The following is a 227,419-nucleotide window of genomic DNA, read 5'->3' as shown; positions in this document are numbered from 1 at the left end:
CACGAACGACCAGAGAAACGCCACCGGATCCTCCAGCGCCAGCCAGGCCTGGGCATTGCGCCGGGCGGCCTTGAGTTTGAGACGATTGCGGATGATCCCCGGATCGAGCATCAATTCCTCGATTTCGGCGTCGCTCATCTGCGCCACGCGCTGTACGTCAAAGCCGAACAGAACCTCGCGATAACGCTCGCGCTTGCGCAGCACGGTGATCCAGGAAAGCCCGGCCTGGAACCCTTCGAGCAAAAGCAACTCGAACAAACCCTGCGCATCGCGTAGCGGCGTGCCCCACTCCTGATCGTGATAAGCCATGTACAGCGGATCTTCGGTACACCAAAAGCAGCGTGGCATAAGGCTCCAGGGGGTGGAGGTGCGACTGAATCGGGTATACTCCCGCTCTTTAAATCGCAGCCCAAGAAACAGGTGAATTTCGTGAGCCAGCCTACGCCAGCCGTGCGTACCTTCCAAGACTTGATCCTCGCGCTCCAGCAGTACTGGGCCGAGCAAGGTTGTGTGGTACTTCAGCCCTACGATATGGAAGTAGGCGCCGGCACTTTCCACACCGCGACCTTCCTGCGCGCCATCGGCCCGGAAACCTGGAACGCCGCTTATGTGCAGCCAAGCCGCCGTCCGACTGACGGCCGTTACGGCGAAAACCCGAACCGTCTGCAGCACTACTACCAGTTCCAGGTAGTCCTGAAGCCGAACCCGGACAACTTCCAGGAACTCTACCTGGGCTCCCTCAAGCATGTGGGCCTCGACCCGCTGGTACACGACATCCGTTTCGTCGAAGACAACTGGGAATCGCCGACCCTCGGCGCCTGGGGTCTGGGCTGGGAAGTCTGGCTCAACGGCATGGAAGTGACCCAGTTCACTTACTTCCAGCAGGCCGGCGGCATCGAGTGCTACCCGGTGACCGGCGAGATCACCTACGGTCTCGAGCGTCTGGCGATGTACCTGCAAGGCGTGGACTCGGTCTACGACCTGGTCTGGGCCGACGGTCCGTTCGGCAAGGTGACCTACGGCGACGTGTTCCACCAGAACGAAGTGGAGCAGTCCACTTACAACTTCGAACACGCCAACGTCGACAAGCTGTTCGAACTGTTCGATTTCTATGAAAGCGAAGCCAAGCGCCTGATCGAACTCGATGAGCCGCTGCCGTTGCCGAGCTACGAAATGGTGTTGAAGGCTTCGCACACCTTCAACCTGCTGGATGCGCGCCGGGCGATCTCGGTGACCGCACGTCAGCAATACATTCTGCGTGTACGCACCCTGGCGCGTTCCGTCGCCCAAGCCTATCTGCTGGCCCGCGCCAAGCTGGGCTTCCCGATGGCGACCTCGGATCTGCGTGACGAAGTACTGGCCAAGCTGGAGGCTGCACAATGAGTGCTCAAGATTTTCTGGTTGAACTGGGCACCGAAGAACTGCCACCCAAAGCCCTGAATACCCTGGCCGAAGCGTTCCTGGCCGGTATCGACAAGGGTCTGCAGGCCGCCGGCCTGAACTACGAGAGCAAAACCGTCTACGCCGCGCCGCGTCGTCTGGCCGTGCTGATCACCGCGCTGGCCACCCAGCAGCCGGACCGCAGCATCAACCTCGACGGCCCGCCACGTCAGGCCGCGTTCGATGCCGAAGGCAATCCGACCCAGGCCGCCCTGGGCTTCGCCAAGAAATGCGGTGTCGAGCTGAGCGAAATCGACCAGAGCGGTCCGAAACTGCGCTACAGCCAGAACATCGCCGGCAAGCCGACCGCCAGCCTGCTGCCGACCATCGTCGAAGATTCGCTGAACGACCTGCCGATCCCGAAACGCATGCGTTGGGGTGCACGCAAGGAAGAGTTCGTGCGTCCGACCCAGTGGCTGGTCATGCTGCTCGGTGACCAGGTCATCGACTGCACCATCCTCGCCCAGAAGGCTGGCCGTGACTCCCGTGGCCACCGCTTCCACCACCCGGAAAACGTGCGCATCGGTTCGCCGTCCAGCTACCTGGCCGACCTGCGTGCCGCCTACGTGCTGGCCGACGCCAACGAGCGTCGCGAAATCATCAGCAAGCGCACCGAAGAACTGGCGACCCGTCAGGAAGGCACCGCAATCGTGCCGCCGGCGTTGCTCGATGAAGTGACCGCCCTGGTCGAATGGCCGGTGCCGCTGGTGTGCTCGTTCGAGGAACGTTTCCTCGACGTGCCGCAGGAAGCGCTGATCACCACCATGCAGGACAACCAGAAGTATTTCTGCCTGCTGGATGCCGACGGCAAACTGCTGCCGCGTTTCATCACCGTGGCCAACATCGAAAGCAAGGATCCGCAGCAGATCATCGCCGGTAACGAGAAAGTGGTTCGCCCACGTCTGACCGACGCCGAGTTCTTCTTCAAACAGGACAAGAAGCAGAAACTCGAAGAGTTCAATCTGCGCCTGCAGAACGTGGTGTTCCAGGAAAAACTCGGCAGCGTCTACGACAAGGCCGAGCGCGTTTCCAAACTCGCGGCTTACATCGCTGCGCGCATCGGTGGCAACGCTTCGTGGGCGGCCCGTGCCGGCCTGTTGTCGAAGTGCGACCTGGCGACCGAAATGGTCGGCGAATTCCCGGAGATGCAAGGTGTCGCCGGTTACTACTACGCCCTCAATGACGGCGAGCCGCAAGACGTCGCCCTGGCCCTGAACGAGCAATACATGCCGCGCGGTGCCGGTGCTGAACTGCCGGCCACCCTCACCGGCGCAGCCGTGGCCATCGCCGACAAGCTCGACACGCTGGTCGGCATCTTCGGCATCGGCATGCTGCCGACCGGCAGCAAGGACCCGTATGCTCTGCGCCGTGCCGCGCTGGGCGTGCTGCGCATCCTGATCGAGAAGCAACTGGACCTGGATCTGAACGACGCCGTGGCCTTCGCCGTGAATGCGTTCGGCGCCAAGGTCAAGGCTGCCGGCCTGAACGACACCGTGCTGGAATTCATCTTCGACCGTCTGCGTGCGCGTTATGAAGACGAAGGCGTGGATGTTGCCACTTACCTGTCGGTACGTGCCCTGAAGCCGGGCTCGGCGCTGGACTTCGACCAGCGCGTGCAAGCGGTGCAGGCCTTCCGTCAACTGCCGGAAGCGGCAGCGCTGGCGGCGGTGAACAAACGTGTGTCGAACCTGCTGAGCAAGATCGAAGGTTCGGTGCCGACCGAAGTCCAGGCCAAGTACTTCGACAACGCCAACGAGTTCTCGCTGTACTCGGCGATCCAGCAGGCCGATCAGGCTGTGCAGCCGATGGCGGCGGCGCGTCAGTACAACGAATCGCTGGCACGCCTGGCAGCCCTGCGTGAGCCGGTGGATGCGTTCTTCGATGCGGTGATGGTCAATGCCGATGACGCCAACGTGCGGGCCAACCGTTACGCGCTGCTGGCGCGTCTGCGTGGTCTGTTCCTCGGCGTTGCCGACATTTCGCTGCTGGGTTGAGGGATTGCTGTTGAAACTGCTGATTCTCGATCGGGACGGAGTGATCAATTACGACTCCGACGCTTACATCAAGTCGGTGGAGGAGTGGATTCCGCTGCCCGGCTCGATCGCAGCGATTGCGCAGTTGAGCAAGGCCGGCTGGACGGTGGCGGTCGCCACCAACCAGTCGGGCATTGCTCGCGGCTATTACGACCTCGCCACCCTCGACGCCATGCACGCGCGCCTGCGTGAACTGGTGGCGGAGCAGGGCGGTGAAGTCGGGCTGATCGTGTACTGCCCGCATGGGCCGGACGAGGGTTGCGATTGCCGCAAGCCGAAACCCGGCATGCTCAAGACCATCGCCGGACACTACGACGTATCGCTGACCGATGTCTGGTTCGTCGGCGACAGCCTTGGTGACCTGGAGGCGGCCAAAGCCGTCGATTCACAGCCCGTTTTGGTAAAGACCGGGAAAGGCGAAAAGACGCTGGGCAAGACCCTTCCGGTTGGCACCCTGATTTTTGACGATCTGGCGGCGATTGCCGCAGAACTTATCCACAACTAGAGTGCTTCTGAAGTTCCTGACCAGGGATTGATCGGGAGTGCGCTTGAACAGTCGGGCATTGCCCGTAACGGTAACCGTCGCCATGTCGATACTGCAGGCCATCAGAATCTTCCTCTTTTACCTGCTGCTGGGCACCACCTCCATGCTGTGGTGCAGCCTGAGCTTTTTTATCGCGCCCTTTCTGCCGTTCAAGGCGCGCTATCGTTTCATCAACGTGTACTGGTGCCGCTGCGCCTTGTGGTTGAGCAAGGTGTTTCTGGGCATCCACTACGAGATCAAAGGCGCGGAAAACGTGCCGGATCGGCCCTGCGTGATTCAGTCGAACCACCAGAGCACCTGGGAGACGTTCTTTCTCTCCGCTTATTTCTCGCCTTTGAGCCAGGTGCTCAAACGCGAACTGCTGTACGTGCCGTTCTTCGGCTGGGCGATGGCCATGCTGCGGCCGATCGCGATTGATCGAGACAACCCGAAAGCCGCGCTCAAACAAGTGGCGTCCAAAGGTGATGAACTGCTCAAGGACAACGTTTGGGTGCTGATCTTCCCGGAAGGCACACGTGTTCCCTACGGCACTGTCGGCAAGTTCTCCCGCAGTGGTAGCGCGTTGGCGGTGAATGCCGCGCTTCCAGTGCTGCCGATTGCACACAATGCCGGCAAATTCTGGCCAAAAATCGGCTGGGGTAAAAAGCCCGGCGTGATCACCGTGGTCATCGGTGCGCCGATGTACGCCGAGGGTTCCGGCCCGCGCGCCATCGCCGACCTGAACGACCGGGTCCAAGCCTGGAACGAACAGACGCAAAGGGAAATGGGTTCGCTACCGCCTGCGCCACAGGCACCGACTGCAAACGATCAGGTAGCTGTCTGAATTTTGTGGATAACCTGTGTACGGTTTTCTTTATAAATTCCGAAAATGTTAATTAACTAACTGATTTATATATATATTTCTGAAGCTGATAAAACACCGTAAAAGGTGCATAAGTTTTTTTCGGATGTAAGGAAACCGGCTGATATAGCCGGTTTTTTTATGTCTGATTCACTCAAGGATCAGCGGCAGATCGAGGCGGAACGTGGTGCCATGATCGACCACGCTCTCGCATTCGATCCGTCCGCCGTGATGGTCCACCACGGCTTTGACCATCGACAGCCCCAAGCCCACGCCATCGATGCCTTGCGCTGACGAAAACCGCCGGTACTGGCGGAACAACTCGGGTAACTCCTGCGGGGCAATGCCTTTGCCTTGATCGGTGAGTTCACAACGCAGCCAGTCACCGTGACAGCTGATCCGCAGCTCGACGGTAGATCCGGGGTCGCTGTACTTGATGGCGTTTTCCAACAGGTTGAACAAGGCACGGGTCAGCAAGCCCTGGTCGGCAGAAACCAGTCGCTCCTGGGATTGCTCGTCCATGTCATGCAGCAACTCGATCTGTTTCTGCTGGGCGATGGGCAGCGCTTGATCCAGCACGTCCAGCACCAGCATCGCAAACAGGCTCGGCTGGAACTGATAGGCCGCCGATTCGGCTCGTGCCAGCAACACGAAGCCATCGGTGAGATCCAGCGCCCGGCGCACCTGGCGTTCAATCTGTTCGAACAAGGGTGAATCCACCCCGGCCTGATGACGATGCACATCGAGCAGGGCGAGGATTGCCGAATGGGGCGCGCGCAGATCGTGGGAAAGAAAGCGCAGCAGAACCCCGCGTTGTTCCTCGGCGGCGCGTTCGGCGCTCAGGTCGGTGAGGCTCAGCAGCCAGCCAATCGGCGTGTCACCGTCCACCGGCAATAACGCGGCGCGCTCCAGGCGCAGGCTGCGTTCCTTGTAATCACGAAACTCCAGCAGCGGCAGCGCCGACAACGGTGGGCGTGGTTCTGTGGATAATTCCGGGTAACCGAGACGCGCCAATTGGTCGAGCACATCGTCCCCCACCAGCGCCTGGCCAAACAGCTCCCGGGCCTTGCGGTTACCCAACAGGATTCGTCCTTGTGGATCACTGATCAGGGTCGCGACCGGCAGGTATTCCAGACCATCGGCAATGAAGCGTCGGGTATCGCGGGTGCGGCTCATCGCCTGTTCGAGGGCCATGATCTGACCCTGCAAGCGGTCGGCACCGGTGAATTGCGTTCGACGCCGCTCGGGGAAAACCTTCGGCTCGCTGTCCAGCCGCGACAGCTCCCAGCCAAAGTAGGTGAGTACGCCACTCAGGCGTCGCCAGTTCCAGATCAGATAACCGAACAAGATTCCCAAGGCAGCCGGGGTCGGTGACCACCAGCGCCGGATCTCCGCCATGCCCGCACTGGTCAGCAACACGCAAGCCATGGCGCCCAGTGTGATCCAGATCGCCAGGCGCGGTCGCCAGAGCAGCAGCCCCAGCACGCAGAACACCAGCACCACCGAAATTGCCGCACTCCAGCCCGGCGAGGAATCATGCAAGTTGATTTGCGCGCGATAAGACAACAGCGCAGTCAGCGGCAACAGCACTAGACTTATCCACACCCACTCGCGCACCAGACGGCGAAACAGGCGCTGGACCTGGCTAGGCACACGGCTTTCATGGCGACGGTTATTCATGGCACGCGGGGCAGGGTGGGTTGAATCGTTTCATGGGTCAAAGGTCTGAGGACTGGACCCAAAGAATCATAGCGGAGCTCAACCAATGGTGGGCCGCTTACTTTTACCGCGTTGACCAAGCCGCGATTGTCGGCCGTCAATTGCCCAGGCAACAAGGAATCACCGCGTATGCGCGTTGCGATACTGGACGATGAACCCGCCGAACTGCGCCGGGTCGAGCAGACCCTCCAGCAGATGGCCGAAGCCGGGGAACAACCCTGGTCGCTGCACAGCTTCGAACGTGGTGAAGACCTGGTGCGGCAACTGCGCCGGGAAACCTTCGACCTGCTGATCCTCGACTGGCAGCTGCCCGACCTCACCGGCCTGGCCTTGCTACGCTGGACCCGCGAACACATGGAGGCGCCACCGGCCGCCATCATGCTCACCAGCCGCGATGGCGAGAACGATATCGTCCAGGCCCTGAATGCCGGCGCCGACGATTACGTCAGCAAGCCGTTCCGTCCCAACGAACTCAAGGCCAGGGTCGCCGCCGTCCTGCGCCGGCACAGCGTGCAACGTACATCGGTAGGCGAAGTACAAAGTTTCAACGACCTGACCTTCAACGATGCCGAATTGACGGCCACGCGCGAGGGCAAACCGATTGTCATGACCGAACGCGAATACCGCCTCGCTCGTTGCCTGTTCAGCAACCTTGGCCGGCCGTTGTCACGGGAATATCTGTATGAACGATTCTGGCCCCATGAAGAGATGGCGTCATCGAGGCCGCTGGATACGCATATCTACCGATTGCGCAATAAACTCGGGCTAACGGCGGATCGGGGTTGGCAGTTGTTGACGATTTATGGGTATGGGTATCGGTTGGAGAGCGTGGGGGGCTCGAACGAATGAAAAAAAAGGCCAACGCGGATGCGTTGGCCTTTTTCGTTGGCGCCGAGCTGGATCAGAAATCCAGGTTGGAAACCGCCAGTGCGTTGCTTTCGATGAAGTCACGACGAGGTTCGACCGCATCACCCATCAGGGTGTTGAAGATCTGGTCCGCGGCGATGGCGTCTTCGATGGTCACTTTCAGCATGCGGCGCACGGTCGGGTCCATGGTGGTTTCCCACAGCTGATCCGGGTTCATTTCGCCCAGACCTTTGTATCGCTGGATGGTGTGGCGCTTGGTGCTTTCAGCCATCAGCCATTCCAGGGCTTCCTTGAACTCGGTGACCACTTTCTTGCGCTCGCCACGCTGGATGTATGCACCTTCGCCGAGCAGGGTGCTCAGTTCAGCGCCCAGGGAAACGACGGTCTTGTAGTCGTTGCTGCCGAAGAAGTCGCGGTTGAAGGTGACGTAGCTCGACAGGCCGTGGGAGGTCAGTTCGACTTCCGGCAGCCACACGCCACGTTCACGATCTTCACGCAGGCTGGCCTTGTAGACCAGGCCGGACTTCTCGATGGTCCGCAGACGTGCTTCGTACTGGGCCAGCCAGTCTTGCATCTCGGCGTGATTGCCGAGCTTTTCCAGACTCACGGCAGGCAGGTAGATGAAGTGCTCGGTCAGTTCCTGCGGGTACAGGCGCGACAGACGCTTGAGGGTCTTCATCACCATACGGAAGTCGTTCACCAGACGCTCCAGCGCTGCGCCGGAAATGCCCGGGGCGTCTTCGTTCAGGTGCAGGCTCGCGTCTTCCAGGGCCGACTGCGTCATGTACTCTTCCATGGCGTCGTCGTCTTTGATGTATTGCTCTTGCTTGCCTTTCTTGACCTTGTACAGCGGCGGCTGAGCGATGTAGATGTAACCGCGCTCGATCAGCTCTGGCAACTGGCGGAAGAAGAACGTCAGCAGCAGGGTACGGATGTGCGAACCGTCAACGTCAGCATCGGTCATGATGATGATGTTGTGATAGCGCAGTTTGTCGATGTTGTACTCTTCGCGACCGATGCCGCAGCCCAGCGCGGTGATCAAGGTCCCCACTTCCTGGGAAGAGATCATCTTGTCGAAACGCGCCTTCTCGACGTTCAGGATCTTGCCCTTGAGCGGCAGGATGGCCTGGGTCTTGCGGTTGCGCCCCTGCTTGGCAGAACCGCCCGCGGAGTCACCTTCCACCAGGTACAGTTCGGACAGCGCAGGATCTTTTTCCTGGCAGTCGGCCAGTTTGCCCGGCAGGCCGGCGATGTCCAGCGCGCCTTTGCGGCGGGTCATCTCACGGGCCTTGCGCGCCGCTTCACGGGCACGGGCCGCGTCGATCATCTTGCCGACGACCAGTTTGGCTTCGTTCGGGTTTTCCAGCAGGAAGTCGGAGAAGTACTTGCCCATTTCCTGTTCGACAGCGGTCTTCACTTCGGAAGAAACAAGCTTGTCCTTGGTCTGAGAGCTGAACTTCGGATCCGGCACCTTCACCGAGATGATCGCGGTCAGGCCTTCACGGGCATCGTCACCGGTGGTGGCGACCTTATGCTTCTTCGCCAGACCTTCCTGCTCGATGTAGTTGTTCAGGTTACGCGTCAGCGCGGAGCGGAAGCCGACCAAGTGCGTACCGCCGTCGCGCTGCGGGATGTTGTTGGTGAAGCACAACAGGTTCTCGTTAAAGCTGTCGTTCCACTGCAGGGCGATTTCCACGCCAATGCCGTCTTCACGCTGGATGTTGAAGTGGAACACCTGGTTGACCGCAGTCTTGTTGGTGTTCAGGTATTCAACGAACGCACGCAGGCCACCTTCGTACTTGAACAGCTCTTCCTTGCCGCTGCGCTCGTCCTTGAGGACGATGCCGACGCCGGAGTTGAGGAAGGACAGTTCACGGATACGCTTGGCCAGGATGTCCCAGCTGAAGTGAATGTTCTTGAAGGTTTCCTTGGAAGCCTTGAAGTGAATCTGAGTACCGGTGGTTTCGCTGTCGCCAACGATCGCCATCGGTGCCTGAGGTACGCCGTGGACGTAGGTCTGTTCCCAGATCTTGCCGCTGCGGCGAACGGTCAGGACCAGCTCTTCGGACAGGGCGTTCACAACCGAAACACCTACACCGTGCAGACCGCCGGATACTTTGTAGGAGTTGTCGTCGAATTTACCGCCAGCGTGGAGGACGGTCATGATGACCTCGGCGGCGGAAACGCCTTCCTCTTTATGCACATCTACCGGGATGCCACGACCGTTGTCGCGAACGGTGATGGATTCATCCGGGTGAATGATGATGCTGATGTCGTCGCAGTGGCCGGCGAGGGCTTCGTCGATCGAGTTGTCGACCACCTCGAACACCATGTGGTGCAGACCGCTGCCATCGTCGGTGTCACCAATGTACATACCGGGACGTTTGCGCACGGCATCCAGGCCTTTCAGCACTTTAATGCTCGATGAGTCGTACGTATTTTCTTCGCTCAATGCCTTCACTCCCGATGGTCGTGGGTCTGGGTGATACGGCCCTGTTCCACGTGGAACAGAGCGACTGGCGTTTCCGTCTGCCAGCCTTCCCTCAATAATTCGTGATCTACACAGGTGATAAAGACCTGGCAGCGTAAGTCTTCCAGCAAGCGGCACAGCGCGCGACGGTGGCTCTCGTCCAGCTCGGACGGCAAGTCATCCACCAGATAAATACACTGGCCGCGTCGGGCCTGGCTCACCAGATGCCCCTGGGCAATCCGCAAGGCACACACCACCAACTTCTGCTGACCCCGGGACAAGATGTCCGCGGCGTTGTGTGCGCCCAATCGAAGACGCAAATCAGCGCGTTGCGGTCCGGCCTGGGTATGACCCATCTGCTGATCCCGCTGCAGGGATCCAGCAAGTACGGCACTCAATTCCCGGTCCTTGTCCCAGCCTCGGTAATAGCTGAGCGTCAAACCTTCGAGCTCAACCAGTTCGCTCAAGGTTTGTTCAAAGACTGGTTTCAAGGCTTTGATGTAAGCGCGGCGGTATTCATCGATTTCAGCGCTGGCCTGGCACAGTTCCCTGTCCCAAACCGCTTGCGAAACGGCGTCAAGTGTACCATGTCGCAGCCAGGAGTTTCTCTGGCGCAAGGCCTTCTGCAAACGCTGCCAGGTGGCCATGAAACGCGGTTCGACGTGGAACACGCCCCAGTCGAGAAACTGCCGGCGAATCTTCGGCGCCCCCTCCAGCAAGCGGAAGCTGTCCGGGTTGATCAGTTGCAGCGGCAGGATCTCCGCCAGTTGCGCAGCGCTGCGCGCGTTCTGCCCGTCGATGCGAATCTGGAACTCACCCTGACGGTCACGCGAAATGCCCAATGCACTGTGGCCACCTTCGGCGAGCTCGACCTGGCCGAATACCGTACAGGCGAGTTGCTCATACTGGATGACCGGCAACAGTCTTGTACTGCGAAACGAGCGGGCAAGCCCCAGCAGGTGGATGGCTTCCAGAACACTGGTTTTGCCGCTGCCGTTGGCGCCGTAAAGAATGTTGATGCGGGGAGAGGGGGAGAAGGTCACCGGGTGCAGATTGCGCACCGCGGTGACCGAGACGCGACTTAACGACATCTAGTTTCTGCTGATTACAGACGCATCGGCATGACAACGTAAGCCGAATCGTCATTGTCGGACTCTTGCACCAGCGCACTGCTGTTGGAGTCGGACAGGATCAGGCGAACCTGCTCGGTGGTCATCACGCCCAGCACATCGAGCAGATAGCTGACGTTGAAGCCGATTTCCAGGGAGCTGCCGTTGTACTCGACGCCCACTTCTTCTTCCGCTTCCTCCTGCTCCGGGTTGTTGGCCTGGATTTTCAGCTGACCACTGGCCAGTTGCAGGCGGATACCGCGGTACTTCTCGTTGGACAGGATCGCCGTGCGGCTGAACGCTTCGCGCAGCGCCTGACGATCGCCCAATACCAGCTTGTCGCCGCCCTTCGGCAGTACGCGCTCGTAGTCCGGGAACTTGCCGTCCACCAGTTTCGAGGTGAAGGTAAATTCGCCAGTGGTCGCACGGATATGGTGCTGGCCCAGCACGATGCTGACGTTGCCATCCGGCTCTGTGAGCAGGCGCGCCAGTTCGAGGATACCTTTGCGTGGCACGATCACCTGATGGCGCTCCTGCTGACCGATGTCGGCCTGCATCGAGCACATCGCCAGACGGTGACCGTCAGTGGCAACAGCGCGGATCACACCGGTCGCCACTTCCAGCAACATGCCATTGAGGTAGTAGCGCACGTCCTGTTGAGCCATGGCGAAGCTGGTGCGCTCGATCAGACGACGCAGCTTGCTTTGCTCCAGGCTGGTGGTCAGCGATCCCGGACCTTCTTCGACGGTCGGGAAATCGTTGGCCGGCAGGGTCGACAGGGTGAAGCGGCTACGGCCGGCCTTCACCACCAGCTTCTGCTCGTCGACCTTGATGTCGATCAGGGCGTCGTTCGGCAGGCTCTTGCAGATGTCCATCAGCTTGCGCGCCGGCACGGTGATGGAACCGGTTTGCGCCGGCTCTTCGAGTTGCACGCGACCGACCAGCTCGACTTCCAGGTCAGTACCGGTCAGCGACAGCTGCTGGCCATCGACAACCAGCAGCACGTTGGACAGCACCGGCAAGGTCTGTCGGCGCTCGACGACACCTGCGACCAGTTGCAGGGGTTTCAACAGGGCTTCGCGTTGAATGGTGAAATGCATGGTCTAGTCCCTTGCCTTAATAAGCTGCGCTGGTGTTCATCAAGTGGTCAGTGTACGCAGCAGGTTCTTGTAGTCCTCGCGGATGTCCGCGTCGGATTCCTTAAGTTCGTTGATCTTGCGGCAGGCGTGCAACACCGTCGTGTGGTCGCGACCGCCAAACACATCGCCGATTTCCGGCAGGCTGTGGTTGGTCAGCTCCTTGGACAAGGCCATGGCCACCTGACGCGGACGAGCCACCGAGCGCGAACGGCGCTTGGACAGCAGGTCGGAGATCTTGATCTTGTAGTACTCGGCGACGGTGCGCTGAATGTTATCCACAGAGACCAGTTTGTCCTGCAACGCCAACAGGTCCTTCAGGGATTCGCGAATCAACTCGATGGTGATGTCGCGGCCCATGAAGTGCGAGTGGGCGATCACGCGTTTCAGCGCGCCTTCCAGCTCACGGACGTTGGAGCGAATGCGCTGGGCGATGAAGAACGCTGCGTCGTGAGGCAACTCGACTTTGGCCTGGTCGGCCTTCTTCATCAGAATCGCAACGCGGGTTTCCAGTTCCGGCGGCTCGACGGCAACCGTCAGGCCCCAGCCGAAGCGGGATTTGAGGCGCTCTTCCAGGCCTTCGATTTCCTTCGGGTAGCGGTCACTGGTGAGAATGACCTGCTGGCCACCTTCAAGCAGGGCGTTGAAGGTGTGGAAAAACTCTTCCTGGGAACGTTCCTTGCGGGCGAAGAACTGAATGTCGTCGATCAGCAAGGCATCCACCGAACGGTAGAAACGCTTGAACTCGTTGATCGCGTTCAGTTGCAGCGCCTTGACCATGTCGGCCACGAAACGCTCGGAATGCAGGTACACGACCTTGGCATTCGGGTTCTTCTTTAACAGGTGGTTGCCCACCGCATGCATCAAGTGGGTCTTACCGAGACCGACGCCGCCATAAAGGAACAGCGGGTTGTAGCCGTGCTTGGGGTTGTCCGCCACTTGCCAGGCCGCCGCGCGGGCGAGCTGGTTGGATTTACCTTCTACGAAGTTTTCAAAGGTGAAGGTGCGGTTCAGGTAACTGGTGTGCTTGAGCGCACCTTCGACCTGCACGGTGCGCTGTTCGGCGCGAACCGGGGCCTGTTGCGAGGCGGCGCCAGCCATCGGGTCGAAACTGTCGCGGGACGGCTCTTCACTGACTTCTTCGGCTTTCTGCGTGGCGACCGGGGCGGCAGGTGCCACTGGCGCAGCAGTGACCGGCGCAACAGCGGCCTGCTGAGCCTGTGCCACGGCGGCAGCGGCCAGCGGCGCATTCGGTGCGGCACGGGGAGCCGAACTGCGCTTGCTGCCTATTAATAAGGAAAGCGCCGGCGCCAGGCCGTTGCCATGCTCATCCAGCAGTTCAAGGACGCGCCCGAGGTACTTCTCGTTGACCCAGTCCAGAACAAAACGGTTCGGTGCGTAGACACGCAACTCGTCGCCTTCGGCTTCGACCTGTAGTGGACGGATCCAGGTGTTGAATTGTTGGGCAGGCAGCTCTTCGCGCAAAAGCTCCACGCACTGCTGCCAAAGTTCCACTGACACGGAAATCCCCTAAGTTGAAAGCCGGTGAGGCAAAAACAAGCGGCCATTGTAGCGGCGAGCCGCCCACTTATCCACATGCAGGTTGCCCGGCGACCATGATTTATCAATACGTTAAATGGCAAAAAGGCGACCAACGGTATGTGCATAAGCTCTGTGGATAACCGCCACTGAGGACACTGGACAACTGGGGGCGAAACTCGGTGGATAACCTGCCTGTGGATAACAGACCTTTCCACGCACAGGTTATCCGCTCCCGGAGCACAGGCTGAACACGGTTTTCCCGCGTAGTTGTCATTCTCTGTACATCACGGCAGATAAGGCCTCGATTGAGTTATCCACAGAAGGTGGCGGGACTAGCTTTTACAAGCTTTACAGAAAAGCTTTAAATAATTCCCTTCTTTATTTTTATGTTTGGCGAACAGGGCCTGGTGCTCAGAAGACGCGGATATCTATTTAGAGGGAAACGCTGGTTGGAAATTGACCTATGGACTTGCTTTCTCTAGAATCCCCGGTCTCTTAAAACGGGGGCCATTCCGGCCCGTTGTGGACGAACCAGGTAACACGACATGAAACGTACTTTCCAACCAAGCACTATCAAACGCGCTCGTACCCACGGTTTCCGTGCTCGCATGGCTACCAAGAACGGTCGTGCCGTACTGTCGCGTCGTCGCGCCAAAGGCCGCGCACGTCTGGCAGTTTGATAATCCGGCACTGGAGGTGAGTCAGGACTTCAGTCGGGAAAAGCGTCTGCTTACTCCCCGGCACTTCAAGGCAGTCTTTGACTCCCCTACCGGCAAGGTTCCGGGGAAAAATCTCCTGCTCCTTGCGCGCAACAACGATCTCGATCACCCCCGGCTAGGGCTGGTTATCGGGAAAAAGAGCGTAAAGCTCTCCGTCGAGCGCAATCGCCTCAAACGTCTGATGCGCGAATCGTTTCGCCTGAACCAGGATTCACTGGTCGGCTGGGACATCGTTATCGTCGCGCGCAAAGGTTTGGGTGATGTAGAAAACCCCGAATTGATTCAGCATTTCGGCAAACTCTGGAAACGTCTGGCGCGCAACAAGCCAGCACCGGCAGTCAAAACCGAAACTGTAGGGGTAGACAGTCCAGATGCGTAAACTGGCACTCGTTCCGATCCAGTTTTATCGCTACGCCATTAGTCCCCTGATGGCCGATCACTGTCGTTTCTACCCCAGTTGTTCTTGCTACGCGTTAGAAGCCATCGAAACTCATGGCCTTCTGCGCGGTGGCTGGCTGACCTTTCGTCGTTTAGGTCGCTGTCATCCGTGGAATCCCGGTGGTTATGACCCGGTTCCACCTATCCCTACCTCCCGTTCTTCTTCGATGGCCGAGTAATCATGGATATCAAACGCACGATCCTGATCGTCGCCCTGGCAATCGTGGCTTATGTCATGGTTCTTAAATGGAACCAGGATTATGGCCAGGCTGCCCTGCCGACTCAGAATGTTGCTTCCAGTACGACTACATCCGGTTTGCCGGACACCGCCACTGGCACCAGCGCTTCCGCCAGCGACGATATTCCGCGCGCCGCAAGCGATACCAGCGCACCCGCCGAAACGCCGGTCGCTGTCAGCAAGGATCTGATCCAGATCAAAACCGACGTGCTCGATCTGGCGATCGATCCACAGGGTGGCGATGTTGCTCAACTGACCTTGCCGCTGTATCCACGTCGTCAGGATCGTCCGGACGTTCCGTTCCAGCTGTTCGATAACGGCAACGAACGTGTTTATCTGGCTCAAAGCGGTCTGATCGGCCCCAATGGCCCGGACGCAAGCCCGGCCGGTCGCCCGATCTACGCCTCGGAGAAGAAAACTTATCAACTGGCTGATGGTCAGGACCAACTGGTTGTAGACCTGAAGTTCAGCAAGGACGGCGTCAACTACATCAAGCGTTTCACCCTGAAACGTGGCCTGTATGACGTGACTGTGACCTATCTGATCGATAACCAGAGCGCTCAGCCTTGGTCCGGTTCGATGTTTGCGCAGTTGAAACGCGACGCCAGCGCAGATCCTTCGTCGACCACGGCGACCGGCACCGCGACTTACCTGGGTGCCGCCCTGTGGACAAGTTCCGAGCCGTACAAGAAAGTGTCCATGAAGGACATGGACAAGGCTCAGCTCAAGGAAACCGTCACCGGTGGCTGGGTCGCCTGGCTGCAACACTACTTCGTGACTGCATGGGTTGCGCCGAAAGGCGAAAACAACATCGTCCAGACGCGTAAAGACAGCAAAGGCAACTACATCATCGGTTACACCGGCCCGGCCTTGACCGCTGCACCCGGTGCAAAAGTCGAAACCAGCGCCGTGCTGTATGCCGGCCCGAAAAGCCAGGCTGTGCTGAAAGAGTTGTCCCCAGGTCTGGAACTGACCGTCGACTACGGCATTCTGTGGTTCATTGCCCAGCCGATTTTCTGGCTGCTGCAACATATCCACAGCATCGTCGGCAATTGGGGCTGGTCGATCATCTTCCTGACCATGCTGATCAAAGGGATCTTCTTCCCGCTGTCGGCCGCCAGCTACAAATCCATGGCCCGCATGCGCGCCGTGGCCCCGAAACTGGCTGCACTGAAAGAGCAACATGGCGATGACCGGCAGAAAATGTCGCAAGCCATGATGGAGCTGTACAAGAAAGAGAAGATCAATCCGCTGGGCGGCTGCTTGCCGATTCTGGTGCAGATGCCGGTTTTCCTTTCGCTGTACTGGGTTCTGCTGGAAAGCGTGGAAATGCGCCAGGCGCCGTTCATGCTGTGGATCACCGACCTGTCGATCAAGGATCCGTTCTTCATCCTGCCGATCATCATGGGCGCGACCATGTTCATCCAGCAGCGTCTGAACCCGACGCCTCCGGATCCGATGCAGGCCAAGGTGATGAAAATGATGCCGATCATCTTCACCTTCTTCTTCCTGTGGTTCCCGGCCGGTCTGGTGCTGTACTGGGTTGTGAACAACTGCCTGTCGATTGCCCAACAGTGGTACATCACGCGTAAGATTGAAGCGGCAACGAAAAAAGCCGAGGCGTAACTTACTCTGTGGATAACCACTCAAAACGCCCCCTAGTGGGGCGTTTTGCTATCTGCCATTTTTGTCTGGATACCGGTTTATGAGCGCACCTCGTGAAACCATCGCAGCCGTCGCCACCGCCCAGGGGCGTGGTGGCGTGGGCATCGTTCGAATTTCCGGGCCGCTGGCCAGCGTTGCGGCCAAGGCTATCAGCGGCCGCGAGCTGAAACCCCGGTTCGCCCACTACGGCCCGTTCTTCAGCAACGACCAGCAAGTACTGGATGAGGGCCTGGCGTTATACTTCCCGGGACCGAATTCATTCACCGGTGAAGACGTGCTGGAACTGCAAGGCCACGGCGGCCCTATCGTTCTGGACATGTTGCTCAAGCGTTGCCTGGAACTGGGTTGCCGTCTGGCCCGGCCGGGTGAATTCAGCGAGCGCGCGTTTCTCAACGACAAACTCGATCTGGCTCAGGCCGAGGCGATTGCCGACCTGATCGAAGCGAGTTCTGCACAAGCCGCGCGCAACGCCTTGCGTTCGTTACAAGGCGCGTTTTCCCAGCGCGTGCATAACCTCACCGAACAGCTGATCGGCTTGCGGATATACGTCGAAGCGGCCATCGATTTTCCGGAAGAGGAAATCGACTTCCTCGCCGATGGTCATGTGCTGAGCATGCTCGACAAGGTTCGTGACGAATTATCCACAGTCCTGCGCGAAGCCGGGCAAGGTGCGTTGCTGCGCGATGGCATGACCGTGGTGATTGCCGGTCGTCCGAATGCCGGCAAGTCCAGCCTGCTCAATGCACTGGCTGGTCGCGAGGCGGCGATTGTCACTGAAATCGCCGGCACCACCCGGGACATTCTGCGCGAACATATCCACATTGATGGCATGCCGCTGCATGTTGTGGATACCGCCGGCCTGCGCGATACCGATGATCATGTGGAAAAGATCGGCGTCGAGCGCGCGTTGAAAGCGATCGGGGAAGCGGATCGCGTATTGCTGGTGGTCGACGCCACCGCACCGGAAGCCGCAGATCCGTTTGCCCTGTGGCCGGAATTCCTCGAAACTCGGCCGGATCCGGCGAAAGTCACGCTGATTCGCAATAAGGCCGACCTCACCGCAGAAGCCATTGCCCTGGAAGTCAGTGACGATGGCCACGTGACGATCAGCCTGAGCGCCAAGTCTGCCGGCGAAGGCCTGGACCTGCTACGCGATCACCTCAAGGCCTGCATGGGTTACGAGCAAACCTCGGAAAGCAGTTTCAGTGCACGTCGCCGGCACCTGGAAGCGTTGCGCCATGCCAGCGCCGCTCTGGAACACGGTCGCTCGCAACTGACACTGGCCGGAGCCGGCGAGTTGCTGGCCGAAGATTTGCGCCAGGCCCAGCATTCGCTGGGGGAAATCACCGGCGCATTCAGCTCCGATGATTTGCTGGGACGGATCTTTTCCAGTTTCTGTATAGGCAAATAAGAAAAAGGGCTGTGGGTAATTTATCCACAGCCCTTTTTTCGCTTACCAGTTGTAGGACACTGTACCGAGCACGGTGCGGTCTTCGCCCCAGTAGCAGCGTCCTGCGTCGTTGCATCCCGACACATATTCCTTGTCGAACAGGTTTTTCGCGTTCAGATCCACGCTCCAGTTCTTGTCGATCTGATAGCCGATGGCTGCATCCACCAGCGTCACGTCCCCGGCATCGAGTTTTCCGTAAAGAGTCGGCGCGGTGTAGGCGAAGGCACTGTCGAAGTAGCGCACGCCACCCCCGACATACAGCCCCCTCAGATCGCCATCGAGGAAACGGTACTTCGCCCAGACCGATGCCTGATTACGCGGTACACCGGTCATTTGATGGCCTTTGACCAGTGAGGTCGCGGCATCCTTGGTAATCCGCGCATCGGTGTAGGTGTACGCCGCCGTGACGTTCAGGTTCTGTGTCAGATTGCTGTTGAGCTCCAGTTCCACGCCTTTGGATCGGCTTTCACCGACCTGGCGATAGGTCGATGTCGTGGAGTCGAAATAGGTGTCGTCTTTCTTGCGCAGGTCATAAACCGAGGCCGTGAAGGCTGTATCCCAGCCGATCGGCTCATATTTCAAGCCAACTTCGTACTGACTGCTGGTGATCGGATCCAGTGGCGTACCGGCATTGGAGATCTGCTGTACTGGCACAAACGAGGTGGAATAGCTGACATACGGCGTCATGCCGTTGTCGAACTGGTACATCACGCCGCCCTGATAAGTGAATTTCCTGTCCTCGGAGCTGATGTTGCTGCCCTTCGCCACCTTGTCGCGGAAATCGCTGTCGACCCAGTCCTGACGGCCGCCCAACAGGAACAGCCAATGGTCGTACTTGCTCTGGATCTGTGCATAAACCCCTTTCATCTGCTGCTCGAGCAGAGTGTTTTGCACGGCGATCGGTGTTGTCGGGTCGCGCAGATAAACCGGATTGTAGATATCGATCGGCCCGACCAGACCGGCATTCCAGTCCTGATTGAACGATGTGCGGTCGTAGCTGGCGCCGAACAACACGGTGTTCTCCAGACCACCCGCCTGGAATTTGCCTTCCAGTTGGTTATCCAGCGAATACACCATGGATTTGTTGAAGCGGTCATACGCCGTCATGTTCAACCGCGTGCCGAACCCGGCGTTGTTCAGATTGCCTGGCCAGGTTTCATGGCGGGTGATGCGCGACTGCATGTAGCGAGAGTTCTGGCGGAACTGCCAGTCATCGTTGAACGAATGGCTGAACTCGTAGCCAGTGCTCCAGGTTTCCCGTTCGAAAGTGTTCCAGTCCGGGTCACCCAGCATGGTGCCTTTGGACAACTTGCCATTGGGGTTGGTCAGCAAAGTCCCGGCCGCCGGTAGGCCGAGTTCCATGTTGGTGTGGTCCTTCTGGTAGTTGGCCAACAGGGTCAAGGTGTTGAAGTCGTCGAAATTCAGGGTCAGGGACGGGGCGATATAAAGACGATCATCCGGCACATGGTCGGTCTGGGTATCCGACTTGCGACCCAGCATCACCACCCGGCCGAGAATGTTGCCACTGTCGGTCAGCGGTCCGGAGACATCGACGCCAATCTGGCGCCGATTGTTCGAGCCATAACCCAGTTGCACTTCCCCCTGGGGAGTGGCCGTCGGACGTTTGCTCACCAGATTGACCAAGCCTCCAGGGGCGTTCTCACCGTAAAGCAGCGAGGACGGGCCACGGAAAATCTCGACACGCTCCAGGCCGTAAGGCTCGGTGCTGGTGTCATACCGATTGCCTTGCACACGTAGTCCGTCGCGCAGCAGCCCGTAGCCATAGTCGGTGGCATTGAAGCCGCGAATGAAGAACAGGTCGCCCGCCAGACTGTCGCCGGCGGCGAAAGGCGGAGCGAATATCCCCGGGACGTAGCCGAGTACCTCGGTGAGTGTCTGAGATTTCTGATCTTTCATGCGCTGGGCGGTGACAACCGACACCGAACGCGGTGTTTCCGACAGCGGTGTGCTGGTTTTCGTACCGATCCGGCTGTTCTGCGCCTTGTAACCAACGTCCGCGGAGTAATCGAGTGTCATCCCATCGGCTTGCCGACCGTTGATGTTGGTCGGTGCCAGTTCCAGTGAGTCGCCGTTGGGCTGCGACTGCAAAATGTAACTGCCTGGTGCCTGTGGGGTAGCTTGCAAACCCGAGCCTTGGAGCAACCGGGCAAAACCCTGCTCCACGGTGAAGTCGCCGCTCAAGCCCGGACTGCGCAAGCTGCCGGTCTGCTGGGGCGAGAACGACAGAATCACATTGGCGGCCGCCGCGAACTGGCTCAAGGCATTGTCCAGCGGGCCGGCGGCAATGGCGTAACGCTGGGTGGCGGTCGCGGCATACGCGCTATGGGTGATGACCAGGCCGGAAACGGCTCCGGTCATCAGTAAGCTGTAGGCGATGCAGTGGTGGGAAAAGCGCTGGCGGAACGTGGGAAGACGCATGTGTGGATAAGCCCTGGAGGTGGCGAAGAGCCGCGTTTATCGCGATTACCTGTAGGGCCGGGTCAGGGCGAAAAAAGATAACCCTGCTTCAAGTTTATTTTTCCCCTCGTCGTGAAGGGATCAGCCGTTATGGCTGATCGAGACCCAGTAACGAGTGAAATAGCGGACGTGGATCGGCAGTGAAGCCTGCAGGTTGGCCAGTACTGCGTCGGTGGAGTCCAGGCGAAACGTGCCGGAAACCCGCAAGTCCCGAGCCCGTTCGTCACACTGCAATATCCCGTTGCGATAACGACCCAATTCCCGGACCACATCACCCAAACGAGCGTCCAGTACGATCAACTGGCCGTTGGTCCATGCCACTTCGGAAGACTTGAAGGGGTGGATCACGCCGATATGGCGGCTGTCGAAATCCGCACCTTCACCGGCCTTCAGTATTTGTGCACCGCTGGATGAGTCCGTGGGTTGAACGCTGACCCGATCTTCCAGCACCCCAACTCTCGTGGAGTCCGACAACTGCCGTATGGAAAACCGAGTACCGAGGGCCTGAATACGACCATCACGGGTTTCAACGAAAAACGGTCGTTGATCGCCGAGCTTTCCGGTCTGGATCAGGATTTCGCCGGCACGCAAACGGATCAGGCGTTGTGCGCTGTTGAAAGACACGTCAATGGCGGTGTCGGTATTGAGTTGAATCTGGCTGCCGTCGGCCAGCGAAAGGGAACGACGTTGCCCGACCCGGGTTTTATAGTCGGCCCAGGCGTTGCCCAATGAAGTGTGTTGCTGAACGTTCCATCCGACGAACCCGGTTCCGGCCAACAGCAGCATCAATTTCAGTACCTGACGCCGTTGTTGCCCCGCATTCAAGGCGCGGCGTTTCAGCTCCGGCGGTAGCGTGCCGAGATGGCGCTGCAATTGTTCCATCTGATTCCACGCGGCCAGGTGCGCAGGATCGCTATCTATCCACAGCTGCCAGGCCCGTTGTTCGGTGAGCGTCGGCGGTTCCACCTGGAACTGAACGAACCAGCTCGCCGCTGCCTCGAAAGCCTTGCGATTCGGGGCGATCGTCATCAGGGCTGCGCCATTATCAGCGCGCATTCGGTCAGTGCGCGGATCATGTGTTTCTTCACAGTGGTCAACGAAACCTGCAATTGCACGGCGATCTGTTGATAAGTCAGGCCATCGATCTGCGACAGCATGAAAATCCGCTGGGTTCTTGCCCCCAGTCCCGCCAGCGCTTTGTCCACAGCAACCAGGGTTTCGATGATCAACGCCTTGTCTTCTTCGCTGATTTCGGTGGCTTCCGGGCGCGCGGCCAGGGTTTGCAGGTAAGCAGCTTCGATCGCACGTCTTCGATAACGGTCAATGACCAGCCCACGTGCCACGGTTGCCAGGTAATCCCGTGGTTCCCGGATTTGCGCGGCATTGCGCGCCGCGAGGATTCGCACAAAGGTGTCATGTGCCACATCGGCGGCATCGCAGGCGTCATTCAATTTGCCCTTGAGCCAGCCATGTAGCCACGAATGGTGCTGCTCGTAGATTTGCTCGATCGCTGCGGTATGGGCGGGTAAGGACATGGGCAGGACGCAGGAGTTAATGATAATGGCTATTATTAGCCTCTGTTACGTTCTCTCACAATAGCCCCCACAAGTCCTTCCATCGCCGTTTTTTCCACATCACCTTTCTCTGCTGGGAAGTCAGCAGTGGGTTTCTCGTGCCTGAAATCCGTTCATTCGTCGATTTTCTATGGATTAAGCCCTGTGAATAAGTGCCGCTGAGGGCAGTTGATAACCGGGCTTCAAAACTGAATATAACCGCATCTGTGGATAACCAGCTCATTCACCCACAGGCTTAAAGCGGTTATCCAAGGGCCTCATTCATACATGGACACAGGGTTTAAAAACTCTGTACACATTGAAAATAAAGGGTTGTAGAGATCTATCCACAGAATGGTGGTGCGCTAAGAATAAACATAAAAACAAGGACTTTATAAATTTCTCTCTTTTTTATTTTTTTAACCGCGAGTTCTCCACAGCTGGTTAAATTTTGTGCAGAGGGTTCTTTAGGAAAGGCGAAGTCCCTATACTTGCCGACCAGGTTCGAAAACCTGAGATCGAATTTTTCCTGAATACCTACTTAAGCAGGCACGAGGTGCGTGGTGGATTTCCCTTCCCGTTTTGAAGTGATCGTCATCGGCGGCGGTCATGCCGGTACCGAGGCAGCACTGGCCTCAGCACGTATGGGGGCAAAAACCCTGTTGCTGACGCATAACGTGGAAACCCTCGGTGCCATGAGTTGCAACCCGGCTATCGGTGGCATCGGCAAGAGCCATCTGGTCAAGGAAATCGATGCCCTCGGCGGTGCGATGGCCATGGCCACCGACAAGGGCGGCATCCAGTTCCGCGTATTGAACAGTCGCAAAGGCCCGGCGGTACGGGCGACCCGTGCCCAGGCCGACCGTATTCTCTACAAGGCCGCTGTCCGCGAAATCCTCGAAAACCAGCCGAACCTGTGGATATTTCAACAAGCCGCCGATGACCTGATCGTCGAGCAGGAACAAGTACGCGGTGTTGTCACCCAAATGGGTCTGCGTTTCTTCGCCGATTCCGTGGTATTGACCACCGGCACGTTCCTCGGCGGACTTATCCACATCGGTTTGCAGAATTTCTCCGGCGGTCGCGCCGGTGATCCACCGTCGATTGCCCTGGCGCGCCGTCTGCGTGAATTGCCGCTGCGGGTTGGCCGTTTGAAAACCGGCACTCCGCCGCGTATCGATGGCCGCTCTGTGGATTTCTCGGTGATGACCGAGCAGCCGGGCGATACGCCGATCCCGGTGATGTCGTTCATGGGCAACAAGGAACAGCATCCACGGCAGGTCAGTTGCTGGATTACCCACACCAACGCCCGTACCCACGAAATCATTGCCGCGAACCTCGACCGTTCGCCGATGTATTCCGCTGCCGGCGAGATCGAAGGCATTGGCCCGCGTTACTGCCCGTCGATCGAAGACAAGATTCACCGCTTTGCCGACAAGGAAAGCCATCAGGTGTTCATCGAGCCGGAAGGCCTGACCACCCATGAGCTGTATCCGAACGGGATATCCACAAGCCTGCCGTTCGACGTGCAATTGCAGATCGTGCAATCGATTCGCGGCATGGAAAACGCGCACATCGTGCGTCCGGGTTACGCGATCGAGTACGACTACTTCGATCCGCGCGACCTGAAGTACAGCCTGGAAACCAAAGTCATCGGAGGCCTGTTCTTTGCCGGTCAGATCAACGGCACCACCGGTTACGAAGAGGCCGGCGCCCAGGGTTTGCTGGCTGGCGCCAACGCCGCGTTGCGTGCGAAGGGCAAAGAAGCCTGGTGCCCGCGTCGTGATGAAGCGTACATCGGGGTATTGGTCGACGACCTGATCACCCTCGGCACCCAAGAGCCGTACCGGATGTTCACGTCCCGCGCCGAATATCGTCTGATCCTGCGCGAAGACAACGCCGATCTGCGTCTGACCGAAAAAGGCCGCGAACTGGGTCTGGTCGATGACGCGCGTTGGGCGGCGTTCTGCGAGAAACGCGAAAACATCGCGCTCGAAGAACAGCGTCTGAAAAGCACCTGGGTACGTCCGGGCACGCCGCAGGGCGATGCCATCGCAGAAAAATTCGGCACGCCGCTGACCCACGAATACAACCTGCTCAATCTCTTGAGCCGTCCGGAAATCGACTACGCTGGTCTGGTCGAAGTGACCGGGCAGGGCGCCGAAGATCCACAGGTCGCCGAACAGGTCGAGATCAAGACCAAATACGCCGGTTACATCGACCGTCAACAGGACGAAATCGCCCGTCTGCGCGCCAGTGAAGACACGAAACTGCCTGTGGATATCGATTACACCAGCATTTCCGGGCTCTCCAAGGAGATCCAGAGCAAGCTTGGCGCGACGCGTCCAGAGACACTCGGTCAGGCTTCGCGGATTCCGGGCGTGACCCCGGCAGCGATTTCGCTGTTGATGATTCATTTGAAAAAACGCGGCGCGGGCCGTCAGTTGGAGCAAAGCGCTTGAGTTCTAAGGTCACTTCGCAACACGCCGAAGAGTTATCCACAGGAGCCCGCGCGCTCGGTGTCAATCTCACGGAAATCCAGCATGAAAAACTGCTGGGTTATCTGGCCCTGTTGATCAAATGGAACCAGGCCTACAACCTGACCGCCGTGCGCGATCCGGACGAAATGGTTTCGCGTCACTTGCTCGATAGCCTCAGCGTGATGTCGTTCATCGAAAACGGCCGCTGGCTGGATGTCGGCAGCGGCGGCGGCATGCCGGGAATCCCCTTGGCGATCCTGTTTCCTGACTCGGCAGTGACGTGCCTGGACAGCAACGGCAAGAAAACCCGCTTCCTCACCCAAGTCAAACTCGAGCTCAAACTGGATAACCTGCAAGTTATCCACAGCCGTGTCGAAGAGTTCCAGCCTGCCCAGCCGTTCAACGGGATCATCTCCCGGGCGTTCAGCAGCATGGAGAACTTCACTAACTGGACTCGCCACCTCGGCGACGCCGATACACGCTGGCTGGCAATGAAGGGCGTTCATCCGGCCGATGAGCTGGTAGCATTGCCGGCAGACTTCAAACTCGATAGCGAACACGCCCTGGCCGTACCCGGTTGCCAAGGCCAACGCCATCTGCTGATACTGCGCCGCACGGCATGATTGGGAACACAAGCAAGAATGGCTAAGGTATTCGCGATAGCGAACCAGAAGGGTGGTGTGGGCAAGACCACCACCTGCATCAACCTCGCAGCATCCCTGGTCGCGACCAAGCGCCGGGTGCTGTTGATCGATCTCGATCCACAGGGCAACGCCACCATGGGTAGCGGTGTGGATAAACATGGCCTGGAAAACTCGGTCTACGACCTGCTGATCGGTGAATGCGATCTGGCCCAGGCCATGCACTTCTCCGAGCACGGCGGTTATCAACTGCTGCCGGCCAACCGCGACCTGACCGCGGCCGAAGTGGTTCTGCTGGAAATGCAGATGAAGGAGAGCCGCCTGCGCAGTGCGCTGGCGCCGATCCGCGAAAACTACGATTACATCCTGATCGACTGCCCGCCGTCGCTGTCGATGCTCACGTTGAACGCACTGGTCGCCGCTGACGGGGTGATTATCCCCATGCAGTGCGAATACTTTGCGCTCGAAGGTCTGAGCGACCTTGTGGATAACATCAAGCGCATTTCCGAACTGCTCAACCCGAACCTGAAGGTCGAAGGCCTGCTGCGTACCATGTACGACCCGCGCCTGAGCCTGATGAACGACGTTTCCACGCAGCTCAAGGAGCATTTCGGCGACCAGCTCTACGACACGGTGATCCCGCGTAACGTAAGGCTCGCCGAAGCACCGAGCTACGGCATGCCGGCGCTGGCCTACGACAAGCAATCGCGTGGCGCGCTGGCCTACCTGGCGCTGGCGGGCGAGATGGTTCGCCGTCAACGCAAAAATTCACGCATCGCCGCTGCCCAGCCAACTTAAGGAATTCCCATGGCCGTCAAGAAACGAGGTCTCGGACGTGGACTGGACGCATTGCTGAGTGGTCCGACCGTCAGCGCGCTGGAAGAACAAGCCGCCCAGGCCGATCACCGCGAGCTGCAGCACTTGCCGCTGGATCTGCTCCAGCGTGGCAAATATCAACCACGCCGGGACATGGATCCCCAGGCGCTGGAAGAGCTGGCGCAGTCGATCAAGGCACAGGGCGTGATGCAGCCGATCGTGGTTCGCCCGATCGGCAGCGGTCGCTTTGAAATCATCGCCGGTGAGCGTCGCTGGCGCGCGAGCCAACAGGCCGGGCAGGAAACCATTCCGGCGATGGTGCGCGACGTTCCGGATGAAACCGCGATCGCCATTGCGCTGATCGAGAACATCCAGCGTGAAGACCTGAATCCGATCGAAGAGGCGATTGCCCTGCAGCGCCTGCAGCAGGAATTCCAGCTGACCCAGCAACAGGTGGCCGAGGCTGTGGGTAAGTCCCGGGTGACGGTGGCTAACCTGTTACGGCTTATTGCCCTGCCGGAAGTCATCAAGACCATGCTGTCCCACGGTGACCTGGAAATGGGTCATGCCCGTGCTTTGCTCGGTCTGCCGGACAATCAGCAGGTCGAGGGGGCGCGACATGTTGTCGCACGCGGCCTGACCGTGCGCCAAACCGAGGCACTGGTTCGTCAGTGGTTGAGTGGCAAACCGGAGCCGGTCGAGCCTGCCAAACCCGACCCGGATATCGCCCGTCTCGAACAGCGTCTGGCCGAGCGCCTAGGCTCTGCGGTGCAGATTCGCCATGGCAAGAAGGGCAAAGGCCAGTTGGTGATCGGTTACAACTCCCTCGATGAGCTTCAAGGTGTGCTCGCACACATCCGCTGAAACATTTCCTCATGTAGCGCGCAGTCGGAAATCACTACCTGACAGTTGAATAGGGGCAGAACCGCCCCTATACTCTGCGCGCATTTTGTCGGCACAAATTATGCCAAGTTATTGAATTCTGGCAGCCGACCATTGGAGAGCAAACGTGATGGAAACCCGCAAGCCAAACCGCCTGCCGTTCCATCGCCTGGCGGTTTTTCCGGTGTTGATGGCTCAGTTTGTCATTCTGCTGATCGCCGCTTTGGCGCTTTGGCAATGGCGCGGAGTCGTTGCCGGATACTCGGGACTTTGCGGAGGCCTGATAGCCTTGCTGCCCAATGTTTATTTCGCTCACAAGGCATTTCGGTTTTCCGGCGCCCGAGCAGCCCAGTCCATCGTCCGGTCTTTCTATGCCGGCGAGGCAGGCAAACTGATTTTGACGGCAGTGCTGTTTGCACTGGTGTTTGCAGGTGTGAAGCCACTGGCGCCGATCGCAGTATTCGGCGCGTTCGTGCTGACTCAGTCGGTCAGCTGGTTCGCTCCCCTGCTAATGAGAACAAGACTTTCGAGACCTTAGGGCGTTTGAGGCAACCATGGCAGAAACAACCGCTTCGGGCTATATCCAGCACCACTTGCAGAACCTGACCTTCGGTCAGCTACCCAACGGCGGCTGGGGCTTTGCCCACTCCGCAGCAGAAGCCAAGGAAATGGGCTTCTGGGCTTTCCACGTCGATACCCTCGGCTGGTCGGTCGCACTGGGTCTGATCTTCGTACTTCTTTTCCGCATGGCGGCAAAAAAGGCGACTTCCGGTCAGCCAGGCGCACTGCAGAACTTCGTTGAAGTCCTGGTCGAATTCGTCGACGGCAGCGTGAAAGACAGCTTCCATGGCCGTAGCCCGGTGATCGCACCGCTGGCACTGACCATCTTCGTCTGGGTGTTCCTGATGAACGCCGTCGACCTGGTTCCGGTCGACTGGATTCCTCAGCTGGCCATCCTGATCTCCGGCGACCACCACATCCCGTTCCGTGCCGTGTCGACCACCGACCCGAACGCGACCCTGGGCATGGCGTTCTCGGTTTTCGCACTGATCATCTTCTACAGCATCAAGGTCAAGGGCATCGGCGGCTTCATCGGCGAACTGACCCTGCACCCGTTCGGCAGCAAGAACATCTTCGTTCAGGCCCTGCTGATCCCGGTGAACTTCCTGCTGGAATTCGTGACCCTGATCGCCAAGCCGATCTCCCTGGCTCTGCGTCTGTTCGGCAACATGTATGCCGGCGAGCTGGTGTTCATTCTGATCGCTGTGATGTTCGGCAGCGGCCTGCTCTGGCTGAGCGGCCTGGGCGTTGTTCTGCAGTGGGCGTGGGCTGTGTTCCACATCCTGATCATCACTCTGCAGGCGTTCATCTTCATGATGCTGACCATCGTTTATCTGTCGATGGCGCACGAAGAAAACCATTAAGGCCAGTTTCGACTAGTCTGATGTCCCTCCCGGTCAAACGGGAGGGGGCTCCTGACGGGGCCTCTGAAACGATTTGTTTTACCGCTTTAAATTAAAAAAACCTAAACCATACGACGTAAAAGTCGGGAGGAAAGATGGAAACTGTAGTTGGTCTAACCGCTATCGCTGTTGCACTGTTGATCGGCCTGGGCGCACTGGGTACCGCAATTGGTTTCGGCCTGCTGGGCGGCAAGTTCCTGGAAGGCGCAGCGCGTCAGCCAGAAATGGTTCCAATGCTGCAAGTTAAAATGTTCATCGTTGCCGGTCTGCTCGACGCCGTAACCATGATCGGTGTTGGTATCGCTCTGTTCTTCACCTTTGCGAACCCGTTCGTTGGTCAAATCGCTGGCTGATTACTCGGTTTCCCCGAGTAATTTGGTGTGATGGACAACGTAACTGCGAGGTGTTGGCGTGAACATTAATGCGACCCTGATTGGCCAGTCCGTTGCGTTCCTGATTTTTGTACTGTTCTGCATGAAGTATGTATGGCCTCCGGTCATCACTGCTCTGCACGAACGTCAAAAGAAGATCGCTGATGGTCTGGACGCTGCCAGCCGTGCAGCTCGCGACCTGGAGTTGGCCCAAGAGAAAGCGGGTCAGCAACTGCGCGAAGCGAAGGCTCAGGCAGCTGAAATCATCGAGCAAGCCAAGAAACGCGGTACCCAGATTGTCGACGAAGCCCGTGAACAGGCTCGCGTCGAAGCTGACCGTGTGAAGGCTCAGGCTCAGGCCGAGATCGAACAGGAACTGAACAGCGTCAAAGACGCGCTGCGCGCCCAAGTGGGTAGCCTGGCCGTTGGCGGTGCTTCGAAGATCCTGGGCAAAGCAATCGATCAAAACGCGCACGCAGAGCTGGTTAACCAACTGGCTGCTGAAATCTAAGCGAGGGCGATCATGGCAGAACTGACCACGTTGGCCCGACCTTACGCTAAGGCGGCCTTCGAGCACGCTCAGGCCCACCAGCAACTGGCCAATTGGTCAGCCATGCTCGGCCTGGCAGCAGCGGTGTCGCAAGACGACACCATGCAGCGCGTGCTCAAGGCCCCGCGACTGACGAGCGCAGAAAAGGCCGCCACGTTCATTGACGTGTGCGGCGACAAGTTCGATGCCAAGGCACAGAATTTCATTCACGTCGTTGCCGAAAACGACCGTCTCCCGCTTCTGCCGGAGATCGCCGCTCTTTTCGACCTGTACAAGGCCGAGCAAGAGAAGTCGGTAGACGTGGAAGTAACCAGTGCTTTCGCATTGAACCAAGAACAGCAAGACAAACTCGCCAAGGTTCTCAGTGCACGACTCAACCGGGAAGTGCGCCTGCAAGTCGAGGAAGATGCATCCCTTATTGGTGGTGTTGTCATCCGCGCCGGCGACCTGGTTATCGATGGCTCGATTCGCGGCAAAATCGCGAAACTTGCCGAAGCATTGAAATCTTGAGTTTGAAGGGGCAGCAGAGCAATGCAGCAACTCAATCCTTCCGAAATAAGTGAAATTATCAAGGGCCGCATCGACAAGCTCGATGTGACCTCCCAAGCCCGTAACGAAGGCACTGTCGTCAGCGTATCTGACGGTATCGTGCGGATTCACGGTCTGGCCGACGTCATGTACGGCGAGATGATCGAGTTTCCGGGCGGCGTCTACGGTATGGCCCTCAACCTGGAGCAAGACTCCGTAGGTGCCGTTGTACTGGGCGCATACACCAGTCTGGCTGAAGGCATGAGCGCCAAGTGCACTGGCCGCATCCTGCAGGTTCCGGTTGGTAAGGAACTGCTGGGTCGCGTAGTCGACGCACTGGGTAACCCAGTTGACGGCAAAGGTCCGCTGAACAACACCGAGACCGACGCGGTCGAGAAAGTTGCTCCAGGCGTGATCTGGCGTAAGTCGGTAGACCAGCCTGTACAGACTGGCTACAAGGCTGTCGATGCCATGATCCCTGTCGGCCGTGGCCAGCGTGAGCTGATCATCGGTGACCGTCAGATCGGTAAAACCGCTCTGGCGATCGACGCGATCATCAACCAGAAAGACAGCGGCATTTTCTGCGTCTACGTTGCAATCGGTCAGAAACAATCGACCATCGCCAACGTGGTTCGCAAGCTGGAAGAAAACGGCGCCCTGGCCAACACGATCATCGTGGCTGCCAGCGCTTCGGAATCTCCTGCGCTGCAATACCTGGCACCGTACTCCGGTTGCACCATGGGCGAATACTTCCGCGACCGCGGTGAAGACGCGCTGATCGTTTATGACGATCTGTCCAAGCAAGCAGTGGCTTACCGCCAGATTTCCCTGCTGCTGCGCCGTCCACCAGGCCGTGAAGCTTACCCAGGCGACGTGTTCTATCTCCACTCCCGTCTGCTGGAGCGCGCATCCCGCGTTTCGGAAGAGTACGTAGAGAAGTTCACCAACGGCGCAGTGACCGGCAAAACCGGTTCCCTGACCGCACTGCCGATCATCGAAACCCAGGCTGGCGACGTTTCCGCGTTCGTTCCGACCAACGTGATTTCCATCACCGACGGTCAGATCTTCCTGGAATCGGCCATGTTCAACTCGGGCATCCGCCCTGCAGTGAACGCCGGTGTTTCGGTATCCCGTGTGGGTGGTGCCGCTCAGACCAAGATCATCAAGAAGCTGTCCGGTGGTATCCGTACCGCTCTGGCTCAGTACCGTGAACTGGCGGCATTCGCCCAGTTCGCTTCTGACCTGGACGAAGCGACCCGCAAGCAACTTGAGCATGGTCAGCGCGTTACCGAGCTGATGAAGCAGAAGCAATACGCGCCAATGTCGATCGCCGACATGTCGCTGTCGCTGTATGCCGCTGAGCGTGGGTTCCTGACTGACGTTGAAAACGCCAAAGTCGGCAGCTTCGAGCAAGCGCTGATTGCTTACTTCAACCGCGATCACGCCGATTTGATGGCGAAGATCAACGTGAAGGGTGATTTCAATGACGAAATCGACGCTGGCCTCAAAGCCGGTATCGAGAAGTTCAAGGCCACCCAAACCTGGTAAGCCGCAGCGGGGGCCGCAAGGCTCCCGCTTGCTAACCTGATAGGTGTTACATGGCAGGCGCAAAAGAGATTCGCAGTAAGATTGCGAGCATCAAAAGCACGCAAAAAATTACCAGCGCCATGGAAAAAGTGGCGGTCAGCAAAATGCGCAAGGCACAAATGCGCATGGCTGCTAGCCGTCCTTATGCGGAGCGCATCCGCCAGGTTATTGGTCATCTGGCCAACGCCAACCCGGAATATCGCCACCCGTTCATGATCGAGCGTGAAGTAAAACGCGCTGGTTATGTCGTGGTGAGCAGTGACCGTGGTCTGTGTGGTGGCTTGAACACCAACCTGTTCAAGGCTCTGGTCAAGGACATGGCGGTAAACCGCGAAAACGGCGTCGAGATCGACCTGTGTGTCGTTGGTAGCAAGGGTGCGGCTTTCTTCCGCAACTTCGGCGGTAACGTCGTTGCAGCTATCAGCCACCTGGGTGAAGAGCCGTCGATCAATGACCTGATCGGCAGCGTCAAGGTGATGCTGGATGCTTATCTGGACGGCCGTATCGATCGCCTGTCCGTGGTGTCCAACAAGTTCATCAACACCATGACGCAAACGCCAACCGTGGAGCAGTTGATTCCACTGGTGGCAACCCCGGATCAGGAACTCAAGCACCACTGGGATTATCTGTACGAACCGGACGCCAAAGAGCTGCTTGACGGCTTGATGGTCCGCTACGTGGAGTCGCAGGTGTACCAGGCGGTGGTCGAGAACAACGCGGCTGAACAAGCTGCGCGGATGATCGCGATGAAGAACGCTACCGACAACGCCGGTGATTTGATCAGCGAATTGCAGCTGGTCTACAACAAGGCGCGTCAGGCTGCGATCACCCAAGAGATCTCGGAAATCGTCGGCGGCGCTGCCGCGGTTTAACGGTTCAAATATTCAGAGGATCCAGCTATGAGTAGCGGACGTATCGTTCAAATCATCGGCGCCGTTATCGACGTGGAATTCCCACGCGACAGCGTACCGAGCATCTACGACGCCTTGAAGGTTCAAGGCGCCGAAACCACTCTGGAAGTTCAGCAGCAGCTGGGCGACGGCGTGGTTCGTACCATTGCGATGGGCTCCACCGAGGGTCTGAAGCGCGGTCTGGACGTCAACAACACTGGCGCAGCCATCTCCGTACCGGTCGGTAAAGCGACCCTGGGCCGGATCATGGACGTACTGGGCAACCCGATCGACGAAGCTGGCCCGATCGACACCGAAGAGCGTTGGGGTATCCACCGCGCTGCGCCGTCGTTCGCAGAGCAGGCAGGCGGCAACGACCTGCTGGAAACCGGCATCAAGGTTATCGACCTGGTTTGCCCGTTCGCCAAGGGTGGTAAGGTTGGTCTGTTCGGTGGTGCCGGTGTAGGCAAAACCGTAAACATGATGGAACTGATCCGTAACATCGCCATCGAGCACAGCGGTTATTCCGTGTTCGCCGGTGTGGGTGAGCGTACTCGTGAGGGTAACGACTTCTACCACGAGATGAAGGACTCCAACGTTCTGGACAAAGTGGCACTGGTTTACGGTCAGATGAACGAGCCGCCGGGAAACCGTCTGCGCGTAGCCCTGACCGGCCTGACCATGGCCGAGAAGTTCCGTGACGAAGGTAACGACGTTCTGCTGTTCGTCGACAACATCTATCGTTACACCCTGGCCGGTACCGAAGTATCCGCACTGCTGGGCCGTATGCCTTCGGCAGTAGGTTATCAGCCGACCCTGGCTGAAGAGATGGGCGTGCTGCAAGAGCGCATCACTTCGACCAAGCAAGGTTCGATTACTTCGATCCAGGCCGTATACGTACCAGCGGACGACTTGACTGACCCGTCGCCAGCGACCACGTTTGCTCACCTGGACGCCACCGTCGTTCTGTCCCGTGACATCGCTTCCCTGGGTATCTACCCGGCGGTAGACCCACTGGACTCGACTTCGCGTCAGCTGGACCCGAACGTGATCGGCAACGACCACTACGAAACCGCTCGCGGTGTTCAGTACGTGCTGCAGCGTTACAAAGAGCTGAAGGACATCATCGCGATCCTGGGTATGGACGAGCTGTCGGAAGCCGACAAGCAGTTGGTAAACCGTGCTCGTAAGATCCAGCGCTTCTTGTCGCAGCCGTTCTTCGTGGCTGAAGTCTTCACCGGTGCTTCGGGTAAATACGTTTCCCTGAAAGACACCATTGCTGGCTTCAAAGGCATCCTCAACGGTGACTACGACCACCTGCCAGAACAAGCGTTCTACATGGTTGGCGGCATCGAAGAAGCGATCGAGAAAGCCAAGAAACTGTAATCCAGGCGCCCGGAAACGGGCGCTAATTTAGGTTGAGGCAATCAGATGGCTATGACAGTCCATTGCGACATCGTCAGCGCGGAAGGGGAAATCTTTTCCGGCCTGGTCGAGATGGTGATTGCGCACGGTGCACTGGGTGATCTTGGTATCGCTCTGGGTCACGCGCCGCTGATCACCAATCTCAAGCCGGGTCCGATCCGCCTGATCAAGCAAGGTGGCGAAGCCGAGGTGTTCTACATCTCTGGTGGTTTCCTCGAGGTTCAGCCGAACATGGTCAAGGTTCTCGCCGACACCGTGCAACGTGCTGCCGACCTGGATGAAGCCTCTGCTCAGGAAGCCGTCAAGGCTGCCGAGCGAGCGCTGCATGACAAAGGTGCAGATTTCGATTACGGAGCTGCATCCGCACGTCTGGCCGAGGCCGCAGCCCAGCTGCGCACCGTCCAGCAGATCCGCAAGAAGTTTGGCGGTTGATCCGTCAGCCACTTGTTGTGTGATTGATAAAAAAGGGTAGCCTCGGCTACCCTTTTTTCTTTTCCGATTTTCAAACCCCCGGTCGCAGTTGCTGACCACCCAGGATTGGTAGCCAGTCATGTCTCTCGAAATCGTTATCCTCGCGGCCGGTCAAGGCACCCGCATGCGTTCGGCACTGCCGAAGGTCCTGCACCCGATCGCTGGCAACTCCATGCTTGGTCATGTTATCCACAGTGCCCGGCAACTTGATCCACAACGCATTCATGTGGTGATCGGCCATGGCGCCGATGTGGTGCGCGAGCGTCTGGCGGCTGACGATCTGAATTTCGTCCTGCAGGACAAGCAACTGGGCACCGGCCACGCCACGGCGCAGGCCGTGCCCTTCATCAGCGCCGATACCGTGCTGATCCTTTACGGCGACGTGCCGCTGATCGAAGTCGAAACCCTGCAACGTTTGCTCGCGCATGTCGGCCCCGAGCAGATCGGCCTGCTGACCGTCGAGCTGGATGACCCGACCGGCTATGGCCGCATCGTTCGCGACGCGGCGGGCAAGGTCGCCGCTATCGTCGAACACAAGGACGCCAGCGAAGCGCAACGCGCGATCACCGAAGGCAACACCGGCATTCTCGCGGTCCCGGCCAAGCGCCTGGCTGACTGGATGAGCCGCCTGTCGAACAACAACGCCCAGGGCGAGTACTACCTGACCGACGTGATCGAAATGGCGGTCAGCGATGGCTTGGTGGTGGCCACCGAACAGCCCCACGATCCCATGGAAGTGCAGGGCGCCAACGACCGCAAGCAACTGTCCGAACTGGAGCGTCATTATCAATTGCGTGCCGGTCGGCGCTTGATGGCCCAAGGCGTCACCCTGCGCGATCCGGCGCGTTTCGATGTACGTGGCGACGTGACCGTCGGTCGCGATGTGCTGATCGACATCAATGTCATCCTCGAAGGCAAGGTGGTCATCGAGGACGACGTGGAGATCGGTCCGAACTGCGTGATCAAGGACAGCACGCTACGCAAAGGCGTGGTGGTCAAGGCCAACAGCCACATCGAAGGCGCGGTGCTGGGCGAGCACAGCGACGCCGGTCCGTTTGCCCGCCTGCGTCCGGGCACGGTGCTGGAGGCTCGCGCCCATGTGGGTAACTTCGTCGAACTGAAAAACGCCCACATGGGCGAGGGCGCCAAGGCCGGACACTTGACCTATCTGGGTGACGCCGAAATCGGCGCGCGCACCAACATTGGTGCCGGCACCATCACCTGCAACTACGATGGCGCCAACAAGTGGAAAACCGTGTTGGGCGAGGATGTGTTCATCGGCTCCAACAATTCGCTGGTGGCGCCTGTGGATATCTCTTCGGGTGCGACCACCGCCGCCGGTTCGACCATCACCCAGAATGTGGATAGCTCACAACTGGCGGTCGGTCGGGCGCGGCAGCGGAACATCGAAGGCTGGAAACGCCCGGAGAAGATCAAGAAGAACTGAGTTATCCACAGCGCTTCAAGATCAGAGAGATCGCAGCACTGCGGCAATACCTACCTCTTTCCCGGTAGGCATTGTTTCAGGCTGCGATCTTTTTTATGGGCGCCGACTTGACGATTGGCAGCTGATAGGTTTTGATTGCTTCCGTTATCTTTCGAATCGAAACTTAATCAGTCATGTCGAAACGCAATACTCCTCAGCGCCGTCACAACATCCTCGCCTTGCTCAACGAGCAGGGCGAAGTCAGTGTCGACGAACTCGCCAAGCGTTTCGAAACCTCGGAAGTTACGATTCGCAAGGATCTGGCCGCGCTGGAAAGCCATGGCTTGTTGCTGCGTCGCTACGGCGGGGCGATCACCATGCCTCAGGAGCTGGTGGCGGAAACCAGCCAGAGCGTTTCCAAATACAAGCAGGCGATTGCCCGTGCCGCCGTGAATCGCATCCGCGAACACGCGCGCATCATCATCGACAGCGGCAGCACCACCGCCGCGATGATTCCCGAACTTGGCCAGCAGCCGGGCCTGGTGGTGATGACCAACTCCCTGCATGTCGCCAACGCCTTGAGCGAACTCGAACACGAGCCGGTGCTGTTGATGACCGGCGGCACCTGGGACCCGCATTCGGAGTCCTTCCAGGGCCAGGTGGCCGAGCAGGTACTACGCTCTTACGACTTCGATCAGTTGTTTATCGGTGCCGATGGCATCGATCTGGTACGCGGAACCACCACGTTCAACGAGTTGCTCGGCCTGAGCCGGGTGATGGCCGAAGTCGCGCGGGAAGTAATCGTGATGGTCGAGGCCGACAAGATCGGCCGCAAGATTCCAAACCTGGAGCTGCCATGGAGCAGCGTCCATACCCTCATTACCGATGATCGCCTGCCTCATGAGGCACGGGATCAGATTCAGGCCCGCGGTATCACCGTGATTTGCGCGGCTGTCAGTCAGGAGAAATAAGCATGTGTGGAATTGTCGGCGCAGTTGCTGAACGTAATATCACCGCCATCCTGGTCGAAGGCCTCAAGCGCCTTGAATACCGGGGCTACGACAGTGCCGGTGTCGCGGTGTACACCAATGACAAAACCCTGGAGCGCACGCGGCGCGTGGGTAAGGTCAGCGAGCTGGAAGCGGCACTGGCTGCACAGCCGCTGGTTGGCCGTCTCGGCATCGCCCACACCCGTTGGGCGACTCACGGCGCGCCGAACGAGCGTAATGCGCACCCACATTTCTCCGGTGATATCGCTGTGGTCCACAACGGCATCATTGAGAACCATGAAGTCCTGCGCCAACAACTCAAGGCCAAGGGCTACGTGTTCGCTTCCGACACCGACACTGAAGTCATCGCCCACCTGCTGACTGAAAAGCTCAAGGATCAGCCTGACCTGACCGTCGCTCTCAAGGCCACCGTCAAGGAGTTGCACGGTGCTTATGGTCTGGCCGTCATCAACGCGCAGCAGCCGGATCGTCTGGTCGCCGCGCGCAGCGGCAGCCCGCTGGTCATCGGCCTGGGTCTGGGCGAAAACTTCCTTGCTTCCGACCAGTTGGCCCTGCGCCAGGTGACCGACCGTTTCATGTACCTGGAAGAAGGCGATATCGCTGAAATCCGCCGTGACAACGTGCAGATCTGGGATGTGAACGGCCAGGCGGTCGAGCGCCAGATCGTGCAGTACAGCGATGGTGCCGAAGCCGCCGACAAGGGCGAATTCCGTCACTACATGCTCAAGGAAATCCACGAGCAGCCAACCGTGGTGCAGCGCACCCTGGAAGGTCGCCTGAGCCAGAATCAAGTGCTGGTGCAAGCGTTCGGCCCACAGGCGGCCGAGCTGTTCGCCAAGGTGCGCAACGTGCAGATCGTCGCTTGCGGCACCAGTTATCACGCCGGCATGGTCGCCCGTTACTGGCTCGAAGAACTGGCCGGCATCCCGTGCCAGGTCGAAGTCGCCAGTGAGTTCCGCTACCGAAAGGTCGTGGTGCAGCCGGACACCCTGTTCGTCAGCATTTCCCAGTCCGGCGAAACCGCCGACACCCTGGCCGCGCTGCGCAACGCCAAGGAACTGGGTTTCCTCGGCAGCCTGGCGATCTGCAACGTCGGCATCAGCTCGCTGGTGCGCGAATCCGACCTGACCCTGTTGACCCAGGCGGGCCGTGAAATCGGCGTCGCTTCGACCAAGGCGTTCACCACGCAACTGGTCGGTCTGTTGCTGCTGACCTTGTCGCTGGGCCAGGTGCGCGGCACGCTGAGTGAAGGCGTCGAAGCCACCCTGGTGGAAGAGCTGCGCCGTCTGCCGACCCGTCTGGGCGAAGCCTTGGCGATGGACAGCACCGTGGAAAAAATCGCCGAGCTGTTCGCCGAAAAGAACCACACCTTGTTCCTCGGACGTGGCGCGCAATTCCCGGTGGCGATGGAAGGGGCCTTGAAGCTCAAGGAGATCTCCTACATCCACGCCGAAGCCTACCCGGCCGGCGAACTGAAACACGGGCCGCTGGCGCTTGTGGATAACGACATGCCGGTGGTCACCGTGGCGCCGAACAACGAACTGCTGGAGAAGCTCAAGTCCAACCTGCAGGAAGTCCGCGCCCGTGGCGGCGAATTGATCGTGTTCGCCGACGAAAAAGCCGGCATGACCAATGGCGAAGGCACCCACGTGGTGCAGATGCCGCACATCCACGACATCCTGTCGCCGATCCTCTACACCATCCCGCTGCAACTGCTGTCGTACTACGTCGCCGTGCTCAAGGGCACTGACGTGGATCAGCCGCGTAATCTGGCGAAGTCGGTGACGGTGGAATAAGTTATCCACAACTGACAAAACCAAAAATCGCAGCTCCGGCTGCGATTTTTGTATTTGACCCGAGGACCTTCATGGATCGCTTCCAGGAAATGCAAATCTTCGCCGCCGTCGCCCAGGAGCAGGGCTTCTCGGCGGCGGCGCGGCGGTTGGGTTTGTCGGCGGCCAGTGTCACCCGGGCGGTGGCGGGGCTGGAGTTGCGGATTGGCACGCAGTTGTTGATTCGCACCACCCGCAGCGTGCATTTGAGCGAGGCCGGGCTGCGATACCTTGAGGATTGTCGGAGGATTCTCGCCGAGGTGCAGGAAGCGGAGGATTCTGCTGCCGGCAGTCACGCCCAGCCTCGTGGGCAATTGACGGTGACGGCGCCGGTGTTGTTCGGCGAGTTGTTCGTCACGCCGGTGATGGCGGGGTATCTGGCCGAGTATCCGGAAGTGTCGATCAACGCCTTGTTGCTGGATCGTGTCGTCAGCATGGTCGAGGAGGGCGTCGATGTGGCGGTGCGCATCGGTGAGTTGCCGGACAGCAATCAGCACGCGATCCGGGTTGGCGAGGTGCGGCGGGTGGTGTGTGGATCGCCCGGGTTCTTTGCTGCTCATGGTCGGCCCACTCATCCGCAGGATCTGGCGGGGGCACCGGTGGTGGCGACTTCGTCCATTGGTCAGGTACGCAACTGGCCGTTCCTTGAAGCGGGGGAGCCGTTGAGCGTGCGACCGGAACCGCGTTTGGTGGTGACGGCCAATCAGGCCGCGATTTCCGCAGCCTGTCTTGGCCTCGGGCTGACGCGGGTGTTGTCCTATCAGGTCGCCAGCAAGGTGGCTTGCGGGGCGCTGGAAATCGTCCTCGCCGAATACGAGTTGCCGCCCTTGCCGATCCATGTGGTGTATCAGGGTGGGCGCAAAGCCCCGGCACGGGTGCGCAGTTTTGTCGACTATGCGGTAAAGGCCTTGCGAGAGCATCCGGCGCTGAAAGACGCGGCGTTATTTCGTCAGGTGAAATAATCGATTGCGTTTTCTGGTGATTCTTTTGTTTTGATGATGGGTGGAAGATGGCCTCCACCGGCGCCATCCCTCCAGTACGGCGCCCTCATCCAGCGGAGTCGACCATGCAACCGATCAAGTTCTACAACTTCCCGCGTTCCGGCCATGCCCATCGGGTAGAACTGATGCTGTCCCTGCTGCAATTGCCGACCGAAACCATCTTCGTCGATCTGGCGAAGGGGGAGCACAAGCAGCCGGCATTCCTGGCCATCAACAGCTTCGGCCAGGTGCCGGTGATCGATGACGGCGGCGTGGTGTTGGCCGACTCCAACGCGATCCTCGTTTATCTCGCGCAAAAGTACGGCAACGGCCGTTGGCTACCGAGCGATCCGGTCGGTGCCGCGCGAGTGCAGCGCTGGTTGTCGATTGCGGCAGGGCCGATTGCCTTTGGTCCGGCAGCCGCACGTCTTATTACCGTGTTTGGCGCGCAACTGAACGCTGATGAATTGATCACCCGCGCCCACAACCTGCTCAAGGTGATGGATCTGGAACTGGGCAAGACCCCGTACCTGGCCGGAGATGAGCCGACCATCGCCGATATCTCGGGCTACAGCTACATCGCCCATGCGCCGGAAGGCAACGTGTCGCTGGATGACTACGCCAACGTGCGCGCCTGGCTGGCCCGCGTCGAGGCCTTGCCTGGCTTTGTCGGCATGCCGCGCACGGTTGTCGGTTTGCAGAAGACCGCCTGAGGTTCCCGGCCCGGTTTCTGCGGGCCATCCACACTGCGCCCGTGGCGCGGGGAGATGTCGTGATGGAACATTCACCCTGGCACGCCGGCGAGCAGCAGTTGCAGGCGCATGTAGGTGTTGCCGAACGCATGGAAACATTCGGGCGTAAGGTGATTCGCAGCTGGATGCCGGATCAGCACCGCCAGTTCTATCAGCAATTGCCGTTCATGCTGTACGGCGCGGTGGATGGCGAAGGTCGACCCTGGGCCAGCGTGCTTGAAGGTGAACCCGGATTTGCCGAGTCCCCGGACCCGACCCATTTGCAGTTCACCAGCCTGCCCGCCACCGATGATCCGGCGCAATTGCAGGCCGGGGCGGCGATCGGTCTGCTCGGCATCGAGTTGCATACCCGCCGCCGCAATCGCCTCAACGGGCATATCGGCAGCCTGGGCGAGGCCGGTTTCGAACTCACCGTGGATCAATCCTTCGGCAACTGCCCGCAGTACATTCAACTGCGCCAGTTCCAGCGTGTGCCGCTGACGGACCCTGCTACCCGGCCCGCCGAGCACCTCGATGGGCTCGATGCCGCCGCCGTCGCGCTGATCGAAACCGCCGACACCCTGTTCGTCGCCAGTTATGTCGATGTCGACGGGCAGCGTGCGGTGGACGTTTCCCATCGCGGTGGCCAGCCCGGTTTCGTACGGGTCGAAGGCAATCGTCTGACCATCCCGGATTTTGCCGGCAACCTGCACTTCAACACCCTTGGCAACTTCCTGCTCAACCCTCGGGCCGGCCTGTTGTTCATCGACTTTTCCACAGGCGATCTGTTACAGCTCAGCGGCCGTACCGAGGTCATTCTCGACGGGCCGCAGATCGAAGCCTTTCAAGGCGCGGAACGCTTGTGGACCTTCGAGGTGGAGCATCTGGTGCGGCGTCCGGCAGCCCTGGCCCTGCGCTGGCGCTTCGAGGGCATGTCGCCCACCAGCCTGTTGACCGGCACCTGGGCTCAGGCCGAGGCGCGGTTGCAGGCCCAGGCGCTGGGCGATCAATGGCGGCCGTTGCGGGTGACGAAGATCGAAATGGAAAGCCGCAACATCCGCTCGATCTATCTGGAGCCGGATGACGGCGCCGGTCTGCCGGTGTTTCTCGCCGGGCAGCATCTGCCGTTGCGGTTCACCCTCGATGGCGAGGTGCATATCCGCACTTACAGTCTGTCGAGTGCGCCGTCGGACGGTTTCTTTCGAATCAGCGTCAAGCGCGAGGGGCTGGTGTCGAGCCACTTGCATGAGCAGATCCGCGTCGGCGATGTGCTGGAAGCACGCGCACCGAAAGGTCACTTCACCGTTGCACCGCTGGAGCGCCGGCCATTGGTGTTGCTGGCCGCCGGTGTCGGCATCACGCCGTTGCTGTCGATGCTCAGGGAGGTGGTGTATCAGGGTCTGCGCACCCGTGGGATTCGTCCTACGTGGTTGATCCAGAGTTCACGTAGCCTGGCGGATCAACCGTTTCGCCGGGAGCTGGACCAGTTGCTGGAAGGCGCCGGGGAGTCGGTGCGGGTTCTGCGCTTGCTCAGCCAGCCGGAGAGCGGTCTGGTGGAGCACGAGGATTTCGACCTGCACGGGCGGATCGACGCTGCGTTGCTGAGAAATCTGCTGGCGGTCGAGGATTACGATCAGGTCGATTTCGTCCTCTGCGGCCCCGGCGCTTTTACCCAGGGTTTGTACGACAGCCTGCGGGAACTGGATGTGCGTGATGCGCAGATCCACGCCGAAACCTTCGGTCCTTCGACCCTCAAGCGTCGGGCCGATGCGGATGCGATCGTCATCGAACAACCACCGGCGGCGACGACTTCGGTGCCGGTAGTGTTCGAGCGTTCGGCCAAGGAGGCACGCTGGCAGCCGGAGGGCGGCAGTCTGTTGGAGTTGGCGGAAAGCCGTGGCTTGCGTCCGGAATTCAGCTGTCGTGGCGGGTCGTGCGGCACCTGCAAGACGCGGCTGGTCAGCGGCGCGGTGAATTATCCACAGCCGCCCGCGGAGGTGCCGGAAGAAGGCCAGGTGCTGATTTGTTGCGCGGTGCCAGCCCAAAGTGCGCAGCCGCTGGTGCTGGATCTTTAAAACGCGTAACCCTTGTGGGAGCAGGCAGGCCTGCTCCCACATTGAGGATTTGTGTTGAATTTTTGCTCAGGCGTAGGACAACGCCTTCTCCTCCAGCAGATCCTGATACAGCTCCGTCCACTTGCGGCCCATTTCATCGGCTGTGAATAACTGCCGATAGCGCGCCTCTGCCTTCACGCCCATTTCCGCAGCCCGAGTCGGGTTTTCCCACAAGGTACGCATCGCCTCGCGAAACGCCTGTGGATGACTTGGCGGCACCACCAGCCCCGTTTCATTGTGGATATTGATGTAGCTGGTGCCGGTGCCGATTTCGCTGGAGATCATCGGTTTGCCGTACATCGCGCCTTCGAGCAGCGAGATGCCGAACGCCTCGGAGCGCAGGTGCGAGGGGAACACGATGGCGTAGCTCAATTGCAGCAGCGCCACTTTGTCTTCGTCGCCCAAGCGCCCGAGGAAGTGGATATTGCGCAGGCCCAGCGCAGCGGCCTGGGCGTGCAGTTCCTGCTCCAGCGGGCCGGCGCCGACGATCACAACCGGGTAATCCACATCCTTCAGCGCTTCGAGCAGGATGTGCAGGCCCTTGTAGTAACGCATCACGCCGACAAACAGGAAGAACTTATCCCCAAGCTGCTGGCGCCAGCGGTTCATGCGCTCGGCATCGGGCTGTGGATAACCTGCCTTGTTCAGACCGTAAGGGATGACCCGGGTCTTGTCCTGGAACTGCTGCAGCACATCGCTGGTGTGCAGGTAGTTGGGGGACGCCGCGACGATCCGGTCGGCGCTGGCAAGAAAGCGGTTCATCAGCGGCCGATAGAGTTTGAGCAAATGCTTCTGGCGAATGATGTCCGAGTGGTAGGTCACCACGCTGGGTTTGTCGGTCGCGCTGGCGAAGTGAACCAGATCCATGAACGGCCAAGGAAAGTGGTAGTTGACCACATCGGCCTCGGCGGCCATTTCGCGAAACTGTTTGAACACGCTCCAGGAAAAACCGGTGGAGGCGAACTGGATATCCAGTTTGGCCCGATGCACTTGGTGCTGCCCGAGTTGCACCACCGCCGGTTCCGGATTGGCGCTGAGGGTCAGCACCTGGCCGTCGATACCGTGTCGGGCGCCGCTTTCGCACAACTGGAAGATCACTTGTTCGATGCCGCCGACCGAGTCAGGCAGGTACGTCTTGAAGAAATGTAGAACTCGCATTCAACCTCCCGTGGCCTGGCGGTAGGCCTGGGCCGTGGCCCGTGCGCAACGCTTCCAGGAAAAAAGCCGTGCCTGCTGCAATCCGGCTTCGCGGCATGCCTGCCAATGCGCTTGATCGTCGATCAGCCGGCTCATCACTGTGCGCAAGCCGTCTGCATCGTCAGCTTCAATATAGTTGCCGGCGACGCCCGCCACCTCCGGCATCGCCGAAGAACGGGTGAGTGCCACCGGCGTGCCGCTGGCCATGGCTTCCAGGACCGGCAGGCCGAAACCTTCATACAACGACGGAAAAATCAGCGCCCGGGCACCGGCCAGCAGTTGCGCCACCTGTTCATCGGGCAAGTAGCCGAGCAGGCAGACGTGGCCGGAAGCCAGCGCCTGACGCAACTCATCATTGAACTGCTCGCGTTGCCAGCCCGCCATGCCGACGATCAGCAGCGGGAAGCGCTGGCGCAAGGCGTCCGGCAACAAGGCGTGAGCACGCAGGGCGAGGTTCAGGTTCTTGCGCGGTTCGAGGGTGCCGACACACAAAAAGTATTCCCGAAAGCTCACAGCGTGAGCCTTGAGCACCGCATCGATGGCTTCCGGTGGCCGTGGATGAAAGCGCTCGGCCACGCCCAGTGGCGCGACCACAAAACGCTCGGCGGGCAGTCCGAAATAATCCCGCGCCTCGTCAGCGATGGCTTGCGAGTCGGTAAGAATCAGCCGCGCTTGCTGTACGCCGGCAGCCAGTCGCCGCTCGATTTCCCGCAGTCGCGCCGCTGGCTGGGTCTGCGGGAAGTGCAGGTGCGTCAGGTCGTGCAGGGTGATCACGGTCGGGCCGTCGAAGGCCAGCGGCCACAGGCTCGGCTCGTGATACAGATCGATGTGTTGCGCGCGGCCCTGATCGAAGCGTTTCTGTTCCAGCCAGCGCCGGGCCTGATAGGCGCCGGGGATCTGCCGCAACAGCGGGGTCAGACGCGAATAACCAGGCATCGCGGCGTCCGGCAACGCCGAACTCCAGCCCCAGCCGTGGAACAGCGCCAGGTCTATGTCGGTTTCGGCGCGCAGGGCGGTCACCAGTTCGGCGACGTACTGGCCGATGCCGGTGCGCGGTGCCTGGAGGATCCGTGCGTTAAGGGCAATGCGCATGCGGCCTCGCTTGCGCCGTCGGCGCCTCCAGCACATTGCGCGCGGTTCGTTCGGCCAGTTGCGCACTGGCTTCGCGCCAGCCGATCCAGCGCCAGTCGGCCACATCGCGGACGGCGGGGAACTGGCCGCTGCGTTCGAAGGCGTGCAGCAGATCGGCGAGGCTTTGCGGGTCCTGCAAATCGAAGTAGGCCATGAACTCGCCGCCGATCTCGCGGAACACGGCGATGTCGCTGCCCATCGCCGGCAGGCCGCGCTGCATGGCTTCCACCAGCGGCAGGCCGAAACCTTCGACGAACGACGGAAACACCAGCGCACTGGCGTGGGCGTAGGCGTGTTCGAGGCTGGTGTCGCTGAGGTCGTTGAACATGAACAGGCGACGGTTCAGTTCGGGATGGTTGCGCACGCGGTCGAGCAGGGCGTCGCACTTCCAGCCGATGCGGCCGGCGATGCACAGTCGTGCCCTGGAGCCGTTGGCCCAGGCGCGTTCAAAAGCGTCCAGCAGGTACGCATGATTCTTGCGCGGCTCGATGGTGCTGACCATCAGGAACACCGGTTCCGGTGTGGCAAACAAGCGCTCAAGCGCTGGCTCGACCGTCGCCTCGGCGTTGTGCAGATCAAGCTCCGAGCCGAGGTGGAAGTAATCGAACCAGCGTTGCTCGGCCTGCGCCGGGCCGATTCGTCGCTGCAACTCTTCGCGCAACTGATCGCGAACCGTGGCGGAAATCGCCATGAAACCATCGGCGGTGCGGCTCAGCCAGTCGAACCATTCGCTGAAAACCTGCACCAGCCGTGTGTCGTAAAACTGCGGGTGGGACAGCGGAATCAGGTCGTAGATCACTGCGACGATGCCTACGCCATCTCGTTTGAGGCGTTCGGCCTGCACGAAAAAGTCCGAGTGCCAGGACGAATCCAGCAGTACCAGTTGATCGCCGCTCCGGTGTTGCAGTGGTGCGCAGCGCTTGGGCAGTTGATGGCGGTTGATCCGCTCGATCAGGCGCAGCGGGACCCCGAATACGCCGAAGGACGTCAGGCGATAGCCGACGTACAACAGACGTCGCGCGGTTTTGCTTTTCAGGCGGCTGTCGCGGCGCTGATACCCTTGCCAGAAACGATGGGCCAGGCGTTCCAGGCGCTCGCCGAATGTGACGACGGCGTTGAACAGCGGCGAATCCAGCGGTGCCAGGCGCGTCACGCGGTACAGCGTGCCCTTGAGCAGGACCACCGGCAGGCATTCGACCCCTTCGGCGCTCGGCGGCAATTGGTTGATGACGTTGCGCACCACGCGCTGGATCCCCGAGTTGACCTTCGGGTGCTTGAACACGTGGGTGCATTCGACCAGGAGGCGGGTCATGGCGCGCGCTCCACGAGGTTTTCCGCGTGACGGGTGATCGACGTTTTCGCCCCTAGCCACGAGCACCCGACGAAATCTTCCTGGCGGTTGTTGATGATGTGGAACACCAGCCCGTAATCGCGCCATTCGAAGTTGCGGTCCAGGTGCGAGTCCAGCCGCGACAGGCTCAGCGCCACGGAGTAATTGCCTTTGCCCAGTCCCATGATGAACGCGAAGCGGTAAGTGATGCGCTCGCCTGCATGGAGGTCTTCCAGGGCCTGGTTCTGCCGGTGCGTGTTGATGCCGTACATGGCCTGGCCGAGGCGGTCCTTGATCATGAAACCGAGCACCAGCCGTTCGATGTCCTGGCGGATTTCGACCTGCACTTCCAGCACCACCGGCTGACCGACTTCGGCCGCCTCGATGGAGCGCTCGCGTTCATCCAGCAGGCGCACGCTGAGAATGCCCGCCTCGCCGGTGCCGGACACGGTTTGTACCTGGCCGCCGGCGAGGGTTTCCTGGCGTACGGTCTGGCCTTCGCGTTCGGCGAGCAGGGCGTTGTAGTAATCCATGACCGCTTCTGGCTTGTCGTGCATGGCCATGCGGCCGCCTTCGAGGAGGATCGCTGAATCGCAGATCGACTGAATCGCCGAGCGATCGTGGGAAACGATCAGCAGGGTGGTGCCGGCCTTGCGGAAGCTGCGGATGCGATCGAAGCTCTTGTGCTGAAAGTAGGCGTCGCCCACCGACAGGGCTTCATCGACGATCAGGATGTCCGGGCGGCGCGCGGTGGCGACGCTGAACGCCAGGCGCATCTGCATGCCGCTGGAGTAAGTACGCACCGGATGATCGATGGCCTCGCCGATTTCCGCGAAACGTTCGATGTCGGGCATCAGCGCTTCGATCTCTTCGACCTGCATGCCCAGCAGTTGCCCGGCCATCACTGCGTTCTGCCGACCGGTGAAATCCGGGTGGAAGCCCATGCCCAGTTCCAGCAACGCGGCGACCCGGCCTTCCAGTTGAATCCGCCCGCAGGTCGGCTGGGTGGTGCCGGTGATCATTTTCAGCAGGGTGCTCTTGCCGGCGCCGTTGACGCCGACGATGCCCACCGCTTCACCCGGGGCGATTTCGAAGTTCACGTCCTGCAAGACCCAATGCTGGCGATGGCGCATCGGTGAAAACGGAATCAGCCATTCGGCCAGGCGGCTCCAGCGGGTGGGGTATTGCTTGTAGGCCTTGCCCAGGTCCGTGACACGTATATGGCCCATCAGAGTTCATCCACCATTTCGCCGACCCGCCGCCGAAACACACGCAGGCCGATCACGCAGAACAACACGCTGATCACCAGGATCGGCAACAGCGAATTCCACACCGGCCACTGGCCGTAGAGAAACAGGTTCTGGTAGCTGCCGATCAGGTTGGTCAGCGGATTGAGTTGCAGCAGGCGCTGCACCCACTCGGGCAGGATGCTCAACGGGTAAACGATCGGCGTCAGCCAGAACCAGAATTGCAGGCAGATGGCGAAGAACTGCCCGACATCGCGGAAAAACACGTTGAGCACGCCGAGGATCATTCCCAGTCCCGCACAGAACAGCACCTGCAACGCCAGCAGCGGCAGCATCGCCAGCAACGCCATGCCCGGCCAGCGCCCGGTAATCAGCAGAAAGCCGAGAAACAGGCCGATGATGATCGCGAAGTTGATCCCGGCATTGAGCAGCACGATCACCGGCAGGCAGATACGCGGGAAGCTGATTTTCTTCAGCAGGTTGGCGTTTTCCAGAAACATGTTCTGGCTGCGCAGGGTGATTTCCGAGAACAGGCCCCAGGTCAGCAGGCCCGCGCACAGGTAGACGCTGTAGGCCATGCCGTCGTCCACTCCGGGTAAACGGGCACGCATGATGTGGGAAAAGATCACCGTGTACACGACGATCATCGACAGCGGATTGAGTACCGTCCACAGCGCGCCGAACAGCGAATTGCGATACCGCGCTTGAAACTCTCGCTTGACGCTACCGAGGATGAAGCCACGGTAGCTGCGCAGCGAGCGGTACAGGGAAAGCAGCATTCAAACCGTCCTGCCGTATTGATCTTCTAAGCGAACGATATCGTCCTCTCCCAGGTATTCGCCGCTTTGCACTTCGATGATCACCAGATCGATCACGCCGGGGTTTTCCAGGCGATGCTTGTGCCCGGCGGCAATGAACGTCGATTCGTTCTTCGCCACCAGCGTCGTGCCGGTGCCATTGTTGGTGACTTTGGCCATGCCTTCGACCACCACCCAGTGTTCGTTGCGGTGATGGTGCATTTGCAGGGACAGCTTGCCACCGGGCTTGACCACGATGCGCTTGATCTTGAAGCGCGGGCCTTCCTCGAGCACGGTGTAGGTGCCCCACGGACGGCTGACCGTGCGATGCAGGCGATAGGCTTCGTGGGATTTGTCCTTGAGCTGCTTGGCCACCCGCCGCACGTCCTGCGCGCGGTCGGCGTGGGCCACGAGCACGGCGTCGGCGGTGTCGATCACGATCAGGTCTTCCACACCCACCGCCGCCACCAGCCGGCCTTCGCTCTGGACGAAGTTGTTCTTGCTGTCGATGAAGATCGCTTCACCGCTGGCGCGGTTATGGTCGGCGTCGGCCGGCACCAGCGCCGCGACTGCGCCCCATGAACCGATGTCACTCCAGTCGAAACCGGCGGGCACCACGACGACTTTGTCCGAGCGCTCCATCAGGGCGTAGTCGATGGAGATGTCGGTGATCTCGGCGAACAGCGCCGGCGAGAGTTCCTGTTGCAGGTAGCCAGTGGTTTCCAGCGGTTCGCTGGCGGCCATGCAGGCGCGGGTCTGTTCCAGCAACTCCGGGGCGTGCAGCTGCAGTTCGCCCAGCAGCGTCGCGATGGAGAAACAGAACATGCCCGAGTTCCACAGGAAATTGCCGCTTTCCAGGTAATGGGTGGCGGTTTGCAGGTCGGGTTTTTCCACGAAGCGCTGCACTTTCGCGGCGCCTCTGGCGTCCAGCGGCGCGCCGGTCTCGATGTAGCCGAAGCCGGTTTCCGGAGCGCTCGGCACGACGCCGAAGGTCACCAGGTAACCATCCTTCGCCAGATTCACCGCGTGTTCGACCGCGCTTTTGAGCGCGTCTTCGTTGACGATCAAATGGTCGGCGGGCATCACCACCATGATCGCTTCATCGCCGTGCAGGGCTTGCAGCGCCAGGGCCGCCGCCGCGATGGCCGGGGCGGTGTTGCGTCCGCTCGGCTCCAGCAGGAAGTGCCCGCGATGGCGGGACACCCGTGCGGCCTGATAGTGATCCTTGCTCTGGAAGTAGTATTCGCGATTGGTCACCGTGACGATATCGCCCCAGCCGTCCAGCAGCCCGGCCGCGCGCCGATAAGTCTTGCCCAGCAGCGACTGGCCGTCGGGCAGGGTCATGAACGGTTTGGGGTGGCCTTCGCGCGACACCGGCCACAAACGGGTCCCGGCACCGCCGGAGAGAATCACGGGGATCAGCATGGCCTACTCCTTGGCAACGCGTTTCATGTCCGCATCCATCATCATGCGGATCAAGGTATCCAGGTCGGTTTTCGGCTTCCAGCCCAGCACGCGCTGAGCCTTGGCCGGATTGCCGAGCAGCACTTCGACTTCCGCCGGGCGGAAGAAGGCCGGGTCGATCTTCACGTAGTCGCGGTAGTTCAGGCCGACGTGATCGAACGCGATGCGGCACATCTCGCGCACGGTGGTGGTGACGCCGGTGGCGACCACGAAATCATCGGGCTTGTCCTGTTGCAGCATCAGCCACATGGCTTCGACGTAGTCGCCGGCAAAACCCCAGTCACGCTTGGCGTCGATGTTGCCCAGGGCCAGTTCCTGCTGTTTACCCTGCTTGATGCGGGCGGCGGCGTCGGTGACCTTGCGGGTGACGAACTCGATGCCGCGCAGCGGGGACTCATGGTTGAACAGGATGCCGCTGCTGGCGTGCAGGTTGAAACTTTCGCGGTAGTTGACGGTGATCCAGTGGCCGTACAGTTTCGCCACGCCGTAAGGGCTGCGCGGGTAGAACGGGGTGTTCTCGTCCTGCTGCTCGGCCTGGATCAGGCCGAACATTTCGCTGGTCGACGCCTGATAGAAACGCGTGTGCGGGCTGAACTGGCGGATCGCTTCGAGCAGGTGGGTCACGCCCAGGCCATCGACGATGCCGGTGGTCACCGGTTGATTCCATGACGCCGCGACAAAACTTTGCGCCGCGAGGTTGTAGACCTCGTCCGGGGCCGACTGGATGACGGCACGCTGTACCGAGCAGGCATCGGCCATGTCGCCGTCGAGGTAAACGATATCGGCTTCGACGCCCATCTCGCGCAGGCGCCAGCGTGAGTCGCTGCTGCGCCGTGCCACCAGTCCATGAACCTTGTAGCCCTTGTCCAGCAGCAGTCTGGCCAGATAAGCGCCGTCCTGGCCGGTAATCCCTGTGATCAATGCACTTTTTGTCATTCTTGTCGTACTCGCTTCTCCCAGTCGGACAGGATCGCCCGCAGGGATTGTTGTATAGAGATTTCAGGCGTCCATCCTGTGGTCCGGGTCAGCCGTTGGTGGCTGCCGCAAACGCGACGCTGATCGGCGCGCCGCAGCCGCGCCGGATCCTGAACCAGTTGCATGTCGATTTCAGCCAGGTCGCCCATTTGCGCGATCAGGCTGCGAATACTCTGTTCCTGCCCGGAGCAGACGTTGTAGACCTGACCCGGCGTACCTTTTTCCAGCAGCGCGAAGTACGCCGAAATGACGTCGTCGACATCGAGGAAGTCCCGCGTGACATCGATGTCGCCGACCTCCAGTTGTGGCGCTTGCAGGCCCTGGCGGATGCGCATGATCTGCCGTGCGGCACTGGCGATGACGAAGCTGTCTTTCTGTCCGGGGCCGATGTGATTGAACGGACGCGCCACCAGCACCGGCCAGCCTTCGCTCAAGCCCCATTGCAGGCTGAGGAATTCTGCCGACAGTTTGCTCACCGCATAAGGATTGCGCGGGCATGGCGGTTGTTGTTCGGTGATTGGCAGGACGGCCTCGGCGACCTGGCCGTAGACGTCGCCGGAGCTGACGTACAGGAACGTGCCCTTGAAGCCACGGGCCTTGAGGGCCTGCAGCAGGTTGAGGGTGCCGAGCAGATTGATGTCGAGGGTGCGCGCGGGATCGCGAAAGGCTTCGGGAACGAACGTCTGGCCGGCCAGATGAATCACTGCGTCCGGCAATTGCGGCCACAGTTCGCCCAGGCTGTCCGGGTTTGTCAGGTCATAGGGCGCAGCGGCAGGCAGCAGCTCCCACGACGAGTCGGCTGATACCAGACGCGACTGGATATGTTGTCCCACGAATCCGGTAAGACCCGTGATGAACAGACGCTTTTTCAAACAGCGGCCCCTTGGTCTTGAACTTGCGCCATTTCCCACAGGCTCTATGGGTATGTCTGTCAGACCGGTGGCAGAACCGGCGTCGGAACAGGCGAAGTCATCGTTTGTAGTTATTTGGTTGCCAATCTGTGCCAATTGCGCAGCAATTTCAACCGGGCAAATCGTGACCGGTCAGTTCTCGTCATCCTAGCCTGATTTATTCTCGCCGGGCGGTTCACGAATCCGCGATGGATGTGTTTAGAATGCCCCTCGTCGCGATCCTCTCAGGCTTGTCCGGATGACCGCGCGACAGGGTGAAACCGACCACTAAAACAAGAACGAAGACGTGCGTGAGGACGCAGGACGAGAAGCGGCGCTGCCGATCCGATCCGACGCCCGCCGTCATGACGTGAGATTGCCGGGATGGCGGTCTCGCCGTGGAATGCCATGAATTTCATTCTCTACTCGGACGTCAACGACAGCTCCATCAGCCAGAGTCTCGGGCGTCCCGAATACAGTTACTACTTCGTGCTCAAGGCCTATCGCCCGGTGCTCGAAAGCCTCGGGCGGGTGCATGTGGTGACCTCTGTCGACGAGGTCGATCCGCTCTATCGGCAACTGCTCGCTGGCGGTGAAGCCAGTGTGTTCCTGTCGTTCACCCCGCCGCAGAATACCCCGACCGGTCTTGAGTGCCCGACCCTCTGCGTGGTCGCCTGGGAGTTCGATTCGATCCCCGACGAAACCTGGGACGACGACCCACGCCAGGACTGGACGCAGATGCTCGCTCGCCAAGGGCGGGTGATTACGCTGTCGAGCCATACCGCGCGAGCGATTCGCCGGGCCATGGGTGAAGACTTTCCGGTGCTGGTGCTGCCGACGCCGCTGTGGGAAAACTTCGCGGCCATTCGCGAGCAGCATGACAGTGCGCCGATCAATCCCGGCGCGACCCTGGCGATCAAGGGCTGCATTTTCGACAGCCGCACGCTGAATCTTTGTGCCGATGACCTGCTGCCCAAGCCGCTGACCGCCGAGCAACTGGCGGAAATCGAAGCGCTGCGGCCGCCGCCACTGACCCTCAAGCGACGCTTGGTCATCGCTCGTCATTACCTGCATTTGTGGCGCCGGAACGCGGCCGGCCAGGACGGCGAGCCACGGGTCATGTTCCTGCACCACTGGTACTGGGAAGGGCTGCGCGATCTGTTCTCGGACAAGGCCCACGCCTGGCTCGAACGCCGCCTGCCGACCATCGCCGCGCCGCATGCGGTGCCCGTGGCCGAGCCGCCACCGCTGGAACTGCCGGACACCTCCGGTGTGGTTGAAACCAGCGTCGATGGCGTGGTTTACGTCACTGTGTTCAACCCGAAAGACGGCCGCAAGAACTGGCATCAATTGATCACCGCGTTCTGCTGGGCGTTTCGCGAAACGCCGGACGCGACTCTGGTGTTGAAGATCACCCAAAGCGATCTGGCGTCCTATTACAGCGAGCTGATGACCCTGCTCGCGCAGTTGTCGCCGTTCGCCTGCCGGGTGCTGGTGATGCACGGTTACCTGGACGACGCGCAATATGCCCGGCTCTACGAGGCCGCGAGTTTTTACGTCAATGCCTCGCGCTGCGAAGGCCTGTGCCTGCCGCTGATGGAGTTCATGTCCAGCGGCAAACCGGTGATCGCTCCGGATCACACGGCCATGGAAGACTACATCGACGACTCGGTGGCTTTCGTCGTCAAGGCCAGCGAAGAGCTGACGATCTGGCCCCAGGACACCCGCATCATCTATCGGACCCTGCGCTACCGACCGGACTGGGGCTCGCTCAAGAGCGCCTACGAAAACAGTTACCGGATGGCCAGGACGCAGCCGCAGGACTACCGGCGCATGTCCGCCGCCGCCGTCGAGCGCATGCACGCCTACTGCGCGTTCGCCCCGGTGCAGCAGCGCATGGCGGATTTCTTCGCGCTGACACCTCGGGCCACCGATGCCACGCCTGTGACGGATAACGCCTCATGCTGATCATCATTCATTCGGAAACCAACCAGCACACCATCGCGCAGAACCTGGGCCGCTCGGAGTACAGCTATTACTTCGTGCTCAAGGAATACCGGCCGGTGCTCGAACGTCTCGGGCGAGTGATCGAAGTCACCGACCCGGCGCGTGAGGTCGATGCGCTGTACCTGGATTGTCTGGCCCGTGGCGAACCCTGCGTGTTCCTGTCGTTTTCGCCGCCCCATCGCACGCCGATCCACTTGGCCTGCCCGACGCTGCCGGTGTTCGCCTGGGAGTTCAGCACCATTCCCGACGAGCCGTTCGACGGCGAGCCGCGCAATGACTGGCGCACGGTGTTGCGGGCCTGCGGAGCGGCGATCACCCATTCCAGCTACACGGTCAACGCCGTGCGCGAAGCCATGGGCGCCGATTACCCGATCGTCGCGGTGCCGGCGCCGGTGTGGGATCGCTTTGCCGCGCGCGGCGCGCAGTTGCAGGGCCAACCCGCGCCGACGGAACCGCTGATGCTGAAGATCAAGGGGCTGGTGGCCGACAGTCGCCAGCTCAATCTCGACGCCTTCGGCCCGAAGCATCTGCGCCGTGGACAGGGCATCGATTTCACCGCTCCGGTCAGCGAGCAGACCTTGCTGCTGGACGGCGTGGTCTACACCTCGGTGTTCAATCCCGGTGACGGGCGCAAGAACTGGGAGGATATGCTCAGCGCGTTCTGCGTGAGTTTCCGCGAGGTCGAAGACGCGACCCTGGTGCTCAAGCTGACCCATCACGATGCCGAAGAAGCGCTCGGCGACATTCTTCATCATCTGTACAAAAACCAACCCTATCGCTGCCGGATCGTGCTGATTTACGGCTACCTTGCGGACGCGGACTACGAACGTCTGGTGCAGGCCACCCGTTATGTGGTGAACACGTCCTACGGCGAAGGCCAGTGCCTGCCGCTGATGGAGTTCATGTCCTGTGGCAAACCAGCGGTGGCGCCGCGCACCACGGCGATGATCGATTACCTCGACGCCGGGAATGCGTTCGTGATCGAGTCCACCGATGAACTCACCGCCTGGCCCCACGATCCGCGCAAGGCGTTCCGCACCTTGCGTTACATGACCAACTGGGCGTCGTTGTGCGAGTCCTATCGCGCCAGTTACGAGGTGGCGACCCGTCAGCCGCAGCGTTACGCGCAGATGTCGGCGCAAGCGGTCCTGAGCCTGCAAGGGTTTTGCAGTCAGGCCGTGGCCGAGCAGCGCTTGCAGAGCTTTCTCGCGCAACTGTTCGAGCACCGCGCGATGTTGGCCGAGGAAGCCCCCGGCCCATGATCCGCGCATTGATCCGACGTTTTCTGCCCGCCGCGCCAGCGCCGGCGGTTGCCACTCCGGCGCCGGACGTGCCGAGGGTTTCGCCTCGGGATGTCGGCCTGTGCGATGCCGTCCTCGATGGCTGGTTTTGCGGTGATACCGGCGAAATGCTCAAGGGCTTTGCCATCGGTGCCGACGATACCGTCCTCGATGTCGGCTGCGGCGAAGGCGTGGCGACCCTGTTCGCAGTGCGCCAGGGTGCCTCGGTGATCTTTACCGACAGCGAACACGACAAGGTGCGTGACCTCGCCCGCCAGGTCGAGGCGCAATCGAGACGGGCGAATCTGGGCCTGGTCAGCAACAGCCTGCCGTTGCCGCTGGCCGATGGCTGCGCCAGCAAAGTGGTGTGCATGGAGGTCCTCGAACACATCGACGAGCCTGAGCCGTTCATGGCCGAGCTGGTGCGCATGGGTCGTCCCGGCGCGCAATACCTGCTGAGCGTCCCGGCCCCGGTGGGCGAGCATTTGCAGCAGGGCATCGCGCCGGCCAGCTACTACCAGTCGCCCAATCATGTGCAGATTTTTACCCCGGAGCGTTTTGCCGCGCTGGTCGAGGAGGCCGGTCTGGTGATCGAGCATCGTCAGGCCACGGGCTTTTTCTGGGTGATGGGCATGATCTTTTTCTGGGCCAGCGAACGTGCCGCCGGACGTGATCTGGAAGGCGCGGTGCGCGACCGGATCCAGCCGCCGTATCCGCCGCTGATGGAGAGTTGGGCGCGCACCTGGCAAGACCTGCTCGCGCAGCCTGACGGTCTGGCGATCAAGCAGGTGCTCGACCGCTTCATGCCCAAGAGCCAGGTGATCATTGCCCGCAAGCCCCTCGATGCAGGGAACGCCTCATGAGCGGCAAACGGATCATGGACATCGAGGTGCTGCGCGCAATCGCGGTACTCGGGGTTCTGTTTCATCACTTGCAGGGCAGTCTGTTCACCGATCCGGTGCCGCTGCTGGAAAACATCCATGCCTGGGCGCAGCCGTGGTGGGGCGTCGATCTGTTTTTCGCGATCTCGGGATTTGTGATCGCCCGCAGCCTGATCCCGGCCTTGCACGGCTGCAGCACGCGCCGGGAATACTGGGAGCAGACACGCAATTTCTGGCTGCGGCGGGTGTTCCGGCTGTTGCCGTCGGCGTGGTTGTGGCTGGCGCTGATGCTGCTGGCGTGTGTGTTTCTCAACCGCTCCGGGGCGTTCGGCACGTTGTCGGCGAATATCCAGGCGACCCTGGCGGGTGTGTTGCAGTACGCCAATTTCCGCTTTGCCGACAGCTTCTTCCATTACGAGTACGGCAGCAGTTTCGTGTACTGGAGCCTGTCGCTGGAAGAGCAGTTCTACCTGCTGTTCCCGTTGCTGATTCTGGTGTGCCGCAAGCATCTGGTGTGGGCGCTGCTGGCGCTCGTTGCGGTGCAGCTGTTCACCCTGCGCACGCCGCTTTTGATGGTGGTTCGCACCGACGCGCTGGCCCTTGGCATCCTGCTGGCGATGTGGAGCGCCCAGCCTTCGTACAAGCGCTGGGAGCCGACCTTTCTGCGTCGCCCGTGGGCCGGGTTGTCCGCGCTGATCGGCATCGGCCTGCTGTTGAGTTTCATGGCGACTGACTGCTTCACCTTCGCCAGTTATCGCATCGGTTCCATCGCCGTGCTCAGCGCGATGCTGGTTTGGATCGCCTCTTACAACCGCGATTACCTGTTGCCGGCCGGCGTTGTGCAACGGTTGATGGCATGGATCGGCAGCCGCTCCTACGGCATCTACCTGATTCATATCCCGGCCTATCAACTGGTGCGTGAACTGATCTTCCGTTTGCAGACTGCCGGTCTGCCCAGTCCGGCCGGTCGTCCGGTCGTCACCCTGCTGATCGCGGGCGGGTTGATCGTGCTGCTCAGCGAACTCAATTACCGCCTGATCGAAATGCCGATGCGCAACCGTGGCGCTGCCCTGGTCAAACGCCTCGGAACGTCGCGTACCGCCGTCCCATCCTCTGGAGCCACCTCATGCTGAGCCTTTTGAAGAAACTCACGGCGGCGACGCCTGCGCCAGTCCCCGAGCAACCTGCCGTGCCGGTCGCCGACAAGGTCGATCCGTACATGCTCGGCCTGTACGACGCGACGCTCAGCGGCTGGTTCAACAAGGAGACCGGCGAGCTGTTCACAGGCTTCCCGGTGACGGCGGATGACATCCTGATCGATGTCGGCTGCGGCGATGGCGGCAACGTGCAGTTCTGCGGCAATCGCGGGGCGCGGATCATCATCGCCGACATCGACGAAGCCAAGGTCGAAGCCACCCGCCAGCGCCTGGCCGATACTCCGGCGCGCAGCGTCGAGTGCCATGTCACCGACTGCAATCCACTGCCGATCGCCGACGGCACCGCGACTCGCGTGGTGTCCACGGAAGTCATCGAGCACGTCGAGGACCCGGCGCAGTTCCTCTCTGAACTGGTGCGTGTCGGCCAGTCGGGGGCGCTGTACCTGCTGAGCGTGCCGCACCCGAGTTCCGAAGACCTGCAAAAGGGCATCGCGTCCCCGGACTATTTCGAGAAGCCGAACCACATTCGCATCATCAGTGAAGAGCAGTTCAAGGCGATGGTCAGCGAGGCCGGCCTGGAGATCATCAGCCATAGCCAGTACGGCTTTTACTGGTCGATGTGGATGCTGCTGTTCTGGGAAGCCAAGGTCGATTTCAGCAATCCCGACCATCCGCTGCTCCATCACTGGGCCAGCACCTGGCAAGCCGTGCTCGACTCGCCCCGCGGCGCGCAGATCAAAGAGGCCCTGGACGGCGTCGTGGCGAAAAGTCAGGTGATCATCGCGCGCAAACCGTAGCCCCGCCGCAAGCCTTCGTGGGCGAGGTCACTCCCACGGGTTTTGTGTACCCTTGCGGCCTTGTGTTGTCAGGGATGCGCGAAAGGTATGCGGTTTATCGTGGGTCTGCCGGTGTTGCTGGCTTCTTTGCTGTGGCTGTCCGCCTGCGAGCAGCGGGAAGTCACTCGTCTGGATCAACAACTCTACGTCTGGCAACGCCAGTGGACGCCGGCCCATGAGCCGGCGCTCAGGGACAGCCGCGCCGATTTCTCGACCCTGCGGGTGCTGGCGCTGCAAGCGTTTCCGCAGGCCGGCTGGAGTCGGGCGCGGATCGATCCGCCATTGCTCAAGAGCGACGGCCGGCCGCTGATTGCGGTGATACGCCTCGACGGCCAGCTCAAGACGCTGGATCAGGATCAGGTCAGCGGGCAGATCCTTCAACTGATCGCCGACTGGCAAGGACAGGGCCTGACGCTGGCCGGGGTCGAGATCGACCACGATGCCGGCAACGCGCGTCTGCCGGATTACGCCGCATTCCTCACACATTTGCGCTCGGCCTTGCCGGCGACGTTGCCGCTGAGCATCACCGCGCTCCCGGCATGGCTCGACAGCCCGCAACTGCCGGCGTTGCTGGCGACGGTCGACAGCAGCGTGTTGCAGGTGCATGCGGTCAGTGATCCGCGTCGTGGGTTGTTCGATCCGCAGCAGGCGCAACGCTGGGCCAGGGCCTGGGGCCGGATCAGCGAAAAACCGTTCTACCTGGCGCTGCCGGCTTACGGCGTGGCGCTGTTGCCCGACGCGGGCGGGGCGCCGCTGGTGGAAAGTGAAGTTACGCTGGAGCGCGGCGGGCAGCGACGGGAACTGTTGGCCGATCCGCAGCAACTGAGCCGCCTCGCCCAAGAGCTGCGCGACGATCGCCCGGCGCACCTGGCCGGGCTGATCTGGTTCCGCTTGCCGCTGGCCAACGACCGCCGGGCCTGGAGTCTGACCACATTACGCGCGGTGGCGCGCGGCGATGCGCTGAGCGGCCCGTTGACCGTAGCGTTCAGCGAGCACGAGGGTTTGCACGACATTCGCCTGGAAAATCCCGGCAACCTCGATCAACCCTGGCCGGCGCGCGTGACGCTCAAGGCGCGAAGCTGTGACGGTGCCGACGCGCTCGCCGGTTATTCGTTGCAACAAAGTCCGGATCTGCTTACCTTCACCCGCCTGCGCGACGGTCGATTGCCGGCGGGCGGGCAGCGCGCCATCGGTTGGGCGCGTTGCGCAAATATTGATCAAGGAGGTTCGCATGTTGACCCGTAACTGGCCCCGCCACCTGCTCTGCCTGAGCCTCAGCCTGCCGCTGGGTTCGGCGTTGGCCTGCGGCCCGGACTTCCCGATGCGCCTGCTCGACGATCGCGGGCAATCGTTGGCGGAGATGCCTGAGGGCAACTTCAACTTCGAGATCAATCGCCTCGGCAAAACCATTGCCGGGCTGAAGAATGTCACGGCGGTCACCTACAACCCGGATGATTATTCCGCCGATTCGAGTGAGCCCAACGCAGCGCGGGACAAGGCCGAGCAGGTGGGTCTGAGCGCGGAACAGCAGGCGCAGGTCAAGCAATTGCGCAGCCTGACCGATGCCCGTCAGGTCGAAGTGCAGGGCGCGAGCCTGGCGCCGGAGCTGCGCCTGTATGTGGCGGGCGCCGTGGCGTTCGGTGCTGGCGATCATCAACTGGCCGCCGACTATTTCCGCCAGGTGCTGGCGCTGCCGGCGGACCAGCGTCCGCTGCGCAGCACCTGGGCCGCGTACTCGCTGGGCCGTGCATTGTTTGCCATGACCGAAGAGGCGGGCGATGCACTCACCCGACTGGAAGACGCCCGCGATGCGTTTCGCCAGGCGCGGCAACTGAGCATCGACGGTTTCAGTGATCCACTGGAGCTAGGCGTTGCCAGCCTTGGTGAAGAGGCGCGAGTGCTGCGCAAGGCGGGCGACTGGAACAGCGCCATCGAACTCTACGCGACGCAAAATCTGCACGGTTCGAATGTCGGCTACACCTCGCTGAAGTTGCTGATGAACGACCTCGCCGAGCAGCCTGAAGATCAGTTGGTGAAGTTGCTGCGCGGCAAAGCGGTGCAGCAATTGGTCACGGCATCCCTTATCAGTCGACTTGGCTGGTCCTTTGGCGACGAGCCGCCGAACGAGAAAAAACTGATCAAGCTGTTGCAGGACAGCACCCGCGGCAGCCTCGACAACGCGGATCGTCTGGCCGCGATGAATTACCAACAGGGCGACTACGCCAGCGCCAAGGCATTCCTCGAACACGCTGGCGACAGCGGCCTGGCCTGGTGGCTGCGGGCCAAACTGGCGGTGCGCGATGGTGATAAGAACGCTGCCGCTGCGGCCTATGCCAAAGCGGCGCAGGCCTTCCCGCAGGGCGAGTCCTGGGGTGAGCGGCGTACGCCGGACTGGAATTACGAGACGTTGCAGCCCAAGTGCCGGGTCGAGGGTGAGAGCGCGATTCTGGCGCTGCAACGTGGCGAGTACGTGCAGGCTTTCGATCAGTTGTATCGCAGCCAACGCATTTATTGGTACGACGCGGCGACGGTGGCCGAGCGGGTGCTGACGGTCGAGGAGCTCAAGCAATACGTCGATACCAACGTGCCGGCGCCGGCTGCGCTGAGCCAGCAGGATCGCGACAACTACGTGCCGCTGCCGGTGGCGGCGAGCCTGCGCAATCTGCTTGGGCGTCGATTGTTGCGTGAAGGGCACTATGAACAGGCGGTCGGCTATTTCGACAGCGACGATTTGAAGCACAAGGCCCGACTTTACGGCGAACAACGAATGAAGGCCGACGCCGCCTGGTGGCCGACCCGGCGCGCCAGTGCGTTGTACAACGCGGCGTGGACGGCGCGGGAGTGGGGCATGGACATCCTCGGTTACGAGATGGCCCCGGATTACGCCACGTTCGGCGGCAACTACAGCCTGGAAAACACTGAGCTGAAGGTCGGGCCGCTGGTGGCCGAGGCTGAGGTGCAGCGCCAGAAAGCCAGTGAGGCGCAGCCGGATCAGCGCTATCACTACCGGTTCGTCGCCACGGCGCTGGCCGGTCGTGCCGCCGACAATCTGCCGCACACCAGCCAGGCGTTTGCCGCCGTGTTGTGCTCGGCGGCGGGCTGGAACAGCAGCCTGGAGGAGCAGAGTGCGCTGTATCAGCGCTATGTGAATGAAGGCCCGTACGTGCCGTGGGCCGTGGACTTCGGTCACCAGTGCCCGTACCCGGACTTCGAGAATGCCGACAAGCGCTACGTCACGCAGGTGACCGATTCCGTGCGTTCGGCATTGCGGCCGTACAAATGGCCGGTGCAGATCGGGGCGCTTGTGGTGTTCGTCGCCGCCGCGTTGCTGATGATCCGGCGCCAGCGCAAGGCCCGCAAAAGCTAAGCCTGCTGGATAAACGTCAGGCGCACCGCAAAGCCGATCAACAGGCTGCCGAACAACCATTGCTGGACTCGCTGGGCCGTTGGACTGTGTTGCAGCCAGCGGCCCAGCGCGGCGCCCGTCAGGGCATAGGCACTGTCGAACAGCAGGCCGACGCCCACCAGGATCACGCCCAGCACGGCGAACTGGCTCAGCACCGGCGCGCCATCGGCGACGATGAACTGCGGCAGCAGCACCGAGCAGAACAACAACGCCTTGGGGTTGAGCAGGTTGGTCAGCAGGCCCCGGCGGATCGCCTCGCGCCACTGTGCACGGGCGTCGGGCACGCTGTTGGCGCGCAGATCCGGCAACAAGGTGCTGCGCAGACATTGAATGCCGATCCACAACAGATAAGCCGCCCCGGCCAGGCGCACCACGTCGAATGTCCACGGTGCCGCCTTGAACAGAGCCGCCAGCCCCAACGCCGCCAAAGCCACATGACAACCCCGTGCGACTGCCAAACCCACTGCCGTGGCGAGCGCTGCGCCGCGACCCTGGCGGGCGCCGGTCTGTAACAACAGGATCATGTCGGGGCCGGGCAACAGATAGACCACCGCCAATGCCAGGAAAAACAGCCAGAGACTTGCCACGTTGCCACCCCTTTCGTTGTCGATTCGGTGACGTCAGTCTATGGCCGAGGGGCAGGGCAGGTGCTTGCGTAGTTCGCTTCAAAGTCATTCAGGATTGGCATAACCTGCTTTCTTTTTGCCGTGAAACTATCAGGATCTGCCAACCATGAAACTCGACGCCTTCGATCGCAAGATTCTCGCCGCGCTGCAACGGGACGGGCGCCTGAGCAATGTGCAACTGGCGGACGAGATCGGTCTGTCCGCTTCGCCTTGTCTGCGCCGGGTGCGGATGCTCGAAGAGGCGGGGGTGATTCGCGGTTATCAGGCGAACCTCGATCGCGACGAGGTGGGGTTGGGGCTGACGGTGTTTGTCGGGGTGAAGGTCGAACGCCATAACGACGAGCAGGCCGAGGCGTTTCACCGGGCGGTGACGGCGTTGTCCGAGGTGATTTCGGCGTTTCTGGTGTCCGGCGAGTCGGATTTCCTGCTGCAAGTGGTGGTGCCGGACCTGCGCGCCTATGACCGTTTTCTCACTGGCTGCCTGCTGAAGTTGCCGGGGGTGAGCGATATCCGCAGCAACTTCGCGATCCATACGGTGAAGACGCCGGGGGCGTTGCCGTTGGGGCATCTTCCGCAGTAGACCGGGTTGTATCCCCTCGCGGGCAAGTCCACTCCCAGAAATGCGGGATCGGGCTTGCCCGCGAACGCGATCGGCCAGTCACGGATGCGCCAAAGCCTTACATCTGCGTCGCCATCCCCTCCACATTCATTGCTGCCTGGCGCAATGCCTCGGAGCGCGTCGGGTGCGGGTGGCAGGTGAGGGCGATGTCCTCGGCCGAGGCGCTGAACTCCATGGCCACGCAGAATTCACCGATCATTTCGCTGACGCTCGGCCCGACCAGATGCACGCCGAGGACTTCATCGGTGCGTTCGTCGGCGATGACTTTGGCAAAACCCTCGGTCTCGTGGTTGATCTTCGCCCGGCTGTTGGCGGTGAACGGGAATTTGCCGACCTTGTAGGCCCGGCCTTCGGCCTTGAGCTGCTCTTCGGTCTTGCCGACGCTGGCCAGTTCCGGTCGGGTGTAGATCACGTTGGGGATCAGCTCGTAATTGACTTCCCCGGCCTTGCCGACGATCTGCTCGATGCAGGCCATGGCTTCGTCTTCCGCCTTGTGCGCGAGCATCGGCCCGGACGTGACATCGCCGATGACCCACACGCCGGGCGCTTCGGTGCGATGCTGTTTGTTGGCGAGCATGCCGCGTTTGTCGGTGCTCAGGCCGACATTCTCCAGCCCCAGGCCCTTTGTGTAAGGCCGGCGACCGATCGCCACCAGCACGTAATCGGCTTCCAGCAGCTCGGCGGCGCCACCGGCGGCAGGTTCGACGCTCAGTTGCACGCCGCTGGCGGTCGAGGTGGCGCTGGTGACTTTCGAACTCAATTTGAAGGCGATGCCTTGTTTGCTCAGAGAGCGTTGCAGGGTTTTGCCGGCCTCGCCATCGACACCTGGGCAGATGCGGTCGAGGTATTCGACCACCGTGACCTGCGCGCCCAGGCGCCGCCAGACCGAACCGAGTTCGAGGCCGATGACCCCGGCGCCGATCACCACCAGATGCCGGGGCACCTCGTTCAGCGACAGGGCGCCGGTGGAATCGAGGATGCGTTGGTTGTCGATGTCCACGCCGGGCAGGGGTGTGGGCTCGGAGCTGGTGGCGATGACAATGTCCTTGGCCGTCAGCTCGATCCGGCTGCCCTGATCGCCAGTCACACAGACCTTGCCCGGGCCATCGATGTGGCCCCAGCCCTTGATCCAGTCGACTTTGTTCTTGCGAAACAGAAATTCGATGCCCTTGGTCAGTCCCGCCACGCTTTCGTCTTTCTGTTTCATCATTTGCGCGAGGTTGAGGATCGGTTGGACCTCGATACCGAGGTTGGCGAACTCCGTACCCGTGGCCGCTTCGTACAGCTCCGAGGCATGCAGCAAGGCCTTGGACGGCATGCAGCCAACGTTCAGACAGGTGCCGCCGAGGGTTGCGCGACCTTCCACGCAAGCGGCCTTGAGGCCCAGCTGACCGGCGCGGATCGCCGCGTTATAACCGCCCGGGCCACCGCCCAGAATCACCACGTCATAGTTGCTCATGCTCTTGCTCCTGACTGAAGGATGCGGATCGATAACAGTAGTTCGGAGTAAAAATTATGAACGTAATATGAGCGTTTCCAGCGATTTCGGTCAAGGCTTCAGGCAAGCGACAGGTTGCATGGCGTTCAGGTTGGGAAAATGAGTACAAATATTTCACAGCTTTCGTTATATCGTAACGATATGTGCAGTGAGCCAAGTGTGAGTTCGGGGGGATATGCAAGTCGATCTGGAGGTTGATGGCACGCAAGTGACCGGATTGCCGCGCTTTCAGCAAGCGGCGGCGCAGGGGCGGCGCTTGCGCCGGTTGGCGATTGGCCTTGGCGGGCTGGCGGCAGTCGGTTGGGTGCTGGCGTTCTTCGTTGGCCTGTTTGCGGCCCAATCCTTGTGGCCGGCGCTGCTGGTCAACCAGAGCGCGGCGTTGCTGGTGCTCGCAGCCGGGCTGCAATCGGCGGGGTGGGTGACGCGCTGGCGGGAGCGAGTGATCCATCCGCCGTTGACGGTCGCTGCCGCGCCGGACGATCAGCCTGCCCCGGACGGCTGGTACGAACGCCTGCTCGATCGCTTGAGCCAGCGCAGCCTGCATCTGCTTGCGCAGATCGGCGCCGCTACATTGTGGCTGGGGGGTTGGGCGCTGTTGGTGTTGCTCGGCATCGAGCAGACGTGGAACCTCACCTTGCCGTCGGCGGCTACCGGTTTGTCCGCCACCGTCGGTGCGGCCGTGGCGCTGCTGCTGGCGTTCGGTTTGTTGGTGCTGGAGCGGCAACTGGCCCAGGAAAACCCGGCGCAATGGCCCGAAGCCGGCGCATTGGCACAACTGACGCGGGTGACGATCATCACGCTGGTGCTGGGCGCATTGTGTCTGTTGTTTGCCAGTGAAAATGCGGTCTGGCCTGTGCGCCTGGCGGTGCTGATCGGTCTTTTGCCGGGGTTGGTCGCTGTCGAGTTACTGCTGCGTGCCTTGCTGTCGCTGTTCAGCCCGCGCCGCGAACAGCTCGAGCCGACGCTGCTGGCCCGCAGTTTCGTCGCCGATCTGCTGCGCTGGCCACCCCAGCCGCTGCTTGCGTTGCAGCATGAATTACACAACCGTTTCGGCATCGATCTGCGCCAGATCTGGGCCTTCAGTTACATGCGTCGTGCGTTCTGGCCGGTGCTGGCGCTGGTCGCGGCGGTGGGTTGGTTGCTCACCGGCATCCATGAAATTCCTCTGCAAAGCCTTGGTATCTACGAGCGTTTCGGCAAACCGGTGCAGGTGTTCGGTCCGGGTCTGCATGCCGGTCTGCCCTGGCCGCTGGGGCGGGTGCTGAGCGTCGAAAACGGTGTGGTGCACGAGCTGGCGACCAGCGTTGGAGAAAATCCCGCGCCGCCGCAGCCGGACCCGGCGGAAGGCCCGGCGCCGCTGACCGCCAACCGCTTGTGGGACGCCAGTCATGTCAACGACAAATCCCAGGTCATCGCCAGCCGTCGTGGCGATCAACAAGGCTTGCAGATCGTCAACATGGACGTGCGCTTCGTCTACCGCATCGGCCTCAGCGATCAAGCGGCGCTCGCCGCCACTTACAACAGCGCCGATGTGCCGACGCTGATTCGCAGCACCGCCAGCCGCATTCTCGTACACGACTTCGCTTCGCGGACCCTCGACGGTTTGCTCGGCGAGGACAGGGAAGGGCTGGCCGAAGAAATCGGTCGCGCGGTGCAAAGCGATCTGCAAAAACTCGACAGCGGCGTGGAAATTCTCGCCACCGTGGTCGAAGCGATTCATCCGCCGGCCGGCGCGGCGAATGCCTATCACAGCGTTCAAGCGGCGCAGATCGGCGCGCAGGCATTGATTTCCCGCGAGCGCGGCGCCGCCGCCGAAGCGAACAATCAGGCACAACTTCAGGCCAGCCTTGTTCAGGATCAGGCCAGCGCCAGTGCCCATGAAATAAACGCCACGGCGCGCGCGGCGGATCTGAAGTTCAGCGCCGAACAAAAAGCCTATGCCAGCGCCGGCCAGGCGTTCGTGCTGGAGCAATACCTCAGTCAACTCAGCCAGGGTTTGAGCAAGGCCAGATTGCTGGTGCTCGACCATCGCCTGGGCGGCAGCAGCAATGCGCCGACCATCGACCTGCGTACGTTCACGCTGCCGGCAGATCCCGCGCCGGCGCGCGCCACCGCTCAACCAGGAGCCACCCATTGAGCCAGTCGCACACTCACGATCACCATGACCACAGCGGCCACGATCATGCTCATGGCGGTGGACACCACCATCACGGGCATCATCACCATCACCACCACGGTGCGCCGGAAGAGGCGGGGCCATTCCCCTGGCGGCGGATGGGCTGGGCCGTGTTGCTGGTGGCCTTTGCCGTCGCGGCGGCGAGCCTGGTGCAGGTGCGCTCCGGTGAGGCCACGGTCATCACCCGTTTCGGCAATCCGTCCCGGGTGTTGCTGGCGCCGGGTTTGAGCTGGCGCTGGCCGGCGCCGTTCGAGGCGGCGATTCCGGTGGACCTGCGCTTGCGCACGACTTCCAGTGGCTTGCAGGATGTCGGCACCCGCGACGGTTTGCGCATCATCGTTCAGGCGTATGTGGCGTGGCAGGTGCAGGGCGATCCGGACAACGTGCAGCGCTTCATGCGCGCGGTACAGAACCAGCCGGATGAAGCGGCGCGACAGATTCGAACCTTTGTCGGTTCGGCGCTGGAAACCACGGCCGCCAGTTTTGATCTGGCGAACCTGGTGAACACCGATGCCAGTCAGGTTCACATCGCCGATTTCGAAGCGCAGTTGCGCCAGCAGATCGATCAGCAGTTGCTCGCCACTTATGGCGTGCGTGTGGTGCAGGTCGGTATCGAACGCTTGACCCTGCCTTCGGTGACGCTGACGGCGACGGTCGATCGTATGCGCGCCGAGCGTGAAACCATTGCCACTGAACGTACCGCCATCGGCAAGCGTGAGGCGGCGCAGATCCGTTCCGCCGCCGAACGCGATGCGCGAATCGTACAGGCCGATGCGACGGTGAAAGCGGCGGAAATCGAGGCGCAATCGCGAGTCGAAGCGGCGCAGATTTATGGTCGCGCTTACGCGGGTTCGCCGCAGCTGTATAACCTGCTGCGCTCGCTGGACACCCTCGGCACCATCGTTTCGCCGGACACCAAACTGATTCTGCGCACCGACGCCGCACCGTTCCGCGTGCTGGTGGACGGTCCGCCGAATCTTGACGGTAAAAGTGGAACACAGCCATGAGCGAAGAAGTTCCACGTGGAACACAAACGTTGAACAGTCCGTGGATTCAGGCTGGACGCCTGGCGTTTTTCGCACTCTACGGTGTGACAGTACTGGCAGCGTTGGCCTGGGCGTTTTCCAACGTTCGGCAGATTGATCCGCAGAATCGCGCGGTGGTTTTGCACTTTGGAGCGTTGGAGCGCATTCAAAATGCCGGCCTGTTACTGGCGTGGCCGCAGCCGTTCGAACAGGTGGTGTTACTGCCGGCGGCGGATCGGGTGATCGAGCGGCGAGTGGAAAACCTGCTGCGCAGCGGTGCTGCCGTGCAGGCTGATCGCGTCGCGACATTCGCCACGCCGTTGAGCGATGCACTGGCCGGCTCCGGCTATCTGCTCACCGGTGACGCCGGGGTTGTGCAACTGGATGTGCGGGTGTTCTACAAGGTCACCGATCCGTACGACTTCGTGCTGCAAGGCGAGCACGTTTTGCCAGCACTGGATCGGCTGGTGACCCGCAGCGCGGTGGCCCTGACCGCCGCGCGGGATCTGGACACGATTCTGGTAGCGCGCCCGGAATTGATCGGCTCGGACAACCAGGCTGCCGAGCGCCGGGAACGGCTGCGTGGTGATCTGGTTCAGGGTATCAATCAGCGACTGGCCGAATTGAAGGCGAGCGGGCAGGGCATCGGCATCGAAGTGGCCCGGGTCGATGTGCAATCGAGTTTGCCGGAGCCGGCCATCAGCGCGTTCAACGCGGTTTTGACCGCCAGTCAGCAAGCCGACAAGGCGGTCGCCAACGCCCGCACCGACGCGGAAAAATTCACCCAGTCCGCCAACGAACAGGCCGACCGTACCGTGCAAGTCGCCCATGCCCAGGCCGGTGAGCGACTGGCGAAAGCGTCTGCCGATACCGCGACCGTTCTGGGTCTGGCCAAGGCCCAGAAACAAGGCACTGACCCGCAAATGTTGTTGCGCCTGTATCGCGAGCGGATGCCGAAGATTCTCGGCCAGGCCGGTTCCGTGACCACGGTCGACCCGAAAGACGATTCCCGCCTGATCATTCAGGGAGCCAGTAAATGACCGCGACTACCGCCGCTCCGAGCCTGTTGTCCTCGGCCGAACAACGCCGCGCCGCGCGCCAGCTGACCCTGGCGATGCTTGCCCTCGGGCTGCTCGGTCTGGGTCTGATCTGGCGCTGGTTGCTGCCGGAGCAGACCGGTGTCAGCCAGTTACTGCTCGGTTTCGCGTCCTTGCTGGTCGCGGTTCCGGTGATGCGTTCGGCGTGGTTCAGCTTGCGTTACCCGAGCCTGCACGGCATCACTGACCAGTTGATCGCCCTGGCGATGCTCGGTGCCTGGGCTACTGGCGATCTGCTCACGGCGGCGTTGTTGCCGATCATCATGATCTTCGGCCATGTGCTGGAAGAGCGCAGCGTGATCGGTTCCCAGGAAGCGATTCATGCGCTTGGCCAACTGACCCGCAGCCATGCGCGCAAGGTTCAGGCGGACGGCACGATCATCGAGGTCGATAACGGCACGCTCAAGGCGGGCGATACGGTGGAGGTTCGCGCGGGCGACCGGATACCGGCAGACGGTCGGGTATTGGCCGGCCAGGCCAGTCTGGATACTGCGTCGATTACCGGTGAGTCGGTGCCGGTGGAGGCGGGTGTCGGCATGCCGGTGTTCGGTGGGGCGATCAACCTCGACGGCCTGCTGCGCATCGAGGTAACGCGAACCGGCGACCAGTCGACCCTCGGCAAAGTCATCGCGCTGATGCAAAACGCTGAGCGCTCGAAACCGCCGATCACCCGTTTGCTCGAGCGCTATGCCGGCAGCTACATGGTGCTGGTGTTGCTGCTGGCGGCGGTGACCTGGTTCATCACCAACGACGCGCAGGCGATGCTCGCCGTTCTGGTGGCGGCGTGTCCTTGCGCATTGGTGTTGTCGGCGCCGGCCACGGCGATTGCCGGGGTCGCGGTGGCGGCGCGCCACGGGATCCTGATCCGCAGTTCGGCGTTCCTTGAAGAGTTGGCGGACCTCACCTCGCTGGTGGTGGACAAGACCGGCACCCTGACTTACGGCACATTGCGTTTGCAGTCGATCGACAGCCCGCAGGTGGATCACACCTCGGTGATGGCATTGGCCGCCAGCCTGGGGGCGGCGAGCAGCCACCCGGTCAGTCGCGCCTTGGCGGGGCTGGTCGGCTCGGAAGATGTCCTGGCCTTGACCGACATTCATGAACGCCAGGGCCTCGGCGTAGTGGCAATGACCGCTGACGGCGAAGCGGCGCTCGGGCGTCCGGAGTTGTTTGCCCAACTCGGGATCAGCACCTCGGCTGTTCCCGACCACGATGGCCCGATTGCCGGGCTGGCGCTGAACGGTAAATTTCTCGCCTGGTTGTTGTTGGCCGACAGCGTCAAACCCGAAGCGCGTTTTGCGCTGGGGGAGTTGCGCGAATTGGGCCTGGGGCGCCAGTTGCTGTTGACCGGCGACCGCCAGAGTGTCGCGCAGACGCTGGCGCGGGATGTCGGTCTGCACGAAGTCGAAGCCCAGGCGCTGCCTGAAGACAAGCTCAATCGCGTGCTCAAGGAGATCGACAACGGTTTCCGGCCGATGGTGGTGGGCGACGGCATCAACGATTCCCTGGCGCTCAAGGCCGGGGTGGTCGGGGTCGCGATGGGGGCGGGCGGCGCGGACATTGCCCTGGCGTCCGCCGACATCGTGCTGATCGGCAGCGACCTGCGTCGGCTCGGCACCTGCGTACGCCTCAGTCGTCAATGTCGGCGCACCTTGCAGGTGAACGTGATCATCGGCCTGGGCTGGACGCTGGCGATCGTGGTGTTCGCCGCGTTCGGCTGGCTCGGTGCCGCCGGAGCAATGATTGCGGCCCTGCTGCATAACCTCAGCACGCTGCTGGTGCTGGGCAACGCCGGGCGGTTGCTGCGCTTTCAGGAGCCGCTGCTCAAGCTGAAGGAAGAAAACTGAAGTTTTTTTTCGAACCTCTGTAACGCCATCCAGATGACGATCTCTAGTGGCGTGTCGGGACTGAACAACCTTCCAGCCGACACCCCTGTTGATAATCGAGGATACAAAAATGAACGTCAAAACCGCCTCTGCCGGTGCTGCTCTCGCTCTCGCTGCTGCCACCCTGTTTGCCGGCGTCGCCACCCAGGCACAGGCCGCCGATGCCGGCGCCAAGGTTCACTGCTACGGCGTGACCTCGTGCAAAGGCCAGAACGATTGCAAAACCAAGGATCACGCTTGCAAAGGCCTGGGCGCTTGCAAAGGTCAGGGTTTCAAGGCCATGACTCAGGAACAGTGCATGAAAGAAGGCGGCAAGGTCGGCGAATAACCGCCTCGAATGCGGCCGCAGTGGTGACTACCACTGCGGCCTCTTTGCAAGGAGTCCGCAATGAATGCACTTCTGCCATTTCCGGGTTACGGCCTGGGCCTGAGAAGCGAGTACTACCAACAGATCCTTGAACAGTCGCCGGCGGTGGACTGGTTCGAAGTGGTCTCCGAGAATTTCATGGTGCAGGGCGGCAAGGCCTTGTACTACCTGGACGCAATCGCCGAACGCTATCCGCTGGTGATGCACGGTGTGTCCTTGTCCATCGGCGGGCCGCACGCCCTCGATCCCGAATACCTGAACCAACTCAAACGGCTGGCCGAACGAATCAAACCCGAATGGGTTTCCGATCACTTGTGCTGGAGTCGCGGCAACGCCCATCAACTGCATGACTTGCTGCCGCTGCCTTACACCGACGAAAGCCTCGCGCACGTCGCCGCCCGTGTCCGTCAAGTGCAAGACGTGCTGCAGCGGCCGCTCGTGCTGGAGAACGTTTCCAGCTATGTGCGTGCTGCGGGGGATGACTTCACCGAGTGGGAATTCCTCGCGGCGCTGACCCGCGAGACCGGCTGCGAGCTGCTGCTCGACGTCAACAATGTCTACGTCAGTTCGCGCAATCACGGATTTGATCCATGGACGTTCATCCAGAGTCTGCCCGCGCGCCAAGTGCGCCAGTTGCACCTGGCCGGCCACAGTGATTATGGCGACTACGTGATCGATACCCATGACCAGCCGGTGTCCGACCCGGTCTGGAGGCTGTACCAAAGAACCCTGGAACATCTGGGTGCGGTGGCCACGTTGCTCGAGCGCGACGATCATTTCCCACCCTTTGAAGCGCTGCTTGATGAGCTGCAAAAAGCCCGGGAATTGGGCAACGCGGTGTTGGCCGGGAGGCTGGAATGCGCCTGAATGAGTGGCAACTGGCGTTCGAGGCTTTCCTGCTGGATCCGTCGTCGGCGGCCAATCCGCTGTTGAGCGACAGCCTGATCGGTGGCCCGACGCTGGACGTCGGCACCGGATTGGCGATCTACCACAACGCTTATCACAGTCGCTTGCTTGAAGTGTTGCGTCACGACTATCCGGCCATTCGGTACTGGTTGGGTGACGATGAGTTCGATCAACTCATGACAACGTACATCCGACAGAGTCCGTCGGTGCATTACAGCCTGCGCTGGCTGGGCAAGGGAGTCGGTGACTTCGTCCACCGCTATCTGGTGCCGGAACAAGGTGCCGCCCTGGCCGAGCTGGCGGTACTGGAATGGGCTTTCACTCTGGCGTTCGATGCGCCCGCCGGCATGCCCCTGACCATCGATACGATGGCAACTCTCGCCCCGCACGAATGGCCGGCGTTGCGTATCAAGCCTACACCGTCGGTCCAGTGGCTCGAGTGTCGCTTCAATACCCTCGCCGTATGGCGCTCGGTCAAGGAAGAAACCGATTTTCCGCACAGCCGGCTGCTGGATGCGCCCGAAGTCTGCGTGATCTGGCGTGCCGATCTCGTGTGCCATTTCCGCAGCCTGGAATCGGCGCAGGCCGATGCGCTGAATCTGATGTTCAACCAGAGCTTCACTTTTGCGGAATTGTGCGCGGAATTGGCAGTCATCTATGGAGAGGGTGCATCGCTTTTGGCCGTGACCTGGCTTAAACAGTGGCTGCAGGATGGCCTGGCGGAGCGTCTGGAACCATAGAAAAGGCTTATCAAATCGATAGCCTGCTATTTTTTCAAGGATGGTCTACCCTCAGATCAGACGTCTGAAACCAGGGGGATATTCCATGCTCGCGCAACTTCCACCGGCCTTACAGAATCTGCAGCTGCCGCTTCGCCTGCGACTCTGGGACGGCCATGAATTCGATCTCGGGCCGGAGCCCAGCGTTACCATCGTGGTTAAGGATCCACAGATGGTGGCTCAGCTCACCCATCCAAGTCTTGATGCGCTGGGGGGCGCATTCGTCGAGGGCAAAGTCGAACTGGAAGGTTCGATCAGCGAAGTCATCCGGGTCTGTGATGAATTGAGCACCGCGCTGCTCGATGAAGATGAAGACAGCCAGCCGGTGCGAACGCTGCACGACAAGGCGACTGATGCCAAGGCGATTTCCTATCACTACGACCTGTCCAACGAGTTCTACCAGCTATGGCTGGACAGCAACATGGTGTATTCCTGCGCGTATTTCGAGACCGGCAGTGAGTCTCTCGAGCAGGCTCAGGAAGCCAAGTTCCGCCATCTGTGTCGCAAGCTGCGCCTGCAGCCTGGTGAATACCTGCTGGATGTCGGCTGCGGTTGGGGTGGATTGGCCCGCTTCGCTGCGCGCGAGTTTGGCGCCAAAGTGTTTGGCATCACCCTGAGCAAGGAGCAACTGGCGCTGGCCCGGGAACGGGTGAAAACCGAAGGCCTGGAAGATCAGGTTGAACTGCAACTGCTCGACTATCGCGATCTGCCGCAAGACGGTCGGTTCGACAAAGTGGTGAGCGTCGGCATGTTCGAGCACGTCGGCCACGCCAACCTCCCCGAATACACCCGGATTCTGTTCGGTGCGGTGAAGGACGGCGGGCTGGTCATGAATCACGGCATCACCGCCAAGCACACCGATGGCCGCCCGGTGGGACGCGGCGCCGGGGATTTCATCGAGAAGTACGTGTTCCCCAACGGTGAGTTGCCGCACCTGTCGATGATTTCGGCGGCCATCAGTGAAGCGGGTCTGGAAATCGTCGACGTCGAGAGCTTGCGCCTGCATTACGCGCGCACGCTCGATCATTGGAGCGAACGGCTTGAAGATAATCTCGAGGCCGCCGGGAAAATGGTTCCGGAACAGGCACTGCGTATCTGGCGCCTGTACCTGGCCGGTTGCGCCTACGCGTTTGCCCACGGCTGGATCAATCTGCACCAGATCCTCGCGGTGAAAGCCCATCCGGATGGCAGCCATGAACTGCCGTGGACCCGCGACGACATCTACAACCCTTAGAGAATCGGTGAAATGAGCCGGGCGATCCGCATGCCGACCTGTTGCAGGCGGTGGATCTCCCGGCTTTCTTCTTTGGCGATTTCGTAGGCTTGGGCGAAGTCTTCGCTGAGCATCTGTTCCACGTGGCGGGCGAACTCGCTGTCGACAGTCAGCAACATCACTTCAAAATTCAGCCGGAACGAACGGTTGTCCAGGTTGGCGCTGCCAATCGCGCTGATCTCGTTGTCGATCAACACCACTTTCTGATGCAGGAACCCCGGTTCATAGCGGAATACCCGCACCCCGGCGCGTACCGCTTCGAACGCATACAGGCTGGAGGCCGCATAGACGATGCGGTGATCCGGGCGCGAGGGCAGCAGCAGGCGCACATCGACACCGCGCAGCACCGCCAGGCGCAAAGCGGCAAACACGGCTTCGTCGGGAATGAAATAGGGGCTGGTGATCCACACCCGTTCATTGGCGGCGTGGATCGCTTCGACAAAGAACAGCGAGCAGGTTTCGTAGGCGTCCGCCGGGCCGCTGGCGAGCAACTGGCAGAGCACGCCGTCCTCGGGGTAGGCGTCTGGCAGGATCAGCGGCGGCAACGAACGGGCAGCCCAGAACCAGTCTTCGGCGAATGACTCCTGCATGCACGCCACCACCGGGCCGCGCACTAGCACATGGGTGTCGCGCCATGGCGCCAGCGGTGGTTTCTCGCCCATGTATTCGTCGCCGACGTTATGGCCGCCGACAAACCCGACCAGCCCGTCGACCACGACGATCTTGCGGTGGTTGCGGAAATTCACCTGGAAACGATTGAGCCAGCCGCTGCGGGTGGCAAAGGCTTTGACCTCGACCCCGGCATCGCGCAGGCTCTGCACGTAGCTGTGGGGCAGGGCATGGCTGCCGATGCGGTCGTAGAGCAGATGGATGGCCACGCCCTCGGCGGCCTTCTTCAGCAGAAGATCGCGCAGGCGCTGGCCGAGGCGGTCGTCATGGATGATGAAAAACTGGATCAGCACCGCTTCCCGCGCCTGACTGATGGCGTTGAAAATCGCTTCGAACGTTGCGGAACCGTTCACCAGCAACTGCACTTCGTTGTTTGCCAGGCACGGCATGCGTCCCAGCTTGGGCATCGCGCGTAATGAGTCGTAGGCGTTCGATGCGCGGGCGGTCAGGGCTTCTTCCACCCAGGGTCGCCAGTTGAGTTCGGAGATTGCCTGGCGCATGTGCTCGTTGGCCTGGCGCCGGGCCTTGATGTAACCATCGAAGGTACTGCGCCCGAACACCAGATACGGAATGAGCGTCAGGTAGGGAATGAAGATCAGCGACAGCGCCCAGGCGATCGAGCCTTGGGCGGTGCGTACGGTCAGCACCGCATGGATCGCGGCGATCGAGCCTAGCGTGTGTATCAGGGCGATCAGATAACCGAAAATGTGCGGTCCGAAATAATCCATGGGGCAACCTTGCTCCTGAAGATTCAATGCTTAACAGACCATGTTCTTATGCGATTGTCGCTATTTGTTTTTCAGCCACGAACGCCGGCCATGAACCGAAACAAGCGGCCGGCGTCTAACGGCCACAACTGATCAGGAGTTTTTCAATGAACGTTCGTCTGCTGGGTTTGGCGCTGGGCCTGGGGTTGGCCTTGCCGTGGGTTGCTCAGGCGCAAATGCTGCAGCCGGGATTGTGGGAAATGACTTCCAGCAACGTAAAGGTCGATGACCAGGCGATGGACGTGCAATCGATTCTCGGCCAGATTCAGGGCCAGATCACTCCGCAGCAGCGCGCGGAGCTGGAGAAGCAGGGGATCAACATCGGCGGCAAGGGCATCCGTGCCTGTCTGACGCCGCAGCAAGTGGCAACCAATGACATCCCGCTGGCCGATCCGCAATCGGGCTGCAAACAGCAGATCACCGAGCGTAGCGGCAACCAGTGGAAATTCCGCTTCAGTTGCCCACGGGCGCAGGGAACGGGGGTCGCGACGTTCCTGAGTGACCGTGAATTCACCACGGTTGCCAACGGCACGTTCAATGCCATCGGGATCAATCAGAAGGGCAGTCTGGAAACCCGCGCGGTGTGGTTGGGTCAGGATTGCGGCGCGGTCAAACCGCGCGCTTAAACGCTTCGCGAGCCAGCCCGACACCCACGGGAAATCTCTGGTTTATCCAGATCCCGTGGGAGCCGGGCTCGCCCGCCAAGGCGTCAGCGCATAAACCGCAATGGCAATCCCTGACATCCGTCATGAATCCGGTTGTCATGCCAGGCCACTTGCCCCGACACCAGCGTCGTCTTCACCCGATGGCGAAAGCGGCGACCGGCAAACGGCGTCCATCCGCATTGCGACAGGATCGGCTGACGTGACACATCCAGCGGCTGCGCCTCCACCAACACCAGATCCGCCCAATACCCTTCCCGCAAATACCCACGATCCGGAATCGCAAACAGATCCGCCACGCGATGGCTGGTCTTCGCCACCAGCGTGGCGATTGGCAGCACACCGTCGGCCACCAGTTCCAACAGCGCCGGCAGGGCGTGTTGCACCAACGGCAGGCCGGACGGCGCCTGAGCATACGGGCGCTGTTTTTCCGCCCAGGTGTGGGGGGCGTGATCGCTACCAATGACGTCCAGTCGATTGCTCAGCAATGCCTCACGTAACGCGTCACGGTCATGCTGCTGCTTGATCGCCGGGTTGCATTTGATCAGGTTGCCGAGGGCCGGATAGTCGCGATCATCGAATAACAAATGGTGCAGACACACCTCGGCAGTGATGCGTTTTTGCGCCAGTGGCTTGTCCTCGAACAGTGCGAGTTCGTGAGCGGTGGTCAGGTGCAGGACGTGCAGGCGAGTGCCGTGACGCCGGGCCAGATCCACCGCCAGGGAGGACGAGCGATAGCAGGTTTCGGCATTGCGGATCAGCGCATGAGCGTCCGCCGGCAGATGCTCGCCAAACCGTTCGTGCAGTTCGGCGGCATTGGCGTCGATGCTGGGCGTGTGTTCGCAATGGGCCAGCAAAATCGTCGGCACCTCGGCGAACAGCCGTTCGAGGATCTGCGGATCGTCCACCAGCAGGTTGCCGGTGGACGCGCCCATGAACACTTTCACGCCGGCCACTTCACAGGGATTGAGCGCCGCGACGGTGTCGAGATTGTCCTGGCTGACACCGAAGTGAAAGCCGTAATTGGCCACCGAGTTGATCGCCGCCCGACGTTTTTTATCGGCCAGTGCTTCGAGGGTGAGGGTGGCCGGTCGGGTGTTGGGCATGTCCATGAAACTGGTGATGCCGCCCGCCACCGCCGCGCGGGACTCGGTGTAGAAGCTGCCCTTGTCCGGCGACCCCGGCTCCCGGAAATGCACCTGATCGTCGATCATCCCCGGCAACAGCCATTGGCCGTTGGCGTCGATTTCCAGGGTGGCGTTTTCGCCCTCGATGCTACGGGCGATCTTGACGATGCGCCCATGGCTGACCAGCAGATCGCCATCGAACTCGCGTCCCTCATTTACCAGGCGCGCATTGCGAATCAACACACTGCTCATGATTCAGAACTCGTTCTGCAGGGCCTTGTAGCCGCGCACCAGATCGACGTTGGTGCGTGCCACGTCCTCGGAAAACTCCGAAGCGCTGACGCTCACCGGTGGGAATTGCGAGAGATCGGTGTTCGGGCCGATCCGGGTGGTGGAGGGCACGTAGAACGCATCCGGCAAATCCCGGCCATCGACCACCGAGTTGTGGCGCACCACGCAACCATCGCCCACCGCGCAGTTGAACAGCACGCTGTTGAAGCCGATGAACACCCGGTCACCGACGGTGCATGGGCCGTGCACGATCGAGCGGTGGGCGATGGAGCTGAACTCGCCGATGGTCACCGCCGCGCCGGACTTGGAGTGAATCACCACGCCGTCCTGGATGTTCGAATTGGCGCCGATGATGATGGGCTCCATCGTGCCCGAAGCGTCCACTTCGTCGGCACGGATCACCGCGTAGGGACCGACGAACACGTTCTCGCCGATCACCACTTTGCCGCAGATGATCGCGGTTTTATCGACGTAGGCAGACTCGGCAATTTGCGGCAGATCGCCGGAAGGATTCTTGCGGATCATGGTTGGCTCAGCGCGTTGTAGAGGGTGTTGAGGTTGTATTCGAACAGCCCGGTGAAGGTGCTGGCCGGGCCGCTGGCGGCGAGGGCGTCGGAGTACAGTGTGCCGCCGATCTTCGCGCCGCTTTCGTCGGCGATCTGCTTGAGCAGGCGCGCGTCCTTGATGTTTTCCATGAACACCGCTTTGACCTTGGCCTGGCGGATCTGCGTGATCAGTGCGGCGACTTCGCTGGCGGACGGCTCGCGTTCGGTCGACAGCCCTTGTGGCGCCATGAAGTCGATCCCGTAGGCCTGGCCGAGATAACCGAAGGCATCGTGGCTGGTGACGATCTTGCGATTGCCGGCGGGGAGGGAACCGAGCTTGGCCTTGGCTTCGGCGAGCAGGGCGTAGATCTGTTTCAGATAGGCTTTGCTGTTGCGTTCGTAGTCGGCCTGGTTGGCCGGGTCGGCGGCGATCAGTGCCTTGGTGATGTTGGCGATGTACAGCTCAGTGTTCGCCAGGTTGTGCCACGCGTGCGGATCAGGAACGGTTTCGCCGTCCTCGTCCAGCGCGCGAGGAATCACTCCGTGGCTGGCGCTGATCACCGTGGCTTTGGTGTCGGTGCTGGTCACCAGCCGATCCAGCCACGGCTCGAAGCCCAGGCCGTTTTTGACGATCAGCTTCGCCTTGAGCAGGGCCTTGGCGTCATCCGGTGTTGGCTCGTAGGTGTGGGCATCGGCGTCGGGACCGACCATGTTGGTGATCTGGATATGCTCGCCGCCGACCTGATGCACCATGTCGGAAAGAATGCTGAAGCTGGTGACCACCGGCAGTTTTTCCGCCGCCGACAATGACATCGACAGCAACAGGCTGAACAGCACGAGTAGAGCGCGCATCGGGAAACACCTCATGGGGATGTGAGCAAGGGTGGGCGGCGCAGCAAGCCGTGCACCGGCCCGAACACCACGGACAGCAGATAGCCGATGCCGGCGACCAGCACGATCGCTGGGCCGCTGGGCAACGAGTAGTAGAACGACAGCAACAGACCGAGCCATACCGACAGGCAGCCGATCAGCCCGGCGATGGCGATCAGGACCGGCAAGCGCCGGCTCCAGAAGCGTGAGGCGATGGCGGGCAGCATCATCAGTCCGACCACCATCAGCGCTCCGATGGCCTGGAAACCGATCACCAGATTGAGCACCACCAGGGTCAGGAACACGCCGTGGGCGATCGGGCCGAGGCGGCTGACGGTACGCAGGAAAAGGGGATCGAGGGTGTCGAGCAGCAGCGGTTTGTAGATCAGTGCCATGGCGCTCAGGCTGATGGCTGAGACCCACAGCATGCCATTCAGGGTGGGACCGTCGACGGCCAGCGCCGAGCCGAACAGCAAGTGCAACAGGTCCAGGCGCTTGCCGGCGATACCCAGAATCAGCACGCCGCTCGCCAGGGAGATTGGATAGATCGCCGCCAGGCTGGCGTCTTCACGCAAGCCGGTGCTGCGGGTGATCCACGCGGCGAGTCCGGCCATACCGAGACCCGCGCCGAGGCCGCCGAAGGTCAGCGCCGGCAGGCTCAGACCGGCGAACCAGAAACCCAATGCGGCGCCGGGCAGAATGCCGTGGGCGACCGCATCGCCGATCAGGCTCATGCGCCTGAGGATCAGAAACACCCCGAGTGGTGCCGTGCTGCAAGCCAGCAGCAGGCCTCCCAGTAATGCCCGTCGCATGAACACGAATTCGTGAAACGGTTGCCAGAAATGCATGAGGGTGAGCATCAGGCCACCCGTGCGTCAGGTGTGGGTTGGAGCAGTTCGGTGCTGGCGCCAAACATGCAGTCGCCGCTTTTGAACAACAGGGTTTGCGGGATGTGCTGGCGGACGGCGGGCAGGTCATGACACACGACGAGCAGAGTCCGGCCTTGTGAGTGCCACGCCTGAAGGTGTTGCCAGAGCAGCGACTGACCGAGCTCATCGAGCGCTGCGTCCGGCTCGTCGAGCAGCAGGACGGGCGCGTCGGCGAGGCTCAATCGGGCGAGCAGGGCACGTTGCAGTTCCCCGCCAGAGAGGGCCATCAGCGGACGCTTTTCGAGTCCGCTCAGGTGCCAGTCTTCCAGCGCGGCGGCCAAACGTTGAGTACGCAACCGCCTCGACAGTCGACGTCCCCAGAATCCTGCGGCGACCAGTTCTTGCAGGTTGATCGGGAATTGTCGATCCAGATGCTGTTGTTGCGGCAGGAACGACAGGCCACTTTGACGGGGCACACTAAGACTGGCTTTGCCGGACAGCGGCTTCTGCAACCCGGCGATGACTTTCAGCAGGCTGCTTTTGCCACAGCCGTTCGGGCCGACGATGGCCGTCAGGCTTCCGCTGTCCAGACGCAGATTCAAGGGCGGGGTGAGGGGCTGGCCGGGTGCTCCCCAACTCAAGGCTTGGCACCGGATCATGGTAATTCCCGAGTCCAGGTGCTTTCCGCCAGGGCATCGTGCGCGTGGAGGCTTTCGGCGTGGATCACTCGCAGGTGGAATTGGCAGATACCTGGCGTGCGACGCAGCGCCAGGTTCAGTCGACGGGCTGCGTCTTCGCAGAACATCAGGTTCTGTCCGTTGGCCAGAGCGAAGGCTTGTTCATCGGCGCGTTTTACAGCGGTTTGCACAGCCGTGCCGAGGGCGGCTTCGGCGTCGTTGATGATGGCATTGAGGGGCAACGCATCGACGAACTCATCCAGATGAACGTGCAGTTGTGCAGTGCTGCGTTGGCTGTGGGGAGTTGCGACGATGCCTTGAGTCGAGCCGAGCCAGTTCAGAACGTCGGCATGCTGCAGTGGCTTATTGGCGAAATCATCGATGAATTGCTGCTGAATCAACTGCCGCGCCAGAGCCGCCGAGCAAGGGCAGGTTGAGGAATATTCCACATCGATTTTCAGTTCCACGTGGAACACTTTGTTTTTCAGGCTGGCCGCAATCGTGACCGGATAAGTTTTCCAGCCGCTGAGCGGGCTGATGAGTGCCGGCTGTTTTAGCAGCAGATCGGTATGGATATTCAGGTAGGCGCTGGTGGACAAGCTTTCATGGCTCCGCAGGAATTCCTGCAAAACCTGATACAGAAGAGTCGGTGAAAGGTTCTGCCGCTCCAGCATTTCCAGAGCCAGATACAGCCGAGACATATGAATGCCCCGGGCCTCTCCATCATCAAGACTGACGCCCGCATCGGCCTTGGCAACCAGGCGTTGACCCTCGATTGAAACGGGCAGAGCAATGCCACGCATACCCACCCATTCGAGTGGCAGGGATTGGCGGGTGGCTTGCGCGGCGATATCCGGCAGCGTCAGCGCATTCATGATGAGATCCATTGTGGTGATTGAATTTGATGTTACATTATAACAATTCAAACCACGATGCCTTTTTCATGAACAGGCTTTCATATGCATAGGCGCCACCTGCTTAACCTGATTCTGGCGAGCGCTACGTTGGCTCTGCCGTTTACTGTTTCGGCTACGCAAATTCGTAATGCCCGGCTCTGGCGTTCGGAGAACAAGCTACGGTTGGTGTTCGATCTGAGCGGGCCAGTGCGCTACAAGACCTTCTCTTTAGGTTCACCAGAGCGCTTGATCGTCGATCTGAGTGGTGCGACCTTGAGTGGAGATTTCAGCCAGTTGGCGCTGGAAAATTCGGTCATTCGCTCGATCCGCTCGGGGCATTTTGGGCAGGGTGATACGCGCATCGTCCTCGATTTGAGTGAGCCAGTGCAGTTGAACAGCTTCTTGCTCGCCCCTCAGGATGGGCAAGGTCATCGGTTGGTGCTGGACTTGATCAGTGCTGCACCGGCCAAAATCGCGCCCATGGTTCCACGTGAAACACCCACGCAAAAGACTCATGCCAAACGCGACATCATCGTTGTGGTCGATCCTGGACACGGCGGCAAAGACCCCGGTGCGGTGGGCGCCAAAGGTGAGCGGGAAAAAGATGTGGTGCTTTCCATCGCCCAATTGCTTGCGCGACGGTTGAAGCGAGAGAAAGGATTCGACGTGAAACTGGTGCGCAATGACGATTTTTTCGTCCCGTTGCGCAAGCGCGTGGACATTGCCAGGCAGCATAAGGCCGACATGTTTATCTCTGTACACGCCGACGCAGCGCCACGCCTGACTGCCTCCGGTGCTTCGGTGTATTGCTTGTCCGAGGGTGGGGCCACATCGGCCACCGCGCGCTTCATGGCGCAACGGGAGAATGGTGCGGACTTACTGGGTGCTACCAGCCTTCTCAATCTCAAGGACAAGGACCCGATGCTGGCCGGGGTGATTCTCGACATGTCGATGAACGCGACCATCGCTGCCAGTCTGGAACTGGGTGGCACGATTCTGGGCAGTTTGGCGGGAATTACCACACTGCATCAAAAACGCGTGGAACAGGCTGGATTTGCCGTGCTGAAGTCGCCGGACGTGCCATCGATCCTGGTGGAAACCGGCTTCATTTCCAATGCCCGGGACAGTCAGCGACTGGTCACGGCGCGTCATCAGCAGGCTGTGGCGGACGGATTGTTCGCGGGATTACAGCGCTATTTCGAGAAAAACCCACCGGCCGACAGCTACATCGCCTGGCAGCAAGCGCAGAAAAATGGACAGGTTTAGCAGCCGGTAATGCGGCTGCAAGTGAACTTCGCGCTGCTCCCGCCGGAGCTGGAAAACCGGTTGATCGTCGTCCAGCCCACCCGGCGGTTGTAACCCACCCACGCTTCGCCATCTGAAGCGATGCCGGTAAAGAACGTCAGTTGCCCGTAGCGACTGTTGGTCTGCGCCCAGTATCGCCGACCGACCTTTTCGAAACCACGCAGATACATCGTACTGCCCACCGTGTTGACGCTGTAGGCATTGCCTTCGGCGTCAATGCACGCCAACAGGTTGGCGGTGCGGGTGCAGGTGGCAAGCCCTGGAATCTGGCCCCAGGCATTGAAGGTCAACAGCGCGAGGCTCAGGAGCGAGCATTTCAGCGCAATTCTCATGGCGTGTTCCGGCAGGTGAAAGAGATCCAGCTTCGTACCCTGTTTGCATTTGGGCAAGAGCAAAGGTGGATTGTTCATATTGTTATACTATAACATTAAATCCGACCTGTTTTCCGTGACCCCCTGTTTTCAAGCGCCTGCTTCCTTGATTGGAGCCCAAGAGCGCCTTTTCGCTGCCAGGCGACTGATTGATGAGGATTATCCAATGTCTTACCCACTTCCCGTGACCGTTTTGTCCGGCTTCCTCGGCGCCGGAAAAAGTACACTTTTGAATTACGTACTACGTAACAGGGACGCCTTGCGCGTTGCTGTAATCGTCAATGATATGAGTGAGATCAATATCGATGGCAGCGAAGTTCAGCGCGATGTCAGCTTGAACCGTGCAGAAGAGAAACTGGTCGAGATGAGCAACGGCTGTATCTGCTGTACGTTACGCGAAGACCTGCTGGAGGAAGTGAGCAAGCTCGCCCGCGATGGCCGCTTCGATTACCTGTTGATTGAATCCACCGGCATTTCCGAGCCGTTGCCGGTGGCCGAGACCTTTACCTTCCGTGACGAGCAGGGGCAGAGCCTGGCCGATGTCGCGCGCCTCGACACCATGGTCACCGTGGTCGACGGCATGAACTTCCTCCAGGACTACTCAGCCGCCCAGAGCCTTGCCTCTCGCGGTGAAACCCTGGGCGAGGAGGACGAGCGTTCAATCACCGATTTGCTGATCGAGCAGATCGAGTTCGCCGACGTGCTGTTGATCAGCAAGATCGATCTGATCAGCCAGCGCGACCGGGAAGAGCTGACGGCGATCCTTAAGCGGCTGAACGCCCAGGCCGAGATCATCCCGATGGTGATGGGTGAAGTCCCGCTGGAGAAGATCCTGAATACCGGCCGCTTCGACTTTGAAAAAGCCGCGCAGGCCCCAGGATGGTTGCAGGAACTGCGCGGCGAACATGTCCCGGAAACCGAGGAATATGGCATCGCCTCCGGTGCCTATCGAGCGCGGCGGCCGTTCCACCCGGAGCGCTTCTTCAACTTCATCGACCGGCCATGGCCGAACGGCAGGTTGCTGCGTTCAAAGGGCTTTTTCTGGCTCGCGAGCAAGCCGTCGGACGCAGGCAGCTGGTCGCAGGCGGGTGGTCTGATGCGTTACGGATTTGCCGGGCGCTGGTGGCGTTATGTGCCGAAAGATCACTGGCCGCAGGATCAGGAAAGTACCGCAGCGATCATGCAGAACTGGACCGCCAGTGTCGGGGACTGCCGTCAGGAACTGGTTTTCATCGGGCAGAACATCGATTTCGAGCAGCTCACCTCGGAGCTGGATGCCTGCTTGCTGACCGATGAAGAAATGGCCATCGGCACCGAAGGCTGGCGCTCGCTGGTCGACCCTTTTGGTCCGTGGAGCGAAGAGGCGGCCTGAGGTTCAGGGCTTGAGCCACTTGCCCTGGCTCTGAGTCTCGCAGTACGGCTGCAAGTACGCGGCGTCGGTGGCGATGCCGTAATAGTGGATATCCTGGCGATAGGGCATATTGGCGACCTGGGCGTTGCTGCATACGCCGAACGCGCCGCCGGGGCACTGGTCGACGTATTGCACGTCGACTTTCTGCCCGGCCAGGGTCGGTTGGCAGAAACCGTCGTTGAACAGCTTTTCCGGGATGTTGCGGTTCTGCTGGCAGACCTTGACGTCCAGTCGCTCGGCCTGGCTATGAACCACACAGGCTTGCGCCAGCACCTGCCCCGACAGCAACATCAACAGCAACCAACCTCCCAACCACCGCATCAACGACCTCCAGAAAAACGCCACGCATGCTGCAGAACATTCCTACCCACGTCATCGCAGGCCCCTTGGGCGCCGGCAAGACCAGCCTGATCCGCCAACTCATGGCCCAGCGTCCGGCCGGCGAACGCTGGGCGGTGCTGATCAACGAGTTCGGCCAGATCGGTCTCGATGCCGCGCTGCTGACCCGCGACGTCGATGGTATCGCACTGGGCGAGGTCGCCGGGGGCTGTTTGTGTTGCGTGAACGGTGCGCCGTTTCAGATCGGTCTGGGGCGTCTGCTGCGCAAAGCCAGGCCGGACCGACTGTTTATAGAGCCTTCCGGATTGGGGCATCCGGCGCAGTTGCTCAAGCAGTTGAGTGAGGCGCCGTGGCTGGGCGTACTGGCGGTTCAGCCGTGTGTGCTGGTGCTGGATGCGCAGGCTCTGGCGCAGGGGAAAACACTCTCGGCCCCGCAACAAGAGGCCTTGGCGAGCGCGGGTTTATTGCTGTTGAACAAGTCTGAGGGTGTCGATGAATCCGTGCGCCCGGCGATCATCGGACAACTCCCGCCAGTCCCGGTGATCTGGACGCAAAACGCCGCACTGGCGTTGAGCGAGCTACCGGGATTGGCGGCAAGGGCTGTAGCAGGGGCGGACAATCCGGTGCTGCCGAAAGGATTGGCGCAGTTGCCAGCGGTCTGGAGCGACCCGGCGCAGCCGATTTGTCTGAGCCAGGCGCAGGAGGGCGGTTGGAGTATTGGTTGGCGCTGGCATCCCGACCAGACCTTCGACGCGGGGCGCATTGCTCGTTGGCTTGAGGGTCTGGTCTGGCGCCGCGCGAAACTGGTTATCCACAGTGCCCGGGGCTGGGTTTCGGCGAATGCCCTGGAGAATGCCGAGCTGAACTGGCAGACGAGCGAATGGCGGCGGGATTCGCGGCTCGAGCTGATTTTCACCGATCCGCAGGATGTCGAGTTGCTTCAGGCTGGTTTGGCCCGCTGCCGGGTGGCTTGAGTCAGCTCACGGCTTCCACTTGGTGTGTTCCTGGCGCCACTGGCTCAGCTCGATCACCTCGGCCCGTGGTTTGTTCACCTCGACCACCGGCGGAGTGTCATCGAACGGGGCCGGGTAGGGCGCCAGTTCGATCTGTGCGCTGTGCGCGCCGAATTGAGTAATGGTGCCGTTGTGACGGGTTTCGCCGGTCACGGTGAATTCGAAATTGTAGACCCGCGCCAATCGCCGGCGACCGCTGGCGTCCTTGATGAAACCAATCTTTTTCAGTGCGACGTTGCCGTCGAGCAGCTCCACGCCGACGTTCACGCAATGTTGCTTGACCCGTTCCAGCGCCCGCTCGCGCAAGCCGTGGTTGTGCCACAGCCACGCGCCAGCAGCGGCGAACAGCATCAGCACGAAGATGTTTTCGAGGGTCAGCATCAACAAGTAACTCCAAAAGAGGGCATCAGCTTAACTGCGTCGCCGGTCTGTCGTACAGGCTGCGTTTCGTCGCATACTGCGCGGCTCGAATTTCAATCGTTTTACGGAAAAACCCGAATGAAACGTACGCCTCACTTGCTCGCCATCCAGTCCCATGTGGTGTTCGGCCACGCCGGCAACAGCGCTGCGGTTTTTCCGATGCAGCGGGTCGGGGTGAATGTCTGGCCGCTCAACACCGTGCAGTTTTCCAACCACACCCAGTACGGCCAATGGGCCGGGGAAGTGCTGGCGCCGCATCAGATCCCGGAACTGGTGGAAGGGATCGCCGCCATCGGCGAGCTGGGCAACTGCGACGCGGTGCTGTCCGGATATCTGGGCAGCGCGGCCCAGGGGCGGGCGATTCTCAGTGGCGTGGCGCGGATCAAGTCGGTCAACCCCAAGGCGTTATACCTGTGTGATCCGGTGATGGGGCACCCGGAAAAGGGCTGCAGCGTACCGGCCGAAGTCAGCGATTTCCTCCTGGAGGAAGCGGCGGCGGTGGCGGACTTCATGTGTCCGAACCAATTGGAGCTGGACAGCTTCTGCGGGCGCAAGCCGCAATCGTTGTTTGATTGCCTGGCCATGGCGCGCTCGCTGCTGGCACGCGGGCCGCAGGCGGTGCTGGTCAAGCATCTGGATTATCCGGGCAAGCCGGCGGAAGCCTTTGAAATGCTGCTGGTGACCGCCGAGGGCAGTTGGCATCTGCGCCGTCCGCTGCTGGCGTTCCCGCGTCAGCCGGTGGGCGTGGGCGATCTGACTTCCGGGCTGTTCCTGGCGCGCGTGCTGTTGGGGGACAGCCTGGTGGCCGCGTTCGAATTTACCGCGGCGGCGGTGCATGAAGTGCTGCTGGAAACCCAGGCGTGCGCCAGTTATGAGCTGCAGCTGGTTCGGGCGCAGGATCGGATTGCGCATCCTCGGGTGAAGTTCGAGGCGACGCCGATCAGTCTGTAAGACCGCGCTACGCCCATTCACGAGCAAGCCCGCTCCCCCAGATGATCACGGTCAACTGGGGGAGCGGGCTGGAGGCTATCTATAAAACGACATCACCCCAAAGGGCCGATCAGGCGTCGCCCTTGATCTCCTGATAGCGCTTTTCCAGCTCCTGACGAATCTGCCGACGCTGCTGCGCCTGCATATAGCGGCGCTTGTCTTCACTGTTTTCCGGCTGCAGCGGTGGCACCGGCGCCGGTTTGCGCTGGTCGTCGACGGCGACCATGGTGAAAAAGCAGCTATTGGTGTGACGCACCGAGCGCTCGCGGATGTTCTCGGTCACGACTTTGATGCCGACTTCCATCGAGGTGTTGCCGGTGTAGTTGACCGACGCCAGGAACGTCACCAGTTCGCCGACATGGATCGGCTCGCGGAAAATCACCTGATCCACCGACAGTGTCACGACGTAGCGGCCGGCATAGCGGCTGGCGCAGGCGTAGGCGACTTCATCGAGGTATTTGAGCAGGGTGCCGCCGTGGACATTGCCAGAGAAGTTGGCCATGTCGGGGGTCATCAGTACCGTCATCGACAGCTGGGCGTTTCCGGGTTCCATAACATTCTCACGGGTCAAGGCAGGGTTGCTGGAGGAACACCTCTGCGGGTGTCTGGTCGCTTTCAAAAACCACCATTATCGGGACGCCAGGCGACCGACCGCCGTCACGCCCGAATCGATCTGTTTCCATATATTGCACCGCCTTTCAGCCGGAAGTCGCGGTGTTACCCTGCAAAAGCCCACCCCAAGGGCGATTCCTACATCAAAAGCGGATATTCATTCAGCTCGCCCAGACATTTCCCATGTTGGCGCGGGCCTCTTCATTCAAGGAGCCCACACCATGCATGCCATCAGCTTTATTCAGGATCTGGCGGTGATCATGCTGGTTGCGGGCGTGGTGACCGTACTGTTTCACCGCTTCAAGCAGCCGGTGGTGCTCGGTTATATAGTCGCCGGCTTCATCATCGGCCCGCACACGCCGCCCTTCGGGCTGATCCACGACGAAGAAACCATCAAGACCCTCGCCGAGCTGGGGGTGATTTTCCTGATGTTCTGCCTTGGCCTGGAGTTCAGCCTGCGCAAGTTGTTCAAGGTCGGCGCCACGGCGTTTATCGCGGCGTTCATGGAAATCGTGCTGATGATCTGGATCGGTTACGAAATCGGCCGCTGGTTCGACTGGAATACCATGGATTCACTGTTCCTCGGGGCGATCCTGGCCATTTCCTCGACCACCATCATCGTCAAGGCGCTCAACGACCTGAAAATGAAAAACGAGCGCTTCGCCCAACTGATCTTCGGTGTGCTGATCGTCGAGGACATCCTGGGCATCGGCATCATCGCGCTGCTGTCGAGCATCGCGGTCAGTGGCACGGTGAGTTCCGGCGAGGTGTTTTCCACGGTCGGCAAGCTGTCGCTGTTCATGATCGTTGCGCTGGTGATCGGCATTCTGCTGGTGCCGAGGCTGCTGGCATACGTGGCGAAATTCGAAAGCAACGAGATGCTGCTGATCACCGTGCTGGGTCTGTGTTTCGGCTTCTGCCTGCTGGTGGTCAAGCTCGAATACAGCATGGTGCTGGGGGCATTCCTGATCGGCGCGATCATGGCCGAGTCGCGGCAGTTGCTGAAGATCGAGCGCCTGATCGAACCGGTTCGCGACCTGTTCAGTGCCATCTTTTTCGTCGCCATCGGCCTGATGCTCGACCCGATGATCCTGCTGCAATACGCCTGGCCGATTGCGGTGATCACCGTCGCCGTGGTGCTGGGCAAGATGCTGTCCTGCGGCCTCGGTGCGTTTATCGCCGGTAATGACGGACGCACCTCACTGCGAGTCGGGATGGGTCTTTCGCAGATTGGAGAATTCTCCTTCATCATCGCCGCACTGGGCATGACCCTGCAGGTCACCAGCAACTTCCTCTATCCCGTTGCCGTGGCGGTTTCGGTGATCACCACGTTGCTGACGCCGTACCTGATCCGGGCTGCCGATCCGCTGTCGATCAAGCTGTCCGCCGCCATGCCGCAGCGTCTCGGTCGGGTGTTCGGGATGTACGGCGAATGGCTGCGCAGCATCCAGCCGCAGGGTGAAGGCGCGATGCTGGCATCGATGATCCGCAAGATTCTGCTGCAGGTCGGGGTCAATCTTGCGCTGGTGATCGCGATTTTCTTTGCCGGGGCGTACTTCGCCGAACGGATTTCCGCTTCGCTGGCGGAGTGGATCAGTGATCCGAGCTGGCAGAAAGCGCTGATCTGGGGCGGGGCGCTGCTGGTCTCGCTGCCTTTCCTGATCGCGGCTTATCGCAAGCTCAAGGCGCTGTCGATGCTGCTGGCGGAAATGGGCGTGAAACCGGAGATGGCCGGGCGTCATACGCAGCGAGTGCGCCGGGTGATCGCCGAAGTGATCCCGCTGCTTTCGCTGTTGGTGATTTTCCTGCTGTTGGCAGCCTTGTCGGCCAGTATTCTGCCGACCAACAAGTTGCTGGTGCTGATTGCCGTGGTCGCGGCCGCCGTGGCGGCGCTGCTCTGGCGCTGGTTCATCCGGGTACACACACGGATGCAGGTGGCCCTGCTGGAAACCCTCGACAACCACAAGGAATCATCGGGGCATTGACCAGCCGGGACGAACGACCGGTCAGCTTTCCAGCCAGACGTCCCGCGCCCAGTGCCAGACCGACTCCCAGGACTCTTCGGTAATCAGCTCTTCTTCGCCGGACCACAGCACCACGGTGCCGTCTTCTTCGACGCAGTAGTAGTCATTGCCGTCCTGGCAGATCGGGATCAGGTCCCGTGGCACGCCAGCGTCCCAGGCGTTGGCCGCGACATCCGGCAGGTAGGTGTGGGATTGCGGGTCGGTGACGGTCACCGGCTCCAGGCTGCCGTAGACCACATCGCTGACGGTCAGCAGAAACTCTTTGAAGACGAACGGAATGTTGATGAAGAGTTCTTCTTCGACCTCCACCAACTGGTCTTCGTCGGGCAATTCCAGAGGAACCGGCACCCGTTCGTTGGCTTCGCGCAGTTGTTCGATGATTTCTTCCACGTCCGGGGATCCTCTTGCTTGAATGGCGCGGTTTATATGGGGCGGTTTATACAGTAGCTCGCTATAGATGCAACCGCGAAATAGAAAACCCCGGACAAGTCCGGGGTTTTCGTTACGGCGGGTAAAACGTCGAAGGTGATCAGCCGTTCTGGCGGATACCGGCGACCAGCCAAGGCTGGTTGTCGCCCTGTGGACGTTCCATGTTCCAGCTTTCGCTGAACACTTCACCCTGGTCGAAACGCGAGGTTTTCGACACGCCGCTGAAGGTCAGGGTCGCGATGGTCTTGTCCGCACGATCATCCACGCCGTCCAGTTGAACCTGGAGGTTGTCGATGTAGGTGGACTGGAAGCCGTCGCCCAGGTCCGCACGCTCACGCTTGAGGAAGTCGAGCATTTGCGGGGTCACGAACTCGGCGATCTTGTCCATTTCGTTGGCGTCCCAGTGCTGCTGCAGGGCCTGGAAGTGGCTGCGCGCGGCTTCGAGGAAGCGTTGCTCGTTGAACCAGGCCGGCGCGTTGATCACCGGACGGGCGGCAGGTGCTGCCGAACCACCGAAGATCGAACCCATGGCGGCCGGCTTCTGCTCGAACACCTCACGCTGCATCGGCGCGTGACCGGCCGGAGCCATGTGCTCCTGCTGCTTGCGTCGACGGGCAGCGATGAAGCGGAAGATCACGAACGCGATCACGGCCATGATCAGGATGTCGAAGATCTGCATGCCCTGGAAGCCGCCGCCCATGAACATGGAAGCGAGCAGGCCACCGGCGGCGATGCCGGCCAGCGGGCCGAGCCATTTCGATGCGCCACCGGCCTTGGCCGCAGCGCCGGCGGCACCGGCTGCACCCGCGGTCGCTGCTGCGCCGCCCATGCCAGGGGAAGAAGGCGCCATCTGGCTGGTCTGGTGCGTCGGCGCGGCGCCGGCGCTTTTGCCACCACCAAAGCGCTTGGCGTTGGCGTCGAGGCTCATCGTCAGGCCGATGCACAACGCCATGGCGATGCTAAGAAAACGTTTCATAAAGGGTATTCCCGTTTGTGGAGAGCACGCGCGCCATGTTGCACAGCTGAAGTGACACTGGCTAGCGACAGAGTGTTTCGGGCTTTTGCCTGACAGGTTACGTTCAGCTCGGTCGAGGCAATAAGGCGATGTACTTTTGTCTGTAGGAAAAGCAGCTGGGTTCAGTGGGATTGCTGGTTAGCGACGTAACGCCAGCATCACCACACCGGCGGTGATCAGACCGATGCCGCCCCATTGGCGCAGATCGAGTTTCTCGCCCAGCAGGATCGCGCCGAGGATCGCCACCAGCACCACGCTGAGCTTGTCCACCGGGGCGACCAGCGACGCCGGGCCGAGCTTCAACGCGCGGAAGTAGCACAGCCACGAAGCGCCCGTGGCCAGGCCCGACAGCAGCAGGAACAGATAGCTTTTGGCGGAAATCGATCCCAGAGACTGATATTGGCCCGTGGCGTACAAAATCAAGGCCAGGCTGACCAGTACCACGATGGTGCGCAGCAAGGTGGCGAAGTCGGAGTTGACGTTTTCGATGCCGACCTTGGCGAAGATCGCGGTCAATGCGGCGAACGTGGCCGAGAGCAGCGCCCAGAATGTCCAGGAAGAGAAAAAGCCTGAGCCCATGAAATTCGTCCTGATGATTGACGCAAACCTTTTGGGAGCGAGCTGGCTCGCGAAGCGGGAGGGTCAGCCAACGAATGTATTGAATGAAAGACACATTCGCGAGCAGGCCCGCTCCCACCATTGCCCTGGGTCGCGCTTCAGATCGCTTCCAGCTTCGCGTAACCGAGCATCAGCCACTTGCTGCCTTCGCTGAAGTTCACCTGAACCCGGGCCTGTGCGCCGGCACCCTCGAAGTTGAGGATCACGCCGTCGCCGAAAATCGAGTGGCGCACGGCCTGACCAAGGCTGAGTCCGGTGTCCGGAATCTCGCTGCCGCTGAACAGGTTGCTGCCGCTCATCGACTGGTTGCCGCCGAACGGACGGCTGACGCTGTTCGACAGACGCACTTCCTGAATCAGGCCTTTCGGCACTTCCCGTACGAATCGCGACACCTTGTTGTAGGTTTCACTGCCGTACAGGCGTCGGGTTTCAGCGTAGGACATCACCAGATTCTGCATCGCCCGGGTGATGCCGACGTAGGCCAGACGCCGTTCCTCTTCAAGGCGACCCGGTTCTTCCAGGCTCATCTTGTGCGGGAACAGGCCTTCTTCCATGCCCACCAGGAACACGTAAGGGAATTCCAGGCCCTTGGCGCTGTGCAGGGTCATCAGTTGAATGCTGTCTTCATGCTCGTCGGCCTGAGTGTCACCGGCCTCCAGCGACGCATGACCGAGGAATGCCGCCAGGGGCGTCAGCTCTTCGTCTTCTTCAGTGTTCTCGAAGTTGCGCGCAGCGCTGACCAGTTCCTCAAGGTTTTCCACCCGGGCCTGGCCTTTCTCGCCTTTCTCCGCTTCGTGATAGGCGATCAGCCCGGACTGCTCGATGACGGTTTGCGTCATCAGGTGCAGCGGCATCTCTGCACATTTGGCGGCCAGGTTCTCGATCAGCTCGATAAACGCACCGAGGGCGCCCGCCGCGCGGCCGGTCAGGCCTTTGTTGGCGACCAGTTGGCGCATGGCTTCCCACATGGAAACATCGCTGTGGCGCGCATGCTCGCGGATCGCCTCGACGGTTTTCTCGCCGATGCCACGGGCCGGTACGTTGATCACCCGTTCCAGTGCTGCGTCGTTGCCGCGACCTTCGAGCAAACGCAGGTAGGCCATGGCGTTCTTGATTTCCGCCCGCTCGAAGAAGCGCTGGCCGCCATAGATGCGGTACGGAATGCGCTCGCGCAGCAATGCTTCTTCCAAAACGCGGGATTGGGCGTTGGAGCGGTAGAGAATCGCGATATCGCTGCGAGACAGGCCGGTTTTCAGCGCGCTTTCGATGGTTTCGACAACGTAGCGTGCTTCGTCATGTTCGTTGAACGCGGCGTACAGATTGATCGCTTCGCCGTCGCCGCCATCGGTCCACAGCTCTTTGCCCAGACGCCCGGTGTTGTTGGCAATCAGGGCGTTGGCCGCCTTGAGGATGCCGGCGGTGGAGCGGTAGTTCTGTTCCAGGCGGATGGTTTCGGCATCCGGGAAGTCGGCGGAATACTGGTGGATGTTCTCGATTTTCGCCCCGCGCCAGCCGTAGATCGACTGGTCGTCGTCACCCACCACCATCAGGCTGTCGCCGCCCTTGGCCAGCAGACGCAGCCAGGCGTATTGCACGGCGTTGGTGTCCTGGAACTCGTCCACCAGAATATGCCGGAAGCGCTTCTGATAGTGCGCCAGCAGGCCCGGATGGTCGCGCCACAGGTCGAGGGCACGCAGCAGCAGTTCGGAGAAGTCGATGACGCCCGCGCGGGCACAGGCAGCCTCGTAGGCCTCGTAAATGCCGCGCATGGTGGCCAGGAACAGATCGCCGCTGGCCTGAATGTGTTGCGGGCGCAGACCTTCGTCTTTCTGCCCGTTGATGAACCACTGCGCCTGGCGGGCCGGCCAGCGCTGTTCGTCCAGCCCCAGCTCGCGGATCACCCGCTTGACCAGCCGTTGCTGGTCGTCGCTGTCGAGAATCTGGAAGGTCTGGCTCAGGCCGGCTTCCTGCCAGTGCGCCCGCAGCAAGCGGTGCGCCAGGCCGTGGAAGGTGCCGACCCACATGCCCGCCGGGTTGATGCCCAGCAACTGTTCGATGCGGTGACGCATCTCGGCAGCGGCCTTGTTGGTGAAGGTCACCGACAGAATGGAGTGGGGCGAGGCGTTTTCGACCTGGATCAACCAGGCGATACGGTGCACCAGCACTCGGGTTTTACCGGAACCGGCACCGGCCAGGACCAACTGACGGCCAACGGGGGCCGCTACGGCCTGGCGTTGGGCATCGTTGAGGGAGTTCAGCAGAAGGGAGAGATCATCGCGCATCGGGGCATTCTAGGGTGCGCCGCAGGCCCGGGCAAACCGAGCTTTGCATTAGCCGATGAAACTGCTGTCGATGACGACCGGTCGGTCACTGGTCGCAGGCATCGGCCCGTCTCGCTCTGCGGGTTTTGCCGGTGGCGCGGGGGGCAAAAGTTTCGGCGAAATTATGATCTGGAGCAGTTTGGCAAGTGAATGGGCTTGTGTATGCTCCGTCCACGTTTCGGGCGCATGCTCATTTTAATAAGAACAAGAACATTGCCTATGACCCTCAGCTCTGACCTGTCGGGCCCCTCTGTGGAGCCTCGGGTTATCCGCAAGCACTACGCCACGCAGATGGCGGTCGAGCGCACGCGCCTTCTTTATCAGGGCTCGCTGCTGCCCACGCTGTTCATGTTGATCAATGGTCTGGTCTGCGCCGCTCTGCTCTGGAGCCCGCAGCGCTACTTCGTGGTCAGCGTCTGGCTGGTGTGGCTGCTGTCGCTGGTGGCGTTACGGGTGATTCAGGTCGCCGCGTTCGATTCGGCCATGCCCGACCGTCAGGCCCAGCCGATCTGGGGGCGAATGTTCTTGCTCGGTTCGACCTTGACCGGCCTGACCCTGGCCGGTGCCGGTATCGCGCTGGTGCCGGCCGACAACTTCCTGCAACAGGCCTGGGTGTTCGGCCTGATCGGCGCCGCCACGCTGTCGGCCAGCGTCGCCTATGCGGTCAGCCTGCCGGCGTTTCTGTCCTTTACCTTGCCGTGCCTGCTGCCGGCCATCGGCTATCTGTTCTGGGGCGGTGACGATCTGGCGCGCGGCTGGGGCTGGCTCGGGCTGATTCTGCTCGGTTCGTTGAGTGTGGTGGCGTGGCAGATCAATCGACTGATCGATCGTGGGTTGCTGCGACGCTTTCAGAATCAGCGGCTGATCGAGCACCTGCAACAGGCGCAGACCCGCAGCGAGCAACTCAACCAGGAGCTGGCAAAGGAAATCGAACACCGCCGCTGCGCCGAGGGCAAATTGCGCGAGGCGCAGGTCGATCTCGAAGACCGTGTCGCCCAGCGCAGTCGCGAACTGGATGCCGCCAACCAGGCCCTGAGCAAAAGCGAAGCGCGGCTGGCCCTGGCGTTGAAAGCCAGTGAGCTTGGGCTGTGGGACTGGAATCTGCAAACCGATGAAGTCCACCACACGCAGATCCAGGAGTTGTTCGGCATCGACCCGGAATACGTCACCGGGCTGCTACGGCATCTGCGACCGCGCCTGCACCCGGAAGACGTGCCGTCACTCAAGCACGCCTTGATCGAGCATCTGAAGGGTCGCACCGAGGATTATCAGATCGAGTACCGGGTGCGGCATGGCGATGGCCACTGGGTATGGATCGAAGACCGTGGCCGGGCGGTGGAGCGCAGCGACAGCGGGCGGGTGATCCGCATGGTCGGCACTCGCCGTGACATCAGCGCCAGCAAAGGCCTGGAAGCCCAGCAGCAACTGGCGGCGACGGTGTTTGAAGCGGCCAGTGAAGGCATCGTGATTCTTGATCCGAATTACGAACTGATCGCGATCAATCAGGCGTTCAGCCGCGTCACCGGTTATGACATCGACGACATGCTCGGGCGCAACGTCGTCGAACTGCCGTGCAGCCGCGATGCCCGGCGACATTATGTTGCGATCCGCCAGGCGCTGGAGCAGCACGGCAGTTGGCAAGGCGAACTGGTGGAAACCCGCAAGAACGGCGAACTCTACCCGCAATGGCTACAACTGAATGTGGTGCGTGATCGTCGGGGAAATATGAGTCATATCGTGGGCTTCTTCGCCGATCTGTCAGCGCGCCGCGAGTCCGAAGAGCGTATGCGCTACCTGACCCACTACGACGAGCTCACCGGTCTGGCCAACCGCTCGCTGTTTCGCGAACGGCTGCACGAAGCCCATCAACGGGTGCGCCAGGGCGGACGCCGCAGCCTGGCGTTGCTGCACATCAATCTGGACCGCTTCAAGCTGCTCAACGACAGTCTTGGTCATGAAGTCGCCGACCAGTTGCTGCAAAAAATGTCGCGGCGCCTGATCAATGCCTTGCCCGAGGCGGACACCATCGCCCGGCTGTCCGGCGATGAGTTCGCGGTGTTGTTCGACGCCTACGGCAACCTGTCGAGCCTGGCGCGGGTCGCCACGCGGCTGGCGACCAAACTGCGCCTGCCGCTGACGGTGGAAGGGCATGAACTGGTGGTCAGCGCCTCGATGGGCATCAGCATGCTGCCGGACAATGCGCGGGAAATCTCCGAGCTGGTCAGTCAGTCGAACATGGCCATGCAACATGCCAAGCACCTGGGCGGCAACAACTTCCAGTTCTATACCGACAGCCTGCAAGCCAGCACCCTGGAACGTCTGCAACTGGAAATCCAGTTGCGCAAAGCCATCGAAGACAAGCAACTGAGCGTGTTCTACCAGCCGAAGCTATGTCTGGAGACGGGCCGCCTGAATGCGGCAGAAGCACTGGTGCGCTGGGATCATCCGACCCTGGGCCGGATCTCTCCGGGGGATTTCATCGGCCTGGCCGAGGAAACCGGGTTGATCGGCCCGATCGGCGAGTTCGTGCTGCGCCAGGCGTGCAGGCAGGCCTGCGAGTGGCAGCGCCAGGGGCTGGCGCCGATCCGGGTGTCCGTGAACCTGTCGGTGCATCAGTTGCGTCAGGGCAAGCTCGCCAGCCTTGTACGTCAGGTGCTGGAAGAAACCGGGCTGGCGCCGCACTATCTGGAGCTGGAACTCACGGAAAGCCAGTTGCTCGACAGCGTCGAACACATCATCGCCACCTTCCAGCAATTGCGCGGACTGGGGGTGAAACTGGCGATCGATGATTTCGGTACGGGTTATTCGTCGCTCAGTTATCTGAAGCGCATCCCGGTGGACTACGTGAAGATCGATCAGGCTTTCATTCGCGGCCTGGCGCAGGGTAGCGAGGACGCGGCGATCACTCGCGCGATCATTGCCATGGCCCACGGCCTGTCGCTGAAAGTAGTGGCCGAAGGCGTCGAACGTCCGGAGCAACTGGAGTTTCTCAAGGCCGAAGGCTGCGACGAAGTGCAGGGATACCTGATCAGTCGTCCGGTGCAGGCGGCAGACCTCGCCGGGTTGTTGCGTGGGCAGGAAAACTCCCTTTAGGGCTACATCAAGGGGAGATGCGCCTGATACGGGGGCATCCAGTTACGCATTGAGCGGGCAAAAAGACGATTCATGTAGTATAACTACAAGCTTGCTACATCTTCGGCATCTGCCCATGACGCTTATTCCATAACACTTATTTCATAACAAGAGTCCAGCCCCTTGAACCTGCTGCAGCACATCGCCCAGTCACGTCACCTGTTACGCAAGTCGGAGCTCAAGGTCGCCGACCACGTGCTGCTTGACCCTGCGGCGGTGATGCACAGTTCCATGGCCGACCTGGCCCACAGCGTCGGCATCAGTGAGCCGACCATCGTGCGCTTCTGCCGGGCCATCGGTTGTTCCGGCTTTCAGGATCTGAAACTCAAACTGGCGCAAAGCCTGGCCGCCGGTGCCAGCTTCGGCCAGTTCGCGATCCATGAAGATGACTCCGTCGCCGACTACAGCCTGAAGATTTTCGACACCACCCTGCACACCCTGATGGAGGTTCGCGAGAAACTCGATCCGCTGGAGTTGCAGCGCGCGGTCACGCTGATGTCCCAGGCCCAGCGCGTCGAGTTCTATGGCTTCGGCGCCTCCGGCGCGGTGGCGGCGGATGCGCAGCACAAATTCTTCCGGTTGCTGCTGACCGCTGCGGCGTATTCCGATCCGCACATGCAAGCGATGTCGGCGGTGACGTTGAAGCCGACCGACGTGGCGATCTGCATTTCCCAGTCCGGGCGTTCCAAGGATCTGCTGATCACCGCCAACCTCGTTCGCGAGAGCGGCGCCTCGCTGATTACCTTGTGCCCGAGCCAGACACCGCTGGCCGAGCTGTCGACCGTCAACCTGGCGATCGATGTGCATGAGGACACGGAAATCTACACCCCGCTGACCTCGCGTATCGCCCACCTGGTCGTGATCGATGTGCTGGCGATGGGCGTGGCCATGGCGCGCGGGCCGAGTCTGGTCAACCACCTCAAGAGCGTCAAGCGCAGCCTGCGCAGCTTGCGTCTGTCGCCCAAGTCGGTGAAAGCGCTGGACGATTGAATCCGGAAGTCGTTGCGACCTTCATCCGCGGGCAAGCCCGCTTCCACAAAACGGTGGGAGCGGGCTTGCTTGCGAAGGCGTCCTCAAAAACACCGGCGCCATCGCGAACTTTCACCTTTCTGTAACCCCGACGCAGCCAAACCGTCATCCCTCACGCCTATCGTGAAACTCCCGTACTCGCCTTGGGAGACTCGAAATGGCTCAGCCCTACGAAGAACGCAACAGCGCCGCGAAAACCCGTCGTCAGCAGGAAGACCAGCGCCGCATGGAGTTTCGCCGCGCTATCGAAGATCGCTTCGAACTTCGCCAGCTTCAGGCCGAGATCGGCGATTTTCCCGAGGAAATCACCCTCCACCATTGGCAGGCAGCGCCGACCGCTTCCCGTCGAAGCGCTCAACCAGCGCGCTGATCTGGATCCGCTCGCTGCGGACAAATGCCAGGAAGGCGTGCGCCACTGGTGACAGTCGTTTGGCCTTGGCTTGCACCAGGCACCAACTGCGAAACAGCGGTAACTCCTCGACCGGCAGTTCCACCAGGCCGCCGGTCGCCAGCTCCAGGTTCAGGGCGTGGCGCGTCAACAGCGCCACGCCCAGACCCGCCACGACACACTCTCGCTGAGCTTCGGCCGAGGCCACTTCCTGAGTCTGGGTGAAGTGCACGCGCTTCTCCTTGAAGTACTCTTCGCAGGCCATGCGCGTGCCTGAGCCCGGTTCGCGAATCAGCAAGGTGTAGGGCTCCAGATCCTGTAAGCGCAGCGGCCCCATGTGTGACAACGGATGATCCGGCGGTGCCACGGCGACAATCGGATTGTTGAGGAACGGCAGGAATTCCAGGCCCATGTCCTGCGGCACCATGGACATGATCACCAGATCGTCGCGGTTATCGGAGAGGCGGCGGATCACCTGGCCCCGATTGACCACCGTCAATTGCAGGTTCACTTCCGGATGCTGGCGCTTGAATGCGGCGAACAGGTGCGGCACGAAGTATTTGGCACTGGACTCCACTGCCAGTTTCAATTGGCCTTGCAGCGAGCCCTGCATGTCCGAAAGCTGCATGTCGAGGTTTTCCAGGCGCCCGAAGATGTCCCGGCTCGCCCGTTGCAAGGCTTCGGCGGCTTCGGTCATGTAGAGTTTTTTGCCGACGTAGTCGAACAATGGCTGGCCGATCAGCTCTTCCAGTTGACGAATCTGTAGGCTGACGGCCGGTTGCGTGAGAGACATTTCTTCAGCCGCTCGGCTGTAGGAGCGTAAATCACACACCTCGTTGAAGATCTGCAATTGACGCAATGTCATACGCATCAAAGACTTACGCATTTTCTACCGACTCTGGCCGCTGGCTGATGCGTTGACTATAAGTCTTTACTTATGCACGACCCAATTTTTATTCATTTTTGTTAATCCCTTGTGAGCGCTAGTGTGAAGCGGCGACCAAATTGAAACATTTGGTCACGCGTCGACCTGGGTCTAGCAGGTCGTGGGTACCACCGGCTCAAGGGAACCTCCAAGTGATAACAAAGATCCTGATCGCCAACCGTGGTGAGATTGCCGTACGAATCGTGCGTGCCTGCGCCGAGATGGGCATTCGCTCGGTAGCGATTTTTTCCGACGCTGACCGGCATGCCTTGCATGTGAAGCGTGCGGACGAGGCCCACAGCATTGGTGCCGAGCCGCTGGCCGGTTACCTGAACCCGCGCAAGCTGGTGAATCTGGCCGTGGAAACCGGCTGCGATGCGCTGCACCCTGGCTACGGCTTCCTTTCGGAAAACGCCGAACTGGCAGACATCTGCGCCGAACGCGGAATCAAATTCATTGGCCCATCGGCGGAAGTCATTCGCCGCATGGGCGACAAGACCGAAGCGCGCCGCAGCATGATCAAGGCTGGCGTACCGGTCACGCCGGGCACCGAAGGCAACGTCTCGGGTATCGAGGAAGCGCTGGCCGAGGGCGACCGCATTGGTTATCCGGTGATGCTCAAGGCCACTTCCGGTGGCGGCGGTCGCGGTATCCGTCGTTGCAACAGCCGTGAAGAACTCGAACAGAACTTCCCTCGCGTGATTTCCGAAGCCACCAAGGCCTTCGGTTCGGCGGAAGTGTTCCTGGAAAAATGCATCGTCAACCCGAAACACATCGAAGCGCAGATTCTCGGCGACAGCTTCGGCAACGTGGTGCATCTGTTCGAGCGTGATTGCTCGATCCAGCGCCGCAACCAGAAGCTGATCGAGATCGCCCCGAGCCCGCAACTGACTCCGGAACAGCGGGCCTACATCGGCGACCTGTCGGTGCGCGCGGCCAAGGCTGTGGGCTACGAGAACGCCGGCACCGTGGAGTTCCTGCTCGCCGAGGGCGAGGTGTACTTCATGGAGATGAACACCCGGGTGCAGGTGGAACACACCATCACCGAAGAAATCACCGGGATCGACATCGTCCGTGAACAGATCCGCATCGCCTCCGGCCTGCCGCTGTCGGTTAAACAGGAAGACATCCAGCATCGCGGTTTTGCCTTGCAGTTCCGGATCAACGCCGAAGACCCGAAAAACAACTTCCTGCCGAGCTTCGGCAAGATCACCCGGTACTACGCCCCCGGCGGCCCGGGCGTGCGCACCGACACGGCGATTTACACCGGTTACACCATTCCACCGTTCTACGACTCGATGTGCCTGAAACTGGTGGTCTGGGCCTTGACCTGGGAAGAGGCGATGGATCGGGGCCTGCGCGCCCTCGACGATATGCGCCTGCAAGGGGTCAAGACCACTGCCGCGTACTACCAGGAAATCCTGCGCAACCCGGAATTCCGTAGCGGCCAGTTCAATACCAGCTTCGTCGAAAGCCACCCGGAACTGACCAACTACTCGATCAAGCGCAAACCCGAGGAGCTGGCCCTGGCCATCGCCGCCGCCATCGCCGCCCACGCAGGCCTGTGAGGAATAGAACAATGAGCAAGAAGATCTTTGTAACCGACACCATCCTGCGCGACGCCCACCAATCGCTGCTCGCCACCCGCATGCGCACCGAAGACATGCTGCCGATCTGCGACAAACTCGACAAAGTTGGCTACTGGTCGCTGGAAGTCTGGGGCGGCGCGACGTTCGACGCCTGCGTACGTTTTCTGAAGGAAGACCCGTGGGAGCGCCTGCGCCAGCTGCGCGCCGCGCTGCCCAACACCCGTCTGCAAATGTTGCTGCGCGGGCAGAACCTGCTGGGCTATCGTCACTACAGCGACGACGTGGTCAAGGCCTTCGTCGCCAAGGCTGCGGTCAACGGCATCGACGTGTTCCGCATCTTCGACGCGATGAACGACGTGCGTAACCTGCGCGTGGCGATCGAAGCGGTGAAGGCTGCCGGCAAACACGCCCAGGGCACCATCGCCTACACCACCAGCCCGGTACACACCATCGAGGCCTTCGTCGCGCAAGCCAAGCAGATGGAAGCCATGGGTTGCGACTCGGTGGCGATCAAGGACATGGCCGGCCTGCTGACCCCGTATGCCACCGGCGAGCTGGTCAAAGCCTTGAAGGCCGAGCAATCGCTGCCGGTGTTCATCCATTCCCACGACACCGCCGGCCTCGCCGCAATGTGTCAGATGAAGGCGATCGAAAACGGCGCCGACCACATCGACACCGCGATCTCCAGCTTCGCCTGGGGCACGAGTCACCCGGGCACCGAATCGATGGTCGCGGCCCTCAAGGGCAGCGAATTCGATACCGGCCTGGATCTGGAACTGTTGCAGGAAATCGGCCTGTACTTCTACGCCGTGCGCAAGAAGTACCACCAGTTCGAAAGCGAATTCACTGCCGTTGATACCCGTGTTCAAGTCAACCAGGTTCCGGGCGGGATGATCTCCAACCTCGCCAACCAGTTGAAAGAGCAGGGCGCGCTCAACCGCATGAACGAAGTGCTGGCGGAGATCCCGCGAGTACGTGAAGACCTCGGCTTCCCGCCGCTGGTGACCCCGACTTCGCAGATCGTCGGTACCCAGGCGTTCTTCAACGTGCTGGCCGGTGAGCGCTACAAGACCATCACCAACGAAGTGAAGCTTTACCTGCAAGGTGGCTACGGCAAGGCGCCGGGCACCGTGGACGAAAAGCTGCGTCGTCAGGCCATCGGCAGCGAGGAAGTGATCGATGTACGTCCGGCGGACCTGCTCAAGCCGGAAATGACCAAGCTGCGTGCCGACATCGGCGCACTGGCCAAGTCTGAGGAAGACGTGCTGACCTTCGCCATGTTCCCGGACATCGGGCGCAAGTTCCTCGAGGAGCGTGCCGCCGGCACCCTCACGCCGGAAGTGCTGCTGCCGATTCCAGAGGCAGGCAAGGTGGCCTCGGCGGGCGGCGAAGGCGTGCCGACCGAGTTCGTCATCGACGTTCACGGCGAGACCTACCGCGTGGACATCACCGGTGTCGGCGTCAAGGCTGAAGGCAAGCGTCATTTCTATCTGTCCATCGATGGCATGCCGGAAGAAGTGGTGTTCGAGCCGCTCAACGAATTCGTCGGCGGTGGCAGCAGCAAACGCAAACAGGCTTCGGCTCCGGGCCATGTCAGCACCACCATGCCGGGCAACATCGTCGATGTGCTGGTCAAGGAAGGCGACAACGTCAAGGCCGGTCAGGCCGTGCTGATCACCGAAGCGATGAAGATGGAAACCGAAGTCCAGGCAGCGATTGCCGGCAAGGTCACCGCCATCCACGTCGCCAAGGGTGACCGGGTGAACCCGGGCGAAATCCTGATCGAGATCGAAGGCTGAGATAACGGCCGCGATTACAACGCTTTAAACCTCGGGGGAGCATGTGCTCCCCTTTTTTTGTCTGCGGGAGCCGCCGCCCCCACAGAAACCTGCCTCAGAACGCCATTCGCCACTGGCCGGAAATGCCGTGATTGCGGCTGTCGGTGCCGATCTCTCCAGTCAGGCCGAGTCCCAGGGTGTGGTGGGTCGATACGCTCAGATCCAGCCCGGTGTCGAGCGTCAAGCTATTGCGATCCAGCTCGGCGCCATACAGGGTGTAGTCGCGACCGCCGGTAACCAGGCGTTGGCGAGTGCTGGTTTCAGTGTCGCCGTAAACGTGTTTCCAGCCAGCGCTGAACCGTGGCGTCAGGCGCATGCCGTTATCCAGGGTGGCGACTTTTGCCAGGCGCAGGCCGAATGTGCTGTTCAGGTTGCCCTGGGTTTGATCCTGCACCTTGAGCGCCGCCGCTCCGCCGTTCTCGGTATAGCCATCGTGTTGATAGCGCTGGTAACCGACGCTGGCGAAAGGCTCGAGACGGACACCGCCTCGTCCCAGGTTGTAGCCCAGTTCGGCGAAGGCTTGCTGGGTGCTGGCGTCGTAGTTGCCCTTGAGGCGATCGGTGAATCGGCCGAAAGCGACTTGGCGTCGGGTGCTGCCCTCGTGGCTGCTCCAAGTCGCGCCGAGCCGTAGCGACATCGGTCCGGACTGGCGCAACGCGTAAGCGCCGAGGTGCCAACTGTCGAGTTCGCCGTCCAGTTCGCGGCTGTCCATCCGGGTATCGGACGTGCCGCCCATGACCCCCAGTCGCCATGCTTCATTGAGGCGCCAATCCGCGCCCACCAGCAGGCCCTTGGTGGTGTGCTGCATGGGCTCCACGTCACGATCCAGCTTGCCTCCGTGCCCCAGGGCCTGAAGCCAGACTCTGCCGGTGTCTGCGCTGCCTGCCGCGTGGCGTGGTGCGTTTCTTTGGCTGCCGTGGAAGTTGTCGAGCTGGTGCATGGCCGAGAGCAGGCTGGCGTTGACCGGAGTAACACTGCTCAGGGTTGCCTTTGCGAGGTTGGCGTTGCCGCTGCCGGCCAATTGTTCGAGGGCGATGACGGCCGTGGCTTTGTCGGAGGTGAGCAGGGCGGCGACGGCTGCGTTGCCTGGAATGGACGACGCCGCAGCCGTGGCGGGAGAGGTTGCCGCGTGAGTCAACGCCGCTGGCCGGGACGTTTGGGGCTGGGGCGCCTGGGACTTCTGAGCGTCAGGCTTGGCTGCGCTTGGCCGGGCCTGTGGTTCATCAATGCTTTTGCCGAGCGCTTGAGCGTTTTTTGAGCCGGAAACATCTTCAAAGCGCACATCGTTGCGGGCATAGGTCAGCGTCGCTTGAGTATCAGAGTAGGCCAGCGTCGGGGTCATGAAAGCCAGACTGCTTTTGACCTGCCCGAACTCACCTTCAATCTTGCCGGCATTCAATACCGTGTAGTCAGTACGGGGCGCATGGTCACCCGGTATGCCAAGAACGTTCAGCGTGGCATTGCCGAGGGTCGCGGTCCCGTTGACCACGATGGGCGAGGCGCCCTCGCTGGCCGACACCACGTAGATCACCTCTGCGCCTCTGGATAACGCCAGGTTGCCCCTGATGGTTGGGCCGTTGTCTTTCAGGGCGAGCAGGGCGCCGTTCACGTACAGGTTCTGCACATCGCCGTTACCGGCATAGGTCGCCGAGGGGTCAACAAGGGCATCTCCTTTGATCGAGCCATTGTTCACCAGCGCCGCGCCGGCCTTGACCTCGGCGCTACCGTTGAAATCATGGCCGAGGGTCCAGGCCCCTTTGGCGACCCGTACCTCTTTGAAGTTGTTCGTCCTGCCGATCTCGCCACCTTCTCGGGCGTTCAGCAGCAAACCGTTCTGGCCGGCGCCGCCGTCAATGAGTCCGTCCCACCGGGCGCCGTTGTTGATCACGAGCAGATCATCGGCCTCGCCCAGCTGCAGGGACAGGCCTTCGTTGTTTTCGAGTCTTTCTGAAAGCGGGGTGTGCTGGGTGGTGTAGGCGTGCTGAAAACTGTCGAAGTTGTTTTCTGTGGCGACGCTAGCATTCGTTGGCGTGGGATGATCGAACCCCACCGCTTCGTAGAAGGCCTCATCGAATACGATGGGCGCGCGGGCAACGATGGGTTCTGCTGTCGCAGTCACCTGGGCGTCAATTGATGGGGCGGGAGAAGAAGGTGTCTGCTCGAGCTGGGCGCTCGGCTCGTCAGAGCCAGCAATGGGCGGTGTGGACTTGGCGGCGTTCTTGCGCTTTTTCTTGGGTTTCACCTCCACATCGACCTGCGGTTCCACTTGCTCGGCCTGCGAAACCCCGGCACAGCCGACGGCCAGTGCCACTGCCAGGACAAGATGTTGGAGCTTGTATCTGTGTTGAATGAGCATCCAGTGCGACCTCCGATTTCAGGAAGCCAAACTGTACGAAGACGGGCCAGGTGGCGGCTGTCAGCCGCTTCTTGCAGCGACGCGGGGCACATCGCTTTCTGTTCTGCGGAAAATGTCCTGTGATGTTGAAAGCGCTCGTCTTGCCCCGTTGTCGCGGTGCCCTTTCCTACGAATTTTCCGGACGTTGTCGGATTGCCAGGTCATTCGCCCCTTCATCTCATTCACGTCGCAGATACGCCTTCCCGTAATGTCGCTCCATCCGCGCCTGTATCAACTCCAGCCCGATCGACATTACCCAGTAAATGATGGCAGCGGTCGTCAGCATCTCGATGTAGCGATAGCTGGAGCGTCCGTATGACTGCGCCAGAAACATCACTTCCCACACGCCCATTACCGATATCAGTGACGAATCCTTGAGCATCGAAATGAATTGGTTGGTGGTGGGCGGGATGATGGTGCGCATCGCTTGAGGCAGCGTGACGCGCCAGAAAATCACGGTTTCGCGCATGCCCAGTGCCAGTGAAGCCTCGCGCTGGCCGTAGGGAACACCAAGGATGCCGGCGCGGAAGATTTCGCTCAGGTAGGCGCCGTAGTTCAGTGACAACGCGATGATCCCGGCAACGACAGCGCCTGGCACGATACCCAGCTGCGGCAAGCCGAGGTAGATCAGCAGGATCTGGATCAGCAGCGGCGTGCCACGAAAGAACGAGGCATAAAAACTGGCAATGCCGAACGCCACCGCGCTTTTCGAAAGGCGGGCGAGGGCTGTGACAAAGCCCAGTAACGACGAAGCGACAATCGAGCACAGGCACAAAAACAGCGTCAGTACCGCGCCTTGCAGGAAGCCGTTGGGTGCGAGGTGCAGACCGACCAGATTGGGCAGCTTGTCGAGGATGATCGAGAACTTCAGGTCGAAGCTCAGGAAGAATCCGGCGAACAGGCAGAACATCGCCGCCCATGTCAGGTACAGGCGTGTGCGAAACCCGAAGAGTCGTCGCAGACGTGATTCAGCCACCGGTTGCGGTGGCTGTGGAGGTGTCGGGAAAGAGGTCATTTACTGATGTCGGCGCCGATCCATTTCTGCGACAGCTTGCTCAAGGTGCCGTCCTGTTTGAGTTGGGCGAAGACCTCGCGCACCTTGGCATTCCACTGCGCATCACCCTTTTCGATGGCGACCGAGTTCGGCTCCGAGTACAGCGCCTCGCCGGCCAGCTTGAAGCGCTTGTCTTCGTTCAGCCGTGGTTGCGCGGTGACGAGGTTGGTCAGTACGGCATCCAGGCGCACGCCAGCACCCAGCCCCAGGTCCTGGAAGGCCACGTTGTCGGTATCGTACGGCGCGATCTGCACGTCTTCGAACGGGTATTGCAGGCGCGTGTCTTCGGCACCTTCGATGACCAGATTCTTGTTCAGATAACTTTCGTAGCTGGAAGCGCTGGTCAGGCCTACTTTTTTACCGCTCAGATCCTTGGCGCCGTGAATGCGATCATCCTTGGCGTTGACCACGATTACCGCTGGCGAGGCGTAATACTCGACCGGAAAATCAAAGACTTCGGCGCGGGCCTTGCTCGGGGTCATGGAGCAGATACAGATGTCGTAGCGTCCGCTCCAGTGGCCGGCCGCGATGACATCCCAGGACGGCGTTTCGAGGCGTAGCTTGACTCCCAGTTTGTCCGCGACGGCTTTGGCGACATCAACGTCAAAGCCGTCGAGCTGGTTTTGCTCGTTGAGAAACGAGAAGGGCGGGTAGCTTTCCATCAGGACCCCGACCAGTTCTTTCTTCTGCTCGACGCGATCCAGCGTGACACCGCCAAAGGCTTGGCCGGAGATGGCCAGAATCGTCAGGCCTGCGGCCAGTAGCGGTTGTAGTTTCACGGTCGGTCCCTGATAAAAAATAGGTTGTGATTAACGGAATGGTGGGTATTAAATAGTTATAAGAGCTACTCTGGTAGTGAGTTATTTTCATAAGCATATGAGCGAAAAGCATATGGGCGCAGGAAGCACGGTAATTCTTGATGGCGGCATGGGCCGTGAGTTGCAACGCGCCGGGGCGCCATTCCGGCAACCCGAGTGGTCGGCGTTGGCGCTGATCGAAGCCCCGCAAGCCGTTGAGGCGGTTCATGCCGCCTACATTGCCAGCGGTGCCCATGTGATCACCAGTAACAGTTACGCCGTCGTACCGTTTCACATCGGTGAGGAGCGTTTCGCCGCAGACGGTCGCGTGCTGGCGGCGTTGGCCGGTGAGCTGGCGCGGCGTGCGGTGCAGGCTTCGGGGAAAAACGTGCGGGTGGCCGGGTCGTTGCCGCCGCTGTTCGGCTCCTACCGGCCGGATCTGTTCGACGCCACGCGGGTGACTGAATTGCTGGAGCCCTTGGTCAACGGTCTGGCACCCCATGTTGATCTGTGGCTGGCGGAAACCCAAAGTTCGATCATCGAGGCGCGAGCGATCCATGCCGGGTTGCCGAAGGATGGCAAGCCATTCTGGCTGTCTTTCACCTTGAAGGATGAGGACACGGATGAAGTGCCGCGTTTGCGCTCCGGTGAAGCCGTAACCGAAGCGGCGGCGGTGGCGGCCGAACTGGGTGTCGAGACATTGCTCTTCAATTGCAGCCAGCCTGAAGTGATTGGTGTCGCGATCGATGCGGCGCGCGACACGTTTGAGCGTCTTGGTGTGAAGATTCACATCGGCGCTTACGCCAATGCTTTTCCGCCCCAGCCGAAAGAGGCGACGGCCAATGACGGACTGGACCCGTTGCGCGAGGATCTTGATCCGCCGGGGTACTTGCATTGGGCGCAGGACTGGCGACTGCGCGGCGCCAGCCATTTGGGCGGTTGCTGCGGAATCGGGCCGGAACACATCGCCGTGCTGGCACAGAAACTTGCTTGAATGAAAATCAAAAGATCGCCGCCTGCGGCAGCTCCTGCATGAGACTCAGGTAGAAGCTGCCGCAGGCGGCGATCTTTTGCTTTGCGGGTTTTAACCCCGACACTCAACCAATCCCTTCACCTGCCCGTCCGCCGCCTGATTCTCATCGCTCAACCACCGCTCGAACCCGGCGGCAATTGCCGGCCATTCCGAGTCGAGGATCGAGTACCACGCGGTGTCGCGGTTCTGGCCTTTGACAACCATGTGCTGGCGGAACACCCCTTCAAAACTGAACCCCAGGCGCTCGGCGGCGTATTTGGAGCGGGCGTTGCCGTTGTTGCATTTCCATTCGAGGCGGCGGTTGCCGAGGGCGAATGATTCTTTCGCCAGCAGGTACACCGCTTCGGTGCTTTTCGGCGAGCGCTGCATCGGCGCGCCGAAGGTGACGTGACCGATTTCGATACGGCCCTGGGCCGGGACGATCGACATCAGGCTGAGGATGCCTTGCACCTGGCCGCTGGTGCGGTCGATGATGCTGAAAAAATATGGGTCGCTGTGGGCCGCGTGATTGTTCAGCCAGTCATTGAAGGCGCTGCGCTCCGGGAACGGGCCGTAAGGCAGGTAATCCCAGAGTTTCGGGTCGGCGCCGGGGCCTTGCAGGGCGTTGAACAGGTCATCGCCGTGGCGCGCCGGGTCGAGTTTTTCCAGACGGATGAAGCGGCCTTCGATCAGGGTGGTCGAAGGCGCCGCGACGCCTTTCCAGTCAGCAAGTGAAGTGGTCATGAACGCTGTTCCTTAAATGGCTTTGCGAAACTGGATGAAGCCCGGGCGCTCGGCGATGCGCTCGTAGAGCTGGATCGCCGTGGCGTTGGTTTCGTGGGTCAGCCAGTGCACCTTGCAGCAACCGTCGGCCTTGGCCGTGGCGTAGACATGCTCGATCAGCAGACGACCGACGCCGGTGCCACGGGTCTGTGGCTCAACCAGCAAGTCCTGCAGGTAGCACGAGTTCTCGATACTCCAGTTCGAACGATGGTAGATGAAATGCACCATCCCCACCGCTTTGCCATCGGCCCAGGCGAGGGCGGCGTGGGTCGGTTCGTCGGGATCGAGAAAACGTTGCCAGGTGCTCTGGCTGACGGCGGCCGGCAGTTCGGTGTTGTAGAAACGCAGGTAAGCCTGCCACAGGGGCAGCCAGGCCGCGTGATCGTCGGCGTTGACCGGGCGGATGTCGATCTGACTCATGGAGATTTCCTTAACGCATCAAGTGGGCGAGGGTCTGGTCGGTGACGTCGGGGCTGGCGGCCAGCCCTTCGCGTACACCGGCGATGTCGGCGGGGCTGCGGTTCTGGCTGAGCTTGCGCTTGCCTTCGAGACGATCGATGGGAATGGCAAAACCGACGATCGCCTTGAGCATGCCGTCGATGTAGTCGGCGGGCGTGTCATCGACTTTCCACGGTTGCGCGCGGCCGGATTCGTGGCGGTCGGTGAGGGTGCTGACGATGTCGAGCAGTCGTCCGCCGTCGCTGAAGGTTTCGGCGTGACCGTAGGCGTGGACGGCGATGTAGTTCCAGGTCGGCACGACTTTGCCGTGTTCGGCCTTGCTCGGGTAAAAGCCCGGGCTGACGTAGGCGTCGGGGCCGGCAAAGATCACCATCGCTTCGGCGCCGTCGCGCAGGTCTTTCCACTGTGGATTGGCCTTGGCCAGGTGCCCGTACAGCGTGCCGTTCTCGCCTTGTTCGCGATGCAGCAGGACCGGCACATGGCTGGCCTGCAAGCCGTGTTCGCCGTGGGTCACGAGAATCGCGAGGCGGGTGGCGAGGATCAGTTCGTGCAGTTGGGACAAGTCTTCGATGGCGAAGGCGCGAGGCGTGTACATGGAGAATTTTTCCTTGGCGAATGCCTGCATCCTAGGCAGGCTATTGGTCTGTTGTAAGAGCCATTCAAGACCAATTTCATAGGTCCATTGCCATGCCTGAATCGCCCGTGTTGTCGCTGCCGTTCAACCCGGCGGGAATCGAGCTGGATCGTCGCAAGGGTTTGAGTCGTCAGCTCTATCAGGCCCTGCGCATGCGCGTGCTCGACGGGCGACTGGCGGGCGGCACGCGGTTGCCGGCCAGCCGCGATCTGGCGGCGGCCCTGGCAATTTCCCGCAACAGCGTCGTGCGAGCCTACGATCAGCTTTACGCCGAGGGTTTTATCGAGGGCCGAGTCGGGGACGGAACCTATGTGGCGCAACTGCCGCAGAAGCAGCTTGCGAGCAAAAAATTATCCACAAAATTATCCACAGGGTTTTCAACAGGCTTACCCACAGCTTTATCCACAAATTCGCCGGAATTACCTGGGCATTCATCCAGTAAAGTTATCCACAGCGGCGCGTTGCAGCGCCTGGAAAATAACCATTTACCCCGCCCGCCCAGTGGCCCGCCCCGTGCATTTCGGGTTGGCGTGCCGGCCTTCGATCTGTTCCCGTTTGACGTCTGGGCCAAGCTGAATGCGGCTTTCTGGCGCAAACCGGATTTGCAGCAGCTGTGTTATGGCGATCCGGCGGGTGACAGGCGTTTGCGCGGTCTGATCGCCGCTTATTTGCGCAGCTCGCGCGGCATGCAGTGCTCGGCTGAACAAATTGTGATCACCAGCGGCGCACAACAGGGCATCAGCCTTTGTGCACAGTTGCTGGTGGAGCCGGGCGACGGTGTGGGCATCGAAAATCCCGGTTACCGCGCCGCCGGTCATGCCTTTGCCGTGGCCGGCGGCAAACTGCGGGGTATTGCGGTGGACGAGGAGGGCATGGACTGCGCGGCGCTGGCGGCAGCCGGTGATTGCCGCGTGGCCTACGTCACGCCTTCCCATCAATACCCGACCGGCGTGGTCATGAGTCTGGCGCGGCGCCTGGAGCTGCTGGCCTGGGCCGAGCGCACGCAGGGCTGGATCGTCGAGGACGACTACGACGGCGAGTATCGCTACACCGGCGCACCGCTGGCGCCGTTGGCGGCCCTCGATCGGCAAGGTCGGGTGCTGTATGTCGGGACGTTCGGCAAGGTCGCTTTTCCGGCGCTGCGCCTGGGGTATCTGGTGCTGCCGCCGGGCCTGGTGGACGCGTTTTCGCAACGGCGCGCGGTGGATGTCCGGCACTCGGAGGTGAGCACCCAAGTGGTCATGGCCGAATTCATGGCCGCCGGGCATTTCCAGCGGCACATCCGGCGCATGCGGCGCGCGGCCCTCAGTCGGCGCAATGCCTTGCTGGCCGGTTGGCCGGACGTCGCGGGTGTCGGCCCGTTGCCGTCGGTGGCGGCGGGGCTGCACCTGACCGTGAGGGTCGAGAGCATGGCCCGGGAGTGTGAGTTGGTCGAGTTCGCGCAGGGTGTCGAGGTCGAGGTCAATGGCCTGAGCAAATACTGGTTGCCGGGCAGTGAAACCCCACCGGATCAACGGGCCGGCCTGGTGTTGGGCTTCGCCGCCGTGCCGGAGGCCGACATCGCCGACGCGCTGGCCCGCCTGAAAAAGGCCTGGGGTGGGTAGTCGATAAATTACCGCAGATTGATGGGCAGGGCGGCGTTCCCTGGAGGCTGCCCCGTCATCGAACGATGACGGGGCAAGTGTTGCGCAGGCGATGGCTCAAGTGCCGGATTTGATCTTGGTCCAGGCCCGGGTACGTGCCCGCTCCGCATCACGCGGCAACGGTTGCAGGGTGTAGAGCGTGCTCATGGCGGCGTCGGTCGGGTACAGGTTCGGGTTGTTGCGGATCGCCGGATCGACCAGTCCGGTGGCGTCTTTGTTCGGGTTTGGATAACCGACAAAATCGCTGACCGGCGCAATCACCTGCGGTTGCAGCAGGTAGTTGATGAAGGTGTAGGCGTCCTGCGGGTTCTTCGCGCCTTTCGGGATGGCGAGCATGTCGAACCAGATCGGTGCGCCTTCCTTCGGCAGACGCATGTCGACCACCACGCCGTTCTTCGCTTCCCTGGCACGGTTGGCAGCCTGGGAGAAGCTGCCGGAGTAACCGACCGCGACGCAGATGTCCCCGTTGGCGATATCGGCCATGTACTTGGACGAGTGGAAGTAGGTCACGTACGGGCGGATCTTCATCAACAGCGCTTCAGCCTTGGCGTAGTCCGCCGGCTGCTTGCTGTTCTGATCCAGCCCCAGGTGTTGCAGGGCCAGCGGCAGGATCTCCGACGGCGAGTCGAGCAGCGCCACGCCGCACTGCTTGAGCTTGCTGATGTTTTCTTCCTTGAAGATCAGGTCCCAGCTGTCCACCGGTGCGTTGTCGCCCAGCGCAGCCTTGACCTTGGCCGGGTTGAAGCCGATCAGGATGGTGCCGTACATGTACGGTACGGCGAACTTGTTGCCCGGATCGTTGGCCTCGATCAGCTTCATCAGTTTCGGGTCGAGGTGGTTCCAGTTCGGCAACTGGCTGCGATCCAGCGGCTGGAACACCCCGGCCTCGATCTGCTTGGCGAGGAACACATTGGACGGCACCACCACGTCATAGCCGGAGTTGCCGGTCAGCAACTTGGCCTCCAGCGCTTCGTTGGTGTCGAAGATGTCGTAGACCAGTTTGGTCTGGCTGTTCTGTGCCTTGAAATCCTCCAGGGTCTTGGGGGTGATGTAGTCGAACCAGTTGTAGACGCGCAACGTGCGTTCTTCGGCGTGCGCCGCGCCGCCAAGCAGCGCGGCGCACAGCGTGGGGGCGATAAAGCGCTTGAGTCTGTTCATGGTGGTTTTCCTCATTGAGCGCTTTCGAAGCCTTCGAGCACGTTCACCGCGTTGATGCCGATTTCCTCCACGGCGTAGCCACCTTCCATGACGAACAGGGTTGGCTTGCCAAGGGCGGCGATGCGCTTGCCCATTGCCAGGTAGTCCGGGCTGTCGAGCTTGAATTGCGAGATCGGGTCGTCCTTGAAGGTGTCGACGCCGAGGGACACGACGATGATGTCGGCGCCGTAGGTGTCGATCTCGGTGCAGGCGCGATCCAGCGCCGCGCTCCACACATCCCAGCCCGAGCCGGCGGGCAATGGATAGTTGAAGTTGAAGCCTTCACCGGCGCCTTCGCCCAGCTCGTCGTCGTAGCCGAGGAAGAACGGGAACTCCGCTTCCGGGTGACCGTGGATCGAGGTGAACAGCACGTCGCTGCGCTCATAGAAAATCGATTGGGTGCCGTTGCCGTGGTGATAGTCGACGTCGAGGATCGCGACTTTTTTATGGCCCTGATCGAGGAAAGCCTGAGCGGCGATGGCGGCGTTGTTGAGGTAGCAATAACCGCCCATCAAGTCGCCGGCGGCGTGGTGTCCCGGTGGGCGACACAGGGCGAAGGCGCTGTGGGCGCCGCGCTGGATTTCCGCCTGGGCGGTCAACGCCACCTGCGCGGCGCTGTAGGCCGCTTGCCAGGTGCCGGCGGTGATCGGCGCGCCGCCGTCGAAACTGTAATAACCGAGCTGGCCGTGCAGGCTGGTCGGTTTGACCTGGCGCAAGGTGCGCGCTGGCCAGGTGTAGGGCAGGAGGTCGCCGTCGGTGTTGAATTCGCTCCAGCGCGCCCATGCGCCTTTGAAGAAGTCGAGGTAGTCGCGGCTGTGGATGCGGGCGATCGGTTCGAGGCCAAAGTCCTTCGGTGCTTCCACCGGGCCGAGGCCCTGGCTCCGTACCCGTTGCAGCACATGGTCGGCGCGGGACGGCATCTCGAAGCAAGGTTTGAGCTGGCCGTCGATGAGTTCGCAGCGACCGTGGTGCAGGTGGTGATCGTCAGAGTAGATCGTCAGCATTTGTTGTTCTCCGCAGGGCTGATTCGGTTGCCCACAGTGTTGCGGCGCACGACGGATCGGAGAACGGCGGGAGCGGCCAAAAGGAGATCGATATGGCCAAAAATGCTGACCTGAATTCGCCCCTTTTCAACACGGGCCGCCCCATTCAGGCGCGGCGTGCAGACCCGCAAAAAGGGGAAACTCAGTGCGGGCGGAACTGGCTCGGCGCCACGCCGCTCCAGCGCACAAAGGCATGGCGGAAGCTCGCGGTCTCACTGAAGCCCAGCGTCTCGGCGATGCGATAGATCGGCAACTGATCCTCGCACAGCATCTGCTTGGCCCGTTCGAAACGCAGTTCGTCGAGCAGTTCCTGATAGCTGCAACCCATGTCCTTCAGGTGCCGGCGCAGGGTGCGCGGCGAGCAGTTCATCTGCTGCGCCAGCCCTTCCAGCCCCGGCGCGGCATTCAGCTGTGCGCCGAGCAACTGGCGGATGCGCCCCAGCCAGGCCTGGCGGCCGGTGAACTCGGTGTTCTGTTTGCGGCAGCGCTCGGCCATGGCCTGATGGGTGATGACGTCGGCCAGCGGCAGCGGCTGATCGAGCCAGCGTCGGTCGAAGGCAAACGCGTTGTCTTTGGTGCCGAATTGCAGCGGGCAGGCGAAAGGTTCGGCGTAGCTGTCGCGATAGTCCGGTGCCGTGTGCTCGAAACGGCTGGCGAGCAGTGGCAGCGGATGGCCGAGCAAGTCATCGCAGATGACCTTCAGCGACACCAGGCAGAACTCGGCATTGAACGCCGCCATCGCCGGGCTTTCACGGTAGTCGGCAGCGACAAACCAGACTCGCTCGCCGTCGTCTTCCAGGCTCAGTTCGAAAAGTGTTCCCAACAGCGCCGGATAACGGATCGCCAGGCGCAAAGCGTCACCGAAGGTGGCACTGGTGAGCAGCGCGTAACCGAGCATGCCGTAGGACGACACATGCATGCGTCGGCCCAGTTCGAGGCCGATATCGTGCTTGAGCGCGACCGCATTGGCGCAGACCTGCATCTCCTGATTGGTGGTGATGCGCGTGTCCGCCCGGCTCAGATCCGCCGCACTGATACCGCTGCCGGCGAGCAACGCCTCGCTGGACAAGCCTTCGGCCTTGAAGGTGTTGAGCACCAGAGAGACGGCGTTGAGGGTGGTGAGGTGGGAGTGCAGCATAGGGGCGTTCCAGGCGAGGACGGGTAAAAGGCAGCAAGTAATGTGCCGTATCTATCATCGACAAACTTTCATTATTAAATGATGTGGTTACTTTGGTTTATTAATAATTAACTTATTAATATGAATGTATTTTGATAGAGCTTTCCCCATCTAAATTTTAAGTTCAGGTGTTTGCGCTGTCTACTGTCAGAAGTAACAGGTTTTTCTTGAAATAACGACCGTTTGTCGCGTTGTATCTGGTTCGTCGGAATTCAATTTTATTTTTTGACGGAGCATCCCCGTTAAACTAGTTTGCGAGTGTGCTTGTTAGGTAGTGGGTTGTATATCGGCACGGAGCATAATTAAGAATCAAGGAGAACTTTATGAATGTGGCAAATAAAACCAGCTATTCAAAAGATGTTTTCAGCAGTCTGGCCAGTGCCAGTGGTGAAATCACCGTAGAAGTGAATGGCGTTACAAAGAAAGGTCCGGTTTCCGGCGCTGAAATCCGTCCTGAAGACATTGCGGTTAATTTTGATATGAACCCGGGAGGTCCGCTTAACTCACTGATTGCCGTGCTTGTAAAAAAAGAGGCACTGAATCAGAAAATCCAGTTACCAAGTCCTTTTGTGTATTTTCTATATCAGGATCCTCCGCAAGAGTGGGTGGCGGAGAAGGGGTGGATTCGTGTGGAGTGGGTAGCCGGAAGCAAAAAGGTTCAAGGGTTGTTTGACGGTATTACCAGTGATCGGCCAGAAAGTGCGAAGCTGAATCACGGAAAGTTTGAATTTACGGTCGATTAGCTTTAATTGAACCTTCCTGTACCCAAGTACAGGAAGGTTTCTTACATGGCTGTTTTCAGCTCAGTTCGCCACACAGATCGAGTTCTACCAGCCGGCGTACTTCCTGTGTTTCCAGCCCGGCGCCCAGCAAGCCGTTCAACTTGCCGAACGCTGCCTCGCGGGTCATACCGCCACCGGACAGCACGCCAACCCCACGCAAGCGGCTGCCGGCCTCGTACACATCCAGTTCGACTCCGCCTTCATGGCATTGCGTAACCGCCACGACCACCACGCCCTTGTCCCGCGCGCGACCGAGGCTGGCGAGGAATTGCGGGTTATCGCTCGGGCCGGTGCCGCTGCCGTAGCACTCCAGCACCAGGCCCTGGATGCCGCTGGCGAGCAGGCCATCAATGACTTCGGCGCCGATCCCGGGAAACAGCGGCAGGATCGCGACGTTCGCCAGTTGCTTGGGCTGGTTGTAATTCAGCGCGGCAGGCAGCGAAGTGGCTTTCACGCCGCCGCCCTGACGCTCCAGGCGTTTGAACGGATGGCGGCCGAAGCTGCGGACTTTGGCGCAGCGGGTCGGCGCCAGCAGCTCACCATGGAAGTACAGGTGCACACCCGGTGCCAGGCCCTGTCCGAGGGCAACCAGTGCGCCACTGAGGTTTTCCCAGGCGTCGCTGTCGGTGACACCGGCCGGCAGCATCGAACCGGTGAAGCACACGCGTGCGTGCAAGCCGAGCAACTGAAAGCTCATCGCCGCCGCGCTGTAGGCGAGGGTGTCGGTGCCGTGGAGGATCAGCACGCTGTCGCAACCCTGCACATCCACGGCATCGACCACCGCTTCACGCAGTTGCTGCCAGTAGGCCGGGGTCATGTTGGCGCTGTCGATCAACGGCGACATCTCGCGAAAGCGCCACTGTGGCACCACCAGTTCAGGCTGGCTGTGCAGGTAGTCACGCATCCGTGCTTCGAAACCGGAGGCCGGGGCCAGGCCATTGGCGCTGGCCTGCATGCCGATGGTGCCACCGGTGTAGAGCACCATGACGTGCTGGGCGGCTGGGTAGGTCGAAGGGTTCATGGGATTCTCCGGGAGGATGGGGTCCTGTGGGAGCGGGCTTGCCCGCGAAGGGGCCATCAGAGGCAACATGAATGTCGACTGATCCACCGCTGTCGCGAGCACGCTCGCTCCCACAGTTTTCCGAACTTTAACTGACGGGCGCAGAGGATGCGCCCGTCATTTACCGGTCAGCGTTGCGCTGCCGGTACGCCTTGCGGCTGAGCTTCAGGGTTGGCAGCGGCGGGCGGGTTGGCCGGCCATGCCTGAGGGTCCAGGTCCAGATCGGAAAATTTGCTCGAGTCGAACACGGGCTGGCTGATGCCGGCGCGGCGCTGCTCGTCGTAGTCGCGCATCACGCGCATGCCGACCTTGAACAGCAGGGCCAGGGCCATCAGGTTGACGAAGGCCAGGCAGGTCATGGTGATGTCGGCGAAGGCGAACACGGTCGACAGGTCCTGCATCGAACCCCATACCACCAGCGCCAGCACCAGGCCGCGGAACGTCATCAGCGCGGCGCGGTTGCGGGTGAGGAACTGCAGGCTGTTCTCGCCCAGGTAGTAGTTGTAGAGGATGCACGTGAAGACGAACAGCGACAGCGCGACGCTGACGAACATGCGGCCCCAGTCACCGACCACGGCTGCCAGCGAGTTCTGGGTCAGGACGATGCCGTCACCTTCGAAGCCCGGGGTGTAGAAGCCCGACAGCAGGATCAGCAGCGCGGTGCAGGTGCAGATCACGAAGGTGTCGAGGAACACGCTGAAGGCCTGGACCACGCCTTGGGCACCCGGGTGCTTCACGGCAGCCACGGCGGCGACGTTAGGCGCACTGCCCAGGCCCGCTTCGTTGGCGAACACGCCACGCTTCACGCCCATGACGATGGCGCTGCCGAGCAGGCCGCCGAAGGCCGGGTCAAGGCCGAAGGCGCTCTTGAAGATGGTTTCGAGCATGGCTGGCACGTGTTCGATCTGGGTGCCGATCACGTACAGGGTCACGCCGATGTAGGCCAGGGTCTTGATCGGGACCAGCAGGTCGGACACCGAGGCGATGCGCTTGATGCCGCCGATGAAGGTGATGGCCAGCAGTACCGCCAGGACAATACCGGTGTGTTGTGGATCGAAGGCAAAGGCGTTCTGCAGCGAGTGGGTCACGGTGTAGGACTGCAGGCCGATGAAGGCGAAGCCGTAGGTGACCAGCAGCAGGATCGAGAACACCACCGCCATGCCTTTGAGCTTCAGGCCGTGCTGGATGTAGTAGGCCGGGCCGCCACGGTACAGGCCGTCGCCGTCGGCGCGCTTGTAGACCTGGGCCAGCGTGCATTCAAAGAAGCTGCTGGACATTCCGACCAGTGCGGTTACCCACATCCAGAACACCGCACCCGGCCCACCGAGGGTCACGGCGATACCGACACCGGCGATGTTGCCTGCACCGACGCGGCCGGCAAGGCTGAGCATCAGGGCCTGGAACGAGCTGAGTTGCCCGGCGCTGCCTTTGAGGCTGTCGCGGAACACCGCGAACATGTGGAAGAAGTGGCGCAGTTGAACGAAACGCGAGCGAATCGTGAAGTAGCTACCGAGCCCGACAATGAGCACGATCAGTACTTTCCCTGAGAGGAAGTCGTTAATGACTTCGAGCATGGATTTTTCCTCGCTGTTTTTTGTGTAAGCAATGGCTGGAGTGGAAGAAACATCGTGTTACATCGGTGTGCGCGCGGCACGCCGCTGAGGCGAAGGTTTCGTCCCGGTTCCATATCGCGGGTTTGTTATTAGTTCGGGGTTTCACATGGGTTTGGGCCTCGTTACCGACGACCGCTCATGCGAAGAGGGGCGGCACTATACCTATCAGTGCGGCGCCCGTCTGCACAGTTGTGGTGCAAGCGACGAAACGAGGCTTTGAAGCACCCGACGTTACCGGCGTCGGGTTTGTGCAGGGACTGCTCTCACATGCAGCAATCCCCAGACATACGGTTCTCAGTGTCAGATAGTTAAAAAAAAGGGCCTGGGGAATCATCCCCAAGCCCTCAAAAGGTGAGAGGTGTCTAGTCCCTCGACCTGGTGAGCGGTGCTGCAAATAACGCGTCGGCTCAGGCTTTGAGCGGAACCAGACGCGGAGCGATCATGTTTTCCGGGCGCAGGATGTCGGCGAGCATGGCTTCGTCGAGCAGGCCTTCTTCGCGCACCAGTTCCAGCACGCCACGGCCGGTTTCCAGCGCGATACGGGCGATGCGGGTGGCGTTTTTGTAGCCGATGTACGGGTTCAGTGCGGTGACCAGGCCGATCGAGTGCTCGACCAGTTCACGGCAGCGTGCTTCGTTGGCGGTGATGCCGACGATGCAGTGCTCGCGCAGCATGTCCATGGCGCGTTGCAGCAGGCGGATCGAGTCGAGGATCTTGAATGCGATCAGCGGCTCCATCACGTTCAGTTGCAGTTGGCCGCCTTCGGCCGCCATGGTCAGCGCCAGGTCGTTACCGATGACCTGGAAGGCCACCTGGTTAACGGCTTCCGGAATCACCGGGTTGACCTTGCCGGGCATGATCGAGCTGCCTGGCTGACGGGCCGGCAGGTTGATTTCGTTGATACCGGTGCGTGGGCCGCTGGACAGCAGGCGCAGGTCGTTGCAGATCTTCGACAGCTTGACCGCGGTGCGTTTGAGCATGCCGGAGAACAGCACGAAGGCGCCCATGTCGGAGGTCGCTTCGATCAGGTCGGCAGCCGGAACCAGCGGCTGGCCGCTGATCAGCGCCAGGCGTTTTACCGCCAGCGCCTGATAGCGTGGGTCGGCGTTGATGCCGGTGCCGATCGCGGTGCCGCCCAGGTTCACTTCAGTCAGCACTTCCGGAGCCAGCGTCTTCAGACGGGCCAGGTCTTCGCTCATGGTGGTGGCGAAAGCACGGAACTCTTGACCCAGGGTCATCGGTACGGCGTCTTGCAGTTGGGTACGGCCCATCTTCAGGACGTGGTTGAATTCTTCACCCTTGGCCGCGAACGCCTGAATCAGGCTGTCGAGGCTGGCCAGCAGCGCGTCGTGACCCAGCAGCAGACCCAGGCGGATCGCGGTTGGATAGGCGTCGTTGGTCGACTGCGCCATGTTCACGTCGTCGTTCGGGTGCAGGTACTGGTACTCGCCCTTCTGGTGACCCATGGCCTCCAGCGCGATGTTGGCGATGACTTCGTTGGCATTCATGTTGGTCGAAGTGCCAGCGCCGCCTTGAATCATGTCCACCACGAACTCTTCGTGGAAATCACCGCGGATCAATCGTGCGCAGGCTTCGCTGATGGCAGCGTGCTTGGCTTCGCTCAGATGGCCCAGTTCACGGTTGGCGTCTGCAGCGGCCTGTTTGACCATGGCCAGACCGACAACCAGTTTCGGGTAATGCGAAATCGGAACACCGGAGAGGCGGAAGTTGTTCACCGCTCGCAGGGTCTGGATGCCGTAATACGCTTGAGCCGGTACTTCGAGGGCGCCAAGCAGATCGTTTTCTGTGCGGAAAGATGCAGCGGAGGACATGATAGAAATCATCTCGATATGGACCCGGTCTGTGCCGGAACGCTGCGAATGCTAGGCTTGTGGGAAATTTTGGGCCAATGCTGTTAAGCACTGACCTATGCACATTCGGCATAATGCCCGTGTGACGCCGCTTGCGCGGCAGACGTGTGACCTATTTTGGTGCGCCCCGGAGGGTGTGATGAATCTGGAAAGCAAATGGCTCGAGGACTTCAGTGCTCTGGCCGCCACCCGCAGCTTCTCGCAGGCGGCCGAACGGCGCTTCGTGACGCAGCCGGCCTTCAGCCGGCGGATCCGCAGCCTGGAGGCGGCGCTGGGGCTGACGCTGGTCAACCGCTCGCGCACGCCGGTCGAGCTGACGGCGGCGGGGCAACTGTTTCTGGTGACCGCCCGTACCGTGGTCGAACAGCTCGGCGAAGTGCTGCGCCATCTGCATCATCTGGAAGGCGGGCAGGGCGAAGTGATTCAAGTGGCGGCGGCGCACTCGCTGGCGCTGGGCTTCTTTCCGCGCTGGATCGCGCAGTTGCGCAACGAAGGCCTGAACATCGCCACGCGGCTGGTGGCGACCAACGTTGGCGATGCCGTACACGCCTTGCGCGAGGGTGGTTGCGATCTGATGCTGGCGTTCTACGACCCGGACGCGGCGATGCAAATGGACCCGGAAATCTTTCCTTCGCTGCATCTGGGGCAGACCGAAATGCTTCCGGTGTGCGCGGCGGATGCCAATGGCAAGCCGTTGTTCGATCTGGAAGGCGAGGCCAGCGTGCCGCTGCTGGCCTACAGCGCCGGGGCGTTTCTCGGGCGTTCGGTCAATGGTTTGTTGCGTCAGCGCGCGCTGCGTTTCACCACGATCTATGAAACCGCTATGGCCGACAGCCTGAAAAGCATGGCCCTGGAAGGCCTCGGCATCGCCTGGGTGCCGCAATTGAGCGTGCGGGCCGAGCTGGCCCGTGGCGAACTGGTGGTCTGCGGCGGTCCGCAATGGCATGTGCCGCTGGAGATCCGCCTGTACCGCTGCGCCCTGGTGCGCAAAGCCAACGTGCGGTTGCTGTGGCGCAAACTGGAGGGCGGTGCTGCACAAGGCGCTTGAATTGCGCGGATTCGTGGTCCCTCGGCGCTGACCTTGAGGTCAATAAAACCGGGCCTTTCGCTCATTTGACAGATGGTCGCATCGGGGGCTGTTTATTGCTTTCTTTGCGGTATACTGCGCGGCCTTCGGCCGGTTCGTCCGGCCATTTTTCCTACAACAAGCCACGCAATTCTGCGTGGCTTGTTGTTTTTGACGCGCCTGCGGGCGCCCAGAGAGAAGAGGCGCGACGATGAGTGCACTGGTTGGCGTGATCATGGGCTCCAAGTCCGATTGGTCCACCCTTAGCCACACCGCCGATATGCTGGAAAAGCTCGGCATCCCGTACGAGGTCAAGGTGGTTTCTGCCCACCGTACCCCGGATCTGCTGTTCCAGTACGCCGAAGAGGCTGAAGGTCGCGGCATCGAGGTGATCATCGCCGGTGCCGGTGGCGCAGCCCACCTGCCAGGCATGTGTGCGGCCAAGACCCACCTGCCGGTGCTGGGCGTGCCGGTGCAGTCGGCGATGCTCTCGGGCGTCGACTCGCTGCTGTCGATCGTGCAGATGCCGGCCGGTATTCCGGTCGCCACCCTGGCCATCGGCAAGGCGGGCGCGATCAACGCCGCCCTGCTCTCGGCGAGCATCCTGGGCGCCAAGCATCCGCAATTCCACGCGGTACTGAAAACCTTCCGTGCCGAGCAGACAGACAGCGTCCTGGACAATCCAGACCCACGTATTGCCTGAGGTTGTTGAGATGAAGATCGGTGTAATCGGTGGCGGCCAGTTGGGTCGCATGTTGGCCCTGGCGGGCACCCCGCTGGGCATGAACTTCGCTTTCCTCGATCCAGCGCCGGACGCCTGCGCGGCGGCGCTGGGCGAACACCTGCGGGCCGATTACGGCGATCAGGATCACCTGCGTCAGCTCGCCGATGAAGTCGATCTGGTGACCTTCGAGTTCGAAAGCGTCCCGGCCGAGACCGTGGCGTTCCTGTCGCAATTCGTGCCGGTCTACCCGAGCGCCGAAGCCCTGCGCATCGCCCGTGACCGCTGGTTCGAAAAGAGCATGTTCAAGGACCTGGGGATTCCGACCCCGGCGTTCGCCGACATCCAGTCGCAAGCCGACCTGGACGCCGCCGTGGCTGCCATCGGTCTGCCTGCCGTGCTGAAAACCCGCACCCTCGGTTACGACGGCAAGGGCCAGAAAGTCCTGCGCAAGCCGGAAGACGTGGTCGGCACCTTCGCCGAACTGGGCAGCGTGCCTTGCCTGCTGGAAGGTTTCGTGCCGTTCACCGGCGAAGTGTCGCTGATCGCCGTGCGTGCCCGCGACGGTGAAACGAAGTTCTACCCGCTGGTCCACAACACCCACGACAGCGGCATTCTCAAGCTGTCGGTCGCCAGCTCCGATCACCCGTTGCAGGCCCTGGCCGAAGATTACTCCAGCCGCGTGCTCAAGCAACTGGACTACGTTGGCGTGATGGCGTTCGAGTTCTTTGAAGTCGACGGAGGCCTCAAGGCCAACGAAATCGCTCCGCGCGTCCACAACTCCGGGCACTGGACCACCGAAGGCGCCGAGTGCAGCCAGTTCGAAAACCACCTGCGGGCCGTCGCCGGTCTGCCGCTGGGTTCGACGGCCAAGGTCGGCGAAAGCGCGATGCTCAATTTCATCGGTGTGGTTCCGCCGGTTGAAAAGGTCATCGCCATCGCCGATTGCCATCTGCACCACTACGGCAAAGCCTTCAAGGCCGGACGCAAGGTCGGCCACGCCAACCTGCGCTGCGCCGACAAGGCGACGCTGGAGCAGCAGATCCTCAAGGTCGAAGCGCTGATCGCCGAGTAACTTACCTTTCATGTGGCAACGGTGGAACCAATAGGGACCGGCGTTCTCTGATGGCAGGATGCCAAAGTCTGACTAGGCTTTGGCATATCGACCAATTCAGAGGGAAATGCCATGGGAATTATCGGAACCATCTTTATCGGCTTGATCGTCGGCCTGCTGGCGCGGTTCCTGAAACCGGGCGATGACAGCATGGGCTGGATCATGACCATCCTGCTCGGTATCGGCGGTTCGCTGGCGGCCACTTACGGCGGCCAGGCCCTGGGCATTTATCAGGCGGGTCAGGGCGCAGGCTTCTTCGGCGCGCTGGTCGGTGCGATTGTGCTGCTGGTGATCTACGGCCTGATCAAAAAGAACTGATTCAAGCGACATGGCCCTCTGCGCCAAAGCGGCGCGGAGGGCTAGAATGCTCGGCGATTCACCTTCCTTCCTTTTCCGAGCATCTTTACCGAGCACTTTCATGCGCCGTCTTTTATTGACTCTCCTTTTGCTGGGCAGCGGTCTGGCCCACGCCGGCGAACTGCCGGAAACCGACTGGCTGGAACTGATGCCCAAGTCGGATCAGAAAGCCCTCGAGGCCATGCCTGAGATCGACCACAACTCACCCGAGGCCACCGGCACCTTCACCCAGAAGGGGGGGATGAAACAGGCCAAGGGACTGCCGGCGGTGATGTATTCGACCAAGACCGTGGCGTCGATGAACGACAAGCACATCCGCATCGGCGGGTATCCGGTGCCGCTGGAGTCCGATGCCAAGGGCCGCAGCACGCTGTTCTTCCTGGTTCCCTACCCGGGCGCGTGCATCCACGTACCGCCACCGCCGCCGAACCAACTGGTGCTGGTGCGCTATCCCAAGGGCCTGAAACTGAACGACATCTACACGCCGCTGTGGGTGACCGGCACGCTGAAGATCGAAAAGGTCAGCAATGACCTGGCCGATGCGGCGTATGCGCTGGAGGCGGACAAAGTGCGGGTGGTGCAGGAGTCGGATCTCTAACCAGCACTCAAAAAAATTGTGGGAGCGGGCTTACTCGCGAAAACGGTGTATCAGTCGCTGGATTGGTTGACTGAGACGCCTTCTTCGCGAGCAAGCCCGCTCCCACATTTCGTTTTGTGCTGTGGCTTAGAGCGGCTTGCTGCCGATGCTGACGCCCATGGTGTGGCTGGCGTTCGGAGCCAGATTCACCACGTCATCCATCACGTTCGCCGTCTCGATGCACAGCATGCGTTGCCAGCCGTCGTTGTCCATGTCGCTGAACGCGGCGGCGCGGTCGATCCATGGATTCCAGATCACCGCCGTGCGCGAGCCGGTGGCGGTCAGCACGATCTGCCGTTCCCACGCCGGGTCGACGATGCTTAGCTGCGGTGGCGCATTGAGGTAGATGCGGTCGGTTTCGCCGGCAAAATGCAGATCGCCTTTCTGGGTGACGGTTTTCCAGTCGTCCAGGGTTTCGATGTAGTTCAAGCCATCCACCCCGGCGACCCGCACGTTACGCACGTCGCTGACGGCGAAATAGGTGTGCAGCGCCTGGCTGATGCTGACGCTGTCGGCGCCACGGTTGTGGCTGGTCAGGCTCAGGTGCAGTTGCTCGTCGAGGCGCAGGGTCAGGGTCAGGTCCACCTGATGCGGCCAGCCCGGCAGGCCGCCTTCGGGGCAGGGCAGCGTGAACTCGACCTTCAGGCCGTTGCCTTCGGCTTCGATGCCGCCCAGCTCCCAATCCATTGCCCGCACCAGACCGTGGGCGGGCGCCGGTTCCGCGCTGACGCGCATGGCCTTCACGCTTTGCGGGTTACGCTCGAAGTTGCCGAACCACGGCCAGCACACCGGCACGCCGGCACGGATGCTCTTGCCGGTCTTGAACACCGCCTTGTCGTTCAGCCAGATCACTGGCGGCTGGCCGTCGATCTGATAGCTGAGGACATGCGCGCCTTGTTGGGCCACCAGTACTTCGGCCTGACCGTGGCGAATGCGCCAGCAGTTCAGTTCATCCAGTTTCACGGCTTCAACATTGGGCGTGTTCATGGGGCGGCTCTCGATCAGAAACTTGGGACGACTATCGACCGCAGAACGGCCGCGAGGTTTAACGCGCGCGAGGCGGAACCGAACGGGTGCGTCCGCTGCCGTCGATGGCCACGAACACGAAGACCGCTTCGGTCACTTTACGCCACTCGCTGGACAGCGGATCGTCGCTCCATACTTCGACCATCATCTGGATCGAGCTGCGGCCGATTTCCAGGGTCTGGGTATAAAAGGACAATTGCGCGCCGACGGCCACCGGCACCAGGAAGGCCATGCGATCGATGGCGACAGTCGCCACACGGCCACCGGCTACTCGGCTCGCCATCGCGGTGCCGGCCAGATCCATCTGCGCCACCAGCCAGCCGCCGAAAATATCGCCAAAGCCGTTGGTTTCGCGGGGGAGTGCGGTGATTTGCAGGGCCAGGTCGCCTTGCGGGATTGGATCTTCTTGTTCGAGCTCTATCATGCCGGGGGTGCCTCTGACCCGTGACTCTTCGTTGGTATTGCTGGTGGTAGCCGTCTTCGGGAAAAACGATTCAGCACCGAACATACACGTTCGTCACGTTTTCCATCAGGCGTCTAAAGGGAAACTCTGCGAAACCGACTGCCTCCGGACCGGGAGCGACCAGCAACGTTTTCGCACAGCAACCCCTGTAAACCGGAGCAAGGTTGCGAGTATATCGGTCGGTAGACTCCGCGACGACCGTCCGGTTCTCATTTCAACCGTCAAATACGCGCCTCTATGTGCTTTTTCGAACAATTTGCTATGGTGCCGAACCTGTCCGCGCCACAGCCAGCGTTGTTGTGGCGGCAGATCCGACTATAAGAGAAGACCTTGCCATGACCACAGCGCCATCGAGCCTCGCGCAGCCCGAGCAACCCGCACGCCCCTTGACCCGCAATGATTACAAGACTCTGTCGCTATCGGCCCTGGGCGGCGCGCTGGAGTTCTACGATTTCATCATTTTCGTGTTCTTTGCCACCGTGGTCGGCAAACTGTTCTTCCCGGCGGACATGCCCGAGTGGCTGCGCCTGATGCAGACCTTCGGCATCTTCGCCGCCGGTTACCTCGCGCGGCCGCTGGGCGGCATCATCATGGCGCACTTCGGCGACCTGCTGGGCCGCAAGAAGATGTTCACCCTGAGCATCTTCATGATGGCCGTGCCGACCCTGATCATGGGTCTGCTGCCGACCTACGCGCAGATCGGCATGTGGGCGCCGATCCTTCTGCTGCTGATGCGGGTGATCCAGGGCGCGGCGATCGGCGGCGAGGTGCCGGGGGCCTGGGTCTTCGTTTCCGAACACGTCCCGCAGAAGCACATCGGCTACGCCTGCGGCACGCTGACCAGTGGCCTGACCGCCGGCATCCTGCTCGGCTCGCTGGTCGCTACGGCGATCAACAGCATCTATACGCCGGTGGAAGTCTCGGATTACGCCTGGCGGATCCCGTTCCTGCTCGGCGGTGTATTCGGCCTGTTCTCGGTCTACCTGCGCCGCTGGCTGCACGAAACGCCGGTGTTCGCCGAACTGCAACAACGCAAGGCGCTGGCCGAAGAAGTGCCGCTGCGTGCAGTGCTGCGTGATCATCGCGGGGCGATCGCCATTTCGATGCTGCTGACCTGGCTGCTGTCCGCCGCCATCGTCGTGCTGATCCTGATGACCCCGACCGTGCTGCAAACGGTCTATCACTTCTCGCCGACTACCTCGCTGCAAGCCAACAGCCTGGCGATCGTGTTCCTGAGCTTCGGCTGCGTCATCGCCGGTGCATTGGCTGACCGCTACGGTGCCGGTCGGGTCTTCGTGTTCGGCTGCACGGGCCTGCTGGCCTGCTCCTGGACCTTCTATCACAGCCTGGCGGATCACCCGGACTGGCTGTTCCCGCTGTACGCGCTGACCGGCCTGCTGGTCGGCACCATCGGCGCGGTGCCGTATGTGATGGTCAAGGCATTTCCGCCGGTGGTGCGCTTCAGCGGCCTGTCGTTCTCCTACAACGTCGCCTACGCAATCTTCGGCGGCCTGACCCCCATGGTGGTCAGCCTGCTGCTTAAAGAAAGCGCGATGGGGCCTGCCTACTATGTGGCGGTGCTGTGCGGGATGGGGATTGTGGTGGGGGCGTGGCTCTGGAAGAAGGGGCGCTAAATCACTGGCCTGTGGGAGCCGGTCAGCTCCCACAGGGTTTCCTGTCTTGTCCGGCCTATCGACGAATCATTCTGTAAAACCTCGATACTGGCCTTTCATCCAATTGTCATATTTCAGCCATAGAGTGTTCACACGGCCTGCTGATACTTGGCCCCGACTTAACACACCCTATCTGCTAGGAGTAAGGCATGAAACTGAAGCGTTTGATGGCGGCAATGACTTTTGTCGCTGCTGGCGTTGCGACTGCCAACGCGGTTGCCGCTGTTGACCCTGCTATCCCGAGCTACACCAAGACCACTGGTGTGTCGGGCAACCTGTCCAGCGTCGGTTCCGATACCCTGGCCAACCTCATGACCCTCTGGGCTGAGAACTACAAAAAAGAATACCCGAACGTAAACATCCAGATTCAGGCCGCTGGCTCCGCCACCGCGCCACCTGCGCTGACCGAGGGCACCTCCAACCTCGGCCCGATGAGCCGCAAGATGAAGGACACCGAACTGGCTGCCTTCGAGCAGAAGTACGGCTACAAGCCAACCGCTATCCCGGTTGCCGTGGACGCCCTGGCAGTATTCGTACACAAGGACAACCCGATCCAGCACCTGACCATGGAACAGGTTGACGCGATCTTCTCGTCCACCCGTCTGTGCGGCGCCAAGGCCGACGTGAAAACCTGGGGCGACCTGGGCGTGACCGGCGACCTGGCCAACAAGCCGGTGCAACTGTTCGGTCGTAACTCGGTATCCGGCACCTACGGCTACTTCAAGGAAGAAGCCCTGTGCAAAGGCGACTACAAGCCTAACGTCAACGAACAACCAGGTTCGGCTTCGGTCGTGCAGTCGATCAGCTCCTCGCTGAACGGCATCGGTTACTCGGGCATCGGCTACAAGACCGCCAGCGTGAAAACCGTTGCTCTGTCGAAGAAAGGCAGCACCGAGTTCATCGAAGACTCGGAAGAGAACGCCCTGAACGGCAAGTACCCGCTGTCCCGCTTCCTGTACGTATACGTCAACAAAGCCCCGAACAAGCCTCTGGCCCCGCTGGAAGCCGAGTTCGTGAAACTGGTTCTGTCCAAACAGGGCCAGGAAGTTGTGGTGAAAGACGGCTACATCCCACTGCCAGCCAAGGTCGCTGCCAAAGCACTGGCTGACCTGGGTCTGCAGGAAGGCGGCGCTGAAGTCGCAAAAAAGTAACAAACTGAGTCAGGGGTGAACCCCGCCTGACTCACGTGTGGGGCCCGGCCCGCAAGCGGCCCGGCCCCCACACTCCCCGAATTCTTTTATCCACTGCCAGTGCCCTGCTGGCGGCGGATTTGGTGCGTCACTGCATTGTCATCTTTCTGTCATACAGGATCGCTAGGGTGTGCGCATGAATGATCTGGCCAATTCCAAAATGACTACGAACCCTCCCAAGCGCATTGACTTCAATACGCCTGAGTTGCAACGCAAGCGCCGCATTCGTGCGCTCAAGGATCGCTTCACCCGTTGGTACGTCCTCGTTGGCGGCCTGGCGGTGCTGGCGGCCATCACCCTGATCTTCTTCTTTCTCGCCTACGTGGTCGCGCCGCTGTTCAAGGGTGCCGAGCTGACGGCCAACGACGCCATTACTCCGGCCTGGATGCAGGATGCCGGCAAGCCGCTGATGATTTCGCTCGAAGAGCAGAATCAGGTGGCCATGCGCGTTTCCGACAAGGGCCAGGCGCTGTTCTTCGAGATCGACAGTGGCGCCGAACTCAAGCGCGTCGATCTGCCGGTCCCGGCCGGCGTCACCGTGACGTCCATCGGTGAAGACCAGCCAGGTCATCCGCTGGTGGCCGTGGGTCTGTCCAACGGTCAGGCGCTGGTGTTCCGTCACACCTATAAAGTCAGCTACCCGGAAGGCAAGAAAACCATCACCCCGGCCATCGAGTTCCCGTACGGCGAAACGCCGATCGCGCTGAACGAGAGCGGCGGGGCGCTGGAGCACGTCAGCCTCAACGCCACCGATTCGACCCTGATGCTGGTCGGCGCCACCGGTTCGCAACTCAATGTGCTGTCGCTGACCAGCGAAGAAAACATGATGACCGGCGAAGTCACCAACGAGCAGAAGCGCATCGATCTGCCGCAAATGACCGAACCGGTGAAAAACATCTTTGTCGACCCGCGTCAGCAGTGGCTGTATGTGGTCAACGGTCGTGCCCAGGCCGACGTGTTCAACCTGCGCGACAAGAGCCTCAACGGTCGCTACAAGCTGCTGGAAAACGCTGACGCCGAAGTCACTGCTTCCACGCAACTGGTGGGCGGTATCTCGCTGATCGTCGGTGACTCCAAGGGTGGTCTGGCCCAATGGTTCATGGCCCGTGACACCGATGGCGAGCTGCGTCTGAAGCAGATCCGTACCTTCCAGATGGGCACCACGCCGATCGTGGAAATTACCGCTGAAGAACGCCGCAAGGGCTTCGTCGCCCTCGATGCGAGCGGTAAGCTCGGCGTGTTCCACAGCACCGCGCATCGCACCTTGCTGGTCGATCAGGTGGTCGAGGGGCAGGGTCTGTTCGGTCTGTCGCCGCGCGCCAACCGTGTGATCGTCGAAGCGGGCGGCAAGCTGCAACCGCTGCTGCTCGACAACCCGCACCCGGAAGTTTCCTGGAGCGCGCTGTGGAGCAAGGTCTGGTACGAGAACTACGACGAGCCTAAATACGTCTGGCAGTCGACGGCGGCCAACACCGACTTCGAACCGAAACTAAGCCTTTCGCCTCTAACCTTCGGCACCCTGAAAGCCGCGTTCTACGCGATGCTGCTGGCGGCGCCACTGGCGGTTGCCGCGGCGATCTACACCGCGTACTTCATGGCCCCCGGCATGCGCCGCAAGGTCAAACCGGTGATCGAGCTGATGGAAGCGATGCCGACGGTGATCCTCGGCTTCTTCGCCGGTCTGTTCCTCGCGCCGTATGTGGAAGGGCATCTGCCGGGCATTTTCAGCCTGCTGATGCTGTTGCCGATCGGCATTCTGGTCGCCGGCTTCACCTTCAGCCGCCTGCCTGAATCGATCCGTCTGAAAGTGCCGGATGGCTGGGAAAGTGCGCTGCTGATTCCGGTGATCCTGTTCGTGGGCTGGCTGTCGCTGTACATGAGTCCGTTCATGGAGAACTGGTTCTTCGGCGGTGACATGCGCATGTGGATCTCCCACGACCTGGGCATCACCTACGACCAGCGCAACGCTCTGGTGGTCGGTCTGGCCATGGGCTTCGCGGTGATCCCGAACATCTACTCGATCGCCGAAGACGCCGTGTTCAGCGTACCGCGCGGCCTGACCCTGGGTTCCCTGGCTCTCGGCGCCACGCCGTGGCAGACCATGACCCGCGTGGTGATCCTGACCGCCAGCCCGGGCATCTTCTCGGCGCTGATGATCGGCATGGGCCGTGCGGTCGGTGAAACGATGATCGTGCTCATGGCGACCGGTAACACCCCGGTCATGGAGATGAACCTGTTCGAAGGCCTGCGCACCCTGGCGGCCAACGTCGCGGTGGAAATGCCCGAGTCGGAAGTCGGCGGCAGCCACTACCGCGTGCTGTTCCTCTCGGCGCTGGTGCTGCTGCTGTTCACCTTCGTCATGAACACCCTCGCGGAACTGATTCGTCAGCGTCTGCGCAAGAAATACTCGTCGCTTTAATAAAGGTAGAAGTCTGTGAAACAGAACTCCCTGAATGGATGGTTCAAGAGCGGCGCCCCGGGCGTCTGGATCAGCGGTGGCGCGGTGTCCATCGCGGTCATCATGACCATTGGCCTGCTGGCGGTGATTGCCGTGCGCGGTCTGGGTCACTTCTGGCCGGCGGATCTGGTGCATGCCAGCTACGACGTACCGGGCCAGGCCAATCACCTGGTCATCGGCGAAGTGGTGCAAAAGGAAGAAGTGCCCCGCGCCCGATTGAAGAGCGCCGGTCTGCCGGTGCCGGATCAAGGCCCGGAATTCATGACGCGCGAGCTGATCAAGGTCGGCAACCGTGACCTGAACGGCAACGACTTCACCTGGATCGTCGGCGAGTGGCTGACCAACCAGAAGACGCCGCCGGAGCTGATGGCGCTGGAGCGTCGCGAGTGGGGCAACTTCTACGGCTACCTGGTCAACGTCAAACAGGACGGCAAGGTGATCGCCGAGGGCGAGGCCGCCTGGCCTGAACTGCAAGCGCGGATCGACCGCGTGAGCAAGCTCGCCGCACAGCTCAAGTCGCTGGAAAAAACCGATATCGGTGCGATCAACGCCGGTCTGGAGCGCATCCGTCTGCACGGTCGCAAACTGGAGCTGGAAGGCAAACTCGACGCCACCGCACAAGCGGACATGGATGCCGAGCGCGCCGAGCTGAACGCCCGTTATCAGGACATCGAAGCGCGTCTGTCCGATCTGCACGCGCAGTTCAACCGTGACGCCCTGACCGCCCGTGACGCCAATGGCAAGGAAATCGAGATCGGCCTGGGCAAAGTGGTTCACGCCTACCAGCCGAACGCCATGGGCACGTTCACCAAGCTTGGTTTCTACTTCAGCAAGGTCTGGGAGTTCCTGTCCGACGACCCGCGTGAAGCGAACACCGAAGGTGGTATCTTCCCGGCGATTTTCGGCACCGTGATGATGACCCTGATCATGGCGATGATCGTCACCCCGTTCGGCGTGCTGGCGGCGGTGTACCTGCGTGAATATGCCAAGCAGAACGCCCTGACCCGGGTGATCCGCATCGCAGTGAACAACCTGGCGGGTGTGCCGGCGATCGTCTACGGCGTGTTTGGCCTGGGCTTCTTCGTCTACGTGCTCGGGGGTTCTCTCGACCGTCTGTTCTTCCCTGAAGCGCTGCCGGCACCGACCTTCGGTACTCCGGGCCTGATGTGGGCTTCGCTGACCCTGGCGCTGCTGGCGGTGCCGGTGGTGATCGTCGCTACCGAGGAAGGTCTGGCGCGGATCCCGCGTACCGTGCGCGAAGGCTCGCTGGCCCTCGGCGCGACCAAGGCTGAAACCCTGTGGAAGATCGTCCTGCCAATGGCCAGCCCGGCGATGATGACCGGCATGATCCTCGCGGTGGCCCGTGCCGCCGGTGAAGTGGCGCCGCTGATGCTGGTGGGTGTGGTGAAGCTGGCGCCGTCGCTGCCGGTGGACGGCAACTACCCGTACCTGCACCTGGATCAGAAGATCATGCACCTGGGCTTCCATATTTATGACGTCGGCTTCCAGAGCCCGAACGTCGAGGCGGCGCGACCGCTGGTGTACGCCACCGCGCTGCTGCTGGTGCTGGTGATCGCAACGCTGAACCTGTCGGCCGTTTATATCCGTAACCATCTGCGCGAGAAGTACAAGGCGCTGGACAGCTGATTACCGCCTCAAGAATTGAAGTGCTGCCGGCCGCTGCCGGCAGCCCACTGAACCGAATTTGTTAGCACAGGGAGCCTCCCATGCAGCACGAAACACATACCCACGGCATCAACATGTCGGCCCTGGGTCGCGACAAGCAGAGCCTGAGCCTCGAGCAGGAAACCGTGGCCATCGAAGTGCCTGGCCTGAGCCTGTTCTACGGCGAGAAACAAGCGCTGTACGACGTCAGCATGAACATCCCGAAACAGCGCGTGACGGCGTTCATCGGCCCGTCCGGCTGCGGCAAGTCCACGCTGCTGCGCACCTTCAACCGCATGAACGATCTGGTTGACGGCTGCCGTGTCGAAGGCGCGATCAACCTGTACGGCAACAACATCTATCGCAAGGGCGAAGACGTTGCCGAACTGCGTCGCCGCGTAGGCATGGTGTTCCAGAAGCCGAACCCGTTCCCGAAAACCATCTACGAAAACGTGGTCTACGGCCTGCGCATCCAGGGCATCAACAAGAAGCGCATTCTCGACGAAGCGGTCGAGTGGGCCTTGAAAGGCGCGGCGCTGTGGGACGAAGTGAAGGATCGCCTGCATGATTCGGCACTAGGCCTGTCCGGCGGCCAGCAGCAGCGTCTGGTGATCGCCCGTACCATCGCCGTCGAGCCGGAAGTCCTGCTGCTCGACGAACCGTGCTCGGCCCTCGACCCGATCTCGACCCTGAAAGTCGAAGAGCTGATCTACGAACTGAAATCCAAGTTCACCATCGTCATCGTGACCCACAACATGCAGCAGGCGGCGCGGGTGTCCGATTACACGGCGTTCATGTACATGGGCAAACTGGTGGAGTTCGGCGACACCGACACGCTGTTCACCAACCCGGCGAAGAAGCAGACCGAAGATTACATCACCGGTCGCTACGGCTAGCAGAGCGCGCGCGGGCCGAGCGGCTCGGGTACGTCAAAAATCAGCTTGCAGCTTGTAGCCTGCGGCTCCTGGTTAAACGCTTTTGCGGAGTGAACACAATGATTTCTAAGGAAGGCCTCACCCACCACATTTCCGCGCAGTTCAACGCCGAACTGGAAGAAGTGCGCAGCCACTTGCTGGCCATGGGCGGGCTGGTCGAGAAGCAGGTCAATGACGCCGTCACCGCGCTGATCGAAGCGGATTCCGGCCTCGCCCAGCAGGTGCGCGAGATCGATGACCAGATCAACCAGATGGAACGCAACATCGACGAAGAATGCCTGCGCATTCTGGCCCGTCGCCAGCCGGCGGCGTCCGACCTGCGTCTGATCATCAGCATCTCCAAGTCGGTGATCGATCTGGAGCGCATCGGTGACGAAGCGACCAAGATCGCCCGTCGCGCGATCCAGCTGTGCGAAGAAGGCGAAGCGCCGCGTGGTTACGTCGAAGTGCGTCACATCGGCGATCAGGTGCGCAACATGGTCCGCGATGCATTGGACGCGTTTGCCCGCTTCGACGCCGACCTGGCGCTGTCGGTGGCGCAGTACGACAAGATCATCGACCGCGAATACAAGACCGCCCTGCGTGAGCTGGCGACCTACATGATGGAAGACCCGCGCTCTATCTCGCGGGTCTTGAGCATCATCTGGGTGCTGCGCTCGCTGGAACGTATCGGCGACCACGCGCGCAATATCTCCGAGCTGGTGATTTACCTGGTGCGCGGCACCGATGTGCGCCACATGGGCCTCAAGCGCATGAAGGAAGAAGTTGAAGGCACAAGCGGTGAAACCGCTAATGTTCCGGGCGAAGCTGACGATAAGTAAGATTGCCCGAGAAAAGCGCCCGGCCCTTTGGCCGGGCGTTTTTTTTACGGCTTTCGAATTCAAAAGCAGCACCCGCGAACGAAAAGTCCCGGCGTGACTGAAGAGTTTTGGCAAAGTGCCATCATTAAAGCGTTATGCTTGCCGGGATTTTTTTTAGGGGTGTTGGATGAGCAAGATCAGTGTGTTGGTCGTGGACGATGCGTCGTTCATTCGTGACCTGGTGAAAAAGTGCCTGCGTAATTACTTCCCGGGGATCCGCACCGAGGACGCCGTCAACGGCAAAAAGGCTCAGGCGATGCTCGCCAAGGAGGCTTTCGACCTGGTTCTGTGCGACTGGGAAATGCCGGAAATGTCCGGTCTGGAACTGCTGACCTGGTGCCGTGAGCAAGACAACCTCAAGACCATGCCGTTCATCATGGTCACCAGCCGTGGCGACAAGGAAAACGTGGTGCAGGCGATTCAGGCCGGCGTTTCCGGCTACGTCAGCAAGCCGTTCACCAACGAGCAGTTGCTGACCAAGGTCAAGCAGGCGCTGAACAAGATCGGCAAGCTCGACACCCTGATGAACAGCGCGCCGACCAAGATGAACTCGGCATTCGGCAACGACTCCCTGAGCGCATTGACCGGCGGCAAGGCTGCCGTGGTCGGTGCTGCGCCGGCTGCGGCTGCGGCCAACCCGTTCGCCAAGCCAGCCGCTGCTGCACCGGCAGCGGCCGCCGCGCCGTCCCGTGGCGGCTTGCTCAACAGCCCTCCGGTCAAGGCCCCGACAGCCTCCGCCGCCCCGGCCAGCGGTCGTGGTCAGGGCCAGTTGCGTCTGCCAAGTGGCAACCAGCAGTGCGTGATCAAGGCCCTGAGCATCAAGGAAGCGCTGCTGGTGGTTAAGCGCGGCGAGACCCTGCCACAGGTACTCGACAGCGCCGTGCTCGACCTGGAGCAGGGCGACAACGCCGAAATCGCCCGCCTCAACGGCTACCTGCATGCCGTCGTCGCCCACGAGCCGAAGCCGGACAGCGAATGGCTGCAACTGACCTTCCGCTTCGTCGACCAGGACGCGCAGAAACTCGACTACATCTCCCGCCTCATCGCTCGCGGCACGGCGCAGAAGCACTTCGTTCCGGGCGCGTGATCGTCGTCGCCTGACAGTCTGCTCCCACATTGAAATGTGTTGCCCTTGTGGGGGCGGGCTTGCCCGCGACGGAAACCACCGTCCATCCCTCGCTGTGCCAATTTTGAAACATCTGTCGACTAGCCTGGTCTGTCTCAGCTGCTAGGCTCTTTTCAGGCCTTCCTTCGACAGAACCTTTGCCCATGCTCGTGCGCCTGCTGTTTTTCTGTGGTCTGGTCATGGCTTCCACCGCGACGGTGGCCATGACCATCTACAAATCCACCGATGCCAATGGAGTGGTCTCGTACAGCGACCGTCCAAGCAAAGGCTCGCAGGTGTTCGTGTTTCAGGACCGGATGGTCGAGCGCCTGGAGCGTCAGGTGTACCTCGACATCAAGAAGCAGAAGGGCGTGGACGTGGTGTTCGTGCGCAACGACCTGTATGCGCCGGTCGAGGTTGCGCTGGCGTTTACCGGGATGAGCAATGTGCGTGGCGCACCGGCCCAAACGATCCGTCGGGTGCTGCCGGCGCGCAGCAAGACGCGGCTGGCGCTGTTGACGGCGGTTTCCGGCGGCAAGCCGCTGGTGTATACGCCGCAGTTCCACTATTCCCTTGGCGACCCGGCTGGCGCGGCTCAGAGCTATCGCTACCCGTTTCCATGGCGTGGCGGGCCGTTCCGGCTGAGTCAGGGCGCTAATGGCGACTACAGCCACTTCGGGCCGAAGAACAAGTACGCAATGGACATCGCGATGCCGGTGGGTACGCCGATCATCGCCGCGCGGGCGGGGGTGGTGGTGAAGACCGAAAACTCGCAGACCGGCCGTGGCAATGACCCCGCCGGCAACTTTGTGCGGGTGCTGCACGACGACGGCACGATGGGCGTGTACCTGCATCTCAAGCAAGGTTCGGTGAGCGTGCGCGAGGGGCAGCGGGTGACGGTGGGCAGCCCGCTGGCGCTGTCCGGCAACACCGGCAACAGCAGCGGCCCGCACCTGCATTTCGTGGTGCAGCGCAATACCGGGCTGGGGCTGGTGTCGATTCCGTATCAGTTCAACCAGCCGCTGGGGGCGTTGCCCAACTTTGCGTTGGGCAAGCAGTAAACCCCGTCAGTCGAGCATCAGCACCTTGGCGAGGATGATCTTCGGGCCTTTCATCTTCTTGATGATGATCCGCAGACCTTCGACTTCCAGCACTTCTTCCTCTTCCGGCACCCGTTTCAGGGTTTCGTAGATCAGGCCGGCGAGGGTTTCGGCTTCGATGTGGTCGAGGTCGATCCCCAGCAGGCGCTCGACCTTGAACAGCGGTGTGTCACCGCGTACCAGCAACTTGCCCGGCTGATACGCGAGAATGCCGCGTTCGGCCTTGCGGTGTTCGTCCTGGATATCGCCGACCAGCACCTCCAGCACGTCTTCCATGGTCAGGTAGCCGATGATGTTGCCGTCGGCCTCCTCGACCACGGCGAAGTGCGAGCCTCCCTTGCGGAACTGCTCCAGCAACTGCGACAGCGGCATGTGCCGCGAGACGCGCTCCAGCGGGCGGGTCAGCTCGGCCAGGTTGAACGACTCGGGAATGTGGTCCAGCGCGGCCAGTTCCAGCAGCAGATCCTTGATGTGCAGCAGGCCGACGAACTCCTGGCGCTCGCTGTCGTACACCGGATAGCGGCTGAACTTGTGGCGACGGAACAGCGCGAGGATTTCCTTGAGCGGTGCGTTGAATTCGAGCGTGATCAGGTCTTCCCGGGAGTTGGCCCAGTCGACCACTTCCAGTTCGCCCATTTCCACCGCCGACGCCAGTACGCGCATGCCTTGATCGCTCGGATCCTGGCCACGGCTGGAGTGCAGGATCAGTTTCAGTTCTTCGCGGCTGTAATGGTGTTCGTGGTGCGGGCCGGGTTCACCCTGGCCGGCAATGCGCAGGATCGCGTTGGCGCTGGCGTTGAGCAGGTAGATCGCCGGGTACATGGCCCAGTAGAACAGGTACAGCGGCACCGCCGTCCACAGCGACAGCAGCTCGGGTTTGCGGATCGCCCAGGATTTCGGGGCGAGTTCGCCGACCACGATGTGCAGGTAGGAAATGATGAAGAACGCGGTGAAGAACGAAATCGCCTTGACCACTTCGGCCGACTCGACCCCGACCGCGCTCAGTACAGGTTCCAGAAGGTGCGCGAACGCCGGTTCGCCGACCCAGCCCAGGCCGAGCGAGGCGAGGGTGATGCCGAGCTGGCACGCCGAGAGGTACGCATCGAGCTGACTGTGTACGGTGCGCAGGATATGCCCGCGCCAGCCGTGTTGTTCAGCGATGGCCTCGACCCGGGTCGAGCGCAGTTTGACCATGGCGAATTCCGCCGCAACGAAGAAGCCGTTGAGCAAAACCAGGATCAGAGCGAAAAGAATCATGCCGAAATCGGCGAAAATCGTAGCGAGGGACAAGCCAGGGGAAGGGTCCATGATGGAGTTTTGCGGGTTCCGTGTGATTCGAAAAAGAGATAAATCCGCACCTGAAAGGCAGGCGCAAGTCAGCCAATGTAGCGGCTGACTTGGCGATTGCCTAGTGGTGTGTGCCCGTCGGTCTTACTCGGTGGCGCTGATCGCCCGCGCCTGAGCCACCTGGGCCGGGGCGAAATGGCAGGTGAACGTGCTGCCGTGACCCGGCACGCTGCTGATCTCCATCCGCGCCCGGTGGCGCAACAGCACATGCTTGACGATCGCCAGGCCCAGGCCGGTGCCGCCGGTGTTGGAGTTGCGGCTGGAGTCGACGCGGTAGAAGCGTTCGGTCAGGCGCGGCAGGTGTTTGGCGTCGATGCCGATCCCCGAGTCCTGCACGCTCAGGTGGGCGCCTTGCTCGTCGCCCCACCAGCGAATGCGGATATTGCCTTCGGATGGGGTGTATTTCACCGCGTTGAACACCAGATTGGAGAACGCGCTGCGCAACTCCGCCTCGCTGCCCTTGAGCTGAATCCGCGAGTCGGCTTCCAGGGTGATGCGCTGGTTTTTCTGGCCGGACAACTGCTGGGCGTCGCTCTTGATTGATTGCAGCAGGGTGTCGATCGGCACGGGCTGGTTGTCCGACGGGTAATCGGTGGCTTCCAGTTTGGCCAGCAACAGCAGGTCGTTGAGCAGGGTCTGCATGCGTCCGCCCTGTTGCTGCATCTGCTGCAGGGCGCGGCTCCAGCGCGGGTTCACGTCTTCGACGTTGTCGAGCAGGGTTTCCAGGTAGCCGCAGATCACGGTCAGTGGCGTGCGCAGTTCGTGGGAAACGTTGGCGATGAAGTCTTTGCGCATCTGTTCCAGTTGATGGATGCGCGTCACATCGCGCACCAACATCAGGTGCTCGTTGTTGCCGTAACGGGTGATGTACAGCTGGATGCGCATCCGGTCGTTGGTCGGCGACGGGATTTCCAGCGGCTCGGCGTAATTGTCCTGCTCGAAGTATTCCTTGAAGCGCGGATGGCGGACCAGGTTGGTCACGGGCTGGCCGCTGTCTTGCGGGGTCTTCAGGCCGAGCAGGGTTTCGGCGGCGCGGTTCCACCATTCCAGATTGCCCTCGCTGTCGAGCATGACGACGGCATCTTTCAGCGCGGCGGTGGACTCCTGGACCCGGTCGATCACCGCTTGCAGACGCCCGCGTACCCGTTGGTCGCGGCGTTGCAGGTGATAGATGCTGTCAAATACCTCGCCCCACAGGCCATAGCCATCGGGCGGTGCTTCATCGGGCTGATGCAGGCGCAGCCATTCGTGCAGACGCAGCAGCTGCTTGAGTGTCCAGGCCAGGTACAGGCCCAGGCCCGCCGCGAGGCTCCAGCCGTAATAGCCGGTGATCAGGCCGATCACCAGGCAGGCGGTGACCAGCAACAGCATGTGGCGAATCAGGGTGCCATGCCAGTTTTGGTTCACGGAAAATACGGTCCTTGTCTACGGGGCTGACGCTCGGATCAGGCTTTGGTAGAGAACCGGTAGCCAGTGCCGCGCACGGTTTGTACCAGATTTTCGTAGGCATCGCCGAGGGCTTTGCGCAGGCGGCGGATGTGGACGTCGACGGTGCGCTCCTCGACATAGACGTTGCCGCCCCAGACCTGATCCAGCAACTGGCCACGGGTGTAGGCGCGTTCCTGATGGGTCATGAAGAATTGCAGCAGACGGTATTCGGTCGGCCCCATCTCGGCCGGACGGCCGTCGATGGTCACGCGATGGCTGATCGGATCGAGCAGCAGGCCGCCGACTTCGATAGGCGCTTCGCCATCGGTCGGGCCGGCGCGGCGCAGTACGGCTTTGAGACGTGCAACCAGTTCGCGCGGGGAGAAAGGCTTGGTGATGTAGTCGTCGGCGCCGACTTCCAGACCCTGGATCTTGTTGTCCTCCTCGCCCTTGGCGGTGAGCATGATGATCGGGATGTCCCCGGTCAGTTCGTCACGCTTCAGGCGGCGGGCCAACTCGATGCCGGAGGTGCCGGGCAGCATCCAGTCGAGCAGGATCAGGTCCGGCTTGCGGTCGACGATGATGGCGTGGGCCTGCTGCGAGTTCTCGGCCTCAAGGCAGTCATAGCCGGCCATTTCCAACGCAACGGCGATCATTTCGCGAATGGGCGCTTCGTCGTCGACGATCAGAATGCTCCTGCCAACCATGCCTTAATCCTCTTGTCATTTAACTGTCTTGCGCCGCATTAGATAACGGAATTATTGCAGTCGTGTGACAGTATTTTAGTCCAGCGGCGATTGTGCGGATCCTGAACTAAGCTCTAAGTCCGAATCCTGACAACCACAAAAGAAGGTTTCCATGACTCAAATGACTGTTTCCCTCAAAGCCCTGTTGCTTGCTGCTGCCGTTGCTCTGCCGGGCATGGCGTTCGCCGCCGAACCGGCCATGATGAAAGACGGCATGATGGTCGATCACAAAGGCATGACCGTTTACACGTTCGACAAGGACGCTGGCGGCAAATCGATGTGCAACGGTGACTGCGCCAAGAACTGGCCGCCGATGATGGCGCCGGCGGGTGCCAAGGCTGAAGGCAAATGGACGGTCATCAAGCGCGATGACGGCATGATGCAATACGCCTACGACGGCAAGCCGCTGTACACCTTCGTGAAGGATGAAAAGCCTGGAGAAATGAAGGGCGATGGCATGAAAGACGTGTGGCACGTGGTTCACGAGCACAAGTAACCGCGAAACCCCTGTGGGAGCGGGCTCGCCTGCTCCCACATTCATTGGTGGATCAGCGCAGCGCGTAATCCAGGACGATGCCGACGAAGATCGCCAACCCGGCCCAGTGGTTGTGCAGGAACGCCTGGAAGCAACGCATCCGGTCCTTGTCGCGGGTGTACCAGAATTCCCAGGCGTAGCACCCGGCGGCCACCAGCAGGCTGAGGTGGAACCAGATCCCCAGTTCGAATTTCGACCCGGCCAGCAACAGGCAACCCAGTGACAAGGCCTGCAAGGTCAGGATGATCACCCGATCCGCCTCGCCGAACAGAATCGCCGTGGACTTCACGCCGATCTTCAAGTCGTCATCGCGGTCAGTCATCGCGTAATAAGTGTCGTAACCCACCGTCCACAGCAGGTTGGCGATGTACAGCAGCCACGCCGCCGCCGGCAGTTCACCGGTTTCGGCGGTGAACGCCATCGGCATGCCCCAGGAAAACGCTGCGCCCAGCACCACTTGCGGGTAATAGGTGTAGCGCTTCATGAACGGATAACTGAACGCCAGCGCCAGACCGCCGAGAGACAGCCAGATCGTGGCGGCATTGGTACACAGCACCAGCAGGAAGCTCACGCCCATCAGCAGCGCAAAGAACACCAGCGCCTCTTTCGAACTGATCTTGCCGGCCGCCAACGGACGTTGCGCGGTGCGTTTGACGTGGCCGTCGACCTTGCGGTCGGCCCAGTCGTTGATCACGCAACCGCCGGCGCGGGTCAGCACCACGCCGAGGACGAAGATCACGATGTTGGCCAGCGACGGCGAGCCTTTGCCGGCAATCCACAGTGCCCACAGCGTCGGCCAGAGCAGCAGATAAATGCCGATCGGCTTGTCCATGCGAGTCAACTGGATGAAGTCCCAGGCGCGCGGGTTCAAGCGGTTCAGCGACTTGAGCAGGCTCTGATACATCAGCGATTCTCCGCATGGGCGCGGGCGGCGTCCCACAGGCTCGGCAGGAAAATTTCCGCCACCAGCACACTCAGCGCGCCACGGTCGAAGCGCGAACGACGGCCCCACAGTTCGGGCGCTCGGGACGTTGGCGGCAACCACGCCTCAGGGTAATGACAGACTTCGATGGCGCGACGCTGGAAGGCGTGATCGCAGAACAGCAGTTCGCCCAGCGAGCGGCTGCCCAGTTCATCCATGTGCAAGCCGTCGCCCTGCAAGGCACTGCGCGACGCCACGCTGCGGGCAAACACCCAGGCCTCGCCGTGCCCGTGCAGATACACCTCGCGCACCCAGCCCTCGCTGCCTTCGGCCAGGTCCAGCGCCGCGCATTCGTCGGCACGCAACGCCTGCCAGCCTTCGAACAGTGGCGTGATGCTGAAGCCGTCATTCGACAGGCGGGTCAGGCGGCGGGTCAGGGAACCTTCATCGAACAGCCAGTCCAGCGTGGACGGGTCGGGGAGGGGCGTCAGGCTGTCCTGGGTCAGCCACAGCGGCGCCGGGAACGAGGAGTTTGAATGTTGCACAATGAGTCAGTATTGGCCGCAAATGAGGTGGCGAGCTTACCATGGCGGCCCGCGATATTGATTGACCCGGATGCCTGCATGCCGAACAGGCTTGCATCCGGGCGACGCGGTCAGTACAAAAACGCCTGAGCCGGATGGCAGCGCATCACCATCGACCGTCCGCGCCGGCAAAAAAAGCCTGAATCCTGAGGAAGTACCTGAATGAAGAAGTGGCAATGTGTGGTCTGCGGCCTGATCTACAACGAAGCCGACGGCTGGCCGGATGACGGCATTGCGCCGGGCACCGCCTGGCAGGACGTGCCGGAAGACTGGCTGTGCCCCGACTGTGGCGTCGGCAAAATGGACTTCGAAATGATCGAAATCAACTGAGAAAAACTGAGGAGTAGGGCATGAGCGCACCTGTCGTAATCGTTGGCACCGGGCTTGCGGGTTACAACCTGGCCCGGGAGTTTCGCAAGCTCGATGGCGAAACCCCGCTGCTGCTGATTACCGCCGATGACGGACGCTCCTACTCCAAGCCGATGCTCTCCACCGGTTTCGGCAAGAACAAGGACGCCGACGGCCTGAGCATGGCCGAACCGGGCGCCATGGCCGAACAGTTGAAGGCCGAGGTGCGTACTCACACTCGCATCAGCGGCATCGATCCGGGCCACAAACGCCTGTGGATCGGCGAGGAAGCGGTGAGCTACCGCGACCTGATCCTCGCCTGGGGCGCGGAAACCGTGCGTGTGCCGATCGAAGGTGATGCGGCGCAGCTGGTATTCCCGATCAATGATCTCGAAGACTATGCGCGCTTTCGGGCGGCGGTGGCGGGCAAGCGCCGGGTGCTGCTGCTCGGTGCCGGTCTGATCGGCTGCGAGTTCGCCAACGACCTGATCCTGGGTGGCTACGAAGTGCAACTGGTCGCCCCGTGCGAGCAGGTGATGCCGACCCTGCTGCACCCGGCCGCTGCGGCGGCGGTGCAGGCCGGGCTGGAGAGCCTCGGGGCGCGTTTCCATCTCGGCCCGGTGCTGACGCGCCTGCAAAAGGTCGCCGATGGCCTGGAAGCGCACCTGTCCGACGGCCAGACCATCGCCTGCGATGTGGTGGTGTCGGCCATCGGCCTGCGTCCCCGGATCGATCTGGCGGCGGCTGCCGGGATTCAGGTCAATCGCGGCGTGGTCGTCGACCGGCACCTGCAAACCTCCCACGCCAACATCTACGCCCTGGGCGACTGTGCCGAGGTCGATGGGCTGAATCTGCTGTACGTGATGCCCCTCATGAGCTGTGCGAGAGCGCTGGCACAAACCCTGGCGGGAAACCCGACCGCCGTGAATTACGGCCCGATGCCGATCACTGTGAAGACCCCGGTCTGTCCGTTGGTGGTGTCGCCGCCGCCACGGGGCGCCGAAGGCATCTGGACGGTGGAGGGGCAGGGCGCGGACATCAAGGCCCTGTGTCACGACGCCGGCGGGCAATTGCTCGGTTACGCGCTGACGGGTGCGGCGGTCATGGAAAAACTCGCTCTGAACAAGCAGCTTCCGGCCCTGCTGGCGTAAATACCGGTCGTTCTGTCGGAATCACCCCGCTTTTGCCCCTACAAAGGTCGCCCTGAGACTGGCGCCGCCCCGGTGGGCGTGCCATCCTCACTCCCGTCTGCCGCAGAGTAGAGCCTGCGGCGCCTTGGGCGCTGTTCCAACGAGAACAGCACGGACATAACAACAAAAAACCGTCAAAGGGGCTTCACTAATGCGTAAACCAGAACTCGCCGCTGCAATCGCTGAAAAAGCGGATCTGACCAAAGAGCAGGCCAACCGCGTTCTCAATGCCGTTCTCGAAGAAATCACCGGCGCCCTGCACCGCAAGGACAGCGTCACGCTCGTCGGCTTCGGCACCTTCCTGCAACGCCATCGCGGTGCCCGTACCGGCAAAAACCCGCAAACCGGCGAGCCGGTGAAGATCAAGGCCAGCAACACCGTTGCGTTCAAGCCAGGCAAATCGTTGAAAGACAGCGTCAACCCGTAATTACGGCGCACTCCCTGAATAACGGGGAGAACCGTAATTAAAAAATGGGCATGCCGACTGCGTCGGATGCCCATTTTTTGTGCCTGTCGCCATTGTCTGGATCAGGCCGAGAAGAAGTACCGGGTCAGGTGGAAGAAAATCGGCGCGGCGAAACAGATCGAATCCATCCGGTCGAGCATGCCGCCGTGGCCCTTGATCATCGTGCCCCAGTCCTTGGCGCTCAGGCTGCGCTTGATGGCGGACATCACCAGCCCGCCAAGGAAACCCATCACCACGATGACCAGCGACATCAGCAGCGACTCCCAGAAGCTGAAGGGGGTCATCCAGAACATGCAGCCGCCGATCAGCGTGGCCGACAGGCCGCCACCGACCAATCCTTCCACGGTTTTCGACGGGCTCACCAACGGCGCGACCTTGCGTTTGCCGAACAGCTTGCCGAACACGTACTGCAGCACGTCGCTCATCTGCACCACGAACACCAGATAGAACAGCAGTAAAGCGTTCTGCCCGTGGAAGCCTTGCAGGTCCAGCAACAGCAGCGCCGGAGCGTGGCTGATGCAGTAGATGCAGATCATCACGCCCCACTGGATCTTCGCCGTGCGCTCCAGGAAACCCTCGGTGTCCTGGCTCAGGACGGCGATCGCCGGCAGCAGCAGGAAGGCATACACCGGCACCAGCAAGGTGAACATCGAATACCAGTGCGTGCCGATCAGGAGGTATTGCAGCGGGATCAGGATGAAAAACGCCGAGAACAACGCATTGTGGTCGCCGCGCGCTGTGGGCGTCAGGGTGATGAACTCGCGCAGTGCGAACAGGGAAATGAAGCCGAACAGCACCACCGTGGCGTTGGGGCCGAGCAGCCACGACACGAAGAAAATGATCACCATCCCCCACCAGGCATTCACCCGCTGGTTGAGGTTTTCGATGGTCGCGATCGAGCTCTCGGACTTGGCCCGTCGGGCCAGGACGCGACCGATCAGCGAAGCCACCGCCAACAGGCAGGCGATTGCCGCGAAGAACCAGAGGAACTTGGTTTCCAGACTCATTTCGACAACCTCACGATGGCTTCACGCGCGCGCTCCAGGAACGCCTGTTTCTCTTCGCCGGCCATCCGTGGCAGCGGGTCGCCGATGCGGATCGTGCAGATGATCGGCAGCGGTACGTGTTTGCCCTTGGGCATCGAGCGATGCAGGTTTTCCAGGTAGATCGGCACCAGATCGACCTCGGGAAAGGTCTCGGCCAGACGGAAGATTCCGGATTTGAACGCCCCCGGCAGCGGTTGGGTGGAGCGGGTGCCTTCGGGGAAAATGATGATCGAGTGGCCGGCGCGCACCACCTCGAAAATCGGCTCCAGCACGTTGGTGCCCGGTGCCGGGTTGCGCTCGATCAGTACCGCGTTCAAGCCTTTCTGGGAGATATACGACAGAAAGCGGTTCTTGCCCCAATAGTCGGCGGCAGCCACCGGTTTCACGTTCAGCCGAGCCTCCGGCGGCAACGCGGCAATGATCGCCAGGGTGTCCATGTGGCTGGTGTGGTTGGCGTAGTAGATGCGCTGGCGTGTGAGGTCCGGCGGGCTTTCCCAGCGCGCGGTCACACCGATCAAGAAGCGCAGCACTGAAATCAGCGCATTACTGATCCACATGGGCATTCCCCTTCAGTTGGCTGGAGATCGCCAGCGTACGGGTGATGCAGGTCGCGACCGAGCCGATGGCGATGATCGTCAGCGCGATCAACAGGACGTAGTGCGTGTCGTAAACGCGCGTCTCGACCATGTTCAACAGCAGCCCCACGGTTATCACCGCCATTCGATGCTGCTTGGCCATTGGCCCCATGAAATTCTGCTTGAGCCCGAGAGAGCCGCCGAATACCCGGATGTAGGCCGTCAGCGCGGCGACCAGCGCGGCGAACCAGCCGAGGTCGGACTGGCCGATGGCATAACCCAGCCCGACGATCAGCAGGCTGTCCGCCACCCGGTCCGGAAACTCGTTGTACAGGCTGCCAATGGCCGATTGCTTGCCGCCCTCGATGGCCACCATCCCGTCGAACAGGTTGCACAGCAAGCGCAGTTGAATGCCGATGATGCAAAGGATCGAACCGGTCACGCCGATATCGATGTTCAGCGTCAGCGCGCCGAACAGCGCGAAGAGCATGCTGACGACGGAAATCTGGTTGGGGGAAATATCGCGTTTCACCAGCGTCTCGGTGAAACGTTTCGCCCAGCCCGCTGAACGGGTCTTGATTGGCCTTCTGTTTTCATCCATTTGCAATGTCCATATTCAATGATGGGCGCTCGTCACTTGACGTCGCCGGGCGACAATATAATGACTTTTTGCGCGGACGACGCAGGTGGCTTGGGAAACAAATTGATGTAAGAACATTCCTCGGTATTTGTCAGAGAAAATCTCGATAAGATTTCCGCATGATCAAGGCAAATCGGCGTTTATTGTCGCGTTATGAAGTTTTGCTGTTTTAAGTGACATCAAAATGATGGCACTTTTAGTTCCGGCTGATGTCGTTCCGAATTCGTCGATAGATAAGCGCCTTCTTTCGGAAGATTCCTACTTCTATTTCTTTCAAGAGTTGGCATGCTTTGCGACAGGTTTTGGCACGAACGTTCGAAGTGTATTGGGGGTGAACGGTGGGGCGCTCTAGGTCAATGGTTGCAGGGGATTTCGGGGAATGGAGGGGATATAAGTCGCTCTCGGGGAATCCCCTGCGATATATAGGGCGATCTCCTACAGCTGACGTTGAACACTTCGTCTTGTTGTTTAATCAGATGCTTGCTAGTGGCCATCATACTGATTACGATGCGCGCTCTTGATAGAGCACAAAACTCAAACGGATGAGTCGCTTCACCGCTCTTCGATACTGTCCGCGCCGTTGCAACTCCAATAGGCGCCCGACCGTTATCCAAATAAAAGGCCATGGATGTCCTACTCAAGCAAACTTTCCGCCCATTACCTCGAACTCGCAAAAGTCTCTGTTTCCAAAGAGAATTTCGCGGGCGAAGACGTTCGTTTTTCGAGCGAATTCGAGGCCCTGGAAAGCGAGCTCGCCAAAGCCTCGTCGATGCACGAAAGCGGCCAGATCGACTGGCTGAAAATCCGCGAAAACAGCGAATCCCTGCTGCGTACCCAATCCAAGGATCTACGTGTCGGCGCCTGGCTGACCTGGGCGTTGTACCAGCGTGAATCCTTCCCCGGCCTGCTGGCCGGCCTTGGTTTTCTGCACCACCTGTCGGAAAACAACTGGGCCGACGTTCACCCGCTCAAACCCCGCACCCGGGCCGCCGCCGTTGGCTGGCTGGTGCCGAAGCTCGAGCAGGTCATCACCGAAAACGTTGCGATCAAGGAACAGCTGCCGATGTTCCGGCAACTGTCCGAGCATCTGGAAGGCCTCGACGCCGCCTGCTCCCAACACCTGGGCGATGAGGCGCCCCTGCTGCTGCCGATCTCCCGCCGCCTGAAAACCATGATCCAGCGTGCCGCCGACAATCAGCCGGCGCCCGGTGTCGTGGGCGCGGCGGTCGCGCAGGTCAAGCAGGCCGCGACCCAGTTGCTCACCCCCGGCGCGCCGATCGACAACGAGAAAGACGCCTACAAGGCATTGCGCGCCCAGCAAGAAAGCGCCCGGCCGCTGTGCGCCTGGTGGCTCAAGCAGAAGGCCACCGACCTGCGCGCCCTGCGCCTGAACCGCACCCTGCTCTGGCTGCCGATCGACGTGGTGCCGGAGCGCAACGCCGAGCAGATCACCGTGCTGCGTGGCCTGCCGATCGAGAAACTAAAGCTCTATCAGGACCGCTTCGACCAGGGCAAATACGCCGACCTGCTGGTGGAACTGGAGGCGAGCCTGGCGAAGGCACCGTTCTGGTTCGATGGCCAGAGGATAGTCTGGGAATGCCTCCAGAACCTCAACGCCGAGATGGCTATGCGCGAAGTGGAAATCCACTTCGCGCTTTTGGTTCAGCGCCTGCCAGGTATCGCCGAGCTGCGCTTCCATGACGGCGCGCCGTTCGCCGATCCGGCCACCCGGGCGTGGATCGCCGCCAACGTCATGCCGCACCTGCAAAGCGCCAGCGCGCCGCGCAAGGTCGAGGTCGATGTCGCGACCCAGCCCGCGTGGGAAAAGGCCCTCGAAGACGTCATGCCGATCCTGCGCAAGGACGGCCTCAAGACGGCCGTGCAGACTCTCAAGCAGGGTCTGCAGTCCGCCCATGGCGGGCGCGAGCGCTTCTTCTGGCAGTTCGCCCTCGCGCGGCTGTGCTTCATGGCCAAGAAGTACGAACTGGCCAAGAACCAGCTCGAAACCCTCGATCAGACATTACAGGACTCAGGCCTGCACGCCTGGGAGCCCGATCTTGCATTGGAAGTGCTGCACCTGCTGCACAGTTGCTGCGAGTTGTTGCCGCAGAACCATGCAGTGCGTGAACGCAAGGAAGAGATTTATCGCAGGCTGTGCCACCTCGACCTCGAAGTGGTACTCGAATAGGCCCCAGGGCCACAACCGCAAGGAGAAAAGCCATGGCCAAAGAAGGCTCGGTCGCCCCCAAGGAACGCATCAACGTCACCTTCAAACCCGCTACCGGCGGTGCTCAGGAAGAGATTGAACTGCCGCTGAAACTGCTGGCAATCGGTGACTACACCCACCGCAAGGACGATCGCAAGATCGAGGATCGCAAGCCGATCAGCATCGACAAGATGACCTTCGACGAAGTGCTCTCCAAGCAAGAGCTGAGCCTGACGCTGAGCGTGCCGAACCGTCTGCAGGAAGATGGCGAGGCCGATGAGCTGGCTGTGCAACTGCGCGTCAACTCGATGAAGGACTTCAACCCGGCCAGCCTGGTCGAGCAAGTGCCTGAGCTGAAGAAACTGATGGAACTGCGCGACGCGCTGGTGGCCCTCAAAGGCCCGCTGGGTAACGCCCCTGCGTTCCGTAAAGCCATCGAAGGCGTGCTCGCCGACGATGAATCCCGTGGTCGCGTACTCGGTGAGCTGGGCCTGAACGCCGCAGCCCCGGACGCCTGAGACTAGAGCAGCCAAGGAAGCCAACACAATGAGCACTAGCGCAGCACAACAGAACGCCGCCGAAAACGGCGAGTACAGCATTCTCGACAGCATCATCGCCGAAACCCGCCTGACCCCGGACGACGAAGCCTACGACATCGCCAAGCGCGGTGTGTCGGCGTTCATCGAAGAGTTGCTCAAGCCGCAGAACAACGGCGAGCCGGTCAAGAAAGCCATGGTTGACCGCATGATCGCCGAGATCGATGCCAAGCTCAGCCGTCAGATGGACGAAATCCTGCACCACCCGGACTTCCAGTCGCTGGAGTCGTCGTGGCGTGGCCTGCAACTGCTGGTCGACCGCACCAACTTCCGCGAAAACATCAAGATCGAAATCCTCAACGTCTCCAAAGACGACCTGCTGGACGATTTCGAAGACTCGCCGGAAGTCATGCAGTCGGGCCTGTACAAGCACATCTACACCGCTGAATACGGCCAGTTCGGTGGTCAGCCGGTTGGTGCGATCATCGCCAACTACTACCTGTCCCCAAGCTCGCCGGACGTGAAGCTGATGCAGTACGTGGCCAGCGTATCCTGCATGTCCCACGCGCCGTTCATCGCTGCTGCCGGCCCGAAATTCTTCGGCCTGGAAAGCTTCACCGGCCTGCCGGATCTGAAAGATCTGAAAGACCACTTCGAAGGCCCGCAATTCACCAAATGGCAGAGCTTCCGTACCTCGGAAGACTCCCGCTACGTTGGCCTGACCGTGCCGCGTTTCCTGCTGCGCAACCCGTACGACCCGGAAGAAAACCCGGTCAAGTCGTTCGTGTACAAGGAAACCGTTGCCAACAGCCACGAGCACTACCTGTGGGGCAACACCGCGTTCGCGTTCGGCACCAAGCTGACCGACAGCTTCGCCAAATTCCGCTGGTGCCCGAACATCATCGGCCCGCAGAGCGGTGGTGCTGTTGAAGACCTGCCGCTGCACCATTTCGAAAGCATGGGCGAAATCGAAACCAAGATTCCTACCGAGGTTCTGGTTTCCGACCGTCGTGAATACGAACTGGCCGAGGAAGGCTTCATCTCCCTGACCATGCGCAAAGGCTCCGACAACGCGGCGTTCTTCTCCGCCAGCTCGGTGCAGAAGCCGAAGTTCTTCGGCATCAGCGCAGAAGGCAAGGCGGCAGAGCTGAACTACAAGCTCGGCACCCAACTGCCGTACATGATGATCGTCAACCGCCTGGCTCACTACCTCAAAGTGCTGCAGCGCGAGCAACTCGGTTCGTGGAAAGAACGTACCGACCTCGAGCTGGAACTGAACAAGTGGATCCGCCAGTACGTGGCCGACCAGGAAAACCCGAGCGCCGAAGTGCGTGGCCGTCGTCCGCTGCGCGCTGCGCAAGTGATCGTCAGCGACGTTGAAGGCGAGCCGGGCTGGTATCGCGTCAGCCTGAACGTGCGTCCGCACTTCAAGTACATGGGTGCCGATTTCACCCTGTCGCTGGTTGGCAAGCTGGACAAAGAGTAAGAGCGACTCATGGACGGATACGGCAGCCTTTTCGAACGCCTGAACGGCGATGCGGATCAACGCGCCGGCTGGAGCCGCGAGGCTTCGGCCATGGCGTCGGTGGCTGCCCATCTGGCCAAAATGCTCAGCACCCGGGCGGGCAGCGTGCAAACGCTGTCCGACTACGGGTTGCCCGATCTCAATGACATGCGCCTGAGCCTGCACGACTCCCTGAGTCAGGCCCGCCTGGCCATCGAAAGCTTCATCGAAGCCTACGAACCGCGCCTGAGCAACGTGCGTGTCATCTCCCTGCCGCGTGATCACGATCAGCTTCGCCTGGCCTTCAGCATCGAAGGCCTGCTGGAAGTGGATGGTTTCAAGCGTCAGGTCAGTTTTTCCGCGCGCCTGGATGGCAGCGGTCAAGTGAAGGTCAAGTAAGGAGAATCCCGATGTCCGGTAAACCCGCAGCACGCGTATCCGACCCCACCGCTTGCCCGCTCCCAGGCCACGGCACCAACCCGATCGCCGCCGGTTCCGGCGACGTGTTCTTCGACGGCCTCGCGGCCGCCCGCCAAGGCGATGCCTCGGCGTGTGGTGGTGCGCTGGTCGGCGACCTTGCCACTACGGTTCTGATCAATGGCAAACCGGCTGCGACCGTAGGCTCGGTGGGAGCGCACGGGAACAAGGTTACGGCCGGTTCCGGGACGGTAATTATCGGGAATTCGCATTCGCCGGCGCCGTTTTCGGGGCTTGCCGCCCTTGCGGTCGCCGCTGCTCTGGATTACCGACTGGGTCTGAAATCGGGTGGCAACTCGGTTCTGACGCCGCTGGAGATACCGGACTTCGATGAGCTGAAATCCGGAGCATCGAAAAACCGTGAGCTTGTCGACTTCGTCGTCGAGAACCGCATGGATGCGGCAGACAGTGTGAAGCTGGAAGTCCTGGATGGTGAAAAGCCGGTCTACACCGAAGCCAATACCGCCCCGTTCTTGCCCCCTGGCAAGCATCCGTGGCAATGGGATGGGTACGACACTGCCGGCATCCTCGACACCAAAATCCTGAAAAGCCCGAACCTCAAAGTCCGCCTGACCGCGACCGGAGCGGGCAAGCAGCAAGTCACCGAAGTGAAGCTCGCTTGTTCGGCTGAAGAGGTGAAATGGGTCGATGTGCGTATTGATCGCAATGCCAAGACCGTGGAAGTGACACTGCGCCCGAGCTTCTCGGAGGGTGGCAGCAGTGGTTCCACGCCTGGCCTGATGCCTACGCCATTCAGCACTTTGCTGGATTGGGCGAAGGAAGGCATCGAATTGTATTGGTCGCGCAATGGTTCGCGCGGTGGTGGTATTGCCGAAGGGATCACGACCAGCAAAGGCGTCTACAAAGTCACGGTCAAGGCCGAGGTGAATGTCGAACCCAAGGCCGGGAACTTCCCGTTGATTGATTCGTTGGCCAAGGACTTTGGCCGTTCGACCAGCCTGGCGATTGCCCGGAAGGTCTATCACAACGCCGGCTATGCCTTTGACCAACTCGTCAGGCGTCAAGGCCTTACGGCTGCGGATGCTGCCAACTATGCACAGGAAGAGTTCAAAGAGACCTCGGCCCATGAATTCGGGCATCTGATTCTCAACGAATACGGGGGTGGGCTGATCCCCAACTACTCGTGGACGCACAAAGAAACGTCAACGTTGATGCAAAACCCCAAGGCAAACCACCCGACACCAAACACGGGCGAGGTGGATGTCATGCATTACTTCAGCAGTTACACCCAGACGGCCAACAACCTGCAGAAGCGCATGGCCGCCTCTGAACAGGACGTGAAAAGCCTGCTTTGGCTGGCCAGGGTTGAATTCGATGACTAGGTTCGCCGGTTTTATCCTGCTGTTTGTCTCCCTGTACGGCTGCGCTGCGCAACAGGTCTACAACAACCATGTGTATATGGAAAACCGTTGTGGCCAGCCACTCGAGATGAAGATTTCCAACAGCTCAAACATGCACTCACTGGATCGCAACCTGACGGTTAAAGCAGGCGCGCGCGCGCTCGTGGCGAGTTTTGCCTCTTACGGTGAAGACGTGATCGAACAGATCCCGAGCAACTATCAGCTGACCATCAACGACGCTGCGGGCAGTAAATCCATTGACGCCACTCAGTTGAAACAGCGCCTGGCAGTCGTCGAGAAAGTCACTGAAGGGACCCAGCGAGAGTGGACGATCCGTGAGGCTTCGATCTGCCCATGAAGCGTTTTTTCGGATCAGCTCCATGAAGCTCAGAGCCTGGCAATGCCTTGTAACTTTTCTCAGCTCGGTCGGTTTACTGGCGATTCTGGTCGGCCTTGCGTTGTTATTGCGAATGGAACGCTCCACCGAGCCCAAGCTGTTCGCCCATCCCGATGCTCTGTGGATTGGTGCTGAGGATGGCGGGGTATTCGTTGAAATTACCAGGAACGAGGCACCGGACTACTACGTTGAGATCCGCCACGAGAGTGGTGGGATGTGGACCGAAGGTTGGATTCGTTACGGCACACGGGACAGTCATCCGCTCAGCGCAGCGGCTATAGGTGGCTATGACGGTGACCAACTGTATGTGTACTCGGGCATCGCAATCACTCCTGAAAAACTGGGAGTTGCCCAGCGATGAACATTTATGTGCGTTTTGCGCTGTGCCTGGCAATTCATGCCGCGGGATGCGTGGCCTACGTGTTTCTGAACAACGCAGTCGTTGTGGCCTACAAGGCGTTCAACGGTGGATTCACTGCCCGTGGGGTGGCGATTGGCATCGCTCATTACATGTTCATCTACATATTTTTTGGAATAAACACACTGGTCGCGATTATCCCGAAGCTGTGGGCCAAGCTCGGCCTGGTCGCTCTGATGGTCGCCTGGATTCTATTCATGATGGTGCCCGACAACCCGCTGCGGGCGCTGTTCTACACCGTGGCCCAGGGCGGGATGACGTTGCTGGCGATTCTGGCTATGCAGCTCATTGAGCTGCGCCTGGAAAAGCGCGCGTTGCTGCGGCAGGCATTGCCTGCGATTGCTTCGCAGGACGTGAGTTCGAGGATGAGGGCTTGCCCGTGATCGGTGTATCGAGCGAGATGCCCTTCCTCAGCCGCGCGCAGCTGAGTTTCTTCATGGGTGCCTTGTGGACGCCATTCTTGGCCATGCTGGCGTTTTCATCCTATGGCCTGTGGATTGGCGAATATTCGACATTCGATTCGTCCAAGACCCACTGGGTGTATCTGTTGTGGTTCGGCATGCCCGGGCTGCTGTTGTTTGCGCTGTGGGTATCGCGGACCGCGAAGAGCCGCAATGAGCAGCAGGCGCTTCGGATGGTCTGGCTGGCACCGTTGAAGTTCATCCCTTTTTACGCGGTGCCCTGGATGCTTTATGGCTTGTGCAGTCTGGTCGTCGGGCCATTCGACAATGCTTTCATGGCCTACGGCTGGATCCTGCTCGTGCCGTACCTACTGATCGCCGGTTACTTCTGCGCCGGCGTGACGGTTGCGCTCTACAGGATATTTTTTTGATGAGTTCCACTACCAGGCAGGCAACCCATGTCCTTTAACCACTACTACCAAAGCGAACTCACCGCACTGCGCCAACTGGGTCGCCGTTTCGCCGAGCGTAGTCCGGCGTTGGCGCCGTTCCTGGGGCAGGCCGGGCGGGATCCGGATGTGGAGCGGTTGCTGGAGGGCTTTGCGTTTCTGACCGGGCGTCTGCGCCAGAAGCTCGATGACGAACTGCCGGAACTCAGCCATTCCCTGATGCAGTTGCTGTGGCCGAACTACATGCGGCCGCTGCCGGCGTTCAGCATTTTGCAGTTCGATCCGCTCAAGCGATCCGGACCGGCGTTGAAGGTCGAGCGCGATACGCCGATCGAGAGCGTGCCGATCGATGACGTGCGTTGCCGCTTCCGCACCTGCTACCCGACCGAAGTCCTGCCGCTGGATCTGGCCGCGCTGAACTACTCGGTGAAGGGTGACGGTTCGCTGCTCAGCCTGCGTCTGGAGATGAGCGCCGACGGCCACCTCGGCGAGCTGGAACTGAGCAAGTTGCGCCTGCACTTCGCCGGTGAGCGTTACATCAGCCAGATGCTCTACCTGAGTCTGTTGCGCAACCTTGAAGGCATCGAGTTGATCCCGCTCGACGGTGCCGGCAAGCCTATCGATGGCGTCAGCGGCAAGCCGATGGCGTTCAAGATTCCCGGCGACCGCGTGAAGCCGGTGGGGTTTGCCGAAGAAGAAGCGTTGATCCCGTATCCGCTCAACACCTTCCGTGGTTATCGCTACCTGCAGGAATATTTCGCCTTCCAGGACAAGTTCCTGTTCGTCGACGTCAACGGCCTGGACATCCTCAAGGCGCTGCCGGAAGACACCCTCAAGCAGATGCGTGGCCTGGAATTGCGCTTCGATATCCGCAAGAGCGGGATCATGCGCATGCGCCCGACCCTGGATAACGTGAAGCTGTTCTGCACGCCGATCGTCAACCTGTTCAAGCACGACGCCCTGCCGATCCGCCTCGATGGCAAGCAGGACGAATACCTGCTGCTGCCGGCTGAATACGACCTGCAGAACTGCGGCGTGTTTTCGGTGGAAGGCGTAACCGGCTGGAAGCCCGGCGGCCTCGGTTATCAGGAGTACGTGCCGTTCGAATCCTTCGAGCACGACCCGAGTTTCGACGTGCCTAACAGCCGTCCGCATTACAGCATCCGCCAGCGTTCCTCCTTGCTGCACGACGGCCTCGACACCTACCTGAGCTTCGGCATCCGCCACACCGAAGCCCATGAAACCCTGTCGATCGAGCTGATGTGTACCAACCAGAACCTGCCGCGCAAACTCAAGCTCGGCGACATCTGCATGGCCAGCGAAGAGACTCCGGAGTTCCTCAGCTTCCGCAACATCACCCCGGCCACGTCGAGCTTCGCGCCGCCGCTGAACCGTGACTTCCTGTGGAAGCTGATCAGCAACATGTCGCTCAACTATCTGTCGCTGGCCGACGTCAACGCGCTGAAGGTGATCCTCGAAACCTACGACCTGCCGCGCTATTACGACCAGCACGCGGAAAAAGTCAGCAAACGCCTGCTCGGCGGGCTCAAGCACATCAAGCATCACCACGTCGACCGACTGCACCGAGGCCTGCCGGTACGCGGCTTGCGCACCGAGCTGACCATCGACCCGGAAGGCTATATCGGCGAGGGCGACCTGTTCGTTTTCGCTTCGGTTCTCAACGAGTTTTTCGCGCTTTACGCCAGTCTCAATTCGTACCATGAGCTGCGGGTAAAAAGCACACAGGGAGAGGTGTACCAATGGACACCACGTATGGGCCTGCAGCCCCTGCTTTAAGCGGGCTGAGCCGGGTAATACGCGAGTACTCGCTGTTTCAGGCCGTGCTGCTGGTGATCGACCGGCTGCGCGAGGCGCACCCGCACCTGAGCGAAGACGACCTGTACGACCAGGTGGAATTCCAGGCCAACCCGAGCCTGGGTTTTCCTGGCAGCGACGTTGATCGCGTGGAGTTTTTCGAAGAACACGGGCAGATGCGCGCGCGCATGCGCTTCAACCTGATCGGCCTGGTCGGCTCCGGTTCGCCGCTGCCGGCGTTCTATGGCGAACAGGCCCTGGGCGACAGCGAGGACGGCAACCCGACGCGCAACTTCCTCGACCTGTTCCACCATCGCCTGCAACGGCTGCTGCTGCCGATCTGGCGCAAGTACCGCTATCGCGCAAGTTTCCAGAGCGGTGCCATCGACCCGTTCTCGTCGCAGCTGTTCGCCCTGATCGGTCTGGGCGGCGACGAGATCCGCAAGGCCAAGGAACTGAACTGGAAGCGTCTGCTGCCATACCTTGGCCTGCTCAGCCTGCGGGCGCACTCGGCGGCGCTGATCGAAGCGGTGCTGCGTTACTACTTCAAGCACGAAGAGTTGGTCATCGAGCAGTGCATCGAGCGCCGCGTGGAGATTCTCGACGAGCAGCGCAATCGCCTCGGTTTCGCCAACAGCGTGCTCGGTGAAGACCTGGTGCTCGGCGAACACGTGCGCGACCGCAGCGGCAAATTCCGCATTCACATCACCGAACTCGACTGGCAGCGATTTCATGAATTCCTGCCCATCGGTTTCGGCTACCAGCCGCTGTGCGCGCTGGTGCGGTTCACCCTGCGTGACCCGCTCGACTACGACATTCGCCTGGTGCTGCGCCAGGAAGAAATCCGCGAACTGCGCATCGGTGAGCAGAACGCCTGTCGCCTCGGTTGGACCAGTTGGCTGGGCCGCGAAAAAGCGGACGGCGTGGTGACCCTGGGCAGCAAAATTCATTAAGGACGTGAGCCATGATCAACGTAGACCTGCAACAACTCATCCAGGCGCTGGACGCCGAAACCCGTCGTGATCTGGAGCGTTCGGCCGAGCGTTGCGTCGCCCGTGGCGGCAGCAAGATTCTGGTCGAAGACTTGCTGCTGGGCCTGCTGGAGCGCCAGAACGGGCTGCTGTCGCGCGCCTTGCAGGATGCCGATGTGGATGCTGGCGAACTGAGCGCCGCGTTGCAGACTCGGGTCGAGCACAGCGCGTCGCGCAACCCGGTGTTCGCCCCGGAACTGGTGCAGTGGCTGCAAGACGCGCTGCTGGTGGCCAACCTCGAATTGGGCCAGACCCAGGTCGAAGACGCTGCGCTGATCCTCGCGTTGCTGCGCAACCCGATGCGTTACGCCGGCAGCCGCTATCAGCCGCTGCTCGCCAAACTGAATATCGAGCGCCTGAAGGAGTTCGCTCTGTCGCAACAGCCGCAGACCCAGGCCGATGGCAAGCCGGTTGCCCAGGGCGAATCGCTGCTGCAGCGCTTCACCCACAACCTGACCCAACAGGCCCGCGACGGCAAACTCGATCCGGTGCTGTGCCGCGATGGCGCGATTCGGCAGATGGTCGACATCCTCGCCCGTCGCCGCAAGAACAACCCGATCGTGGTCGGTGAGGCCGGGGTGGGTAAAACCGCCATCGTCGAAGGCCTGGCCTCGCGCATCGCTGCCGGTGAAGTGCCGCAGGTGCTCAAGGGCGTCGAGCTGCTGTCGCTGGACATGGGCCTGTTGCAGGCCGGCGCCAGCGTCAAGGGTGAGTTCGAGCGCCGCCTCAAAGGCGTGATCGACGAAGTCAAAGCCTCGCCGAAGCCGATCATTCTGTTCATCGACGAAGCCCACACCCTGATCGGTGCCGGTGGCAATGCCGGCGGTTCCGATGCGGCCAACCTGCTGAAGCCGGCGCTGGCCCGTGGCGAATTGCGCACCATCGCCGCCACTACTTGGGCCGAGTACAAGAAATATTTCGAGAAAGACCCGGCCCTGGCCCGTCGCTTCCAGCCGGTGCAGTTGCACGAACCGACAGTCAGCGAAGCGGTGACCATCCTTCGTGGTCTGGCGCAGGTCTACGAGAAGAGCCACGGCATCTACCTGCGCGATGACGCGGTGGTGTCGGCCGCTGAGCTGTCGGCCCGTTACCTCGCGGGTCGGCAGCTGCCGGACAAGGCAGTCGACGTCCTCGACACCGCGTGCGCCCGCGTGCGCATCAGCCTAGCCGCCGCCCCGGAAAGCCTTGAGCGCCTGCGTGGCGAACTGGCTGAAGGTGGCCGTCAGCGCCAGGCCCTGCGCCGCGATGCCGAGGCTGGCCTGCTGATCGACCACGAAGCGCTGGATGCTCTGGAAGCGCGGCTGGACGAGGCCGAAACCGAAATGGTCGCCTTGGAAAGCCTGTGGACCGAGCAGAAGCAGCTGGCCGAACGCCTGCTGGAGCTGCGTCAGCAACTGGCGAAAGCCCGTGAAGCGGCGGCGGTCGAGCCGACCATCAGCGTCGAGGAAGACGCTGAAGGCACCGTGATCGAAACCCTGGTTGCCGAAGTCGATGAGGCGCTCAGCGTTGAAGCGCTGGAAGCCCAGCTCAACGAAACCCACAGTGCCCTGACCGCCGCGCAGGTCAAGGAGCGTCTGGTCAGCTTCGAAGTCTGCCCGCGTCTGGTGGCCGAAGTGATCAGCGCCTGGACCGGCGTGCCGCTGGCGCAACTGGCCCGTGAACACAACGCCAAGGTCGCGAGTTTCGCCACCGACCTGCGCGCGCGTATCCGTGGCCAGGAACAAGCGGTACACGCGCTGGATCGCTCGATGCGCGCCACCGCCGCCGGTCTGAACAAGCCTGACGCGCCGGTTGGCGTGTTCCTGCTGGTCGGCCCGAGCGGCGTCGGCAAGACCGAAACCGCCCTGGCCCTCGCTGATCTGCTGTACGGCGGCGACCGCTTTATCACCACCATCAACATGTCCGAATTCCAGGAGAAGCACACCGTTTCCCGTCTGATCGGTGCGCCACCGGGCTACGTCGGTTACGGCGAGGGCGGCATGCTCACCGAAGCGGTGCGGCAGAAGCCGTACTCGGTGGTGCTGCTCGATGAAGTCGAGAAGGCCGACCCGGACGTGCTCAACCTGTTCTACCAGATCTTCGACAAGGGCGTGGCCAACGACGGCGAAGGGCGCGAAATCGACTTCCGCAACACGCTGATCCTGATGACCTCGAACCTGGGCAGCGACCGCATCAGCGACCTCTGCGAAGACGGCGCACGGCCGACCGCCGAAGTGCTGGAAGAAACCATTCGCCCGGTGCTCAGCAAACACTTCAAACCGGCCTTGCTGGCACGGATGAAAGTGGTGCCGTACTACCCGGTGGGCGGCCCGGTGCTGCGCGAGCTGATCGAAATCAAACTGGGCCGTCTCGGCGAGCGCCTGAACCGTCGTCAGCTGGATTTCAGCTGGTGCCAGAACCTCGTCGATCACCTGTCCGAGCGTTGCACCCAGAGCGAAAGCGGCGCACGCCTGATCGACCATTTGCTCGACCAGCACGTGTTGCCACTGGTGGCCGACCGCTTGCTCGACGCCATGGCCACCGGTGAAAGCCTCAAGCGTGTCCATGCGACGCTCGACGGCGACGCTGGCGTGACGTGCGAGTTCGCCTGAGGTGGGCGTGATGTTCACTCAAGTGCCGCAGCCGCTGGTCTACGCCGAAGCCTTGCTGGCGCAGTTCGCCAGCCTGTCGCGGGCGGCGGACGGCGCTGCGCTGCTGGGTGACTTCGTGCGCGGCCTGGCCGAGCTCAGCGGTTGTGAGTTGACGCAGTTGTACCTGCTCGACGCCACGCACACCTGCCTGGGAATGAATGCCGAGTGCCTCGACGGCTTGCTGCAACCCCGGGAAGCGGCGAGCCTGCCGGCGGACTACAACGGCGAGCAACTGCTGCAATTCGCCCTGTGCCAGAACCGCGTGGTGTGCCTGAACGAGTTGAGCGGCAGCCTGCACGAAACCAGTTTCCTGCCGGCGGCGGTCGCGCCGTGGCAGTCGCTGTTGTGCGTGCCGCTGGTCAATCAGCAGAAATCCGTCGAAGGCCTGCTGCTGTGCGCCAGCCGTCGTCATGTCGACCTGCAAGGTTTTGCCGACTCCCTCGGTCAGCTCGGCTCGTTCGTGCTCGGTCAGCTGCATTTGCTGCAACGCCTGCGGCAACCGTTGAGCGACCAGCCGCCGGCCCTGCGCAATATTCCGAGCGCCAGCGGCTACGGGCTGATCGGCAAGAGCGCGGCGATGCGCCAGACCTACTCGCTGATCAGCAAAGTCCTGCACAGCCCGTACACCGTGCTGCTGCGTGGCGAGACCGGCACCGGCAAGGAAGTGGTGGCGCGGGCGATCCACGATTGCGGCCCGCGCCGCTCCCAGGCGTTCATCGTGCAGAACTGCGCGGCGTTCCCGGAAAACCTGCTGGAGAGCGAGCTGTTCGGCTACCGCAAAGGCGCTTTCACCGGCGCTGATCGCGACCGTGCCGGGCTGTTCGACGCGGCCAATGGCGGCACTCTGTTGCTCGATGAAATCGGCGACATGCCGCTGTCGTTGCAGGCCAAGTTGTTGCGCGTGTTGCAGGAGGGCGAGATCCGCCCGCTGGGTTCCAACGACACCCACAAGATCGACGTGCGCATCATTGCCGCGACTCACCGCGACCTGTCGGTGCTGGTCACCGAAGGCAAGTTCCGCGAGGACCTGTACTACCGCCTCGCGCAGTTCCCGATCGAACTGCCGGCGCTGCGGCAGCGTGAAGGCGACATCCTCGATCTGGCCCGGCACTTCGCCGACAAGGCCTGCACGTTCCTGCAACGTGATCCGGTGCGCTGGTCGGAAGCGGCGCTCGAACATCTGTCCGGCTACAGCTTCCCCGGCAACGTGCGCGAACTCAAAGGTCTGGTCGAGCGCGCAGTGCTGTTGTGCGAGGGCGGCGAGTTGCTGGCCGAGCATTTTTCCCTGCGCCTGGACCCGGCGCCGGACGACAACAGCAGCCTGAACCTGCGTGAACGTCTGGAGCAGGTTGAACGCAATCTGCTGCTCGACTGCCTGCGCAAGAACGACGGCAACCAGACCCTCGCTGCCCGCGAACTGGGCCTGCCGCGCCGCACGCTGCTGTACCGGTTGGGGCGCCTGAATATCAATCTGGGGGACTTCGATGGCTGATCGCCGATTGTTGTCCTCCTCCCGGAGGATGACGCGAAGGCCGCAATCCAGAGCCTTCGCGATCCACCCGGTCATCAATTTCAGCGCCGCCCGAGAGGGTCGGCGCTTTGTGCTTTGTCTAGCCCTGGAGACTCTCTGATGTCTGTTCGTCACTGGCACGCCGCCTTGCTGGCCCTCGTCGTTCTATGCGGCCTCGGCGGTTGCAGCGGCAATTACAAATTCAACGACAACGACTATCGCCCGTTGGGTGATCCGCAAGCGGTCAATCGCGGCAAGTGACCGCAAGGAGCATCAAACATGGAACTGGTTTTCGAAATGCTGAACACCAAGCAGTTCGTGCCCACCGAGTTGTGCCAGAAGACCTTCAAACAGGCCGGCGGCGTGATCGGGCGGGGCGAGGACTGCGACTGGATCATCCCGGACCGCAAGCGTCACCTGTCCAACCACCACGCGATCGTCAGCTATCGCGAGGGTACGTTTTTCCTGACCGACACCAGCAGCAACGGCGTGCAGGACGGTGACAGCGGTGCGCGTCTGCACAAGGGCGAGCCGGTGCGCATCGAGCATGGCAGCACATACGTGCTGGGCGACTTCGAGATTCGCGCGCGTCTGGTGCGCGACCCGGCGACCTTCGACGGTGAGGCGGGGCGCCCGCGCGCGGCCGGCAGCATCATCCCGGACGACGCGTTCCTCGACCTCGATCCGCTCAACGCCCTCGAACAGCAGGAGCGTGTGTATTCGGAAATCGACGAGCTGCTGGCACCGAACACCAAGCCGGAAGACTCCCGTCAGCGTGCCGACTACGCGCGCATCGACATGGAAAGTCTGATGGTGCCGGAGCTGATCGTCGCTCCCGCTGAACCTGCGCCTGCTCCGGCCCCGAAAGCCGTCGAGCGTCAGAGCGAAGGTTTCTGGGAGAAGTTCGGCGCTGCGTTGGGCGTGGATGTCAAAGGCCTGGATCACGACGCCCGCGAAGCCCTGGCGCTGAACGCCGCGCGTCTGCTCAAGCAAAGCGTCGGCGGTTTGCAGCAGAGCCTGCGCACCCGTTCCGAGCTGAAAAACGAACTGCGTCTGGCCCAGACCACCGTGCAAGGCACCAACAAGAACCCGCTGAAATTCGCGGTGGATGCCAGCGAAGCCCTGGACATCCTGTTGCAGCCGCACAAGCCGGGGCACCTGCCGGCCGAGCAAGCCATTTCCCGGGCGTTCCGCGACTTGCAGGCGCATCAGGTGGCGCTGCTGACCGCCAGTCGTGCAGCGGTTCGCGGCACCCTGGAGCACTTCTCGCCGGAGCAGTTGACCCTGCGTTTCGAGCGCGACAACAAACCGTTGATCGCCACCTCCGGCGGGCGCTGGAGAGCCTTTGGCCGTTACCACCAGGCGCTGCGTCAGGACGACGACTGGAGCGAACGCCTGCTCGCCCGCGATTTCGCCCAGGCCTACGAAGAACAGATTCGCCTGATTTCCACCCTCCACACCGACCACCAAGGATGATGCGCATGTCTCGCCGCTCGACCGCTTTTTTCCAGACGCTGACCGCGCTCACCTTGCTGGTGCTGCTCGCCGGTTGCTCGTCGCTGTCGCCGTATTCGAAAGTGACCAAGGTCAACCTGAAGCTGACCGGCAGCGATCAGTTGAACCCGGACCTCAACGGCCGCCCGTCGCCGATCGTGGTGCGGCTGTTCGAACTCAAGCATCCGGTGACCTTCGAGAACGCTGACTTCTTCAGCCTTTACGAGCGCGCCAAGGAATCCCTCAACCCGGATCTGGTGGCCAGCGAAGAACTCGAACTGCGCCCCGGTGAAACCGTGGAAATGAAACTCAGCGTGGAGGAGGGCAGCCGTTATGTGGGCATCCTCGCCGCGTATCGCGATCTGCCGGAAACCAAATGGCGCTACACGATCCAGCTCACCCCGGTGGAACTCAACGAGGCTGACCTGACCCTCGACCAGGCCGGTATCCGCAATACCCACGAAGTGCTCGCCAAGGCGGATGACTGATCATGAATACCCATAAAGTCATTTGGCAGGAAGGCATGTTGCTGCGCCCGCAGCACTTCCAGCACAACGACCGTTACTACGATCATCAGATGAAGACCCGCACCCAGTTGCTGGGTGGCTACACCTGGGGCTTCCTCAATCTGGAGATCGACCTGCAATTCCTCAACATGGGCAAACTGGTGATCAGTGAAGCCTCGGGGATCCTGCCGGACGGCAGCCTGTTCGAACTCGGCGGCAACACCGAGCCGCTGGCGCTGGACGTGCCGCCGAACACCGGCAACACGCCGATCTATCTGGCGCTGCCGCTGGTTACCGGCAACCACATCGAAGCCCGCCGCCCGGAGCAGTCCGACGTGCTGGCGCGCTACACCGCCTATGAAACCGAAGTGGCCGACTCCAACGCCGGCGACGACTCGTCGAGCCAGGTCAAATGCGGTCGCCCGGACTTCAAACTGTTGCTCGGCGAGCAGCAGAGCGACCAGGCTTATGTGAAGCTGAAGATCTGCGACGTGCTCGACACCACGCCCGACGGCGTGATCAGCCTCGATCCGGATTTCGTCCCGACCTACATTCAGGCCCATGCCTCCAGCTACCTGCTGTCGTGCCTGAAAGAAGTGATCAGCATGCTCAACCACCGGGGCGACACGATTGCCGAGCGCATTCGTTCGAACGGCAAGGTCGGCGGCGCGGAAGTCGGCGACTTCATGATGCTGCAACTGATCAACCGCACCGAGTTGCTGCTGCGCCACTACCTGGGCCTGGAGCAAGTACACCCGGAAGAGCTGTATCGCACGCTGCTGACCATGCTCGGCGATCTGGCGACCTTCTCCAGCGACAGCAAGCGTCCGCGTCTGGACAGCCGCTACTCCCACGCCGACCAAGGCGCGAGTTTCCGCAAACTGATGGAGTCGATCCGTCAGGTGTTGTCGATGGTGCTGGAACAGCACGCCATCGAACTGATCCTGCAAGCGCGTCAGTACGGGATCATCGTGTCGCCGTTGCACGACCACAAACTGCTGGGCTCGGCGTCGTTCGTGCTTGCGGCCAGTGCCAACTGCGACTCGGAAGAACTGCGCCACCGCTTGCCGGCGCACCTCAAGGTCGGCCCGGTGGAGCGGATTCGCCAACTGGTCAACCTGCACCTGCCGGGGATCAAGGTCAAACCGTTGCCGGTGGCCCCACGGCAGATCGCGTTCCACTCGAACAAAACCTATTTCATCCTCGAACTCAGTTCCGAAGACCTGGCGCAACTCGAACGCTCCGGCGGCTTCGCGTTCCACGTGTCCGGCGAATTTGCCGAGCTTGAACTGAAATTCTGGGCCATCAGGAACTGACCGACATGATCAAGGACATGGAACACAACCAGGACGACAAAACCGTCCTGCTCGACCGTCAGGGCCATGGCCCGGCGTCGAGTCCGCTGACCGACTTCGCCGCGCCGCCGCGCTTCGAGCAACTGGAAGAACGGATGATCTACGCCGCGCGCCTGCGCCCGGCGGAAGCCTTCAACATCAGCCTCAATTCGCTGGTGGCCGCGTCCTCCGAGCTGCTCTCGGAAGTGGTGCGCCTCAAGCACAGCGAAACCCGCGAGGACCTCTACGCGCTCAACGAGCGCCTGACCGCCGGGCTCAAGCTGTTTGAAGTGCGCGCCCTGCACAACGGCGCCGAAAGCAGCCAGGTGATGGCCGCGCGTTACGTGCTCTGCACCGTGGTCGACGAAGCCGTCGTCACCACGCCGTGGGGCAACGAGAGCGAATGGTCGCAGATGAGCCTGCTCAGCAGCTTCCACAACGAAACCTTCGGCGGCGAGAAGTTCTTCCAGCTGCTGGATCGGCTGTCGAAAAACCCGGTCAAGCACCTGCCGATGCTGGAACTGATGTACCTGTGCCTGTCCCTCGGTTTCGAGGGCAAATACCGCGTGCAGGCGCGCGGCATGCTCGAACTCGAAGGCATCCGCGACGCCTTGTACCGGCAGATCCGTCAGTTGCGTGGCGACGTGCCGCGCGAACTGTCGCCGCACTGGGAAGGCCTCAACGATCAGCGCCGCAGTCTGGTGCGCATCGTGCCGGCGTGGATGGTGGTGCTGTTCACCTTCGTCTGCCTGGTGATGATGTATTCGGGTTTCGCCTGGGTCTTGGGCGAGCAGCGCGACACCATTCTGCAACCCTATCAGCCGATCGATCCGGTTGCGGTCCAGCCGCAGTCGCAGCCGTAAACAGGGACGTGTGATGAAAAAGTTTTTCAAGAAAGTCGGCGCCTTCCTGCGCCAGACCTGGGTCTGGACCCTGCTGCTGGTGCTGTTCGTGGCGCTGCTGGTGTGGTTCGTCGGGCCATTGCTGGCGGTCGATGACTACAAGTTCTGGGAAGGTTCGACCTCCCGCCTGCTGACCATCAGCGTGCTGTTCCTGATCTGGGGCCTGACCATGGTCTTCGTCAGCTGGCGCGCCGGAGTGCGCAAGAAAGCTGTCGAAGCCACCGAAGACGGTCAGGATCGGATTCGCCGCGAAGAGCTGATCGACGAAGAGCAGAAAGAGTTGAAGGCGCGGTTCAAGGACGCGCTGAAAACCCTCAAGACCTCAAGCCTGTATCGCGGCCGCAGCGAACGCTGGCGCAGTGACTTGCCGTGGTACTTGCTGATCGGCCCGCAGGCCAGCGGCAAGACCAGCCTGCTGGACTTCTCCGGGCTGGAATTCCCGATCAACAAGATCGACCGCAAGCTGACCCGTGACACCCTCGGCACCCGTCATTGCGACTGGTACTTTGCCGACCACGGCGTGCTGGTCGACACCGCCGGGCGTTACACCACCCAGGCCGATTCGGAAGTCGACGGCAGCGCCTGGACTACCTTGCTCGAACTGCTGCGCAAGTGTCGTCGCGGCCGTCCGCTGAACGGCGTGCTGGTGACCATTCCGGTGGAAATCCTCACCGGTGGCAGCGAGCAGGAGATGGAAACCCTGTCCCGTCAGGTGCGCGCGCGCCTGCAGGACGTTTATCAGAAGCTGCACGTCGATGTGCCGGTGTATCTGGTACTGAGCAAGGCTGACAAGCTGCTCGGTTTCGACGAGTTCTTCGACCAACTGACCCGCGAAGAAAGCGATCAGGTACTCGGCACCAGTTTCCGCAAGGATCAGGTCGGCACCGACGTCGCCGTGCTGCGCGGCGAGTTCGAAGAGCTGCTGCGTCGCCTCAACAGCCAGGTGATCATGCGCATGCACTCCGAGCGCGACACCCAGCGCCGTGGCCGCATCCTCGACTTCCCGCATCAACTGGGGCAGATCGGCGAGCGCCTGTGCCTGTTCGTCGACATGGCGTTCACCGGCAACCGCTATCAGCGGGCAACGCAACTGCGCGGTTTCTACCTGACCAGCGCCCCGCACCTGACCCAGGAGATGGACTCGACCACCGCCGGCATCGGCGCCAGCCTGGGCATGAACGCCGGTGTGCTGCCGACCTTGCGCAGCGGGCGTTCGCGGTTCATCCACCACTTGCTCAGCCAGGTGATTTTCCCCGAGGCCGATCTGGCCGGTCTGGACAAGCGCGAACGCAGCCGCATCCATTGGGGCCAGCGCGCGTTGTACGTTGGCGCACTGGCGGCGCTGGCGCTGTTCGGCATGCTCTGGGCCGGTGGTTTCTCGGCCAACTACGAGCGTCTGGAAAACCTGCGCAACCTGGCGCAGAGCTGGACCCAGCAACGTTCGGCGCTGTCCCCGCGCGATGACGCGATGGGCGTGCTGAAAACCCTCGACACCAGCTACGCCGCGACCCAGGTGTTCCCGAAGAAGGGCGACGTTTCGTACCACGAACGGGGCGGTCTGTATCAGGGCGAAGACGTCAATCCGCTGGTCAGGGAGGCTTACGAGCGCGAGCTCGAGAAGCAACTGTTGCCACGGGTTGCGACCCTGCTGGAAGGCCAGATCCGCGCCAACATGAAGGATCGCGAACGCCTGCTCAACAGCCTGCGCGCGTACCTGATGCTGAACATGAAGGATCGTCGCGATCCGGCGTGGCTCAAGGACTGGATCGCCACTGACTGGTCGCTGCGCTACACCGGCAACACGGCGGTGCAGAACGGTCTGAACACCCACCTCGAACGCCTGCTGAAGCAGCCATTCATCTACCCGCTCAACGACCAGTTGGTCGCCCAGGCGCGTCAGGTGTTGCGTAGCGAATCCCTGGCGAACGTGGTGTACCGCATGCTCCGCGAGCAGGCGCGCAACCTGCCGGAATACCGTTTCAGCCAACACCTCGGCCCGCAGGGCTCGCTGTTTGTCGGCACCGACTACGTGATTCCGGGTTTCTACACCCAGCAGGGCTACCAGCAGTATTTCTCGGTGCAGGGCTCGGCGCTGGTTACCGACATCCTGCGTGACAACTGGGTGCTGGGCGAAGGCGCGGGCATCAGCGACATGGACTTGCGTCGCCTGATGGTCGAGCTGGAGCAACTGTACTTCCGCGACTACGCCAACTACTGGAGCGAGGCCGTTGGCCAGGTGGCATTGCCGCCGATCAGCGATGCTGGCGAAGGCGCCGAGCAACTAGCGGGTCTGACTTCGGCCAACTCGCCGGTGCTGGCGCTGCTGACCGAAGTGCGTGAGAACACCCGTTTCCCGGTGGTTGCCGATCCGGTCGATGAAGCGGGCGATGCCGCTGATGCGTTGGCCGGGCAAAAAGGCAAGCTGGGTAAAGTCGGCAAACTGGCGTCAGCCGTGGCGGACAAGGCTTCTGCGCTGGCCGTGGCGAAAAACCTGCCGGACACCGCGAAGAAATCGCTGCAACGTCGCTTCGAACCGCTGCATAAACTGCTCGACGACAACAACGGCCCGGCGGCCGACCTGACGCCTGCGCTGAACGCACTCAACGACCTGCAACTGCAACTGGCCAGCCTGGCCCGTTCCAGCTCGCCGGAACAAGCCGCGTTCGAACTGGCCAAGACCCGCATGAGCGGCCAGCGCGATGCGCTGACCAACCTGCGCAATGCGTCCGGGCGTCTGCCGCGTCCGCTGAGCGTGTGGTTCAACGTGCTGGCCGAAGACTCCTGGCGCCTGGTGCTCAACGATGCCTACCAATACCTGAACGGCCGTTATCAGAACGAGCTGTACAGCGTGTATGGCAAGACCATCAGCAAGCGTTATCCGTTCAGCGCTTCGAGCACCAGCGACGTGGCGATCAGCGACTTCCGCGAGTTCTTCAAGGCTCAAGGCATCGCCGACCGCTTCTTCGACACCTACATGCGTCCGTTCGTGAGCGGTGATCCGGGCAACTACCGGATGCGCAGCGTCGACGGTCACAGCCTGCCGGTGTCCAAGGTCTACCTCGACCAGATGGCCGCCGCGTTGACGATTCGCCAGAGCTTCTTCTCGATCAACCCGGCCGAGCCGACCGTGCAGTTCAAACTGGAGCCGTACACCCTCGATCCGGCGGTCAGCCGTTCCGAGTTCAAGTTTGGCGACAAGGTTATGGAATACCGCCACGGCCCGATCCTGCCGATGTCGTTCAAATGGCCGACCGATGCTGAAGACGGTCGTACCAGTCTGGTCATGGACAAAATGGCCGGTCGCCCGATCGGTATCGAGAAGAACTCCGGCCCATGGTCGCTGTTCCGTCTGTTCGACCTGATGCAGACCGAGTACCTGACCGGTCGCGACGTGCTGGTGCTGAAAGCCGATGTGGGTGGCCTGCGCGCCAACTACCTGCTGACCAGCCAGCGCACGCCGAACCCGTTCGACATGGGCGTGCTGCGTACCTTCCGTATGCCGGTGCAGCTCTGATGCTGGTGGCCAGTCCCTGGCGCAGCGCGGCGCGTACCGACCCGGGCAAGGTGCGGGCGCGCAACGAGGATGCCTTCCTTGACTCCCCACAGCATGGGCTGTGGGTGGTCGCGGACGGCATGGGCGGTCATCAGGGTGGCGACATCGCCAGCCAGTTGATCGTCGCCAGCCTGGCTGAACTGCCGCAGCAGGACGATTTCGACGAACGCCTCAAAGCCATCCGCCAATGCCTGCACTGGCTGAACCGGCGCCTGGGGCAGGAGTTGACCGTCACCGCCGGGCGTCACGACAGCATCATGGGCAGCACCGTCGTGGCGTTGCTGGTGGACGGCAATCGCGCGGCCTGCATCTGGGCCGGCGACAGCCGTTGCTATATGTGGCGCGGTCAGCGGTTGTATCAGCTGTCCAAGGATCACTCGCTGCAGCAGCAACTGATCGACGAGCAACAGATGAGCGTCGAGCAGGCGGCGGCGCACCCGGCGGCACAGGCGTTGACCCGTGCGGTCGGCGCGGCGGAACAACTGACCCTGGATGTGCTGGAACTGGAGGTGTATCCGGGTGATGTGTTCCTGCTCTGCAGCGATGGTCTGTATCAAGGGCTGAGCAGCGATGCCATGGGCAACGCCCTGAGTCTGAGTGCGCCGCATGTGGCGCTGGAACGTCTGTTCGATGGCGCCCTGCGCGGTTCCGCGCGGGACAACCTGACTGCCGTGGTGATCCGCCAATGAGTGAAATCGAATCGCCGATCGATGACTTGCTGATGAGCGAAGAGCAGGCCAACAACCTGACCTACTTCGCCTTCGCCAAGGCCAATCAAGCAGAACCTTTGCTGGCGCCGACCAAGGCCAGCATCGGTGCGCTGCCGGACGTTCTCGCCGGCCGCTACCACCTTGAGCGCCTGCTCGGGGCCGGCGGCATGGGCGCCGTTTACCGGGCACGGGATCTGCTGCACGAGCAGTTCGGCGATCCCGATCCTTACATCGCGCTGAAAATCCTCAGCGAAGAATTTGCCGAGTCGCCGGACGCCAGTGCCTTGCTCTACAGCGAGTTCGCCCTGACCCGACGCCTGCGCCACGACAACGTGCTGCGACCGCACACGTTCGAAGTGGACACCGACTGCCAGCGGGCCTTCATCACCATGGAGCTGATGCGTGGCCTGACCCTGGACAAATTGCTCTGCGAGCGGCCCCTGGGGCTGCCGTGGAAAGAATTGCGCGACATCGTGTTGCCGCTGCTCGACGCGCTGGCCTACGCCCACCGTCGCGGCGTGCTGCACGGTGACATGAAACCGAGCAACGTGATGCTCAGCGAAGACGGCGTGCGCCTGTTCGACTTCGGCCTCGGCCAGGCCGAAGAGGGCATCCTGCCCGGCCTGCCGCACCTGAGCCGCGAGCGCTTCAACGCCTGGACCCCGGGCTACGCCGCCCCCGAACTGCTTGAGGGCCAACCGCTATCGGCCAGCGCGGACGTGTACGGCGTGGCCTGCGTGATCTATGAACTGGCGGGCGGCAAACACCCCTTCCGCCGCCTGCCCTCGACCCAGGCCCGCGACGAGCACCTGGAGCGCGAGCTGCAAGCCCCGCGCAACCTGCCCGGACACTGCTGGCCGGCGCTGCGCACGGCGCTGAGTTTCAACGCGGCAGATCGCAACATCACGGCTCAACAATTGCGTGACGCCATGGGCGCCACTTCGTCCTGGCTGCAACGTCTGCGACTCGGGGCGTAACGGATGACATTCGAACAGGGAGCACTCTATGTTCAACCCAGCTAACGAAACCCACTTCAGCCTGACGGTCGAGGACTACACCAGCGACCTGCAAGTGCTGTCGTTCACCGGCACCGAAGGCATCAGCCAGCCGTTTCGTTTCGACCTGGAACTGGTCAGCGAAAACCCCGACCTGGATCTGGAAAAACTCCTGCACAAGCAGGCGTTCCTTGCGCTCGATCCGCAGGGTTCCGGCATTCATGGCCAGATCTATCGCGTCGCCCAGGGCGATGCCGGCAAGCGCCTGACGCGCTACAAAGTCTCGCTGGTGCCGCAGCTGCAATACCTGCATCACCGCACCAACCAGCGCATCTACCAGCAGATGTCGGCGCCGAAAATCATCGCGCTGATCCTCGATGAGCACGGCATCAAGTCCAACGCCTACAGCTTCCAGCTGAGCCAGCCGTGCCCGGATCGCGACTACTGCGTGCAGTACGACGAAACCGACCTGCACTTCGTCCAGCGCCTGTGCGAGGAGGAGGGTATCCACTACCACTTCCAGCACAGCGAAAAATCCCACCTGCTGGTGTTCGGCGACGACCAGACCGTGTTCCCCAACCTCGGCCAGCCAACGGCCTACGTGCAGGGCAGCGGCATGGTCGCCGAAGAGCCTGTGATCAAAGGCTTCAAGCTGCGTCTGGAAACCCGCACCAGCCGCACCACGCGCCGCGACTACGACTTCGAAAAGCCGCGCCTGCAAATGGAAGCGGCCTACAAACCGGATGGCGAAAGCACTGAACCGGATCTCGAAGACTACGATTACCCCGGCCGCTTCATCGACCGCGCGCGCGGCAAGTTCCTCAGCCAGCGCGCCCTCGAACGCCATCGCGCCGACTATCGCCAGGCCGAAGGTCGCGGTGACCAGACCAAACTGGTCAGCGGCCACTTCATGGAAATGTCCGACCACCCGCGCAGCGAGTGGAACGACCTGTGGCTGCTCACCGAAATCTTCCACGAAGGCAAACAGCCGCAAGTCCTCGAAGAGTCGGTGACCAGCGACACCACCGACAACAAGGACGACTTCCACCAGGGCTACCGCAACACCTTCCTCGCCACCCCGTGGGACGTGTTCTACCGCCCGGCCCTGGAACACCCGAAACCCCGCGTCCTCGGCAGCCAGACCGCCATGGTCACCGGCCCCAAAGGCGAAGAAATCCACTGCGACCAATACGGCCGCGTCAAAGTGCAATTCCACTGGGACCGCGAAGGCCTGGCCGACGACAAAACCAGCTGCTGGCTGCGCGTCTCCAGCGCCTGGGCCGGCGATCGCTACGGCGCCATCTCCATCCCGCGCATCGGCATGGAAGTCCTCGTCACCTTCCTCGAAGGCGACCCCGACCAACCCCTCGTCACCGGCTGCCTGTACCACAAGGAAAACCCGGTGCCCTACGCCTTGCCGGCGAACAAAACCCGCAGCGTCTTCAAAACCCTCAGCTCCCCTGGCGGCGGTGGCTACAACGAACTGCGCATCGAAGACAAAAAAGGCGCCGAACAAATCTTCATCCACGCCCAGCGCGACTGGGATGAAAACATCGAGCACGACCAGAAGATCCGCGTCGGCAATGAACGCCACGACACCGTGGTGAAGAACACCTACACCGAGCTCAAGGCCGAAGAACACCGCACCACCATCTCCGACCGCAAAATTGAAGCGCGTAAGGACGATCACCTAACTGTGGGACAGAACCAACACATCAAACTTGGCACTGCCCAGTTGACCAGTGTCGGAAAGGAAATCCATCTGAAGTCTGGCGACAAGATGGTAATCGAGGCTGGAACCGAACTGACCATTCTGGGCGGCGGGAGCTTTATCAAGCTCGATGGCGGCGGCGTGACGGTGGTTGGGCCGGTGGTGAAAATCAATGCCGGAGGTTCGGCGGGAAGCGGCACGGGAATCGGGATTCTGGCACCGGTCATTCCGATGATTGCGGATCAGGCTCGGGCGGGGAATACGCTTAAATCCGGCACCGCCAATAGCCCGAAGTTTGACGAACAAATTCGCTTTGTGACCGGATTGGGGCAACCGATCAAATCTGTGAAGGCGGCCGTTATTCTCCCTTCGTCGGTCGCACCGAAAATTTCAAGAAGCGATGCGGATGGCCGGCATCCGCGTGTGGTGACCGACAGCGAGGAAACCGCTGAAGTTCATCTGATGTGGGACGAACTCATCGTGCCGGAAGGCTCCGACGATTACGAAACGAGTAGAAATAAATGAGCGCACCCGTTGCTACATTCAAAACAAACAATCAGAACTGCTCAGTTCAAGAAATCACCTTGAAATGCGACAAACTTTGGACGATGGGGCAGCAAGAGGCTATCAATCGACTGAGCGTGGTGGAGACGAGCTGGTTTTCTTCGTCGAGCAAAATGGTGTTGGTGGGTGACTTCAGCGCACGAGCCGCGCGCATCGCTGCAGCCTATGCTGAGTTCTATCTAGAGCGCGGTGAGGACGGCAAGCCTGATTTAAAGGGACGCTTTTACTGGATGGGGTTAGCGGCTTTCGCAAGCAAGCAAGTCATGTGTGGTCTGGATTACATCCCTTCGGAACCGTATCTGACAGGTATAGTGCCGTTGCCATTTCAGATCCCCTACAAAATAGGCAAAAACGGCCTCGGCATGGGTAATTTTTGGCTGTTCCAGGATATTTTTGTCTGGCATTGGTTCTATAAAAAATATCCGGAGCAGTTTAATGACTGTGCCCCGAAGCGAAATGCGAAGAGCTGCGATGCGCAAGTTCAGATGAATATCGATGAGTTGCCTTGGGCAGATGAGGCACTACCCGTTCTGAAAAATTTGGGACTGACTCCTGATATCACTGCAGGCTTCAACCTCATAAAAAAATCCGAGACGACACCTGATCCGGTTGCGAGACGAAATCTTCAGCAGCAATCGCTTTTGGCAATTGCTGACCATGAGCAAAGAAGGATACTTCAACCGCTTATCTATAACGGATTTCTGTTTCAGAAGGTTCTGCAGGCACAAGCTACTGCCGAAGGCGCCCCTTTCGTACCTTTGCGGGTTGCCTCCTTTAGTTCTGCCTGCGATGTGAATAATAAAGAGCTGAGGGTTCAGATGACGAAAGGCGACTTGTTTAACGAGTCTGATCGAATGGAATTTATTCAGGAAATTGCAGGGCAATATCATAAAATGATGGGGCAAAAGAAAGATTATATGGAGCAGCAAATAGGGATGATTTCTACCTGGAAAAACCGGAAATGAAATTTTACGGTTTATTGGTTTTTTTATTGCTTGCTGCATGCGGCGATTCAGACAGTGTAGGAGTTGGCTCCATGGCGAACAGAAATCCGCTAATTAGTATTGAAATTGGCGAAGAGATTAATGATCTACTTTCTAACTCCCCAGTACCTTTCTCAAAAGAGTGCATTTCTGATGTAGACATGTGCTGGTATAAGGTTAAGAAGTCGTTCGGTGATGATGACCTTCCGTCAGTTGAGGTGAATAAGGCTTTGCGACTGAATCAAGTTGCCAGTGTCAGCGCTGCCGTGGATGGTGAGGTAGGTACGACTGTAGAGAACCTCGACTTGTCAGTTCGCAGCCTCCCGGATGGCAGCAAACATGATGAATATCGAGCGTTTCTATACGGGTTGATAAAGGATATAAAGAAAGCGGGTTGGGTGCATTATTACGCACCTTCTGATCCTAGAGTTTCGGGCAGTCAGATTGACAAAATTAGCTCACCTGATGAAGTCATGGGTGATTACGTGTTAAGTCATCCGTGGCTAGATCCAAACTACGAGCTAGATATTGAGCGGTGGTTGAAGGTTGGAAAGTTTTATAATTGGCTTTTTTATAAGGATGGTAATCATCTTACGCTGAAGGCATGGCGGCGAGACTCTGATGATGCTCCTAATGAGCGCGGAACGTATTTGGTTAGCTTGAGTTTCACCACCGAGCGTGAATATTGGAGCGCTGCTTTTCCCGAGGCTGAAGAAAAAAAGCGCTGGAAAGAACTGCTGCCGGCCAAGTTGAAAGAGTACGCTGCTATTCGGCAGTCTCGAGAAGATAGGGCGGAAGAAGCTGGTATTCAAATTGAATTGAATTATCAAGATCCATCCATAAATGCGCTGAAGTAACCAATTTGAATTTTTGCTAAATCATAGGGCAGATTTTTTCTTAAATAGATCTGCCCATTTTTTAATGGCCTGACGCCTGCTTAATTAGCGCGACGATAGGGCATGCTCACCAACCGTCGTAGGCTCGGGAAAAAGCAAGCGGTGAAAGAGATGCGCCGCGGCACTAGCCCGTGGGGTTATGGACCTCTATAACATGAAAAATTTTTGCTTTCTTTTTTTTGCGCTATTTCCTTCAGGCGCCAAGAGCGCAGTCACCAGCGAATCACTCTGCTTCGAACTTTCCCAGTCGAGCCCGGTAAAGTTCGAACTCCGCACCTACTACGACGAAGCCAGCAAATGGTCAGGCGGCTTTGTTAAGTACGCCAAATCCAGCGAACCTATTTCCATTGTGCTGACGAACTCCCAAAACGAGGTGCTCGCCCCGGATGTACCTTGGCAGGTCACCACCACATGGGCTGAGGTCGTGGACGCCAAAGTCACGGGAGTCTATGAACTCGTGACTCAAGGGCCACAGATTGTCTCGATGTCGTACACGAAGAAACTCAACGGTAAGAAGTACGATTTTCTTGCCAATACCAGCGTCGATTCCTCCTCGGAGTCCGGTTGCAAGTGGGAGTAGGGCGAGTACATGCATTTCAAAAAATCAGGGGCGTTACTGCTAGGCCTGCTCTGGACGTTCCCGGCGTTGGCCGAGGTGACCAAGTTCAGCCCAACCCAGGGCACCGAAGCGACGCTTGCACTGGAGGGGACCACGCTTGTGCTTTCGGTCATAAACAATGGCCACAACGAATCCCGAACAATCACCTTCGAAGCCGAAAACGAACTGCGTGTGCAGCTTGATGATTTCAATTTCGACGGCATGAAAGACTTCGCGGTCTGGCAGGTTGATGACGGCATGGGCACGTACACCATCCACAGGATTTTTGTTTATCAGCCCGACACCGCCACCTTCCAGGAGCTACAGCCCGCTTGCGGCGATGGTTTCGTCAACCTCCGTGTCGACAGTAAACGCAAAGTATTGCTCAGTGCTTATTGGGGAATGAATGGCCCCAAGCAATGCACAACCCGCTTTGCCAAGCGCAAAATCTGAATGATCTGAATGAGTCAGGGATTGAACACATTGAACCGTTTTGTTTTCGCATTAATCGGCGCGTTATTGCTGCCGGTGTCGGCGGTGTATGCACAGGATGACTGCACTCAGGTTTCTTCAAGTCTGGAAATGCTGCCGTGTTCCGAGTCGGCGAAAAAGTCTGCTGATACGCAGTTGAACGTCAGCTATCAGCAGTTGATGGCACGGCTTGAGACACAGTATCGGGCGGATCCTGCGCTGGGCTCGGCATACGCCGCGAAGGTCAAAGAGTCGCAACGTGCGTGGCTGAAATTGCGCGATGCGAATTGTCCTTTGGAAGCGTTCGAAATTGAGACCGGCCAGCCGGCGTATGTGACCACCGTTAACTTGTGTATCGCCAGGATGAGTCGCGATCGGTCGGTGTTTTTGGACAATATCGCGTCCGATAGCGGCAGTGGCTTGGCATTTGGGCGTGGCTCGTGCCCTACGCAAGACTTCGCCCAGTTTCTTCCAGCCTTCTCCGCCAATGCCGAATCGCAAAAGCGACTGACTGCGCAAGCGGTGAAATTATTGGTGTTGAAGGGGACGTCGGATATAGGACGGATAGTGACTCACGTCACCGCAGAGGTGGGACGCGACATGGCGTTTCCCTTAATGGCTGTGGTGCCTGATGGGAAAGTCGAAGGGATAGAAATCGAGAAGGTGGACGATCGTCACGTTGACGTTGTGGATAAACGTGCCGGAAACAGCAATATCAAGATCTTCAACTTTTCGCGCAAAGCCTGCTGGACTCTTGACGGGGTTGAGGACTGGTCGATTCCCGAAAAGGAGCTTTCTGTAGCCAGTACGCGTTCATTAAGTCGTGAGGAAAATTTTTGCTCACAGCGTGCGCAAGGATTCGCTGGCTTAGGTGGTCTTGAGCAATACCGTCTGACAGGAGAACTTTTTGAGGCTGCTTTGGAAAACTATCTGTGTGCGGCTGCTTCCGGCGATCCAATCTCCAGTGAAACTGCGGCTGGACTGAGTCTGTCGGGTATGGCTCCGCAGTTGGAGTACAGCAAGGTTGAAGCTCTTTTCAAAGCTGCCGCTGTTAACTCACCAGGTGGGGCAGAGTCTCTTGCAGGCTTTTATTGTTTCGGCAACGAAACCGCTGGGAGAGGGCCGTGCCAGCGGCCAGCTGACGTGGAGAAAGAGCTTATTCGCGCCGGCTCCATGGGGTCGGCGCATGCAATCGTTTCGCTTGGCGACTATTGGAAGAGTGGCGATCTCGGCGAGAAGGATATTCCTCGTGCCTTGGCGTGTTACCAGCTTGCCGCCGATAAGGGCTACGAGTCAGGTCTCAGTGCGGCTAAGCGACTTCAGTCGGAAGTGATTGAGCCGATAGCTCCGAGCAAATGCTATTAGTACGCCTCATCTGAGTCTTCGCGAAACCATCGATGAAGAGGTTTAGGGTTGTTTTGGAAAACTCGGGCTCATTCTCGGCCTGGCCGATGGTGTGGAGGCGATCCACGAGAAAGGGGACTTAACGTCCCCTTTTTCAATTTCACGGCATGCAGCCCATCAACCCGGCATACGCCGCATCTCCCGCTCTTCCTGATAATCCAGCGCACCTTCGACCATCAACCGCGCGCCGTCGGCCATTCGGCTCAGGGCCAGGGCGACGGAGCGGCGGGTGCCGTCGAGGTCGTCGGCCAGGTCGGCGGCGATGGCGCTGATGGACAGCAGGTCCTGGGAGGCGTTGGACATCAGGGCTTCGGCGTCGTGGTCGGCGGAGAGGGTGAAGAGGGCGCCTTTGTGTTTTGGGCGGGATGGTTGGGCACAGGGCTTGAAGTGGTGGTCGAGGGCGCGTTCGGCCGCGTCGTGGAATTTCTTCGAGTCGGGGGATTCGTAGGGCGAGGTTTCGGGGTTTTCGGGAGGATTTGGGGTTGGTTTGATCATTAGGGCTTACTCCAGATTTAAGGAGCCGACACCAATTCGCTCGCACTTCGAAAGTGGTGGCAGCTGTGCATAGGTGTGCAAGACCGGTGGAGTTACCCGGCAGGCCCGAAGACCTCCCATACACAGCAGCCATAACGATTCGCGAGCATAGAAAAACGCCCGATGAATTGCCATAACCGAATGTGTACTCCGCCGAACTTGCACGTTCGAGCCGCCGATTTTGCGGCGACAGCCAGAGATTATCGACGATCCCTCACCCCGCCTAGTTCATGCACCGCCCGGCGATTTGCAGGACATTTCCCACGTTTTTGCAGGGCGGCGGTGCAAAAGATCGCAGCCTTGGGCAGCTCCTACAGGATTGTGTTTCTTCAGGTGTAGGACGATGGCTCGGCATGACGCCCAGCCTCACGGGATGCATCTGCGAGGCGAAACAGGGAGGCGATCAACCCCAAACCAAAAAGCGTGACTTGGTAGTCATCAGTCGAGAAAAGCGCTGCATCGTCTTCTATCAGTGCCGGATAGTGGCGAATCCGTCCGAATCCCTTACACTCCCCCAGCCGTTCATTTTCCTTTTGAGGCTGTGCGCATGAAATTTCGTTTTCTTCTGTGGATGCTGGGTCTGTTGATGGGCAAGGCCAGTCGGACCAATCCTGCGTTCCAGCAGCAGTTGGGTGACAAGGAGCTGGTGTTTCAGCTACAGACCCTGGACGGCAAGGTGGCGCGGCATTTCCGGGTGAAGGATCAGCGGATTACCAGCCAGTCTGGCGTGTATCCCGAGCCGGCGTTTGCCATTGCCTTCAAGGATGCGGCGTTTGGTTTTGCCACGATGCAGGCGAAGAACAAGCAACTGGCGTTCATGCAGGGGATTCAGGACAAGACGATCCAGATCAAGGGCAACCCGGCGCTGGTGATGTGGTTTCAGGGGCTGACCAAGTATTTGAAGCCGAAGAAGGCCAAGCCCAAGGCCTGAATCAAGTTCGAACAAGGCCAGTATTCGAATGATGGAAGGGGACCCAAGGTCCCCTTTTTCATGCGTGCGAAACTCCCTCGACAGCCGGTTTTCCACTCTGGATGGATACACACCTGTCAGATCTGACAGGTGCCAGCTCCGGGTTATTGGTGTTCCATCAGCGTGGTGTCCTGCAGTGGAGGACTTCTGACACTCATGGAGAGCACGACGATGAATCAAGCACTCGGCATCAAGCAGCCAGGTACATTCGATCCAGCATTCAACAAGGGAAAGTTTCTCGGACTGCCCTTTTCTGGACGCTCCGAACTTTCGGCGGACGGGGTCCTGGCGTTGCCGGAGGGCAAGGCGATCATCCTTTCCCGATCCTGGGAAACTCCCGAGAAGTATGTGCTGGCGCGATTGAACGCGGATGGTTCTGCGGATACGCAGTTTGGAGAAAACAATCAGGGCATTGTCGAGGTACGGATCAAAGGCCTCATTGACCTGATGATTTTCAGCATCACCCACACTGAGAACGGTGGGTGGCTGGTTTTCGCACAGGGCACCTTTGAGCAGTACACCGCGTTGCTATTGATTCGCCATCTCCAGGACGGTGAGCTGGATTTAACGTTGAACGGCAACGGGATTCTCAACATTCCTTACGGCAATTTCGGTAACTCCGGTTATGACGCCATACCCGTAACCGCTTCCAGTCGGATTGATGCTCAAACCTCGAACAGCGCCGGGCAGCTTTCCCAGGGCGGCGCAGTTCCGGTGATTGCGCAGGCTGACGGCAAGATTGTCATCGTCTCCAATGCTTACAACCGATCCGGAAAGATCCAGGCCATCGTCTTGCGACGTAATGCGAATGGTTCCCGCGACACGAGTTTGAACGAAAAAGGTTCTGCATTCGTCGAGCTTGAGGGGGTCATGTATGACTGGAGTACGGGCATGGGGGTAGCCCTTCAGCCGGATGGACGCATTGTGGTTTGCGGCGATTTTTTCAATCAGGAGAGAGGCATATCCGGCGTGTTTGTAACGCGCCTTACCTATGCCGGCAAGGGCGACAATGAATTCAATGAAGGACGCCCTGTAACGCTCACCAGTGGCTTTTCGATGCGTTTGCACTCGGTATCGCTAAGGGAAAGTGATGGCCGGATCGTCGCAGTCGGCAGGTCCAGGGAGGCGCTGGAAGAGCGCCAGAAAGGGTTGATCATGGTTTTGAACAAGAGCGGCTCTTACAGCCTCCCTTTCAATAAAGGCAAGCCGCTGTATTCAGGGTTTCTTTCTCAAGGGCTCAACTGGCGCTACTGCGTATCACAAGAAGACGGCGCGATCGTTGTGGGTGGAAGCGTCGGAGCCGGCGTCATTGATGACGAATTGTCTACGGTGGTCGCGCGTTTTCTACCGGACGCCACTCTGGACCCGATTTTCGGCGGAAAAGGCTACAGCGTGTTCAATGAGAGCGAGTTCATTGAAGAACCTGCCGGCATGGCGATGCGCGATGAACGACTCTTTATGTGCGGTTCTTTTTGGCAGGATCAAGACCCGTATCCCAGCGTAACTGGCGGATTTGTTCTGTGTTATCTGTTGCGATGAACATTGGATAAGCCAGGGTCACGGTTTTTCGCGAGCAGGCTCGCTCCCACAGGGATTGCGTAAACCCTGGGGAGCGGGCCTGTTGCGTATCAGGCCTGGCTGAACTGCGAAGCCAGTTCGCGCAGCAGCACTTCCGCTTCCAGCACTTTGCTGACCACGTCGTTGGCCTTGTCGCGAGTCAGACCCACACGCTCCAGCAACGCATCCGGAATGTCTTCATCCGGCCCCGAGCCAATGCCGCGACTGCGCAGCAGGCGCACGGCCAGGCACACGAGGTTCGGGTACTCGGCGTAGGCGCCGTCGTAGCTCGGGTCATGCTGGAAGCGCAGGGCGGTGGCCAGTTCGTCCGGCATGTCCCAGTAGCGCATCAGCCAGGAGCCGATCTGTTCGCGGCTGATGCCCAGCAGGTGTTGCTCGACATAGCTGTGGCACAGGTGCGGATTGACCTCCAGGTGGCGGCAGATCAGCGAGAAGTGCGGCGGGAACACGTGGGCCAGCAGCAGGTAGCCGAAGTTGTGCAGCAGACCGGCGAGGTAGGTCAGGCCGGCTTCCGGGCGCTGGGCGCGCGGCATGGCGCGGGTCAGGCCTTCGATGACGGCGGCGGTGTAGATCGACTGCTGCCAGTATGGCGTGGTGTGTTGTGGGTGGTCTTTGGGCAGGCTCAGGGTCTTGCCCAGGGCCAGGCCCAGCGCGAGGTTGATCACCAGATCGAAACCGAGGACGCGGACGATGGCGTCTTCCACCGAGCGGATCTTGCCCGGCGAAGCGTAGTACGGCGATGCCGCCCAGCTCACAACCTGCGCGGCCAGCGCCGGGTCGGTTTCGACCACGCCGGTGATGTCGTCGATGGTGGCATTGGGGTCGACGCGCAGCTTGATGATTTTCTGTGCGGTTTCGGCCAGCGGCGGAATCTCGATGGTTGCTTCCAGGCGTTGCTGGATGCGTCGTGCGGTGAACGCCTGCACGGCCTGGGTGATTTCCTCGCGGTCATCGTCGGGGCGGTCGAGGTTCGGCCGGATGCTGCTCAGGGCTTCGCCGAAGTTGGCGGCGCTGGCCTTGGTCAGCATGGTCTTGAAGGCTTCGCTGGTGATTTCCAGCAGCACGCCCGGCTCGCCGGAGTTGATCAGCAACTTCGGCTCGCGCAGCAGGCCTTCTTCGTAGAGGCACGGCGAGCTGGTCAGCGCCGGCAGGCCCGGCAGCAGGCTCAGGCTGTGTTTGCCGAGCATCTTTTCCAGGCGCTCGGTGGACACGGCGGTGAGGCGGCGGCCCGTCAGTTCGGCGAGGCGGTTGAGGTCCAGCAACTGGCTCTGCGGGAACAACACCATCAGCGCTCCGACCGCGTCGTCCAGCAACACGGCCTGCACCTTGCGCGAGGCATTGAGGCCGTGGTGGTCGAGCACTTCTTCGAAGGCAATGCCGAGTTTGTCGAGCAGCAGCCGAATGACTGACGGAGCGTGCGGAGTGTCGGGGGCGAGAGCAGCTTCGGTCATGGTCTGTATCCGTTTTTGAAACAATTACCGGAGTATAACCAGCTTGCTCGGAACGAGCTGTCAGAAACTGCGACGGTGCTCACACTTGGCCGTATTGCTGCCCGTGGCGCAGCCAGCGGTCGAGCAACGGGCTGACGTGGGTCGGCCAGCGTTCCAGCAACGCCTGGGCGGCATCGCGCACGGCGGGCAGCAGATCGGCGTCGCGCATCAGGTCGGCGACCTTGAATTGCAGCAGGCCGGTCTGGCGGGTGCCGAGCATTTCGCCGGGGCCGCGCAGTTCGAGGTCTTTTTCGGCGATGACGAAACCATCGTTGGTTTCGCGCATGATGCCCAGGCGCTGACGACCGATCTGTGACAGCGGCGGGTGATAGAGCAGCACGCAATGGCTGACCGCGCTGCCCCGGCCGACCCGGCCGCGCAACTGGTGCAGTTGCGCGAGGCCCAGGCGCTCGGGGTTTTCGATAATCATCAGGCTGGCGTTGGGCACGTCGACGCCGACTTCGATCACCGTGGTCGCAACCAGCAGTTGCAGGTTGCCGCCCTTGAATTCGGCCATGACGGCGGCTTTTTCGGCGGGCTTCATGCGGCCGTGGATCAGCCCGACTTTCAGCTCGCCGAGGGCGGCGGTGAGGTCTTCGAAAGTGGTTTCGGCGGCCTGGCAGGTCAGCTCTTCGGACTCTTCGATCAGCGTACACACCCAATAGGCCTGACGCCCTTCGGCGCAGGCGCTGCGCACCCGTTCGATGACTTCGACGCGACGGGTGTCGGTGACGAGTACGGTGTTGACTGGCGTGCGGCCCGGCGGCAGTTCGTCGAGGATCGAGGTGTCGAGGTCGGCGTAGGCGCTCATCGCCAGGGTTCGCGGAATCGGCGTGGCGGTCATGATCAGTTGATGCGGACACATGCGCCCGCCAACGCCTTTCTGCCGCAGTGCCAGACGCTGTTGCACGCCGAAGCGGTGCTGTTCGTCGATGATCACCAGCGCGAGGTTCTTGAACTGCACTTCGTCCTGGAACAGCGCGTGGGTGCCGACCACCATCGGCGTGCCGCTGGCGATCTGCTCCAGCGCGGCCACGCGGTTCTTGCCCTTGAGCTTGCCGGCCAGCCACGCCACCTCGATGCCCAGCGGTTCGAGCCAGCGCTTGAAGGTGATGAAGTGCTGCTCGGCAAGAATCTCGGTCGGCGCCATCAGCGCGACCTGATAACCCGCCTCCAGCGCTTGCAGCGCGGCGAGGGCGGCGACCACGGTCTTGCCGGCGCCGACATCACCCTGGATCAGGCGCAACATCGGTTCGTGCTGGCTGAGGTCGTAGGCGATTTCGTTGCCGACGCGCTGTTGGGCGCCAGTCGGATTGAAGCCGAGGTTGGCCAGGTATTTGGCCGGCAGCTTCGTGGCTTTCGGCATCGCTGGCGCGCGCAGGGAACGCATGCTTTCGCGCAGGCGCTGCTGGGAGAGTTGGTGAGTCAGCAGCTCTTCGAAGGCCAGACGATGTTGCGCCCAGTGATGACCGAGGGCCAATTCGTCGACGTCGGCGTCGGCGGGCGGGTTGTGCAGGTAGCGGATCGCGTCGGCCAGTGGCGCCAGTTGATAGTCGCGGGCCAGTTCGGTCGGCAGCCAGTCGGGCAGGGTGGCGGGCTTGAGCAGGGTCAGGGTCTGCAGGCACAACTGGCGCAGACGCTGCTGGGTCAGGCCTTCGGTCAGCGGGTAGACCGGGGTCAGCGTTTCATCCACCGGCGGCGGTTCGTCGCCGTTGATCGCGCGGTATTCCGGGTGGTAGATCTCAAGTCCCGAGGCGCCGGGCCGGGCTTCGCCGTAGCAGCGAATCCGTGTGCCGCGCTTGAGGCCTTCCTTCTGCGCATTGCTGAAGTGGTAGAAACGCAGGCTGAGGCCGCCGGTGCCGTCCTGCAACCGCACCACCAGGCTGCGCCGTCGGCCCATGACCACATCGGCACCGCTGACGGTGCCTTCGACCACGGCGTCCTGTCCCGGCCGCAACGCGCCGATCGGCACCACGCGGGTGCGGTCCTGATAGCGCAGCGGCAGGTGGAACAGTACGTCCTGCAAGTTCTCCAGGCCGACCTTGGCGAGTTTCTCGGCCATGGCTTCGCCGACACCCTTGAGTGCCGTCACCGACACTTGCGACAACTCGCTCATGACGTTCGCTTAACCCGCCGTGACCGGTGCCGCTGGCTTGGCGACCGAGCACAGGCGAATGGAGTCGGCGAGGATTTCGATAGCTTTCGGCCGTGGGAAGCTCGCACGCCAGGCAATGGCGACGGTGCGGAACGGCACGGGCGCCGACAGCGGCCGCACTTCGATCACGCCCGGTGCGTAGTGATGGCTGTCCACCGCCGACAGCGGCAGGATCGAAATGCCCAGGCCCGAAGCGACCATGTGGCGAATGGTTTCCAGCGAGCTGGATTCAACCGTGGTGTGCTTGGCGCCGTCGTTGCCTTTGGTCAGGGTCGGGCAGGCCTCGAGTACCTGATCACGGAAGCAGTGGCCTTCGCCGAGCAGCAGCAGGCTCTTGTCGTTGAGCAGGCCGGCGTCGATGGATTCCTTTTGTGTCCACGGGTGCTGGGCCGGCATCAGGACGTAGAACGGCTCGTCGTAGAGTTGCAGGGTCAGCACGTCGGCTTCGTTGAACGGCAGGGCGATGATGATCGCGTCCAGCTCGCCGTTGCGCAGTTTGTCGCGCAGCACGTGGGTGAAGTTTTCTTCGATGTACAACGGCATCTGCGGGGCGACCCGGTGCAGTTGTGGGATCAGGTGCGGAAAGAGGTACGGGCCGACGGTGTAGATCGCGCCGACTTTCAGCGGAGCGGTCAACTGGTTCTTGCCAGCCTGGGCCAGTTCGCGGATGCCCTGGGCCTGTTCCAGTACCTTCTGCGCCTGGGCAACGATGCTCTCGCCGACCGGGGTCAGGCGCACGGCGCTTTTGCTGCGCTCGAAAATCAGCACACCGAGTTCGTCTTCAAGCTTTTTCACGCCCACCGAAAGGGTCGGCTGGCTGACGTGGCAACGCTCGGCCGCGTGGCCGAAATGCTGCTCTTGGGCGAGGGTAACGATGTAGCGTAATTCTGTGAGAGTCATAGCAAGCGTCCATGAAGATGCGGGCCAAGCATACCGGCTGCAATCGATAGACGCACGTTATCAGACTGAGTGAGGCGTGCGACACCGGGCAATGCCGGTTTGCCAGGGATAGATAAGCAAAAGGCACCTTTCGGTGCCTTTTTTGGCTGGAGCTATTGGTTGGTGCATCAGCCTGCGGAAGATCAGCGACGTTTTTCCAGCGAGTACACAAACGGCGCAACAATTTCGATCGAGCCATTGGTCAACATGTCGGCCGGTGGCTTGGGCAGCGGTTGGGCGCGGCGGATCATTTCCAGGGTGGCCCGGTCCAGATCGGCGTTGCCGGAGCGGCCCACCAGTTCGAACGACAGCACGTTGCCTTCGGCATCGACCACGAAGCGCAGCCGGTTCAAGCCTTCCTTGCCCCGCGCCTGAGCGCTGGCCGGGTACTTCTTGTACTTGCCCAGGTGCGCAAGCAAGGTGCCCTGCCAACTGGCTTTGGCCGCCATTTGCGCAGGCGACGGGCCTGGCGCAGGTTGGGCGGATTTCTCCGTCGGCGCCTGGGTCGGCTGGGTTTCCGCCGGTTTTTCCTCGGACGGTTTTTCCTTCACCGGTTCCGGCTTCTTCTCCACCGGTTTGGGCGGCTGAGGTTTCGGCTTCGGCTTGGGTTTGGGCTGAGGTACGGCGATCTCGGCCTTCGGCGCCTCAGCCAGTTTCGGCAGCGGCAACTCTTCGACCGGAGCCGGTGGCTGCGGCGGTGTGACGACTTTCGGCGGAGCAGGCGGTGGCGGGGCCGGAACCGGCGCCAGCTCGACCATCATGGCCTGGGGAGGCAACTCGATGGGCGGGCGGGCGGTCCAGTTCAGCGCCAGCGCGATGGCCAGCGCGTGAACGCCCAGCACCACGACCAGGCTACCGCTGTAACGCGTCAGCTTATGGCGCGTCGTGATCATTTCTTGGCTGCCGTCTCGAGTCCGACCAGACCGACTTTCAGGTAACCGGCCGAACGCAGGTTGTCCATCACGCTCATCAGGTCGCCGTAATCCACGCCTTTGTCGGCCTGGAAGAAAATGGTCGTGTCTTTCTTGCCTTTGGTCCGGGCGTCGAGGGTCGCGCCGAGGGCTTCGGGCTTCACTTCGTCTTCACCGAGGAACAGGCGCTGGTCAGCCTTGACGCTGAGGAACACCGGTTTCTCCGGCCGTGGCGCCGGTTTGGCGGTCGAGGCAGGCAGGTCGACTTTGATGTCCACGGTGGCCAACGGAGCGGCCACCATGAAGATGATCAACAGCACCAGCATCACGTCGATGAACGGTGTGACGTTGATTTCGTGGTTCTCGGCCAGATCGTCGTCTGCGCCTTCTTTCAAATGCAGGCCCATGGCCGATTACCCCACTTTGACCATGTGCGGCTGCGAGCTGCGCTCAGGCTGGTGGTCGAGGTCGCGGCTGACCAGCAGCAGGACCTGTGCCGAAGCATCGGACACCTGCGCCTTGTAACCGGCGATGGAGCGGGCGAACACGTTGTAGATCACTACCGCAGGAATCGCCGCGACCAGACCCAGTGCGGTGGCCAGCAGCGCTTCGGCGATGCCCGGTGCGACAACGGCCAGGTTGGTGGTCTGGGTTTTGGCGATGCCGATGAAGCTGTTCATGATGCCCCATACGGTGCCGAACAGGCCGACGAACGGTGCGGTGGAACCGATGGTGGCGAGTACGCCGGTGCCGCTGCTCATGTTGCGGCCACAGGCAGCCACCAGGCGCTCGAGGCGGAAGCTGACGCGTTCCTTGATGCCTTCTTTCTCGCGGGCGTTGGCCGACAGGCGCATTTCTTCGAGGGCGTCATGCACCAGCAGGTTGGCGAGGGTGCCTTCCTTGCCGGCGGTGGCGCTCGCTTCTTTAAGGGTGACGGCTTTCTTCAGGTTGGCGATTTCACCGCGCAGACGACGCTTGGCGCCCATCAGCTCGAAGCCTTTGGCGATCCAGATGGTCCAGGTGATGATCGAAGCGATGGCCAGACCGATCATCACGATTTTCACGATGATGTCGGCGTTCTGGTACATGCCCCATGGCGACAGGTCGTGGGCCATGCCCAGGGTGTTGTCGGCTTCGAGGACTTCCGGTGCGGCGTCGACAGCCGAGGCATCGACAGCCTGAACCGGATCGGTGACGACTGGCGTGGTAGCCGGGGCGGCATGTTCGGTCGCGGCCGGGGTGGCTGGCGCTTGTGCGTCAGCGAACGCGGCGACCGGCGCCAGCGTCAGGCTGAGCAGCAGGGCGACCACGGCGCTCCAGGCGCTGGCTCGTTTGGTTGGCGAAGCGGAGGTTTGATTACGTGTCATGCTGGCCGGACCTGAGATAGAAAAACGGTGATGCTCTTCCAGGCCTCGTGAGGCCGAGAACAAAAGTGGCGTGCATTATTGCAAGTAATTCTTGTTAACAAAAGTAATAGAGTAGCTTTTTTTCCTGCATTGCTAGCCGCTCGTCCCTTGCCGAGGCTAGTCTGTGGCTTTCCGATGGGAGATTTTTGATGTCCGCGCCTTCTGTTTTGATCGCCGGCTGCGGTGATGTCGGCAGTCGTCTGGCTACGCAATTGCTGGCCGGGAACTGGCAGGTTTATGGTTTGCGTCGCTCGATTTCGCGTTTGCCGGCCGGGGTGATCGGTGTGGCGGGTGATCTGTTCAACGCCGAGTGCCCGGCTGACTGGCCGTCGGGTTCGCTGGATTATCTGGTGTACAGCGCCGCCGCCACCGAACATGACGAGGCGGGTTACCGCGCCGCTTACGTCGAGGGTTTGCAGCATGTGCTGGGCTGGCTGAAGCAGCATGGCCAGCAGCCGAAACGGATTCTGTTTGTCTCCAGCAGCAGCGTTTACGGTCAGCAGAATGGCGAATGGGTGGACGAGTCCTCCGAGACGGTCGCGGCCGGTTACTCGGGGCGCTTGATGCTCGAAGCCGAGCAGGTGGCGCTGACCAGTGGCATCCCGGCGAGCATCGTGCGCCTGACCGGCATCTATGGCCCTGGCCGCGAATGGTTGCTGACCCAGGTGCGTCGCGGGTATCGGGTGGCGATCGATCCGCCGCTCTATGGCAATCGCATTCACGTCGATGACGCGGCGGGGTTGATGGCGTTTCTGCTGGAAACCGATCGACGTGGCGTCGCGCTGGATGACGTCTATATCGGCGTGGACGACGCGCCGGCACCGCTGGCCGACGTGGTGGCGTGGTTGCGCGAGTATCTGGGTGTCACCGAATGGGCGGAGGACGCCAGTGTGCGTCGCACCGGCAGCAAGCGTTGCAGCAACGGGCGGGCGAAAGCGCTGGGCTGGACGCCGAGGTATGCGAGTTTTCGCGAAGGTTATGCGGCGATTCTTGAAGGGCGCTGCTGACGTTTAAACGCTGAAAACGACTGTGGGAGCAAGACTGCTCCCACAGGGATTTCTACGGCTTTATTGCTTTTCGAGCAGCCATTTGCGTTCGCCGGGGGTGAACTGCGGCTGTTCGTCCGCCAGCGCCGTGTTGACGGCCTGCAGGATTTCCAGCTCTTTGCCCTTGCGCACGAAAATCCAGTTGTTGCCCTGGCCGTTCTGTTGCAGCCACATGCTGTCATTGCCGCCGCTCATTGATGCGCAATCACCCGCCAGGCACAGGGCATAGCGGTCGGCACCCGGCAGGCCGGACACCTGGCCGTCGGCCTGAAACTGCACGGCACTGCCTTCGCCCTGGCCGTTGACGATTGTCCAGTTGCCGCCCAGATAGGCCGCGTAAAGCGCACGCTCGAAGCTGGCGCCGATCGGTGCGCCGTCCGGCACTGGAATCTGTGCGCGGTCGAAAAGCTGTTCCGGCTCGTTTTCGCTGGCGACCTGTTGCAACTGGCGGCCGTCGCGTTTCAGCTCGCTGGCGGAGCTGCCATAGAAGTCGACTTTCCAGGCGCCGGACTGTTCGCCCAGCAGCCGTCCTTCAACATTCTCGAAACCATTGGTGTAGCGGGCCTGGCTGGCCTTGGTGTTGACGTCCCATTCCAGGTTCGGGCCGTAGGCCTGAAGCGCTTCGCGCAGGGGGCCGCCCTTGGCAGCGGCATCGATGGCGACCTGATTGATCCAGGTGCCGCTGATGTCACGGTCGGCAGGGTTGCTGGCGCAACCACCGAGGAAAATGGCGAGCAGCGAGAGAGCAAGCGCTTTGCGCATGGTGGAATCCTTTCAAAACCTTTTCTTTACCGCAGAGCAGTCGGCGCGGCGTTTGAAGGCCGCGCCGTGCGCATTACTCGATGACCAGGATGGCATCCATTTCAACCTGCGAACCCTTCGGCAGGGCAGCAACGCCGATGGCGGCGCGAGCCGGGTACGGCTGGTCGAAGTACTTGCCCATGATCTCGTTGACCTTGGCGAAGTGGCTCAGGTCGGTGAGGAAGATGTTCAGCTTGACGATGTCCTTGAACGAACCGCCGGCTGCTTCGGCCACGGCTTTCAGGTTCTCGAACACCTGGACGGTCTGGGCTTCGAAGCCTTCGACCAGTTCCATGGTTTTCGGGTCCAGCGGGATCTGGCCCGACATGTACACGGTGTTGCCGGCCTTGATCGCCTGGGAGTAAGTGCCGATGGCGGCCGGGGCCTTGTCGCTGGTGATGACGGTTTTGGTCATGTATGACTCCTTGTAATGGCTGGAGGGCTACGCGCGCATACGGGTGATGCGGATCACGCCGGTCAGGGCGCGCAGTTTCTTGATCACGCGGGCCAGGTGTACACGGTCGTGAACGCTGACCACCAGTTGAACGACGCTGATGCGACCATCGCGCTCGTCCATGCTGATTTTCTCGATATTGCCGTCGGCCGCGTTGACGCTGCTGGCCAGCAGGGCGATAAGGCCGCGCTGGTGTTCCAGTTCGACGCGCAGTTCGACGTTGAATTCGCCGGTGACATCCTTGGCCCACGAGAGCTGGATGCATTTTTCCGGGTTGTGGCGGATTTCGCTGATGTTGCGGCAGTTGTCCAGGTGCACCACCATGCCTTTGCCCGCCGACAGGTGCCCGACAATCGGGTCGCCCGGGATCGGCGTGCAGCACTTGGCGTAGCTGAGTACCAGGCCTTCGGTGCCGCGAATTGCCAGCGGGCCTTCGGGGCTTGGCAGTTGCTCGCCTTCGCCGAGCAATCGGCGCGCCACGACATAGGCCATGCGATTGCCCAGACCGATGTCTTCGAGCAAGTCTTCGATCACTTCGAGGCGGTACTCGGTGAGCATGGCCTGGACGCGTTCGGCGGAAATCTGTTCCAGCGAGCTGTCGAAGCCGTTGAGCACCTTGTTCAGCAGGCGTTCGCCGAGGCTGATGGACTCGGAGCGGCGTTGCAGTTTCAGCGCGTGACGGATGTGCGTGCGGGCCTTGCCGGTGACCACGAAATTGAGCCACGCCGGATTCGGCCGCGCGCCGGGAGCGCTGACGATCTCGACCGTGGAGCCGCTTTGCAGCGGTTCGGACAGCGGTGCGAGACGACGGTTGATCCGGCAGGCAATGCAGCTGTTGCCGACGTCGGTGTGGACCGCGTAGGCGAAGTCGACCGCCGTAGAGCCTTTCGGCAGCTCCATGATCCGGCCCTTGGGCGTGAACACGTAGACCTCGTCCGGGAACAGGTCGATCTTCACGCTCTCGATGAATTCCAGCGAGTTGCCGGCGCGTTGCTGCATTTCCAGCACACCCTTGACCCATTGGCGGGCGCGGGCGTGGGTGCCTTTCGGCTGTTCGTCACCGCTGGACTTGTACAGCCAGTGGGCGGCGATGCCGTTGTTGGCCATCTCTTCCATTTCGCGGGTGCGGATCTGGATCTCGATCGGTACGCCGTGCATGCCGAACAGCGTGGTGTGCAGCGACTGATAGCCGTTGGCTTTGGGAATCGCGATGTAATCCTTGAAGCGTCCCGGCAACGGCTTGTACAAATTATGTACGGCGCCCAGCACGCGGTAGCAGGTATCGACCTTGTCGACGATGATCCGGAACGCATAGACGTCCATGATCTCGTTGAAGGCCCGACGCTTGCCGCGCATTTTCTTGTAGATGCCGTAGAGGTGTTTCTGACGGCCGCTGACTTCGCCCTGGATGCCGTCGATCGCCAGGCAGTGCCCGAGTGACTCTTCGATCTTGTTGACGATTTCCTTGCGGTTGCCCCGGGCGCGCTTGACGGCCTGGTAGATCCGCGCGGAACGCATCGGGTGCATCGCCTTGAAGCCGAGGTCTTCGAATTCGATACGCACCGAATGCATGCCCAGGCGGTTGGCGATGGGCGCGTAGATTTCGAGGGTTTCCTTGGCGATGCGCCGGCGTTTCTCGCCGGACAGCACTTCCAGCGTGCGCATGTTGTGCAGGCGGTCGGCGAGCTTGACCAGGATCACGCGGATGTCGCGCGCCATGGCCATGGCCATTTTCTGGAAGTTTTCAGCTTGGGCTTCGGCCTTGGTCTCGAAGTTCATCTGGGTCAGTTTGCTGACCCCGTCGACCAGTTCGGCGACGGTTTCACCGAACTGCGCTTGCAGCGCTTCCTTGGCGATACCGGTGTCTTCGATCACGTCATGCAGCATCGCGGCCATCAGGCTCTGATGGTCCATGTGCATGTCGGCAAGAATATTGGCCACGGCAAGAGGATGCGTGACATACGCCTCGCCGCTGCGGCGGCGCTGGCCGTCGTGGGCCTGTTCGGCGTAGAAATACGCTCGGCGGACCAGATTGACCTGGTCCTGACCGAGGTAGGTCGATAAGCGATCGGCGAGGGCGTCTATGCTCGGCATGATGACTCCTGCCGCAAGCTGTGATCCCGCGCCGTGCTACGTCGACCAGGCATAGGCTTAAACGGCCTCGTTGGACTCGTCCTCGAACGCAGCGAAGACCGGGTCTTCGGTGACGATTTCTTCGGCGGCGATGAACTCGGGGGTGCAGATGCCTTCAGCAATTTCACGCAGGGCAACAACGGTAGGCTTGTCATTTTCCCATGCGACTCGCGGCTCTTTGCCACCGGTCGCCAGTTGACGGGCACGCTTGGTAGAGAGCATGACCAGCTCAAAGCGGTTATCCACGTGTTCTAGGCAGTCTTCAACGGTTACGCGGGCCATGGTCTTCCTCGTAGCAAATGCAATATGCGCGGTGCCCGGATGGGCGAGCGGACTCAGCAGTTTAAAAAAACACCAGCGATTAGGGAAGCGCTGATTTTTTGACCAACCTTTCCAACGCGCTACAAGTGCCAATGTAAAGCCCTTGCAGCGGTTTTGGGAAGTGTCGGTTAACCCAGCAATTCAGCCAGCAGTTTGCCGAAACGCACTTGCTGGCGTTTCTGTTGCAGCTGGTTGGCGCGGAAAATCGCTTTCAGATCGTCCAGCGCGTGGGCGAAATCGTCGTTGATGATCAGGTAGTCGTACTCGACGTAGTGGCTCATCTCGCTGACCGCTTCGCGCATCCGCCCGTCGATGATTTCGTCGCTGTCCTGGCCACGGTTGGTCAGGCGCTGGTGCAGGGCCTGAAGCGACGGCGGCAGAATGAAGATCGAACGTGCCTGCGGCATCAGCTTGCGCACCTGCTCGGCGCCCTGCCAGTCGATTTCCAGAATCAGGTCGTGACCTTCGTCCAGAGTCTGCTGCAGGCGGCTTTGCGAGGTACCGTAGAAGTTGCCGAAGACTTCGGCGCGTTCGAGGAAATCGCCGTGCTCGCCCATCTTCACGAACTCTTCGCGGCTCACGAAGTGGTAGTTCACGCCGTCCACTTCGCCCGGACGCATGGCACGGGTGGTGTGGGAGATCGAGACGCGGATCTCTGGATTGGCGTCGGTCAGGGCCTTGACCAGGCTGCTCTTGCCCGCACCCGATGGGGCGGAAATGATGTACAGGGTGCCGGTGCTGTGGGTCATGTCGGGGTAGCCTTACTCAATATTCTGCACTTGTTCGCGCATCTGCTCGATCAACACCTTGAGGTTGACCGCCGCCTGGGTGCTGCGCGGGTCGAAGGCCTTGGAGCCCAGTGTGTTGGCTTCGCGGTTGAGCTCCTGCATCAGGAAGTCCAGGCGCCGTCCGGCGGCACCGCCGGACTTCAGAACCCGGCGAACTTCGATGATGTGGGTGCTCAGGCGATCCAGTTCTTCGGCCACGTCGCTCTTTTGCGCGAGCATGACCATTTCCTGTTCCAGGCGCTGCGGATCGAGCTCGGCCTTCATGTCGGCGAAGCGATCGAGCACCTTCTGGCGCTGGGTGGCGAGCATCTGTGGAACCAGTTCGCGCAGCGTCGTCACGTCTTCCTCAATGGAAGTCAGGCGTTCGTTGATCAGGCGCGCCAGCTCCGCGCCTTCGCGCTCGCGACCGGCCTTGAGCTCTTTCAGGCCCTGATTGAACAACGCCAGGGCTTCGGCGTTCAGCGCCTGCGGGTCGCTCGCGTCGGCCACCAGCACGCCAGGCCAGGCCAGCACTTCCAGCGGGTTCAGTGCGGCGGGATTCTTGATCAGCCCGGCGACGGTTTCGGCGGCGGCGACCAGTTGCGCGGCGCGCTCGCGATCCACTTGCAGCGGTTTGCCGGTGCTTTCCTCGGTGAAGCGCAGGGTGCATTCCAGTTTGCCCCGCGACAGGCCCTGACGCAGCGCTTCGCGCACGGCGCCTTCGAGGTCGCGGAACGACTCCGGCAGGCGCAGATGGGGTTCCAGATAGCGGCTGTTGACCGAGCGCAGCTCCCAGCTCAGGGTGCCCTGGGCGCCGGCTTTCTCGACGCGGGCGAAGGCGGTCATGCTGTGCACCATGGCGGTGACCTCGCAATGCAGATCGGCGCGGAACATGTGCTCCGCAAGCCCGATATCAATGAATTTAAGCCGACTGGCAGCAAAGGCGCAGGATTGTAGCGCAGTGCGGCGGATGCGCCCAAACACACGGTGTGACAAAGGGCTGCAGGCCGTCGGCGATGTACGTTTCAGGGCCTTCAGTCGTCGGTCGGAATTTTTAGGCAGTGCCCAGGCGCGGTGCGCGGCCCTATAATGCTCCGCAGTTTTCCGTCCCCAGTACAGGTATCTCCTATGAAACGTCCAAGTGGTCGCGCTGCCGATCAGCTCCGCTCGATCCGCATTACCCGCAACTACACCAAGCACGCCGAGGGATCGGTACTGGTCGAATTCGGTGATACCAAAGTCATCTGCACCGTCAGCGTCGAGAACGGCGTGCCACGTTTCCTCAAGGGCCAGGGCCAGGGCTGGCTGACCGCCGAGTACGGCATGCTGCCGCGTGCCACCGGCGAGCGTAACCAGCGTGAAGCGAGCCGTGGCAAGCAGGGCGGCCGCACTCTGGAAATCCAGCGTCTGATCGGTCGTTCCCTGCGCGCTGCGCTGGACATGTCCAAGCTGGGTGATGTCACGCTGTACGTCGACTGCGACGTGATCCAGGCTGACGGCGGCACCCGCACCGCGTCGATCACCGGCGCCATGGTTGCGCTGGTCGATGCGCTGAAAGTGATCAAGAAGCGCGGTGGCCTGAAAGGTGGCGATCCGCTCAAGCAAATGATCGGTGCCGTGTCGGTGGGCATGTATCAGGGCGAGGCCGTGCTGGATCTGGACTATCTTGAAGACTCCGCCGCCGAGACTGACCTCAACGTAGTGATGACCAGCACTGGCGGCTTCATCGAGGTGCAGGGCACCGCAGAAGGCGCGCCGTTCCAGCCTGAAGAGCTGAACGCGATGCTGGCGCTGGCGAAGAAAGGCATGAACGAGATTTTCGACCTGCAAAAGGCGGCGCTGGCCGACTGAGCAGGCACACAACCGCAAGGAGAACGCGATGAGTGATGAACAAGAGTTGCTGCCCAAACCGAGCCAGGAAGTTCGGCAATGGGCGATGTTTTGTCACTTGTCCGCCTTGCTGGGGATCTGGATTCCGTTCGGCACGCTGATCGGGCCGCTGGTCCTCTGGCAGATGAAGCGCGAGATGGACCCGTTCATCGACGCCCAGGGCAAAGAGGCGCTGAACTTTCAGATCACCGTCGCGATTGCCTCGCTCATTTGCTTCCTGCTGATGGTGCTGATTATCGGCTTCGTGCTGTTTGGCCTGGTGGCGATTGGTGCGCTGGTGCTGACGATCATCGCCGGGGTGAAGGCTAACGACGGTTTTCCGTATCGCTATCCGTTTACCTGGCGCTTGATCAAGTAGCCCACTCCCGCGCACAAAAAAACCGACATCGCTGTCGGTTTTTTTGTATCTGCGAAAAGACGCCTCAGATGGTCAGCGTCCAGTCGTAGTCGACGATCAGCGGCGCATGCTGCGAGAACCGAGGCTGACGCGGCAGGCGTGCGCTGCGCACGAAGCGCCGCAGGCCCGGGGTCAGGATCTGGTAGTCGAAGCGCCAGCCGAGGTTGAGCATCTCGGCCTGTTCGTTGTCCGGCCACCAGCTGTACTGATCGCCTTCGCGGCTGACTTCGCGCAGGGCATCGACATAACCCATGTTGCCGACAATCTCGTCCATCCAGGCGCGTTCAGGCGCGAGGAATCCCGGGGATTGCTGGCTGTCGCGCCAGTTTTTGATGTCGAGCTTCTGCTGCGCCACGTACAGCGAGCCACAATAAATGTACTCGCGACGTTTGCGCCGCTGTTTGTCCAGGTACTTGCCGAAGTCGTCCATGAGCTTGAACTTCTGGTTCAAGTCCTCATCGCCGTTCATCCCCGAAGGAAGCAGCAAGGTGGCAATACTGACTTTGTCGAAATCTGCTTGCAGGTAGCGCCCGTAGCGGTCGGCCGTCTCGAAACCGAGACCGCTGATGACAGCCTTCGGTTGCAACCGCGAATACAAAGCCACGCCACCTTGGGCAGGGACTTCAGCATCGCAGGCATAAAGGAAGTAGCCGTCCAGTTGGAAGGCTGGGTCATCCAGTTCAAAGGCGGAGGCACGGGTGTCCTGCAGGCAGATGACGTCGGCATTCTGTGCTTGCAGCCAACTGAGCAAACCTCGCTCGACTGCAGCCTGAATACCATTGACGTTCACACTGATGATCCGCATAAATGGCCCCAAAAATCGCGTGCGTGTATGATACACGGCGTCAAGCTAATTAGCTAAATCCGTGGTATTTGGGGTTTTTTTCATGCAAGCGTATCAGCGCGATTTCATTCGTTTTGCCATCGATCGCGGCGTTTTGCGCTTCGGTGAGTTCACCCTGAAGTCCGGGCGCACCAGTCCTTACTTCTTCAACGCCGGCCTGTTCAACTCGGGTTCGGCCCTGGCACAGCTGGGGCGTTTCTACGCCGCCGCCATCGCTGAAAGCGGTATTCCGTTCGACGTCCTGTTCGGTCCGGCCTACAAAGGCATCCCGTTGGCGGCGACCACCGCCGTGGCACTGGCCGAACATCACGACCGTGACCTGCCATGGTGCTTCAACCGCAAGGAAGCCAAGGCCCACGGCGAAGGCGGCAGCCTGGTTGGCGCCCCGCTGACCGGCGAGGTGCTGATCATCGACGACGTGATCACCGCCGGCACCGCGATCCGCGAAGTGATGCAGATCATCGCTTCCCAGGAGGGTGCCAAGGCCGCCGGCGTGCTGATTGCCCTGAACCGTCAGGAGCGCGGCAACGGCGAACTGTCGGCCATCCAGGAAGTCGAGCGTGATTTCGGCATCCCGGTGATCAGCATCGTGTCGCTGAATCAGGTGCTGGAATTCCTCGCGGACGACCCGCAGCTCAAGCAACACCTGCCAGCCGTGGAAGCGTATCGCGCGCAGTTCGGCGTCTGATTGATAAAAAAGGCCCTGTGAATCAGGGCCTTTCTTTGGGTGCTGCTTAATGTAGCTCGCGCCATTTGGTCAGTAGTCGAACGCATATCCAAATGTTGAGTGCCGCAAATACCAATAGTGCATACGCCACCATTACAAAAAGTGTATTTCCTACATCAAAGTCCCACAGGTCGAGCGTACTGCTACGCATGATTTTTACCAAGGGCGGCAAGTTAACGTAAAACAGTGCTACGAAGGCAATTGCCAGTGGCAATGCACAACTGAAAAAGGTGCTCAACACTTTCTTTCTGCTGCGTTTTCTAGCGAGCTCGCCGGGTTGCGCCCCGTCTAGCTCGAGGGCTTCGTTCAATTTTGGCCACGCCAAATTGAACATGAACGTAGTCAGGGTTAACAGCAGGCCACTAATGGCAACAATGTCACTAAACGACATCTAGACCGAGCGTCCGGCGTAGTAGGGCGTGAGAATCCTCGCTGATCTCAAACTGTCCAGCGCTACCTTTGCGCTTTGTTATTGGTTTGAAAGTGGGTTCGTTTTGCGTGATCAGCATATTCAGCTCATCCCGGATGACGTCAGAACTGATGACCACCAGATAAACCGTTTGCGAAAGTCCCGCGGACTCAATGACGGCCCTCATGCTGTTCTGCAGTGTTTCGTCGAGCTGATTACGAAAGCGAGAAACTGTGTTCTTCAACAGTGTTTTGCTTTGGCTTTGTGTCAGTTGGAAAATTGTCGAAATCTGCGATTCAGTTGGCAGTGTCTGCCCAAAATAGCTTTGAATAAGATAAAGCAGACGATCCTGTTTTGCCTCGTCAGCCCGGCTTGGCATTCCGCCTTCTACTAGCATTTTAAGGTATTCGGTCAAGCTGGCTTTGGCTATCCGCTGTAGAGCATCGGCAATTTCATGGTCAGAAATTCTGAGGGTCTTCTTGACGGGCTCTCTTTGCTCTCGATCGAATGCCTGTGAATCAATCGTAAACGAGATATCCATGGCTCAGACTCCTTGATCTGTTGTTGTTTTTCGGAGGTAAGGGGCGTCTTCGGCATCGCCTTCGTTGAAGCTGTTTCTTCAACGGTTCGATATGTCACCCGCATCTAGTCGTTAGAAGCGTAGAGGTCTGTAGAGGATTCGCCACGTCAGCTCAAGTATTTCTTACGCGCACAAAAAAGACCGCAGACTTCAGCCATATCAAGGAAAATTACGCACAGGGTGCGATTTCCCAAAACGCGCTGGTGAGGTCTGCGGTCTTTTAACGGTTTTCTATCAGTGACGTTTGCGATTGCTGATCAGCGTACCCACACCGGTATCGGTGAAGATTTCCAGCAGGATCGCATTCGGCACGCGGCCGTCGATGATCAGCGAGCTGCCTACGCCGCCCTGGACCGCTTCCAGTGCGCAGCGGATCTTCGGCAGCATGCCGCCGTAGATGGTGCCGTCGGCGATCAGGTCGTCGACCTGCTGGGTGCTCAGGCCGGTCAGGACCTTGCCCGACTTGTCCATCAGGCCGGCGATGTTGGTCAGCAGCATCAGCTTCTCGGCTTTCAGCGCTTCGGCAACCTTGCCTGCCACCAGGTCGGCGTTGATGTTGTACGACTCGCCGTTTTCGCCGACACCGATGGGCGCGATCACCGGGATGAAGTTGCCTTTGACCAGCAGGTTCAGCAGTTCGGTGTTGATCCCGACCACTTCCCCGACATGGCCGATGTCGATGATCTCCGGCTGGGTCATCTCCGGCGTCTGGCGGGTCACGGTGAGCTTTTTCGCGCGAATCAGCCCGGCGTCCTTGCCGGTCAGGCCGATGGCGCTGCCGCCATGGCTGTTGATCAGGTTGACGATGCTTTTGTTGACCTGGCCGCCGAGGACCATTTCCACCACGTCCATGGTCGCCGCGTCTGTAACGCGCATGCCATCGACAAAGTGGCTTTCGATCGACAGACGCTTGAGCAGATCACCGATCTGCGGGCCGCCGCCGTGAACCACGACCGGGTTGATGCCCACGGCCTTCATCAGCACGATGTCGCGGGCGAAGCCGGTTTTCAGCTCCTCGCTTTCCATCGCGTTGCCGCCGTATTTGATCACCAGGGTCTTGCCGACATAGCGTCGGATGTAAGGCAACGCTTCGGACAGGACCTGGGCGGTGTGGGCGGCAGCTTCGCGTTCGAGGGTCATTCAGGGCTCCGGGTGGATCAGAACGGTAGTTGGAGATCAGGTGCAACGCGTTTCAGTTGGGCGTGGAACACATCCTTGATGCGCTGCAGTTCAGCCTCGTCATCGGCCTCGAAGCGCAGCACCAGCACCGGTGTGGTGTTGGACGCGCGCACCAGGCCCCAGCCTTTGGCGTAGTCGACCCGCACGCCGTCAATGGTGGTCAGGTCGGCGCCTGCGCCCCACTGTGCGTCGTGCAGTGCATCAATGATGCTGAATTTGCTCTCTTCGGTCACATGGATATTGATTTCCGGCGTGGAAATATCATTCGGGAAGGTCGCGAACAGCGCTTCCGCCGTGGATTTTTCCTTGCTGAGGATTTCCAGCAGCCGTGCGGCGCTGTAAATGCCATCATCGAAACCGAACCAGCGTTCCTTGAAGAAGATATGCCCGCTCATTTCACCGGCCAACAGCGCGCCGGATTGTTTCATTTTCTTTTTGATCAACGAGTGACCGGTCTTCCACATTAGCGGCCGACCGCCGTATTCCTTGATCAGCGGCACCAGGCGACGGGTGCATTTGACGTCGAAGATGATTTCCGCGTCCGGGTTGCGCGCCACCACGTCGCGGGCGAACAGCATCAGCAGGCGATCCGGGAACACGATGCTGCCGGTGTCGGTCACCACGCCGACGCGGTCACCGTCGCCGTCAAAGGCCAGACCGATGTCGGCTCCGGTTTCCTTGACCTTGGCGATCAGGTCGACGAGGTTTTCCGGTTTGCCCGGGTCCGGGTGGTGGTTCGGGAAGTTGCCGTCCACTTCGCAGAACAGCGGGATGACTTCGCAGTTCAGCGCTTCGATCAGTTGCGGGGCGATCACGCCGGCCGCGCCGTTGCCGCAGTCGACCACCACCTTCAGGCGCCGGGCGAGCTTGATGTCCTGGACGATTTCGGTGGTGTAGCGGTCGAGGATTTCGACCTGGGTCACGCTGCCCTGGCCGCTGCTCAGGTTGTTGGTCTTGATGCGCTCGTGCAGCACCTGGATCTGTTCGTTGGCAAGGGTGTCGCCGGCGATCACGATCTTGAAGCCGTTGTAGTTCGACGGGTTGTGGCTGCCGGTGAGCATCACCCCGGACTTGCCGGCCAGCACGTTGGCGGCGTAGTACAACGCTGGCGTCGGCACCAGGCCGACATCGCTGACGTGGCAACCGCTCTCGGCGATGCCGCGAATCAGCTCGGCAACCAGCTCCGGACCGGACAGACGGCCGTCGCGCCCCACGGAAACGTTCGGTTCACCCTGGGCCAGGCTCTGCGAGCCGATGGCGCGACCGATCCAGTAGGCGGTTTCGGCATTGAGGAATTCCGGCACGGTGCCGCGAATGTCATAGGCGCGGAAGATGCTGTCGGGCAGCTTTGGGGCAATCTTGGCTGGGGTGCTCATCTGCGGAAATGCTCCATCTCGAAAGTGACTGGACTCGCCGGCGACTCATTCGACGGCAGGCTCAAACTGAAGGGTATGACGGTGTTTTCCACAGAGAGTTCGTGGTGTGAAAGGGCCATGACGCCACGGCTGGCGTGGCTTTGCCCGGTCAATGCCTTGATTTTCGGCGGTAAAACTCACAGATGACAATTTGAGTTTTGTGCCGGGGAGCAAGCTCCTCGGCACAACGATCACTTGGTGCCGGAATGACCGAAACCACCGGCGCCGCGCTCGGTTTCGACGAATTCCTCAACCATCTCGAAGTGCGCCTGCACCACCGGCACCAGCACCAGTTGTGCCAGACGCTCGCCGACCGGCATGGTGAATTCGCTCTGGCCACGGTTCCAGCAGGACACCATCAACGGGCCCTGGTAGTCGGAGTCGATCAGGCCGACCAGGTTGCCCAGCACGATGCCGTGCTTATGGCCCATGCCGGAGCGCGGCAGGATCAGCGCGGCGAGGTTCGGGTCGCCGATGTACACCGACAGGCCGGTGGGGATCAGCACGGTTTCACCCGGTTTGATCACGATGTCCTGTTCCAGCATGGCGCGCAGGTCGAGGCCGGCGGAGCCTGGCGTGGCGTATTGCGGCAGCGGGAATTCGGTGCCAATGCGTGGGTCGAGGATCTTGGCTTGCAAAGCGTGCATGTAAATTAAACCTGGTTCAGACGTTCGGCGATAAAAGTGACCAGTTGGCGAGCGATCTTGCTCTTGCTGGTCTGGGCGAAAACCGTGGCATGAAGCGCACGGTCGATGACGCTGCAGGCGTTTTCCTCGCTGTTGAAACCGATGCTCGGATTGGCGACGTCGTTGGCGACGATCAGATCGAGGTTCTTGTCCTTCAGCTTGCGTGCAGCGTAGTCGAGCAGGTGTTCGGTCTCGGCGGCGAAGCCGACACTGAACGGACGGTCGGGACGGGTGGCGATGCTCGCCAGGATGTCCGGGTTGCGCACCATTTGCAGGACGAAGCCGTCACCGCTCGTAGGGTCTTTCTTGAGTTTTTGTGGGGCGACGACTTCCGGACGGTAGTCCGCGACCGCCGCCGAGGCGATGAAGATGTCGCAAGGGATCGCGGCTTCACACGCGGCGAGCATGTCGCGGGCGCTGACCACGTCGATGCGTGTGACGCGATCCGGGGTCGGCAGATGCACCGGGCCGCTGATCAGTGTGACGCGGGCGCCGGCTTCCACCGCCGCTTCGGCCAGGGCGAAGCCCATTTTTCCGGAGCTGTGGTTGGTGATGTAGCGCACCGGGTCGATGTTTTCCTGGGTCGGGCCGGCCGTAATCACCACATGCTTGCCGGTCAGCGCCTGACGCTGGAAGCAGTCCGCCGCGCATTGCGCCAGGTCGGTGGCTTCCATCATCCGGCCCATGCCGACGTCGCCGCAGGCCTGGCTGCCGGAGGCCGGGCCGAAGGTCTTCAGGCCACGACTTTCAAGGAGTTGCAGGTTGGCCTGGGTCGCCGGGTCGCGCCACATGGCCTGGTTCATCGCCGGGGCCACGGCGACGATGGCGTCGGTGGCCAGCACCAGGGTGGTCAGCAAATCATTGGCAATGCCCTGTGCCAGACGGGCGAGCAGGTCGGCGGTGGCCGGGGCGATCAGCACCAGATCGGCCCATTTCGCCAGCTCGATGTGGCCCATTGCGGCCTCGGCGGCCGGGTCGAGCAGATCGAGGTGAACCGGGTGGCCGGACAGCGCCTGCATGGTCAGCGGGGTAATGAATTCACTGCCGCCACGGGTCATGACCACGCGCACTTCGGCACCCTGGTCGATCAGGCGGCGAACCAGATCGGCGCTCTTGTAGGCAGCAATGCCGCCGCCGACGCCCAGAACGATGCGTTTCCGATACAGCCGCTGCATAGGTCTGCCTTTCATTTCGTTGGTGACAAGCATGGCGAAACCCCCTCCCCATGGTGAATTCGCCCGCAAAAGTCGGGTAGCCCCATTCCATTGCTGGAATGAGGCCCCCTAAGAACCGTACGTGCGCCTTTCAGCGCATACGGCTCAAGCCTTGCAAAACCTCATCAAGAGGCCGGTTTGTTCACTGTCAAACCCAATGCATGGAGTCGCTGGTGACAAACTGGGTGCAATAATACTCGATTGCTTAGAGAGTCGTTACCGCCGTGTGTACGGTAGACAATGTGATGATCATGCCATCCCGTTACTTTGGAAATCGACTGCTCACATAGAGCACACTTTCCATTCTGACTTCGGAACAAACTGAGAATCTGCGTACGATATTTCAGCTTTTTCAGCATCCGCTCCATACGCAGTTTCTCGCCCATCCCTTCCATTGAAGGGTCGAAGGGGTTGTATCCTCCGCTGACTTTTCGGTGACGCTCAATGGGTGTAGCGGCTATAGAGTACAGCTTGAGAGGCATCTGCTCTCCCTTGCTGTTTGTTACTGTTTTGGCGAATACCCAGCTTTTCTGCGCCTGTGCGGGGAAATATTTTCCTTTCACCCAGGTTGCGTCCTTGTTGGGATGTCGCCGTTTGGCCCAGCGCCAAAGCGCGAAGTTAATCACATGGTCCATTCGACTGTACGCTTGCTTGGCGACTACTGGCTGGTGATATAACGCCCAGCCTCGCAGTATCGGGTTCAGCAATCGAATCAGATCCTCTTGCCTAACCGTCTTGTTGGTGCTGATGACCTCCTTCACCTTGCGATAGAACGTTTGTACGTTTTTCTTGCTTGGCTTGATCAGGAGCTTCCCGGAGTACTTGCGGAAATTCCATCCCAGAAAGTCAAAGCCTACGTCTATGTGTGCCACACGGGTTTTCTCGGGTGACAACTGCAGTCCTCGCACAGCGAGGAACTGCTCAACCCAAGGTTTGATCTCATTTTCCAGCATCTCTTTCGATTCTCCGGTAATCACAAAATCGTCCGCGTAACGCACCACATTGATTTTCAGCTTTTTGGCTTTCGTCACGCCCAGATGTTGCTTGAGCTGTGCTTCCAGACCGTCCAGCGCCATGTTTGCCAAGGTAGGCGAAATGATTCCGCCTTGTGGCGTACCGGCATCCGTTGCCTGAAGCTGGCCTTTATGTATCACTCCAGCTTTCAACCATTTCCGAAGGATCGCTTTGTCCGTAGGGACGTTGGCGATCAGCCAGTCATGGTTGATGTGGTCAAAGCAGCCTTTGATGTCCGCTTCCAATATCCATTGGGCCGAAACCTTTTTGGATAAGCATACGAACAGCTGTCCCATCGCATCCGCCGTCGAACGTTCAATCCGAAAGCCATAGCTGTTCGGATCACCTGTGGTTTCTGCAATGGGCGCCAAGGCCAGCAAATACAGCGCTTGCATGGCCCTGTCAGTCATGGTTGGAATGCCCAGAGGGCGTTCTTTCCCATTCGATTTCGGGATAAAAACCCGCCGTAGAGGCCGTGGTTTATATCCGTGGCGCTTTAGTCCATCTACCGCTTTCCATTTGGCATCGGGTGTGTCCCAGAGCACGCGATCGACTCCCGCCGTGCGCTTGCCCTGGTTTTCAGTGACTCTTCGAACGGCCAAGTATCTGGCCGAACGAGAGCGGGTCAGCATCCGCTGAAGGGTTTTCACCCGACGTTGGTTGCCTTCTCGACAAGCCTTCGCAATCCGTACCTGTATTGCCCGAACATTCCGCTGAACGCGACACCAGTCGATGTCATGCCAACTTTGCGGAACGTCGGATGGCGCAGACACGGCTATAGCGCTGTGTACTAGCATGCAGCCTTCCTCTCAAATGCCCCGAGCTGAAGACGTACGCATCCCCTGACGGGGATGGACGCTCCCGTCAGGGTTGGATTAATGGGAGGCCATTACGGCTGGCCTCTTGGATCATTGAGACAGGTTCAGTCAGTGTTCATGCGACGCAAGACCACGCAGAAGTCTGCCCGGTTTCCCGTGGAGTAATGTTTCAACTCCTATCCAGACCATTACAGCCCGGCTTTCGCTTTCTCTGCGATCCCATACCCGCACAGCCAACAGATCCCCTTGCGGTTCACCTGCCCTAAGGCAGCTGTTCGGGCTTACCACGTTCCCTGCCTGTCACACGATTGGTTTAGGGTCTGCCTTTTCACCGGGAGCCTTTGTAGCGACGTATTCCCACATCCCACAGGAATAACCGGCTCCGTGCCTTTTGGCTCGAGCCTGACAGCAGTTTTGGCTCGTTCGTAGTTACGGCGTTTATCAGCAGTTCAATCATGTTTACCCGTACCAACCAGCCTAGCGCCTCAACCCGGTACTGCTCCGAGCATCCACACCCTCACCTCGCGGTGAGAGCATGCCCTGACGGGGGCTACATTGTTGGAAGAGCTTCACACCCCACCGTTACCAGTAGCGCATGTCTTCGTAGGCTATCGTTGGTCGCACAACGAGTCCGCTGCTAACTCAAAAAAGAGATAGTTGGACAATGACAGACAGAGCGTTTGCTCATGTCTCCGAGAGTTTTGGCGAAGCAGGAACTGCCGATGCAGCATGCTTAGAGAATTGTTGCCTCGTATTGCTGAGGCAGAAAATAGTCCCTGCGGGGATTATTTTCCGCAAGGTTGCGCCCTTAGAGGGGCTGGGAAAGTTAAGCACTCCAGGACCGGGGGCGCCGGTACTGAGGTCGAGCTAAGGAGTGCGATTCGACCCTGGGTTTGCCAAACCGCCGCAGCGGCTAAGTCCTTGATGGCAGTGGACTTCCGGGCAGATTTTGTTTCACAGGGCTGGGTACCTATGCTTCGGTTCTAAGAGAACCCTTCAAGATGACCTGACACCTCGAAGAAGGGAGACACGAGGATCGTGTCGCACAAGATGGGCTACGATATCACAGCGACCGCTAGGGAACAGCGGCGCCCACAGACAAGGAAAGTGTATGAGTATTCGCGATTGGCCGGCGGCGGAAAGGCCGCGGGAAAGGTTGTTGGAACAGGGCCCTGCGAGCCTTTCGGATGCTGAACTTCTGGCGATTTTCTTGCGAACCGGCGTGCCGGGGAAAAGTGCAGTCGATCTGGCGCGGCATCTGTTGAATCAGTTTGGCAGTCTGCGATTGCTGCTTGAGGCTGACCAGGAGGTATTCAGCAGGCAGTTGGGTCTGGGTCCTGCGAAGTTTGCCCAACTGCAAGCTGCTCAAGAAATGAGCAAGCGGCATCTGGCCGAGCGCTCACGACAGAAACCGGCGCTGGAAAATCCTCAGGTGGTTCGGGATTACCTCAAAGCCATGCTGCGTCATGAGCCGCATGAGGTGTTCGGTTGCCTGTTTCTGGACTCCAAACATCAGGTGCTGACCTTCGAGACGCTATTTCGTGGCTCGATCGACAACACGGCCGTCCATCCCCGGGAAGTGGTGAAGCGTGCGCTGGCGAACAATGCGGCGGCGGTGATCCTGTGCCACAACCACCCATCGGGTAACACGGATCCCAGCCAGGCCGATCGATTGTTGACCAAGCGATTGCAGAAGGCTCTGGAGTTGATCGACGTGCGGGTGCTCGATCACTTCATCGTCGGCGATGGCGAGCCGTTGTCGATGGCGGAGTGTGGCTGGATGTGAGGGTTACGCCGTATCGCTGTGGGAGCGAGCGTGCTCGCTCCCACAGGTTTTGTGTTGTGGCGGGTTACTTGATGCTGACTTTGGAATAGTCCTGACGGCCGAACGGGGAGACCGCGTAACCCTGAACGTCCTTGCGCGTCAGTGCGTAAGCCGTCGGGTGCGCCAGCGGCAGCCACAACGCCTGTTGCTGGATCTGCGCCTGTGCCTGCTCGTACAGTTTGCTGCGCACGCCTTGCTCGCTGGTGGTCTTGCCGGCGCTGATCAGCTTGTCCAGGTCGGCATTGCAGTAACGGGCGAAGTTGGTGCCGGATTTCACCGCCGCGCAGGAAAACTGCGGGGTGAGGAAGTTGTCCGGGTCGCCGTTGTCGCCAGCCCAGCCCATGAACAGCAAATCATGCTCGCCGGCCTTCGCGCGGCGAATCAGCTCGCCCCACTCGATCACGCGGATTTCCGCCTGAATGCCGATTTCCGCCAGATCCGATTGCAGCAGTTGTGCGCCGAGGCTCGGGTTGGGGTTGAGCAGGCTGCCGGACGGGCGCGTCCAGATGGTGGTCTGGAAACCGTCCTTCAGCCCGGCCTTGGCCAGCAGTGCCTTGGCCTTGGTGACGTCGTGGGCGTAACCCGGCAGGTTCTTGGCGTAACTCCAGGTGTTCGGTGGATAGGGGCCGTTGGCCGCTTCGGCGGTGCCCTCGAATACAGCCTTGAGGTAGTTGTCCTTGTCGAAGGCGAGGTTGATCGCCTGCCGCACTTCCGGCTTGTCCAGCGGCGGATGCTGGCTGTTGATGCCGACGAACGCGGTCATGAACGCGTCAGTCCTTTCCACTTTCAGTGTCGGCTCTTCCTTGGCCGCCTGTACGTCCAGCGGTTTCGGCGACAGGGCGATCTGGCACTCGTTACGCCGCAGTTTTTGCAGGCGCACGTTGGCGTCCGGGGTGATGGCGAAGATCAGCGGGTCCACTGAAGGCTTGCCGCCAAAGTAATCCGGGTTGGCTTTGTAGCGAACCGAGGCGTCTTTCTGGAAACGGGTGAAGACGAACGGGCCGGTGCCGATCGGCTGGCTGTTGAGCTTGTCCGTCGCGTTGGCTTTCAGCAGTTTGTCGGCGTATTCGGCGGAATAGATCGAGGCGAAACCCATGCTCAGGGTGGCGAGGAAGGTCGAGTCCGGGTGATCGAGGGTAAAGCGCACGGTCAGTGGGTCCAGAGCGTCGATCTTCTTGATCAGGGTCGGCAACTGCATCGATTGGGCATGGGGGAAGCCGCTCTGGGCGACTTTGTGCCATGGGTTGGCCGGATCGAGCATGCGCTCGAAGCTGAACTTGACGTCTTCGGCGGTCAGCTCGCGGGTCGGCTTGAAGTATTCGGTGGTGTGGAATTTCACCTGCGGGTGCAGCTTGAACACATAGGTCAGGCCATCGGTGCTGACTTCCCAGCTCTCGGCCAGGCTCGGGACGACCTTGCCGCTGGCGGTGTCGAAATCCACCAGGCGATTCATCAGCACGTCGGCGGAGGCGTTGGTGGTGGTCAGCGAGTTGTACTGCACCACGTCGAACCCTTCCGGGCTGGCCTCGGTGCAGACGCTCAGGGCGGCGGCGTGGGCCAGGGGGCTCAATAGTAGCGGGGCGAAGAGCAGGGGGAGGGCAGCGAGGCGCATGGTCGGCTTCCTTTACAGTCGAAGGCCCATCTGCAAGTGCAGTCTGGAAAAGGCCTACCCTAGTGGTCGCGATTGCAAATGACTATCCCCTTTTTGTATTTTGCGCCGCCGTGGCTGCAGGATTTGTCGGAAATGGCGGCGGGAAAAGTCGCTATCGCTGGGCTGGTGGATTTTCTGCGACGAATGGTCAAAATTGGCGATGGCCTTGGCCCAAGGCGCTCGCGGGCAAAAAAAGCGCCCTTTTGCCGATTGATTTCACACCGATTGTTGTTGCTCCCTGGTCTTTCTGGTATAAAGCAGCGCTCTTTTCTAGGGGCCCGGTTCCTTCACTGTAGGTGTAGCCGGTAAGACCTCTAAAGAATCGCGGCGCCTGGCGCCACAATGACTAGAGATTAAGCGGCCAACCCATGCCGGGTTGGGCATGTGGTTTTAGAGGGCTGAGGCATGTCTAGAGTATGTCAAGTTACCGGTAAGGGTCCGGTAACCGGGAATAACATTTCCCACGCAAACAACAAAACCCGTCGTCGTTTCCTGCCGAACCTGCAGCATCACCGCTTCTGGGTTGAAGAAGAGAAACGTTTCGTGCGCCTGCGCGTATCCGCCAAAGGCATGCGTATCATCGACAAGCGCGGCATCAGCGTCGTGCTGGCCGAACTTCGTCGCGATGGCAAGGTTTAAGGGAGCTAATCATGCGTGAATTGATTCGTTTGATCTCGAGCGCCGGTACTGGTCACTTCTACACTACCGACAAGAACAAGCGTACTACCCCGGACAAAATCGAGATCAAGAAATATGATCCGGTTGTTCGCAAGCACGTGATCTACAAGGAAGGCAAAATCAAGTAATTGATTTTTCCCGACTGACGAAAAAGGCCCGTATCTCAACGATACGGGCCTTTTTTGTTGCCCCGGATTCGGGTTGACCGTTCTGGCGCCGCAAATCCTCAAGCTTTCTGTTCGAAGATCACATAGATCTTGCGGCAAGCCTCCAGCACCTCCCACGTACCCCGGAAGCCGGCCGGGATCACGAAGCGGTCACCGACCCGCAGGGTCTTGGCGTTGCCGTCGTTGTCGCGCAGTACCGAAACACCCTGAAGGATTTCGCAGTATTCGTGCTCGGTATAATTTACCGTCCATTGCCCGATCGCACCTTCCCACACGCCGACGTTCATCTGCCCGCAAGGGCTGTCGTACTGGTTGAACACCGCTTGTTCCGGATCGCCCTTGAGGACCTTGGCCGGATCGGGCCGATAGCGTTCGGCTTCGCTGGTGGTCAGGCTGATGTCGACGACGTTCTGGATGTTCATTGTTGTTATCCCCTGTGAATGCGGCGCGATTGTCTGGAAAGGGCCAAAGTCTATGTTTATTAAATTGAACACCGCAAGGCTGTATGGCGACCTTATGTCAAATATATTGAAACAAACCCGGCCGCTGGTTTAGGGTGGCGGGTGCCTTGGGCCGAAAAGCAGGCTGGCCGGGCAGAATTCCCGAGGACGCTGGCGAAGATCGCGCGGCGCTCGTATTCAACAAGAGGAGGACTCTCGAATGACCACCCTGACTCGTGCCGACTGGGAACAACGCGCCAGCGACCTGAAGATCGAAGGCCGCGCTTACCTCAATGGCGAGTACACCGACGCCGTTTCCGGCGAAACCTTCGAGTGCATCAGCCCGGTCGACGGCCGTCTGCTGGGCAAGATTGCCAGCTGTGATGCCGCCGACGCCCAGCGCGCCGTGGAAAACGCCCGCGCCACCTTCAATTCCGGTGTCTGGTCGCGCCTGGCGCCGACCAAACGCAAAGCCACCATGATTCGTTTCGCCGGCCTGCTCAAGCAGCACGCCGAGGAACTGGCCCTGCTCGAAACCCTGGACATGGGCAAGCCGATCAGCGATTCGCTGTACATCGACGTACCGGGTGCGGCGCAAGCGCTGAGCTGGAGCGGTGAAGCGATCGACAAGATCTACGATGAAGTCGCCGCGACCCCGCACGATCAACTGGGTCTGGTGACCCGTGAACCCGTGGGCGTGGTCGGTGCCATCGTGCCGTGGAACTTCCCGCTGATGATGGCCTGCTGGAAGCTGGGTCCGGCGCTGTCGACCGGTAACTCGGTGATCCTCAAGCCGTCGGAAAAATCCCCGCTGACCGCCATCCGTATCGCTGCCCTGGCGGTTGAGGCCGGCATTCCGAAAGGCGTGCTCAACGTGCTGCCGGGCTACGGCCACACCGTTGGCAAGGCGCTGGCCCTGCATAACGACGTCGACACCTTGGTGTTCACCGGTTCGACCAAGATCGCCAAGCAATTGATGATCTATTCCGGCGAATCGAACATGAAGCGCGTCTGGCTGGAGGCCGGTGGCAAGAGCCCGAACATCGTGTTCGCCGATGCCCCGGATCTGCAAGCAGCCGCCGAATCCGCCGCCAGCGCCATCGCCTTCAACCAGGGCGAGGTCTGCACCGCCGGTTCGCGCCTGCTGGTCGAGCGTTCGATCAAGGACAAATTCCTGCCGCTGGTGATCGAGGCCCTGAAAGCCTGGAAACCGGGCAATCCGCTGGATCCGGCCACCAACGTCGGTGCGCTGGTGGACACCCAGCAGATGAACAACGTGCTGTCCTACATCGAGTCGGGCCACACCGATGGCGCCAAACTGGTGGCTGGCGGCAAGCGTATCCTGCAGGAAACCGGTGGCACCTACGTCGAGCCGACGATTTTCGACGGCGTGAGCAACGCGATGAAAATTGCTCAGGAAGAAATCTTCGGCCCGGTGTTGTCGGTCATCACTTTCGATACCGCCGAGGAAGCGATCAACATCGCCAACGACACGCCGTACGGTCTGGCGGCAGCGGTGTGGACGGCTGACATCTCCAAGGCGCACCTGACGGCCAAGGCCCTGCGTGCCGGCAGCGTGTGGGTCAACCAGTACGACGGCGGCGACATGACCGCACCGTTCGGCGGCTTCAAGCAGTCGGGCAACGGTCGCGACAAGTCGCTGCATGCGTTCGACAAGTACACCGAACTGAAGGCGACCTGGATCAAGCTGTAATCCGTTGACGGGAGCCTGCCCGGTCAGGCTCCCGGACAACCCAGAGATCCCTTGTGGGAGCGGGTTTGCCCGCGAATGCGGTGTATCAGTCAGCCGATGGGCTGAAGGTGCAGGCGTATTTGCGGGCAAGCCTGCTCCCACATTTGTTATGTGTGGCAAATAAATATCCACAGGAGCGTGGAACATGCGGTGGGCGACGTATTTCGCCGTGTTGGCGTCTGTCTTGAGTGTCGGCCTGGCCCTGGGGGTCAGCATGCCGCTGGTGTCGTTGCGCCTGGAGAGCTGGGGCTATGGCTCGTTCGCCATCGGCGTGATGGCCGCGATGCCGGCGATTGGCGTGTTGCTGGGGGCGAAAATTTCCAGTCATCTGGCGGCGCGGCTCGGCACAGCCAATCTGATGCGCCTGTGCCTGTGGGCCGGAGCGCTGTCCATCGGTCTGTTGGCGCTGCTGCCGAGCTATCCGATCTGGCTGGTGCTGCGGTTGATGATCGGGGTGATCCTGACCATCGTGTTCATCCTCGGTGAGAGCTGGATCAATCAATTGGTGGTCGAGCAATGGCGCGGGCGCCTGGTGGCGCTGTACGGCAGCAGTTATGCGTTGAGCCAGTTGTCCGGGCCGTTGCTGCTCGGTGTACTGGGCACCGAGCATGACTACGGCTTCTGGGTCGGCGTCGGCCTGCTGATGGTTTCGCCGTTGCTGTTGCTGGGTCGCAGCGGGGCGCCGAGCAGCGAGGCCAGCAGCGTGACCTTCGGTGATTTGTGGGGTTTCAGTCGTGAGTTGCCGGCGATTGCCTGGGCGGTGTCGTTGTTCGCTGCGTTCGAGGCGATGATCCTGACGTTGCTGCCGGTGTACTGCCTGCAACAGGGCTTCACCGCAGAAATCGCCTTGGCGATGGTCAGTACCGTGGTGGTCGGTGATGCGCTGCTGCAACTGCCGATTGGGGCATTGGCCGATTACCTGTCGCGGCGCACGTTGTTCACCGGATGCGCGCTGGCGTTGCTGCTGTCGAGCCTGGCGATTCCGCTGTTGATCGATACCTTGCTGATCTGGCCGCTGTGGGTGCTGTTCGGCGCCAGTGCCGGTGGGTTGTTCACCCTGTCGCTGATTCTGATCGGCGAGCGCTACCGTGACGATGCGCTGGTGCGGGCCAATGCGCACATCGCGCAACTTTGGGGTGTCGGCTGCCTGATCGGGCCGTTGATGGCGGGTGCGGGGAGCCAGTGGCTCACCGGGCATGCGCTGCCGTTGCTGATGGCGATCGGGGCGTTCGGGCTGGTGATTCTGGTGTCGCGGCAGGGCGCGTTTGGCACTGTCGCCGAACCTGCCTGAGGCGGCTAGAGCATCCGCTCAAGTCCCACCGTGGTGCTGAACCACGCATTGAAGCGCCGCCACCAGCTCCCGGGTTCCTTGGTCAGGATATGTTTCTGGCCATTGTCCTCGGTTTCCCAGACGATCCGCCCATCTTGTAGTTTCGCCTCGTAACTCAGCGCCGGGGCCATACCCTGCAGGGCCAGTTCGCGGACGTGGGCGGCGAGTTCCGGGCTGTCCACCAGCACGCCGACTTCGGTGTTCCACAGCACCGAGCGCGGGTCGAAGTTGAATGAGCCGATAAACGATTTCTGCCGGTCGAAGATCATCGCCTTGCTGTGCAGGCTGGAATCCGAGCCACGGAAGGACTTGCTGTAAAACACATGCGGGCCGCTGCCGAAGTTATCCCCAGGCTGGCGCCGCAGTTCGAACAGTTTCACGCCGTGCTCCAGCAACGCCTTGCGATACGGCGCATAGCCGCCATGCACCGCCGGTACGTCGGTGGCCTCCAGCGAGTTGGTCAGCAGGCTCACGGCGACTCCGGCATCGGCGCGTCCGGTCAGGTACACCAGCCCCGGCTGACCCGGCACGAAGTAGGCCGAAATCATGATCAGCTCTTTACTGACACCGTTCAGCTCCGGCGCCAGTTGCGTGGTCAGCAGCAATTGCGGATCGGGTTCATCCTTGGCCAGCACCTTGCTCGGTGCATCCCACAGCGCCTGGTTCCAGGCCCAGATCAGCTCCTTGCGCCAGATGTCCATGCGTGGCTCGGTGGTGAAGGTCATCAGTTGCTGATACAGCGCGTGATTCTGCTTGCGGGTTTCCTCCAGGGATTCTTCCAGACGTGTGCGGGTGTTCTGCAAGTCTTTCTGGGTGGGTTTGCTGGAGAGGAATTCGTCGATCGGTTTGCTGAGTGCGCTGTTCCAGTACTGGTCGAAACTGTGTCCGAGCTGTTCGGCCACCGGCCCGACGCTGAGCATGTCGATGTCGGTGAAATTCAGATTGGGCTCGGCGTCGAAATACTCGTCACCCAGATTGCGTCCGCCGACGATCGCCGCGCTGTTGTCCGCCAGCCACAGTTTGTTGTGCATGCGCCGATGTTGCAGCGACAGGTTGAACAGGCGCCCGGCGGCGCGGGTGACGCCCGTGCTGCGTCCCAGGTGCAGCGGGTTGAACAGGCGAATCTGGATCTGCGGATGTGCCGCCAGTGTGGCGATGATCAGGTCGAGGCCGTCGCTGGTGGTGTCATCCAGCAGGATTCGCACCCGCACGCCACGGTCGGCGGCTTTCAGCACTTCTTCCACCAGCATGCGGGTGCTGATGCCGTCGTGGACGATGTAGTACTGCAAGTCGAGGCTGCTTTGCGCGCTGCGGATCAGTTCGGCGCGGGCGGTGAAGGCTTCGGTGCTGTTGGACAGCAGGCGAAATCCGGACTGCCCCTTGTACGGCGCCGCCTGGCCCTGGATCGAGCGGCCGAAACTGGAGCCGGACGCGGGCAGCGCCTGGCTCGGTTCGCGCGGTGCGTCGAGGGTTGCGCAACCGCCAAGGAACGAGGCGAGTAGCAGCAGAGCGAGTAGGGGCTGTCTGAAGCTCACGTGAGATCGTTCCGATTGTCGGCGGGTGTCGGCATATGGACGCTGGTTGCTCGAGAAAAGTCAGTCGTTGTCGGCCAGCAGTCTGATCGCTGTCGCGCCGACCTTGCGCACCGCGTCTTCGATCTGCGGCGTTGGTTTGGCAGCGTAGTTCATTCGCAGGCAATTGCGGTACTTGCCCGAGGCGGAAAAAATGCTGCCGACGGCAATCTGTACGCCCTGATCGTGCAGCGCACGATTCAGTTTCAGGGTATCGAAACCTTCCGGCAGTTCGACCCACAGCATGAAGCTGCCCTGGGGACGGCTGGCGCGGGTGCCGGCCGGGAAGTAGCGGGTCACCCAGTCGATCATCACGTCGCGATTGCGCTGGTATTGCGTGCGCATCCGCCGCAAATGCGGTTCGAAATGGCCGGACTTGAGAAATTCGGCAATGGCGATCTGTGGTTGCGGTGCGGTGGAGCCGGTGCTGATGTATTTCATGTGCAGCACCCGTTCCAGATACCGGCCCGGCGCCACCCAGCCAATGCGCAGGCCCGGCGCGAGGGTCTTGGAAAATGAGCTGCACAGCAACACGCGGCCGTCCTCGTCGAAGGACTTGATCGTGCGCGGACGCGGGTAGGTGTAGGCCAGTTCGCCATACACATCGTCCTCGATGATCGCCACGTCGAAGCGCTGTGCCAGGTTGAGCAGCGCACGTTTGCGCGCCTCCGGCATGATGTAGCCGAGCGGGTTGTTGCAGTTGGGGGTGAGCTGAATGACCTTGATCGGCCATTGCTCGAGCGCCAGTTCCAGGGCTTCGAGGCTGATGCCGGTGAGCGGGTCGGTGGGGATCTCCAGCGCCTTCATGCCCAGGCCCTTGAGGGTCTGCATGGCGCCGTGAAAGCTGGGCGAGTCCACCGCGACGATGTCGCCGGGTTCGCAGATCGCATGGATGCTGGTGGACAGCGCTTCATGGCAACCGGTGGTGACCACCAGATCGCTGGCGCTCAACTGGCAACCGGAATCGAGCATCAGCCGGGCGATCTGTTCGCGCAGTTCGAGGGTGCCGTGGATGTTGTCGTAATACAGACCGGGCATGTCCTGACGGCGACTGATCCGCGCCAACCCGCGCAGCAGCGGCTTCATGGTCGGCGAACTGATGTCCGGCATGCCGCGCCCCAGTTGCACCACATCTTTACGTGGCACCGCGCGAATCAATTCCAGCACCTGATCCCACTGGGAAATCTCTACCGGCCGCTGCGCCGGACGGCCCACCGCAGGCAATTCCGGCAGTTCGCGACCGACCGGCACGAAGTACCCGGACTTGGGTTTGGGCGTGGCCAGGCCGCTGTCTTCCAGCATCCGGTAAGCCTGTTGCACCGTGCTCAGGCTGACCCCGTGCTCGACGCTCAAGGCGCGCACCGACGGCAGGCGATCACCGGGACGATAGAAGCCTTGTTCGATGCGGGTGCCGAGCAATTCGGCGAGATTTACATAAAGGGTCATGGCACTGCCTCGGTACGGATGATTCGGCAAACCGGTACAGATGCGGCAAAAATCGACAATTCAGAGTTTCGGTCGATCAATCTGTATGGAGTTAATACAGATTGGTTGAATCTGTAATGCTTTTGCTCGCCCGCGCATCATGGAATCTCTGGCTACCCAAGTAAACAGGAGCATTGAAAATGAACGGCTTGAGCGATGTGCGGCTGACGTTACACAGTCAGGAACTGGAGGCGGGGCAACAGGACAGTACGCGTAGTGAAGTCATGCGCAACGCGCCGTCCGGCCTGAGTCGCTGGGACCTGTTCTGGCATCGTCTGCACACGCGCAGGGCGTTGCGTAACCTGACGCCGGAGCAGCTCAAGGATATCGGGCTGACCCGTGAGCAGGCGCTGGAAGAAGGGTTGAAGCCGTTCTGGAGGATCTGAATCCCGGCGGACGATCGTTCCCACGCTCTGCGCGGGAACGATCAACGCAGAAACTTCAGAGCAACTCTTTGAGCCGATGCCACAACATCCCCAGGGCCAGCAACGGCGAGCGCAGATGCTTGCCGCCGGGAAAGGTGATGTGTGGCACCTTGGCGAACAGATCGAAACCGCCGCTGTGCTGGCCACTGATCGCTTCGGCCAGCAGTTTGCCCGCCAGGTGCGTGGCGTTCACGCCGTGTCCCGAGTAGGCCTGGGCGTAATACACATTCGGTTGTTCGGCGAGGCGTCCGATCTGCGGCAAGCGGTTGGCGCCGATGCCGATCATCCCGCCCCACTGATAATCGATCTTCACTGTCGCGAGCTGCGGGAACACCTCAAGCATCTTCGGCCGCATGTACGCGGCGATGTCCTGTGGATCGCGCCCCGAGTAATGACAGGCCCCGCCGAACAGCAGGCGCCGATCCGCCGAGAGCCGGTAGTAATCCAGCGCCACTCGCTGGTCGCAGACCGCCATGTTCTGCGGCAGCAGGTTGTGGGCCTGCTCTTCACTCAAGGGTTCGGTGGCGATGATGTAGCTGCCGGCGGGCAGCACTTTGCCGCTGAGCTGCTGGTTGAGGCCGTTGAGGTAGGCGTTGCAACCGAGCACCAGGGTCTTCGCCCGCACCGTACCTCGTGCCGTGTGGACGCGGACTTGCGGGCCGTAATCGATGCGGGTGACCGCCGACTGTTCGAACAGTTTGACCCCAAGCTGTTGCGCCGCCGCTGCCTCGCCCAGGGCCAGGTTCAGTGGATGCAGATGCCCGGAGCCCATGTCGATCAAGCCGCCGACATAGCGCGTGGAGCCGACCACCGTATGCATCTCATTGGCTTGCAGCAGGCGGGTTTCGTAGCGGTAGCCGAGGCTGCGCAGCTCCTCGGCATCTTCGGCGAAGCCTTCGAGGTCGCGGGGCTTGTTGGCGAGGTCGCAATAACCCCAGGTCAGGTCGCAGGGGATCTGAAAACGCTCGACACGCTGTCGGACGATTTCCACCGCTTCCAGGCCCATGAGTTTCATCTGACGCACGCCGTCGGTGCCGATCACGTTGGCGAACTGATCGAGGCCATGACCGACCCCGCGAATCAGTTGCCCGCCATTGCGACCGCTGGCGCCCCAACCGATCCTGTGCGCCTCCAGCAGCACCACGCTGAGGCCGCGCTCGGCCAGTTCCAGCGCGGTGTTCAGCCCGGAAAAACCGCCCCCGACCACGCACACGTCGGCCGTCAGCTCGCCTTGCAGCGCCGGATGATCGGGCTGCGCCAGGCTGCTGGCGGCGTAGTAAGAGGCAACGTGGGGTTGGCTCGCGGAGGCGTGGGCGCGGGCATTCATGGGCGTCATCCTGATGCGGGTGTCGAGAAAATTTGACGGAGCATAAGCCGCACGGCCGGAGGTGGGCAACATTGGTCGGCCCGTGGTGTCTGGATCGCGGCTTTTGCGGCACAATCGCCACCTGTTCCCCGTCGGTTATCGCTGCAATGAGCTGCAACAGCCAGAAAATCCGCACCCTGCGTCAGCAGATTCCCACGTTCGAATGCGTGCCGGGCTGTCACGACTGCTGCGGGCCGGTCACCACGTCGCCGGAAGAAATGGCGCGCCTGCCGCGCAAGACCCGCGCCGAGCAGGATGCGGCCATGGAAGCACTCAACTGTGTGCATCTGGGGCCGAATGGCTGCACGGTGTATGACGAGCGCCCGTTGATCTGCCGGCTGTTCGGCACCACCCAGACTTTGCCATGCCCCAATGGGCGGCGGCCGGTGGAGCTGATTCATCCTCGGGTGGAAAAGCAGGTGTTCGAGTACATGGCAGAGAATCGGCAGGTACTGGTTTAGTCAGGGGGCGCTGTTGGCGCTATCTCCTGTCAGTCCGGAATCGGCAGATTCAGGCTCTCTTTCACCTCTTCCATCACGATGTAGCTCTTGGATTCGCGCACGTGCGGCAGCTTGAGCAGGATATCGCCCAGCAGCTTGCGGTACGAGGCCATCTCGGAAATCCGCGCCTTCACCAGATAGTCGAAATCCCCTGACACCAGATGGCACTCCAGCACGTGAGGTAACTTCAGCACTGCGCGTCGGAACTCTTCGAAAGTGTCGCCGGATTTGTAGTCGAGGCTGATCTCGACGAACACCAGCAGACTACCCTTCAAGTGCTGCGGATTCAGCCGGGCGTTGTAGCCCATGATGATCCCTTCACGCTCCAGACGGCGCACCCGCTCGGTGCAGGGCGTGGTGGAGAGGCCGACCTTTTCCCCCAGCTCCGTGAAGGAAATCCGCCCGTCCGCCTGCAGGATCCGCAAGATGTTGCGGTCGATCTTGTCCAGCTCACGTTTGGTCTGAGTGTTGGTACGCATAGGGGATGCGCCTCCGTGAAAAGGGTTTTTGCCGAGAATTGTCGCCAAATATAGGCGCTTATACAGTGAAAAGCACTGGTCATTCTTTCTTACACTGCGCGCATCATTGCTCTAACAACACACGTCGGCGGCACGCCGCGATGAGGGATACAAAAATGCGCGTTATGGTCTTGGGTAGCGGCGTCATCGGTACCGCCAGTGCTTACTATCTGGCCCGTGCCGGGTTTGAAGTGGTGGTGGTCGACCGGCAGCCGGCCGCCGCCATGGAGACCAGTTTCGCCAACGCCGGCCAGGTATCGCCGGGTTATGCCTCGCCGTGGGCCGCGCCGGGCGTGCCGCTCAAGGCCATCAAGTGGCTGCTGCAACGCCACGCGCCGCTGGCGATCAAGGCCACTGCCGACATCGACCAATACCTGTGGATGGCGCAGATGCTGCGCAACTGCACCGCCAACCGTTACGCGGTGAACAAGGAGCGCATGGTGCGTCTGTCCGAGTACAGCCGTGACTGCCTCGACGAACTGCGCGCCGAAACCGGCATCGCCTACGAAGGCCGCAGCCTGGGCACCACCCAGCTGTTCCGCACCCAGGCCCAGCTCGATGGCGCGGCCAAGGACATCGCCGTCCTGAAGGAGTCCGGCGTGCCGTTCGAAGTCCTTGACCGCGCCGGCATCGCCCGCGTTGAACCGGCGTTGGCCAGTGTCACCGATATCCTCGCTGGTGCCCTGCGTCTGCCAAACGACCAGACCGGCGACTGCCAGATCTTCACTACTCGTCTCGCCGAAATGGCTGCGAATCTGGGTGTGGAATTCCGTTTCGACCAGAACATCCAGCGCCTCGACTACGCCGGTGACCGCATCAACGGCGTGTGGATCGATGGCAAGCTGGAAACCGCCGACCGCTACGTGCTGGCGCTCGGCAGCTACTCGCCGCAACTGCTCAAGCCGCTGGGCATCAAGGCGCCGGTGTACCCGCTCAAGGGTTACTCGCTGACCGTGCCGATCACCAACCCGGCGATGGCCCCGACTTCGACCATTCTCGATGAGACCTACAAGGTCGCGATCACCCGTTTCGACAACCGCATCCGCGTCGGCGGCATGGCGGAGATCGCCGGTTTTGACCTGTCGCTGAATCCGCGTCGGCGCGAAACCCTGGAGATGATCGTCAACGACCTTTATCCTCAGGGCGGCAATCTGGCCGAGGCCAGCTTCTGGACCGGCCTGCGTCCGACCACCCCGGACGGCACCCCGATCGTTGGCGCGACCCCGTTCAAGAATCTGTTCCTGAACACCGGTCACGGCACGCTCGGCTGGACGATGGCATGCGGCTCCGGTCGTCTGCTGGCTGACCTGATGGCGAAGAAAAAACCGCAGATCAGTGCCGAAGGCCTCGATATTTCCCGTTATGGCTACAAAGCCCAGGAGTCCGCGAAACATGGCAATCCAGCGCCAGCTCACCAATGAGCGCATGAGTCAGATCGTCAGCCACAATGGCACGGTGTATCTGGCCGGGCAGGTCGGCGATGACTTCAATGCCGGGATTGAACAGCAGACCCGCGATGTGCTCGCCAATATCGAGCGGCTGCTGGATCTGGCCGGCACCGACAAGCGCCATCTGCTGTCGGTGACCATCTACCTGAACGACATCGAGGCGCACTTTGCCGGAATGAACTCGGTGTGGGACCAGTGGTTGCCCAAAGGCGCTGCCCCGGCCCGCGCCACCGTCGAAGCGAAGATGGCCAAGCCGGACATCCTGGTTGAAATGTCCGTGGTCGCCACGCTGCCATAACCGGTTTTCACAAGATCCTCTCCCGGCGCTGTTGGCGGTTCACGCCGTCAGCCAGCGCCGGTTTTTATTCCCATGACCGCCTAGAAGTCTGCCGCCATGCGTCCTGCCCGTGCCCTGATCGATCTTCAAGCCCTGCGTCACAACTACCGTATCGCCCGTGAAGTCACCGGTGCCAAGGCACTGGCGGTGATCAAGGCCGATGCCTACGGCCATGGCGCGGTGCGTTGCGCCCAGGCGCTGGAGGCCGAGGCCGACGGTTTTGCCGTGGCCTGCATCGAAGAAGCCCTGGAGCTGCGCGCCGCTGGCATTCGCGCGCCGGTGCTGCTGCTCGAAGGCTTTTTCGAGGCCGATGAGCTGGCGCTGATCGTTGAGCACGATTTCTGGTGTGTCGTGCATTCGCTGTGGCAGCTCGAGGCAATCGAACAGGCTGCGTTGAGCAAACCGATCACGGTCTGGCTGAAGCTCGACTCGGGCATGCACCGCGTGGGTCTGCACCCCAAGGATTACCCGTCGGGTTATCAGCGGCTGCTGGCCAGCGGCAAGGTGGCGAAGATTGTCCTGATGAGCCACTTCGCCCGCGCCGACGAACTGCACGAGCAGAGCAGCGCCGATCAGGTTGCAGTGTTCGAGGCGGCGCGTCAGGGCCTGGCCGCCGAAGTCAGCCTGCGCAACTCGCCGGCCGTGCTGGGCTGGCCGCAGATTCCGAGCGACTGGGTGCGCCCGGGGATCATGCTCTACGGTGCCACGCCGTTCGAAGAAGCCAACGCTGTGGCCGAGCGCCTGCAGCCGGTGATGACCCTCGAATCGAAAGTCATCAGCGTGCGCGAGCTGCCGGCCGGTGAGCCGATCGGTTACGGCTCACGGTTCATCACCGACAAACCGATGCGCATCGGGGTGGTCGCCATGGGTTACGCCGACGGCTATCCGCGTCAGGCACCGACCGGCACGCCAGTGCTGGTGGCCGGCAAACGCAGCCGCCTGCTGGGCCGGGTGTCGATGGACATGCTGTGCATCGACCTCACCGACGTGCCGGAAGCCGGCCTCGGTTCGACCGTCGAGCTGTGGGGCAAAAACATCCTCGCCAGCGACGTGGCGAAGTGGGCAGACACCATTCCGTACCAGATTTTCTGCAACCTGCGCCGGGTGCCAAGGCTCTATTCCGAGGGCTGAAGCCGCTGCGGGGGCCAAGTGTTGTAAATACTGAACGCTGTCGCCATGATAACGCTCAATATTTCTACAACATCAGGAGGCTCCCGCCTTGGACGTCGGTGAACGACTGCAATCGATCCGCAAGCTCAAAGGGCTTTCCCAGCGTGAACTCGCCAAGCGCGCGGGCGTCACCAACAGCACCATTTCGATGATCGAAAAGAACAGCGTCAGCCCTTCGATCAGTTCGCTGCGCAAGGTGCTGGGCGGGATTCCCATGTCCATGGTCGAGTTCTTTTCCGAAGAGATCCTGCAGGAAGTTCCGACCCAGATCGTCTACAAGGCCAACGAGCTGATCGACATTTCCGACGGCGCCGTGACCATGAAACTGGTCGGCCGCGCGCACCCGAGCCGGGCCATCGCGTTCCTCAATGAAATCTACCCGCCGGGCGCTGACACCGGCGAGGAAATGCTCACCCACGAAGGCGAGGAAACCGGGATTCTGGTGGAAGGGCGGCTGGAACTGGTGGTGGGTCTTGAAACTTTTATTCTCGAAGCCGGCGACAGCTACTACTTTGAAAGTACCAAGCCGCATCGTTTCCGCAATCCGTTCGACTTGCCTGCGCGACTAATCAGCGCAGCCACGCCGGCGAATTTCTAAACCAAGAGGCGCCAGGCCACTACGGCGAAGGTGTCCAGACTGTTTGACCGATGCGCAACAAGACCCCTTTAACTTTGGGGTTGTTTCAGTGTGGCGGGCTTACCGCTATACTTGCGCCCGCCTGCGAACCGTGGCCGCAGGCGTGAATAGCCACCATTGAGGGTGAACGCGTGAACCTAATTATGAAAATGCTGGCCGCACCAGCAACCGTACTGGCCCTCTGGGCTGTCAGCGCTCAAGCTGCGACGAATGACGACATTGCCAAACGTCTCGAGCCCGTCGGCCAGGTGTGTGTTCAGGGCAAAGAGTGCAAGGGGATGGAGGTGGCCGCGTCTGCCGGCGGCGGTGGTGGCGCCAAGACGCCTGATGAAGTGATTGCCAAACATTGCAACGCTTGCCACGGCACCGGCCTGCTGGGTTCGCCGAAAATCGGTGACACCGCGGCGTGGAAAGAACGCGCCGATCACCAGGGCGGCCTCGACGGCATCCTGGCCAAGGCCATCACCGGCATCAACTCCATGCCGCCAAAAGGCACCTGCGCCGATTGCTCCGATGCCGAGCTCAAAGGCGCGATCGAGAAGATGTCCGGCCTGAAATAAGCCGCGCTTCTGACGAAAAAAACCGTCTTCGGACGGTTTTTTTGTGCCCGCGATTCGGGCCTGAGGCTGTTCATTGCAGCAAACAACCGGCAATCTCGGTCGTACCTCTATTCACGGAACGGGCGGGAGGCTTCAGATGGTGCAGTTGTGTTCGATCGAGCAGGCAGTGGACGACGTGCTGGCGCGGCTACCGGCGCATATCCATATGGGCCTGCCGCTGGGGCTGGGCAAACCTAATCCCTTCGTCAACGCGCTGTACCGGCGCATTGCCGGATTGCCCGAACGGCAGCTGACGATCTACACCGCCCTGTGCCTCGGTCGTCCGGCCTTGGGCGACGGTTTGCAGAAGCGCTTCATCGAACCCTTCGTCGAGCGGGTTTTTGGCGATTACCCGGAACTGGAATTCCTTGCTGATCTGCACCGCGACAGCCTGCCGTCCAACATCCGCATCGAGCAGTTCTTCATGCAGCCCGGCAGCCTGCTCAACAGCGCGCCGGCCCAGCAGGATTACGTCAGCAGCAACTACAGCCACGCCGCCCGCGACATCAACGCCGCTGGCCTGAACCTGGTGGCGCAGTTGCTCGCCAGCAGCAGCGAACACCCCGATCGCCTGAGCCTGAGCTGCAACCCGGACATCACCCTCGACCTGTTCCCGATGATCGCCAAACGCCGGGCGGCCGGGGAGACCATTCTGCTGGTCGGTCAGGTTCATACCGATCTGCCGTACATGCCCGGCGACGCCGAGGTCGATATCGACACCTTCGACCTGCTGATCGACGACAAGGACAGCAGCACCCTGTTTTCCACGCCGAACATGCCGGTGGGGTTTCAGGATCATTTCATCGGCCTGCACGCCAGCACCCTGGTACGCGACGGTGGCACTTTGCAGATCGGCATCGGCTCGATGGGGGATGCGCTGACCGCCGCGCTGCTGGCCCGGCAGGCGGATAACGCGGGTTATCAGGATTTGCTTGCCGAGGTGAACCTCAGCCAGTGGGCGCAACTGATCGAGCGCGAAGGCGGTGTCGGGCCGTTCGCCAAGGGCCTGTACGGTTGCAGCGAAATGTTCGTCAACGGCCTGCTGGTGCTGGTGGAGGCGGGCATCCTCCGGCGCAAGGTCTACCCGGACGTGTCGACCCAGCAACAGGCCAATGCCGGCACGCTGGATGAAGCGGCACAAACTGACGGGATCTCGGTGCATGGCGGCTTCTTTCTCGGGCCGCGCAGTTTCTACGAACGCCTGAACGAGTTGCCGCACAGCAAGCGCCTCGAATTCAACATGACCCGCATCAGCTACATCAACGAGCTGTACGGCCAGGAAGAACTCAAGCGTTTGCAGCGCCTCGACGCACGGTTCATCAACACGGTGTTCACCATGACCCTGCTCGGTGCCGGCGTGGCCGATCAACTGGAAGACGGGCGGGTGCTCAGCGGCGTCGGCGGGCAGTACAACTTCGTCGCCCAGGGCCATGCGCTGGAGGGCGCACGCTCGATTCTGCTGCTGCGCAGCTGGCGCGAATCCGGCGGTGAAGTCAGTTCGAACATCGTCTGGGATTACGGCCACTGCACGATTCCACGGCATCTGCGCGACATCGTGGTCACCGAGTACGGCATTGCCGATCTGCGCGGCAAGTGCGACGCGGCGGTGATCGAGGCGCTGCTCAACATCAGCGATTCACGCTTCCAGTCGGGGCTGATCGAGCGCGCGCAGAAAGTCGGCAAGCTGCCGAAGGATTTCCGCCTCGATCCGCGCTTTGCCTACAACACGCCACAACGCTTGCAGGCGATTGCCGCGCGACATCCGAATCTGTTTCCGGAGTATCCGCTGGGCTGCGATTTCACTGAGGTGGAACGCGATCTGCTGCGGGCGCTGAACTGGCTCAAGAGCAAGTTCAAGCTGACCGAGATTCTGGAACTGGGCAAGGCGGCGCTGGACGCGCCAGAGGCTTCATTGTTTCCGGAGCACCTGGAGCGGATGCAACTCACCAACCCGGACGGATTGAAGGAAGAGCTGTTTCAGCGGCTGTTGCTCACGGGCCTGAAGGCTACCGCGCAATAAAACTGTGGGAGCGGGTTTTGCTCGCTCCCAAACAGGGATTGCCGGAATACTGTCGCGACATGATTTTTCGCTTCTGTTTTCTGCGGACCTTCCAATTCAGCTAGTGGATTGGACCGACACTGACGGAGGGGCTAAGAAAGTCGATGTGGAATCCACTGGATCCGTCACCGATAGCTAAATGGACACCACTGATTCCTTCATTCATCTGCGAGTTGACCCTGTAATCGATGCTCGATGAAATTTCTTCGTTCACCCCAATGGCGAACTCTGTCAGCTTAAGTCCGCGAGAACCTGCTGCGAGATCAAGAAGTTTAATTTGCTCCTCGTTGTTTAATTTTAATGAAGTGATTGTGTTGTCACTTATTGATAAAAAAGCACCTTCTATGGATATTCGATCGCTCAGCCATTTCAGGGAGGCTCTCAAACCCTCTGGCAATATTTAATTGTGTTTCCTGAGTACCGTTAAAATTCCTGCCACTTTTAATGTGCCGGTGAAAGAAAATGGGCAAGGTTCCTGAGCGTTCATGTGTGCGTAATGGACTTCAAAGAATTCCGCAACGGACTGAACAAAATTTTCAGAGATATCTTCGGAAAGAAGTGCATAGGGCTGTGCATGGGGGAGAATTGAAACCGTCGCATCTGCCTCGTTACCATACAAGGAAAAGTCGTGGTTTGAATTCAGCATGTTCAGTACAGATCGTTGCGTGCGAAGTGAACGATCGAAATCGCTGTTGAGCAGAAGCCTCAGGCTATAAAGCGCAGTGGGTAATGTCGGCTCGAACACTTGGGTCGCACAAAAGATGCTTTTTTTGGTTTTGGTATTTTTTGCAATCTCAAAAGTTCTTTTTGCAGCAGCATTGCTGAATGAAAAAACAATGCTGCTTTTGGGCAGCTCCATCAGTTCCGAGATATTGGCCGTTTTGAAGCCCCAGAGCTTACATTCCTGAAGGAAAGAGTCCGAGTCAGCAATGATTGATGGCTCTTCATCGCCGAAGAGGGTTGATATCATTCTTGAAGGTGACATTTAACTCTCCAGATTGAAAAGTGCGCGGCAAGGTTGTTGCCGCGCGTTAACGTTGGTTAGTCTTCAGTGTGAGCCCATGCCAAAGGCGCCCAGCCGAAGTTCTCCGGGCCGGAAGTGATTCGAGAAAGATTTTCTTTGACTACTTTTCTATTTTTCATCTGATCATCCTCTTTTGATTTTGTTTTCTATCCCTGGACGTCCCGGGAGTGGAAATTAATACATGGTTTTTTCATGTGCAAAATAGATATTTTTAAATTTTAAGAATGAATTTATCTTTCTGTACTTTTGGAATGTCTGATTCAGTTATTTGTGCCGGTATTTCTGTAGTCCGGTTCTGAAATTTTAATTGTTTTGATTTTGTTCTGGTGGCAGCTGGTTTTCTGTAGTTAAGGTGTATTTATGGGGCTGCTATTTTTGTAACGCTATATAAACCATTAATTGAGGGGCGCTTAGTGCATATATCAAAGAAGTATCTGACAGATGCATCTGTCCAACAGGCCTTGCTACTGACTGATCTGACCGAAAAAAATCACCCCGATCATGCCGTCCGGTTACTAATGAATGAAATCCTTCAAGGACTTGCCGAGAAGGGCTGGCCCCAGGCGCAGTTACAGACGGGGCCGAGGATCGTGTCTTCTGAAGAAAACTACGGATTACTCGGCTATGACCCGGCGGAGATCACACTCGGCAGCGCGCATACACGTTGGGTCGATGAGTATTCGCTGTTGCGGACGCAGACCACCAGCCGTATTCCGGTGGCGCTTCAACTGGCTGCCCAGGTCCGGCAACCGGGGCAGACTGTCTTGCTGGCCGCACCGGGAATTACGTTCAGACGCGACAGTCGGGACCGATGGCATTGTGCGGAACCGCATCAGATGGATGTCTGGGTGTTGGGTGATCCGGAACTGGCATCGCATGAAAACTTGTTGCGTCTGGTTGGCGATATTCTCGAATCAGCGGTTCCCGAAAAGTCTTGGGTCTACAGCGAGAGTCCACATCACTACACAGAGGGTGGGATTGAGGTGAATGTGTTGAACGACGCTGCGCCGGTTGAGGTGCTGGAGTGCGGTCGTATTGCGATGTCGCTGCTTGAACGCTTGAAGATTGACCCGCTGCGCCATGGTGGTCTGGCGCTCGGGATGGGGCTGGATCGCCTGACGATGTTACGCAAAGGCATTCCCGACATTCGCTTGCTGCGCGATCAGAATCTGCGCGTACAGGCGCAAATGCATGATCTGAATCCATGGACAGCGGTCTCTCGTCTGCCGTCGATTGCTCGCGATATTTCATTGGCGGTAACGCCAGGTCTGAGTGAGGAGGTATTGACCGAAAAGATGTTGTTGGCGGCAGGGGAGTGTTCTGACTGGATCGAAGAGATGCAGATCAAGGGACGTTGGCAATACTCGGACTTACCCGGGCAAGCGATTGAGCGTCTTGGGTTGCTGCCGGGCCAGGAGAATGTGCTTTTACATGTAGTGCTGCGTGATTGTTCGCGATCAATCACTACAGGCGAGGCGAATGCCTTGTATGCAGACATTCAGGTCGCGATGCACGAGGGCGCACCGGGGGCAGGGTACAGAATGGATCTGCCGAAGGTTTGAGGCCGGAACCAGGTTCGGTGTGGGAGCGGAGCAAGCCCGCCCCCACGGGTTTTGCAGTTACTCGATGAAAGTAACGACGCCATCCTTCAGGGACTTCACGCGCGCCAGCGATTCGACGCGGTAGCCCTGCGAGTCCAGCTCGGCGCGGCCGCCCTGGAACGACTTCTCGATCACGATGCCCAGGCCGGCGACGGTGGCGCCGGCCTGTTTGATGATCGAGATCAGCGCCTGGGACGCTTTGCCGTTGGCCAGGAAGTCATCGATGATCAGCACGCGGTCGCTGCTGGTCAGGTGACGCGGGGAGATGGCCACGGTGCTTTCGGTCTGCTTGGTGAACGAGTAGACGGTCGCCGACAGCAGGTTTTCGGTCAGGGTCAGGGACTGGTGCTTGCGGGCAAAGATCACCGGTACGCCGAGGTTCAGGCCGGTCATGATCGCCGGAGCGATGCCCGAGGCTTCGATGGTGACGATCTTGGTGATGCCCGAATCCTTGAACAGCGTGGCGAATTCGTCGCCGATCAGCTTCATCAGGGCCGGATCGATCTGGTGGTTCAGAAAGGCGTCGACTTTCAGGACCTGATCGGAAAGCACGATGCCTTCTTCGCGGATTTTCTTGTGCAGTGCTTCCATGAAGCGTTCCTCTACTGGCGCCATGTGCGCCGAAGGTCTAGTAAAAAGTGGTCAATTCTAGCGCTTTAACATCGCGCGTATATCGGCCAATGCGTTGTTGCCGCGCACGGCTTTGACTTCGGTCGGTGTGTCGTCGTTGCCTTCCCAGGCCAGATCGTCCGGCGGCAGCTCATCGAGGAAGCGGCTTGGCGCGCAGTCGATGATCTCGCCGTACTGCTTGCGCTTGGCGGCGAAGGTGAACGCCAGGGTCTGGCGGGCGCGGGTGATGCCCACGTAGGCCAGGCGGCGTTCTTCTTCGATGGTGTCGGCTTCGATGCTGGAACGGTGCGGAAGGATTTCCTCTTCCATGCCCATGATGAACACGTAAGGGAATTCCAGGCCCTTGGACGCATGCAGGGTCATCATCTGTACGCCTTCGGCGCCGTCCTCTTCTTCCTGCTGGCGTTCCAGCATGTCGCGCAGGACCAGTTTGCCGATGGCATCCTCGACGGTCATTTCGCCGTCTTCGTCCTTTTCCAGAGTGTTCTTCAAGGCTTCGATCAGGAACCAGACGTTGCTCATC

At 60.8% G+C, this 227,419-nt stretch carries 208 protein-coding genes and 2 pseudogenes (2 of these 210 running past the window's edge); 123 read left to right on the top strand and 87 right to left on the bottom strand.

Annotated features, from left to right (window positions below):
- Positions 1-348, bottom strand: the 5' portion of a protein-coding gene (gene tag / locus N8H74_RS03120) for a DNA-3-methyladenine glycosylase I (protein ID WP_262146151.1). It extends 210 nt beyond the left edge of the window; only the first 348 of its 558 coding nucleotides appear in the window; the start codon lies at positions 346-348; its stop codon lies off the left edge, out of view.
- A gap of 81 nt (positions 349-429) precedes the next feature.
- On the opposite strand from tag, the gene glyQ reads away from it, so the two are divergent.
- The 4 genes from glyQ to N8H74_RS03100 all read left to right on the top strand — a co-directional run bounded on the left by glyQ (position 430) and on the right by N8H74_RS03100 (position 4,840).
- Positions 430-1,383, top strand: coding sequence for a glycine--tRNA ligase subunit alpha (gene glyQ / locus N8H74_RS03115; protein ID WP_262146150.1), 954 nt, complete (start codon positions 430-432; stop codon positions 1,381-1,383).
- The gene (gene glyS, locus N8H74_RS03110; RefSeq protein WP_262146149.1) at positions 1,380-3,434 is read left to right on the top strand and encodes a glycine--tRNA ligase subunit beta; all 2,055 of its coding nucleotides are present in this window, start codon (positions 1,380-1,382) and stop codon (positions 3,432-3,434) included. The genes glyQ and glyS overlap by 4 nt, the downstream gene beginning before the upstream one ends.
- Before the next feature lie 4 nt (positions 3,435-3,438).
- The gene (gene gmhB, locus N8H74_RS03105; protein ID WP_262146147.1) at positions 3,439-3,978 is read left to right on the top strand and encodes a D-glycero-beta-D-manno-heptose 1,7-bisphosphate 7-phosphatase; all 540 of its coding nucleotides are present in this window, start codon (positions 3,439-3,441) and stop codon (positions 3,976-3,978) included.
- An 82-nt stretch (positions 3,979-4,060) separates the two neighbouring features.
- On the top strand, positions 4,061-4,840 hold the full coding sequence (locus tag N8H74_RS03100) for a lysophospholipid acyltransferase family protein (protein ID WP_262146146.1): 780 nt from the start codon (positions 4,061-4,063) through the stop codon (positions 4,838-4,840).
- Positions 4,841-5,008: 168 nt separating this feature from the next.
- Here N8H74_RS03100 and N8H74_RS03095 read toward each other — a convergent pair whose 3' ends face one another.
- The gene (locus tag N8H74_RS03095) at positions 5,009-6,538 is read right to left on the bottom strand and encodes an ATP-binding protein (RefSeq protein ID WP_262146145.1); all 1,530 of its coding nucleotides are present in this window, start codon (positions 6,536-6,538) and stop codon (positions 5,009-5,011) included.
- A 168-nt stretch (positions 6,539-6,706) separates the two neighbouring features.
- Between N8H74_RS03095 and N8H74_RS03090 the strand changes: the two genes are divergently transcribed.
- A complete protein-coding gene (locus N8H74_RS03090) occupies positions 6,707-7,426 on the top strand; it encodes a response regulator transcription factor (RefSeq protein ID WP_262146144.1) in 720 nt (239 codons plus the stop codon).
- Positions 7,427-7,478: 52 nt separating this feature from the next.
- On the opposite strand, the gene gyrB is transcribed toward N8H74_RS03090, so the two are convergent.
- The 4 genes from gyrB to dnaA are packed head-to-tail and all read right to left on the bottom strand — an operon-like array spanning position 7,479 to position 13,680.
- A complete protein-coding gene (gyrB, locus tag N8H74_RS03085) occupies positions 7,479-9,896 on the bottom strand; it encodes a DNA topoisomerase (ATP-hydrolyzing) subunit B (RefSeq protein WP_217829053.1) in 2,418 nt (805 codons plus the stop codon).
- A 5-nt stretch (positions 9,897-9,901) separates the two neighbouring features.
- The gene (gene recF / locus N8H74_RS03080; RefSeq protein WP_007911886.1) at positions 9,902-11,005 is read right to left on the bottom strand and encodes a DNA replication/repair protein RecF; all 1,104 of its coding nucleotides are present in this window, start codon (positions 11,003-11,005) and stop codon (positions 9,902-9,904) included.
- A gap of 14 nt (positions 11,006-11,019) precedes the next feature.
- Positions 11,020-12,123: a DNA polymerase III subunit beta gene (dnaN, locus tag N8H74_RS03075; RefSeq protein ID WP_217829054.1), complete on the bottom strand. Its 1,104-nt coding sequence runs from the start codon at positions 12,121-12,123 to the stop codon at positions 11,020-11,022.
- A 39-nt stretch (positions 12,124-12,162) separates the two neighbouring features.
- A complete protein-coding gene (gene dnaA, locus N8H74_RS03070; protein WP_262146141.1) occupies positions 12,163-13,680 on the bottom strand; it encodes a chromosomal replication initiator protein DnaA in 1,518 nt (505 codons plus the stop codon).
- 566 nt (positions 13,681-14,246) lie between these two features.
- Here dnaA and rpmH point away from each other — a divergent pair.
- From rpmH to mnmE, 5 genes are all read left to right on the top strand, one after another.
- Positions 14,247-14,381, top strand: a complete 135-nt coding sequence (gene rpmH, locus N8H74_RS03065) for a 50S ribosomal protein L34 (RefSeq protein WP_003213577.1) — start codon at positions 14,247-14,249, stop codon at positions 14,379-14,381.
- A 16-nt stretch (positions 14,382-14,397) separates the two neighbouring features.
- Positions 14,398-14,799, top strand: a complete 402-nt coding sequence (gene rnpA, locus N8H74_RS03060) for a ribonuclease P protein component (RefSeq protein WP_217829059.1) — start codon at positions 14,398-14,400, stop codon at positions 14,797-14,799.
- On the top strand, positions 14,792-15,037 hold the full coding sequence (gene yidD, locus N8H74_RS03055; protein WP_217829060.1) for a membrane protein insertion efficiency factor YidD: 246 nt from the start codon (positions 14,792-14,794) through the stop codon (positions 15,035-15,037). Before rnpA ends, yidD begins: the two co-directional genes overlap by 8 nt.
- Before the next feature lie 2 nt (positions 15,038-15,039).
- Positions 15,040-16,722 carry a membrane protein insertase YidC gene (gene yidC, locus N8H74_RS03050; protein WP_217829061.1) on the top strand — a complete coding sequence of 561 codons (1,683 nt, stop codon included), beginning with the start codon at positions 15,040-15,042 and terminating at the stop codon, positions 16,720-16,722.
- 79 nt (positions 16,723-16,801) lie between these two features.
- Complete coding sequence (gene mnmE / locus N8H74_RS03045; protein ID WP_262146140.1) at positions 16,802-18,172, top strand: tRNA uridine-5-carboxymethylaminomethyl(34) synthesis GTPase MnmE; 1,371 nt, start codon at positions 16,802-16,804, stop codon at positions 18,170-18,172.
- Between the two features lie 42 nt (positions 18,173-18,214).
- Here mnmE and N8H74_RS03040 read toward each other — a convergent pair whose 3' ends face one another.
- From N8H74_RS03040 to N8H74_RS03030, 3 genes are all read right to left on the bottom strand, one after another.
- Complete coding sequence (locus N8H74_RS03040; protein WP_262146139.1) at positions 18,215-20,650, bottom strand: TonB-dependent siderophore receptor; 2,436 nt, start codon at positions 20,648-20,650, stop codon at positions 18,215-18,217.
- A gap of 120 nt (positions 20,651-20,770) precedes the next feature.
- Complete coding sequence (locus N8H74_RS03035; protein WP_217829065.1) at positions 20,771-21,718, bottom strand: FecR domain-containing protein; 948 nt, start codon at positions 21,716-21,718, stop codon at positions 20,771-20,773.
- Positions 21,718-22,224, bottom strand: a complete 507-nt coding sequence (locus N8H74_RS03030; RefSeq protein ID WP_217829066.1) for a sigma-70 family RNA polymerase sigma factor — start codon at positions 22,222-22,224, stop codon at positions 21,718-21,720. The genes N8H74_RS03035 and N8H74_RS03030 overlap by 1 nt, the downstream gene beginning before the upstream one ends.
- A gap of 581 nt (positions 22,225-22,805) precedes the next feature.
- Between N8H74_RS03030 and mnmG the strand changes: the two genes are divergently transcribed.
- The 19 genes from mnmG (at position 22,806) to N8H74_RS02935 (ending at position 42,400) form a co-directional block, all read left to right on the top strand.
- A complete protein-coding gene (gene mnmG, locus N8H74_RS03025) occupies positions 22,806-24,704 on the top strand; it encodes a tRNA uridine-5-carboxymethylaminomethyl(34) synthesis enzyme MnmG (protein ID WP_217829067.1) in 1,899 nt (632 codons plus the stop codon).
- A complete protein-coding gene (gene rsmG / locus N8H74_RS03020; protein ID WP_217829068.1) occupies positions 24,701-25,345 on the top strand; it encodes a 16S rRNA (guanine(527)-N(7))-methyltransferase RsmG in 645 nt (214 codons plus the stop codon). Before mnmG ends, rsmG begins: the two co-directional genes overlap by 4 nt.
- A gap of 18 nt (positions 25,346-25,363) precedes the next feature.
- Positions 25,364-26,161, top strand: a complete 798-nt coding sequence (locus N8H74_RS03015; protein WP_217829069.1) for a ParA family protein — start codon at positions 25,364-25,366, stop codon at positions 26,159-26,161.
- 9 nt (positions 26,162-26,170) lie between these two features.
- Positions 26,171-27,043, top strand: coding sequence for a ParB/RepB/Spo0J family partition protein (locus tag N8H74_RS03010; RefSeq protein ID WP_217829070.1), 873 nt, complete (start codon positions 26,171-26,173; stop codon positions 27,041-27,043).
- Positions 27,044-27,191: 148 nt separating this feature from the next.
- Entirely contained in the window at positions 27,192-27,599 is a 408-nt protein-coding gene (locus tag N8H74_RS03005) for a F0F1 ATP synthase subunit I (protein WP_217829072.1), read from the top strand.
- A gap of 16 nt (positions 27,600-27,615) precedes the next feature.
- Positions 27,616-28,485 (top strand): F0F1 ATP synthase subunit A, encoded by an 870-nt coding sequence (atpB, locus tag N8H74_RS03000; RefSeq protein ID WP_217829073.1) that lies wholly within the window; start codon positions 27,616-27,618, stop codon positions 28,483-28,485.
- Positions 28,486-28,619: 134 nt separating this feature from the next.
- Entirely contained in the window at positions 28,620-28,877 is a 258-nt protein-coding gene (gene atpE, locus N8H74_RS02995; protein WP_003097235.1) for a F0F1 ATP synthase subunit C, read from the top strand.
- Between the two features lie 58 nt (positions 28,878-28,935).
- Positions 28,936-29,406, top strand: a complete 471-nt coding sequence (locus N8H74_RS02990; protein ID WP_217829074.1) for a F0F1 ATP synthase subunit B — start codon at positions 28,936-28,938, stop codon at positions 29,404-29,406.
- Between the two features lie 12 nt (positions 29,407-29,418).
- The gene (locus tag N8H74_RS02985) at positions 29,419-29,955 is read left to right on the top strand and encodes a F0F1 ATP synthase subunit delta (protein ID WP_217829076.1); all 537 of its coding nucleotides are present in this window, start codon (positions 29,419-29,421) and stop codon (positions 29,953-29,955) included.
- A 21-nt stretch (positions 29,956-29,976) separates the two neighbouring features.
- Positions 29,977-31,521, top strand: coding sequence for a F0F1 ATP synthase subunit alpha (atpA, locus tag N8H74_RS02980; protein ID WP_217829078.1), 1,545 nt, complete (start codon positions 29,977-29,979; stop codon positions 31,519-31,521).
- A gap of 50 nt (positions 31,522-31,571) precedes the next feature.
- Positions 31,572-32,432, top strand: a complete 861-nt coding sequence (gene atpG, locus N8H74_RS02975; protein ID WP_217829079.1) for a F0F1 ATP synthase subunit gamma — start codon at positions 31,572-31,574, stop codon at positions 32,430-32,432.
- Positions 32,433-32,459: 27 nt separating this feature from the next.
- Positions 32,460-33,836: a F0F1 ATP synthase subunit beta gene (atpD, locus tag N8H74_RS02970; protein ID WP_217829080.1), complete on the top strand. Its 1,377-nt coding sequence runs from the start codon at positions 32,460-32,462 to the stop codon at positions 33,834-33,836.
- Between the two features lie 45 nt (positions 33,837-33,881).
- The gene (locus tag N8H74_RS02965; RefSeq protein WP_217829081.1) at positions 33,882-34,307 is read left to right on the top strand and encodes a F0F1 ATP synthase subunit epsilon; all 426 of its coding nucleotides are present in this window, start codon (positions 33,882-33,884) and stop codon (positions 34,305-34,307) included.
- 118 nt (positions 34,308-34,425) lie between these two features.
- Positions 34,426-35,793 carry a bifunctional UDP-N-acetylglucosamine diphosphorylase/glucosamine-1-phosphate N-acetyltransferase GlmU gene (gene glmU / locus N8H74_RS02960; RefSeq protein WP_262146137.1) on the top strand — a complete coding sequence of 456 codons (1,368 nt, stop codon included), beginning with the start codon at positions 34,426-34,428 and terminating at the stop codon, positions 35,791-35,793.
- Between the two features lie 173 nt (positions 35,794-35,966).
- On the top strand, positions 35,967-36,743 hold the full coding sequence (locus N8H74_RS02955) for a DeoR family transcriptional regulator (protein WP_217829084.1): 777 nt from the start codon (positions 35,967-35,969) through the stop codon (positions 36,741-36,743).
- Between the two features lie 2 nt (positions 36,744-36,745).
- Complete coding sequence (gene glmS, locus N8H74_RS02950; RefSeq protein WP_262146135.1) at positions 36,746-38,578, top strand: glutamine--fructose-6-phosphate transaminase (isomerizing); 1,833 nt, start codon at positions 36,746-36,748, stop codon at positions 38,576-38,578.
- Between the two features lie 71 nt (positions 38,579-38,649).
- Positions 38,650-39,576, top strand: a complete 927-nt coding sequence (locus N8H74_RS02945; protein ID WP_262146134.1) for a LysR family transcriptional regulator — start codon at positions 38,650-38,652, stop codon at positions 39,574-39,576.
- Between the two features lie 104 nt (positions 39,577-39,680).
- Positions 39,681-40,307 carry a glutathione S-transferase gene (locus N8H74_RS02940; protein ID WP_262146133.1) on the top strand — a complete coding sequence of 209 codons (627 nt, stop codon included), beginning with the start codon at positions 39,681-39,683 and terminating at the stop codon, positions 40,305-40,307.
- Positions 40,308-40,369: 62 nt separating this feature from the next.
- Positions 40,370-42,400 (top strand): pyridoxamine 5'-phosphate oxidase family protein, encoded by a 2,031-nt coding sequence (locus tag N8H74_RS02935; protein ID WP_262146132.1) that lies wholly within the window; start codon positions 40,370-40,372, stop codon positions 42,398-42,400.
- A 66-nt stretch (positions 42,401-42,466) separates the two neighbouring features.
- On the opposite strand, the gene N8H74_RS02930 is transcribed toward N8H74_RS02935, so the two are convergent.
- The 8 genes from N8H74_RS02930 to N8H74_RS02895 are packed head-to-tail and all read right to left on the bottom strand — an operon-like array spanning position 42,467 to position 51,452.
- Complete coding sequence (locus N8H74_RS02930; protein WP_262146131.1) at positions 42,467-43,597, bottom strand: glycosyltransferase family 4 protein; 1,131 nt, start codon at positions 43,595-43,597, stop codon at positions 42,467-42,469.
- The gene (locus tag N8H74_RS02925; protein WP_262146130.1) at positions 43,598-44,728 is read right to left on the bottom strand and encodes a glycosyltransferase family 1 protein; all 1,131 of its coding nucleotides are present in this window, start codon (positions 44,726-44,728) and stop codon (positions 43,598-43,600) included. It lies immediately after the preceding gene.
- On the bottom strand, positions 44,712-46,079 hold the full coding sequence (locus N8H74_RS02920; RefSeq protein WP_262146129.1) for a glycosyltransferase family 1 protein: 1,368 nt from the start codon (positions 46,077-46,079) through the stop codon (positions 44,712-44,714). Before N8H74_RS02920 ends, N8H74_RS02925 begins: the two co-directional genes overlap by 17 nt.
- Entirely contained in the window at positions 46,076-47,326 is a 1,251-nt protein-coding gene (locus tag N8H74_RS02915; RefSeq protein WP_262146128.1) for an ABC transporter ATP-binding protein, read from the bottom strand. Before N8H74_RS02915 ends, N8H74_RS02920 begins: the two co-directional genes overlap by 4 nt.
- Positions 47,326-48,123, bottom strand: coding sequence for an ABC transporter permease (locus tag N8H74_RS02910; protein WP_262146127.1), 798 nt, complete (start codon positions 48,121-48,123; stop codon positions 47,326-47,328). The genes N8H74_RS02915 and N8H74_RS02910 overlap by 1 nt, the downstream gene beginning before the upstream one ends.
- A complete protein-coding gene (locus N8H74_RS02905; RefSeq protein WP_262146126.1) occupies positions 48,124-49,566 on the bottom strand; it encodes a mannose-1-phosphate guanylyltransferase/mannose-6-phosphate isomerase in 1,443 nt (480 codons plus the stop codon). It abuts the gene before it with no gap.
- A 3-nt stretch (positions 49,567-49,569) separates the two neighbouring features.
- Positions 49,570-50,541, bottom strand: a complete 972-nt coding sequence (gene gmd / locus N8H74_RS02900) for a GDP-mannose 4,6-dehydratase (protein ID WP_217829099.1) — start codon at positions 50,539-50,541, stop codon at positions 49,570-49,572.
- Positions 50,538-51,452, bottom strand: a complete 915-nt coding sequence (locus N8H74_RS02895; protein WP_262146125.1) for a GDP-mannose 4,6-dehydratase — start codon at positions 51,450-51,452, stop codon at positions 50,538-50,540. Before N8H74_RS02895 ends, gmd begins: the two co-directional genes overlap by 4 nt.
- A gap of 426 nt (positions 51,453-51,878) precedes the next feature.
- Here N8H74_RS02895 and N8H74_RS02890 point away from each other — a divergent pair, with 426 nt between their 5' ends.
- From N8H74_RS02890 to N8H74_RS02860, 7 genes are all read left to right on the top strand, one after another.
- Entirely contained in the window at positions 51,879-53,438 is a 1,560-nt protein-coding gene (locus N8H74_RS02890; RefSeq protein ID WP_262146124.1) for a glycosyltransferase family 4 protein, read from the top strand.
- A complete protein-coding gene (locus N8H74_RS02885; protein WP_262146123.1) occupies positions 53,432-54,739 on the top strand; it encodes a glycosyltransferase in 1,308 nt (435 codons plus the stop codon). Before N8H74_RS02890 ends, N8H74_RS02885 begins: the two co-directional genes overlap by 7 nt.
- Positions 54,736-55,620, top strand: a complete 885-nt coding sequence (locus N8H74_RS02880; protein ID WP_262146122.1) for a class I SAM-dependent methyltransferase — start codon at positions 54,736-54,738, stop codon at positions 55,618-55,620. Before N8H74_RS02885 ends, N8H74_RS02880 begins: the two co-directional genes overlap by 4 nt.
- Complete coding sequence (locus N8H74_RS02875) at positions 55,617-56,771, top strand: acyltransferase (RefSeq protein ID WP_262146121.1); 1,155 nt, start codon at positions 55,617-55,619, stop codon at positions 56,769-56,771. The genes N8H74_RS02880 and N8H74_RS02875 overlap by 4 nt, the downstream gene beginning before the upstream one ends.
- A complete protein-coding gene (locus N8H74_RS02870; RefSeq protein ID WP_262146119.1) occupies positions 56,765-57,592 on the top strand; it encodes a class I SAM-dependent methyltransferase in 828 nt (275 codons plus the stop codon). Before N8H74_RS02875 ends, N8H74_RS02870 begins: the two co-directional genes overlap by 7 nt.
- An 87-nt stretch (positions 57,593-57,679) precedes the next feature.
- The gene (locus tag N8H74_RS02865; protein WP_262146118.1) at positions 57,680-58,876 is read left to right on the top strand and encodes a DUF3142 domain-containing protein; all 1,197 of its coding nucleotides are present in this window, start codon (positions 57,680-57,682) and stop codon (positions 58,874-58,876) included.
- Positions 58,863-60,998: a hypothetical protein gene (locus tag N8H74_RS02860; protein WP_262146117.1), complete on the top strand. Its 2,136-nt coding sequence runs from the start codon at positions 58,863-58,865 to the stop codon at positions 60,996-60,998. Before N8H74_RS02865 ends, N8H74_RS02860 begins: the two co-directional genes overlap by 14 nt.
- Here N8H74_RS02860 and N8H74_RS02855 read toward each other — a convergent pair.
- Positions 60,995-61,624 (bottom strand): LysE family translocator, encoded by a 630-nt coding sequence (locus tag N8H74_RS02855; RefSeq protein WP_262146116.1) that lies wholly within the window; start codon positions 61,622-61,624, stop codon positions 60,995-60,997. The two genes, N8H74_RS02860 and N8H74_RS02855, sit on opposite strands and share 4 nt — an antisense overlap.
- 145 nt (positions 61,625-61,769) lie before the next feature.
- Here N8H74_RS02855 and N8H74_RS02850 point away from each other — a divergent pair, with 145 nt between their 5' ends.
- On the top strand, positions 61,770-62,243 hold the full coding sequence (locus N8H74_RS02850) for an Lrp/AsnC family transcriptional regulator (RefSeq protein ID WP_262146115.1): 474 nt from the start codon (positions 61,770-61,772) through the stop codon (positions 62,241-62,243).
- Between the two features lie 97 nt (positions 62,244-62,340).
- Here the strand turns inward: N8H74_RS02850 and lpdA are convergent, their stop codons facing one another.
- Positions 62,341-63,741: a dihydrolipoyl dehydrogenase gene (gene lpdA, locus N8H74_RS02845; protein WP_262146114.1), complete on the bottom strand. Its 1,401-nt coding sequence runs from the start codon at positions 63,739-63,741 to the stop codon at positions 62,341-62,343.
- Positions 63,742-63,955: 214 nt separating this feature from the next.
- Between lpdA and N8H74_RS02840 the strand changes: the two genes are divergently transcribed.
- From N8H74_RS02840 to cfaB, 8 genes are all read left to right on the top strand, one after another.
- Positions 63,956-65,917, top strand: coding sequence for a protease modulator HflK (locus tag N8H74_RS02840; RefSeq protein ID WP_262146113.1), 1,962 nt, complete (start codon positions 63,956-63,958; stop codon positions 65,915-65,917).
- The gene (locus N8H74_RS02835; protein ID WP_262146112.1) at positions 65,914-66,963 is read left to right on the top strand and encodes a protease modulator HflC; all 1,050 of its coding nucleotides are present in this window, start codon (positions 65,914-65,916) and stop codon (positions 66,961-66,963) included. The genes N8H74_RS02840 and N8H74_RS02835 overlap by 4 nt, the downstream gene beginning before the upstream one ends.
- Positions 66,960-68,021, top strand: coding sequence for a protease modulator HflK (locus N8H74_RS02830; protein ID WP_262146111.1), 1,062 nt, complete (start codon positions 66,960-66,962; stop codon positions 68,019-68,021). The genes N8H74_RS02835 and N8H74_RS02830 overlap by 4 nt, the downstream gene beginning before the upstream one ends.
- Positions 68,018-69,925 carry a heavy metal translocating P-type ATPase gene (locus tag N8H74_RS02825; protein ID WP_262146110.1) on the top strand — a complete coding sequence of 636 codons (1,908 nt, stop codon included), beginning with the start codon at positions 68,018-68,020 and terminating at the stop codon, positions 69,923-69,925. Before N8H74_RS02830 ends, N8H74_RS02825 begins: the two co-directional genes overlap by 4 nt.
- A 109-nt stretch (positions 69,926-70,034) precedes the next feature.
- On the top strand, positions 70,035-70,292 hold the full coding sequence (locus tag N8H74_RS02820; RefSeq protein ID WP_262146109.1) for a hypothetical protein: 258 nt from the start codon (positions 70,035-70,037) through the stop codon (positions 70,290-70,292).
- Between the two features lie 60 nt (positions 70,293-70,352).
- Complete coding sequence (locus N8H74_RS02815) at positions 70,353-71,198, top strand: DUF692 domain-containing protein (protein ID WP_262146108.1); 846 nt, start codon at positions 70,353-70,355, stop codon at positions 71,196-71,198.
- Positions 71,189-71,977: a DNA-binding domain-containing protein gene (locus N8H74_RS02810; RefSeq protein ID WP_262146107.1), complete on the top strand. Its 789-nt coding sequence runs from the start codon at positions 71,189-71,191 to the stop codon at positions 71,975-71,977. Before N8H74_RS02815 ends, N8H74_RS02810 begins: the two co-directional genes overlap by 10 nt.
- Positions 71,978-72,062: 85 nt before the next feature.
- Positions 72,063-73,250, top strand: a complete 1,188-nt coding sequence (gene cfaB, locus N8H74_RS02805) for a C17 cyclopropane fatty acid synthase CfaB (RefSeq protein WP_262146106.1) — start codon at positions 72,063-72,065, stop codon at positions 73,248-73,250.
- Here cfaB and cls read toward each other — a convergent pair.
- The gene (cls, locus tag N8H74_RS02800; RefSeq protein WP_262146105.1) at positions 73,247-74,686 is read right to left on the bottom strand and encodes a cardiolipin synthase; all 1,440 of its coding nucleotides are present in this window, start codon (positions 74,684-74,686) and stop codon (positions 73,247-73,249) included. The two genes, cfaB and cls, sit on opposite strands and share 4 nt — an antisense overlap.
- A gap of 146 nt (positions 74,687-74,832) precedes the next feature.
- On the opposite strand from cls, the gene N8H74_RS02795 reads away from it, so the two are divergent.
- Positions 74,833-75,351: a DUF3617 domain-containing protein gene (locus N8H74_RS02795; RefSeq protein WP_262146102.1), complete on the top strand. Its 519-nt coding sequence runs from the start codon at positions 74,833-74,835 to the stop codon at positions 75,349-75,351.
- Positions 75,352-75,434: 83 nt separating this feature from the next.
- Here the strand turns inward: N8H74_RS02795 and N8H74_RS02790 are convergent, their stop codons facing one another.
- The 6 genes from N8H74_RS02790 to folE2 are packed head-to-tail and all read right to left on the bottom strand — an operon-like array spanning position 75,435 to position 80,641.
- A complete protein-coding gene (locus N8H74_RS02790) occupies positions 75,435-76,766 on the bottom strand; it encodes a dihydroorotase (RefSeq protein ID WP_262146101.1) in 1,332 nt (443 codons plus the stop codon).
- Positions 76,767-76,769: 3 nt separating this feature from the next.
- The gene (locus tag N8H74_RS02785) at positions 76,770-77,330 is read right to left on the bottom strand and encodes a DapH/DapD/GlmU-related protein (protein WP_262146100.1); all 561 of its coding nucleotides are present in this window, start codon (positions 77,328-77,330) and stop codon (positions 76,770-76,772) included.
- Positions 77,327-78,202 carry a metal ABC transporter substrate-binding protein gene (locus N8H74_RS02780; RefSeq protein ID WP_262146099.1) on the bottom strand — a complete coding sequence of 292 codons (876 nt, stop codon included), beginning with the start codon at positions 78,200-78,202 and terminating at the stop codon, positions 77,327-77,329. Before N8H74_RS02780 ends, N8H74_RS02785 begins: the two co-directional genes overlap by 4 nt.
- 11 nt (positions 78,203-78,213) lie before the next feature.
- Positions 78,214-79,080, bottom strand: a complete 867-nt coding sequence (locus N8H74_RS02775) for a metal ABC transporter permease (RefSeq protein WP_262146098.1) — start codon at positions 79,078-79,080, stop codon at positions 78,214-78,216.
- Positions 79,080-79,748 carry an ATP-binding cassette domain-containing protein gene (locus N8H74_RS02770; protein ID WP_262146097.1) on the bottom strand — a complete coding sequence of 223 codons (669 nt, stop codon included), beginning with the start codon at positions 79,746-79,748 and terminating at the stop codon, positions 79,080-79,082. Before N8H74_RS02770 ends, N8H74_RS02775 begins: the two co-directional genes overlap by 1 nt.
- On the bottom strand, positions 79,745-80,641 hold the full coding sequence (folE2, locus tag N8H74_RS02765) for a GTP cyclohydrolase FolE2 (protein ID WP_262146245.1): 897 nt from the start codon (positions 80,639-80,641) through the stop codon (positions 79,745-79,747). The genes N8H74_RS02770 and folE2 overlap by 4 nt, the downstream gene beginning before the upstream one ends.
- An 84-nt stretch (positions 80,642-80,725) precedes the next feature.
- Here folE2 and N8H74_RS02760 point away from each other — a divergent pair, with 84 nt between their 5' ends.
- Complete coding sequence (locus tag N8H74_RS02760; protein ID WP_262146095.1) at positions 80,726-81,928, top strand: N-acetylmuramoyl-L-alanine amidase; 1,203 nt, start codon at positions 80,726-80,728, stop codon at positions 81,926-81,928.
- Here N8H74_RS02760 and N8H74_RS02755 read toward each other — a convergent pair.
- Positions 81,925-82,299, bottom strand: coding sequence for a glutamine synthetase (locus N8H74_RS02755; RefSeq protein ID WP_217829132.1), 375 nt, complete (start codon positions 82,297-82,299; stop codon positions 81,925-81,927). The genes N8H74_RS02760 and N8H74_RS02755 overlap by 4 nt on opposite strands.
- Positions 82,300-82,504: 205 nt before the next feature.
- Here N8H74_RS02755 and zigA point away from each other — a divergent pair, with 205 nt between their 5' ends.
- Complete coding sequence (gene zigA, locus N8H74_RS02750) at positions 82,505-83,710, top strand: zinc metallochaperone GTPase ZigA (protein WP_262146244.1); 1,206 nt, start codon at positions 82,505-82,507, stop codon at positions 83,708-83,710.
- Between the two features lie 3 nt (positions 83,711-83,713).
- On the opposite strand, the gene N8H74_RS02745 is transcribed toward zigA, so the two are convergent.
- Positions 83,714-84,070 (bottom strand): NADH:ubiquinone oxidoreductase, encoded by a 357-nt coding sequence (locus N8H74_RS02745; RefSeq protein ID WP_217829135.1) that lies wholly within the window; start codon positions 84,068-84,070, stop codon positions 83,714-83,716.
- Between the two features lie 26 nt (positions 84,071-84,096).
- Here N8H74_RS02745 and N8H74_RS02740 point away from each other — a divergent pair, with 26 nt between their 5' ends.
- Entirely contained in the window at positions 84,097-85,062 is a 966-nt protein-coding gene (locus N8H74_RS02740; protein ID WP_217829136.1) for a CobW-like GTP-binding protein, read from the top strand.
- Between the two features lie 6 nt (positions 85,063-85,068).
- Here the strand turns inward: N8H74_RS02740 and N8H74_RS02735 are convergent, their stop codons facing one another.
- Positions 85,069-85,482 carry a DUF3301 domain-containing protein gene (locus N8H74_RS02735; protein WP_217829137.1) on the bottom strand — a complete coding sequence of 138 codons (414 nt, stop codon included), beginning with the start codon at positions 85,480-85,482 and terminating at the stop codon, positions 85,069-85,071.
- Between the two features lie 117 nt (positions 85,483-85,599).
- Between N8H74_RS02735 and pdxY the strand changes: the two genes are divergently transcribed.
- On the top strand, positions 85,600-86,472 hold the full coding sequence (gene pdxY / locus N8H74_RS02730; RefSeq protein WP_217829139.1) for a pyridoxal kinase PdxY: 873 nt from the start codon (positions 85,600-85,602) through the stop codon (positions 86,470-86,472).
- A 109-nt stretch (positions 86,473-86,581) separates the two neighbouring features.
- Here pdxY and N8H74_RS02725 read toward each other — a convergent pair whose 3' ends face one another.
- Positions 86,582-87,064 (bottom strand): acyl-CoA thioesterase, encoded by a 483-nt coding sequence (locus N8H74_RS02725; RefSeq protein WP_008064551.1) that lies wholly within the window; start codon positions 87,062-87,064, stop codon positions 86,582-86,584.
- 280 nt (positions 87,065-87,344) lie between these two features.
- Between N8H74_RS02725 and N8H74_RS02720 the strand changes: the two genes are divergently transcribed.
- Positions 87,345-89,108: a cation:proton antiporter gene (locus tag N8H74_RS02720; RefSeq protein ID WP_262146092.1), complete on the top strand. Its 1,764-nt coding sequence runs from the start codon at positions 87,345-87,347 to the stop codon at positions 89,106-89,108.
- Positions 89,109-89,129: 21 nt separating this feature from the next.
- Here N8H74_RS02720 and N8H74_RS02715 read toward each other — a convergent pair whose 3' ends face one another.
- The 4 genes from N8H74_RS02715 to uvrD form a co-directional block, all read right to left on the bottom strand.
- Positions 89,130-89,537: an SMI1/KNR4 family protein gene (locus tag N8H74_RS02715; RefSeq protein ID WP_217829141.1), complete on the bottom strand. Its 408-nt coding sequence runs from the start codon at positions 89,535-89,537 to the stop codon at positions 89,130-89,132.
- Between the two features lie 139 nt (positions 89,538-89,676).
- Positions 89,677-90,552 carry a Tim44 domain-containing protein gene (locus N8H74_RS02710; protein ID WP_217829142.1) on the bottom strand — a complete coding sequence of 292 codons (876 nt, stop codon included), beginning with the start codon at positions 90,550-90,552 and terminating at the stop codon, positions 89,677-89,679.
- A gap of 177 nt (positions 90,553-90,729) precedes the next feature.
- Complete coding sequence (locus tag N8H74_RS02705; protein WP_217829143.1) at positions 90,730-91,170, bottom strand: EamA family transporter; 441 nt, start codon at positions 91,168-91,170, stop codon at positions 90,730-90,732.
- A 137-nt stretch (positions 91,171-91,307) separates the two neighbouring features.
- Positions 91,308-93,491 (bottom strand): DNA helicase II, encoded by a 2,184-nt coding sequence (gene uvrD / locus N8H74_RS02700; protein WP_217829145.1) that lies wholly within the window; start codon positions 93,489-93,491, stop codon positions 91,308-91,310.
- Between the two features lie 258 nt (positions 93,492-93,749).
- Here uvrD and N8H74_RS02695 point away from each other — a divergent pair, with 258 nt between their 5' ends.
- The 3 genes from N8H74_RS02695 to N8H74_RS02685 all read left to right on the top strand — a co-directional run bounded on the left by N8H74_RS02695 (position 93,750) and on the right by N8H74_RS02685 (position 98,061).
- A complete protein-coding gene (locus N8H74_RS02695) occupies positions 93,750-96,623 on the top strand; it encodes a GGDEF domain-containing phosphodiesterase (RefSeq protein ID WP_262146090.1) in 2,874 nt (957 codons plus the stop codon).
- A 162-nt stretch (positions 96,624-96,785) separates the two neighbouring features.
- Positions 96,786-97,652 (top strand): transcriptional regulator HexR, encoded by an 867-nt coding sequence (hexR, locus tag N8H74_RS02690; protein ID WP_007954250.1) that lies wholly within the window; start codon positions 96,786-96,788, stop codon positions 97,650-97,652.
- 196 nt (positions 97,653-97,848) lie between these two features.
- A complete protein-coding gene (locus N8H74_RS02685; RefSeq protein WP_217829150.1) occupies positions 97,849-98,061 on the top strand; it encodes a hypothetical protein in 213 nt (70 codons plus the stop codon).
- On the opposite strand, the gene N8H74_RS02680 is transcribed toward N8H74_RS02685, so the two are convergent.
- Positions 97,997-98,965, bottom strand: a complete 969-nt coding sequence (locus N8H74_RS02680; protein ID WP_262146088.1) for a LysR family transcriptional regulator — start codon at positions 98,963-98,965, stop codon at positions 97,997-97,999. The two genes, N8H74_RS02685 and N8H74_RS02680, sit on opposite strands and share 65 nt — an antisense overlap.
- A 191-nt stretch (positions 98,966-99,156) precedes the next feature.
- Between N8H74_RS02680 and N8H74_RS02675 the strand changes: the two genes are divergently transcribed.
- Together N8H74_RS02675 and oadA are read left to right on the top strand one after the other, a co-directional pair.
- Positions 99,157-100,572: an acetyl-CoA carboxylase biotin carboxylase subunit gene (locus tag N8H74_RS02675; protein WP_041073867.1), complete on the top strand. Its 1,416-nt coding sequence runs from the start codon at positions 99,157-99,159 to the stop codon at positions 100,570-100,572.
- An 11-nt stretch (positions 100,573-100,583) separates the two neighbouring features.
- Positions 100,584-102,392: a sodium-extruding oxaloacetate decarboxylase subunit alpha gene (gene oadA / locus N8H74_RS02670; protein WP_262146086.1), complete on the top strand. Its 1,809-nt coding sequence runs from the start codon at positions 100,584-100,586 to the stop codon at positions 102,390-102,392.
- Positions 102,393-102,486: 94 nt separating this feature from the next.
- Here oadA and N8H74_RS02665 read toward each other — a convergent pair whose 3' ends face one another.
- The 3 genes from N8H74_RS02665 to N8H74_RS02655 form a co-directional block, all read right to left on the bottom strand.
- Entirely contained in the window at positions 102,487-104,787 is a 2,301-nt protein-coding gene (locus tag N8H74_RS02665) for an autotransporter outer membrane beta-barrel domain-containing protein (protein ID WP_262146085.1), read from the bottom strand.
- 217 nt (positions 104,788-105,004) lie between these two features.
- Positions 105,005-105,841: an amino acid ABC transporter permease gene (locus N8H74_RS02660; protein ID WP_262146084.1), complete on the bottom strand. Its 837-nt coding sequence runs from the start codon at positions 105,839-105,841 to the stop codon at positions 105,005-105,007.
- On the bottom strand, positions 105,838-106,659 hold the full coding sequence (locus N8H74_RS02655; protein ID WP_217829155.1) for an ABC transporter substrate-binding protein: 822 nt from the start codon (positions 106,657-106,659) through the stop codon (positions 105,838-105,840). Before N8H74_RS02655 ends, N8H74_RS02660 begins: the two co-directional genes overlap by 4 nt.
- Before the next feature lie 112 nt (positions 106,660-106,771).
- Between N8H74_RS02655 and N8H74_RS02650 the strand changes: the two genes are divergently transcribed.
- Positions 106,772-107,671 carry a homocysteine S-methyltransferase family protein gene (locus N8H74_RS02650; RefSeq protein WP_262146083.1) on the top strand — a complete coding sequence of 300 codons (900 nt, stop codon included), beginning with the start codon at positions 106,772-106,774 and terminating at the stop codon, positions 107,669-107,671.
- Positions 107,672-107,761: 90 nt separating this feature from the next.
- Here the strand turns inward: N8H74_RS02650 and N8H74_RS02645 are convergent, their stop codons facing one another.
- The 3 genes from N8H74_RS02645 to N8H74_RS02635 are packed head-to-tail and all read right to left on the bottom strand — an operon-like array spanning position 107,762 to position 109,526.
- On the bottom strand, positions 107,762-108,433 hold the full coding sequence (locus tag N8H74_RS02645; protein ID WP_217829157.1) for a GNAT family protein: 672 nt from the start codon (positions 108,431-108,433) through the stop codon (positions 107,762-107,764).
- A gap of 12 nt (positions 108,434-108,445) precedes the next feature.
- A complete protein-coding gene (locus N8H74_RS02640) occupies positions 108,446-108,892 on the bottom strand; it encodes a GNAT family N-acetyltransferase (RefSeq protein WP_217829158.1) in 447 nt (148 codons plus the stop codon).
- A gap of 10 nt (positions 108,893-108,902) precedes the next feature.
- Entirely contained in the window at positions 108,903-109,526 is a 624-nt protein-coding gene (locus N8H74_RS02635) for an FMN-binding negative transcriptional regulator (RefSeq protein ID WP_262146081.1), read from the bottom strand.
- Between the two features lie 92 nt (positions 109,527-109,618).
- On the opposite strand from N8H74_RS02635, the gene N8H74_RS02630 reads away from it, so the two are divergent.
- Positions 109,619-111,169 (top strand): PLP-dependent aminotransferase family protein, encoded by a 1,551-nt coding sequence (locus N8H74_RS02630; RefSeq protein ID WP_262146080.1) that lies wholly within the window; start codon positions 109,619-109,621, stop codon positions 111,167-111,169.
- 96 nt (positions 111,170-111,265) lie between these two features.
- Here N8H74_RS02630 and N8H74_RS02625 read toward each other — a convergent pair whose 3' ends face one another.
- The 3 genes from N8H74_RS02625 to N8H74_RS02615 form a co-directional block, all read right to left on the bottom strand.
- Complete coding sequence (locus N8H74_RS02625; protein ID WP_262146078.1) at positions 111,266-112,366, bottom strand: polyamine ABC transporter substrate-binding protein; 1,101 nt, start codon at positions 112,364-112,366, stop codon at positions 111,266-111,268.
- 11 nt (positions 112,367-112,377) lie between these two features.
- Positions 112,378-113,409, bottom strand: coding sequence for a histone deacetylase family protein (locus tag N8H74_RS02620; RefSeq protein ID WP_262146077.1), 1,032 nt, complete (start codon positions 113,407-113,409; stop codon positions 112,378-112,380).
- 181 nt (positions 113,410-113,590) lie between these two features.
- On the bottom strand, positions 113,591-114,586 hold the full coding sequence (locus tag N8H74_RS02615; protein ID WP_262146076.1) for an AraC family transcriptional regulator: 996 nt from the start codon (positions 114,584-114,586) through the stop codon (positions 113,591-113,593).
- Positions 114,587-114,948: 362 nt separating this feature from the next.
- Between N8H74_RS02615 and N8H74_RS02610 the strand changes: the two genes are divergently transcribed.
- Positions 114,949-115,368, top strand: a complete 420-nt coding sequence (locus N8H74_RS02610) for a hypothetical protein (RefSeq protein ID WP_262146075.1) — start codon at positions 114,949-114,951, stop codon at positions 115,366-115,368.
- Between the two features lie 55 nt (positions 115,369-115,423).
- Here the strand turns inward: N8H74_RS02610 and N8H74_RS02605 are convergent, their stop codons facing one another.
- From N8H74_RS02605 to aspA, 3 genes are all read right to left on the bottom strand, one after another.
- Complete coding sequence (locus tag N8H74_RS02605) at positions 115,424-116,428, bottom strand: asparaginase (RefSeq protein ID WP_217829165.1); 1,005 nt, start codon at positions 116,426-116,428, stop codon at positions 115,424-115,426.
- A gap of 167 nt (positions 116,429-116,595) precedes the next feature.
- Positions 116,596-118,041 carry an alanine/glycine:cation symporter family protein gene (locus N8H74_RS02600; protein ID WP_262146074.1) on the bottom strand — a complete coding sequence of 482 codons (1,446 nt, stop codon included), beginning with the start codon at positions 118,039-118,041 and terminating at the stop codon, positions 116,596-116,598.
- A 446-nt stretch (positions 118,042-118,487) separates the two neighbouring features.
- The gene (gene aspA, locus N8H74_RS02595) at positions 118,488-119,912 is read right to left on the bottom strand and encodes an aspartate ammonia-lyase (RefSeq protein ID WP_217829167.1); all 1,425 of its coding nucleotides are present in this window, start codon (positions 119,910-119,912) and stop codon (positions 118,488-118,490) included.
- A 178-nt stretch (positions 119,913-120,090) separates the two neighbouring features.
- On the opposite strand from aspA, the gene N8H74_RS02590 reads away from it, so the two are divergent.
- The 5 genes from N8H74_RS02590 (at position 120,091) to N8H74_RS02570 (ending at position 123,807) form a co-directional block, all read left to right on the top strand.
- Positions 120,091-120,999 carry a LysR substrate-binding domain-containing protein gene (locus tag N8H74_RS02590; protein WP_217829168.1) on the top strand — a complete coding sequence of 303 codons (909 nt, stop codon included), beginning with the start codon at positions 120,091-120,093 and terminating at the stop codon, positions 120,997-120,999.
- A gap of 229 nt (positions 121,000-121,228) precedes the next feature.
- Positions 121,229-121,720, top strand: a complete 492-nt coding sequence (gene purE, locus N8H74_RS02585) for a 5-(carboxyamino)imidazole ribonucleotide mutase (protein ID WP_007954291.1) — start codon at positions 121,229-121,231, stop codon at positions 121,718-121,720.
- Positions 121,721-121,730: 10 nt separating this feature from the next.
- Positions 121,731-122,813, top strand: a complete 1,083-nt coding sequence (locus N8H74_RS02580; RefSeq protein WP_217829169.1) for a 5-(carboxyamino)imidazole ribonucleotide synthase — start codon at positions 121,731-121,733, stop codon at positions 122,811-122,813.
- A 111-nt stretch (positions 122,814-122,924) separates the two neighbouring features.
- Positions 122,925-123,170: a GlsB/YeaQ/YmgE family stress response membrane protein gene (locus N8H74_RS02575; protein WP_217829170.1), complete on the top strand. Its 246-nt coding sequence runs from the start codon at positions 122,925-122,927 to the stop codon at positions 123,168-123,170.
- A gap of 100 nt (positions 123,171-123,270) precedes the next feature.
- Entirely contained in the window at positions 123,271-123,807 is a 537-nt protein-coding gene (locus N8H74_RS02570) for a DUF3299 domain-containing protein (protein WP_217829171.1), read from the top strand.
- Positions 123,808-123,933: 126 nt separating this feature from the next.
- Here the strand turns inward: N8H74_RS02570 and N8H74_RS02565 are convergent, their stop codons facing one another.
- Entirely contained in the window at positions 123,934-124,833 is a 900-nt protein-coding gene (locus N8H74_RS02565; protein ID WP_262146071.1) for a D-hexose-6-phosphate mutarotase, read from the bottom strand.
- 58 nt (positions 124,834-124,891) lie between these two features.
- Positions 124,892-125,296, bottom strand: coding sequence for an acyl-CoA thioesterase (locus N8H74_RS02560; RefSeq protein WP_003229628.1), 405 nt, complete (start codon positions 125,294-125,296; stop codon positions 124,892-124,894).
- 374 nt (positions 125,297-125,670) lie between these two features.
- Between N8H74_RS02560 and N8H74_RS02555 the strand changes: the two genes are divergently transcribed.
- From N8H74_RS02555 to N8H74_RS02520, 8 genes are all read left to right on the top strand, one after another.
- Entirely contained in the window at positions 125,671-126,969 is a 1,299-nt protein-coding gene (locus N8H74_RS02555) for an MFS transporter (protein ID WP_262146070.1), read from the top strand.
- Between the two features lie 188 nt (positions 126,970-127,157).
- Positions 127,158-128,159 carry a phosphate ABC transporter substrate-binding protein PstS gene (locus N8H74_RS02550; protein ID WP_016985762.1) on the top strand — a complete coding sequence of 334 codons (1,002 nt, stop codon included), beginning with the start codon at positions 127,158-127,160 and terminating at the stop codon, positions 128,157-128,159.
- A gap of 424 nt (positions 128,160-128,583) precedes the next feature.
- Positions 128,584-130,617 carry an ABC transporter permease subunit gene (locus tag N8H74_RS02545; protein ID WP_262146243.1) on the top strand — a complete coding sequence of 678 codons (2,034 nt, stop codon included), beginning with the start codon at positions 128,584-128,586 and terminating at the stop codon, positions 130,615-130,617.
- A gap of 15 nt (positions 130,618-130,632) precedes the next feature.
- Complete coding sequence (pstA, locus tag N8H74_RS02540; protein WP_217829174.1) at positions 130,633-132,303, top strand: phosphate ABC transporter permease PstA; 1,671 nt, start codon at positions 130,633-130,635, stop codon at positions 132,301-132,303.
- An 80-nt stretch (positions 132,304-132,383) separates the two neighbouring features.
- Positions 132,384-133,217 (top strand): phosphate ABC transporter ATP-binding protein PstB, encoded by an 834-nt coding sequence (gene pstB / locus N8H74_RS02535; protein WP_217829175.1) that lies wholly within the window; start codon positions 132,384-132,386, stop codon positions 133,215-133,217.
- Positions 133,218-133,315: 98 nt separating this feature from the next.
- Complete coding sequence (gene phoU / locus N8H74_RS02530) at positions 133,316-134,077, top strand: phosphate signaling complex protein PhoU (RefSeq protein ID WP_186531114.1); 762 nt, start codon at positions 133,316-133,318, stop codon at positions 134,075-134,077.
- A 166-nt stretch (positions 134,078-134,243) separates the two neighbouring features.
- Entirely contained in the window at positions 134,244-135,203 is a 960-nt protein-coding gene (locus tag N8H74_RS02525) for a response regulator (RefSeq protein ID WP_262146068.1), read from the top strand.
- Between the two features lie 182 nt (positions 135,204-135,385).
- Positions 135,386-136,282, top strand: coding sequence for a M23 family metallopeptidase (locus N8H74_RS02520; RefSeq protein ID WP_217829177.1), 897 nt, complete (start codon positions 135,386-135,388; stop codon positions 136,280-136,282).
- Between the two features lie 6 nt (positions 136,283-136,288).
- On the opposite strand, the gene N8H74_RS02515 is transcribed toward N8H74_RS02520, so the two are convergent.
- From N8H74_RS02515 to phoB, 3 genes are all read right to left on the bottom strand, one after another.
- The gene (locus N8H74_RS02515) at positions 136,289-137,629 is read right to left on the bottom strand and encodes a hemolysin family protein (RefSeq protein ID WP_262146067.1); all 1,341 of its coding nucleotides are present in this window, start codon (positions 137,627-137,629) and stop codon (positions 136,289-136,291) included.
- 123 nt (positions 137,630-137,752) lie between these two features.
- Positions 137,753-139,039, bottom strand: coding sequence for a phosphate regulon sensor histidine kinase PhoR (phoR, locus tag N8H74_RS02510; RefSeq protein WP_262146242.1), 1,287 nt, complete (start codon positions 139,037-139,039; stop codon positions 137,753-137,755).
- Between the two features lie 74 nt (positions 139,040-139,113).
- On the bottom strand, positions 139,114-139,803 hold the full coding sequence (gene phoB, locus N8H74_RS02505; protein ID WP_003229608.1) for a phosphate regulon transcriptional regulator PhoB: 690 nt from the start codon (positions 139,801-139,803) through the stop codon (positions 139,114-139,116).
- A 151-nt stretch (positions 139,804-139,954) separates the two neighbouring features.
- Between phoB and N8H74_RS02500 the strand changes: the two genes are divergently transcribed.
- On the top strand, positions 139,955-140,338 hold the full coding sequence (locus tag N8H74_RS02500; RefSeq protein ID WP_217829180.1) for a hypothetical protein: 384 nt from the start codon (positions 139,955-139,957) through the stop codon (positions 140,336-140,338).
- A 52-nt stretch (positions 140,339-140,390) separates the two neighbouring features.
- Here the strand turns inward: N8H74_RS02500 and ubiA are convergent, their stop codons facing one another.
- Both ubiA and N8H74_RS02490 read right to left on the bottom strand, forming a co-directional pair.
- Positions 140,391-141,281, bottom strand: coding sequence for a 4-hydroxybenzoate octaprenyltransferase (gene ubiA, locus N8H74_RS02495; RefSeq protein ID WP_262146065.1), 891 nt, complete (start codon positions 141,279-141,281; stop codon positions 140,391-140,393).
- Complete coding sequence (locus N8H74_RS02490) at positions 141,281-141,844, bottom strand: chorismate lyase (protein ID WP_262146063.1); 564 nt, start codon at positions 141,842-141,844, stop codon at positions 141,281-141,283. The genes ubiA and N8H74_RS02490 overlap by 1 nt, the downstream gene beginning before the upstream one ends.
- A 201-nt stretch (positions 141,845-142,045) precedes the next feature.
- On the opposite strand from N8H74_RS02490, the gene N8H74_RS02485 reads away from it, so the two are divergent.
- From N8H74_RS02485 to N8H74_RS02475, 3 genes are all read left to right on the top strand, one after another.
- Entirely contained in the window at positions 142,046-142,213 is a 168-nt protein-coding gene (locus N8H74_RS02485) for a rubredoxin (protein ID WP_084317722.1), read from the top strand.
- A gap of 20 nt (positions 142,214-142,233) precedes the next feature.
- Complete coding sequence (locus N8H74_RS02480; RefSeq protein ID WP_262146062.1) at positions 142,234-143,382, top strand: FAD-dependent oxidoreductase; 1,149 nt, start codon at positions 142,234-142,236, stop codon at positions 143,380-143,382.
- Positions 143,383-143,572: 190 nt separating this feature from the next.
- Positions 143,573-143,848 (top strand): HU family DNA-binding protein, encoded by a 276-nt coding sequence (locus N8H74_RS02475; RefSeq protein WP_003213368.1) that lies wholly within the window; start codon positions 143,573-143,575, stop codon positions 143,846-143,848.
- 101 nt (positions 143,849-143,949) lie between these two features.
- Here N8H74_RS02475 and N8H74_RS02470 read toward each other — a convergent pair whose 3' ends face one another.
- The 3 genes from N8H74_RS02470 to N8H74_RS02460 are packed head-to-tail and all read right to left on the bottom strand — an operon-like array spanning position 143,950 to position 146,109.
- Complete coding sequence (locus N8H74_RS02470; protein ID WP_262146061.1) at positions 143,950-144,894, bottom strand: phosphatidate cytidylyltransferase; 945 nt, start codon at positions 144,892-144,894, stop codon at positions 143,950-143,952.
- Positions 144,891-145,490 carry a lysophospholipid acyltransferase family protein gene (locus N8H74_RS02465; protein WP_262146060.1) on the bottom strand — a complete coding sequence of 200 codons (600 nt, stop codon included), beginning with the start codon at positions 145,488-145,490 and terminating at the stop codon, positions 144,891-144,893. Before N8H74_RS02465 ends, N8H74_RS02470 begins: the two co-directional genes overlap by 4 nt.
- Positions 145,477-146,109, bottom strand: coding sequence for a CDP-alcohol phosphatidyltransferase family protein (locus N8H74_RS02460; protein ID WP_262146059.1), 633 nt, complete (start codon positions 146,107-146,109; stop codon positions 145,477-145,479). The genes N8H74_RS02465 and N8H74_RS02460 overlap by 14 nt, the downstream gene beginning before the upstream one ends.
- 667 nt (positions 146,110-146,776) lie before the next feature.
- On the opposite strand from N8H74_RS02460, the gene tssA reads away from it, so the two are divergent.
- The 27 genes and pseudogenes from tssA (at position 146,777) to N8H74_RS02325 (ending at position 176,965) form a co-directional block, all read left to right on the top strand.
- The gene (gene tssA, locus N8H74_RS02455; RefSeq protein ID WP_262146058.1) at positions 146,777-148,336 is read left to right on the top strand and encodes a type VI secretion system protein TssA; all 1,560 of its coding nucleotides are present in this window, start codon (positions 146,777-146,779) and stop codon (positions 148,334-148,336) included.
- 32 nt (positions 148,337-148,368) lie between these two features.
- Complete coding sequence (gene tssB, locus N8H74_RS02450) at positions 148,369-148,872, top strand: type VI secretion system contractile sheath small subunit (RefSeq protein ID WP_217829188.1); 504 nt, start codon at positions 148,369-148,371, stop codon at positions 148,870-148,872.
- A gap of 28 nt (positions 148,873-148,900) precedes the next feature.
- Positions 148,901-150,376, top strand: a complete 1,476-nt coding sequence (gene tssC / locus N8H74_RS02445) for a type VI secretion system contractile sheath large subunit (protein ID WP_217829189.1) — start codon at positions 148,901-148,903, stop codon at positions 150,374-150,376.
- A gap of 9 nt (positions 150,377-150,385) precedes the next feature.
- Positions 150,386-150,793, top strand: a complete 408-nt coding sequence (gene tssE / locus N8H74_RS02440; RefSeq protein WP_217829190.1) for a type VI secretion system baseplate subunit TssE — start codon at positions 150,386-150,388, stop codon at positions 150,791-150,793.
- Between the two features lie 11 nt (positions 150,794-150,804).
- Positions 150,805-151,098, top strand: a pseudogene (locus N8H74_RS29320) (PAAR domain-containing protein); the annotation flags it as partial.
- 1,108 nt (positions 151,099-152,206) lie between these two features.
- A complete protein-coding gene (locus N8H74_RS02430) occupies positions 152,207-152,590 on the top strand; it encodes a hypothetical protein (RefSeq protein WP_262146055.1) in 384 nt (127 codons plus the stop codon).
- A gap of 22 nt (positions 152,591-152,612) precedes the next feature.
- Positions 152,613-152,990 (top strand): hypothetical protein, encoded by a 378-nt coding sequence (locus N8H74_RS02425; protein ID WP_262146053.1) that lies wholly within the window; start codon positions 152,613-152,615, stop codon positions 152,988-152,990.
- Positions 152,987-153,430: a hypothetical protein gene (locus N8H74_RS02420; protein WP_262146052.1), complete on the top strand. Its 444-nt coding sequence runs from the start codon at positions 152,987-152,989 to the stop codon at positions 153,428-153,430. The genes N8H74_RS02425 and N8H74_RS02420 overlap by 4 nt, the downstream gene beginning before the upstream one ends.
- Positions 153,427-153,879 (top strand): hypothetical protein, encoded by a 453-nt coding sequence (locus N8H74_RS02415; protein WP_262146240.1) that lies wholly within the window; start codon positions 153,427-153,429, stop codon positions 153,877-153,879. Before N8H74_RS02420 ends, N8H74_RS02415 begins: the two co-directional genes overlap by 4 nt.
- Before the next feature lie 27 nt (positions 153,880-153,906).
- Positions 153,907-155,694, top strand: a complete 1,788-nt coding sequence (tssF, locus tag N8H74_RS02410; RefSeq protein WP_217829194.1) for a type VI secretion system baseplate subunit TssF — start codon at positions 153,907-153,909, stop codon at positions 155,692-155,694.
- The gene (gene tssG / locus N8H74_RS02405; protein ID WP_217829195.1) at positions 155,658-156,665 is read left to right on the top strand and encodes a type VI secretion system baseplate subunit TssG; all 1,008 of its coding nucleotides are present in this window, start codon (positions 155,658-155,660) and stop codon (positions 156,663-156,665) included. The genes tssF and tssG overlap by 37 nt, the downstream gene beginning before the upstream one ends.
- 11 nt (positions 156,666-156,676) lie before the next feature.
- Positions 156,677-159,334: a type VI secretion system ATPase TssH gene (gene tssH / locus N8H74_RS02400; RefSeq protein WP_262146051.1), complete on the top strand. Its 2,658-nt coding sequence runs from the start codon at positions 156,677-156,679 to the stop codon at positions 159,332-159,334.
- A 10-nt stretch (positions 159,335-159,344) separates the two neighbouring features.
- Positions 159,345-160,865 carry a sigma 54-interacting transcriptional regulator gene (locus N8H74_RS02395; protein ID WP_217829197.1) on the top strand — a complete coding sequence of 507 codons (1,521 nt, stop codon included), beginning with the start codon at positions 159,345-159,347 and terminating at the stop codon, positions 160,863-160,865.
- 138 nt (positions 160,866-161,003) lie between these two features.
- Entirely contained in the window at positions 161,004-161,144 is a 141-nt protein-coding gene (locus N8H74_RS02390) for a type VI secretion protein (protein WP_217829198.1), read from the top strand.
- A gap of 18 nt (positions 161,145-161,162) precedes the next feature.
- Complete coding sequence (gene tagH / locus N8H74_RS02385; RefSeq protein ID WP_217829199.1) at positions 161,163-162,359, top strand: type VI secretion system-associated FHA domain protein TagH; 1,197 nt, start codon at positions 161,163-161,165, stop codon at positions 162,357-162,359.
- Between the two features lie 5 nt (positions 162,360-162,364).
- On the top strand, positions 162,365-162,865 hold the full coding sequence (gene tssJ, locus N8H74_RS02380; RefSeq protein ID WP_217829200.1) for a type VI secretion system lipoprotein TssJ: 501 nt from the start codon (positions 162,365-162,367) through the stop codon (positions 162,863-162,865).
- A 2-nt stretch (positions 162,866-162,867) separates the two neighbouring features.
- The gene (gene tssK / locus N8H74_RS02375; protein ID WP_217829201.1) at positions 162,868-164,199 is read left to right on the top strand and encodes a type VI secretion system baseplate subunit TssK; all 1,332 of its coding nucleotides are present in this window, start codon (positions 162,868-162,870) and stop codon (positions 164,197-164,199) included.
- A gap of 5 nt (positions 164,200-164,204) precedes the next feature.
- Entirely contained in the window at positions 164,205-165,080 is an 876-nt protein-coding gene (gene icmH, locus N8H74_RS02370) for a type IVB secretion system protein IcmH/DotU (RefSeq protein ID WP_217829202.1), read from the top strand.
- 13 nt (positions 165,081-165,093) lie between these two features.
- Positions 165,094-168,633, top strand: a complete 3,540-nt coding sequence (gene tssM, locus N8H74_RS02365; RefSeq protein WP_262146049.1) for a type VI secretion system membrane subunit TssM — start codon at positions 165,094-165,096, stop codon at positions 168,631-168,633.
- On the top strand, positions 168,633-169,361 hold the full coding sequence (locus tag N8H74_RS02360; RefSeq protein ID WP_262146048.1) for a PP2C family serine/threonine-protein phosphatase: 729 nt from the start codon (positions 168,633-168,635) through the stop codon (positions 169,359-169,361). The genes tssM and N8H74_RS02360 overlap by 1 nt, the downstream gene beginning before the upstream one ends.
- Positions 169,358-170,359: a serine/threonine-protein kinase gene (locus tag N8H74_RS02355; RefSeq protein ID WP_217829205.1), complete on the top strand. Its 1,002-nt coding sequence runs from the start codon at positions 169,358-169,360 to the stop codon at positions 170,357-170,359. The genes N8H74_RS02360 and N8H74_RS02355 overlap by 4 nt, the downstream gene beginning before the upstream one ends.
- 28 nt (positions 170,360-170,387) lie before the next feature.
- Positions 170,388-172,613: a type VI secretion system tip protein VgrG gene (locus tag N8H74_RS02350; RefSeq protein ID WP_262146047.1), complete on the top strand. Its 2,226-nt coding sequence runs from the start codon at positions 170,388-170,390 to the stop codon at positions 172,611-172,613.
- Complete coding sequence (locus tag N8H74_RS02345; RefSeq protein WP_262146046.1) at positions 172,610-173,617, top strand: hypothetical protein; 1,008 nt, start codon at positions 172,610-172,612, stop codon at positions 173,615-173,617. Before N8H74_RS02350 ends, N8H74_RS02345 begins: the two co-directional genes overlap by 4 nt.
- Positions 173,614-174,492: a hypothetical protein gene (locus tag N8H74_RS02340; RefSeq protein WP_262146044.1), complete on the top strand. Its 879-nt coding sequence runs from the start codon at positions 173,614-173,616 to the stop codon at positions 174,490-174,492. The genes N8H74_RS02345 and N8H74_RS02340 overlap by 4 nt, the downstream gene beginning before the upstream one ends.
- 193 nt (positions 174,493-174,685) lie before the next feature.
- Complete coding sequence (locus N8H74_RS02335) at positions 174,686-175,111, top strand: hypothetical protein (RefSeq protein ID WP_262146043.1); 426 nt, start codon at positions 174,686-174,688, stop codon at positions 175,109-175,111.
- Positions 175,112-175,120: 9 nt separating this feature from the next.
- Positions 175,121-175,582 carry a hypothetical protein gene (locus N8H74_RS02330; RefSeq protein WP_262146042.1) on the top strand — a complete coding sequence of 154 codons (462 nt, stop codon included), beginning with the start codon at positions 175,121-175,123 and terminating at the stop codon, positions 175,580-175,582.
- A 30-nt stretch (positions 175,583-175,612) separates the two neighbouring features.
- Complete coding sequence (locus N8H74_RS02325) at positions 175,613-176,965, top strand: lysozyme inhibitor LprI family protein (RefSeq protein ID WP_262146239.1); 1,353 nt, start codon at positions 175,613-175,615, stop codon at positions 176,963-176,965.
- 156 nt (positions 176,966-177,121) lie between these two features.
- Here N8H74_RS02325 and N8H74_RS02320 read toward each other — a convergent pair whose 3' ends face one another.
- The gene (locus tag N8H74_RS02320) at positions 177,122-177,499 is read right to left on the bottom strand and encodes a DUF6124 family protein (RefSeq protein WP_262146041.1); all 378 of its coding nucleotides are present in this window, start codon (positions 177,497-177,499) and stop codon (positions 177,122-177,124) included.
- Positions 177,500-178,085: 586 nt separating this feature from the next.
- Between N8H74_RS02320 and N8H74_RS02315 the strand changes: the two genes are divergently transcribed.
- Positions 178,086-178,469 (top strand): SCP2 sterol-binding domain-containing protein, encoded by a 384-nt coding sequence (locus N8H74_RS02315; protein WP_217829213.1) that lies wholly within the window; start codon positions 178,086-178,088, stop codon positions 178,467-178,469.
- Between the two features lie 210 nt (positions 178,470-178,679).
- A complete protein-coding gene (locus N8H74_RS02310; RefSeq protein WP_262146040.1) occupies positions 178,680-180,047 on the top strand; it encodes a hypothetical protein in 1,368 nt (455 codons plus the stop codon).
- Between the two features lie 89 nt (positions 180,048-180,136).
- On the opposite strand, the gene N8H74_RS02305 is transcribed toward N8H74_RS02310, so the two are convergent.
- From N8H74_RS02305 to exbB, 6 genes are all read right to left on the bottom strand, one after another.
- Positions 180,137-181,537, bottom strand: coding sequence for an aminoacyl-tRNA deacylase and HDOD domain-containing protein (locus N8H74_RS02305; RefSeq protein ID WP_217829215.1), 1,401 nt, complete (start codon positions 181,535-181,537; stop codon positions 180,137-180,139).
- Between the two features lie 79 nt (positions 181,538-181,616).
- Complete coding sequence (recG, locus tag N8H74_RS02300) at positions 181,617-183,692, bottom strand: ATP-dependent DNA helicase RecG (protein WP_262146039.1); 2,076 nt, start codon at positions 183,690-183,692, stop codon at positions 181,617-181,619.
- 9 nt (positions 183,693-183,701) lie between these two features.
- A complete protein-coding gene (locus N8H74_RS02295) occupies positions 183,702-184,631 on the bottom strand; it encodes a hydrogen peroxide-inducible genes activator (RefSeq protein ID WP_217829217.1) in 930 nt (309 codons plus the stop codon).
- A gap of 182 nt (positions 184,632-184,813) precedes the next feature.
- Complete coding sequence (locus tag N8H74_RS02290; RefSeq protein WP_217829218.1) at positions 184,814-185,563, bottom strand: energy transducer TonB; 750 nt, start codon at positions 185,561-185,563, stop codon at positions 184,814-184,816.
- On the bottom strand, positions 185,560-185,988 hold the full coding sequence (gene exbD / locus N8H74_RS02285; protein WP_053125060.1) for a TonB system transport protein ExbD: 429 nt from the start codon (positions 185,986-185,988) through the stop codon (positions 185,560-185,562). The genes N8H74_RS02290 and exbD overlap by 4 nt, the downstream gene beginning before the upstream one ends.
- 6 nt (positions 185,989-185,994) lie before the next feature.
- Positions 185,995-186,948, bottom strand: a complete 954-nt coding sequence (gene exbB, locus N8H74_RS02280; protein WP_262146038.1) for a tonB-system energizer ExbB — start codon at positions 186,946-186,948, stop codon at positions 185,995-185,997.
- Between the two features lie 188 nt (positions 186,949-187,136).
- Between exbB and N8H74_RS02275 the strand changes: the two genes are divergently transcribed.
- On the top strand, positions 187,137-187,994 hold the full coding sequence (locus tag N8H74_RS02275; protein ID WP_217829220.1) for an SDR family oxidoreductase: 858 nt from the start codon (positions 187,137-187,139) through the stop codon (positions 187,992-187,994).
- Positions 187,995-188,054: 60 nt separating this feature from the next.
- Here N8H74_RS02275 and N8H74_RS02270 read toward each other — a convergent pair whose 3' ends face one another.
- The 6 genes from N8H74_RS02270 to N8H74_RS02245 form a co-directional block, all read right to left on the bottom strand.
- A complete protein-coding gene (locus tag N8H74_RS02270) occupies positions 188,055-188,795 on the bottom strand; it encodes a hypothetical protein (RefSeq protein ID WP_217829221.1) in 741 nt (246 codons plus the stop codon).
- Between the two features lie 73 nt (positions 188,796-188,868).
- Positions 188,869-189,249, bottom strand: coding sequence for a RidA family protein (locus tag N8H74_RS02265; protein ID WP_003229509.1), 381 nt, complete (start codon positions 189,247-189,249; stop codon positions 188,869-188,871).
- Positions 189,250-189,276: 27 nt separating this feature from the next.
- The gene (gene spoT, locus N8H74_RS02260) at positions 189,277-191,382 is read right to left on the bottom strand and encodes a bifunctional GTP diphosphokinase/guanosine-3',5'-bis pyrophosphate 3'-pyrophosphohydrolase (protein ID WP_217829222.1); all 2,106 of its coding nucleotides are present in this window, start codon (positions 191,380-191,382) and stop codon (positions 189,277-189,279) included.
- Positions 191,383-191,439: 57 nt separating this feature from the next.
- Positions 191,440-191,703, bottom strand: a complete 264-nt coding sequence (gene rpoZ / locus N8H74_RS02255; protein WP_217829223.1) for a DNA-directed RNA polymerase subunit omega — start codon at positions 191,701-191,703, stop codon at positions 191,440-191,442.
- Between the two features lie 167 nt (positions 191,704-191,870).
- Positions 191,871-192,491: a guanylate kinase gene (gmk, locus tag N8H74_RS02250; protein ID WP_025112706.1), complete on the bottom strand. Its 621-nt coding sequence runs from the start codon at positions 192,489-192,491 to the stop codon at positions 191,871-191,873.
- Between the two features lie 12 nt (positions 192,492-192,503).
- Entirely contained in the window at positions 192,504-193,367 is an 864-nt protein-coding gene (locus N8H74_RS02245; protein ID WP_217829629.1) for a YicC/YloC family endoribonuclease, read from the bottom strand.
- 270 nt (positions 193,368-193,637) lie between these two features.
- Between N8H74_RS02245 and rph the strand changes: the two genes are divergently transcribed.
- Entirely contained in the window at positions 193,638-194,360 is a 723-nt protein-coding gene (gene rph / locus N8H74_RS02240; RefSeq protein WP_262146037.1) for a ribonuclease PH, read from the top strand.
- A 28-nt stretch (positions 194,361-194,388) separates the two neighbouring features.
- Positions 194,389-194,757, top strand: coding sequence for a DUF4870 domain-containing protein (locus tag N8H74_RS02235; RefSeq protein ID WP_217829225.1), 369 nt, complete (start codon positions 194,389-194,391; stop codon positions 194,755-194,757).
- A gap of 64 nt (positions 194,758-194,821) precedes the next feature.
- Here N8H74_RS02235 and N8H74_RS02230 read toward each other — a convergent pair whose 3' ends face one another.
- The gene (locus tag N8H74_RS02230; RefSeq protein ID WP_007920349.1) at positions 194,822-195,601 is read right to left on the bottom strand and encodes an exodeoxyribonuclease III; all 780 of its coding nucleotides are present in this window, start codon (positions 195,599-195,601) and stop codon (positions 194,822-194,824) included.
- A gap of 82 nt (positions 195,602-195,683) precedes the next feature.
- Here N8H74_RS02230 and pyrE point away from each other — a divergent pair, with 82 nt between their 5' ends.
- Complete coding sequence (pyrE, locus tag N8H74_RS02225) at positions 195,684-196,328, top strand: orotate phosphoribosyltransferase (protein WP_202369197.1); 645 nt, start codon at positions 195,684-195,686, stop codon at positions 196,326-196,328.
- Between the two features lie 46 nt (positions 196,329-196,374).
- On the opposite strand, the gene N8H74_RS02220 is transcribed toward pyrE, so the two are convergent.
- From N8H74_RS02220 to ltrA, 7 genes and pseudogenes are all read right to left on the bottom strand, one after another.
- Positions 196,375-196,758, bottom strand: a complete 384-nt coding sequence (locus tag N8H74_RS02220) for a hypothetical protein (RefSeq protein WP_262146035.1) — start codon at positions 196,756-196,758, stop codon at positions 196,375-196,377.
- Positions 196,748-197,317: a hypothetical protein gene (locus tag N8H74_RS02215; protein ID WP_262146034.1), complete on the bottom strand. Its 570-nt coding sequence runs from the start codon at positions 197,315-197,317 to the stop codon at positions 196,748-196,750. Before N8H74_RS02215 ends, N8H74_RS02220 begins: the two co-directional genes overlap by 11 nt.
- A gap of 273 nt (positions 197,318-197,590) precedes the next feature.
- A complete protein-coding gene (gene argB, locus N8H74_RS02210) occupies positions 197,591-198,496 on the bottom strand; it encodes an acetylglutamate kinase (RefSeq protein ID WP_262146033.1) in 906 nt (301 codons plus the stop codon).
- 17 nt (positions 198,497-198,513) lie between these two features.
- Positions 198,514-199,917 (bottom strand): annotated as a pseudogene (locus tag N8H74_RS02205) (phosphomannomutase/phosphoglucomutase); the annotation flags it as partial.
- 224 nt (positions 199,918-200,141) lie between these two features.
- Positions 200,142-200,597: a dUTP diphosphatase gene (gene dut, locus N8H74_RS02200; RefSeq protein WP_217829228.1), complete on the bottom strand. Its 456-nt coding sequence runs from the start codon at positions 200,595-200,597 to the stop codon at positions 200,142-200,144.
- A gap of 5 nt (positions 200,598-200,602) precedes the next feature.
- Entirely contained in the window at positions 200,603-201,811 is a 1,209-nt protein-coding gene (gene coaBC / locus N8H74_RS02195) for a bifunctional phosphopantothenoylcysteine decarboxylase/phosphopantothenate--cysteine ligase CoaBC (protein ID WP_217829630.1), read from the bottom strand.
- Between the two features lie 164 nt (positions 201,812-201,975).
- Positions 201,976-203,661, bottom strand: coding sequence for a group II intron reverse transcriptase/maturase (ltrA, locus tag N8H74_RS02190; RefSeq protein WP_217829229.1), 1,686 nt, complete (start codon positions 203,659-203,661; stop codon positions 201,976-201,978).
- A 1,132-nt stretch (positions 203,662-204,793) separates the two neighbouring features.
- Here ltrA and radC point away from each other — a divergent pair.
- Entirely contained in the window at positions 204,794-205,468 is a 675-nt protein-coding gene (radC, locus tag N8H74_RS02185) for a DNA repair protein RadC (RefSeq protein ID WP_217829230.1), read from the top strand.
- Between the two features lie 64 nt (positions 205,469-205,532).
- On the opposite strand, the gene N8H74_RS02180 is transcribed toward radC, so the two are convergent.
- A complete protein-coding gene (locus tag N8H74_RS02180) occupies positions 205,533-207,119 on the bottom strand; it encodes an ABC transporter substrate-binding protein (protein ID WP_262146031.1) in 1,587 nt (528 codons plus the stop codon).
- Positions 207,120-207,563: 444 nt separating this feature from the next.
- Here N8H74_RS02180 and rpmB point away from each other — a divergent pair, with 444 nt between their 5' ends.
- Positions 207,564-207,797 (top strand): 50S ribosomal protein L28, encoded by a 234-nt coding sequence (gene rpmB, locus N8H74_RS02175; RefSeq protein ID WP_003177273.1) that lies wholly within the window; start codon positions 207,564-207,566, stop codon positions 207,795-207,797.
- 11 nt (positions 207,798-207,808) lie between these two features.
- Positions 207,809-207,964 carry a 50S ribosomal protein L33 gene (rpmG, locus tag N8H74_RS02170; protein WP_003177274.1) on the top strand — a complete coding sequence of 52 codons (156 nt, stop codon included), beginning with the start codon at positions 207,809-207,811 and terminating at the stop codon, positions 207,962-207,964.
- A 98-nt stretch (positions 207,965-208,062) separates the two neighbouring features.
- Here the strand turns inward: rpmG and N8H74_RS02165 are convergent, their stop codons facing one another.
- Positions 208,063-208,425 (bottom strand): cupin domain-containing protein, encoded by a 363-nt coding sequence (locus tag N8H74_RS02165; protein WP_217829232.1) that lies wholly within the window; start codon positions 208,423-208,425, stop codon positions 208,063-208,065.
- 238 nt (positions 208,426-208,663) lie between these two features.
- On the opposite strand from N8H74_RS02165, the gene N8H74_RS02160 reads away from it, so the two are divergent.
- Positions 208,664-210,157 (top strand): aldehyde dehydrogenase, encoded by a 1,494-nt coding sequence (locus tag N8H74_RS02160; RefSeq protein WP_262146030.1) that lies wholly within the window; start codon positions 208,664-208,666, stop codon positions 210,155-210,157.
- A gap of 184 nt (positions 210,158-210,341) precedes the next feature.
- Positions 210,342-211,487, top strand: coding sequence for an MFS transporter (locus N8H74_RS02155; RefSeq protein ID WP_262146029.1), 1,146 nt, complete (start codon positions 210,342-210,344; stop codon positions 211,485-211,487).
- Positions 211,488-211,492: 5 nt separating this feature from the next.
- On the opposite strand, the gene N8H74_RS02150 is transcribed toward N8H74_RS02155, so the two are convergent.
- Together N8H74_RS02150 and N8H74_RS02145 are read right to left on the bottom strand one after the other, a co-directional pair.
- Positions 211,493-213,061, bottom strand: coding sequence for a phospholipase D family protein (locus N8H74_RS02150; RefSeq protein ID WP_262146028.1), 1,569 nt, complete (start codon positions 213,059-213,061; stop codon positions 211,493-211,495).
- A gap of 60 nt (positions 213,062-213,121) precedes the next feature.
- Complete coding sequence (locus tag N8H74_RS02145; RefSeq protein WP_217829236.1) at positions 213,122-214,543, bottom strand: PLP-dependent aminotransferase family protein; 1,422 nt, start codon at positions 214,541-214,543, stop codon at positions 213,122-213,124.
- 179 nt (positions 214,544-214,722) lie between these two features.
- On the opposite strand from N8H74_RS02145, the gene N8H74_RS02140 reads away from it, so the two are divergent.
- A complete protein-coding gene (locus tag N8H74_RS02140; protein WP_262146026.1) occupies positions 214,723-214,968 on the top strand; it encodes a DUF1127 domain-containing protein in 246 nt (81 codons plus the stop codon).
- 55 nt (positions 214,969-215,023) lie between these two features.
- On the opposite strand, the gene N8H74_RS02135 is transcribed toward N8H74_RS02140, so the two are convergent.
- Positions 215,024-216,334, bottom strand: coding sequence for an FAD-binding oxidoreductase (locus tag N8H74_RS02135; protein ID WP_262146025.1), 1,311 nt, complete (start codon positions 216,332-216,334; stop codon positions 215,024-215,026).
- 146 nt (positions 216,335-216,480) lie between these two features.
- Here N8H74_RS02135 and N8H74_RS02130 point away from each other — a divergent pair, with 146 nt between their 5' ends.
- Positions 216,481-216,834: a YkgJ family cysteine cluster protein gene (locus tag N8H74_RS02130; protein WP_262146024.1), complete on the top strand. Its 354-nt coding sequence runs from the start codon at positions 216,481-216,483 to the stop codon at positions 216,832-216,834.
- A gap of 29 nt (positions 216,835-216,863) precedes the next feature.
- Here the strand turns inward: N8H74_RS02130 and N8H74_RS02125 are convergent, their stop codons facing one another.
- Positions 216,864-217,352, bottom strand: coding sequence for an Lrp/AsnC ligand binding domain-containing protein (locus N8H74_RS02125; protein WP_003206849.1), 489 nt, complete (start codon positions 217,350-217,352; stop codon positions 216,864-216,866).
- A gap of 155 nt (positions 217,353-217,507) precedes the next feature.
- On the opposite strand from N8H74_RS02125, the gene dadA reads away from it, so the two are divergent.
- From dadA to N8H74_RS02095, 6 genes are all read left to right on the top strand, one after another.
- Positions 217,508-218,812 (top strand): D-amino acid dehydrogenase, encoded by a 1,305-nt coding sequence (gene dadA, locus N8H74_RS02120; protein ID WP_217829240.1) that lies wholly within the window; start codon positions 217,508-217,510, stop codon positions 218,810-218,812.
- Positions 218,784-219,137: a RidA family protein gene (locus N8H74_RS02115; protein ID WP_217829241.1), complete on the top strand. Its 354-nt coding sequence runs from the start codon at positions 218,784-218,786 to the stop codon at positions 219,135-219,137. Before dadA ends, N8H74_RS02115 begins: the two co-directional genes overlap by 29 nt.
- A 96-nt stretch (positions 219,138-219,233) precedes the next feature.
- Complete coding sequence (gene alr, locus N8H74_RS02110) at positions 219,234-220,307, top strand: alanine racemase (protein ID WP_262146023.1); 1,074 nt, start codon at positions 219,234-219,236, stop codon at positions 220,305-220,307.
- 88 nt (positions 220,308-220,395) lie between these two features.
- On the top strand, positions 220,396-220,944 hold the full coding sequence (locus N8H74_RS02105; protein WP_008086779.1) for a cupin domain-containing protein: 549 nt from the start codon (positions 220,396-220,398) through the stop codon (positions 220,942-220,944).
- 182 nt (positions 220,945-221,126) lie between these two features.
- A complete protein-coding gene (locus tag N8H74_RS02100; protein ID WP_217829631.1) occupies positions 221,127-221,543 on the top strand; it encodes a c-type cytochrome in 417 nt (138 codons plus the stop codon).
- A 136-nt stretch (positions 221,544-221,679) separates the two neighbouring features.
- Complete coding sequence (locus tag N8H74_RS02095) at positions 221,680-223,602, top strand: acetyl-CoA hydrolase/transferase C-terminal domain-containing protein (protein ID WP_262146021.1); 1,923 nt, start codon at positions 221,680-221,682, stop codon at positions 223,600-223,602.
- A 439-nt stretch (positions 223,603-224,041) separates the two neighbouring features.
- Here the strand turns inward: N8H74_RS02095 and N8H74_RS02090 are convergent, their stop codons facing one another.
- The gene (locus N8H74_RS02090; protein WP_262146020.1) at positions 224,042-224,626 is read right to left on the bottom strand and encodes a hypothetical protein; all 585 of its coding nucleotides are present in this window, start codon (positions 224,624-224,626) and stop codon (positions 224,042-224,044) included.
- A 452-nt stretch (positions 224,627-225,078) separates the two neighbouring features.
- Between N8H74_RS02090 and N8H74_RS02085 the strand changes: the two genes are divergently transcribed.
- Complete coding sequence (locus N8H74_RS02085) at positions 225,079-226,227, top strand: hypothetical protein (RefSeq protein WP_217829246.1); 1,149 nt, start codon at positions 225,079-225,081, stop codon at positions 226,225-226,227.
- Positions 226,228-226,284: 57 nt separating this feature from the next.
- Here N8H74_RS02085 and N8H74_RS02080 read toward each other — a convergent pair whose 3' ends face one another.
- Together N8H74_RS02080 and rep are read right to left on the bottom strand one after the other, a co-directional pair.
- Positions 226,285-226,857, bottom strand: a complete 573-nt coding sequence (locus tag N8H74_RS02080; RefSeq protein WP_217829247.1) for a xanthine phosphoribosyltransferase — start codon at positions 226,855-226,857, stop codon at positions 226,285-226,287.
- Between the two features lie 57 nt (positions 226,858-226,914).
- On the bottom strand, positions 226,915-227,419 hold the 3' portion of the coding sequence (gene rep / locus N8H74_RS02075) for a DNA helicase Rep (protein WP_217829248.1). Its footprint extends 1,505 nt past the window's final position; only the last 505 of its 2,010 coding nucleotides appear in the window; its start codon lies off the right edge, out of view; its stop codon occupies positions 226,915-226,917.

It is taken from the genome of Pseudomonas sp. B2M1-30 (genome assembly GCF_025447575.1).
Taxonomy (GTDB): Bacteria; Pseudomonadota; Gammaproteobacteria; order Pseudomonadales; family Pseudomonadaceae; genus Aquipseudomonas; species Aquipseudomonas botevensis.
The sequence above is the reverse complement of the archived record's forward strand: the minus strand, read 5'-3'. Positions and strand labels throughout refer to the sequence as shown.

Bases quoted from the DNA above. Each gene is read 5' to 3' on its own strand.
- N8H74_RS03100 (WP_262146146.1), top strand. From the start codon at position 4,061: ATGTCGATACTGCAGGCCATCAGAATCTTCCTCTTTTACCTGCTGCTG.
- N8H74_RS02875 (WP_262146121.1), top strand. From the start codon at position 55,617: ATGAGCGGCAAACGGATCATGGACATCGAGGTGCTGCGCGCAATCGCG.
- lpdA (WP_262146114.1), bottom strand. From the start codon at position 63,741: ATGAGCAACTATGACGTGGTGATTCTGGGCGGTGGCCCGGGCGGTTAT.
- rpmB (WP_003177273.1), top strand. From the start codon at position 207,564: ATGTCTAGAGTATGTCAAGTTACCGGTAAGGGTCCGGTAACCGGGAAT.
- N8H74_RS02335 (WP_262146043.1), top strand. From the start codon at position 174,686: ATGAAAAATTTTTGCTTTCTTTTTTTTGCGCTATTTCCTTCAGGCGCC.
- tssM (WP_262146049.1), top strand. From the start codon at position 165,094: ATGAAAAAGTTTTTCAAGAAAGTCGGCGCCTTCCTGCGCCAGACCTGG.
- N8H74_RS02390 (WP_217829198.1), top strand. From the start codon at position 161,004: ATGTCTGTTCGTCACTGGCACGCCGCCTTGCTGGCCCTCGTCGTTCTA.
- N8H74_RS02080 (WP_217829247.1), bottom strand. From the start codon at position 226,857: ATGGAAGCACTGCACAAGAAAATCCGCGAAGAAGGCATCGTGCTTTCC.
- N8H74_RS02830 (WP_262146111.1), top strand. From the start codon at position 66,960: ATGAGCGAAGAAGTTCCACGTGGAACACAAACGTTGAACAGTCCGTGG.
- N8H74_RS02305 (WP_217829215.1), bottom strand. From the start codon at position 181,537: ATGACCGAAGCTGCTCTCGCCCCCGACACTCCGCACGCTCCGTCAGTC.
- N8H74_RS02230 (WP_007920349.1), bottom strand. From the start codon at position 195,601: ATGCGGATCATCAGTGTGAACGTCAATGGTATTCAGGCTGCAGTCGAG.
- N8H74_RS02905 (WP_262146126.1), bottom strand. From the start codon at position 49,566: ATGCTGATCCCCGTGATTCTCTCCGGCGGTGCCGGGACCCGTTTGTGG.
- N8H74_RS02775 (WP_262146098.1), bottom strand. From the start codon at position 79,080: ATGCTCACCCTCATGCATTTCTGGCAACCGTTTCACGAATTCGTGTTC.
- exbD (WP_053125060.1), bottom strand. From the start codon at position 185,988: ATGGGCCTGCATTTGAAAGAAGGCGCAGACGACGATCTGGCCGAGAAC.
- N8H74_RS02630 (WP_262146080.1), top strand. From the start codon at position 109,619: ATGCCTGAATCGCCCGTGTTGTCGCTGCCGTTCAACCCGGCGGGAATC.
- N8H74_RS03010 (WP_217829070.1), top strand. From the start codon at position 26,171: ATGGCCGTCAAGAAACGAGGTCTCGGACGTGGACTGGACGCATTGCTG.
- N8H74_RS02785 (WP_262146100.1), bottom strand. From the start codon at position 77,330: ATGATCCGCAAGAATCCTTCCGGCGATCTGCCGCAAATTGCCGAGTCT.
- purE (WP_007954291.1), top strand. From the start codon at position 121,229: ATGAGTGCACTGGTTGGCGTGATCATGGGCTCCAAGTCCGATTGGTCC.
- glmU (WP_262146137.1), top strand. From the start codon at position 34,426: ATGTCTCTCGAAATCGTTATCCTCGCGGCCGGTCAAGGCACCCGCATG.
- N8H74_RS02880 (WP_262146122.1), top strand. From the start codon at position 54,736: ATGATCCGCGCATTGATCCGACGTTTTCTGCCCGCCGCGCCAGCGCCG.
- atpB (WP_217829073.1), top strand. From the start codon at position 27,616: ATGGCAGAAACAACCGCTTCGGGCTATATCCAGCACCACTTGCAGAAC.
- N8H74_RS02115 (WP_217829241.1), top strand. From the start codon at position 218,784: ATGGCAATCCAGCGCCAGCTCACCAATGAGCGCATGAGTCAGATCGTC.
- glyS (WP_262146149.1), top strand. From the start codon at position 1,380: ATGAGTGCTCAAGATTTTCTGGTTGAACTGGGCACCGAAGAACTGCCA.
- N8H74_RS02985 (WP_217829076.1), top strand. From the start codon at position 29,419: ATGGCAGAACTGACCACGTTGGCCCGACCTTACGCTAAGGCGGCCTTC.
- radC (WP_217829230.1), top strand. From the start codon at position 204,794: ATGAGTATTCGCGATTGGCCGGCGGCGGAAAGGCCGCGGGAAAGGTTG.
- dnaN (WP_217829054.1), bottom strand. From the start codon at position 12,123: ATGCATTTCACCATTCAACGCGAAGCCCTGTTGAAACCCCTGCAACTG.
- exbB (WP_262146038.1), bottom strand. From the start codon at position 186,948: ATGACACGTAATCAAACCTCCGCTTCGCCAACCAAACGAGCCAGCGCC.
- N8H74_RS02500 (WP_217829180.1), top strand. From the start codon at position 139,955: ATGACTCAAATGACTGTTTCCCTCAAAGCCCTGTTGCTTGCTGCTGCC.
- oadA (WP_262146086.1), top strand. From the start codon at position 100,584: ATGAGCAAGAAGATCTTTGTAACCGACACCATCCTGCGCGACGCCCAC.
- N8H74_RS03090 (WP_262146144.1), top strand. From the start codon at position 6,707: ATGCGCGTTGCGATACTGGACGATGAACCCGCCGAACTGCGCCGGGTC.
- N8H74_RS02770 (WP_262146097.1), bottom strand. From the start codon at position 79,748: ATGATCCGGTGCCAAGCCTTGAGTTGGGGAGCACCCGGCCAGCCCCTC.
- N8H74_RS02340 (WP_262146044.1), top strand. From the start codon at position 173,614: ATGAAATTTTACGGTTTATTGGTTTTTTTATTGCTTGCTGCATGCGGC.
- N8H74_RS02620 (WP_262146077.1), bottom strand. From the start codon at position 113,409: ATGCTGACGATCTACTCTGACGATCACCACCTGCACCACGGTCGCTGC.
- atpD (WP_217829080.1), top strand. From the start codon at position 32,460: ATGAGTAGCGGACGTATCGTTCAAATCATCGGCGCCGTTATCGACGTG.
- N8H74_RS02470 (WP_262146061.1), bottom strand. From the start codon at position 144,894: ATGAGTCTGGAAACCAAGTTCCTCTGGTTCTTCGCGGCAATCGCCTGC.
- yidC (WP_217829061.1), top strand. From the start codon at position 15,040: ATGGATATCAAACGCACGATCCTGATCGTCGCCCTGGCAATCGTGGCT.
- N8H74_RS02245 (WP_217829629.1), bottom strand. From the start codon at position 193,367: ATGGTGCACAGCATGACCGCCTTCGCCCGCGTCGAGAAAGCCGGCGCC.
- N8H74_RS02485 (WP_084317722.1), top strand. From the start codon at position 142,046: ATGAAGAAGTGGCAATGTGTGGTCTGCGGCCTGATCTACAACGAAGCC.
- N8H74_RS02710 (WP_217829142.1), bottom strand. From the start codon at position 90,552: ATGAAACGTTTTCTTAGCATCGCCATGGCGTTGTGCATCGGCCTGACG.
- recF (WP_007911886.1), bottom strand. From the start codon at position 11,005: ATGTCGTTAAGTCGCGTCTCGGTCACCGCGGTGCGCAATCTGCACCCG.
- N8H74_RS02885 (WP_262146123.1), top strand. From the start codon at position 53,432: ATGCTGATCATCATTCATTCGGAAACCAACCAGCACACCATCGCGCAG.
- N8H74_RS02695 (WP_262146090.1), top strand. From the start codon at position 93,750: ATGACCCTCAGCTCTGACCTGTCGGGCCCCTCTGTGGAGCCTCGGGTT.
- N8H74_RS03040 (WP_262146139.1), bottom strand. From the start codon at position 20,650: ATGCGTCTTCCCACGTTCCGCCAGCGCTTTTCCCACCACTGCATCGCC.
- tssB (WP_217829188.1), top strand. From the start codon at position 148,369: ATGGCCAAAGAAGGCTCGGTCGCCCCCAAGGAACGCATCAACGTCACC.
- coaBC (WP_217829630.1), bottom strand. From the start codon at position 201,811: ATGCAGCGGCTGTATCGGAAACGCATCGTTCTGGGCGTCGGCGGCGGC.
- N8H74_RS02155 (WP_262146029.1), top strand. From the start codon at position 210,342: ATGCGGTGGGCGACGTATTTCGCCGTGTTGGCGTCTGTCTTGAGTGTC.
- N8H74_RS02780 (WP_262146099.1), bottom strand. From the start codon at position 78,202: ATGCGCGCTCTACTCGTGCTGTTCAGCCTGTTGCTGTCGATGTCATTG.
- atpA (WP_217829078.1), top strand. From the start codon at position 29,977: ATGCAGCAACTCAATCCTTCCGAAATAAGTGAAATTATCAAGGGCCGC.
- N8H74_RS02480 (WP_262146062.1), top strand. From the start codon at position 142,234: ATGAGCGCACCTGTCGTAATCGTTGGCACCGGGCTTGCGGGTTACAAC.
- N8H74_RS02525 (WP_262146068.1), top strand. From the start codon at position 134,244: ATGAGCAAGATCAGTGTGTTGGTCGTGGACGATGCGTCGTTCATTCGT.
- N8H74_RS02465 (WP_262146060.1), bottom strand. From the start codon at position 145,490: ATGTGGATCAGTAATGCGCTGATTTCAGTGCTGCGCTTCTTGATCGGT.
- N8H74_RS02605 (WP_217829165.1), bottom strand. From the start codon at position 116,428: ATGAACCCTTCGACCTACCCAGCCGCCCAGCACGTCATGGTGCTCTAC.
- N8H74_RS02475 (WP_003213368.1), top strand. From the start codon at position 143,573: ATGCGTAAACCAGAACTCGCCGCTGCAATCGCTGAAAAAGCGGATCTG.
- argB (WP_262146033.1), bottom strand. From the start codon at position 198,496: ATGACCCTCGAACGCGAAGCTGCCGCCCACACCGCCCAGGTCCTGTCC.
- N8H74_RS02180 (WP_262146031.1), bottom strand. From the start codon at position 207,119: ATGCGCCTCGCTGCCCTCCCCCTGCTCTTCGCCCCGCTACTATTGAGC.
- N8H74_RS02090 (WP_262146020.1), bottom strand. From the start codon at position 224,626: ATGTCACCTTCAAGAATGATATCAACCCTCTTCGGCGATGAAGAGCCA.
- tssH (WP_262146051.1), top strand. From the start codon at position 156,677: ATGATCAACGTAGACCTGCAACAACTCATCCAGGCGCTGGACGCCGAA.
- N8H74_RS02615 (WP_262146076.1), bottom strand. From the start codon at position 114,586: ATGCTGCACTCCCACCTCACCACCCTCAACGCCGTCTCTCTGGTGCTC.
- N8H74_RS02355 (WP_217829205.1), top strand. From the start codon at position 169,358: ATGAGTGAAATCGAATCGCCGATCGATGACTTGCTGATGAGCGAAGAG.
- aspA (WP_217829167.1), bottom strand. From the start codon at position 119,912: ATGTCCTCCGCTGCATCTTTCCGCACAGAAAACGATCTGCTTGGCGCC.
- N8H74_RS02360 (WP_262146048.1), top strand. From the start codon at position 168,633: ATGCTGGTGGCCAGTCCCTGGCGCAGCGCGGCGCGTACCGACCCGGGC.
- N8H74_RS02625 (WP_262146078.1), bottom strand. From the start codon at position 112,366: ATGAACAGACTCAAGCGCTTTATCGCCCCCACGCTGTGCGCCGCGCTG.
- tssE (WP_217829190.1), top strand. From the start codon at position 150,386: ATGGACGGATACGGCAGCCTTTTCGAACGCCTGAACGGCGATGCGGAT.
- N8H74_RS02310 (WP_262146040.1), top strand. From the start codon at position 178,680: ATGAATCAAGCACTCGGCATCAAGCAGCCAGGTACATTCGATCCAGCA.
- tssC (WP_217829189.1), top strand. From the start codon at position 148,901: ATGAGCACTAGCGCAGCACAACAGAACGCCGCCGAAAACGGCGAGTAC.
- yidD (WP_217829060.1), top strand. From the start codon at position 14,792: ATGCGTAAACTGGCACTCGTTCCGATCCAGTTTTATCGCTACGCCATT.
- recG (WP_262146039.1), bottom strand. From the start codon at position 183,692: ATGAGCGAGTTGTCGCAAGTGTCGGTGACGGCACTCAAGGGTGTCGGC.
- N8H74_RS02815 (WP_262146108.1), top strand. From the start codon at position 70,353: ATGAATGCACTTCTGCCATTTCCGGGTTACGGCCTGGGCCTGAGAAGC.
- N8H74_RS02735 (WP_217829137.1), bottom strand. From the start codon at position 85,482: ATGCTGACCCTCGAAAACATCTTCGTGCTGATGCTGTTCGCCGCTGCT.
- tssJ (WP_217829200.1), top strand. From the start codon at position 162,365: ATGTCTCGCCGCTCGACCGCTTTTTTCCAGACGCTGACCGCGCTCACC.
- N8H74_RS02275 (WP_217829220.1), top strand. From the start codon at position 187,137: ATGTCCGCGCCTTCTGTTTTGATCGCCGGCTGCGGTGATGTCGGCAGT.
- N8H74_RS02610 (WP_262146075.1), top strand. From the start codon at position 114,949: ATGAATGTGGCAAATAAAACCAGCTATTCAAAAGATGTTTTCAGCAGT.
- tssK (WP_217829201.1), top strand. From the start codon at position 162,868: ATGAATACCCATAAAGTCATTTGGCAGGAAGGCATGTTGCTGCGCCCG.
- N8H74_RS02165 (WP_217829232.1), bottom strand. From the start codon at position 208,425: ATGAACATCCAGAACGTCGTCGACATCAGCCTGACCACCAGCGAAGCC.
- uvrD (WP_217829145.1), bottom strand. From the start codon at position 93,491: ATGCGCGATGATCTCTCCCTTCTGCTGAACTCCCTCAACGATGCCCAA.
- N8H74_RS02665 (WP_262146085.1), bottom strand. From the start codon at position 104,787: ATGCTCATTCAACACAGATACAAGCTCCAACATCTTGTCCTGGCAGTG.
- N8H74_RS02350 (WP_262146047.1), top strand. From the start codon at position 170,388: ATGTTCAACCCAGCTAACGAAACCCACTTCAGCCTGACGGTCGAGGAC.
- N8H74_RS03095 (WP_262146145.1), bottom strand. From the start codon at position 6,538: ATGAATAACCGTCGCCATGAAAGCCGTGTGCCTAGCCAGGTCCAGCGC.
- N8H74_RS02945 (WP_262146134.1), top strand. From the start codon at position 38,650: ATGGATCGCTTCCAGGAAATGCAAATCTTCGCCGCCGTCGCCCAGGAG.
- N8H74_RS02685 (WP_217829150.1), top strand. From the start codon at position 97,849: ATGGCTCAGCCCTACGAAGAACGCAACAGCGCCGCGAAAACCCGTCGT.
- N8H74_RS02840 (WP_262146113.1), top strand. From the start codon at position 63,956: ATGCAAGTCGATCTGGAGGTTGATGGCACGCAAGTGACCGGATTGCCG.
- N8H74_RS02270 (WP_217829221.1), bottom strand. From the start codon at position 188,795: ATGCGCAAAGCGCTTGCTCTCTCGCTGCTCGCCATTTTCCTCGGTGGT.
- N8H74_RS02145 (WP_217829236.1), bottom strand. From the start codon at position 214,543: ATGACCCTTTATGTAAATCTCGCCGAATTGCTCGGCACCCGCATCGAA.
- N8H74_RS02955 (WP_217829084.1), top strand. From the start codon at position 35,967: ATGTCGAAACGCAATACTCCTCAGCGCCGTCACAACATCCTCGCCTTG.
- cls (WP_262146105.1), bottom strand. From the start codon at position 74,686: ATGGATTATTTCGGACCGCACATTTTCGGTTATCTGATCGCCCTGATA.
- N8H74_RS02130 (WP_262146024.1), top strand. From the start codon at position 216,481: ATGAGCTGCAACAGCCAGAAAATCCGCACCCTGCGTCAGCAGATTCCC.
- N8H74_RS02565 (WP_262146071.1), bottom strand. From the start codon at position 124,833: ATGAACACGCCCAATGTTGAAGCCGTGAAACTGGATGAACTGAACTGC.
- N8H74_RS02315 (WP_217829213.1), top strand. From the start codon at position 178,086: ATGAAATTTCGTTTTCTTCTGTGGATGCTGGGTCTGTTGATGGGCAAG.
- N8H74_RS02330 (WP_262146042.1), top strand. From the start codon at position 175,121: ATGCATTTCAAAAAATCAGGGGCGTTACTGCTAGGCCTGCTCTGGACG.
- N8H74_RS02590 (WP_217829168.1), top strand. From the start codon at position 120,091: ATGAATCTGGAAAGCAAATGGCTCGAGGACTTCAGTGCTCTGGCCGCC.
- zigA (WP_262146244.1), top strand. From the start codon at position 82,505: ATGTCTTACCCACTTCCCGTGACCGTTTTGTCCGGCTTCCTCGGCGCC.
- N8H74_RS02935 (WP_262146132.1), top strand. From the start codon at position 40,370: ATGGAACATTCACCCTGGCACGCCGGCGAGCAGCAGTTGCAGGCGCAT.
- tssF (WP_217829194.1), top strand. From the start codon at position 153,907: ATGTCCTTTAACCACTACTACCAAAGCGAACTCACCGCACTGCGCCAA.
- pyrE (WP_202369197.1), top strand. From the start codon at position 195,684: ATGCAAGCGTATCAGCGCGATTTCATTCGTTTTGCCATCGATCGCGGC.
- N8H74_RS02820 (WP_262146109.1), top strand. From the start codon at position 70,035: ATGAACGTCAAAACCGCCTCTGCCGGTGCTGCTCTCGCTCTCGCTGCT.
- N8H74_RS02920 (WP_262146129.1), bottom strand. From the start codon at position 46,079: ATGACCCGCCTCCTGGTCGAATGCACCCACGTGTTCAAGCACCCGAAG.
- N8H74_RS02320 (WP_262146041.1), bottom strand. From the start codon at position 177,499: ATGATCAAACCAACCCCAAATCCTCCCGAAAACCCCGAAACCTCGCCC.
- N8H74_RS02725 (WP_008064551.1), bottom strand. From the start codon at position 87,064: ATGGAACCCGGAAACGCCCAGCTGTCGATGACGGTACTGATGACCCCC.
- N8H74_RS02930 (WP_262146131.1), bottom strand. From the start codon at position 43,597: ATGCGAGTTCTACATTTCTTCAAGACGTACCTGCCTGACTCGGTCGGC.
- N8H74_RS02640 (WP_217829158.1), bottom strand. From the start codon at position 108,892: ATGAGTCAGATCGACATCCGCCCGGTCAACGCCGACGATCACGCGGCC.
- N8H74_RS02645 (WP_217829157.1), bottom strand. From the start codon at position 108,433: ATGACCACTTCACTTGCTGACTGGAAAGGCGTCGCGGCGCCTTCGACC.
- glmS (WP_262146135.1), top strand. From the start codon at position 36,746: ATGTGTGGAATTGTCGGCGCAGTTGCTGAACGTAATATCACCGCCATC.
- tagH (WP_217829199.1), top strand. From the start codon at position 161,163: ATGGAACTGGTTTTCGAAATGCTGAACACCAAGCAGTTCGTGCCCACC.
- dadA (WP_217829240.1), top strand. From the start codon at position 217,508: ATGCGCGTTATGGTCTTGGGTAGCGGCGTCATCGGTACCGCCAGTGCT.
- N8H74_RS02865 (WP_262146118.1), top strand. From the start codon at position 57,680: ATGCGGTTTATCGTGGGTCTGCCGGTGTTGCTGGCTTCTTTGCTGTGG.
- N8H74_RS02705 (WP_217829143.1), bottom strand. From the start codon at position 91,170: ATGGGCTCAGGCTTTTTCTCTTCCTGGACATTCTGGGCGCTGCTCTCG.
- N8H74_RS02580 (WP_217829169.1), top strand. From the start codon at position 121,731: ATGAAGATCGGTGTAATCGGTGGCGGCCAGTTGGGTCGCATGTTGGCC.
- N8H74_RS02890 (WP_262146124.1), top strand. From the start codon at position 51,879: ATGAATTTCATTCTCTACTCGGACGTCAACGACAGCTCCATCAGCCAG.
- mnmE (WP_262146140.1), top strand. From the start codon at position 16,802: ATGAGCGCACCTCGTGAAACCATCGCAGCCGTCGCCACCGCCCAGGGG.
- rph (WP_262146037.1), top strand. From the start codon at position 193,638: ATGAAACGTCCAAGTGGTCGCGCTGCCGATCAGCTCCGCTCGATCCGC.
- N8H74_RS03005 (WP_217829072.1), top strand. From the start codon at position 27,192: ATGGAAACCCGCAAGCCAAACCGCCTGCCGTTCCATCGCCTGGCGGTT.
- N8H74_RS02095 (WP_262146021.1), top strand. From the start codon at position 221,680: ATGGTGCAGTTGTGTTCGATCGAGCAGGCAGTGGACGACGTGCTGGCG.
- spoT (WP_217829222.1), bottom strand. From the start codon at position 191,382: ATGCCGAGCATAGACGCCCTCGCCGATCGCTTATCGACCTACCTCGGT.
- N8H74_RS02520 (WP_217829177.1), top strand. From the start codon at position 135,386: ATGCTCGTGCGCCTGCTGTTTTTCTGTGGTCTGGTCATGGCTTCCACC.
- folE2 (WP_262146245.1), bottom strand. From the start codon at position 80,641: ATGAATGCGCTGACGCTGCCGGATATCGCCGCGCAAGCCACCCGCCAA.
- pstB (WP_217829175.1), top strand. From the start codon at position 132,384: ATGCAGCACGAAACACATACCCACGGCATCAACATGTCGGCCCTGGGT.
- alr (WP_262146023.1), top strand. From the start codon at position 219,234: ATGCGTCCTGCCCGTGCCCTGATCGATCTTCAAGCCCTGCGTCACAAC.
- phoB (WP_003229608.1), bottom strand. From the start codon at position 139,803: ATGGTTGGCAGGAGCATTCTGATCGTCGACGACGAAGCGCCCATTCGC.
- phoU (WP_186531114.1), top strand. From the start codon at position 133,316: ATGATTTCTAAGGAAGGCCTCACCCACCACATTTCCGCGCAGTTCAAC.
- N8H74_RS02660 (WP_262146084.1), bottom strand. From the start codon at position 105,841: ATGACCTCTTTCCCGACACCTCCACAGCCACCGCAACCGGTGGCTGAA.
- phoR (WP_262146242.1), bottom strand. From the start codon at position 139,039: ATGCTGTTGCTGGTCACCGCCTGCCTGGTGATCGGCCTGATCACCGGC.
- rpmH (WP_003213577.1), top strand. From the start codon at position 14,247: ATGAAACGTACTTTCCAACCAAGCACTATCAAACGCGCTCGTACCCAC.
- N8H74_RS02100 (WP_217829631.1), top strand. From the start codon at position 221,127: ATGAAAATGCTGGCCGCACCAGCAACCGTACTGGCCCTCTGGGCTGTC.
- N8H74_RS03030 (WP_217829066.1), bottom strand. From the start codon at position 22,224: ATGTCCTTACCCGCCCATACCGCAGCGATCGAGCAAATCTACGAGCAG.
- N8H74_RS02160 (WP_262146030.1), top strand. From the start codon at position 208,664: ATGACCACCCTGACTCGTGCCGACTGGGAACAACGCGCCAGCGACCTG.
- gmd (WP_217829099.1), bottom strand. From the start codon at position 50,541: ATGACAAAAAGTGCATTGATCACAGGGATTACCGGCCAGGACGGCGCT.
- N8H74_RS02795 (WP_262146102.1), top strand. From the start codon at position 74,833: ATGAACGTTCGTCTGCTGGGTTTGGCGCTGGGCCTGGGGTTGGCCTTG.
- N8H74_RS02650 (WP_262146083.1), top strand. From the start codon at position 106,772: ATGGGCGCAGGAAGCACGGTAATTCTTGATGGCGGCATGGGCCGTGAG.
- dut (WP_217829228.1), bottom strand. From the start codon at position 200,597: ATGCACGCTTTGCAAGCCAAGATCCTCGACCCACGCATTGGCACCGAA.
- N8H74_RS02965 (WP_217829081.1), top strand. From the start codon at position 33,882: ATGGCTATGACAGTCCATTGCGACATCGTCAGCGCGGAAGGGGAAATC.
- tssA (WP_262146058.1), top strand. From the start codon at position 146,777: ATGTCCTACTCAAGCAAACTTTCCGCCCATTACCTCGAACTCGCAAAA.
- N8H74_RS02740 (WP_217829136.1), top strand. From the start codon at position 84,097: ATGCTGCAGAACATTCCTACCCACGTCATCGCAGGCCCCTTGGGCGCC.
- N8H74_RS02720 (WP_262146092.1), top strand. From the start codon at position 87,345: ATGCATGCCATCAGCTTTATTCAGGATCTGGCGGTGATCATGCTGGTT.
- rpoZ (WP_217829223.1), bottom strand. From the start codon at position 191,703: ATGGCCCGCGTAACCGTTGAAGACTGCCTAGAACACGTGGATAACCGC.
- N8H74_RS02560 (WP_003229628.1), bottom strand. From the start codon at position 125,296: ATGATAGAGCTCGAACAAGAAGATCCAATCCCGCAAGGCGACCTGGCC.
- N8H74_RS02545 (WP_262146243.1), top strand. From the start codon at position 128,584: ATGCAGGATGCCGGCAAGCCGCTGATGATTTCGCTCGAAGAGCAGAAT.
- N8H74_RS02295 (WP_217829217.1), bottom strand. From the start codon at position 184,631: ATGACTCTCACAGAATTACGCTACATCGTTACCCTCGCCCAAGAGCAG.
- N8H74_RS02915 (WP_262146128.1), bottom strand. From the start codon at position 47,326: ATGGGCCATATACGTGTCACGGACCTGGGCAAGGCCTACAAGCAATAC.
- ltrA (WP_217829229.1), bottom strand. From the start codon at position 203,661: ATGCTAGTACACAGCGCTATAGCCGTGTCTGCGCCATCCGACGTTCCG.
- gmk (WP_025112706.1), bottom strand. From the start codon at position 192,491: ATGACCCACAGCACCGGCACCCTGTACATCATTTCCGCCCCATCGGGT.
- N8H74_RS02925 (WP_262146130.1), bottom strand. From the start codon at position 44,728: ATGCGCATTGCCCTTAACGCACGGATCCTCCAGGCACCGCGCACCGGC.
- N8H74_RS02235 (WP_217829225.1), top strand. From the start codon at position 194,389: ATGAGTGATGAACAAGAGTTGCTGCCCAAACCGAGCCAGGAAGTTCGG.
- N8H74_RS02215 (WP_262146034.1), bottom strand. From the start codon at position 197,317: ATGGATATCTCGTTTACGATTGATTCACAGGCATTCGATCGAGAGCAA.
- N8H74_RS02550 (WP_016985762.1), top strand. From the start codon at position 127,158: ATGAAACTGAAGCGTTTGATGGCGGCAATGACTTTTGTCGCTGCTGGC.
- cfaB (WP_262146106.1), top strand. From the start codon at position 72,063: ATGCTCGCGCAACTTCCACCGGCCTTACAGAATCTGCAGCTGCCGCTT.
- N8H74_RS02760 (WP_262146095.1), top strand. From the start codon at position 80,726: ATGCATAGGCGCCACCTGCTTAACCTGATTCTGGCGAGCGCTACGTTG.
- N8H74_RS02140 (WP_262146026.1), top strand. From the start codon at position 214,723: ATGAACGGCTTGAGCGATGTGCGGCTGACGTTACACAGTCAGGAACTG.
- N8H74_RS02395 (WP_217829197.1), top strand. From the start codon at position 159,345: ATGTTCACTCAAGTGCCGCAGCCGCTGGTCTACGCCGAAGCCTTGCTG.
- N8H74_RS02790 (WP_262146101.1), bottom strand. From the start codon at position 76,766: ATGAGCAGTGTGTTGATTCGCAATGCGCGCCTGGTAAATGAGGGACGC.
- N8H74_RS02570 (WP_217829171.1), top strand. From the start codon at position 123,271: ATGCGCCGTCTTTTATTGACTCTCCTTTTGCTGGGCAGCGGTCTGGCC.
- N8H74_RS02125 (WP_003206849.1), bottom strand. From the start codon at position 217,352: ATGCGTACCAACACTCAGACCAAACGTGAGCTGGACAAGATCGACCGC.
- N8H74_RS02575 (WP_217829170.1), top strand. From the start codon at position 122,925: ATGGGAATTATCGGAACCATCTTTATCGGCTTGATCGTCGGCCTGCTG.
- N8H74_RS02680 (WP_262146088.1), bottom strand. From the start codon at position 98,965: ATGCGTAAGTCTTTGATGCGTATGACATTGCGTCAATTGCAGATCTTC.
- N8H74_RS02870 (WP_262146119.1), top strand. From the start codon at position 56,765: ATGCTGAGCCTTTTGAAGAAACTCACGGCGGCGACGCCTGCGCCAGTC.
- N8H74_RS03035 (WP_217829065.1), bottom strand. From the start codon at position 21,718: ATGACGATCGCCCCGAATCGCAAGGCTTTCGAGGCAGCGGCGAGCTGG.
- rpmG (WP_003177274.1), top strand. From the start codon at position 207,809: ATGCGTGAATTGATTCGTTTGATCTCGAGCGCCGGTACTGGTCACTTC.
- N8H74_RS02600 (WP_262146074.1), bottom strand. From the start codon at position 118,041: ATGCTCGAAGTCATTAACGACTTCCTCTCAGGGAAAGTACTGATCGTG.
- N8H74_RS03015 (WP_217829069.1), top strand. From the start codon at position 25,364: ATGGCTAAGGTATTCGCGATAGCGAACCAGAAGGGTGGTGTGGGCAAG.
- N8H74_RS02265 (WP_003229509.1), bottom strand. From the start codon at position 189,249: ATGACCAAAACCGTCATCACCAGCGACAAGGCCCCGGCCGCCATCGGC.
- tssG (WP_217829195.1), top strand. From the start codon at position 155,658: ATGGACACCACGTATGGGCCTGCAGCCCCTGCTTTAAGCGGGCTGAGC.
- atpG (WP_217829079.1), top strand. From the start codon at position 31,572: ATGGCAGGCGCAAAAGAGATTCGCAGTAAGATTGCGAGCATCAAAAGC.
- N8H74_RS02635 (WP_262146081.1), bottom strand. From the start codon at position 109,526: ATGTACACGCCTCGCGCCTTCGCCATCGAAGACTTGTCCCAACTGCAC.
- N8H74_RS02850 (WP_262146115.1), top strand. From the start codon at position 61,770: ATGAAACTCGACGCCTTCGATCGCAAGATTCTCGCCGCGCTGCAACGG.
- icmH (WP_217829202.1), top strand. From the start codon at position 164,205: ATGATCAAGGACATGGAACACAACCAGGACGACAAAACCGTCCTGCTC.
- ubiA (WP_262146065.1), bottom strand. From the start codon at position 141,281: ATGTATCAGAGCCTGCTCAAGTCGCTGAACCGCTTGAACCCGCGCGCC.
- atpE (WP_003097235.1), top strand. From the start codon at position 28,620: ATGGAAACTGTAGTTGGTCTAACCGCTATCGCTGTTGCACTGTTGATC.
- N8H74_RS02910 (WP_262146127.1), bottom strand. From the start codon at position 48,123: ATGCTGCTTTCCCTGTACCGCTCGCTGCGCAGCTACCGTGGCTTCATC.
- N8H74_RS02555 (WP_262146070.1), top strand. From the start codon at position 125,671: ATGACCACAGCGCCATCGAGCCTCGCGCAGCCCGAGCAACCCGCACGC.
- N8H74_RS02290 (WP_217829218.1), bottom strand. From the start codon at position 185,563: ATGATCACGACGCGCCATAAGCTGACGCGTTACAGCGGTAGCCTGGTC.
- N8H74_RS02755 (WP_217829132.1), bottom strand. From the start codon at position 82,299: ATGAGAATTGCGCTGAAATGCTCGCTCCTGAGCCTCGCGCTGTTGACC.
- N8H74_RS02940 (WP_262146133.1), top strand. From the start codon at position 39,681: ATGCAACCGATCAAGTTCTACAACTTCCCGCGTTCCGGCCATGCCCAT.
- N8H74_RS02345 (WP_262146046.1), top strand. From the start codon at position 172,610: ATGAGCGCACCCGTTGCTACATTCAAAACAAACAATCAGAACTGCTCA.
- N8H74_RS02860 (WP_262146117.1), top strand. From the start codon at position 58,863: ATGTTGACCCGTAACTGGCCCCGCCACCTGCTCTGCCTGAGCCTCAGC.
- N8H74_RS02220 (WP_262146035.1), bottom strand. From the start codon at position 196,758: ATGTCGTTTAGTGACATTGTTGCCATTAGTGGCCTGCTGTTAACCCTG.
- N8H74_RS02135 (WP_262146025.1), bottom strand. From the start codon at position 216,334: ATGAATGCCCGCGCCCACGCCTCCGCGAGCCAACCCCACGTTGCCTCT.
- N8H74_RS02825 (WP_262146110.1), top strand. From the start codon at position 68,018: ATGACCGCGACTACCGCCGCTCCGAGCCTGTTGTCCTCGGCCGAACAA.
- pdxY (WP_217829139.1), top strand. From the start codon at position 85,600: ATGAAACGTACGCCTCACTTGCTCGCCATCCAGTCCCATGTGGTGTTC.
- N8H74_RS02425 (WP_262146053.1), top strand. From the start codon at position 152,613: ATGAAGCTCAGAGCCTGGCAATGCCTTGTAACTTTTCTCAGCTCGGTC.
- N8H74_RS02430 (WP_262146055.1), top strand. From the start codon at position 152,207: ATGACTAGGTTCGCCGGTTTTATCCTGCTGTTTGTCTCCCTGTACGGC.
- N8H74_RS02460 (WP_262146059.1), bottom strand. From the start codon at position 146,109: ATGGATGAAAACAGAAGGCCAATCAAGACCCGTTCAGCGGGCTGGGCG.
- N8H74_RS02810 (WP_262146107.1), top strand. From the start codon at position 71,189: ATGCGCCTGAATGAGTGGCAACTGGCGTTCGAGGCTTTCCTGCTGGAT.
- N8H74_RS02515 (WP_262146067.1), bottom strand. From the start codon at position 137,629: ATGGACCCTTCCCCTGGCTTGTCCCTCGCTACGATTTTCGCCGATTTC.
- N8H74_RS02420 (WP_262146052.1), top strand. From the start codon at position 152,987: ATGAACATTTATGTGCGTTTTGCGCTGTGCCTGGCAATTCATGCCGCG.
- N8H74_RS02745 (WP_217829135.1), bottom strand. From the start codon at position 84,070: ATGCGGTGGTTGGGAGGTTGGTTGCTGTTGATGTTGCTGTCGGGGCAG.